Source organism: Qipengyuania sp. (genome assembly GCF_964227205.1).
Classification (GTDB): Bacteria; Pseudomonadota; Alphaproteobacteria; order Sphingomonadales; family Sphingomonadaceae; genus Qipengyuania.
The window spans coordinates 1-225,064 of record NZ_CAXQVB010000006.1 but is presented as its reverse complement, the minus strand read 5'-3'; the positions used below and the strand labels follow the sequence as shown (position 1 = coordinate 225,064).

The following is a 225,064-nucleotide window of genomic DNA, read 5'->3' as shown; positions in this document are numbered from 1 at the left end:
GCCCCTCTTCCACCGGATAGGGTTGCGAAAGCATCTGGATGATCGTCTTGGCGATTTCGCCCAGCTCGCCGCGATCATCGATGTCGGGGACAAGAACCTGGAATTCGTCGCCGCCGAGACGGCCGATCTCGCCGCGCCCGCCGATGACACTGCGCAGCCGCTCGGCGACCTGCTGCAGCAGCTGGTCGCCGGCCGCATGGCCGAGCGTGTCGTTGACCTGCTTGAACTTGTCGAGGTCGAGCATCATCAGCGCGGCGCAACGCTTGGCGATCTTGAAAGCATGCAGCGTCGAATCGATCCGTTGCTCCATCCGGTGGCGGTTGGCGAGACCGGTCAGCGAATCGAATTTAGCGAGGCGATCGGCCTCTTCCTCGCTGCGGAATTCCTCGGTAATGTCGAGCGCGGTGCCCCGGAATCCGAGAAACTCGCCGGCATCGTCGCGCAACGGACTACCGGCAAGCTTGAGCACGACATCGTGCTGCTCGTCTGCCGACCGGACCGTGAGGTTGGAAAAGCGTTTGCGGGTGGTGAGCTTGAGGCCGAGCGAACGCCCTTCGCCATCTCCGTCCACCGGAACCAGCAGACGCTGGAGTTTCTCTTCGATCGGACATTCGGGAGGAACGCCCAGCCGTTCGCGAACCGAGGGACTGAGATAGACGGTGTGCCCGTCGGCGTCGGTCGCCCAGAACGCCAGTGCGCCGCTGCGTTCAATCTCCTCGACAACTGCCAGCTTGCCCGAATCTTCAAGGGTTTCGCATGGCCGCGACTGCTGGGTTTCGACCGGAGTTTCTTCTACGCCCCTGCCGCTTCTGAAATATTCGGTGAAGGGCAGAGCCCCCATCGCTTTCCTGCCTTGCAAGAGGTTGAATTCGGTTCGTTACGGCTAGGTCGCAATGGTTAGTTTTGCCCTAATGGGAACGGCTAACGATCAGTAACCCGAACCCGGCTTGGGCGCGCCGACCTCGACTTCGATGAATTTCTTGCGCGCATTCGCTCCGATCTGCTCGGCCATGATCAACGAGTACGGATCCTGCGGCAGCGCGGCGAGTGGCCGACCAGCGGCTTCGATCTGGTAAGGGGACACACGATGGCGCGTACACAGCCCGTCGGCACCGTCGCTGATCAGCGGGGTTTCGAACTCCACACCAAGCATCGCGCCCTTGGACCGGCGTACAGTCGCAACCGCCAGCTGGCCGCCGCCCAAGTCGAGCACCACCTGTGTTCCGAGCGGTACTTCGCGCAGGCCTTCGATCATCGCCCCGGTCTTCGACAGGTTGCGCATCACCACCTTGTAGCGACTGTCCTCGTGGATCAGACTGATACGGCGGAACACAGTCTTGCGCGCCGCACGATACTTGGCTGGCCCACGCGGCTCGTACTTCAGCTTCCCCTCTCTCAGACGCTCGAGGAAGTCCTCGCTAGAGAGGGCACGCGAAAAGATGTGCCCCTGGATCAGCGTCGCGCCGCGTTCGGTGAGCAGATCGAGCTCGTCCTTGGCCTCGACCCCCTCGGCGACGGTCTCCATGTTGAGCGCATCAGCCAGGCTGACAATCGCGCTGAGGATGGCTGCGTTGTTGTTGCCTTCCTCGGTTGCTCCGCGAACGAAGCTTTGGTCGATCTTGATCTTGTCGAAGGGCGCGTTGCGCAGATAGCTCAGCGAACTGTAGCCTGTCCCGAAATCGTCGAGCGCCAACTTGACGCCCAATTCCTTGAGTTCGCCGAACATGCGCTGGGTCCGGCCGGTATCGCCAAGAAAGACACTCTCGGTTATTTCCAGTTCAAGGCGGTCTGGCGCGAGACCGCTCTCCGCCAGCGCCTTTTTGACGATCCCGGGGAAATCGTCCTGGCTGAACTGCATGGCTGAAACATTGACTGCCACGCGTAAGTCCATCGGCCAGCCGGTCGCTTGTCGGCAAACCTCGTTGAGGGCCCATTCCCCCATCTGACGGATGCAACCGATCTCCTCGGCTACAGGGATGAAATCGGAAGGCGCAATCTGGCCGCGGTCGGGATGCGTCCAGCGCATCAATGCTTCGCAGCCCCTGACCATGTGGGTCTTGGAGCAAACCAGCGGCTGGTAGTGCATTGCAAGCTGGTGGTTGTCGATCGCGTCGCGCAGGTCCTCCTCGATCTGGCGCCGGTTCTTTGCGCCATCCTTGAGGTCGCTAGAGTAGAAGCGGTATTGGCCGCGGCCGCCCACCTTCGAGGCCTGGAGTGCGAGGTCTGCGGCCGTGGTCAGTTCCTCGGTATCGAGACCGTCGTAGGGTGCAATCGCAACGCCGATCGACGCCCCGATGATCGCCCGCGAGCCACTGACGATATAAGGCTGCGAAACCATCTGGATCAGACGCTGGCCCAGATCGCCGAGCGCACCGCGATCGTCGATGTCGGGAAGTACGATCTGGAACGCATCGTCGCTCATGCGGCCGATTTCGCCCTTGGTGCCCACAATTCGCCCCGCACGCGTCGCGACCTGCTTGAGAAGCTCGTCGCCGGCTGCGCGCCCAAGTGAATCGTTGACGTGCTGGAAGCGGTCGAGATCGAGAATCATGAGCGCGCAGGACCGCTTGGAATTGCGGTACGCCTTGAGCATTTCGGTCAATCGCTGACCCATGCGCTGGCGATTGGCGAGCCCGGTTACGGGATCATATTGCGCCATGCGCCGCTCATCGCGCTGTTGCTCGCGAACCGCAGTGATGTCCTTGGCGCTGCCGCGATAGCCGGTGAAGCGATCTTTGTCGTCGAACTGGGGCTTGCCGGCAATCTCCCACCAGACTTCCTTGTCCTCGATAGCCAGGCGCACATTAAGCTGGCTGATCGAATTGCGCGCTCTCAGCAGGAAGGCCAGGGGTCTTTCGGGCTTGTCGGGATCGTCGATCTTCTCGGGGATGAAGAGCTCGCCGAGAGACTTGCCGATCACTTCGTCATCGCTCCAGCCGAGCTTTCTGGCGGCCCCCTGCGACAGGTAGATGATACGACCTTGTGCATCCGTCGCCCAAAACCAGCCGAGACCCGCCGTCTCGAAGCTGTCGAGCAATTCCACGCGGCGCGCTGCGTCGGAGGCAACGATAGGACGGAGAGGAGGGGAATCGAAAGTCGCATCCTCCTCAGCCGTGGCCCGCGCCGAACGCGAGAAGAACCCTGCCATTTGCGCTTACGCTCCTGAATGTTGACCAGGCTTTGATTGCTCGATGCCTGCGACGGCACCCCAGGGGCATAGGCGCAATTCCTTTCCAAACGCATAACCATGTTTGCGAGCGTCGGCCTCGGCCCGTCCCAACTTGCCAGCTGTGCGACGCGCGTGCATGACCTGTCGGTCTTGTGGGAGAGGGGCATGCGGCACATCGCGATCGTCGGTTCGGGCCCGGCCGGCTATTACACCGCAGAAGCGGCAGTGAAGAAATGGGGGGAGGACGCACGGATCGACGTCATCGACCGTTTGCCGGTCCCTTTCGGGCTGATCCGTACCGGCGTCGCCCCCGATCACCAATCGATCAAGGCCGTCTCGCGGCGCTACGAAAAGACTGCCATCGGCGACACCGTTCGCTTCATCGGCAACGTCGACATCGGCACCGACATTTCGGTCGCCGATTTGCGGTCGCTCTACGACGCCGTCATCCTTGCGACCGGCGCGCCCAAGGACCGCGAACTCGCCATCGCGGGCGCGGAAGCGGCGAATGTCTTCGGCAGTGCGGCGTTCGTCGGGTGGTACAACGGGCATCCCGATTTCGCCCACCTAGCCCCGGATCTCTCCGGTCGGCATGCGGTGGTCATCGGGATGGGCAATGTCGCGCTCGACGTCGCCCGCATTCTTGCCAAGACCGAAGGCGAGTTCGCCGGCTCGGACATCGTTTCGCATGCGCTAGAATCGCTGCGGGCCAGCCGGATCGAACATATCACGATCCTGGGCCGCCGGGGACCACACCAGATCATGATGACGCCGAAGGAACTGGGCGAGCTGATGCAGCTCGAGCGCGCAGCCCCGCAAGTCGATGCCGCAGACCTACCGCCTGCGGGGGATGATGCAATACTCGAGCCGGGCCTGCGGAAGTCGGTCACCCTGCTGCGCGAGTTCGCCGCGCTTCCCGCGGCTGCATCGCCCGACAAGCCGATCACGATCGCGTTCGATTTCTTCGCCAGCCCGCGCGCCATCGTCAGCGACGGCGGCGGCATTGCCGCGATCGAGGTCGAACGTACCAGGGTCGAGGCTGGGCGTGCGGTTGGGACGGGCGAAACCTACCGCCTGCCGGCGGACCTCCTGGTCAGCTGTATCGGCTATCAGACTTCGGCGATCGAAGGTGTTCCCTTCGACGAACGCGCGGGCCGTTTCGCCAATGACGAGGGGCGCATCCTCCCCGGGCTCTATTGCGTCGGCTGGGCCAAGCGCGGTCCCAGCGGCACGATCGGTACCAACCGCCCCGACGGCTATGGCGTGATCGACCTCGTCGACGAAGATATCGGCACCGGCGCGCGCAAACGCGGGCGCGACGGCCTCGATGAACTGATCGCCAAGCGCGGACTCGATGTGGTCACTTTCCGTGACTGGCAGAAGATCGAGGAGGCGGAGATCGCCGCCGCGCGCGAGGGCGCCCCACGCGAGAAATTCGTCGATATCGAAAGCATGATCGCCGCGCGCGGGGTCTAGGGCCGCTTGCAATCCCCCAGCGAGCAAAGCATGACCGTCAAAGCAGCACCGCCGGAAGATCCCCATCACCCTGGAGATAGCGAAGAATATGGCCCAGCTCGAGGATGAAGCCGCCCAGCATACCAGCGCGCTGGGCCCACTCGTCGGACTGACGCGCGAAGACATTTTCGGGGCGGTCGCCGTCATGCTGCGCGAAACGGCTTCCGACCCGCAGCGGCTGATGAAACACGGCCAGGCGATAGGCGAGGACATGGTCAAGATCATGACCGGCAAGAGCGACCTCGCCCCCCACCCCAAGGACAAGCGCTTCCAGGACCCTGCGTGGCAATACAACCCCTTCATGCGGGCGGGCATGCAGTATTACCTCGCCGTGCAGAAGGGGGCCGCGCACTGGCTCGAGGACCTCGAGCTGGACGAGCTGGAGAAAGACCGCGCTCGCTTCATTTCGAACATCATCATCGACTCGCTTGCGCCGACCAACACTCTGATCGGCAATCCAAGCGCGCAGAAGATGGCGATCACCAGTGGCGGGCTCTCGCTGATCAAGGGCCTGAAGAATGCCTATGACGATATGGTCAACAACAAGGGGATGGTCAGCCAGGTCGACAAAAAGCCTTTCAAGCTGGGCGAGAATGTCGCGACCTCGAAAGGCTCGGTGGTACTGCGCACCGAGATGATGGAACTGGTCCACTATGCCCCGACCACAGACGAGGTATATGCAGTCCCGCAGCTGACGATTCCGCCCCAGATCAACAAGATGTACATCAACGACCTCAGTCCAGAGAAGTCGGTGGTGAAATACCAGCTCGACAACGGCATCCAGACCTTCGTGATCAGCTGGAAGAACCCGTCGAAGGACCAGGGCCATTGGGACATGGCCGACTACGTCAACTCCTGCCGCGAGGCGATGGAGGCGGTGTCGAAGATCACCGGCAGCAAGAAGGTCAATGTCTCGGCCGGATGCTCGGGCGGCCAGACCGCGGCGATGCTGGCGAGCAAGCTGGCCGCAGACGGCGACGACCTGCTCGGTACGCTGACGCTGATGGTTTGCGTCTTGCATCCCAAGCAAAACGATATCGAGGCCGGATCGCTGGTCAGCAAGAACGGCCTCGAGCTAGCCCGGCGCCGGGCGGAAAAGAAGGGCGTGATCAAGGGTGACGACCTCGCCCGCGGCTTTGCCTGGCTGCGCCCCAACGACCTGATCTGGAACTACGTCATCAACAACTACCTGCTCGGCCAGGATCCGCCGGCCTTCGACGTTCTGTTCTGGAATGCCGATGCGACCAATCTTTCGGCCGCGCTGATGGGCGATTTCCTGACCGTGTTCGAAACGCTCGCCTTTACGAAGCAGGGCGAGGTAGAGATGGTCGACCACAAGATCGATCTTTCGAAGGTCACGAGCGACCTGTTCATCCTCGGCGGGGTAACCGATCACATCACACCGTGGAAGGCGACCTACCGCTCGACCCGCCTGTTCGGCTCAAAGGATGTAACCTACGTGCTCAGCCAATCGGGACACATGCAGGCGATCCTCAACCCGCCAGGCAATCCCAAGGCGAAATACTACGTTCAGAAGGGCGCGGCCAAACCGCTTCCCGACACCGCCGAAGAGTGGCTCAAGGGCACCGAGGAAGTCGCCGGAAGCTGGTGGCCGTTCTGGATGGAATGGGTCCAGCAGCGCAGCGGAGAAAAGAAGCCGGCTCCGGCAAAGCTGGGCAACGCAAAATACAAACCGTTGGACCCCGCGCCGGGTCTCTACGTTATGGAACCCTGCTGAACAGCAGAACAAAGGACCCCAGCTTGACCGCATCGAAACCCCAGACCCCGACTGCGACCATGCGCATGATGGACGCCGGTGGACGGAGCTTGCGCGTGGCGCATTGGCGGCTGGACGAGCCATCGGACCATCCGCCGATCCTGTTCTTCAACGGCATCGGCGCAAACATCGAGGCGGTTGCGCCTCTTGCCGAAATGCTCACCGAGCGCGCCTTTGTCATGTTCGACATGCCGGGTACGGGCGAAAGCCCCGACCCTACCTTGCCATACAATCCGTTCACCATGAGTTGGACCGCACGCCTGATCCTCGACCAGCTCGGTCTCGACGAAGTCGACGTGATGGGCGTTTCCTGGGGCGGTGCGATGGCGCAGCATTTCACACTGCAATATCCCAAGCGCACCCGACGGCTCGTCCTCGCTGCGACCACGGCGGGCATGCTGATGGTGCCGGGTAATCCCGCGGCGCTGACCAAGATGGCGAATCCGCGCCGCTATATCGATCCCAAATACATGAACGAGCATTTCCAGACGCTCTATGGCGGCATCGATTCCGACGGGCAGGCGCACCAGAAGGACAGCCATATCGGGCGGCTCAAGCCGCCGTCCCCGCGCGGCTATTTCTACCAGCTGATCGCCATGCTTGGCTGGACCAGCCTTCCCGCCCTCCCCTTCATGAGCAAGGAAGTGCTGGTGATGATGGGAGACGACGACCAGATCGTCCCGCTCGTCAACGGCCGCATCCTCGCCGGGGCAATCCCCAATGCGCAGCTCGAGGTGATCGACGGCGGCGGCCACCTGTTTCTACTGACCCACGCCGAGGAGAGCATCGCCAGACTGCGCGCATTCCTCGATGCTCCGGCCACGCAAGCGGAGCTCGACCGGGCAGCCTGAGCAGGGCGGACCGCGGGGAGAAAGCGACGATGGCCACAGACCCCGCACTTGCCGCAAACTCCCTCGCCAACCAGCCGGTCCGACAATCGACCGGCAATGGCGGCGCGCTCGGCAAAACGGGATTTGCCTGGGCGATTTTCGAATGGGCCCGCAATCCCTACTACATCCTGATCGTCATCTATATCTTCGCGCCCTATTTCGCGCGCGACATCATCGGAGCCGATTTGCTCGCCAGCGGCGCGCTCGACGGGCTCCCCGCTGACAAGGCCCTCGCTACTGCCAATGCTCAGGGCCAGGCGACTATCGCCACGGTTACCAAATGGGCGGGTTTCATCGCGGCGCTGACCGCGCCGTTGCTGGGTGCGGCGCTCGACCGCGGGGGACGGCTCAAACCGATCCTTGCCGTCTTTCTCGGCTCTATCGTCGTCTGTTCAGCCATGTTGTGGTTTGCAGAGCCTGGTGGCCGCGGGCTAGGAACCGGCACGATCATGGCGTTGCTGGTGATCGCCTACGTCAGCTACACCTACTCCGAGGTCACGCACAACGCGATGCTCAGCGTTTCGGGCGAGCCGAAGAAGCTGGCGATGATCTCCGGCCTCGGTCTCGGACTCGGCAATGGTGCGGCGACGCTGATCTTCGTCGCGATCGCCCTGCTCTTCGTCCTGCCCGCAACCGTCGGTTGGCCCTTCGCCGAGCCTCAGTTCGGCGTCGATCTCGCCAAGTTCGAGCATGCGCGCCTCGCCGGCCCGATCTGCGCCGCGTGGCTCGCGCTGTTCTCGATTCCCTTCTTCCTCAATGCGCGCGATCCGGGTGTTCCGGGCGCAAGCTGGACCAAGGCGTTCCGCGAAGGCGCGGCGAGCGTTTGGCGTACGATCAGGGCGGCAGCGCATTACCGCCAGCTGATGAAGTTCCTTATCGCGCGCATGTTCTATGCCGATGGAATGGCGGCGCTGCTTGCGCTCGGCGCGGTCTATGTCGCGCTGTTCCTCGGGTGGAATTTCCTCGAGATGCTCTGCTACGCCATCTTCGCCAGCGCCTGCGCCTTTGCAGGCGGCATCTTCGGCGGCTGGCTGGAAGGCAGGATCGGGGTCAAGCGAGCGCTTGCCGTCGAAATTCTGGCCATGGTCGTGACCGGCCTCGTCCAGCTGAGCATCACGCAGGAAAGCCTCTTTCTCGGGCTCGTCGAAAACCGACAGGTATGGCAAGCGCCGGTGTTTCCGACGCTCTCCGATCTCGTGTATCTCGCGCTCATCAGCGTGGTCGCAGTCACCGCCACGGCGAGCATTTCCTCGGGCCGCACCATGCTTGTCATTCTCGCCCCGCCAGGTCGAAGCGGGGAATTCTTCGGCCTTTATGCCATCGCAGGTACCATCACGGTGTGGATGGGGCCGTTGCTGGTCGAACGGTTCACACTATGGTCGGGCGATCAGCGCATTGGCATGGTGTCGATCAACCTGCTCTTCTTCATCGGTCTGACGGTATTGCTGACCGTCCGCATGCCCGAACGTACCGCCTAAACACTGCTGGACTCATCGGTTGCATTGTGGAACCTTCTTGCATGGAGAGAGGAGCACGTCGCCATGCCCGCATTCGACCTGATCATTCGCAACGGTACCATCGTCGATGGGACCGGCCAGGAACGCTTTACTGGCGACATCGCGATAAAGGACGGGCTGATAGCCCAGGTGGGCGAGGTCAGTGGCGATGCGGCGGAGGAAATCGATGCGGGCGGCCACCTCGTCACGCCAGGTTTCGTCGACATCCATACCCATTACGACGGCCAAGCGACCTGGGACCAGGAAATGGCGCCTTCGAGCTGGCACGGCGTGACCACCGTAGTCATGGGCAATTGCGGGGTCGGTTTCGCGCCTGCCAAGCCCGACAAGCATGAATGGCTGATCGGCCTGATGGAAGGGGTCGAGGACATTCCCGGCACCGCGCTCGCCGAAGGCATGAGTTGGGACTGGGAGACCTTCCCCGAATACCTCGACGCGCTCGAAAAACTGCCGCGCACGGTCGATGTCGGCACGCATGTCCCGCACGGTTCTGTGCGCGCCTATGTCCTTGGTGATCGCGAGCGCCCCGGCGCAGTCCCAACCGGGGACGACATCAAGGAAATGAGCCGCATAGTCGAGGAAGGAGTGCGGGCGGGCGCACTCGGCTTTTCCACCTCGCGCACCGTGCTCCACCGCGACATCGATGGCGAGGTCGTCCCCGGCACCACCGCCACCGCCGAGGAACTGGTTGAGATCGGCCGGGCCATGGGCCGCGCAGGTCACGGCGTGTTCGAGATGGCCAGCGACATGATGCGTGAATGGGACGAATTCGGCTGGATGGGCAAGATGAGCCGCGAGACCGGCCTTCCCGTCACCTTCGCCGCGCTCCAGTCGATCGCCAAGGAGCTGCCGCTTGAAGAGCAGATCGAGAGCATGCGCGCCGAGAACGACAATGGCGCCAACATCGTCGCGCAGATCGCCCTGCGCGGCAACGGCATCGTCATGGCCTGGCAGGGCACCGTCCATCCCTTCCGCCTGAAGCCCAGCTGGAAGGAAATCGAGGACCTTCCCTGGGAAGAGCAGATGGCCATGCTCTTCGATCCCGAGTTCAAGGCGAAACTGCTCGCCGAGGAGCATGACTTCTCCGAGGTCAACCAGGACATCATCGGGTTGATCATGGTCGTCTGCGGCGGCTGGAACCTGCAGTTCGAAATGGATCCCGATTTCAACTACGAGCCCACCGCGCAAGAAAGCATTCTCGAGCGCGCCAAGGCGGCGGGCGTATCGGGCGATGAATACGCCTACGACCTGCTGTGCAGCGACGATGGCAAGGGCTTCATCTACCTTCCGATCCTCAATTACGCCGACGGCAATCTCGATTTCCTGATGGACCTCCAGCAGTCGGACGACACGGTCAATTCGCTGTCAGACGGCGGCGCGCATTGCGGCACGATCTGCGATGCGGCCTCGCCCACCTTCATGCTCCAGCACTGGGTGCGCGACCGTTCGCGCGGGACGATTACGCTAGAGAACGCGATCAAGCGCCAGTGCAGCGACACCGCGCGGCTCTACGGCCTGGAAGACCGTGGCGTCCTCGCCCCCGGCTATCTCGCCGATCTCAACATTATCGACATGGAGCGCCTCAAGCTCGGCAAGCCGTGGCTCGCCTTCGACCTGCCCGCCGGGGGCAAGCGCCTGCTGCAGAAGGCCGATGGCTATGTCGCCACGATCAAGAACGGCAAGATCACCTTCCGCGAAGGAGAATGGACCGGCGAGACCCCGGGCGGGCTGATCCGGGGCCCGCAGCGGGCCGAGATGCTGGAGGCAGCCGAATGAAGGCGATCCGCACTGGCGCGACACCTTCGACCCTCGAAACCCTCGACTATTGCGACATTGCCGATGCCCCAGCACCCGGCCCGGGCGAGATCACCGTCGACATGAAGGCGAGTTCGCTCAACTATCACGACTATGCCGTGGTCAAAGGGATGATCCCTGCCGAGCAGGGCCGCATACCGATGTCCGACGGCGCAGGCCTGGTCACTGCCGTCGGCGAAGACGTGAGCGAATTCGCGGTGGGCGACCATGTCGTCAGCACCTTCTTCCCCGACTGGCTCGACGGAGCGCCGCCGGCGACCGCCTTCACCCGCGTGCCGGGCGACGGGATCGATGGCTATGCGCGCGGGGGCGTGACCGCAGCTGCACACTGGTTCACCCGCACGCCCAAAGGCTTCAGCCATGCGGAGGCGGCAACGCTGACCTGCGCCGGTCTCACGGCATGGCGCGCGCTGTTTGTCGACTATTCCCTGAAGCCCGGCGACACCGTGCTCGTCCAGGGAACCGGCGGCGTATCGATCTTTGCATTGCAATTCGCCAAGGCGGCGGGTGCGACGGTGATTGCCACCAGTTCCTCGGACGAGAAGCTCGAACGCGTGCGGAAGTTGGGCGCCGACCACCTGATCAATTACAGGGAAGTTCCGGCCTGGGGGCCCAGGGCGCTTGAGCTGACCAGTGGTCGCGGGGTCGACTGCGTGGTCGAGATCGGCGGCGCGGGCACGCTAGACCAGTCGATGCTGGCGACCCGCGTGGGCGGGCATATCGCGCTGATCGGCGTGCTCGCAGGCTTTGCCGGACCGGTCCAGACGGCCCTGTTGTTTTCGAAGAATCTCAAGGTTCAAGGCCTGACCGTGGGCAGCCGCGCGATGCAGCTGGACATGATCGCCGCGATCGAAGCCAACGGCATCCGGCCGGTGATCAGCGACACCTTCGCGCTCGAAAACCTCGCCGATGCCTTCCGCCATCAGGAAAGCGGCGGCCACTTCGGCAAGATCGCGGTCGAAATCTAGGGCTCGATGACGATCCCCTTGGCGGGATCGACCTTCCCGCCGACCATCGCGACGAAAACATCCCGCGCGGCGGCGAGCCCCCTGCGGCGCTCGATCGTCACGTTGTCGCCCGCATCGGCGAGGAAGGCGCGCCAGCTTTCCGCCAGCATTGTGCTCGCTTCCTCTGGCCCGACGCTCTTGAACAGCGCCACGGCATGGTCGGGCGCGAAGAACAGCGTCGGCGCGGGGCCGGGAATGTCCTCGGTCCCGCCGGCGCGTTCCTCGATATGTGTCACCCCGACAAGGCAGGAGTATTTGAGCGCTTCGCCCAGATGCGTGTGGATCGCCTTCAAGAGCCCGGAATTGCCCGCGAAATCGACAGAAACGCTGGTCTCTGTCGCAATCGAGCCGACGTCGTCATAGGCCACAACCGTGTCGTAAAGATCGCTAGCCTTCACGAACTCGACATTGCCAGCCGAGGTCAGCCCTATCCGCTTCACCTGCGGCGAGCGATGTTTCGCCACGCTCGCAAGGCCCATGGCAGTCTTGGACGAGGCGCTGGTCAGGATCAGCTGCGAGGCACCGAACCAGTCTTCCGACCGGAAGAAATACTCGATCAGGAAACCCGTCTTGAACAACGGCCCGAAGATCATCCGCTCGCCTTCACGGGCCGGATCATGCTCGGGATCGGCGGCAAGGCGCGAGTACTGGTTGTAGATCGGGCTCATCGGCTGGCGATGTTCGGCCATGTCGGTGAATCCCGAGGCCGAGACCTTGCCCGGCAACACATCGAGATGCGTGGCCATCGGGAGGTAGCCATAGACGCGCTCGCCCACGGAGAATTCGGGATGGTTGCTTTCCACGACGCGCGCATGGCCCCACATGGGGACGATGCCCTTGTCGCCGGGCGCAGGGAAGAAGTTCCAGTAGCCGAAGTCGTCGCCGACGACGGCGTAGGTCACGTTGTTGGAAGTGACCGAGAAGCTCTCGACGGCGAGCCGCAGCGCACCCTCGCCCAGTTCGCCGGGGTCGCTTTCGACGAGTTCGGCTTCCCCGATGGCATCCTTGCGGACATGGATCTGCTGCATGCGTCTCTCTCCTCTGTGAGAGACGCTAGCGCCAGCCTGTTCGCAATGCGAGTGCTTAGACCCGCATCGGCATCAGGACATAGAGCGCGGGCGAGTTGTCGTCCTTGCGGATCAGCGTCGGCGCGCCGGCATCGGCGAGATGGATCTCGACCGTGTCCGAATCGATCTGGTTGAGGATGTCCTTGAGATAGCCGGCATTGAAGCCGATCTCGAAACCCTCCGCCGCATATTCGGCGGGCACTTCCTCGGTCGCGGTGCCGTTGTCGGGGCTGGTGACAGTGAGCGTGACCTTGTCCTTGTCGAGCCCCATCTTGACCGCGCGTGTCTTCTCGGTGGCGATGGTCGCGACGCGGTCGACACCCTCGTGAAAGCTCTTCGGATCGAGCTTCAGGAGCTTGTCGTTACCCGTTGGAATAACACGCGAATAATCGGGGAAGGTGCCATCGATCAGTTTGCTGGTCAGGACCACTCCGCCCTCGCCGCCGAGGGTGAAGCGGATCTTGCTGGCCGAAAGGTCGATCTGGACGTTGCCGTCCATCGATTCCTCGAGCAGCTTGCGCAGTTCGGCCACAGCCTTCCGCGGCACGATCACGTCGGGCATGCCTTCGGCGCCCTCGGGTCGCGGCAGGGTAAAGCGCGCCAGGCGGTGGCCGTCGGTCGCGGCCGCCTTGAGCACCGGCTCGGCATCGTCCGACACGTGGAAGAAGATGCCGTTGAGGTAGTAGCGCGTTTCCTCGGTCGAGATCGCGAAGCGCGTCCGGTCGATCAGCTCGGCTAGCGTCTTGGCAGCCAGTTCGAAGCTGGTCGGCAGGTCGCCCTCGACGATAACCGGGAAGTCGTCGCGCGGCAGCGTCGGCAGCGAGAAGCGGCTGCGCCCGGCCTTGATGGCGAGGCGGTTTTCCGCGGCCTCGAGGCTCACTTGCGAGCCTTCGGGCAACTTGCGCGCGATATCGAACAGGAGGTGCGCCGAGACGGTGATCGCCCCGGGGCTGTCGACGCTGGCGCCCATGTGCTCGATCACCTGCAGATCGAGGTCGGTCGCCATGACCTTGAGCGAATTGTCGCCTTCCGCCTCGATCAGCACGTTCGAGAGGATGGGGATGGTGTTGCGGCGTTCCACGACCGACTGGACGTGGCTGAGACAACGCAGCAGCGTCGCGCGTTCGATGGTGGCCTTCATGGTCCTACTTTCGTCCCTCTGGGGCACTGGGCAGGCCGGAATCGCCCCACCAGCGCCGGAATACGGATAGTCACCCTAGCGGGGGTTGCATGGGGAGCAAGGCTGCGCCCACGCGAAAGCTGATTCCTTGGGGAAAAGTTGGAGGTTTTTTGTCGGGTGCGCCCTCGACATCCGTCGAAAGCCTGCTGTTCAGTCCCTCTTCTTTTACCCCATCATCGCCATGCCGCCATTCACGTGCAGCGTCTGGCCGGTGACATAGGCGGCTTCGTCGCTGGCAAGATAGGCCACGGCCGCACCGATCTCGTCGCCTTCGCCCATGCGCCCCACCGGGATGCGCGCATTGATCGCAGATTTCTGGTCGTCGGTCAGCGCATCGGTCATGGCGGTGCGGATGAAGCCCGGAGCAACGCAATTGACAGTGATGTTGCGGCTGGCGAGCTCCTGCGCGAGGCTCTTCGACATGGCGGTGAGGCCGCCCTTGGCCGCAGTGTAGTTCATCTGGCCCGGATTGCCCGTGTGGCCGACCACGCTGGTGGTCGAGATGATGCGGCCGCCCTTGGCCTTCATCATCGGGCGCGCGCTGGCACGCATCAGGCGGAAGCTTGCCTCGAGATTGATGCGGATCACATCGTCCCATTCCTCGTCCTTCATCCGCATGGCGAGATTGTCGCGCGTAATGCCGGCATTGTTCACGAGGATGTCCATCCGCCCGAGCGTGTCGACCGTGGCCGGGATCAGTTCCTCGACCTGCGTCGCGTTGGACAGATCGCAAGTGATCTCGACATGGTCGTGGCCGAATTCATCGTTCAGCTGCTCGCGAAAGGCGCGCAGCTTGGCCGCGTTCGAGCCCGACAGCGCGAGCCGCGCCCCCTGCTTGGCAAGGGCATAGGCGATCGAGGACCCGATCCCGCCGCTGGCACCGGTGACGAGGGCGGTTTTCCCTTCGAGGCTGAACATCACGCGTTCTCCTTCGCAAAATTCTCGAGATCTTCCATGGTGACGAGGCTGATCGTGGTCGCCTCCTTGTCGATGCGGCCGACCATTGGGCCGAGCACCTTGCCGCCGAGTTCGACGAACCGCTCGATTCCCGCTTCGCGCATGGCGAGTACGCTTTCGCGCCAGCGGACGCGGCCTGTAACCTGCTCGACAAGCAGAGCCTGTTCTTGCGCCGGGTCGGTCACGCGTGCGGCGGTGACGTTTGCGTAGAGCGGGACGGTGAAGGCCTGCGGGGGTGTATCGGCCAGCGCGTTCTTCATGCGCAGCGCAGCAGGTCCCATCAGCGAACAGTGGAACGGAGCGGAGACGGGCAACTTGATGCCGCGCTTGATGCCATGATCCTTGGCCATCTCGATTGCGCGGTCGATCGCTTCGGCATGGCCCGAAATGACCACTTGCGTCGGGTCGTTGTCGTTGGCGACTTCGCAGACCTGGCCCTGCGCCGCGGCTTCGGCCAGCGCGGTCGCCTTGTCGATATCGGCGCCGAGCAGCGCGGCCATGGCACCGACGCCGATCGGCACGGCATCCTGCATGGCGATCCCGCGCAGGCGCAGCAGCTTAGCGGCATCGGTCAGCGAGAAGGCACCCGCGGCGCACAGGGCGCTATATTCGCCGAGCGAGTGCCCCGCGACGCATTGTGCGACATCGGCCAGCGCCACGCCGAATTCTTTCTCGAGCACGCGCGCGGTGGCGACCGAATTGGCCATGATCGCGGGCTGGGCGTTCGAGGTCAGCGTCAATTCGCTTTCCGGCCCGTCCTTCATCAGCGCCGAGAGGTTCTGCTTCAGCGCCTCGTCGACTTCCTCGAAAACCTCGCGGGCATGCGCGCTCGCTTCGGCGAGTTCGACGCCCATGCCGACCTTCTGGCTGCCCTGCCCGGGAAAGATGAATGCAGTCATGAATATCTCCTCAGACGGCGCGCCTAGGCGCGTGGGGCGCGCGCCTCAAGTCCGAATGGGACAATCCTGTTGGCAGCATCATGGCCGATTTCCGCGCGGCCAAGGTAGGGGATGCCGCTGCGCGCGCACCAGTCCTGCGCGATCGCAACTTCGTCGGTGCCGAATGGACGGTCGTTCTGGGGGACCTGGCCGATCCGGCCCAGGCGAAGGCCGGCAATCCCCCGCAGGTGCTGCGTGACATGAAAAAACAGCCGGTCGACGGCATAGAGGTGTTCGGCCACCTCCTCGACCATCACGACATGCCCGGCGAGATCGGGCGCGAGGTCGGTACCCACGAGCATGGCCAGCGTCGTCAGGTTGAAGGCGACCGCAGGGCGGTTGTCGAGATGCGGTTCGAGTCCTGCTTCGCCCCCTTTAAGCCAGTCGAGCGCGCGCTCGATCGTTTTCGCTCCGCCCTCGTGCTTGATATCCCCCGCCAACGGGCCATGAGCCACGCGACCGATGCCATGCTTGTACAGCGCGGCGAGCAGGAAACCGGTGTCCGAATAGCCGAGGTAGGACTTGGCGTTCGCCGCATCGTCCATCTGCGTGATCGCCTGCGCCGCGATGCGATTCGAGCCGTAACCGCCCATCGCGAACCACACCGCATCGAAAGCCGGATCGTTGGCGCATTCGAGCAGTGCGGCGAGGCGCACCGGGTCGCTGCCGGCAAAATGCCCATCGTGGATAAAGCACTGATCGTGGAAATGGAGCGACACGTCGTCGCGCCCTGCCACGAGCGCCTCGACGGCATCGGCTCGGTCGCGCTTCAACGGTTTTCCGGGGGCGCAGATCGCAATTCTGACCATGCGCCCTGCTAGCCCGCTTGTATCACGCGGCACAACTCAATAGCTGCACCCGCATGAGCGATATGCCCACCCCTGAAGATTTGTTCGCCCGCCCCTTCTTCTTTTGCGGCATCGGCGGATCGGGAATGCTGCCGCTGGCGCAGATCCTCAAGGGGCGCGGATGCACGATCGAGGGATCGGACCGCAGCAACGACCAGGGCCGGACGCCGGAGAAATTCACCGCGCTGGAACGACAGGGCTTCGCGCTTCACCCACAAGACGGCAGCGGGATCGTATCGAGCGAGCAGATCCTCGTCGCCAGCGCGGCGGTCGAAGACAGCGTGCCTGAAGTGCAACGCGCCAGGGAATTGGGGTGTCTGCGCCTGACACGGGCGGAGCTCAACTCGATCCTCTTCAACACCAGCGGCGCGGGGCTCGCGGTAGCGGGAACCAGTGGCAAGTCGACCGTCACCGGCATGCTCGGCTGGATCCTCCACGCCTGCGGGCGCGATCCGACGATCATGAACGGCGCGGTGATGAAGAATTTCGTCTCGCCCGAGCGCCCCTTCGCCAGTGCGGTGGTCGGCGGGCAGAGCCTCTATGCCAGCGAGGTCGACGAGAGTGACGGGTCGATCGCGCTCTATCGCCCGGCAGTGGGCGTGCTGCTCAACGTCAGCCTCGACCATATGGAAATGGCCGAACTCCGCCAGCTTTTCGGCGATTTTCTCTCGCGCAGCCGCATTTCGGTGATCAATGCCGACGATGCCGAAGCGCTGGCTCTTCTGCCCCACGCGAAAGACGTGATTACCTTCGGAATCGAACAGGAGAAGGCGCAGATCGGCATCGTACCGGGCTCGGTCGCCGAGGGGCCGCGACGGCAGGCCGCACTGGTGGTCGACCGCCACGACGGCAGCGAACATGCGCTGACGCTGAACCTGCCCGGGCGGCACAATCTCTCCAACGCGCTCGCCGCCATTGCGGGAGCAGCTGCGGCGGGCATCCCCGTGGCCAAGGCGGTCGAGGCGCTGTCCGGCTTCGAGGGCCTCGCGCGGCGCTTCGACGTGATCGGCACCAGCGTCTCCGCCATCACCGTGATCGACGATTTCGGCCACAACCCCGAGAAATGCGCCGCCACGCTGCGCACGCTGCGCGCCCATCCGGGCCGCGTGCTCGCCTTCTTCCAGCCGCATGGCTACGGCCCCCTGCGTCAGATGGGCGACGAACTGGCCGAGACCTTCGCGACGGAACTGGCCGAAGGCGACCGCGTGATCCTGTGCGACCCGATCTATTTCGGCGGCACTGTCGATCGCAGCGAAGGTAGCGAGCGCATCGTACGACTGATCGAAGAGGCCGGTGGTCATGCCGAATACATCCCCACGCGCAAGGCCGCTGGCGACCGGCTGGTCAATGTTGCGCGGCCCGGAGACCGGATCGTCATCATGGGCGCACGCGACGATTCGCTGAGCAGCTTCGCGCGCGACGTGTTCGGCAGGCTTTCCTAGAGCGCGGCGGGGCCGGCGGCCTCGCGCTCTACCGCGCGGCGATATCCCTCGCGTTCCACCAGCCTCTCGCGGTACTCCCGCAGCACCTGGGGGACACCCTCGTCGAGCCCCACCTTGCCGGCAAGAATCAGAGCATAGCCGCAGCAGATATCGGCCACGGTAAAGCGGTCGGCGCAGAGGAATTCGCGGTTTTCGAGCCGCCCTTCCAGCTTTACCAGTCGTTTCCAGAACCATTTGGCATAGGCCTCGCCCGCCTCGCTCCAGCCCTTGTCCTTTTCGAACAGGGCGAAGCGCATATAGACCGTCTGTGGAAACGTAATCGTCGCATCGGCGTGATAGGTGAAGTCGAGATAGGCGGGATAATCGCCCTCGTCCGGCGCCACGACCAGCGATGTGTCGCACCCCTTCGTCGCGAGGTAGTGCGCGATGGCGCAGCTTTCGGTCATCCGCGTCTCGCCCTCGACCAGCAGCGGGACCGTGCCAAGCGGGTTGCGATCGAGATATTCGGGCGCCTGGTAGCGCGGTGGGAACGGCAGGAGTTCGAGTGCGATATCGACGCCTCCCTCTTCCGCCGCCCAGGTGGCGCGCAACCCGCGCGACCCGGCGCAGGTGTAGAGGACGGGCCGCCCGTCCATATTCAGTGCGCCTTGCCGAGCTTGAGCACCTTGTGCAGCAGGATCGTGAGGATGAATCCCAGTACCAGTCCGATGAGCGCCGAAACAGCTGCATAGGTGAGCCAGCCAAGCACGCCCGACAGCGCTCCGGTGGCAGCCTTCACCGCGTATTCCGCGCCATGGGCGATGTCGTAGAAAACGTCGAACCCCAACTCGTGCGTACCGTGCAGGATGATCCCGCCGCCAACCCACAGCATCGCGATCGTGCCGACGAACGACAGAATGGTCAGCAGGTGCGGCACCGAGTTGACCAGGAACCTGCCGAACGCTTGCGCCCCCGACGACTCCTGTTTGCGCAGGTGCAGGCCGATATCGTCGAGCTTCACGATCAGCGCGACCGTCCCGTAGACGACAAGGGTCACCGCAATGCCGACGATGGCGAGCACGCCTGCACGCACGACGAGATCTTCGTTCGCCACTTCGCTAAGCGTGATCGCCATGATCTCCGCCGACAGGATGAGATCGGTGCGGATCGCGCCTGCCACTCGCTGTTTCTCGAAGGCGACCGGATCCTCGATCACGTCGTCGACGGTCTTGCCGTGCTTCTCGCCGCCGAGCTTTTCCATCACCTTTTCCGCACCTTCATAGGAGAGGTAGGCGCCGCCCAGCATCAGGATGAAGATGATCGCGCTCGGCAGCAGCCAGCTCAGCAGCAGTGCGCCAGGCAGCAGGATGATCAGCTTGTTCTTCAGGCTGCCCTTGGTGATGTTCCAGATGATCGGCAGCTCGCGCGCGGGGCTGAGGCCGGTGACGTAGCTTGGCGTTACGGCCGCGTCGTCGATCACCACTCCTGCCGTCTTCGATCCCGCCTTGCTGGCGGCCACACCGATATCATCGACCGAGGCCGCGGCAGTGCGGGCGATGATCGATACGTCGTCGAGCAGGGCTACGAGTCCACCTGGCACCGGGCAGTTCTCCTTCGTTTTTACACCCAATGCGCCCCTGCCCGCCCCGTTCCACCCTGCCAAGACTTGCATTCCCCGTTATTCCCGCTATGTGCGCGCATCCCTCGGCTCCGCCCGGGGATTCGAAGAAAGCCGGAGGGGCCCCGCAATCCCGCGGATCAGCCAGCGATCGGCCCGAAGTGAAAGGAAGACCACATGGCTCTTTACGAGCACGTGTTCCTTGCGCGCCAGGATCTGAGCCAGGCTCAGGTCGATGCCTTGGCGGCGCAGGCTACCGAAATCATCGAGAAGAACGAGGGCAAGGTCACCAAGACGGAGACCTGGGGCCTCAAGAACCTCGCCTACAAGATCGACCGCAACCGCAAGGCGCATTTCGTGATGCTCAACATCGAGGGCCCCGGCTCCGTTGTCGCCGAGCTCGAGCGCCAGACCCGCATCAACGAAGACGTCATCCGCTACATGACCATCCGTGTCGATGAGCACGAAGATGGCCCGAGCGTCATGATGCGCAAGAACGAGCGCGATGCGAAGAAGCGCCGCGACCGCGAGGAGCGTAACTGATGGCCCGTCCGTTTTTCCGCCGCCGCAAGTCCTGCCCGTTCTCGGGCAAGAACGCCCCCAAGATCGACTACAAGGACGTCCGCCTGCTGCAGGGCTTCATGTCCGAACGTGGCAAGATCGTCCCCAGCCGCATCACCGCCGTCAGCGCGAAGAAGCAGCGTGAACTGGCCAAGGCCATCAAGCGCTCGCGTCACATCGGCCTGCTGCCGTACATCGTGAAGTAAGGAGAAAATCCATGGATATCATTCTCCTTCAGAGGATCGAAAAGCTCGGCTCGATCGGTGACGTCGTCACCGTGAAGGACGGCTATGCCCGCAACTTCCTGCTCCCGCAGAAGAAGGCCCTGCGCGCCAACGAAGCCAACAAGAAGGTCTTCGAAGCGAACCGCGAGCGCCTGGAAAAGGAAAATGCGGAACGCCGCAGCGAAGCTGGAAAGGCCGGCGAAAAGGTCAATGGCGAAGAGATCGTCCTGATCCGCGCGTCGTCGAACACCGGCCAGCTCTACGGCTCGGTCAACGTGCGCGACATCGCTGCTTCGCTGGCCGAAAAGGGCCACGACATCGACAAGAAGCAGGTCATCATGGGTGACCCGATCAAGACGATCGGCATGCATGAAGTCCGCATCGACCTCCACCCCGAAGTCTCGGTCTCGATCAAGGCCAACGTCGCCCGCTCGGAAGACGAAGCCGAACTGCAGAGCCAGGGCATCGACGTGATGGCGCAGATGTTCGAGGACGAACAGCGCGAGATCGAGGAACAAGCCGAAGCCAACCGCATCGACCCGACGCTCGAGCCCGGCGAAATCCCCGCCGACCTGCTCGAAGACGCAGACGAAGCGAACGAAGAGACCGCCGAAGGCTGATCTTCGAAACGGCAATGAACCATGAAAAGGGCGCGGCGGCTTCGGTCACCGCGCCCTTTTTGTAAGAAGCGTGCGCACACCCTATGAGGGATCGTGACACAGTACCGAAAACAACAAGAGGCAGGAGAAACGCCCATGGATTCGATCGACCAGACTCTCGACCGGCTCGAGAAAATGTATGACGCCGCCGTCGAGCGGCTGCGCGAGGATGTCATCGCCTTCGGCCGCGAGCGTACTTTGCCCGCGCCTGAACGCCGCAGCGACGGCAGCTATGCCTATCCCGAGCTGCGGCTGCGCTTTCGCGGCGGCGACCAGCCCGAGGACCGCAACCGCGCCTTCGGCCGGCTCAACGCACCGGGGCTCTATGCCACCACGGTCACGCGCCCCGCGCTGTTCCGCGATTATCTGCGCGAACAGCTCGAGCTGATCGAGGAGAATTACGAAGTCGAGATGGAAGTCGGCTCCTCGCGGCAGGAGATCCCCTTCCCCTATGTCCTCGACGGCGAGGCCGGCGCCGAATTGGTCGGTGTCGATCCCAACCTCATCGCGCGCCATTTCCCCTCGACCGAACTGGCCGACATCGGCGACGAGCTGGCCGACGGCATCGTGCTCGAAAGTGTCGACGACCCGATCCCGCTGTCGCTGTTCGACGGGCTGCGCACCGATTTCAGCCTCGCGCGGCTGGCGCATTACACCGGCACCAGCACCGAGCATTTCCAGCGCTTCATCCTGTTCACCAATTACCACCGCTATGTCGACGAATTCGTCGACTGGGCGGGCGCGCAGCTCGGCGCGAACGGATACACGGCGCTCGCCGGCGCGGGCGGGCTGATGCTGACAGAGAAGACCGACAATGCTCGCGCGCAGCTGTCGGACACCGCATGGCGGCGACACCAGATGCCCGCCTACCACCTCGTCGGCCCGAACCGTGAAGGGATCACGCTGGTCAACATCGGCGTCGGCCCATCGAACGCCAAGACGATCTGCGACCACCTTGCGGTGCTGCGGCCCGAGGCCTGGCTGATGATCGGCCACTGCGGCGGCCTGCGCCCGAGCCAGAAGATCGGCGACTACGTGCTCGCCCACGCCTACCTCCGCGACGACCATGTGCTCGACCCGGTGCTCCCGCCCGAAATCCCCCTCCCCGCGATCGCCGAAGTGCAGCAGGCGCTCGCCGGCGCGGCCGAGGAGGTGTCGGGCGAACATGGCGCGGACCTCAAGAAGCGCATGCGCACCGGCACCGTCGTCACCACCGACGACCGCAACTGGGAACTGCGCTACACCAGCTCGGCGCACCGCATGAGCCTTTCCCGCGCGGTCGGGGTCGACATGGAAAGCGCCACCATCGCTGGCCAGGGTTACCGCTTCCGCGTCCCCTACGGCACGTTGTTGTGTGTCTCCGACAAGCCGCTTCATGGCGAGATCAAGCTGCCCGGACAGGCCAACGCCTTCTACGAGGAAGCGATCGCCGCGCACCTCGAGATCGGCGTAACCGCCTGCAAGCTCCTGCGCGAGGAAGGTCCGAGGCTCCACAGCCGCAAACTGCGCGCTTTCAACGAACCGCCGTTTAGGTAAGCTCGCTCCCCACAAGGGAGAGAGGCATGACCGTAAAACCCAACCGCTCGCGCTCGATTGCGGGGCGCGTCGCCATCGTCACCGGTGCCGCGAGCGGAATGGGCCGCGCCACCGCACTTCTGTTCGCGGCTGAAGGCGCGCGGGTGGCGGTGACAGATCTCGACCTGGTGGCCTGCGAGGAAGTGGCGCGCGAATGCGGGGCGGAGGCCCGCGCCTATGCCCTCGACGTCGCTGACGGGGACGCGATCGCGCGCGTGGTCGCACAGGTCGCCGAGGATTTCGGCGGGATCGACATCCTCGTCAACAATGCCGGCGTATCGAGCTTCTGCGCGCTCGACGAGGATGCCTATGAGGAAATCTGGCACCGTGCGCTCGCGGTGATGCTGACCGCGCACCAGCGCATAGTGCGCGCTGCGCTACCGCATCTACGCCGGAGCGACGCCGCACGGATCGTCAACATCGCCAGTACCGAGGGCCTCGGCGCGACGCCCGGCGACACGCCCTATGTGGCGGCCAAGACCGGCGTGACCGGCCTCACGCGCGGTCTCGCGGTCGATCTCGGGCCCGAGGGCATCACCTGCAACTGCATCTGTCCCGGTCCGATCCGCACCGCGATGACCGACTCGGTGCCCGACGAGCACAAGGCGATCTTCGCCAAGCGTCGCACCGCGCTGAGGCGCTACGGCGACCCCGAGGAGGTCGCGCATATGACGCTGTCGCTGGTGCTCCCCGCGGCGAGCTACATCACCGGCGCGGTGATCCCCGTCGATGGCGGGCTGATGGCGCGGAACGCGTAGGGGTCGGCATTTATTGGGTAGCGGTCGCTGGACTGCGCCTTGCTAGGACCTACCATATTGCCGATTGCAACTGGGTGAGAGCTGATGCCGAGCCGGACATTCATCGCGCGAGTAGACGACAAGGGGTCGACGACCACCATCGCGTTCTACAAAGAGATGCCAGGGGGCTGGAAGCTCGACTTCAGGGACGGTCAAGGCAACCACATCGCCAATGGCAATCGTTGGGCCGAAACCTTGGACGATTTAGTGCTTCAGTTGGCCGATTTCACAAAGGAAGATCTGCACTGGCGCGCAGAGGATAACGAGCCGATTTCGTTCTACGCCGCCGTTCAAGAATGCATTCTGAGCTCTAGTAGCCATTGAGCAGGCATCCGCGTGCGGATCGTTAGCAGTCGAGCCGCATCACCCCTGCCCCTTGGTCTTGGTCTTGCCGTCCTTGGCGTTCTTCTCGATGTAGTCGATGATCATCCCGGCGATGTCCTTGCCGGTGGCGTTCTCGATACCTTCGAGGCCGGGGGAGGAGTTTACCTCCATGATCACCGGGCCGTGATTGCTGCGCAGCATGTCGACGCCGCAGACGTTCAGGCCCATGCGCTTGGCCGCGCGGACGGCGGTGCTGCGTTCCTCGGGGGTGATCTTGATAAGCTGCGCGCTGCCGCCGCGGTGGAGGTTGCTGCGGAAATCGTCGGGCGCGCCAGTGCGCTTCATTGCCGCGACCACCTTGCCGCCGACCACCAGCGCGCGGATGTCGGTACCGCCCGCCTCCTTGATGAATTCCTGGACCAGGATGTTGACGTTGGCCCCGCGGAAGGCTTCGATCACCGACTTGGCGCTGCTCATCGTTTCCGCGAGCACCACGCCAATGCCCTGCGTACCTTCGAGCAGCTTGATCACCACCGGCGGACCCTTCACTGCCTTGATGATCTCCTCGGCGGCCTTGGGATCGTTGGCATAGGCGGTCAGCGGCAAGCCGAGCCCGTGCTTGGCGAGGATCTGCATCGAACGCAGCTTGTCGCGGCTGCGCCCGATGGCGACGCTTTCATTGAGCGGCCAGCAGCCACGCATTTCGAACTGGCGCAGGATGGCGAGGCCGTAATTGGTGATCGAAGCGCCGATACGCGGGATCACTGCATCGTAGCCGACGCAGGGTTCGCCATTGTAATAGACCTCGGGCCGGTGGCTCGCGATGTGGACGGTGCAGCGCGTGGTGTTGAGAATATCGAGCTGATGCCCGCGCTGCTCCGCCGCCTCCTTGAGGCGCTGATGCGAGTAGAGGTTGGCATTACGTGCCAGCATCGCGATTTTCATGATGTGTGACCTTTTTCCACGTCGCGGGCCGGGCTCTGGAGCCAGGAATGGCCCGAGTCGACGACGAAGCGGCGTCTTAGCGCAGATCGCCCAATCAGCATCGGGAATTTCATGTCGCTCCGGTCGGCTAGGCTGATCTCGGCGCGAAATGTGACATCGCCGATACGCAGCGGCGTCTTGACGATCATGCGGCGCTGCGTTTCGCCGTTGGAGCTGGTGATTCCGCGCCAGTCGATATGCACCGCCTCGCACACCTGGCGCACGTGCTGGCGTTCGAAATCCACCGCGAAACGGACGTAGCGTTCGCCGTCGCGCTCGAACTGCTCGAGGATTGTCGCGTGGAGCGAGGAAGTTCGCGCGCCGGTATCGATTTTCGCCGGCAATTCATGCAGGCCGAGATCAGGCAGATGAACCAGCTCGCGCCAGCCCACAACCTCAAGCTTGGTCTTCTTTTCTCCCATGATGCAAGCTGTTAGCGGCTTGGCACCCGGATTGGCAATGCGGGGCGGCCGATCGATGCCGCCGCCCCGACATGCCGCTTACCAGCCCTGCGGCTTGCCCGCGTTCTGCTTGTCGAGCCAGGCCTTGAGCGGGGCGAAATATTCTACCATCGCCTTGCCGCTCATCTGGCGCTCGCCGGTGAAGGCCTCGAGCGCGTCGGGCCAGGGCTTGCTCGCACCCATTTCGAGCATCGCGTCGAGGTTCTTGCCGACTTCCTCATTGCCGTAGAACGAGCAGCGGTGCAGCGGCCCTTCCCAGCCGGCCTGGTCGCAGGCGGCCTTGAAGAACTGGAACTGCAAGATGCGGGCGAGGAAGTAACGTGTGTAGGGCACGTTGCCCGGGATGTGGTACTTGGCGCCGGCATCGAAGCCGCTCTCGTCGCGCGCCACCGGCGGGACGATGCCCTGGTACTGCAGGCGCAGATCGTTCCAGCCCTTGTTCAGCTCGTCCGTCGGGATCGAGCCATCGAACAGCCCCCAACGATAGCGGTCGACCATCAGGCCGAAGGGCAGGAAGGCGACCTTGTCCATCGCCTGACGCAGCAGCAGGCCGATATCCTTGTCTGCGCTCGGCACGTCCTGCTTGTCGAGCATGCCGATCTGCACGAGATATTCGGGCGTGATCGACAGCGCGACCATGTCGCCGATGGCCTCGTGGAAGCCGTCGTTCGCGCCGTTGAGGTGCAGATAGTCCTGCTGGTTGTAGGCGCGCTGGTAGTAATTGTGGCCGAGCTCGTGGTGGATGGTGATGAAGTCGTCGGCGTTCTTCTTGATGCACATCTTGATGCGCAGATCGTCGACATTGTCGACGTCCCAGGCGCTTGCATGGCACACCACCTCGCGGTCGCGCGGCTTCACGAACTGGCTGCGCTCCCAGAACGTCTCCGGCAGCGGTTCGAAACCCAGCGAGGAGAAGAAGCCTTCGCCGACCTTGACCATGCCCACTTCGTCGAGGCCCTTCTTTTCGATCAGATCGGTCAGGTCATAGCCGATGTCACCCGCGCCCGCGGGGGCGACCAACGGGTAGATGTTGCCCCATTCCTGCGCCCACATATTGCCGAGCAGATCGGCGCGGATCGGACCGGTCGCGGGCTGCACCGCATCACCGTATTTCTCGTTGAGCTTGGTCCGGACATAGGTGTGGAGCGCCATGTAGAGCGGCTTCACTTCCTGCCACATCCGTTCGGTCTCGCCGGCGAAGGCATCGGGATCCATATCGTAGTTCGAGCGCCACATGGCGCCCAGATCGGCAAAGCCGAGCTCCTTCGAACCCTCGTTGGCGATACCGATCATGCGCAGGTAATCCTCACGCATCGGCGCGCCGACATTGTCGTGCCAGCTGACCCACATCTCCGCCTTTTCGGCGGGAGTACGCTCGAGATTGCCCATCTCGGCCTCGATATCGCTGCCGCTGATCTCCTTGCCGTTGAGCGTGCCCTTGCCCTTGCCATACTGGCTGTTGAGACTGGTCGCGATCTCGTTGAGCTCGGTCGCTGCACCGTCGCGAACCGGGGCGGGCATGACGATACCGTTGCGCAGTATGTCGAGCTTGCGCGCCACCTCGGGGTCGAGCCCCTTCACCTTGGCATATTTCGCCGCCTGATTGGCGTAGCGCACCGACATTTCGGTCGATTCGGCGCCGTATTTCGCGGCCAGCGCGTCGGTATCCTCGGTTATATAGGTCGAGTTGACCCACGAGATCCGGGCGTATTCGACGCTGAAATCGCCCATCTTCTTCTCGACCATAGCGACCCAGTTCGCCGCGCCCTGCGGGGTCATCGGATAGGCGGCCTTGGCCATCTCGGTCTTGGCGTCGTGATGATCGGCCAGCGCCGGACTGGCGAGGGAAATGGCAAGCGCAGAGAGCGCGACGGATGCAAGTTTCATGATTATCCTCTCAGGAGTGAATTCTGCGATGTGGTTACACGTGCTACCGGATTGCACCTGTGCCGACGCTTAATCAAGCGCCGGGCGAACTCCATCGGCGAATGAGCAGTGCCGTGGCGATCGCGAGGAAACTGCTGATCCATGCGGCCAGTTTGGGAATTTGCATCGCCGCCACGATCGTCGCCAGCCGGTCGCTGCCTTCGTCAGCGAGCAACTGGTAAAGCTGCAGGCCTGTCTCGATCGTATCGGCAAGGTAGAATGCCGGAGCAGACGCCATGCCCACCAGACCGGCGACGCGTACCACGCCCCCCGCCCCAAGCAGGCTGCGCCCCGCGACGAAAGCTCCGGCGCTGTACAGCGTAATGAACACCATATCGCCCAGCATCGCCACGATGGCCAGCCATCGCAGGCCTGCCTCTCGCCAGGCGCGCTGGATGGTCTCGACGCGGTCGGCGCTGCCCGCCTGCTGGTGATCGAGAATGCCGTAATCCGTCGCCGCCAGAAGCATCACGCCCAGCGCAATCAACGGTATGAACAGCGCCAGCCCGATCAGCCACAGCCGCACATCGGGCTTCACGGCGCCTATCGCCGTTCTCCCAGCCAGTCGGCTATCGCCTGCCCCAGATCGGGCTTGGTCACACTGCTCATATGCGTGCCGGGCACTTCGACGAAGGTCGCGTCGGGCAGCATGTCGGCAAGCTCTTCCGCCGAGCCGTTGTCGCGGTCCTCGTCGCCGCAGACCACCAGCGTCGGCATGGCGATATTGTCGAGCAGCGCGAGGTCGAGATCGGGCATGGTGTCGAGCAGCAGGCGTGCCGCCACGCGGTCTACGCCCTGCGACTTGAGGAATTGCATCGAGAAATAATCGGGGTCGCCGCGGGGAATGGCATCGAAAGTGTCGATCACGCGGCGGAACTTGGCCGCCCTGCGATGCCATTCGCCCAGTCCCGCCGTGCCCATGCCACCGATGACGAGGTGGGCGGGTTCGAGCATACCATGCGCCACCGCGTGGAGCGAGGTGCGCGCACCGAGCGAGAAACCGCCGAGATCGAATTCCGCAAGGCCAAGATGATCGACCAGCGCCGCGACATCGCGCACCAGAACGTTGACCGGATACTTTTCCGGATCGTGCGGCGCCGCGCTTTCCCCGTGAACGCGGAAGTCGAGCATGATTACTTCATAGCCCTGCGCCGCGATCGCTTCGTGATGGCCCCACTTGATCCAGTTCATCTGCGCGCTGGAGAAAAGGCCGTGGAGCAGAACCAGGGGCCTGCCCTCGCCATGCCGATGGAACGCCAGCCGGGTACCGTCGAAGCTGTCGAAGAATTCGGTTTTCACTCGGGCACCTCGCCCGTCGCATCGATCCAGCGTTGGCTCAACACCGTGTGCTCGCTCAAGGGAATGCGCTTGAGGCTCGATGTGTCAATCCAGGCCTCGTGGATCTTCTCCGCGGCGAAATGCCAATGCGGTTCGATGCCGTAGGGATCGTCGAGACTGCCCACGGTGATGTCCATGTTCTCGCCCTCGTTGAAGGCAAAACCGAGCGGTGTGCCGCATTGTCTACAGAAAGGCCGGCGCGCGATGGGCGAACTTGCGTACCAGTCGGGACCGCTTTCCCAGGTCATGTCCTGTTTCGGCAGGTTGATGAAAGCGATCGAGACCCCGCCGGTCGCGCGCTGGCACATGCGACAATGACAGAGATAGGCCTGCTCGGGGTCGATCCGCGCAGTGTAGCGCACCGCGCCGCACTGGCAGCCTCCGCTCTTCGTCACCTTCATTGCCCTGCAATCCCCACAAATGTGACCCAGTCCTCGCTGGTTCGCGGTTGCTCGTCCATCGTCTTCGCATCTTCCGGCAAGCGGATCCAAGGCTGCTTGCTCCTAACCCACAGGTGAGCGGCAGGGACGAAGGAGGCACTGTTGTCGAGCGTGCCGCAGCGCAGGCTCGCAAGGCCGTCGCGACTGTCGTTGACGGCGTAGATCCGCGCCTTGCGCTTTGCGCAGCCGAAGATGCGTGAGTGCGCTCCGCTCGGCTGGTCGTAGTCGCCCGCATCCAGATCGCCGGAAATCTCAAGATCAGCCAGGGTGAACAGCAAGTGTTCGCTGAATGCCGAGCCGGTCCGGCTCTGGCACTCGGTGCAATGGCAGGCATAGGGATTGAGGCGGAAGCCATCGCGCAGGGTATAACGCACCGCGCCGCACAGGCATCCTCCGGTCAGTTCGCCCTTCATCGCCTCGCCAACCCCTGCTGCTCCATGCGCCACTGCGCCATTTCGATGCGGTCCTGGCCGAAGAAGGGCTCGCCATCGAAAACCAGGGTCGGCACCCCCCAATGGCCGGCGGCCTCGAGCGCGTCCTGGTTGGCGGCGATCTCGGCGTCGAGTTCCTCCGCCTGCGCCGCCACCTCGGCCTCCACTTCCTCCGCCTCCAAGCCCGCCCTCGCCAGCGCACCCGCCAGATGACTGCCCTCGTGCCAGCCTTCCTGACCGCCCCAGATCAGCTGACCTGCCTCATGCGCGAAGACGAGCCCCTTGCCGCGCCTTGCCGCGGCCTGCCCCATCCGGGTGACTCGGCGGATATAGGGCTGTTCGATCGCGATCTCGCGCGTCGCCGGGTCCTGGACGATCGGGTCGGGCCTCGGCGGGCCGAAGGCGATCCCGTGGAACTGCGCCACGCGCATCATGTCGCGGATGGTGTAGGCCATCCAGTTGGGATGATTGCGCTCGAAGAAATCCGGTTGCCTGATCGCCAGCGGATAGACCGGCCGCAGCGCGATATCGACGGCATACTCCTCAGCGAGGGCGCGGTACCGCCCTACTGCCAGGAAGCTATAGGGCGAGCGGAAACTGAAATAGAGATCGGCGGTCAGTGTCATGGGCCCTCCTAAGCATGGATTGTGGTTTTTCACACAGGGCTTTCTTTAATTGCAACTTGCAATAATAAGCTATGTTATTATATGCGCCGCCATGGAAACGAACATCGGCTATCTTCTCTCGGATAGCGGTCGGCTGCTGAGAAAGACCTTCGACGAGCGCGTGCGAAGCCTCGGTCTCACCGCCGTGCAGGCGCGTCTGCTGATGAGCCTGGTCAAGTTTCCGGACAACAATCAGGCCTTCTATGCCGAGCGGATCGAGGTCGAGCCGATCACCCTCACCCGCATCGTCGACCGGATGGAGGAAGCCGGCTGGGTCGAGCGCGTGTTCGACCCCCACGACCGACGCGCACGCCTGCTCCATCTCACCGACAAGAGCCGCGAAATCGTCGAACCGCTGCGCGGAATCGTCGATGCGCTGGTCGAGGACATGGCGGAGGGGCTCACTGCGCAGGAGCAGGACATGCTCGCGCGGCTACTCGAAAAGGTTTCGGCCAATCTTTCGGCCGAACGTGAAATCAGGAATGTCGCAAATGGCTGAGGCCGATCCGCAGATCCCGGTCGACACCGTGGAACCCGCCGAAGCTCCCGCTCCCAAGCGCAAGTGGGGCCGCATGGCGCTTATGTTTAGCGTTCCCCTGCTATTGCTCGTTGCTGGAGGGATCTACTGGCTCTCGCTCCAGGGCAAGGTTTCCACGGACAATGCCTATGTCCAGCAGGACAAGGTTTCGGTCAGCGCGCAGGTTGGCGGCGAGATCGTCGAGGTCCTCGTCGGCGAAGGCGACACGGTGCAGAAGGGCGACCTGCTGTTCCGCATCGATCCCGAACCCTACCGCCTGCAGATCGCGCAGGCCGAAGCGGCCATCGCCGGGGCGCAGGCCAATGTTACCGCGCTGGCCAATTCCTCCGACCTGTCGGGTGCCGACATCGCCGCCGCGCGCGAGGATATCGCCTTTGCCCAGTCCGATTTCGAACGCAAGGACGCGCTGTTCAAGCGCGGCTTCGTGACCAAGGCGGATCACGATGCGGCTCGCCATCGCGTCAACCAGGCGCGCGAAGCGCTGCGTCAGGCCGAGGCCCGGCGGCAGGCCGCGCGCGCCAAGCTCGCTACCGGCAGCGCCGTACCGGGTGAAAATCCACAGATCGCGGCAGGCAAGGCACAAAGGGCCGTTGCCGAACTCGCCCTGCGCCGCACCGAAGTGCGCGCACCGGGCGCCGGCCGCGTCGCGCAGGCCGATCGTCTCCAACGTGGCCAGCAGGTCGTCCAGGGGCTTCCCGTGCTCACGCTGGTCGCCGACGGAAGCAGTTATGTCGAGGCGAATTTCAAGGAAACCGACCTTGCCGACATGCAGGTGGGCCAGCCTGCCGAAGTGCATTTCGATGCCTATCCGGGGCTCACGCTCAAGGGTCACGTCGAATCGATCGGTGCGGGTACCGGGAGCGAGTTTTCGGTCATCCCCGCGCAGAATGCGACCGGCAACTGGGTCAAGGTGACACAGCGCGTCCCGGTGCGCATCGCCATCGATCAAAAGAGCCCGCGCCCGCTGATCGCCGGCCTGTCGAGCGAAGTGACCGTCTATACCGACGGCAAGAAGCACTGATCCATGGCCAGCCGTGCGGTTCCCGCAGGTGGCGCGAGCGCGCCCGATCCGGCGCATGACGTCGCGCAGCTGCCGGTCGCCAATCCGGGCATTCTGATCGTCGGGATCATGGCGGCCTCGCTGTTGCAGGTTCTCGACACCACGATCGCGAACGTCGCGATCCCGCACATGCGCACCGCGCTCGGCGCGACGACAGAGACGATCACTTGGGTGCTGACCAGCTATATCATCGCCAGTGCCGTGGCGCTGCCGATCACCGGCTGGCTGGCCGACCGAGTAGGCGCGCGACGCCTGTTCATCCTGTCGGTCGCAGGCTTCATCCTCTCCTCGATGCTGTGCGGCATGGCGCAGAACCTCCAGGAGATGGTGATCTTCCGCGCGCTGCAGGGCGTGACCGGGGCCTTCATAGCGCCGCTCAGCCAGGCATTCATGCTCGACACCAACAAACCGAGCAAGCACGCCCAGATGATGGCGCTATGGGGCATGGGGATCATGATCGGTCCGATCCTGGGACCGGTTCTCGGCGGCTGGCTGACCGAACAGGCTAACTGGCGCTGGGTGTTCTACGTCAACCTGCCCATAGGCATTCTCAGCCTGACGATCCTGTTGACGCAGCTGCCGCACCGCGATGTGGTCAAGCGGCGTTTCGACCTCGCGGGCTTCGTCCTTCTGGGGGTGGCGCTGGCAAGCTTCCAGATGCTGCTCGACCGGGGCCAGACGCTCGACTGGTACGACAGCTACGAGATCTGGCTGTGGACCTTCCTGTTCATTTCCGCGACCTGGATGGCCGTGATCCATCTGGGCACGGCGGACGACGGCCTGTTCGACCGCGCGCTATTTCTCGACCGCAACTTCGCCATTGCCATGGGTTTCATGCTGGCGATCGGAGTGGTGATGTTCGCCACCATGGCATTGCTTCCGCCGATGTTGCAGCAGCTGATGGGCTACGACGTGATCGATACCGGGCTCGTCCTCATGCCGCGCGGTATCGGCGTGCTGGTGTCGATGCAGATCGCCGGAATGGCGATGCGTCGCAATCTCGACCCGCGGCCCGTCGTTGCAACCGGGTTCATCATCTGCGCGATCTCGCTTTACGAAATGGCGCAGTGGTCGCTCGGAGTGGACCGCTTCCACATCGTCGCTTCGGGGCTCGTACAGGGGCTCGGCATGGGCCTCGTCTTCATTCCGCTCAACGTCAGCGCCTTCGGCACGCTGCCGCCACGCCTGCGCACCGACGGGTCGAGCCTGCTCAACCTGTTCCGCTCGCTCGGTGCTTCGGCGGGGATCTCGCTCACTACGGTCATGCTGGCGCGCAATCTGCAGACCGCGCATGCCGACATCGCCTCGAACGTCACCGGCGCCTCGGTGTCGAACATGATCGACGTCGGCACGGTCGACCGCTACCAGAACCTGGGTGAAATCGCGCTCAAGCTACTTGATCTAGAGGCCAACCGGCAGGCCGCCATGGTCGCCTATATCGACGATTTCTGGATGATGATGTGGATTACGCTGGCCGCCGTTCCACTGGCCTTCGTCATGCGCAAGCCGCAGCCGCGACCGGGCCCCATGCCTCCGCCGGACGATTGATCAACGAAAGAAGCAGCTCACCCCGGCCTGCAGCGCGGTGACGGTGACCCCGTCCTCGGCGAAGCCGGTGATCGTCCCGAAATCGGCAGTGGTATATTCGAATTCGCCCGGCAGCGTCGTATCGAGTTCGCGCACCTGCCGTTCGAGCTTCAATCCCTCCAGCGTCGTCACGCCGGGGCGTACACCGTCCGACGTCGCCATGCCCTCGCCTGCGCGCAGGAACCAGCCGCGGAGCACGCCATCCATATAGGCGAGCTGCAGCGGGCCAAACTGGCTGAAGTCCATCGGGCCGGCACCGCATTCCTCGTTCCGCGAGGTCTCGGGCGAGGAGCCGAGAGCCCTGGCGATCGCCCCGTCGACCTCGTCGCGCGGGGCGCCGAAACGCAGTGGTTCCGCGCCCATCGCGCGGAGACCGTCGGCGTCGAGCACCACCTGCACGCCGGCGAGCGGGTCGTCCGCGGGCGCGACCTTTTCGGAGGTTTCGGTCGTAGGTTCGGACTGGCCGCAGGCCACGAGCGCCAGCGGCAGGACAACGAGAGCCGCTTTCCGGATCATCCCTTCTTGAGGCATTCGCGACCGAGAAGTTCGGCGATCTGCACCGCATTGAGCGCCGCACCCTTGCGGAGGTTGTCCGAGACGCACCATAGCGTGATGCCGTTGTCGACCGTCGGATCGTCGCGCACGCGGCTGATATAGGTGGCGCTGTCGCCGGCGCTCTCGACGGGGGTGACGTATCCCTCGTCCTCGCGCTTGTCGATCAGCATGATCCCCGGAGCCTCGCGCAGGATCTCCTGCGCCTGCTCCGCGCTCAGCTCGTTCTCGAACTCGATATTCACGGCTTCGGAATGGCCAACGAAAACCGGCACGCGCACGCAGGTGGCGTTGAGCTTGATCTTGGGATCGAGGATCTTCTTGGTCTCGACCACCATCTTCCACTCTTCCTTGGTCGAGCCATCGTCCATGAAGACATCGATGTGGGGGATGACGTTGAAGGCGATCTGCTTGGTGAACTTCACCGGTTCGATCGGGTCGCCGACGAAGATCGCACGGCTCTGCTGGAACAGCTCGTCCATTCCCGCCTTTCCGGCGCCCGAGACCGACTGGTAGGTCGAAACCACCACGCGCTTGATCGTCGCGGCATCGTGCAGCGGCTTGAGTGCCACGACCAGCTGCGCGGTCGAGCAATTGGGATTGGCGATGATGTTGCGCTTCTTGTAGTCGTGGATCGCGTCCGGGTTCACCTCGGGCACGATCAGCGGCACGTCCGGGTCCATCCGGTATAGCGAACTGTTGTCGATTACCACGCACCCCGCAGCGGCGGCCTTGGGAGCGTATTCCTTGGCCGGGCCGCTACCCGCGGCGAAAAGCGCGATGTCCCAGCCCGCCCAGTCGAAATGCTCGATATTCTTGCATTTGAGCATCTTGCCCGTATCGCCGAATTCGACCTCGGTTCCATGCGAGCGGCTGCTGGCGACGGCTGCCACCTCGTCGCAGGGGAACTCGCGCTCGGCGAGCACCTGCATCATCTCGCGCCCGACATTCCCGGTCGCACCGACCACGGCAACACGATAACCCAATTCAAATCTCCACTATGAGTGCGTGGCCGAGATAGCGATTGCTTGCGCGCCCGCAAGCTCACATTCGATTGCGTAGGCGAAAGCTCAGACAATCCCTGCAAAATGCGCGATCAGGACGAGAAGCGCACCGAACGCCCCCACCGTTCCCGGGAGCGTGATCCAGCGCCGTCCGACTCCCTCTTTCAAAGCCAGCGCATTGAGCGTTCCGAACACCAGCAGGAAGACAAGGCTGGCGCCACTCACCAGACCGTCGAGACCGCCAAGCAAGGCCAGCGCTAGGGCGAGTGCCGCAAGCGCCAGCACTGCCCACTGGGGCGCCCCCTTGCGGTTCCGTTCTCCCAGGCGTTTCGGCAAGGCGCCGTCCTCGGCCACTTCGCGGGCAAGGCGGGCGGAGGAAAACAGTGTGGCATTGATCGCGCTCGCGGTCGAAAGCGCGGCGGCGAGCGTCACGAGGACCAATCCCGGCGTTCCCAAAGCGGCCTGTCCCGCCTGCGACAGCGCGACTTCCCCGTCCTCGATCACCGCACGGGTGCCTGTCAGCATAGGCACGGCCAGCGCGACAAGAACATAGATCGCCGCAGCGCTGCCGATGGCGAGCGGCATGATGCCCCCCATGACACGCTTGCGATCCTTCATCTCGTCGTAATCGTAGGCGACGAGCTCGAAGCCCTCGTATGCCATGAAGACACTGGCCGCCCCCACCACCACGCCGAGCACACCGGGTTGCGCATCGATCGATAGCTTCGCCACGTCGAAATGCGCCAAGCCGAACACGGCCAGCCCGGCAAGGATCGCGAGCTTGACCACCACAATGGCGATTTCAAGGCCCGCCGCCTGCCCCGCCCCGCGCAGGTTGATCACGGTCATCGACAGGATTGCAAAGGCAGCCATCGCCTGGGGCAGCCAGCCTGGTCCGCCGACCGCATGGCCGACATAGGCCCCGAAAGTGTAGGCATAGACCGCGCAGGTCAACACATAGCCGGCCAGCAGGATCCAGGCCGACCACTCGGCGAGACGCCTGAATTTCAGATCGCGCAGGAAGCTGTAGATGCCGCCCGGCTCGTCGCGACTGACGGTGAGCGCCGCGAGGCTGTGGCCGGTCGCGTAGGCGACCAGACCGCCGAGCACGAAGCTGAGCGCGGCCCAGCGCCCGGCGCTCGATATGACCACGCCAAGCGTCGAAAATATGCCACCGCCGACCATGCCGCCCACGGCAATCGCCCAGACGGCCGGAAGGCCCAGCGAAGCCTTGCTATCGGCATGTCCGCTCATTGCGGCGGTGTCACCCCATGGGCTTCGAGAAAGCGGAACACGGTGTTGTAGCGATGCGGTGAAATCAGCTCGCCCGCCACACGATGGGTATAGCCGGGATAGAGCATCATCTCGAAAGGCACATTGCCCTCCTGCATCTTCGCAATGATTTCGGTTGCGTTCTCGAACACGACATTGTCGTCGGCCATGCCGTGGATGATCAGCAGCGGATCGGCTATCTTGGTCGCATCGGGAATGGCGCTCGACGTCGCATAGGCGGCGCCGTCGGCCTGCGGCGTACCCATGTAACGCTCGGTGTAATGGGTGTCGTAAAGCTCCCATTTGGTCACCGGAGCGCCCGCTATCCCCGCCGCATAGAGGCCGGGATCGGCCTGCAACTGCTTCAATGTCATGTAGCCGCCGTAAGACCAGCCATCGATCGCGATCTTGCCGGGATCGACGAAGTCGAGCGTCTTGAGGAACTCGGCCCCGGCCTTCTGGTCGCGCACCTCGACACCGCCCATGGCGCGGTAGATCGGCTGTTCGAAATCGACCCCGCGGTTGGCGCTGCCGCGATTGTCGAGCGCGAACCAGATATAGCCCTTGTCGACGATCGCTTGCCGTAGCGCACCGTCCCAGCCCCTGGTGACGATTTGAGGTCCTGGCCCGCCATAGTGGTAGAAGAACACCGGATAGCGCTTGCCCGGCTCCAGCTCGGGCGTGACCATTTCCCAATGGAGCGGCGTCCCGTCCTCGGCGGGCAGGGTCCCGTATCGCGTCGGCCGGTGGCTGGCGAGGTAGCGAGCGTAGGGATGATCGGCGTCGAGCGCATTCTGCTCGATCCAGGCGAGGCGATTGCCCTGCTGGTCGGCGATATAACTCTGCGGCGGGGTCGCATCGTTCGAGCGCGTGACGACGAGCGTCTGCCCTTTCTCGTCCATCGTCGCCGAATTGGCATAGTCCGCATCGGTCAGCAGCTGCGGCTCGCCCGGATCGGCGAGGTCGAGTGCGTAGACTTGCTGCGCGAGCACATCGTCCTTCGTGCCCTGGAAGAATATCCGGCCCGTCGGCTGGTCGATCCCGACGAGCTTCGTCACCACCCATTCGCCGCGGGTCAACTGCCTCCAGTTGCCATCGGCGTAGTGATAGAGATGTCCGAAACCGTCGCGCTCGGACCACCAGACCAGGCTGCCGTCATCGAGCCATTTGTAATTGTCGGACAGGTTGACCCAGTAATCCTCCCTCGCCGCGCGCTCGGTGAACAGCACCTCGCTCGTGCCCGTCGCGGGATCGACCTCGAGCATGTCGAGCACGGTCTGCGCGCGGTTCTCGCGCTGGACATAGAGCGCACTGCCATCGGGCGCCCAGTCGACACGGGCCACGTAGATGTCGCTCTCTTCGCCGAGATCGACCTTCACCCGGTTGCCGCCGTCCGGATCCATCACGAAGAGATCGACTGCCGCATTGGCGCTGCCGGCCACCGGATAGCGCTGCTCGTAGACCTTGGTGCCCGTTGCGCCGATCGCCGCGCGCGTGACCACGCCGACCATGCTTTCGTCGAAACGCTCGACCGCGATACGGCGGTCGTCGGGGCTCCACCAATAGCCCGTGTGCCGGTCCATTTCCTCCTGCGCGACGAATTCCGCCTCACCCCAGCGCACGTCTTCGCCTTCCTGCGGCGTGATCGGCCGGGCCTCCCCGCCCACCTCGCCGACCCAGAGCTGACGGTCGCGCACGAAACTGACATAGGCGCTCGTCCCGCTGAGCGAGGGATTGAGCTCGCTTTCCTCGGTGTCGGTAAGGCGTTCCACGCCGCCGCCGATGCGCGCGAAATAGAGGTCGCCATCGAGCGGGACGAGCACCCCATCGCCCTGCCGGGTCCACTGGTATTCGATGATGCCGCGCAGATTGCCGACACGCGCGCGTTCGCGCTGCATCTTCTCGTCCTCGGACAATTCGCGGCCCGTGCCGAGCGCCTCGCTGTCGACCAGCATCGCCCATTCGCCCGCGTCGCGGTCGTAGGCCCACAGATCGTAGCGCTCGCGATCGTCCGCGCGATTGCGCAGGAGCGTGAGATAGCGCCCGTCGGGAGAAAGCTTCACCTTGCGCGGCGCCGGCCCGTCGAGGCTGGGCGAGGCGAACACGCGTTCGAAACTCAGTTTCATGGGCGCGGTCTCCGTGTCTTGCGCAGTCTGGGCGGCGAGAGGCGCGGCGAGGCAGGTGCCGAGGGCCAGAGCCGCGGCGAATGTCAGGTGACGCAAAGATATCTCCCCATCGATGTCGCGGGAGTGATGGAGAATAGCGTCTCCCCGTGCAAGCCGGGGCGCGGCCTTCATGCCTAAATTCAGGTTAAGCGCGAACGGTATGGTCCGGCTAACGCCTGGTCGCGACAAGGTAGCGCGATCCCGTGCGGCCATTGCGGCTCAGTGGCCGGGCGGGGTTGTGCCAGGGAAGCCAGAATCCGGTCTACGATCACGGCTCCTGCGAAAAAGGGCGGCCTTCCCACCGGAAGGCCGCCCCAATCCACTCGCGAAGAGTGATGCTTGCGTACTTACGCCTTGGGCGCGTTGTCGCGACGTTCGGCGATACGCGCGCGCTTGCCGGTACGACCGCGCAGGTAGTAGAGCTTGGCGCGACGCACGATACCGCGGCGGACCACGGTGATGCTGTCGACGATCGGCGAGTAGAGCGGGAACACGCGTTCCACGCCTTCGCCGAAGCTCATCTTGCGCACGGTGAAGTTGCTGCCCATGCCGCGGTTCGAGCGGGCAATGACAACGCCTTCGAAATTCTGGACGCGTTCGCGGCTGCCTTCGACAACCTTGACGCCGACGCGCACGGTGTCACCGGCGCGGAATTCGGGAATGTCCTTCCCGAGGTTCTCGATAGCTTCTGCTTCGAGCTGCTGAATGAGGTTCATCGAACCGTATCCCTAGTCTTTTCGCCGCGCGCCAGAGGCAGGTCGGTCCCGATCGCCACTGTAGCGATCCCAAAGGTCCGGCCTGCGTAACCGTGTGTCTTCCTCGCTCCTCGCCTTGCGCCAGGCAGCGATTTTCGCATGATCCCCCGATCGCAGCACTTCAGGGATCGTGCGCCCTTCCCATTCCTGAGGTCGGGTGTATTGCGGATATTCGATGAGCCCGTTCTCGTAGGACTCCTCGACTCCGCTATCGGGCGCGCCCATTACTCCGGGAAGCAGGCGAATGCAAGCGTCGAGAATCGCCAGCGCGGCGGTCTCTCCGCCCGACAGGACGATATCGGCAAGGCTGACCTGTTCGATTTGCGGATAGGCCTCGAAAATCCGCTCGTCGAAGCCTTCGAAACGGCCGCATAATATGGCGACACCAGGTCCAGCCGCGATCTCGCGGATGCGCTGCTGCGTGATCGGCTTCCCGCGCGGGGTCATGGCGAGGATGGGGATAGCCTCCCCCACCGGGGGAGGAGGACCTTCCGCAGGATGGTGGAGGGGCACGGACTGCTGCTCGGAACCGTTCTGATCAGGCGACAGTGCCCCTCCACCGTCTGCGCCGGTTCCCCTCCCCGTATCGGGGAGGATGCTGGCGATCGCCGCGCCGATGACATCGGCCTTGAGTACCATGCCAGCCCCGCCGCCTGCGGGCGTATCGTCGACGGTGCGGTGCTTGTCGCTGGCAAAGTCGCGGATCTGCACGGTTTCGCACGACCAGTCCCCACGCTCCAGCGCCTTGCCTGCAAGCGAGACGCCCAGCGGCCCGGGAAACATCTCGGGATAGAGGGTCAGGATGGTGGCGGCGAAAGTCATGGGCCGCGCCTTTAGCGGGACTCTTCCGCCAGTTCCATACTCGGAACAGTAGCTCAGCGTGCGGTAAGCTCACGGACCTTCGTCGTTTCCGTGGGGACGAGCTTGCCAACCACGCTTGATGTCACCACGCCGAACACAACCAGACCGCCTGCCGCAAAAAGGTCCATGCCTTGCAGCGTGACGCTGTCGGCGGCGGTCAACCGGGTCGCGAGGACCGCCGCCAGCGGAGCAGCACCCGAAAACAGGTGACGCAGTTTCGGGCCGATGGTCGGTGAAACCTTGGCTACCGTAGCGCTGAGACCCGCCGCCATCGCGCCGTAAGTTCCGATCAGGAAGGCTGCATTATCGATCATTCCACTCCACCCCATGCCTCGCCCGCGTGTCGACGCGCAGCTCGAATACGTCAGGCCGCGAATAATGCCCGTCGGTGTCGAGCGATGCCAAGCCTTCCTCTATCTCGGTCAGATCGAGCTCTGCGAACAGCATCTCCTCGCCCTCGCCCGCCTGCGCGATGATGCGGGCATCGGGCGCGATGATAAGCGAGCCACCGCGATTCAGCACCTCGCCTTCGATTGCCTCGATCAGCTCTTTCGCCGCGGCATCGCCTCCTGCACGCTCCAATCCGTCGAACAAGTCGTCCTTTGCCTGCACCAACCCTGCCGCCAGCACAAAGCAGCGCCCCTCCATGGCATAATGCCGCGAGGCGAGCGCGTATTCCTCGCGCACGGTGGGCCAAGCCGCGACATGCACGCTCTCGCCGAGATTGTGCATCGCGGCGCGCGCTAAGGGCATCCAATGCTCCCAGCAGATCAGGCTGCCGATCTTGCCCCATTCCGCCTGGTGCACGCCGAGCGTCGAACCGTCGCCGCGCATCCAGACCAGCCGCTCGCCATGCGTGGGGACGAGCTTGCGGTGGTCGAGCACCGGCAGCCCGGGCCGGAAGGTCATCTGGTTGTTGTAGAGGCTCTGCCGCACCCGCTCATGCGCGCCGATGCTGATCACCGCGCCGCTCTCGTCGCACAGCTCCTGCAGGGGCAGCAGCCGCTCGTCCTGCGCCACCACCGCCTGTTCGAGCAGGATCCGGTGCAGCGCCTTTGTGCCGGGATGGTCCCACAGCGCCGCGCCGGGCGCCTCGTCGAGCCACAGCGGGTAGCCGCCGAGGAAGGTCTCGCCGAAAGCGACCAGCTGCGCCCCGCCCTCGATCGCTTCGCGCGCGAGACGCACCGCCTTCGCGATCCCGTCTCCGATGGCGAGCGGTATCGGAGCGGCCTGTACGATGGCGACGGGTAGCTTGGTCATGACGTAGTTTCCGCGAATTTATTGCTGACAATCTTGTGAGCGACCGGCCAGCCAATCCCGAAAGCCAAACCTAGAACAACCAGAAGTATGAGAATTCCTTGCGCTTCTGGGCCCGATGGTCCGCCGTCGGACGTGTCCGTCAGGAAAGACAGGCTCGTCCAAGCGCCTAAGAGAACTGGAAGCCATCCCGACGACAATAACGCTACGTTCTTGTCGCTTAGTTCAATTCCGAGCTTCTTGATGCACCACGCCGTCAGCAAGGCGACAACGATCAGCACAGCAATAACGCCAACACCGATGCATGAGGCTATAAGGAGCAGCGTGAGCATAATCCCTCGCTAGCTCTACGCGGCACGCTTTGCCATCCCGTGCGTATCGTCGGCATGGAAACGGACGGCCAAGAGATCGACGACTGCATCATCGTGGGCGCGGGCCCCGCCGGGTTGACCGCGGCGATCTACCTCGCGCGCTATTATCTCAAGATTCGCATGTTCGATTGCGGCACGAGCCGTGCGAGCTGGATCCCGACCAGCCACAACCATGCCGGCTTTCCCGACGGCATCAACGGCGAGGAACTGCTCGACCGGATGCGCGAACAGGCGGCGAAATATGGCGCCATGCGGGAACCCAAGCGGGTCACCGACCTCAAGCGGGATGGCGAGCAGTTCAGCGTCTGCTGCGACGACGAGGAATATCGAGCTCGCACCGTCCTGCTCGCGACCGGCGTGGTCAACAACCGGCCCGAGGGTATCGGCGAGGATTTGCACGACGAGGCGCTGCGCCGCGGCCTGATCCGCTATTGTCCGGTATGCGACGGCTACGAGGTTACCGACAAGCGGGTGGCGGTGATCGGCACAGGCGAGCACGGCACGGCCGAGGCACAGTTCATCCGCACCTATACGCGCGATGTGACGCTGGTTGCCCCGAACGGCGATCACGAGCTGACGGAGCCATGTTCGAAGGCGCTCGATATAGCGGAAATCGCGCGCGTGGCGGGGCCTTGTGGCAATTTCGCAATCGAGAACGGGCGGATCGCCTTTGACACGGCGCAAGGGCGCATGGCGTTCGACAGCCTCTATCCCGCACTCGGCTCGGTTGTACGCTCGGGATTGGCCGCCAAAGCCGGCGCCCGGGTGAGCGAGGACGACTGCATCCTCGTCGACGACCATCTCGAAACCAGTGTGCCGGGGCTGTTTGCCGCGGGCGATGTGGTGATCGGACTCGACCAGATCAGCCATGCGATGGGCCAGGCGGGCGTCGCGGCGACGACAATCCGCAACCATCTGGCCGAAAAGCGGCCGCTGCGGCGCTAATCCCGAAAACTGAACGGGTGCTCCTCAAATTCGCCAGCGAGTGCACACAAATCTACTTGAAGTTGCTGGAAAATTTCCGGCAGCTGTCCGCGATCTGCAATTTCGAACGTAGGAATTGACCCCGTCTCATTTGGAAGAGAATGCATCTCGCCGAAACCGTCAGCTCCGAAAGAGAGCCAAACATTACCGGTAAAGCGATAAGAGAGTGACAGAAAGCCTTCGAGCGGGTTGTTCGTCGCATCTGAGACCTTCGATATTCCGGTCAGGAAATTTGCCACGAACCCGAGAAACCATTCATAATGAACAGCTAAGCCGTCCGCAGGGGTATTGTCGAATTTAGTGCGAGCCGAAAAGTCAGCCACTAGTTCACCGCTTTCGAATATCTGTCGACGAGCGAACATCTCTCGGTCTTCACCGCGAAAATGGTCTTGCTGGCTCCGCCCACGAAGGACAGGTTTCCAAAGTCCATGTAATCTACGTGAAAAGACATCATTGCTCGTTTCGTAGTTGCCCGATTTCAATACTGGCTGTGTCCCTCGAAACGCTGACAGTACCTCTGGTTCGAGCGCTAGCGCTAGTGGGCTGCTCGGGATATAACAGAGTCGAAACTGCGCACGGTCATGTCGAAGCTCTACCCGACCAAGAGTGTTTGAATGAAGCTCGTCTGCATAATCGGCAAGACGATTGAGCCTGTCATTTCGCATATCTTTTCGCCTCAGGGTGAGGTCCTGAATCTCATCCATCGACATTGGGACAGATTCTCGACCACGACGAATATAGCATTCCTTTTTTCGCGACGATCGATGAGGGGCCCTGAGTGAGCTTCTAGCCCGCACAATTATGACCCCAGAGGTCGCACCCTCCTGCGTCACCGCCCTCACGCCCAGAAGGTTCTGAGATGGTTCGATAACCGCCGACACTGCTTGGGCCAGACGATCGGCCAGACTGTGAACATCTTCAAGCTCGGCAAACGCTTCGATTACAGGCTTTTCGTTGGAAGCTTCTCTTGCCCCTATGACGATATCGCCCCCGTTGGCATTCAGAAACGCGATCGCTTCTTTCGCAATCGAATCAATTGCTTTGATCTTTTGACTGTCACTCAAAGCGGTAAAATTCGCCCCACCGGATAGGCTACCTTTATATTCAATGGTCTCATCTTCCTCTCGAGCGCTTTGCTGCAAAGCCTCAAGGTCTGCCCATTCAATTTCCGACAGTGGCTTGGGAATCATTCGATGAAGTCCTGCGATACAGTGAGTTCTGTGTCAGTCCAGCCCGGCACCGCCTGCCTGGTCAGCGGGACCATGAATTTCTTGCCGTCGGGCTTCTCGATCTCGACGATGTCGGTGGCGCCGTAATTCTCGACCGCGCAGACGCGACCTACGGCATCGCCCGTGTCGGTGACCACGGCGAGATCGATCAGGTCGGAGAAATAGAATTCCCCCTCCTCCAACGCGGGCAGTGCCTCGCGCGAAACCGAGAGGGCGGTGCCGCGCAACTGCTCTGCCGCGGTGCGATCGGTCACCTCGGCAAAGCGCGCGATGGCACCGCCCTTGTTGTCGCTGCGGATCTTGGTGAGAGTCAGCCTCGCCCCCGACTCCCCCGCGGTGAAGCGTGTCTGCGGCTTGAGCGTATCGACGCCCTCGCCGAACAGCTTCAGGCGGACTTCGCCCGTCACGCCATGCGCACCGGTGACGGCTGCCAGCGTGACGGGCTTGTCCGACATGGGCGCGATTACTCGCCCTTGTCTTCGGTGGCTTCTTCAGCCGGTGCTTCTTCGGCAGCGGCTTCTTCGGCCGGAGCCTCTTCGGCAGCAGCTTCTTCAGCCGGAGCTTCGGCGGCAGCCTTGGCTTCTTCCTCGGCAGCCTTTTTGGCTTCTTCGGCTTCAGCGATCTTGGCGGCCTTTTCCTCGGCGCGTTCCTTGGCGGCTTCGCCCGGTTCGCCCTTCTTCGGGTTGTTCTTCGGCGCACGCTCGAGGATGCCGGCGGCATCGAGGAAGCGGTGGACGCGGTCGCTCGGCTGCGCGCCGACCGAGAGCCAGTGACGCGCGCGGTCTTCGTTGAGCTTCACGCGCTCGCCCGAATCCTTCGGCAGCATCGGATTGTAGGTGCCGATCTGCTCGAGATACTTGCCGTCACGCGCCGAACGCGAGTCGGCAACGACGATGCGGTAGTAGGGGCGCTTCTTGGCACCACCACGCGAAAGACGGATTGCAACTGCCATTTGGTATTACCTTTCGAATGTAAACGTCTGAAACTTATTTCTTCTTGAGCATGTCCTGGAGGTCGGGCGGGAGCGTGTCCATGTCCACGCCGGGTCCCTTGCCGCCGCCCAGCCCAGGCATGCCGCCCATGCCAGCGCCAGGGCCGCCGAGCCCCGGCATGGCAGCCCCCATGCCCCCGCCGCCGAACAGCGCACCGAGGCCCTTGAGGCCGCCCATCTTCTTGATCTGCTTCATCGCGCGGCCCATCTCCTGGTGCATCTTGAGCACCTTGTTGACGGTCTGCACGTCGGTGCCCGAACCGGCTGCGACGCGCTTCTTGCGCTTGGCGTTCATCAGAGCCGGGTTCTTGCGCTCCTTCGGCGTCATCGAACCGATGATCGCATCCATGTGCAGCAGCACGCGATCGTCCATGTTCGACGCCGCCATTGCCGCCTTGGCCTTCTTCATGCCCGGCAGCATCCCCGCAAGCATGCCGAGGCCGCCCATGCTCTGCATCTGCTTCAATTGCATGCGCAGGTCTTCGAGGTCGAACTGGCCCTTGGCCATCTTCTTGGCGAGCGCTTCGGCCTCGTCGGCCTTGATCGTCTCGGCCGCCTTTTCGACCAGGCTGACGACGTCGCCCATGCCGAGGATGCGGCCGGCGACCCGCTTGGGATCGAAGGCCTCGATCGCGTCGAGCTTCTCGCCCGTGCCGGCGAACTTGATCGCCTTGCCGGTGACATAGCGCATCGACAGCGCCGCACCGCCGCGTGCATCGCCGTCCATGCGGGTCAGCACCACGCCGGTCAGCGGCACTTCGCCGGTAAAGCTCTGCGCGACATTGACCGCGTCCTGGCCGGTCAGGCTGTCGACCACCAGCAGCACTTCGGTCGGCGCGGAGACGCTGGCGATGGCCTTCATCTCGGCCATCAGCGCTTCGTCGACATGCAGGCGGCCTGCGGTGTCGAGCAGCAGCACATCGGCGGCCTGCAGCCTGGCGCTTTCCATCGCGCGGCGGGCGATATCGACCGGCTGCTGGCCCTCGACGATCGGCAGCGTGGCCACTTCGACCTGCTCGCCCAGCACCTTGAGCTGTTCCTGCGCCGCCGGACGGTTGACGTCGAGCGAGGCCATCAGCGCCTTCTTGCCATGCTTCTGCTTGATCAGCTTGGCGAGCTTGGCGGTGGTGGTCGTCTTACCCGAGCCCTGCAGGCCGACCATCATGATCACGACCGGCGGCTTGGCGGCGAAGTTCAGCTCGCGATCCTTGGGATCGGCATCCTCGCCGCCGCCGAGCATGGCGGTCAGCTCGTCGTCGACGATTTTGACGACCTGCTGGCCCGGCGTGACCGACTTGAGGACTTCCGAGCCGATCGCCTTTTCGGTCACCGCATCGATGAAGCGGCGAACGACGGGCAGCGCGACATCGGCTTCGAGCAGCGCGATGCGGATCTCGCGCATCGCTTCGCGCACGTCGTTTTCCGACAGCGCACCCCGCCCTTTCAGGCGGTCGAAGACATTACCGAGGCGGTCGGACAGATTGTCGAACATGCCTGTTACTCCTCATCGAACCATTGCTGGGCCGATTAAACGCGAAAAACGCCGGCGGACGAGAACTCGTCGGCCAGCGTGGGGAATTCCCCGATGAAACCCAAACTCATGCCCGGGTGTGGTGGAAGCAAGCCGCAGCCGTCGCCACGGCCTGCTACCATCGCACCCGAAGTGCCATTTTGCCGATTTGAGGTTCAGGTTGGAGCGAAAATGGTGGGACGGGAGAACCGGAGCGGAGCGGCCATTTAGGCCGTGAGCACCGGAAGCGCACCGAGCCGCCATTTGCAGCCCGACCTGGGCCTCAAAGCGGTGAAATGGTGGAGCCTAGCGGGATCGAACCGCTGACCTCTACAATGCCATTGTAGCGCTCTCCCAGCTGAGCTAAGGCCCCGAACCATTTTTCAAACGACGCATCCTGGGAGGTGCGTCACCCTTGCGGGAGGCGCCCAATATAAGCAGCCCTCCCGCAATGCAACAGCTAATTTACGCCAAATCAGCTTTCGTCGGCGTCGTCGTCGTCGCCCGTCGATTTGGTCTCGACGCCGAGGTCGTCGTCGCCCCCGAGATCGACCTCGTTGTCGGGCGAATCATCATCCTCGTCGATGTCGATATCGAGATCGTCGTCGTCGTCGCCGCCCAGATCGCTGTCCGCCTCGGCGTCCTTCTTCTTCTTGGCTTCGTCCTCGGCGAGGATCGGCTGCTTCGACTTGAGCACGGGCTCGGGGGTCCACTCTTCACCGCATTCGATGCAGGTGACGGGATCTTCCTTGTTCAGATCGTAGAAGCGGGTGCCGCAGTTCGGGCAGGTCCGCTTGGTGCCCCATTCCGGTTTGACCATGTGTAATCCTTGGATTTGCCGCCCCACGCGGTCTGCGCGGGGCCGTGAATTCGTAATTGTATTGATGGGAACCTGCCGGGCAGGAATCAACAGCGCGCGCGCCTTGCCAGAACCCATGTGCGCTGTCAAAGCGCCGCCTTCATATGGATATGCCTTCGTGACCGCCCACCGCTTTCTCCCCTCAGGCCCGCTGACCGGTCGCATCCGCGTACCGGGCGACAAGTCGATCAGCCACCGTGCACTGATGTTCGGCGCGCTGGCCGTCGGCCGCAGCCGCATTTCGGGCCTGCTAGAGGGAGAGGACGTCCTTGCAACCGCAGCGGCTCTGCGCGCCATGGGCGCGACGATCGAGCGCACGGGCGAAGACTGGGTGGTCGACGGCGTCGGCGTCGGCGGATTGCTGCAGCCCGAACAGGCGCTGGACATGGGCAATTCGGGCACTTCGACGCGGTTGCTGATGGGGCTCATCGCAAGCCACGGCATCACCGCCGCCTTCACCGGCGATGCGAGCCTGTCGAAGCGCCCCATGGGCCGGGTGATCGACCCTCTATCGACCATGGGCGCGAGCTTCACCCCATCCCCCGGCGGCACGCTGCCGCTGATTATGGAAGGCATGCAGCCGGCGGTGCCGATCGCCTACCGCCTGCCCGTCGCCAGCGCTCAGGTAAAAAGCGCGGTGCTGCTCGCCGGGCTCAACACGCCGGGCATCACAACGGTGATCGAACCGGTCCCCACACGCGATCACACCGAGCGCATGCTGGGCGGCTTCGGCGCCAAGCTGGAAGTCGAGGAAAAGGATGGCGAACGAGTCATCCGCATCCACGGCCCTGCCGACCTCAACCCCTGCGACATTGTGGTTCCGGGCGATCCGTCATCGGCAGCCTTCTTCGCCGTGGCCGCCAGCATCGTGCCGGGCAGCGATCTGGTGATCGAGAATGTCGGCCTGAACCCGACGCGCGACGGGGTCTTCCGCGTGCTCGCGCAAATGGGCGCCAATATCGAGAAGCTCGACGAGCGCGACGTGGGCGGCGAACCCGTTGCCGACCTGCGCGTGCGCCATGCCAAGCTCAGGGGTATCGAGGTTGACCCGGCCATCGCGCCGAGCATGATCGACGAATTCCCCGTCCTCTTTATCGCCGCCGCCTTGGCAGACGGAACGACCGAAACCACGGGACTCGAGGAGTTGCGCGTCAAGGAAAGCGACCGCCTTTCGGCGATGGCCGAGGCGCTGAAGTTGGCTGGTGCCAATGTCGAGGAGACTGACGACGGCTTGGGTATCGAGGGCACGGCAGGCCAGCCCTTGCCCGGAGGGAGCCCCATCGCCACCCATCTCGACCACCGTATCGCCATGAGCATGGCAATCGCCGGATTGGTCAGCCGCGACGGAGTCGAGATCGACAGCATCGAACCGATCGCGACGAGTTTTCCGAATTTCACCGCCCTGCTGAACGAGGCGGCCAAGTGACCGACCAGCTCGACATCTATACCCTTGTCGGTTTCATCGGCATGGCCTGCATTATCGCCGCTTATGCCTACCTCACCTGGAAAGACGAGCCGAATCCTTTCGTCCTGCACGGCACCAATCTTGCCGGCGCGGCGCTGCTGACCGTATCGCTGCTGGTTCACACCAACTGGCCGAGCCTGGTGCTCGAAGGGTTTTGGGCGGCGATCGCCCTATGGGGCATCGGGAAGGCGCTGAGGGCGCGGAGAAATAAAGCATGATCATCGCCGTCGATGGACCGACCGCCAGCGGAAAGGGCACGATCGCCAAGGCGCTTGCCGCGCATTTCGGCTTGCCACACCTCGATACCGGCCTGCTCTATCGCGCGGTCGGGCGGCAGGTGTTCCTCGATGGGGGCGACCCCGACGATGCCGGCGATGCGCTGGCAGCGACAAGCTTCCCCGACAGCCTGCTCGATGATCCGCACCTGCGCGACGAGCAGACCGGCGGGCTCGCAAGCCGCGTCTCGGTCCACCCTGCTGTCCGCCAGGCGCTTTACGAACGCCAGCGCAGCTTCGCCACGCAGGAGGGCGGCGCGGTGCTCGACGGACGCGACATCGGCACCGTCATCGCACCCGAGGCCGAGGCCAAGCTGTTCGTCACCGCCAGCGTCGAGGCGCGCGCGCAGCGCCGCTTCCTCGAAATGCACGAACGCGGTGCCGGGGTGACCCTGCTGGAAATCCAGGACGATCTGCGCCGCCGCGACGAACGCGACCGCAACCGCGCGGTCGCCCCGCTGGTACCCGCCGCAGACGCGATGGTCATCGACACCAGCGCGCTCGGCAAGGACGAAGCCATCGCCGCCGCGATCGAGGCGGTCACTTACGCAATTTCGTAAAGGCGGATCCAAGCGCTTGCCGAGCCGCGCGGTGATATATATCGTGTTATATATCACGTTATGGAGATTCGCATGATCGATGTCGTCGCGCAAATGGGCCCGGCCTTCCTCGGCAGCCGGCTGAAGCGCCTGGGCGAGCGTATGCAGGCGGGTGCTGCCAGCGTGCTGAGCGATGCCGACATTCCGCTCCAGCCGGGCCATATGCCCGCGATGGCGGCGCTGCGCACCGGCCCCAAGACTGTCGGGCAGCTGGCCGAAGCGAGCGGCACCAGCCAGCCGGGTATGACCCGCACCGTGAGCCAGCTGAAACGGCTCGGCCTCGCACGCGATGAGGCCTGCGATGACCAGCGTAGCAGGATGATTGCGCTGACTGACGAGGGAGAGCGCATGGCTCGCCGAATCGCCGAGCTGGTCTGGCCCCGCGTAGGCGCAGCGGCCGAGGAAATCCTCACGCTGGTCGAAGGCAACTTCCTTCGCCAACTGGCGGTTATCGAGGATGCGCTGGCCCAGGCATCGATCGCCGAGCGCGCGACCCGCGCGCGGCCCTGCACGCTCACGTTGCGCGAATATTCTCCTGCCCTCGCCCGCGAATTCCACGACATAAACGCCGAGTGGATCGAGAGCATGTTCGTGATCGAGGAGACCGATCGCAAGGTGCTCGAGAACCCTCAAGAACACATCCTCGATCCCGGCGGCGATATCCTGTTCGTCGAGGCCGGGGGGCTCGGCATCGTCGGCACCTGCGCGCTGCAGAAGACCGGACCGGGCGCCTTCGAGCTGACCAAGATGGGCGTGCGCGAAAGCGCGCGCGGGCTGAAGGCCGGCGAGTTCCTGCTACAACACGTGATCGACCGGGCCAGGGCACTGGGCGCAGAGAAGCTCTATCTCCTCACCAATCGCAAATGCGCCGCCGCCATCCATCTCTACGAAAAGCTCGGCTTCGTGCACGACGCGGGAATCATGGACGAATATGCCGCGCGCTACGAACGCTGCGACGTGGCCATGCTCTACAAAGGCGGCTGAGCGGTTCGCTTCAGCCGGCGAGCGCGGCAACGGGCTGTCGCGCCCACTCGGCGCCGCGCAGATGTGTCTCGTTGCACAGCTCGGGAGCGATTCCGTGGGCCTGCGGATCGGCGGGGGCGATAATTGTCACGCTGTCGCGCTTGCCCGAGGTGGTCGCGTCCTTCGCTACGATCGGGCTCCTGCTGGCGGTGCAATAGAACACCAGCACGCGCGACCGCTGCCCTTCGACCCGGGGAGCAAGGACCAGCCCGAGCCTGTCGCCGTCGAGCTCGACCACGAGGCCTTCGGGGAACACACCGACGCTCTTCATGAAAGCGAACAGCAGCTCGCGGTCGAACTGCCCCTCCCAGCTCCACATCGCCGAAATCGCCTTGCTGGGCGTCCAGGCGTCCTTGTAAGCGCGGTCGGAAGTCAGCGCGTCATAGACGTCGCAAATCGCCCCCAGCCGCGCGGCCTCCGTCAGCTCTGCCCCGGACAGGCCCGAGGGATAACCCTTGCCGTCCGGCCGTTCGTGATGGTGGCGACAGACATCGAGCGCAATTGCAGGCACACCGGGGGTGCGCGCCAGGATGTCGTAGCCATGGACCGGATGGCTGCGGACCTCGTCGAATTCGGCATCGTCCAGGCTGCCCGGCTTGTCGAGGATCGCCTGGTCGACACACATCTTGCCGAGATCGTGGAAGAGGCCGGCCAGGCCGTAGTCGAAGATCTCCGCCTCGCTCTTGCCCAACTGGCGCGCGACATTGATCATCAACGTGCAGACGGCGACCGAATGGAGATAGGTATACTCGTCCTTCTGCTTGAGGCGCAGAACTTCGAGCAGGGCGCGCGGGCATCGCACGGTCGATCCGACGATATCCTCGACGACATCGCTCACCTCTGCCATCCGGATCGGCTTGCCCGTCCGAATGTTGGCGAAGGTAGTGCGTGTTACCTCGAGAGACCGGGCGAGGAGGCGCTTGGCTTCCGCCCGCCTGTCGTTGCGCGCCGGAGTGCTCGACCAGCTCGCCGGACGGAAAGACTTGTTGCTTCTCCGGGGGCGGATCAATTCCTTTCCCCCGATACGCTTTGCGTCCGGTCCGGAGGCTCCGGCTTCGGAGGCGCAATCCGGAAGCCCTTCAGCTAGCCCTGCCCCTCTTTCGTCATCGATAATCACGAAAGGTACCGCCGAGTCCGCGAGCCGGGGCAGATGCCTGGGCTTGACCTCGAAACGCTTCACCCAGAAGGGATGGTCCAGCCAGCCACCACCGAAACCGCATATGTACATGCCGGCCGTGACGTTCTGGGGCGATATCCTGTGTTTCATGTGCGCTCTACCGGGTAGCCTGGATCCACTATTGAGAGTTCATCGGTCGATTGCACCTTGTGACGGGAAGCAGAAAACAATTTCCTAACCAGGCATCCGCATTTCTCCGAGGGGAGCAATTTCCTTGCCTTTGGCGGCGGTTTGGCCTAGGCGCGCGCCCGTTCTCGCAATCTGTCGATTGAAAGGACCCGCGCGACGGCAATCGGCCCCGCGCGGCATCGGCCCTCTTGCCCCGTACGGCCCGTGCAATGGTGCGCAGGCAGACGGGTAAAGACCCCGGGAAAACCGGCGGCCGGTAGCAAAACGAACGTTAGGACTACTCAACTATGGCAACTGCAGCCAATCCCACTCGCGACGATTTCGCGAAAATGCTCGACGAGCAGCTCGGCGGCGCAGATGACGGCGGCTTCGAAGGCCGCGTCGTCAAGGGCACCGTCACCGCCATCGAAAACGGCATGGCGCACATCGATGTCGGCCTGAAGAGCGAAGGCCGCGTCGATCTCAAGGAATTCCAGCGCGGCGAAGGCGATGTCGCCCCCGGTGTCGGCGATGAAGTCGAAGTCTATGTCGACCGCGTCGAAAACGCCGACGGCGAAGCCATGCTGTCGCGCGACCGCGCCCGCCGCGAAGCCGCCTGGGACAAGCTTGAAAGCGAGTTCGGCGAAGGCAAGCGCGTCGAAGGCCGCATCTTCGGCCGCGTCAAGGGCGGCTTCACCGTCGACCTCGACGGCGCCGTGGCCTTCCTGCCCGGCTCGCAGGTCGACATCCGCCCCGTGCGCGACGTCACCCCGCTGATGGACATGGCCCAGCCCTTCCAGATCCTCAAGATGGACCGCCGCCGCGGCAACATCGTCGTCTCGCGCCGCGCGGTGCTCGAAGAAACCCGCGCCGAACAGCGCAGCGAACTGATCGACAAGCTGGCCGAAGGCCAGGTGATCGACGGCGTGGTCAAGAACATCACCGACTACGGCGCCTTCGTCGACCTCGGCGGTATCGACGGACTGCTCCACGTCACCGACATGAGCTACAAGCGCGTCAACCACCCGAGCGAAATGATCGAAATCGGCCAGACCGTGACCGTCCAGATCATCCGCATCAACGAAGACACCCAGCGCATCAGCCTCGGCATGAAGCAGCTGGAATCGGATCCGTGGGATGGCGTTTCGGCCAAGTACCCGGTCGGCATGAAGCTGACGGGGACCGTCACCAACATCACCGAATACGGCGCATTCGTCGAAATCGAGCCGGGCATCGAAGGCCTGGTCCACGTTTCGGAAATGAGCTGGACCAAGAAGAACGTCCACCCGGGCAAGATCGTCTCGACCTCGCAGGAAGTCGAAGTCATGGTCCTCGAGGTCGACAGCGAGAAGCGCCGCATCAGCCTCGGCCTCAAGCAGGCCCAGCGCAACCCGTGGGAAGAGTTCGCCGAGAAGCACCCGGTCGGCTCGAAGGTCTCGGGCGAAGTCAAGAACGCCACCGAATTCGGTCTCTTCATCGGCCTCGATGGCGACGTCGACGGCATGGTCCACATGTCCGACATCGCCTGGGGCATCTCGGGTGAAGACGCGCTCGCTCTGCACCGCAAGGGCGAGCAGGTCGAAGCCGTCGTTCTCGACGTCGACACCGACAAGGAACGCATCAGCCTCGGTATGAAGCAGCTCGAAAAGGGTGCGCCGACCGAAGCCGGTGCCTCGGGCACGCTCCGCAAGGGCGAAACCGTCACCGTCACCGTTCTCGAAGTCCGCGATGGCGGCCTCGAAGTGCAGGTCGGCGAAGACGGTGCGACCGGCTTCATCAAGCGCAGCGACCTCGGCCGCGACCGCGACGAACAGCGCCCCGACCGCTTCCAGGTCGGCAGCAAGGTCGACGCGATGGTCACCGGCTTCGATCGTTCGAAGAAGCCGAACTTCTCGATCAAGGCGCGCCAGATCGCCGAAGAGAAGGAAGCCGTTGCACAGTTCGGTTCGTCGGATTCGGGCGCCTCGCTCGGCGACATCCTCGGCGAAGCGCTGAAGAAGAAGGAAGACTAAGCAGCCCGGGTCCCCGCGCAGGCGGGGACCTCAGGCAGCTTGGCACCAATCCGGCTGAGACCCCCGCCTTCGCGGGGGATCGCAAGACAAGGGAAGGCCCGCTTGCTCGCAGGAGCAGGCGGGCCTTTTCTGTTTCGGTGAACCGGCGTAGGCTCGCGTCCATGCTCGAAGTCCACCAGTTCCCCTGCCTGTCCGACAATTACGGATTCCTCCTCCACGATCCCGACAGCGGCGAGACCGCGGCGATCGATACGCCCGACGGCGCCGAATACCTGCGCCAGGCCGCCGCCAGGGGCTGGACCATCACGCAGATCTGGAACACGCACTGGCACCCCGACCATGCTGGCGGCAACGCAGCGATCGTCGAAGCGACCGGGGCCACCATCGTCGCGCCGAAAGAGGTCGAGAAGCTCAGCCCGATCGACCGCGTGGTGGGCAATGGCGATGCTGTGAAACTGGGCGAGTGGACGGCGCGCGTGATCGACGTCTCGGGCCATACCAATGGCCATGTCGCCTATCACATTGCCGCAGCCGACACGGCCTTTGTTGGCGACAGCGTCTTCGCGCTGGGCTGCGGGCGGATGTTCGAGGGCCAAGCCGAACAGTTCTGGCACAGTCTCGAACGCATCCGCAGCCTGCCCGAAAACACCATGCTCTATTGCGCGCATGAATATACGCAGGCCAACGCGAAATTCGCGCTCCATGCCGATCCCGACAATCCGGAGCTGCGGCTCTATGCCGCACGCATCGATGAGAAGCGCGAACGCGGCGAGTCCACCGTGCCGACCGTGCTGTCGCGCGAGCTGGCAACCAATCCCTTCCTGCGCGCCGACGATGCCGACCTGCGCGACCGGTGGGGCGGAACGAGTCCGGCGGAGACCTTCGCAGCATTGCGCGCCGCCAAGGACAATTTCTGAAGCCCATGAGGGCCCTCATCGTACGTGAGCTGTCGCCCGACCTGTCGGGGGTCGAGCTGGCCGACATCGAGCGGCCGCTAGGCGAGGTCCTGGTCCGCGTTCGCGCCGCCTCGCTCAACTATCCCGACCTGCTGATGACGCAGGGGAGATACCAATTCAAACCCGAACCGCCTTTCGTCTCGGGTCTCGAGATGGCGGGTGAAGTGGTGGAGGCTCCACCAGGCAGTGCATTCGCGCCTGGAGACCGGGTGCGCGGCGGAGCAAAGACCGGTGCCTTCGCCGATTATGTCGCCCTGCCCGCTGCATCGCTGCGAAAGATTCCCGACGGCCTGGATTTCGCCACCGCCGCCGCGATGGGGGCGGCCTACCACACCGCCTATGTCGCATTGGTCGAGATCGGCGGGCTCGAATCCGGTCAGACCGTGCTGGTGCATGGGGCAAGCGGCGGAGTCGGCCTCGCCGCCTGCGACCTTGCCAAAGCGATGGGGGCCAAGGTCATCGCCGCCACGCATCGAGAGGACAAACTCGAGGCCTTGCGCACCATCGCGCGGCCCGACGCGGTCATCCTCAACACGGGACATTTCCGCGAGGAAGTCGCGGAGCTGACCGAGGGGCGGCTGTGCGACCTCGTCTACGATCCCGTGGGCGGCGATGTGTTCGACGAAAGTACGCGCTGCGTGACATTCGGCGGCAAGCTTCTGGTGATCGGCTTCGTATCGGGCCGCATCCCCGAAATTGCGGTCAACATACCGCTGATCAAAGGCTTCTCGGTCGTCGGCGTGCGTGCCGGCGAATACGCGAGGCGCTTTCCCGAGCGCGGAGCGAGGATCGCCGATGCGGTCGATGCACTCGCGGCGGAGGGGCGCATCAGGCCCCATGTCGACCGCACGCTCTCACTCGACTGCTGGCGCGAGGCCTTCGTGACAATGCAGCGCGGCGAAATCATCGGGAAGCTCGTACTCGAGCCCTGAATCGAAAAGGGCGGCCCCGCAGGACCGCCCTCTCGATTTTTCACTGGTGCCCGAAGGATCAGATCCCGGCGATCACCTTGTCGGCCAGCGCCTTGTCGGCTTCGGCATCGTGCTTCTCGGCAATCAACTTGCGGCTCGCCATGGTCGCGGCATTCACTGCGCGGTTGCGCACGTCCTCGACCGCCTCGCGCTCGGCTGCGGCGATCTTGTCCTCGGCCATGCGCTTGCGGCGCTCGACCATCGCCTTGCTGTCGGCTTCGGCCTTCTCGAGGATCGCATCGGCTTCATGCTGCGCATTGGCGAGCATGGCTTCGGCGTCCTTTTCGGCCCCGGCGATCTTGTCGGCATATTCCTGGCGCAGCGCCTCGGCTTCGGCACGCAGCTGCTTGGCTTCGTCAAGCTGTTCCTTGATCGCTGCGATCTTGCCGTCGAGCCCGGCCCCGATGGTTTTGTGGACCTTGGCGCCGAAGAAGGCGATCAGCAGCAGGACGAACATCGCGACCGAGACGATCTGGTAGGGCGCGAGGCCGAACAGTTCGGGCTCGACATGCGTCGGAGCGCCGCCGTGACCGGTTTCGGTGTTCACTTCGACCGCTTCGGTGGCGAAGACTTCGGGGACGGGATTAGCCATGGCTCATCGCCTCCTTCACGGCCTTGGTCGCAGCGGGCTTGGTCACCTTCGCTCCGGCGAGGCGGGCGACGATATCCTGCGCGGCTTCCACGGCAACCGATTCCACTTCGGCGAGCGCGGCAGTGCGTGCTTCGGCGATGCGGGTTTCGGCTTCGGCGAGCTTCTTGTCGAGACGCGTCTGCGCCGCCTTCAGCTTGCTCTCGGACTTGGCGGCAGCCTCGTCCTTGGCCTTGGCGACGATCGCCTGCGCCGCGGCGCGGTTCTCGTTCTCGCGCACCCGCCAGGCCTCTTCCTGTTCGTCGGCGGCATCGCGCGCGGCCTTGGCAGCGGCGAGGTCGGCGGCGATCTGGCCGTCCCGTTCGGCGACGGTTGCCATCACCTTGGGAACCATGCCCTTGCCGATGACGAAGAAGGTGATGCCGAAGAAGACCAGCAGCCAGAAGACCTGGCTGGACCATGTTTCGGCAAGCTGTGCTATCTGGGGCATCTCAGCTCTCGAAGACGGGGTACGAAAATTCGTGGGCCGGCCGGGAATGCCCCGGCCGGCTCAAATCCAAATTCGTCGATTAGGCGACGAAGATCAGGATCATGGCAACGACGAACGCCAGCAGGCCGAGAAGTTCGGCAGCGGCGAAGCCGATGAACAGGCGGCCCTGCTGGCCGTCGGCAGCACCCGGATTGCGCAGGGCGCTTTCGAGGAACGAACCGAAGACGTTACCAACGCCGATCGCGGCCATACCGGCACCGATCGCAGCGAGGCCCGCACCGATGAGCTTTGCGGCTTCCATTTCCATGACAAACTCCTTTGGAAAATCAGATAGATTGATTGATGACTTAGTGAAGATTCTCGGCGTCGTTGATGTACAGCGACGTCAGAAGAGCGAAAACATAGGCCTGGATGCCGGCGACCAGCAGTTCCAGTGCGCAGATGCCGACCATCAGGATGAAGCTCGGCAGGCCGACGACACTGCCCCACAGGGCACCCGCGTTGGTCCCGTCGATCACGAAGCTCGACAGCACTTCGAGCAGCACGTGCCCGGCCATCATCGCGACGAAGAGACGCAGCCCGAGGCTGAAGGGGCGCACCATGAACGAGATGAACTCGATCGGCGCGATGATCGGGATCATCGGCAGCGGCGTACCATGCGGCACGAACAGGCTGAAGAAATGGAGGCCGTGCTTCCAGAAACCGACCAGCAGCACGATCGAGAAGCTGATGATCGCGAGTACGCCGGTTACGGTGAAGTGGCTGGTGAAAGTGAACGGGTGCAGCCCGATCACGCCAAGCGGCAGCAGGCCGAGGATATTGGCGAACAGGATGAACATGAACAGGCTGAAGACATAGGGCACATACTTCCGCCCGGCCTTGCCGATGTTCGCTTCCAGCATGTTGTCGATGAAGCCGGTGAAGGTCTCCACCGTCATCTGCCAGCGCCCGGGCACCAGTTCGCGCTTCATGCCGCCAAGGACGAAGAGGAAGAGCACCACGGTGGTGATCAGCATCCACAATGCGGAATTGGTGAAGGCGATGTTGTAGCCTGCGAGTTCCCAGCCCCCCGAACCGGCAAGCGGTTCGATGGTGAACTGGTGCATCGGATCGACTTTGGCCTGCTCGGCTGCCACGTCTGTCTAGTCCCTAGATCCTGTAACTAACGCCCCGGACGCCCCTTTCGGGATCACTCTTCGGGGCGCTGGTTTGCCGCACGGATAATGTTCCTGAAGGCGACCACGATTCCGAGGAACAGGCCGACCAACAGACCCCAGGGATTGGTACCGGTAAAATAGCCGATGGCATAACCGATGACCGCACCGCCGAGAATCCCGCCCAGGAGGTCCCCCAGCACACGATTGCCGCTGCGATAGTTCGCATCGGCCCCCGAAGCCCTGGGACGGTTACGCTCCTCTTCGCGCTGCTGGGCGGCCGCAAGCCGCTGTTCCAGCGCGTCGATCCGCGCATCCTCCTCGATTGGTTCCCGTGCGGGTTCGTCGTCGCTCATGCCTTGCTCCTTTTCAGGGGGTTGCGCGGCACGGGCACGGACTTGCCCGCCGAGGGCGCCGCCCCCTTAGAAGGGGGGTGGTGGCGAGTCAACACGGAGCACGGCACCGGCGCGGCGCAGGATGCAAAAAAGCCCCCTTCCCACGGATGAGGCAGGGGGCTGTTGCGATTCGGGTTGCCGCAGCGGCGCTACGGACAGCGCGGATCGCGCAGCGGGGCGGCGACGGTGCGCGTCTGCCAGCTGCCGTCGGGCGCCTGGTATTTCTCGCCCGGCTCGGTCGCGAGGATCGCCTGGCACCCTGCGGTCAGCGCATATTCCTCGATCGTGGCATTGTTGGCCTTGGCCCGCTCGGAATAGACCGCGCGGCGCTTGATATTGATGTCGTTGACGATCCGCCGCAGGTCGGGCGTCTCGGCCACGACGATGCCGAGATAGCCATCCATCCGCTCGCCCACCTGACCGGCGGCACGCGCGGCGGCGTAAGCCGGATCGCGCTGCGCGAAGGCCGGCGACGCGACGGCGCCCAGCGATACGGCCGCGACCGCAGCCGCCAGAACCGATTTCGAAATCCTGCTCATAATCTCACCCATCAGAAGATATCCGCGTTTTCCTCGATCGTATTGCCCGCATCCTCGGCGAGGCGATAGATCACTTCCTGGCGGATGTTGACGTTCAGCTCGATCACGATCGGCTCTTCGGGCGCGTTCACCGTAATGCACCCGCCCAGCGCAGCCGTGGCCAGCATGATCGCCGCCACCCTCCAGGTCGATTTGCCGTAATCCATAGCCCTCACTCGCTTTCCTGGTCCTGAATAGGGGGTTCATCGGGGATGATGTCCCCCGGGTCGATATCGGGCTCGGCTTCCTCGGCGGTAACCGAGCGGCGCAGCAGCCGCTTGCCGTCGTCGGACAGCAGGCCCAGTTCGCGCGGATCGCGCACCGAGGCCGGGTCGTAGAGCGACTTGAGACTGGTCATCAAGCGATAGAACTGCGCCTTGATGTTGATGCGAAACTGCAAGGGCAGCGCGGCAAGCTGCCGCGTGACGAAATTGGACTTCGCGCCCTCGCCCTGGCTGACCCCGTCGAAGCGCACGCGAGTGACGATCTCGCCCGTCAGCGGTCCTTCCATGATCACCCGCATCTGCGAATAGTCGAGGCTCTTGAGCGCTTCGAAGGCAAAATTGGCGATCGGCGAGAGGTCTTCGTAGGTCAGCTTGCCGACATAGGAGATATTGCCGCCTGGCGGGCGCGAAATCAGCACGCCGGTGTCGATCCGGCCGGTCCCTTCGGCATCGAAGACGATCGGCACGGTGCCGTCGAACAATCCGGTGGCGGAAATGTTTTCCAGCTCCATCTTGCTCACGAACGCCCCGGCATCGAGCCCGACGATTTCGAAGATGTAGCGCCGTTCCTCGCTCGCGCCGAGTTTGAGGTCGACGTCGCGCAGGATCAGCCGGCCGCCCATGAAGGGCCAGCTGCCCCCGGTCACCGTAAGCAATTCGCCATTGCGCAGCTGGAAACCGACCTCGCCGTCGAACACTTCGACCCCGGGATTGACCGATGCCACGCGGATCGTCTGGTTCGGCGCGGTGGTGAGGTTGAGCAGGTCGGTGAACTCGATCGTCCCGCTGGCGCCCTTGACCGGCCCGAAAGCTGCGGCGAAGTCGAGATCCTTGCTTGCGAAGCGCCCGGTACTGGTGACGGTGCCGTCGGGCGCCCAATCGATCCGCCCCGTGCCGGTCACCACCCCATCGGCATTGGCAATGACCCCCTCGGCCAGCCGCGACAGCTGTTTGGGCTGCAGCGTGCGGTCGAACAGGACGCCCGGAATGTCGAGTTCGGCATAACCGCCGCCCCGGGAGAGGTCGTGATGAATATCGACCCTGGTGACAAGGCGGTCGCTGGCCGGATGGCGCAGGTCGGTCCGGGCATCGATCCGGTTATCGACCAGCGTCAACTCGGCCCCACGTGCGACGAGCGGCTCGAAGCGGGACGGTTGGCGGCGATCGACCAGCGTGAAATCGGCGTCGTCGAGCACCAGCCGGCCATCGGCGTAACGCCAGTTGCCGTTCGCGCCGGTCACGTCGAGCGGAACCGCGGCCAGCGCGACATCGGCGCCGCTGAAGGTCCCGGCGATATCGCCGCCAAGGCGCGCATCGAGGCCGGTGATGCGGAAACGGCTGGCCGTAGCCGCAGGACCCAGCGCTACCTCGATCGAGCGCGCGGTCAAGACGCCGGGATAGGCGAATCCGACCGGGCCGCTGGTCAGCCGGATGGGCGTCTCGCCGAGACGACCTTCCAGATCGAGAGCGGGCGTTCCGGCGGCGATCCGCAGCGAAGCGGGCCCGCCGGCCAGGATTGGACGCCCGCGCGGCGGACACAGCGTCAACCCGCGCTTCTCGAATGCAAAGCTGGCGAGCGCGAGGCGATCGAAGCCGATATCGATGCAGCGCCGCCAGAGCGCGTATTGCCCGTCGGCGTAGCGCCCCTCGAGCGGAACCCGCAGATTGGTGGCGGACCCACCCGGCAAAGGCCCGCTCGCCACGACGCGACCCGAAAATCCGAGTGCGCCGCTGGCACCCTGCGCGATGACCAGTTCGGGCACGGCAAGCGCGCTGTCGCCCGCCGCATAGCGCTCCATGGCCAGCCGGAAGACCGATCCGCCCGATCCACTGCGCTCCATTCGCCCGGTGATGCGAGGCATGCCGGCACCACCAGTGGCGATATTGCCCGACAGGCGCGGCATCTGGTCGGCCAGTGCCGCAATCTCGACGCGCGACAGCGAGACGAGGCGCGCGCCGCTGCCCCCACGCAGCTCGGCACGCGGGAAGAGCAGCGAATAGCCCGCCGGATCGCGTCGCAGGCGGACGTCGGCTGCCAGCGAGCTGCCGCGGGTCTCCGCCTGCAGGGCGCCCGCCAGCTTGCGCGTCAGCGGCGCAAGCAGCGTGCCCTTTCCGCCCCCAGCCAGCGCGTTGACGGTATCGATCAGCGAGCGGCCGAGCCGAAGCCCGTTGCCCTCGACATCGCCGTCGAGCTGGATGCGGGCGAAACCGTCACTGGCCCGCAGCTGGCCTTCGGCAGTCAGCACCGCCGCCAGGGCTTGCGGGGTGCGTACGCCCCGCGCCGCCAACGAGAAACGGGCGGTGGCAAGCCGGTCGCGTAATTGGGCTCGGACGGTCCCCAGGACCGCCGCGGCGGAGTTATCCGCATAGCGCGTTTCGCCCCCTTCGAGCCGCGCCTCGATCGATGGGTTGGCGAGTCGCGTATCGCCGGTCACGGTCACGTCGATCGCATAATCGGAGAGGACTAGGTCCTGCGCCGGGCAGGTGAGCGCAGCCAGCCGCAAAGGCCCGGAAAACTTCGGTTCGCCGGAAACGGTGGTGACCTCGCCGAACGCGCTGGTGCGACCGGTCGTGCATCCCGGCAACGCCAGTTGCGGCGCCACCGCCGCAAGCGTGCCCTTCCAGCCGTGACTGACCAGGCCCGAACCGACCATCTTGAAGCCGACCGGGCCGTAATCGGTCTCCAGCAATCCGCGTCCGTCGCGTATCGCAAGCGTGAGGTTGGGCAGCGCAGGGGCCTTTTCGCTCGGCCCGAAGACGAGGGGATCGAGACTGCCAAGACTGAGCTTGCCGTCCCTGAAGCTGCCGTAGAGCCGCGGTTCGACCAAGGCCACACCGGCAATTTCGGGAATGCCGAACCGGTGGCGCAAGGTCACAACCACCCGTTTGGCGGTAAAGTCGGGCGCGGCCGGATCTCCGATTACGACATCGGTGAGGACCTGCTTGCGTCCCCCGACCCGCTCGATTTTATAGCTTGCCGGGACACCGCTGGCCTCGAGCTGGCCCTGGATAATATCGTCGACTATCCGCTCGCGCGAAAGCCACGCCACGAGGCCCGCGACCAGCAAGGCGACAGCAAGCGCGAGCACGACCAGCCACCGCTTGCGGCGGCGCGCTGCGGGCGTCCCCGAATCGCCCTCGACCATCGTCTTCATGTCGTCTGCGACCCGTTCCATCTATCCCACACTTGCGCCCAATGCCCTGCAAAGGCAATGCAAGTGCCTGAAACGTCGCGTACGGGGGTATGGTTGCCGGGGGACGGAAATAAATCGGCCGACGGGTCCGGTTCCGGGCACCGGCAGCGCTTGCGCCAGCGACTTCTCTCGGGCGGAGCCGAGGCGCTGGCCGATTACGAGTTGCTCGAATTCCTGCTCTTCGCCGCCATCCGGCAAGGGGATACCAAGCCGGTGGCGAAAGCCCTGATCGGACGTTTCGGATCGTTTGCCGCCGTGCTGGCTGCCGATCCGCAGGCGCTGCGCCAGGTCAAGGGGATGGGCGAAGCAAGCGCGGCCGCGCTCTATGCTTGCAGCCTCGCGGCACGGCGCATGGCGCGGGGGGCGGTAGAGGACAGGCCGGTGCTCGGCAGCTGGCAGGCGCTACTCGATTATCTCGCGATCGACATGGCGCATCTCAATCACGAACGTGTTCGGGTGCTCTATTTCAACGCCCAGAACCGGCTGATCCTCGACCACCTGCTCGGCGAAGGATCGATCGACGAGGCGGCGATCCACCCGCGCGAGGTCATCCGCAAGGCCTTCGACGTCGGGGCCACCGCGCTGATCCTGGTGCACAATCATCCGAGCGGCAATCCCGAGCCGAGCCGCGCCGACATCGCGATCACCGCCCGCATCGCGGAGGCCGGGCGGTTGCTCGGCGTGACTGTGCACGACCATGTAATCATCGGCCGCGAGGGTCACGTCTCGCTGCGCGCCAAGGGACTTGTCTGAGCGAGGGGATCAGCGCGTCGGCGCGATCCCGTAGCGCTTGTACCGAACCGCGATATCGGGTGCCAGCCGCAGCGCCTGAAGGATGTCGTCCCGGCCTTCGCTCTCGCCCCGACCGAGCCGGATGATCCCGCGGAGATAGCGGCTCGCCGCCTGACCGGGCTCCTTCTTCAGCGCGGCTTCGAGGTCCGCCAGCGCCTCTTCCTCGCGTCCGAGCCGGTGGAACACCAACGCCCGGCTATCGAGCGCCGCGGCGCTGTAGCTGGCAGCCTTGACCGCGCGGTCGCAGAGTTCGGCACTATCATCGAGGCGGTAGCTCCAGGTCCCCATGAACCAGCACTGCGAATTGAGCAGCGAATCGTCCCCCGGCCGCTCGGCCAGGGCATCAGCGAGCATGGCCCAGCCCTCGTCGCTGCGGTCGGTGGTACCGGCGATCTCGGCGAAGATCTGGGCCACGGTCGAGCGGTCCTCGCCGCTGACGTCGATCGAGTCGAGCAGGTCGAGACCCTCTTCCGCCCTGCCTGCCAGCGCCAGGGCATGTGCGTAGCCAGTGGCATCGGCGAGGTTGCCGGTGAGCTCGTAAGCCGTGCGCATGGCCGTTGCCGCATCCTCGAAACGCCCCATCCGGGTGAGAATTTCGGCACGCCCCGAATAGGCATTTGCGGTTCCCTCGAGCGCGATGGCCTCGTCGATATCTGCAAGCGCTGCGGGATAGTCGCGCCCCATCGAATTGAGGGCGCTGCGCAACATGAGGAAATTGCCTTCGTCCGGCCACAGATCGACCAACCTGTCGGCCGGCACGATCAGCCCCTTCACCCGCTGGGCCACTTCCTTGTCCGACAGCTCCCACAAGCGGCGCGGCTGGGTGATGCGGATTTCGGGGTCGGCGCTGTTCATGGCGCGCATCGCAGCCTTCGTCGCGGGGATCTCGGCTGCGGGAATTTCATGCGGAATGTAACTGGCCGAATCGGTCACGCGCACCACCCCGCCATCGAAGGTCAGCGAGCGCTTGAAGCGGGTGCCCGCGACCGTCTGCTCGGCGAGATCCCCCGATCCAACGATAGCAGCGCCCGCTCCGCCATCGGGGAGGCGATAGGTAGCCTCTTCGACCGAGGTCATCGGACCGCCGACGCGATAGGGAATGTCCCGCCATGCCGCGCGGCCACGGTCGGGATTGAATTGCCAGTTGGTCGATGCAGTATAGATCTTGTGGCTCGCCGTATCGCGATCGAGCCGGAAGGCATCGGTCAGCACCCCCTTGGCGCGCAGATGGCCGATACCGCTTTCGGGATCGTAGCTGTAGCTCGCATCGTAGACGAAGCCATCGAACAGCTCCTCGGTGAACTTCTGCGCATGGCCCAGCACCTCCTTGGGATCGGTGATACTGGCCTTGGCCTCCACCCGCGCTGCCAACAGGCCGCGCGTTTCGACATCGAGTTCGTAGAGCGCCGGCATATCGACGCCCCGCGTAAAGTCGTAGGTCACGCGCATGGTGCGATCGGCGTAATCCGGCCAGCGCTGCTCCAGCTTGACTAGATCGGCGCCGCTTTCGCGAACCGGAAGGGCATAGCCGAAATCGGGCACTTCGCGGATCGTTGCGAGACGCGAGCCCGCCGAGGTCCCGTCGAGCCAGTAAGGAGTCCCGTCGATGGTGGCGCGGACCACCACATGGTCGAAGGCCCCGGGCAGCGGCTTCCACAGCTGGACCGCGTCGCCATATTCGGAATTGACGAGCATTGCCTCTGCCTCGATGCCGAGTTCGTGCAGCATGGCGAGGAGCAGCAGCGACTTGGCCTTGCAGTCGCCATAGCCGAGAGTCCAGGTCTCCATCGGCGCCTGCGGCAGGTAATTGCCCCCGTCCATGCCATTGAGGAGATAGTTGATTTCGTCTTGCACCGTGCGCAGCGCCAGCGCTGCGCGTTCGAGCGGATCGGCGGTCGCGGCGCGAATGCGCTCGACTTCGGTCGCCAGCGCACTGCCCGGCTCGATTACACCGTCGGCTGCGTAATGGGGCGCCATGACCGCCGCCACATCGGCCCAGGTCGCAAAGCTTCCGGTCATGATCGCGGGGTGCGCCTTGTAGCGGACCGGCGCATCCTCGGGCATCTCCTCGACCTTGTCGATCGGCAGGACCAGCTCGACCGTGCGATAGCCGTTGACCTGGCTCACCTTCGGCTCGGGCGCCTGGCCCAGCATGGCATGGGATACGCCCGAAGCCTCCGGCCACGACATGCGCAAGCGTCCATATCCCAGCCGCGTCGGCTTGGCCGTTAGTCCCTCGGTCGCCTGCATGGCGCCAGCCAGCGCCTGGTCGCGATTGGTGGTGGTGCTGGCAAAGCGCAGTATGTCACCCACCTTGAGCCCGGGAATCTTGAACAGCGCGGTCAGCGCGCCATTCACCGTGCGGCGCTCGAGTTCGGTCTCGCGCCGGATGACCTCATGGCCGATACCCTGGGCAAGCAGGTCGATCACCGTCCCGTCGCGGACGATCTCGATCCGGTGGACGGCCAGGTCGCCCTTGTCGGGCAGCCAGCCGAACTGGAGCGTTCCAAGCTGCGAGAGCACTTCCGAATTGCGCACGTCGTAGGCGATGTCGGTGAACCGGTGCACCACTCCGTCCTCGAGCCGCAGCTGGCGGTCGAACAGCACGATCTCCTCGCCCTTCTCGACAGCCGCGTCGAAATCGACCGGCGCCACCCACAAAGGCGCCGCTTCGAAGACAACAGTATCGCCGGCCCATGCCGGTGCAGCAAGAATGGCGAGCGGTGCGACCGCGCCAAGACAAACGGCTCTCAAGACGAATTCCCCCAAGTAAAATCGAACGGCAAGAGTAATTGGGAAGCGCGCCAACGCAAACAGAATATCGCTCGCCATGAACAGTTTGTCGCGGAATGGACAAAACGGTCACACCGCCTTGCCGCTTTTGCAGGGGTTGCGGTTTGGCCTCCTCGCGCCTAGCGGCAGCGCCACGTTCCCGCTGCAATCGAACCGGAGTCTCGCCCGCCATGGTCCCCCGCTACGCCCGTCCCGATATGACTGCCCTGTGGGAGCCCGAAGCGAAGTACCGCATCTGGTTCGAGATCGAGGCGCATGCGACCGAAAAGCTCGGCGAATTGGGCGTGGTGCCGGTCAGTGCCGCGAAAGCCTTGTGGGACTGGTGGGCTACCGACCCGAAGATCGATGTCGATGCGATCGACGCGATCGAGGCGGTGACCAAGCACGACGTGATCGCCTTCCTGACCTGGGTGGCAGAGAACGTCGGCGACGAGGCGCGCTTCATGCATCAGGGCATGACCAGCTCCGATGTCCTCGACACGACATTGGCGGTGCAACTCGCGCGCTCGGCCGATATCCTGCTCGCCGATCTCGACGCCCTGCTCGCCGCGATCAGGCGCCGGGCCGAAGAACACAAGTTCACCCCGACCATCGGCCGCAGCCACGGGATCCATGCCGAACCCGTGACATTCGGGCTCAAGCTCGCGCAGGCCTATGCCGAATTCGATCGCTGCAAGACCCGCCTCATCGCGGCGCGCGAGGAAATCGCCACCTGCGCTATTTCGGGCGCAGTCGGGACCTTCGCCAATATCGACCCGCAGGTAGAGGAGCACGTTGCCGAAAAACTCGGCCTGTCGGTCGAACCGGTCTCGACGCAGGTCATCCCGCGCGATCGCCATGCGATGTTCTTCTCGACGCTGGCGGTGATCGCCGGGTCGATCGAGCGGCTGGCGGTGGAAATCCGCCACCTCCAGCGGACCGAAGTGCTCGAGGCGGAAGAGTATTTCTCGCCCGGCCAGAAGGGGTCGAGCGCGATGCCGCACAAGCGCAACCCGATCCTGACCGAAAATCTTACCGGGCAGGCGCGCATGATCCGCGCCTATGCCCTGCCCGCGCTGGAGAATGTCGCGCTGTGGCACGAACGCGATATCTCGCACTCCTCTGTGGAGCGCTTCATCGGGCCGGACGCGTGCATTACGCTCGATTTCGCCCTCGCACGGCTGACGGGCGTGGTCGACAAGCTGCTCGTTTATCCCGAGCGCATGCAGGCCAACATGGACCGCATGGGCGGCCTGATCCACTCGCAGCGCGTGCTGCTGGCGCTGACGCAGGCCGGTGTCAGCCGCGAGGACGCCTATCGCCTGGTCCAGCGCAATGCGATGAAGGTGTGGGAATCGGACGGTAAGCTGATGCTGCTCGACCTGCTCAAGCAGGACGAGGAGGTCACCGCGGCACTTTCGGTCGAACAGCTCGAGGAGAAATTCGACCTCGAATATCACTTCAAGCACGTCGACACGATTTTCACGCGGGTCTTCGGCTAGACGCGCGCGGCGCTGCGGCCTAGCATTGCATCAAAGGTTACAAGGGGGGGGAAGGCTTCATGCAGATCGTGCGCACTATCGTCTGGGTCCTGCTGCTGTTTTCGCTGCTCGCTTTCAGCTTCTTCAACTGGAAGCCGGTCGAAGTGCAGATTTGGTCGAACCTCGTGCTCGAGACCAAGCTTCCTGCGCTGGTGATCGTCTCCTTCCTGCTCGGGCTTGTGCCGATGTGGTTGATCCACCGGACCAGCAAGTGGCGCTCCACACGCCGAATCAGCGCGCTCGAGGCAGCGACCACGCGGCTGGCCACCCCCGCGCCCGCACCCAAGCCTGCCGAGCAGGCGCAGCCCGCCGATCCTTCTCCCGAACCCGACGATCCCATTTCAACAGAGCCATCGCAATCCGCATGACCAACCCGATCTATCTCGCCCTCGATGTCCCGCGGCTGCGCGACGGGCTCGACCTTGCCAAGCAGGTCAAGGGCCATGTCGGCGGCATCAAGCTGGGGCTCGAATTCTTCTGCGCCCACGGCGCCCACGGGGTTCACATGATCGGCCAGCTGGGCCTGCCGATCTTCCTCGACCTGAAGCTCTACGACATTCCCAACACCGTTGCCGGCGCGATGCAGGCGATTCACGTTCTCGAACCGAGTATCGTCACGGTCCACGCAAGCGGCGGGCGGGCGATGCTGGAAGACGCCAAGGCGGCCGCGGGCGAGAACACCAAGGTCGTCGGCGTCACCATGCTCACCAGCATGGACGACCGCGACCTGCAGCGCACCGGAATCGAGGGCAGCGCGCACGACCATGTCATGCGGCTGGCCGATCTTTCGCGCGAGGCAGGCCTCGACGGAATCGTCTGTTCAGGGCAGGAGATAAAGGCCGTCCACGACCAGTGGCGGGACGGCTTCTTCGTCGTTCCCGGCCTGCGCCCCGCAGGCAGCGCGGTGGGCGACCAAAAGCGCGTCGTTACCCCGCGCCAGGCCCGCGACGACGGCGCCAGCGTGCTGGTGATTGGCCGCCCGATCAGCCGCGCCGACGACCCGGCCAAGGCTGCGCGCGAGATCGAGGCGACGCTTTGACGGCAATCGAGGCGGCGCAGCCCGCCGATGCCAAGGCTCTCAAACTGCTGATCGAGAGCGCCTATCGCGGCGACAGCGCACGGCAGGGCTGGAATCACGAGGCCGATATCCTCGACAACGAACGAATCTCGCTGGCGGAAGTAGAAGCCATGCTCGCCGATCCAGCGGTGAGCATGCTGGTCGCGCGATGCGCCAATGGCGAACTGACGGGTTGCGTCGCGGTAACGCGCAAGGACGACACCATGGGCTATCTCGGCACCTTTTGCGTCGATCCGCGGATGCAGTCGGCGGGCCTTGGCGGCAAGCTGCTCGATGCGGCGGAGAAACAGGCGCGATTGTCGGGCCTCGGCGCCATGGAGATGACGGTCATCACCCAGCGCGAGGTGCTGATCGCCTGGTACGAACGGCGCGGGTATCGCCGGACGGGCGAGACACGCCCCTTCCCCGTGCCGCGCGACCCGCCGCTCCGCTTCGCGGTGCTGGAAAAGCCGCTGACCGAAGCCTAGGACGCGGCAATGGCGACTGCACGGATCAAGATCTGCGGAATTTCGAACGTCGACACGCTCGATGCAGTTGTCGCGGCGCGCGCGGACTTCGTCGGTTTCAACTTCTTCCCGCCGAGCCCGCGCCATGTCGACCCGGCCACTGCCGCGACGCTCGCCGCTCGGGCGGGATCAACGATTGGCAAGGTCGGCGTCTTCGTCGATCCCGATGACGCGCTGCTGCGGGAGGCCGTGGCTGCGGGCCGGCTCGATGCTATCCAGCTCCATGGCGAGGAAACTCCCGAACGCTGCGCCGCGCTACGCTCGCGCTTCGACCTGCCGGTGTGGAAGGCGATGCCCGTCAGCAATGCCGCCGATGTCGCCCGCGCCGACGCCTATCGCGAGGCTGCCGATTTCATCCTGTTCGATGCCAAGACGCCCAGCGACGCCGCGCTGCCCGGCGGCATGGGCCTGCGCTTCGACTGGTCGCTTCTGTCCGGCCTTAGGCTATCCTTGCCTTGGGGTCTTGCCGGGGGCCTCTCCGCTGCCAATGTGGGCGAGGCGATAGCGGCAACCGGCACGCCGTTGGTCGACACGTCAAGCGGAGTGGAAAGTGCTCCGGGAGTGAAGGACGCGGGCAAGATTGCTGCCTTCTGCGCCGCGGTGCGGGCATAAAAGCGGCGGCCCCGCAGGACCGCCCCTCGCGAATTCGCCGAAGCGCCACGATGCGACGAGAACGAATTTCCGCCCTGCCATCATAGCTTTCTGGACAACCACGCCGGTGGATGCGAAGCGCGGCAGGAGATGACGCAAGACGCCCCCAACTCCTTCCGCAACCAGCCCGACGATCGCGGCCACTTCGGCGATTACGGCGGGCGTTATGTCGCCGAGACGCTGATGCCGCTCGTCCTCGACCTCGAACGCGAGTATCGCGCGGCGCAGGCCGATCCCGAATTCCAGCGCGAGTTCGACGACTTGCTCGAACATTACGTCGGCCGCCCCAGCCCGCTCTATTTCGCCGAGCGGCTGACCGAGGCGCTCGGGGGTGCGCAGGTCTGGTTCAAGCGCGACGAGCTCAACCACACGGGCGCACACAAGATCAACAATTGCATCGGGCAGATCCTGCTCGCGATCCGCATGGGCAAGACGCGGATCATCGCGGAAACCGGCGCGGGGCAGCACGGTGTCGCCACCGCCACCGTCTGCGCGCGCTTCGGCCTGCCCTGCGTGGTGTTCATGGGCGCCGAAGATGTGCGCCGCCAGTCACCCAACGTGTTCCGGATGAAGCTGCTGGGCGCCGAGGTCCGCCCCGTCACCAGCGGCCGCGGCACGCTCAAGGATGCGATGAACGAGGCGCTACGCGACTGGGTCGCGAACGTCCATGACACCTTCTACATCATCGGCACCGCCGCAGGCCCGCATCCCTATCCCGAGCTGGTCCGCGATTTCCAGAGCGTGATCGGCAAGGAAGCGCGCCAGCAGATGCAGGACCGCATCGGTCGCCTCCCCGATCTGCTGGTGGCCGCGATCGGCGGCGGCTCGAACGCGCTCGGCCTGTTCCACCCCTTCCTCGACGACGCGGACGTCAAGATGCTCGGGGTCGAGGCGGCGGGGCACGGCCTCGATGGCGACGAACACGCCGCCTCGCTGCTTGGCGGGTTCCCCGGCGTACTCCATGGCAACCGGACCTATCTGCTGCAGGACGAGGACGGCCAGATCACCGAGGGGCATTCGATCAGCGCCGGCCTCGACTATCCCGGCATCGGCCCCGAACATGCCTGGCTCAAGGACATGGAACGCGTCGAATATACCGCCGTGACCGATGAGGAGGCGCTCGAGGCCTTCCAGCTGCTTTGCCGCACCGAGGGCATCATTCCCGCGCTCGAACCCAGCCACGCGATCGCGGCCGTGGCCAAGCGCGCGAAGGAGATGTCGAAAGACAGCGTGATCCTCGCCAACCTCTGCGGGCGCGGCGACAAGGACATCTTCACCGTGGCTGAGAAGCTTGGGGTGGAGATGTGAGATTGCTTGGACACATCTTTGCAGCAGCAGTTGCTGTCTGTCTCGTCATAGCCATTTGGGCATGGGCTTTCACTAATCGAGCCGAAGCAGAGTTCATCCGAAACACCGCTATCCTTATCTCGCTCCTCTTCGGACTTGCGCTTGGCGTTGTCGAAAATTGGGAACGCAAGCGTCGTGCGTGATCGCCTGGCCAGCGCCTTTGCCAAGCCCCACCCCACCACCATCGTCACCCCGGACTTGATCCGGGGTGGTGCTTCTTTCCGCGCAACGCTCAAAGCAGCCCGACCCCGGCTCGGGAGCCGGGGTGACGATCATTTGATGGAAAAACTGAGAGTGGTGCTTTGAGCCACCGCCGCAAACGGCCAGGTAAGCGTAAACAGGCTAACAAGTCCAAGGGTCGAACAAAGACCGTGCGGATTTGGGGACGTGAGGTTCCGTTTCGACCCAAGATTGGCTTGTTCTGGCTTGTGATTGGTTTTCCGCTGTTCTTCGGCTTTCGGATCCTTGGCCAATCCGCTTCAGGCGATATGGAAAATATGAACCGCTACTTTTGGTGGGCGGTAGCTATGACGGTAATCTTCGCTTTGATAGGCATGTTCACGAAAGTGCTAGATGACTGACCACTTCAATAAGCGCCTGTCCTACACGGTCGTGTCCGTGCCAAGACTCTTGCATGAACCGTCGACCTTCTTCCTGCCTCCGGACCGAAAGCAGCCCACTTGCACCCCCTCAGCTTTTTTGCCCTTGGACAGTGTAACACCCGGTCCATGTCTCAGACTTCTGCCGAGTTAGATGAACGAACCTGACCTCATGAACACCCCGAATCGCCTCTCCGCAGCCTTCGCCAAACCCCACCCCGCGCTCGTGTGCTTCCTCACCGCAGGCGATGGCGACACGGCTGCCAATCTCGACGCGCTGGTCGAGGGCGGTGCCGATGTGATCGAGCTGGGCATGCCCTTCACCGATCCCATGGCCGATGGTCCCGCGATCCAGCAGGCCAATATCCGCTCGCTCGGCGCGGCCACGACCACTGCCGACGTGCTGCGGATCGCGACCGAGTTTCGCCGGCGTCATCCCGAGGTGCCGGTGGTGCTGATGGGCTATGCCAACCCGATGATCCGGCGCGGGCCCGAATGGTTCGCCGCCGCGGCGAAAGACGCCGGCGTCGATGGCGTGATCTGCGTCGACATCCCGCCCGAGGAGGACGATGCGCTCGGCCCCGCACTGCGCGCTGCCGGAATCGCCCCGATCCGCCTCGCCACACCGACAACCGATGACAACCGTCTGCCCGCCGTGGTCGAGGGCAGCCAAGGCTTCCTGTACTACGTCGCGGTCGCGGGCATCACCGGCATGCAGCAAGCGGCAATCGAATCGATCGAGGCCAATGTCAGCCGCATCAAAAGGGCGACCGACATCCCGGTCGCGGTCGGCTTCGGCGTGCGCACGCCGCAGCAGGCCGCCGAAATCGCGCGTGTGGCCGATGGTGTGGTCGTGGGTTCCGCGCTGGTCGAGCTTGTGGCCGAGCATGGTGCGGAAGCGCCTGCCAAGCTGCGCGAGTTGACCTCGGCCTTGTCGCAGGCCGTCCACGCCGCCCAGTGAGACAGTGATCAGTCGTCGCGACCGTAGCGAAGCAATCCAGTCCCACGCTATCCGGATTGCCGCGTCGCCTGACGGCTCCTCGCAATGACTGGGCTTTTTTTAGCCGCGAATGCAGACTAAGGCGGCCGCATGAACTGGTTCACCCGCGTCCGCAATTCGATCACCTCGCTGTCCAAGCGCAGCACCGACAAGGATCTGTGGGTCAAGTGCCCCGGCTGCCAGCAGATGGTATTCGCACAGGAGTATGCGGACAATTCCTTCGTCTGCCCGCGCTGTGAGCACCACGGCCGGATCGGTGCCGACGAGCGCCTGCGCCAGCTGCTGGACACCGGCTACGAGGTTCTCCCGATCCCCGAGGTGAAGGAAGACCCATTGAAGTTTCGCGACACGTCGAAATATACCGACCGCCTCAAGAAGGCGCGCGCCAAGAGCCCGCACAAGGACGCCTTCCTCGTCGGTTCGGGCGCGATCGAGGGCAAGCCCGCGGTCGTCGGCGTGCAGGATTTCGGCTTCATGGGCGGATCGATGGGCATGGCGGTGGGCACTGCCTTCTGCCAAGGCGCCGAACGCGCGCTGACGCGGCACTGCCCCTATATCGTCGTCACCGCCGCCGGAGGCGCGCGGATGCAGGAAGGCATTCTCAGCCTGATGCAAATGCCCAAGGCAACCGTGATGACGCGCCGGCTGAAGGAAGCGAGGCTCCCCTACATCGTCGTGCTGACCGACCCGACCACGGGCGGCGTCACCGCGAGCTACGCCATGCTCGGCGACGTGCATATCGCCGAACCCGGCGCGCTGATCGGCTTCGCCGGCCAGCGCGTGATCCAGGACACGATTCGCGAACAGCTGCCCGACGGCTTCCAGCGCGCCGAATACCTCCACAAGCACGGCATGGTCGACATGGTGGTGCACCGGCACGACCTCAAGGACACGCTGGCGACGCTGCTCGACTATCTGGCGCCTGCAAAGGCCGCCTGAGCCAGATCATGCGGGACTTCGCGCGCTCCGACAGCGCCGCTGTCCAAGAACAGCTCGACCGGCTCGCGCGCCTCTCGGTACCCGATGGCAGGCTTGGCCTAGGCACGATCCGCGCGCTGCTCGAGCGGCTCGGCAATCCGCATCACCACCTGCCGCCCGTCCTCCACGTTGCCGGGACCAACGGCAAGGGATCGACCTGCGCCTTTCTTCGTGCGATGCTGGAAGCGCAGGGTCACACGGTCCACGTCACCACCAGCCCGCATCTCGTGCGCTACAACGAGCGCATTCGCGTGGCCGGCAAGCTGGTCGAGGACGACCGCCTCGCCGCACTGCTTGCGCAGGTGCTCGATGCCGGCGAAGGCCTCAACCCGAGCTTTTTCGAAGTCACCATCGCCGCGGGTTTCACCGAATTCGCCCGCGTTCCCGCCGACGCCTGCGTCGTCGAGGTCGGTCTCGGCGGGCGGTTCGATGCTACCAATGTAATCGAAAGGCCCGCCGCCTGCGGCATCGCCGCACTCGGCATCGATCACGAACGTTTCCTGCTCGCCCCCGAGAAGGATGTTCCGCAGCGCCCGCTGGCCCGAATCGCCTTCGAGAAAGCAGGGATCGCCAAACCCGGACGTCCGCTGGTTACTCTGCACTATGCGGACGAAGCGGCGACGGAAATCGAGCGGATCGCCGAGGAACGGACGGCAATCCTCGCCATGCGTGGGCGCGACTGGACGTCAAGCGCCCTCGGCAACGTACTGCATTACAGCGACAGCCATGGCGAGCTGCACCTGCCCGTGCCGTCAATGGTCGGAGCGCATCAGGCGGAAAACGCCGCGCTGGCGATCGCCATGCTTCGCCACCAGAGCCTGATCCCCATTGCCGAGGAAGCGATCGTTTCAGGCTTGCGCAACGCCCATTGGCCGGCGCGCTTGCAGCGGCTCCGCCCGGGTCCGCTGACCAGGGAGCATGAGGTCTGGATCGATGGCGGGCACAATCCCAGCGCCGGCGCGGCCTTGGCGCAACATTTCGAGGGCCAGCGGCTGCACCTCATCCTCGGCATGCTCAAGAACAAGGATCCCGCAGCGATCATCCGGCCGCTGGCGGGCAATCTGGCGAGCATCACCGCGGTACCGGTGCCCGATCACGAATTCCATTCGCCGCAGGATTTCGGCAAGGGCACCGGCGCGGCAGAATCGGTCCCCGAAGCGCTCGAAGCCCTGCCCAAGGGCAGCCTGCCCGTCCTCATCGCGGGCTCGCTCTATCTCGCCGGTGAGGTGCTGCGCCTCAACGGCGAATATCCGGACTGATCATTCTGCCGGAGCCACTTCGCCGGCCTCGGGCGCGACGATACCCGCGGCGGCCTTGCCCCGGCGTTCGCGATACCATTCGAGGCACACCAGCACCGAGGCGGCAAGCCCGATCCAGGTGGTGAGGATGAAGACATCGTAAAAGCCCTGCTTCTCGATCATCTCGCCCAGCGCGCCGCGCCCGAGCGTCCCGACGAGCAGCGTCAGCGATGATAGCAGCGCATACTGGACCGCGCTGAACTTCTTCGAGACGATCGAGGACAGCCAGGCGACATAGGCCGCCCCGGCAATCCCGATGGCCAGGTTTTCGAAGCCGATGGTGATGGTCAGCTTGGCCAGATCCGCATCGCCGATCCCCGGCACCTGCTCGATGAGGTAGGTAAAGCCGACCGCATCGCTGAAGGCCTGCATGTGTGCCCCGCCCAGCGCCATGTCGGCATAGAGCAGATTGGTCAGCGCGGCGAGAATGCCGCCGATCAGCAGCGTCGCCATGCGGCCGAGCACGGTGAGCATGAAGCCGCCGAGCGCCAGCCCCGCAATGATCGCGCCAACGCCGAAGAACTTCGAGGCGAAGGCCACGTCGTCATTGGTGTACTGCAGCTCTCCAAGATAGAAGGGGTAGGCAAAGGTGCCCCAGATCGCATCGCATATGCGATAGGTCAGCACCACGGCGAGGATGAGCACCAGTGACCAGCCTATCCGGCCAACGAATTCGACCAGCGGCAGCACCAGTGCGCGATAGAGGTGGTCGAGCGCGTAGGCACCGCCCCGGGCCGGCGGCGCATCCTCGGCGAGCAAATGTTTGCCCTGCTTCTTCTGCCCGGCCAGCCATCCCGCGATAAGTGCGGGAAGGATAATCGTCGCGACGATTATCCACGGCCCCCAGGTCAGCGTGAACTCGGTCGGATTGGGCCGGTTCTCGGGCGCATTGGTCATCGACATGATCATGAAGGTCAGTACCGCGCCGATTGCCACCGCCCACAGCAGCCCGACAGCGGCGAGCGCCCGGTTGCGGATCGCGGGTGCCAGCTCGCCCGCTCGACGCAGCGCGCGGACCTGCTCGTCGCCCTCGCTCGCCTCCGCCGAGCCTTCCGCATTGGGAGCGAAAAGACCCACGGCTCCGACGGCGAGCAGGATGCCCCCCATCATCATGTAGGTTTCGGGCCAGCCGATCCGCGCAGCGATGATCAGGCCGAGCGCGCCGCCGACCAGCGAGGAGAGACGGTAGCCCATCTGGTAGACGGTCGAGAGAATGTCGATCGTCGCGCGCTCGTCGGCTACGTCGATACGCCAGGCGTTGATCGCAATGTCCTGCGTGGCGCTGGCGAAGGCGCCGATCCCGGCGAGCAGCGAAAACAGGCCCAGCTGGCTCTTGGGTTCGAGCAGGCTCATCGTCACAAGTATCGCGCCGAGCAGCATCTGCATCGGGACGATCCACTGCTTGCGCCGTCCGAGCCGTCGCAGCAACGGTATGTCGAGCTTGTCGATCAGTGGCGACCACAGGAACTGGAAGGCATAGGCGAGGCCGATCAGTGAGAAGATGCCCATCGTCTCGAGATCCACCTCGGCCTCGGTCAGCCAGGCGAACAGCGTGCCCAGAAAAAGCGCGAAGGGCAGCCCGCTGGCGAAGCCGAACAGCAGCATGAATCCGGTTTTGCGGTTGCCCAGTGCCATGCCGAGCGCACGCCAGGCAGATATCTTTCGTGTCTCTTGCGCGACCTCGGCCATGCCCTAGCGTCCTTCCGTTTGCGCCATTTTTTTGCGACACTAGCGACGAGAGAGAGCGAGAGGAACAGCGCAAATGAGCGATGTCGACACCAAACCCACAGCAGGTCGACCAAGCGAGGGTATGCTCGCGCTGGCCCGTGACATTGCCGAAGGACGCAAGCGCGACACGAGCGCCATGACCAAGGTCCCGGCAAGCGTCTATATCGATCCCGAATATTGGGCGCGCGAGAAGGCGGCGATCTACGACCGCCTGCCGCAGATCCTCTGCCCATCGGCGCTGTTGCCCGATCCCGGCATGGCGGTTCCGCACGATGCGACCGGGCGCCCGTTGCTGATCACGCGCGACGCGGAAGGGCAGGCGCATGTTTTCCTTAACGTCTGCCGTCATCGCGGGACTCGGCTGGTCGAAGGTGACGGGGTGCACTGCACCAAAAAACTCGTCTGCCCCTATCATGCCTGGACCTATGCGGTGGACGGGCGACTGCTGGCACTGCCGCGCCCCGACACTTTCCCCGGCCTCGACAAGGAGGACCACGGCCTTGTCGAGCTGCCGAGCCGCGAGACCGGGGGGCTCATCTGGTTCTGCCCGCAAGCGGAAACGGCGGATTTCTCGATGGCCAACCAGCTCGGCGAGGATTTCGACGCGCTCGGCATGGGCGACCAGGTGCTCTTCCGCCGCAAGACGCACGAGGTCGCGGGCAATTGGAAGCTGATCATGGATGCCTTCCTCGAAAGCTACCATGTCACCCGGCTGCATGCGAAGACGATCGGCCCCTTCTTCAAGGACGGCGTCACCAGCGGCGACATGATCGGTCCGCATTCGCGTGCCGCGGTCGGGCGTCTGGAAGAGATGGTGGGTGTCGACCTCGAAGACATGGCCGCACTGCGCCGCGTTGTAACCTTCGCCTATCAGCTGCTGCCCGGCGCACTGATCATCCCCAGCCCCGACTACATCAACGTCATGGTGATGATGCCGCAGGCGCACGACCGCACGCTGGTCGAGGACTTCATGCTCATCCCCGAACATCCTGCGACCGACAAGGCGCGCGATCACTGGGAACGCAGCTGGGCGCTGCTCGACGGCGGGGTCTTCGCGAGCGAAGATTTCCGTGCGGCCGAGCTCGGCCAGCAGGGCCTGGCGACGGGCGCGGTGCCGCATCTCACGCTCGGCACGATGGAAGGCGGCATCCGTCGCTACCACGAGACCGTCGAAGAAGCCTTGCGGGCGGCCGATTGAAGGCCTAGCTGCGCGGCCATGGCCGACAATCGACTACCCGAGGAAGGCGACCGGATCGCCAAGCTGCTCGCACGCGCGGGCGTCGCCAGCCGCCGCGAAATCGAGCGCATGATCGCCGACGGGCGCGTGGCGATCAATGGCAAGGTGCTCGACACGCCGGCGGTCAAGCTCACCGGCCTGGGCGGCGTAACGGTCGACGGAAAGCCCGTCGGTACGGTGGAAGAAACCCGCCTGTTCGCCTTTCACAAGCCGGCCGGAATGCTGACGACCGAGCACGACCCCAAGGGTCGGACGACGATCTACGCCGCGCTGCGCAACGCCCTGCCCAAGGATGCCGGGCGTGTCATGCCGGTGGGCCGCCTCGACTACAACACAGAAGGCCTGCTGCTGCTCACCAATGACGGCGAGATGAAGCGCGCGATGGAACTGCCGTCGAGCGGCGTCCCGCGGACTTATCGCGCGCGCGCCTTCGGCAATGTCACCCAGGCCGATCTCGACAAGCTGATCGAAGGGATCGAAGTCGACGGCGTGCGCTACGGCAGGATCGAGGCCGATCTCGAGCGCGGATCGGGCAGGAATCGCTGGATCGAGCTGACCCTGCGGGAAGGCAAGAACCGCGAAGTCCGCAGGGTGCTCGAACATCTCGGGCTCGAAGTAAACCGCCTGCTGCGCATCGGCTACGGCCCGTTCCACATCGGCGACCTCCCGCGCGGACAGGCGCTGGAGATCAAGCGCGGCGATGTCATGGCGTTCAAGCGCGAACTCGCCCGCGGTGGCCGCAAATGAGGATCATCGCGGGCGAATGGCGCGGGCGAAAGCTGGTCGCGCCCAAGGGCGAGCTGACCCGCCCGACCGCCGATCGTACGCGCGAGACCCTTTTCAGCATGCTCGCCAGTCGATTGGGCAGTTTCGAAGGACTGAGCGTCGCCGACCTTTTCGCCGGCTCGGGAGCACTCGGTCTCGAAGCGCTGTCGCGCGGAGCCGGCTCGTGCCTGTTTGTCGAGCAGGACAGCGCGGCGATCAAGGCGATCCGAAGCAATATCGATGCGTTCGAGGCGCGGACACGGTCGACTGTACAGCAGGCCTCTGTCATGTCGCTGGGCCCTACAAAACAGCCGCATGATCTCATCCTGCTCGATCCGCCCTATGACACCGGCGCCGGACAGGTCGCGCTCGACCGCATGCTGCGGCTCGGATGGATCGGGCCTGTAACCTTGATGGCGCTGGAGACCGGAGCGAAGGAAACGGTTTCGGTGAAGGGCCTCGCCATCGACGCCGATCGCAAAGTCGGCAAAGCCAAGCTTACGCTACTCCGGCTCGAGAGCTAGATGCGCGAAAGGGGCGAGGCCGCCATGGCAGCCCCGCCCCCTCCAAGCGTCGCGCCCGGGGCTCCAAGGGAGCCAAGCGCGCGCGGAAAGACCTGACTATGTGCCGGGCTTCTTCGCCGGCAGCTTGCCCGGGATTTCGCTGGCCGGCTTGCCGGGCCAGTATTCGAGCGGGCGGTGGCCGGTCTTGTTCTTGGCCCAGCTGTTGATGCAGCCGTCCTGCTGGTCGCCCTTGCACACCGGCAAGTCGTCACCCGAAGCCGCCATATAACCGGCCGGGGTCGTCTGGGTCACTTCCTTGCTGACAAAACGCGGGGTCATGGTGCTGGCCGAGGCCGCAGCGCTCGTGGCAGCGGTTGCGGTCGCGTTCGGCACCTGCGCCTGGACCTGCATCCAGGCTTGCGCACGCGCTTCGGGGGTCATCTCGTAAATCCGGATGCGCTGGTCGTCGGTCAGCAGCCACCAGCCCTTCACCTGCACGGGCGTCAGCGTCCAGTAATACTCCTGAACATCTGCGGGCCATGCGTCATAGGCAGCCTGGCGATCGGCGGGCCATGCGTCATACATGGCTTCCTGCTCGGCGCTCCAGGTGAAGCCCTCGTCGTCCATATGATGGTCGGCGAAAGCCGGGGTCGCGGTGAAAGCCAAGGCGGCAGCGCCGGCGAGAATGATGGTACGCATTGGAGAACACTCCATTTGTCGTTGTCATTGCCCGTCCTACGCAGGAAATGCCGCGTCGGTTCCGACGGGGGGCAGGCTATGGGGCTTGTGTTGCGGGCAAGCGTTCCCTAGCTGTTCCATACCGCATGACCGAGCTTTCCACCCCGTCCGACGCGCCAGAAAAAGCGCAGATTCCTGCCTATGCTGCACGCCTGAATGCACCCCAGCGCGAGGCCGTCCTGACGACCGAGGGCGCCGTGCTGATGCTGGCCGGAGCGGGCACCGGCAAGACCGCGGCGCTTACCGCACGGCTGGCACATCTCATCGCAACGCGCCGGGCATGGCCGAGCGAGATCCTCTGCGTCACCTTCACCAACAAGGCGGCGCGCGAGATGCGCGAGCGCGTGGGCCGGCATATCGGCGATGCAGTCGAAGGCATGCCTTGGCTCGGTACCTTCCATGCGATCGGTGCGCGCATGCTGCGCCGGCATGCCGAACTGGTCGGACTGAAGTCCAACTACACGATCATCGATCCCGACGACCAATTGCGCCTGCTCAAGCAGCTGATCCAGGAAAACGATCTCGACGAAAAGCGCTGGCCGGCGCGCCAGCTGGCAGGGTTGATCGACCGCTGGAAGAACCGCGGGCTGAATCCCGGCGATCTCGATGCTGTGGAGAACGAGGCATACGCCAATGGCCGCGGGGCGCAGTTCTACACGCTCTACCAGGAGCGGCTCAAATCGCTGAACGCCTGCGATTTCGGCGATCTTTTGCTGCACATGCTCAATATCTTCCGCCAGCATCGCGACGTGCTCGAGCAGTATCAGCAGCGCTTCAAATATATCCTGGTCGACGAATATCAGGATACCAACCAGGTCCAGTACCTGTGGCTGCGCCTGCTTGCGCAGACGCGCAAGAACATCTGCGTGGTGGGCGACGACGACCAGTCGATCTATTCATGGCGCGGCGCAGAAGTCGCCAATATCCTCAAGTTCGAAAAGGATTTTCCCGGCGCCGCGGTGATCAAGCTCGAGCAGAACTATCGCTCAACACCGCAGATCCTTGCGGCCGCATCGGGCCTGATCGACGCCAATAGCGAGCGGCTCGGCAAGACGCTGTGGACCGAGCTTCCGGCGGGCGACAAGGTCCGCGTGATCGGCGTGTGGGATGCGCCAGAGGAAGCGCGCCGCGTGGGCGAGGAGATCGAACGGCTCGAGGCCGAAGGCGCTCCGCTCGACCAGGTCGCGATCCTCGTGCGCGCGCAATACCAGACGCGCGAGTTCGAGGACCGATTCATCCAGATCGGGCTCAACTATCGCATCGTTGGGGGCTTCCGCTTCTACGAACGCGCCGAAATCCGCGATGCGCTCGCATATCTGCGCACCATCGCCCAGCCTGCAGACGACCTTGCCTTCGAGCGCATCTACAACCAGCCCAAACGCGGACTTGGCGCCAAGACGCTCGAAGCCATGCGACGCCATGCGCGCCGGACGCAGGCCCCGCTCGCTGCTGCCAGCCTCGACCTTTGCGACAGCGACGAGCTGCCCGCACGGGCGAAGAACAGCCTCGTCGGACTGCTCGGCCAGTTCGTTCACTGGCGCGAGATGGCGGAAAAGGTGACGACTTCCGAATTGCTGCGCACGGTGCTCGCCGAGAGCGGCTACGAGGACATGCTGCAGAAGGATCGCAGCCCCGAAAGCGCCGGGCGGCTGGAAAACCTCACCGAGCTTGCCCGCGCAATGGAAGAGTACGAGACGCTTGGCGATTTCCTCGAACATGTCAGCCTGGTGATGGACAACGACCGTGCCGACGATGGCGAGAAGGTCACCATCATGACCATGCACGCCGCCAAGGGGCTCGAGTTCGATCATGTCTTCCTGCCCGGATGGGAGGAAGGGGTCTTCCCCAGCCAGCGCGCAATCGACGAAGGCGGGCTCGCAAGCCTCGAGGAGGAACGCCGGCTCGCCTATGTCGCGATCACCCGCGCGCGGCGCCGGTGCACGATCCTTCATGCTGCAAACCGGCGCATCTACGGCCAGTGGACCAGCTCGATCCCCAGCCGTTTCATCGAGGATTTGCCAGAAGAGCATATCAAGAGTGAAACCACCATGACTGGCGGTGCCTCTCTGTGGCGCGCCAATTGGAGCGAGACCGAGGATCCCTTCGCGCATGTCTCCTCCAGCCGTCCCGAGCGGTCGGGCTCACGCGGCCCCGGCTGGCAGCGCGCGCTGTCGAGCGGCTACGACTCAACGCCCAAGCGACTTGCCGAGCCGGGCCGGAGCGCCGCCAGCTTCGCCGCCAAGCCGCGCAGCGACATCGCGATTGGCGCACGCGTGTTCCACGACAAGTTCGGTTACGGCTGCGTCACCGATCAGGAAGGCAACAAGCTGACTATCGAGTTCGAGAAGGCGGGCGAGAAGCGCGTACTCGACAGTTTCGTGAAGCTCGCCGACTAGCTTGTCAGCCTGCCCTGCCGCGTGCATTCCTTCGGCAAATCAGGGGGAATGAGATGACCGGACTCACACGCTTTCCAACCGACCGCCGTACGCTGCTGCGATCGTCCATGCTGCTTGGCGCGGGAGCAGCATTGCTGCCGCGGACCGGTTTCGCGCAATCCGACGCCCGCGCGGCGATCCGAGCGGCGGCAGCGGCGAACAAGGCAACCGACATCAAGCGCATTCAGGAGTGGATCGCCCTGCCGACCATCGCCGCGGAGAACCGCAACGTCCCGGAAGGCGCGGCCTATATGGAAGACCTGGCCCGCGCTGCGGGCTTTACCGGTGTCCGGCAGATTCCCACCGACGGGATTCCCGGGGTCGTCGGTTTCATGGACAATGGCGCACCGCAGACCCTGGGCATCTATTTCATGTACGATGTGAAGCAGTTCGATCCCGCCGAGTGGTCCTCGCCCCCGCTCGCGGCACAAATCGTCGACAAGGCCGACTGGGGAAAGGCGATCATGGGCCGTGGTGCGGTCAACCAGAAGGGCCCCGAGGCCACCTTCCTCGCCGCGCTCCACGCGATGAAGGCGGCGGGCGTTACCCCTCCGGTCAACATCGCGCTCATCTGCGAGGGCGAGGAGGAGATCGGCAGCCCCCACTTCCGCCAGATCGCCGAGACGCCCGACGTGCTCGCCGCACTCCGGAAATGCGCAGGTATCTTCATTCCGGCCAGCTGGCAGGGACCGACCGGGGCAGTGAACGTCAATCTGGGCTCGAAAGGCATCGTCGAGCTCGAACTGGTGGCGAGCGGTGAAAAATGGGGTCGCGGCCCCAAGGGCGACATCCATTCGAGCCAGAAGGCCGCGGTCGATTCGCCCGTCTGGCGACTTGTCCATGCGCTCAACACGCTCGTCACGCCCGACGGCAACACGGTGGCGATCGATGGCTGGTTCGAGAACGTGCGCCCGCTGACCGAGCGCGAGAAGGAACTGGTCCGTCAGGCCGCCGCCGCCGGAAACGAGGAACTGACCAAGGCAAGCCTCGGCATCACCCACTGGATCGACGATTTGTCGTTCGAAGACGCGATGATCCGCCTGGCAGGGCAGCCAACGGTCAATATCGAAGGGCTCGTCGCGGGCTACACCGGTCCGGGCGGCAAGACCATCCTGCCCGGTCGCGGCGTAGCGAAACTCGACCTACGGCTGGTGCCCAGCCAGACCCGCGAAGAGGCAGTGCGCAAGCTGCGCGCGCATCTCGATGCGCAGGGTTTTCCCGATGTCGAAGTGAATGTTTCGGGCGGCTACGACCCGACCGAGACGGCCGAAGACAGTGCGCTCATTCGCGCCGAGCTGGCCGCCTACGAGGCGCTGGGGGTCGAGGCGAGGCTCAATCCACGCCTTGCCGGCTCGTGGCCAGGCGCGACATTCACAGCACCGCCGGTGAGCATCCCTGCCGGACACTTCGGCCTCGGTCATGGCTCGGGCGCGCATGCGCCGGACGAGTATTACGTAGTGGAATCGAGCAATCCCAAGGTGGCCGGGATTACCGACGCGACGATGGGTTACGTCGAGATCATGTACCAGCTGGCGGCGCTGGCCTAGGCTCTACCGCACTCGCACCCACCCCGATGCGGTAGCGCCGCTCGAACGGTCGGCCGAGTTCGCCGAGGAAGCCGCGCGTGCCCTCGGCAATGCCGGTCTCGCAATCGAGATACGGCGCCGGATCGACATAGGTGCCGAACAGCCTGTCCCATAGAGTCACGGTGTTGCCGAAATTGCTTCCCATCAGCGCCTCGTCGCGGATGTGGTGCAGGCGGTGTGCAGCGGGCGATATCAGTATTTTACCGAAGATTCCGAGAGTCCATGGAACATCGGCATGGATGAAAAATCCCCACCAGCTGCGGAGGAAGGCCGCGCCGGCAATCGCCCATTCGGGGAACCCAAGGAGGAACAAAAGCCAGATGTCCACAAGCACACTGAGCAATTTGCTGAGCGGGTGCTTGCGATGGACCGAAAGCCAGTGCAGCGCCGTGTCTGCGTGGTGAGTGGCGTGGATCGGCCACAGCAACCTGTGGTGTTCGGCGCGGTGCCGCCAGTAGACAACGAAATCGTAGACCAGGATGGCGCAGAAAAGCACCGCCAATTCGTTGATCCCGCTCCAGAATGCGCCCAGCGCGGGGAGAGCCACCAATTGGTCGCGGATCAGGCCCTCGGGCACCGCGAACAGCGGGCCCAGCAGCACGAGGTTGAAGAGCAGGAGGCCGAGATTGGTGGCGAATTCGCCGTGCACCCGCGCCAGCGCCGCACCGATCGCTCGCCGCTTAACGAGCAACGCCAGCAGGCCGAACACGCCGGCCGTCATGGCCAGCATGGTCAGCGTCACCTGCGCATGATGGGCGAAGATTTCCATTGCGCCAAGCTATGGCGCGAACGTGGTTAGGAAGGCGTTAAATCAGGTCGCCGAAACGTCGAGGAAGCCAGGGCGCGGACCGTTCCATTCGCCCGCCGCAACCGGCGCATCATCCGAGTCGCGCTTGCGCCGCGGCTCGCTCTTCGTTCTCGGCTTGCGCGCTGGCTGTTCGTCCCGGAGCTCGTCGTTCCCGCGCTTTTTCCGCGCGCGCTTGGGCTTTTCCTCTGGCTCGGACGTCTTCTCGACCAGATCGACGCGAACGTCTTCCTTGCCGAAGACCTTGACCTTCGACCCGGTCAGCTTTTCGACATTGGCGATCGCTTCCGCGTCTTCTTCCGCAACGAAGGTGAAGGCGCGGCCCTTGGCCCCTGCCCGCCCCGTGCGGCCGATCCGGTGGACGTAATCGTCGGGATGCCAGGGCGTGTCGAAATTGAACACGTGGCTGACGCCCTTGATGTCTAGCCCCCGCGCAGCGACGTCGGAGGCGACGAGGATATTGATCTCGCCCTTCTTGAAGCGGTCGAGCTCCTTCAGGCGATTCGACTGGTCCATGTCGCCATGGATCTCGCCGCTGCGGAAGCCGTGGCTCTGCAGGCTCTTGTTGAGTTCGCGCACGGTGGTCTTGCGGTTGGCGAAGACGATTGCGGTCTCGACATGATCATGGTCGAGCAGCCAGCGCAGCGTCTCGCGCTTCTGGCGGCTCTTTACCGGAATCTTGAAAGCGGTGATGTCCTTGTTCGTGGTCGCGGCACGGCTGACCTCGATCCGCTTGGGATTGTTGAGAAATTTCTTGGCCAGCTTCTCGATCGGCGGCGGCATGGTGGCCGAAAACAGCATGGTCTGGCGCGCTTCGGGAAGCTTGGAGCAGATGAACTCGATATCGGGGATGAAGCCCATGTCGAGCATACGGTCGGCTTCGTCGATGACCAGCAGTTCGCAACCGTTGAGCAGGATCTTGCCGCGCTCGAACAAATCCATCAGGCGACCGGGCGTGGCAATCAGTACGTCGACGCCCTCGTTCAGCGCCTTGACCTGGTCGCCCATCTGCACGCCGCCGATGAGCAGTGCGAGCTTAAGATCGTGGTTCTTGCCGTATTTCTCGAAGTTTTCCGCCACCTGCGCTGCGAGTTCGCGCGTCGGCGCGAGGATCAGCGAACGCGGCATCAGCGCGCGACGACGGCCGGCAGCGAGGATATCGATCATGGGCAGCACGAAACTGGCGGTTTTGCCCGTGCCGGTCTGCGCGATTCCGATGATGTCCTTCATCATCAGGACCGGCGGAATCGCCTCGCGCTGGATGTCTGTCGGCTCGGTATAGCCGGCTTCGCTTACTGCCTTGAGCAAGTCTTCGGAAAGGCCGAGATCGGCGAAAGTCATGCGGTTCGAAACTGTCCCTGGAACAAAGGCCGAGAAAAAGCCGCGCATGTGCGGCATCGGCTAGGCGCGCCCTTTGCCGGAATTGGCGGAAAAGTCAAGAAATCGGCGCGAGCGCGGCCTCAGTCCTCCTCGCTGACCGCAACCAACCGGCTGAAATTGGAAATGCGGCACTTGGCCCCGGCCCGCGACAGCAGCCGGTCACGCCCGACGCACAGCTTCCCGTCGGAGGTCCGCTCGACGTAGAAACCGAGATAGAAATCGCGCGGGCTGCAGGCATTCTCGAGCTCGGCCGAGATGATCTGCCTATTGCGCATATACATCAGCAGGCGCGTGCCGCGATCGGCCACGCCGACAATGTCGCCCACGCTGAGACACTTGCCAAAGGGGCGCTCGACCAGCCGTGTGGGAAACGACTGCCGCGGTAGATCCGCAAGAAAATCTTGGCGCAACCGGCCGGGGTGCGGGCTGATTCGCAGGATCACGCGCTGTTCGATCCGCACCTGGTTGGCGACCGGCCCGCCGCCATCGTCCAGCGTGCCGGGCCAGATCGGGTCATGTTCGCCGAGAGCGGCCGAACCGGGCGTCACGCCTCCGGCAGCAGTTGATCGTTCGATGTCGGCGCCCGTCGCCGCGCTTCCCGGAGCGCCCAATGCCATCAGCATGGCGATCAGGGGAGAAAGCAGGGACATGGGCTGTCTACGAACGCTCCTTCGTCGCGGATCGCGGGTGCAAGCGGAAAAACGACGGAGTTGGCCCTTGCCTTCCAATGCTTGAATGCGGGCTTAATTATTCTGGGTACGATGGCAAGTGGTGGCAATCGCCGGCCGGGCTGTGGCAAGATGGCGGCCATGACCGAGCTCGAATCCTTCCGGCACGCCGCCACCGAACTGCTCGGCCAGCGCGGCTTCACCAGCGACCCTGAACTGGTCGAGCCCTGGCTGACCGACTGGCGCGGCCGCTATACCGGCAAGGCGGTGGGCATGGCCTCCCCGGCCTCGACCCGCGAAGTGGCCATGTTCGTGCGGCTCTGTGCCGAGCACCAAGTCCCGATCGTCCCCCAGGGCGGCAATAGCGGAATGTCGGGGGGTGCCACGCCCGACGAAAGCGGTGCCAGCGTGGTCCTCTCGCTCCGCCGGATGGATGCGATCCGCGATTTCGATCGCGCCGCGCGCCAGATCACCTGTGATGCGGGCGTCATCCTGCAGACCCTGCACGAGAAGGTCGAGGCGGAAGGGCTGCGCTTTCCGTTGACGCTGGGCGGCAAGGGCTCGGCAACGATCGGGGGGCTCATCTCGACCAACGCCGGCGGTACGCAGGTCCTTCGCCATGGCACGATGCGCGCCCAGGTGCTCGGGATCGAGGCGGTGCTCGCCGATGGCGCGATCTTCTCGAGCCTCGTTCCGCTCAAGAAGGACAATCGCGGTTTCGACCTCAAACAGCTGCTGATCGGTTCGGAGGGCACGCTGGGAATTGTCACCGCCGCCACGCTGCGCCTTCTGCCCGCGATCGGCGAGCGCCGCGTCGCCTGGATCGGGCTCCCCAGCATTTCCGCTGCGCGCCAACTTCTGCTTCACTGCGAAGAAACCGCGGGCGAGGCACTCGAGGGGTTCGAAGTGCTTCCTGCGCATTGCCTGCAGTCGGTCCTCGCCCACCTACCCGATGCGCGCAGTCCGCTTTCGGGCGAGCATGCCTGGCATGCGCTGGTTGAACTCGTCGAAACGGCCGAGGGGGCAGACAAGCTCGACGGCCTGGTCGAAACGGTCTTCGCCGGCGCGATGGAGCGCGGGCTCGTGGAAGATGCCGTAATCGCCACCAGCGAAACCCAGGCCGAAGCCTTTTGGCAACTGCGCGACAGCATCGCCCCGGCCGAGCGCGCCATCGGGCCGGCAATGCAGCATGATATTTCGGTACCGGTAGCGCGGATGGCCGAATTCGTCGAAACCGTCTCGCCTCAGGTCGAGGACCGTTTCCCCGGCACGCGGGCGATCGGATTCGGCCATCTCGGCGACGGCAACATCCATTTCCACGTGCTCGCCCCGAGGGGCGCGACGCGCGGGAAATGGGAGGCAAGCGAGGGCAAGGCGATCAGCGCCTATGTCTATAACCGCGTCACCGAATTCGGTGGGTCGATCAGCGCCGAGCACGGCATCGGTCAGGTGAAACGCGAGGAGCTCGCCCGCCTTGGCGATCCCGTATCGCTCGCTCTGATGCGCTCCATCAAGCGGACGCTCGACCCGCTGGGGATACTTAATCCGGGCAAACTCGTCCCGCTTGCACCCCAGCCCGCAACGCCGTAAAGCCCGCGCTTCGCGCGTATGCCTCCTGGGCATGTCGCCCAATCCAATCGAATTTCGGAGAGATCCATGGCCAGCGCGCCGCAGCCCAACTTGCCCCTGTTCTTCAACGACCTCATGCCGCTCAACCGCAAGGACCACGCGAACCTTCGTTCGCGTCCGGTGAGCAAGGCCCCCTGGCTTGCCAAGCAGCACGCCGTGCCGCTGACGGTCGACGAATTCGTCCAGGCACAGCGCGACCTGCCGATCGTCTTCTCGACCGGCCCCGATGCCGTTCCGCTGGCGCTGATGGGCCTCAATGACGGCGTGAACACCTTCGTCGACGAGGAAGGCACCGTTACCGAGCAGGTCTACATTCCGGCCTATGTTCGCCGCTATCCCTTCATGCTCGCGCGCCTCAAGCCCGACGGCGACGAGCTTTCGCTGTGCTTCGACCCCACCGCCGACAACATCGGCGAGTTCGAGGACGGCCAGCCGCTGTTCGACGGTGACGAGCCGAGCGAAGGTACCAGGCAGATCCTCGAATTCTGCGAGCAGTTCGAGCAGGCAGGCCAGCGCACGCAGGCCTTCATGAAGGAACTGAAGGATCACGACCTGCTGATGGAAGGCGAAATCTCGATCACGCAGGAAGGCAATGACAAGCCCTTCGTCTATCGCGGCTTCCAGATGATCAATCAGGATAAGCTGCGCGAGCTGCGGGGCGACCAGCTGCGCAAGTGGAGCGAAAATGGCCTGCTGCCGCTGATCTGGGCGCAGATCTTCTCGATGGACATGATGCGTACCATCTTCGGCCGCCAGCTCCAGCAGGGCAAGGTTCCCCTGCCCGATGCCGCGACCGCCGGTGTCCCGACTGCCTAAGCCGGCAAGCATGCGCGCGCGGTTCAAAACGATCCGCGCGCGCCTGTTCCTCTTGCGGTTGCTGCTGCCGACGCTTTTGTCGGCGGCGCTGGCCGGCCCTGCCTTGGCCGAAAGGACCATCGATACGGCAGACCGCACACCGCCACCTCTCGAATTATTCCAGCAAAGCGAAACGCGGCTGTTCCAGCTTGGCTATCGCCTGGCGACGGCCAATGCTCCATTCTGCGACCGGGCGATCAAGGTTTCCGGCCTGCTGATTCACGACGCCGACAGTTACGGCGATCCCGCAGCCGTGCGCAGGCTGTTCCATCTGAGCGACGACATCGGCGTCCAGGCAGTCGCGCCGCAATCGCCCGCCGCACTGGCCGGCATCCGCCAGAACGACACTATCCTGGCCATTGACGGCAAGTTGATCGCAGACCACTGGCCCAGAACCGATCCGCGCTGGCAGCGATCCTTCGCCTTGCGTGACGCGATCGACGCGGCATTGGCGCGCGGCCCGGTCGAAATTACCTGGCAAACTCAGGCCGAGCCGCCCAGGACGGCCATGATCGACGGAGTCCCAGCCTGCCCGACGCGCTTCGAATTGGTGGATTCGAAGGCCAACGCCGCGGCCGACGGCAAACGCGTGCTCGTTGGCGAGAAATTTCCCGGCCTCGCCTATGACGAAGCCGCCTTCGCCGCAGCGATCGCCCACGAAATGGCGCACAACATCCTGCGGCACCCGCAAACCTTCCGCGAGATCGGCTGGAAGCGGAGGCTGGTGCGCCTTTCCGAGCGCGATGCCGATCGCCTGATGCCGTGGCTACTCGAGAATGCCGGATACGACCCAAGCGCGGCTGTGCGGTTCATGCGCACCTGGGGGCCCAGGCATGGCGGGTGGATATTCCGATCGCGCGACCACGACGGCTGGGACGAACGCGTCGAGTTCATCGCGGCCGAACTGCCGAAAATCGAGGCTGCGATCGATACCGGCGGCAAGGCCGACTGGTCCCGAAATTTCGAAAGCGAGTTGTCGGCGAAACTTGCGGATAAGTAGGCCAATGGACACCTGAATCCGATCCCTGGCAATTCTGACTTACCATAGCTTGTATGATCTGGCAGGACCCCGCCGAAAGTCGGATGGAGCAAGCTTTGATAAATATCGTACCGGTAATACTTTGCGGCGGCAGTGGAACCCGCCTTTGGCCGCGGAGCCGATCGACCAAACCGAAACCTTTCATCCCTCTGCTTGGCGACCAAACACTGTTTCAGGCGACCATTGCGCGCTGTACGGATAGGACCCAGTTTTCGCCCCCCATCGTGGTGGTCGGCGAAAAGCATCTCGAATTTGCGAAGCCGCAAACTTCTGAGACCGCCCCTGACGCTCGGTTCGTCGTGGAACCCATGGGCCGCAATACGGCTCCTGCCATCGCGCTCGCGGCCCTGGCGCTCGATCCGAACGAAGTCATGCTTGTTTGCCCGAGCGACCACCATATCATCGATACACAGGCCTTCCGTGCCGCAGCGCAATCGGCAGCGGAGATCGCGAGCGAGGACTGGCTCGTTGCATTCGGCATTGCGGCCACCGCACCCGAAACGGGCTATGGCTATATTCGAAGAGGCGAACCGCTTGGTGGTGGTTACCGGGTACACAGCTTTGTCGAAAAGCCCGACCTCGAAACCGCTCTGCAATTCCTCGCGGAGGGAAATTATGCTTGGAATGGCGGCATATTTGCCTTCCGAGCGGGTTTCTTCCTGGCAGAACTTGAACGCCACCGTCCCGACATGGCCGAAAAAGTGCGCGCTGCATACGCGCGGCGCGACGCGAATAGCGAGGACATCCGCCCCGATGCGGAGAGCTTCGCCAAGGTTGAGAAGGAGTCAGTCGACTACGCGATCATGGAAAACACCGACCGCGCCGCGATGGTTGATGTTTCCATGGGCTGGTCGGACATCGGCAATTGGGACGCTCTCTACGCTGAGCGCAAGGCTGGCGCCGACAGCAATGTCATCATCGGGCCCGGAGAGATCATCGGGGCTCAAGGATCGATGATCGATAGTGATGGTCCCCATGTCACGCTTATTGGAGCCGACGACGTCGTGATCGTTGTGGATGGTGACGATGTGCTCGTCACTGCGCGGAGCGCAGTACAGCGAGTAGGTGAGGCAAGCCGATGCAAGAACCCGTAATCCGCAAATTGTCGAGCACCTTTGTCGAGAAGGTATGGGGTGTAGAGAGCCTGCCGCCTCCCTTCCCCCCCCAACCGGCGGGCAAACGGATCGGCGAAGTCTGGTTCGATCCCCCCGCCGAATTCGATACGCTACTGGTCAAACATATTTTCGCCAGTGAGCGCCTTTCGGTTCAGGCCCATCCGGATGACACCCAGGCGCGATCCATGAACGTTGGGCGCAATGGCAAGAGCGAGTGTTGGGTGATCCTTGACTCGGAGCCGGGAGCGACGATCGCGGCCGGCTTCCGGAATAAGATTACTCCGTCTGAAATGCGTGAAGCGGCCCTCGACGGAAGCATCGTCGATCAGCTCGTTTGGCACGAAGTACGCTCTGGAGACGCATTCTTTATCCCCGCCGGCACGGTGCACGCAATTGGCGGTGGTGTCAGCCTGATCGAAGTCCAGCAAAACAGCGACATCACATTCCGCCTCTTCGACTATGGTCGACCACGCGAGTTACATCTCGAACAGGCCATGAAAGTGGCCGACACGGGCCCATATCCATCGAAGTTTCGTAGCCAAATGGATTGCGAAAGCGGTGTACTGGTCGACGGCCCCCATTTTCGCCTGACCTACTGTCGCATAGCCGCCTCTGGTCCACAGCCTTCGCTGGAAGATGGCCCCGCCCTGCTCATCCCTTTCTCCGGCCAAATTTCGATCGATGGCCAGACCTTGGCATTGGGCGAATGTGCGCTGGCGTCAAACCTCGGTCAGCAACGCATGGAGGGCGATTGCCTGCTGCTGATCGCCCAACCGCCTCCCCCCTGTGACCTCGCCACCTAGAAACGCGCATATTTCACGTTGAACCGTGCCAAGGTTGCGGCTGCCACAGACTTGAAATCGAAAGACGTCAGCCCCATTTCAATCGTGCCGGACGGGCTTCCCCTCATGGCCCTTCCCGGCAGATGCACGTGAGTGCATTTCCTCCCTGAACCTTGGCCACCTCGCGCAGATTGCGCGGGGTGGTTTTTTGTACCCGGCTATTCGGCGGCTTGGGCGATGGGGCCGCGGCGCGCCATAGTCGCGGCTTCCGCACCCAGCGTACGCACAAGGCCTGCCAGAAGCTTCACGATCGCGGGCAGGCGCGCGCTGGGCTGGTCGAGCCGTGCATCGAGATAGGTGCTGCGGCACACTTCGATCTGCAGCGCATGGATTCCCCGCACCGTCTGGCCATAGCGGTCGAGCACATATCCCCCCGAATAGGGCCGGTTATGTGCCACGCGCCGGCCATGATTTGCGAGATAGCGCAGCGCCAGATCGACCAGGCCGGGATCGCAGGACGCGCCGAAACGATCGCCGATGACGAATTCTGCCGGCCGGTCCTGCGGGTGGTGAGGCTTGAGCGGAGGCATCGAATGGAGATCGATTAGCAGGGCGACGCCCGAGCGATCGCGAAGGCGCTCAAGCTCGCCGCCCAGCGCGGTATGGTAAGGCTGGTAGATCCCGGCGATCCAGGCGTCGAGCTCGGTCCTTGCCAAAGGCCGGCGCCAGAGTTCCCCCATTCCGGGAATGCGTCGGGGGACAAGGCCGAGCCCGCTGCGCGAGCGGCGATTCGCCAGCGAATGCCGCAGGGGCTTCGGCTTGGAGCCCTTGATCATGCCCCAATCTATATCATCGACCGATCGGTTGAGGTCGATCATCGCGCGCGGCGCCTGCGCCAGCAAGAGACCGGCGGCGTTGGCAGCAGCCACCGGGTAGGCAACCGCATCGATGTAACGGTCTTCCAGACGCAGACGCGCTTCGTCTGGTGCACGCAACGATGCGAGCGTGCTTTCGGGGTAGGCACGCCCGCTGTGCGGGACTGCAAGTAGAACCGGTATCGTGTTGCCGCCGAATCGCCAGAGCCGGTACGATGGCCCCGGCCCTCCGGGGATGTCTCCGCCGGACAGATGCAGGGCACTCGCCATCGATTCCGTCGGCGTTTCGGTCATGGCCGCATCGTCGGGGGCGTGCCCGCATTAATCAAGTCCGGAGTGGCTCGCGCCGCCCGATCTTCGCGCCCACTCCACCCCACATCGGGGCCGCCACCGCCGGCCCCCGGGGACCGCCCCGCCCCTGCACCTGCCCCCACGTTAACAATGATCGTTTTGGATACATGCTTTTTTAAAGCCCCCGCGCTAGACATGCGCGATGACGCAAAACCAGCCCCCCCGAATTCTTCTGGCCGAGGATGACGACGCCATGCGCGTTTACCTGGCGCGCGCACTCGGCAATGCCGGTTACGTCGTCGATTCGGTCGATCGGGGTACCGATGCCGTCCCGCTTCTCGAAGACGGCAGCTACGACCTTCTGCTGTCGGATATCGTAATGCCCGAGATGGACGGGATCGAACTGGCCCAGCGCTGCAACGAGGTTAGTCCCGACACTAAAGTCATGTTCATCACCGGCTTTGCCGCGGTGACGCTCAAGGCAAGCCGGGAGCAGCCGCACGCCAAAGTGCTGTCGAAACCGTTTCATTTGCGCGACCTCGTGCTCGAGGTCGAACGCGTGTTGGAGGACCCTGTCGGCGCGCGCCTGTATTAAGTGCGATTAGGGCCTTGCGCGGTTTTCCAAGCCTCGCTAAAGGGCCCGCCTACCCCGCGAGGGGCGGACGATGGTGCGGGCGTATAGCTCAGTGGTAGAGCACTATGTTGACATCGTAGGGGTCCCAAGTTCGAACCTTGGTACGCCCACCATCGAAGCCTCTCGAGGCAAGAAAAAGCCCGCCGGATCGGCGGGCTTTTTTGTGGTCGGCATTGGATTGAGACCTGAGCCGTTGGCTGGCCGTATCCACCAAAAGGACTAGGCTGGAGATCAGAGCGTCTCGAACGTCGGCAGATAGTCGCAGCCGCTTTTGCAAACGGCGTTAGGCGATCGGACATAACCCGCCTAAGTGCATGGCCTTCACACTGGAATCTGAGACATACGCGCTCGCAACCGACCTCAAGGCACGGGATGGGAGCTGGTGCTGCATTCATTTGCTTGCCAAAGAACGATCGGCAGAGATCCGGTCCCCATCGAGCAAAGCATCATATGCAGCCCCAATGCAGCCCTGCCTCGTACTAGACAGTTGGCGCTTGTCGATCAGTGCCGGAGCCTGATCGACTTAATTTTCGCATCGAGCGCAGAACGCCCCGACCAAGCCCTCGCCTCTATGACCAATTCTACGAACGAGCAGGATGCAGGCAGCTTCTTTATCTCGAACTCGCGCTTCAGATTTGCAAGGCTTCGATCCAATATCACAGATTTACCCGCAGTTCCGCAGTAAAGACCTACGTCTATATCCTGCAATGCTTGTTCAGACTTGATGTCGTGTTCCACACCAAATACGAAGGGTCCTTCGGGAGTCTTTATGAGCCGTCGAGCCACGACGCCCCCTTCACCGGGTTTCGCAGAAATTTCGAGTTCCGCCGAAGTTCGACTTGGTTGAGCCCGGAGACCTGCCCGATCAGTCAATTTCCAATCGAAAGGCGGATACATCGTATTCCAATCGAGTGCGCCGTCGCTTTTGCTGGATTGCCCTTCCTCACCCAGTCGCTTGTAAAATTTGTAGGCGACATCGAGTTCGTCTTCGAGCACGAGATTTTTTAAAAGAGTTTGGTCCAGTTCTTGGTCGTGGAATGAGACTCGCTTGCGCAATTCAACAAGGTTTAAAAGTGCCGCGGGCTGCCTGACCGCATAGCGGAAGAAAGTTTCATGCCAAAGCGAGCTACCGTCGAGTATTCGAGCGAATTCATCGACTGCACCTTCTCTAGCAAACACCGGCAGCAGTGTCGGAAACAGTTCGGGGGATCGCGAGGGTCGGACACGCAAAATCCTGTCCAACGTCGCTATAGCTCCCGGGTAATCCTGGTTGACCACTTGCCCTTGGAGGACAACCGCTTGGAGCCTTGAGTTCCTTCGGTTCAATCGCGCTGCGACGCTCACGATTTCCGACTGAACCTTTTCATCCTGTTCGGCCAACGCAAGAATTGCATGCGCTTCCGGCGCAAGGGGTTCACGTCGGTATGCCGCCAGAGCTCTGTCTTTAGCTCTGGGTGCGTCAACCTCCTTGGAATCCTCCCCTTCGGCTGCCGAGACGAACGTCAGGGAAGCAAGTTCTTCCTCAGCCCGGCCGTTCAGCGGAAACAACGATAACGCAGTTCCGGGTGTTTTGTGTGTCAGGGCAAGACCGGCAGATTGCGCTGCAAGGCCAATCGCAAGAGCCAAACCGGCTATCGTCGAGAGAATTAGACGGAGTGGACGTACCGACTTCATGGCCTCGAGCAGGTCGTTTAGACCTGATCCTCGCGTTTATCTTCCCCGTATCCGTAGCCATAGCCATAGCCGTAGCCATAGCCGTAGCCGTAAGCGGAGTTTTTCTGGCTGACCTTGGTAACTATTGCGCCAAACACCTGCGCACCCGAGCGGCGTAGGCGACCGATTGCATTCTCGATGCCCCTGAGTTTGATCCGCTCTGCCTCGATCACGAAGATTACGCCATCGACGACCTTCGACATTTCGACCGCGTCAGCCAGTGCCAACATCGGAGCCCCGTCGATAATGACCTGGTCGTAGGTACCCCTGGCAGTCTCCACGACCTCAGCGAACTTCTCACCTGCCAAGAGTTCGACCGGGTTCGGCGGGGTCCGTCCCATCGGCAAGAAGTCGAAACCAAATTGATCGAGCGTGACAATCTGAGACGCCATGTCAGCCTCTTGACTTGCCAAGAGAGGAACCAGGCCGCCCTTGTCGTAGCCATGCAGTTTCAGGGTATCCTTGAGCTTTGAATTGCGCAGGTCGGCATCGATCAGGAGAGTGCGCTTGCCAAGTTGTGCAAAGCTGGTGGCGATCCCGGCGGATGAGATGCTCTTACCTTCTGCAGGCACTGAAGACGTTAACATGAGGACCTTCGGCGCTCCTTTAGGAGTCAGGAAGTTCATGTTTGTTCGAACCGTCGTGTAGGCCTCGTTGATCTCGGAAGAACGCTCCGTGAGACATTCAACCAATTCGCCGTTCATCTCGCGAGGAATGGCGCCCAGCAGAGGCAGGCCGAGACGCCTGCGCACATCCTCAGGATCCTGCAAAGTCTGGCTAAGGGCAACCTTCAGATAGACCAATGCCACTGCCAGAGCCACGCTCCCGATGATCGCAAACAGGAGGTTGAGCAGGAGCGAGGGTGCATACGGCGCGCCCGGTACATCGGCCAAATCGATGATTTGAATGTTATTCTCACCAGCCCCAGATGCCTCCAGCTCTTTAAAGCGCTGCAGCAATGCATCGTAGATTTGCCGGTTGGTCTCGACCTCACGCTTCAAGATCCCGTAACGAATGCCCTGACCTTGCTGCCCGAGAAAGCGCTGCTTCGCCTGCTCGACCTGTTCACGCAGCTCCGCTTCCCTGACTCTGGCCGACCGAAGAAGATCGCGTGCACCTCCTGAAATAGCGGCGCGAAGTGAATTCACCTCGGCCCGCTTTTCCTGAACTTGCGGATAATCCGGCCCGTAATTCGCACGCAGAACCGCCAGTTCGGCCTCGGCCGTGCTCAAGTTCGTCAGCAATTCGTTGCGGGGGTCCGTACTGGGGAAATTGCCACCGACAACCGCCGCTTGCGCATTGATGCGATCCGCAACGGCTGCAGCCAAGGCGGTATTGAGCGCCTGCAGATCGGCGCCGATCAAGGTCTGCCCGGCCGATTCGGAACCCGATTCCTCTCCAGCGCTGAGCACAAGTATCCCGTTCGCGTTCGCATACTCGACAAGGTCCTGCTCCGATCGGGCAAGGCGTTCACGAAGTTCTGCAATCTGCTTCTGGAGAAATTCTCTGGCCTCGATATTGGCACCGAAGCGCTTTTCGTAGTTCGCCGCCACAAACTCCTTGACCCACAGATTAGCGATTTCGGCCGAAACGACTGGATCAGGACTGGAGAATTTCACATCGACCAAGCTCGACTGCGTAATCGGACTGATACTTATATTGTCGAACAGTACCCCTTCGATTTTCGCTTCGAGATTGCCGCCGTCCTCGAGTGCGAAGGCATTGCGAAACGCTTCATCGCGGGTCAGATTGCCGGCCTCCATGACCCGCTTGGCCATGAATTTCGAAACGAGAAGCTCGTACTGGGTATTGAGGTACTGGAGCTCGGAAATTTTACTGTCGACCTCGAGCGAATCGAGATTGGTCACATCCGCCGTAACCTGCGAAACTTCGAGGCGCGCACTTGCTTGGTAGAGGGGCGTAGTCAGCAATGTAACGAGGACGCCCAGCAGAATGCCAAGCGCGACTATGCCTGCAAGCCAATACTTTAGGCTGACAGCCTCGTGCCAATAGCGCTCGATGTCGAGAGCAAACGAACCGTTGCCGTCGGGATTGTCGACAAGAGCATATCCATCATCCTGCCTGGCAAGCTCGGGCGAACCAAAATTAAGATTGTTCAACGTCCGATCCGATCAATCAAAATGGCAGAAGTCGAAAGTAGCGGAGCAAATCGCAAAATACTGTCCAAACGCCTTCGACTTGGCGAGTCCCCGACGATGACGATGTCATTGGGGTAGACGGTGGGATCTCCGTAGTTTCCGCGTTGAATAGCCTGGATGTTATACGCGCCAATATAGCGCTGACCATCGACCGTACGCAGAACCAGGACATCGTCCAGCTTGGCATATTCAGCGAGACCACCCGCTTGGTTGACGACACGCAGAAGCGTTTGCCGACCAAGAACCGCATATTCCCCCGGCTTATTCACCTGGCCGCCCACAGAGACCGTGGGTGGGGGAATTTCAGAAGGGATCACTCTTACCTGTGGATTGAGAAGATAGCGTCCCTCGAGAAATTTGGCGATCAAACCTGCGGCATCGCTGGGCGCGAGGCCATTGAGATCGAGGATGCCTACCAGCGGGAAGTTGATCCGCCCCTGACCGTCCGTGAGGTAGGTGCCGCTCAGACGCTCCGCACCCACGACGTCCACCTGCAACCTTTCTTGAGGGCCGATAACATAGAGATTTTCGACACCTGGCGCCGGCAACTCTTCGAGCTCCGCAATCTCAATACCCGGCGCCTTGCCATAGCTTCGGTCCGTAGCACATCCCGACAAAACGAGGACGAGCGCCAAGCCACTGATGGCCGCTCTGAATTTCTTCACCGAGTTGATCTTCTTCATGATGAGCGCCTTAGCGCAACTCCGATACGACGACAGCTTTCAAGGCACACGGTTTGCCGCATTCACTTCCCTCCCATGCCGGTCGCGCATGTCTCGTGAAAGAGCCACGAGAAGCCAAATCGCAACCAGTTGGAAGATCGGCGTCCTTAGGGGGTAATCGACCAACGAAGCAACCCCAACGATAGCGAAAATACTCACCCAAAAAAGCGCATTTACCCTCGCCGAATTCTTGGCGGCAATCTTCACGATTGCGCGGGCCATCCAAACGAAAAGCGCGATTAGAATCAGCACCCCGGGAATCCCGCCCTCAATAACGAACTGAGCCCAGTCGTTGTGCGCCTGATTCACGTATTGAGGCATCAGCAATTCCGATGGCTCATAAATATTGTAAACCTGCTCGAAAGATCCAAACCCCGTGCCTAGCGCCCAGTGAGTGGCAATCATCGCCGCGATGACTGGCCACAAGGACCACCTCAAATCTGCCAAACTGTCTCTCGAAAGCAAATCCTGAAAAGCTGGCGTTCGATCGAGCAACATGAAGGTCGCCGCAGTGAGTGTTATGGCGACGACCGGCACTATCACCACCAGGCCCGAATGCTTGTCGAGCCAGCGCCTCACAGGATCGTTCACCGAATGACCTCGACTGGTGCGCGGCGAAAGAAAGAGCATGACAAGCGAAATGACGACCGCACCGAGAGTGGCCGCCAGGCCGGCACGCGAAGCACCGACCAGTGCTGTTAGGAGGATAAATACGAAAGCGACGGGGTAGATCAGACGCTCCCAACTCGCACTCTGCACTTCACGCGCCCTCAATGCGAGCGAGGTGACAACCAAAAGGGAACAGGCGGCAAAGATTGCTGCATGATTCTCGTTCGCAAAAATGCCGACCGGAGAGCCCCTATTGGTGAGCTCGTAGAAGTAGAAGACACTGGATTTCCCGGTAACGATCTGGAGCAGTCCCAGTACGGCATTGAGAACGCCAAGCCCCGCAATCACCCGCAAAATCACACGCGCCGACCCGCGCAAGGCAACCGCGAGTAGTAGACCTGCCGCCGGGACGACGAGGCTACCCAAGACATTCCAGCTGCGCATCGGGGTCAAGGTGAGGGGGCGCCAAACGTCTTGGAAACCGAGAGCCGAATCCAACTGGGCCAGATCGCTTCGATCCGGAAGTCCCTGCCAGAGTGAAGGTGGAAGAGGTACCAGCTGAACCGAGACCAGCAGCGCATAACAACCGAAGAGAATGAACAGCGCGCGCTGTCCCTTGATGCTTTCCAGCGTCAGATAGTAGAACGCGGGAATCAAAAAGAGAGCGGATAATGCTCGCAATGGAACGATTTGAATCGCGTCATATCTCGACGCACCGCCGGTGAGCGCGACCAAAGCGGCGAAGAGGCTCAATATCAGCCAACCTTGCGCTCGACCGCTGCTAGAACTTCCTGTCCGGCGAACCGGCACGCGACCACTATCCATGCAAATTTGCCCATCCCGTTTGGCGCCGACTGCGCGACCTTCGGTTCGTCGACCATCTGCGGACGTAGCCGAACGATGACCTCATTCTACTATCCACAGGTACAATTCCGTCATTGCTCACCCCCGCAACCGCCTATCTATCCCATCAGCAGATTGCACTGGGTTTGCCAATCTGAAGCCTGGCTGAAAATGGAAGTTGCCATCCCGGTTGCATGATTGCTCGATGCTTGTGACATTGCCCATTCGGCGTTTCCTGAAAAGGTGGCCAAAACGCGGCATTTGAATTCCCTTCTTCGCCAGTCATGCCGGTATTGCCTCGAGCCTAAGACGAGATACTCTCTCCCAGCAGGTCCTCAAGATAGCGGCCATAGGCGTTCTTCCCGAAAATTTCCGCCCGCTCGGCCAATTGCTGCGCGGAAATCCACCCCAGACGGTAGGCGATCTCGTCGGGGCTGCCGGTCTGGAGACCTTGCCGCTCCTCGATAGTGCGCACAAAGTTCCCCGCATCCAGCAGGCTGGCGTGAGTGCCCGTGTCAAGCCAGGCATACCCTCTTCCCAGGAGCCCGACTTTGAGCAGGCCATCGTCGAGGTAGCTGTCAAGAAGAGAAGTAATTTCAAGTTCACCACGGGCAGACGGCTTCACGCTCGCCGCGCGCTGGGGTGCGCTCCCATCCAAGAAGTACAGACCGGTCACCGCGAAATTGGAGGCCGGCACTTCTGGCTTCTCGACAATCGACCGCACCGACCCATCGCTGGCGAAATCGACCACGCCATACCGCTCGGGATCCGCAACCCTGTATCCGAAAACGGTGCCACCTTCGGCCTGATCGGATGCAGCCGAAAGTTGCTCGGGCAACCCATGTCCGAAAAAGATGTTGTCGCCGAGCACCATCGCGGACGGGGCGCCATCCAGGAAATCCTCCGCCAACAAATACGCTTGGGCCAGACCGTCCGGGCTCGGTTGCTCGATAAATGTCAAGCTTATGCCCCACTGGCTGCCATCGCCGAGCGTGCGGATGAATTGCGCCCGATCTTCCGGTGTCGTGATGACCGCGATTTCGCGGATACCCGCCAGCATGAGTACGCTGAGCGGATAGTAGATCATCGGCTTGTCGAAGATTGGAAGGAGTTGTTTCGAGACCCCCAAGGTGACGGGATAGAGCCGGGTACCGGACCCTCCAGCGAGAATGATGCCCTTGCGCTGCATCGTCATGGTGCGATCTCCATTTCGTCCAGTATCTGTTTGACTGCCTGACGCCAGTCGGGTTGCGCGATGTCGAACGCCTCGACAGTTGCGCTGCAATCGAGCCGCGAGTTCAGCGGCCGCACCGCAGCCGTCGGATATTCGCTGGTCGGTATCCCGAGAACTGACATTTCCCTGCCTGCCACGTCAAAGATCGTACGGGCGAAGTTGGCCCAGGATACATTGGGGGCGCCACTGAAATGATACAGGCCCGATTTTCCGGCATCCTGCTGCAACTCTCGAGCGATCCGGAGGCACGCGTCGGCGATGTGGGCTGCCGGCGTCGGTCCGCCGATCTGGTCATCGACTACCTTCAGTTCCGAATGAGTTTCGGAAAGGCGAACCATTGTCTTGAGGAAATTATTCCCGTGGCTCGAAAAAACCCAACTGGTGCGCAGGACTGCGAAACGCCCCCCCGCCTCTTCCACACCTCGCTCGCCCTTCAGTTTACTGCGACCGTATGCGTTGGACGGATGGCGAGGATCGCGCGGTTGCCATGGCCGGTGTCCCGAGCCGTCGAATACATAATCGGTAGATATGTGGACGAACGGAATGTCGAGGGCTGCGCAAGCTTTCGCCATGGCCGTTGGAGCCTCGCCATTGACGAGGGTCGCAAGGGCTTCCTCTTCCTCCGCCTTGTCTACGCCGGTGTATGCGGCCGCGTTGATCACCGCGCTGGGCAATCGAGAAGCGATTACTGCAGCGCAAGCCACCGGATCCGACAAGTCTGCCTCGTCGCGCCCGATCGCCAGAACGGGCGCGCGTGCTTGCAACTCGCGCGCCACCTGGCCGGTCTTGCCGAAAACGAGAATCGCCATGGCGGTTACCGTTTGCCTGAGCCCAAACGCTGTCCCACGCCCTGGCGCTGCATCAGTGGACGCCACCATTCTTCATTGTCGAGATACCATCGGACAGTCTTTTCCAAGCCTTCTTCGATCGTAACCGATGGTCGCCAGCCGAGCTCTTCGCGGATACGAGATGGATCGATTGCGTAGCGGGCATCGTGGCCCGGCCTGTCCTCAACGAACGTAATCAGTTCGGAATAGGGGCGACCGTCTGCACGCGGGCGGAGCCGGTCGAGTATTTCGCAAATCGTCGTGACCAAGGCCAGGTTGGAACATTCGTTCTCCCCTCCGATATTGTATGTGCGGCCGACCGCCCCCTTCTCCAGCACCAGCAGCAATGCATCCGCGTGGTCTTCCACATAAAGCCAGTCGCGTACATTCGACCCGTCACCGTATATCGGCAGCGGCTTCCCATGAAGCGCGTTGATAGTGACAACCGGGATCAGTTTTTCCGGAAAGTGGTAGGGGCCGTAATTGTTCGAACAGTTGGTTACCAAAATGGGCAGGCCATAGGTTTCCGCCCACGCCCGGACCAGATGGTCCGAACTGGCTTTGGATGCCGAGTATGGGCTACGCGGATCGTAGGGCGTGTCTTCGGTGAACTGAACTTCGGGGTCGGCCGGCAACGAGCCATAAACCTCATCGGTACTGATGTGGTGGAAGCGGAAATTAGCGGATTTGCCCTGCTCGACCCAATATTTCCGAGCAGCCTCCAACATGTTGAACGTGCCGAGAATATTGGTTTCCATGAATTCGCCCGGCCCGTCGATCGAACGGTCCACGTGGCTTTCCGCAGCGAGATGCATCACCGCATCGGGGTGGTGGTCAGCGAAAATTCTGTCGAGCGCCCCGCGATCGCGAATATCCGCGTGAATGAACGCGTAGGCCCGATCGTCGGCGACAGATGCGAGATTTTCGAGGCAAGCAGCGTAGGTCAACGCGTCGACATTAACCACGCTATGGCCGCGGCCAATTGCAAGGCGAACGACCGCCGAGCCGATAAAGCCGGCGCCGCCGGTAACCAGAATTTTCATGATGCCCGCTCATATGTGAAGGGTGAATGCCAGTCCGCGAAGGCCGGTGCCACGATATCCTTGTCAGACAGGATCGGCCTCGATCCGTCGAGCCCCCAGTCAATATCCAGACTGTCCCAGGCAACCGACCCGTCGCAATCCGCATCATAGAATTCGGTCACCTTATACTGCACTTCGGTATCGGGAGCCATCGTGACGAAGCCATGAAGGAATCCCTTGGGCACCAGAACCTGGCGCCCGTCTTCCGCCGAGATCTCGATCGCCACCCATTTTCCGAAGGTGGGCGACCCGTTGCGCGCGTCTACCACAACGTCGCGGATTGCTCCCCGGCTGCAGCGTACCAGCTTGTCCTGCGCGCGCGGCGGCGACTGGTAGTGCAGCCCGCGAAGCGTCCCGACGTCGGCCGAAAAGGAATGGTTATCCTGCACGAAAACGAAATCGAGGCCGTGCTCGCGCATCCTGCCTGAATTCCACGTTTCGCAGAACCACCCCCTGTCATCGCCGAACCGGCGTGGTTTCAGGATGAGAACATCGGGAAGCGGTGTTGCCTCGACTTCCAGCATTATGCCTCCAACAATTCGAAATAGGCCCGTCCGATAGAGGCCCAGGTGTAACGACGCGAGGCGATCTCGCACATTGTTTCGCCGATGGCCTTGGCCTCTCCAGCGGACATTTGCGAGAGCAGCGCACGCAATTCCGCTGCACTGGTGAAATAGAGCGCCCGGCCTTCGGTCGTATGGCGGTTGAAGGCGCAGCCATGTGCCGCGATCGGAATCCCGAAATGCATCATTTCGACCAGCGCCGGATTTGTTCCGCCGGCCGAGTGTCCGTGCAGGTATAACGAGGCCCCATCGCGAATTGCCCGCAGGCCGCGCGGATCGTAAACCGGATCATGTATCGTGATGGTGGGATGCCCGGCGTACTTGTGCTTGAGTTCGCGGCCGTAGCGGCTCTTGTCCCAATTGCCGACGAATACCAGCGGCATTCCCAGCCCGTCGAAAGCCTCGAGTATCATCGCAATGTTGTTTTCGGGCTCGATCCTGCAAAGCCCCAAGGCATATCCATCTGGCAGATTCGCCACGGCAAGGGGATCGGGATCGGCCTCAACGGCATGGTCTCCGCCGTAGGGGATCACGTGCGCCTCGCAGCCATAGGCCTCCTTCAAATAGTCGGCGATCGCCTGATTGTCCGCGATGACCTCGTCCGATGCCTTGACGGCGACAAACTCGGCAAAACGCAGATAGTGCTTGGCCAAGCCTTTCCACTTCTCTCGTTTCCACTCGATCCCATCGACGTTGGTTATGACGCGCGCGCGAGAGAAGAGCTTGAGCAAGGGCAGGATCAACGCTCCCGAAACGCCCAACAGCAGCAGCCTGTCGTGCCCCTTTCGCACGGCGTCGAACAGACCGACCATGTCATAGGGTATCGACTGTACACCGTTCGCGTCGAACCCGACGTACTCCAGCGCTGCACTTCGATAACGCGCCGGTTGCGAGTCAGCCCCTTTCGAAGAGCAATAGACCGTCAGCTCGAGCGAGTTGCCGGTCTCCTCGTGATAGCCCACAAGGTTCTCCGCAAGCGTTTCGAACCCGCCATAATTTGCGGGAACGCCGACGGTGCCGAGGATGGCGACCCTGTGCTTAACCAAATCAGGCACGGAGCGCCTCGATCAGAGCATGCGCGGATGCCTTCCACGAGAAGGTTTCCAGCATCCGCTCGCGAACCCTATCGTCCGAATCCCGGCGGCTCTCCCCAAATGCACGCCTCACAGTAGCCCTGATCTGCTCGGGATCATCAGGCTCGAAGCTCCCGTGGACGTAGGGGACCAGTTCGGACATGGCGGTATTGTCGGCGCAATAGGATATGCCTCCGGCCGCGACGGCTTCGATGATCGGCATGCCGAAGCCTTCTGCATGCGAAGGATAGATCGACGCACAGGCGTTTCGATAAAGCCACGTGAGCTGCGCGTGGCTGATGTTGGAAAGGTGGCGCACACGATTTCCCGCGAGCGCCAGGGCATCTTCCAGTTCCGGATATTCGAGCGCGGGAGAACCGACCAGAACCAGCGACTGGTTCCGATCGAGCTCGCCCAATATTTCGCGAAAAGCCCGAACCAGCGCATGCTGGTTCTTGCGCGGCTCGAAACGGCTGACATAGACGACGAAACGTCCGGGCGTCAGGTCGGGAACCGCGGAGTCTGGCGCATCGACAAAGGCATCGGGCGCCGCCGGCACGACATGCACGCGCTCAAGCGGGATCCCGAAGTGGCGATGGATCGCATCGCGAGAGTAGTGCGAGCTGGTAATGACCTTCTCGCTACGCATCGCGCTGATGCGAAACAAGGTGGCGTTCTTGAGCCGATAGCTCAGAGGGAAGTACTGCGGGTGGTCGAGGAACAGCAGGTCGTGGATCACATTGATCCAGGGCCCGGTTTTTCGAAGCGGGCAGATATAGTTGAAATGCGCGAAGTCGGGCTTCAGCCTCGCTTGGAGCCGCGGCAGCTCCACTGCCAGTCGCTTGAACCGGCCGGTCGAATGCAACGGCTGCCACTCGATATCCGGCGCATCTGGAAACCAGCGCGACAGACTTTCTTCCTTGTGACAGCACAGCACCACTCGCGCCAAACCCTCGCGCGACAATTCTCCATACAGACCGGCAAGATAGGCGCCGCTTCCTTGCGGCGATCCATCGAGCACATGCCCATCGACCATTATCGTCGGCTTTACCATCGAACCCTAGTCTTCCTTCCGGACCGCCGGGTCATGCCCCGGCGGTGACCACGATCAGTGGTTGAGCCGACCGGCCTTGAGCAGGTCGTAATCTTCGCGCACCATCATCTCGACCAGCTGCGGGAAGCTGACCTTGCGTTCCCACCCGAGTTCGTTCTCGGCGCGGCTCGCGTCCCCCAGCAAGAGGTCCACTTCGGCAGGCCGGAAGAACTTCGGATTGACCTGAACGATCGTCCTGCCGGTCTTGGTATCGATACCCTTTTCTTCGACCCCTTCGCCTTCCCAGGCGAGTTCCATTCCGAGCTGAGCGCCGGCGAGTTCGGCGAATTCCCGGATCGTATGGGTCTCGCCGGTGGCGAGAACATAATCGTCTCGCGGCTCGGCATTGATAATGCGCCACATTCCTTCGACGTAATCGCCAGCAAAGCCCCAGTCGCGTTGCGCGCCGAGATTGCCGAGTTCGAGTACATCCTGCTCCCCGAGCGCGATGCGCGACATCGCCAAGGAAATTTTGCGGGTCACGAATTCCCGTCCGCGCAGGGGGGATTCATGATTGAAAAGGATCCCCGAACTCGCCTTCAGGTCGAAGGATTCGCGATAGTTCTTCGTGATCCAATGCGCGAAAAGCTTGGATACTCCGTAGGGGCTGCGCGGATAGAACGGGGTCGATTCACGCTGCGGAGCTTCGATGGCGCCAAACATTTCCGAGGTCGACGCCTGATAGAAGCGCGTCTGGGGGCTGAAAGTCCGGATCGCCTCGAGCAGGCGCAGCACGCCATTCGCATTGACGTCGGTCGTGGTGAGCGGCTGCTCCCAGGACGTACCCACGAAGCTCTGCGCCGCGAGGTTATAGACTTCGTCGGGCTGCTCATCCTGGATCAGCCGGGCAATGTTGGTGAACTCGCTAAGCTCCAGATCCACGCGCTCGACGTCATCCGCAATTCCCAGGTAATCGAGCCGGGTCGACTGCCGCGAGCTGCGGCGATCTCCGCCGAGGACGCGATATCCTTTTTCGAGTAGGAGCTTGGCCAGATAAGCGCCGTCCTGCCCGGCAATGCCGGTTATGATTGCCTTTTTGGTCATTCTGAGGGAATCCCTGTCTTTCTTTAGTCTTTAGCTGTCGAGCCGGGTTCGGTTTTGTCGCCAAAGCGACTCTTTATCATTCGCGCCGGATTGCCCACGATGACGCTTCCTTTGGGAAAGGACCGCGTCACCACGCACCCTGCCCCTATTACGGAATCGTCGCCGATCTCAACACCGCCCAAAATGGTGACGTTGCTGCCAATCCAACACCGGGCGCCGATCTTCACCGGCAATCCTGTCGTCGCCTGGCTCCTAATCGCTTTGGTCTCGTCGTCAAAATCGTGGTTGTCGCTGTGCACGGTCAGTCGTTCGCCAACAATGGTTTCGGATTCTATTTCAATCCCGCCGAACGCACCGAGATAAAATCCGTCGCCCAATCCCACGAAGTCGCCGATTCTGACGCCCGCTCCCAGTTCCGTGAGGGTAGCGGTTGCGCGGATCCGCCCTCGCCGCCCAAGAGACACGCCGCGTCCGATCGTGATGCCATCGCGTGAAAGTCCTTCGATCAGGCTACCCGCCCCGATTTTGCTGAAGCGTCCGATCTGGATGCGGGCGGAACTGCGAAGCTTCACGCCACCATCGAGAAACACCAACGGCCGACCACGAACAACGCCACGAAACAACGCCATGGACTGCCGCGCCGCCAATCCCACCAATTCAGCGGTACCGATCGCCGGGTCGATACGATATTCCAGTCCCTTGGAACGCGACAGGAAGCGTTCAAGAAGTCGCCGGAGCATGAAACTCTCCCCTCGTGACATTCACGGTAGGACCAGTCATACGCCTTCATCCTCGAGCATACGCCGCGCTGCTCCCTTCAACTTCATTGCACCCTCTTTGCTGAGATGATCGCCATCCCGGAACAAGAGAGTATCGCCATCAAAGAGTGGGCAACGCACCGCATCGCAAAGGCTAACGAAAACTGGTCTGTACGCAATCCGATCGGTGCTGCTTGCCAACCTGCGCAGGTCAGGTTCATAAGTGGCCCGCTGCTCGTCACTTTCCGTTTTCGGGAGCCCCATTTCATCTGTAGGCTTCAAACCGAACCGCTGAACCCTCAGCTGGGTAGGCATGTGGAGAGCGTCGCCTGTGGGTACGTCATCCAATATAACAATTCGGCGACCAGGAAGTGCCTCTGCAAGCCGGCGCAATCCATTTAGGGTGGCAATACGATTATATGCGGTTCCTTCACCGTTGTAGTCTTTGTCCACCCATATAGTACCACGATGACGGTATGTATAACCGGTCATCTGATGCTGCCAATACAACGTTAGATAGATTGTGCGTAGATTTGGGCGTTCCAAGACAAAATCAATAAATGCTGCAACATCACTTTCGAATGACGCATCCCCCCGCTGCGACACGCCTTTGAGCGGGCGAAATCCAGCATCCGTGTACTGATAGCCCGAAATCCCCAGATCGGTAGCAGCGGCAAAAAGCGCAGGACTGAACGCGTCCGCATGGCTGTCGCCGACCAGAACAAAGCTCGGTGTGGTATTTATCGCGCCCCTCACGCAAACGTCGCCGCTTCGAGCACGCTCGGGTGTCACAAAGTGGCACTCGCGACGATCGTGAATATGATTGCGGTAATCCGCCAAGGCATTCATCTCTTGGGGCAGCCGGTCTGGCAAACCGTCAAGGCGGAAGAGGGCAAGCCCCAACGCGACGAAAGCGACCATTACGGCGGCCGACCAACCCATGACAGCCGATCGTGATACTCTTTTGCGATCTCGAACAGGTTGCTCAACATAGCGCCAAGATAAATAGGCCGCCGCTCCAGAAGCCGCGAGACACATGAGACCGCTAAATACACTCAGCTGTGCGGTTGCATAATATGTGAACGCGATAAACGGCCAATGCCAAAGGTAGAGCGAATATGACAGTTTGCCGACAAAAGTCATCACCGGCAACTCGAGGAGTGTGCGGATCGGTGTTGTACCTTGTTCGCCGGTAGCGATCAGCAAGGCTGTTCCGAGACAGGGGAACAAGGCACTGAGCCCTGGAAATGGCGTTTCCGGACCAAACCCGATTACGGCGTAGAGTATGAGCGCTAATCCTAGGACGGATAGCGATTTGTTCAACCAAGAGTGTCGACCAAGGCCCTTGAGCCAGCCGCGAGCGGAGGCAATCGCCAAGAGCGATCCCAGAAAAAGCTCCCACGCGCGGTACTGTGGAAGATAGAAGGCTGCAGCAGAGTTACTGGATAGTGCCAGCTGTGCCATGGCCAGAGAGATAATGCCAACGATGGCAATTAGTACTGCCGCACCGATTGCACGAAAGATGCGGATGCCAAGCCACAATAAGAGAGGGAAAACTACGTAAAATTGCTCCTCGACGCCCAGTGACCAAGCATGGAGCAAGGGTTTCAGTTCCGCTGCTTCAGTAAAGTAACCTTGCTGAGTGTAGAACCACGCATTGGCCAAGAACATCGTCGTAGCGGCGACGCTCTTTCCGTAACTTGCTAGATCGGCCGGAACCATGATCACGACAGCTGCCAGACTTGTGACCGCGATCATCGCGAACAGTGCAGGAAATATTCGCCTTGCTCGGCGCTCGTAAAATCCAAGCAGCGAGAAACGGCGTTCTTCCATCTCACCCAAGAGAAGACCAGTGATTAGGAAGCCGGAGATCACAAAAAATACGTCGACCCCAACAAACCCACCGCTGAGTCCGAGACCGGCGTGAAAAATTAGTACCGGAATAACTGCGACCGTGCGCAGGCCATCGACATCGGCCCGATAAATCATGAAGCGCGCACCCTCTGCTCAAGGAGTGCAAAGGTACCAAAAATTATAAATAGATATGTACCTATACCAGTATTAAGTATGATCGCGATCGTCATCAGAACAAAAAGACCGTGATCAATATTTCCTCTTGGACGATTCCAGAGGAATATGATTGGTATAACTGCTAGTAAACCGTAGTCATATATCGGGCCAGCCATGTGAACCGAGAGGAAATCGGCAACTGTAGCGTACCGTCCCATCGCATGAAAGAATCCAGCCTCAAGGGCGCCAGCGCCAGCCCCGAAAAACAGGGGCAAGGGGTTATGAGGTAAAATTTGCCCCATATAGATATACGGGAGCAGCCTTACGGTCCCTGTCCCCAGCCCCTCCGCACCACGTGTGAAATCCAGCGCCTGGAGTCGACCCGTAAAGAAGTCTGTGGAAGTGGAGACGAAAAGCAACAAACTCCCGCCCACAACGACGATAGCCATAGCGCGAATATCACCGCGGCGATTCAGGTACATCGCAAGTAGGAGAATTGCTGATATCAAAGCAAACAGAGAGAGCGTCGCAAGAAGGGCCGCCAAAATCAATCCGAACCGAGGCGGGGACAGCCAGCCTATATCAAAACAGATCACAAATCTCGTCAGAACAAGTATAATCATAGCCGCATAGGACGGTTCCGTAGCGAATGCCGAAACCCTCAAAGCACTTGCACCATCCTTCACTACGAGAAGCCACTCCACCCACGAGGCGAAGCCAAGCACAATTGAGGTTTGCGCAAGAAGAATTGCCGCGACGTACGCCAGAATCGTGAATTTCGCGAAACGCAAAGCCAGAACGCCGGAGCAGCCCGCCAACAATGCAATCGCCACAAGATGCAAACTATGGAACCCAGCAACTAAAAGATTAGTGCTTGTGATATTGATTAGAGTCGAAATAAATATCATGGCAAGCACAGGAATTATTGGCTTTACTGTCGACCAGCACGCTTGCCCCGTTAGAGTTAGGATCGGTATAATAACTGCAAGCGCGATATAGTGTGGAAATATCACGCGACCGGCAATTTCCGACATTAATAGCGTAGGAAATGCCAGCGCGACCAGCGCGACTACGGTCGCCCAATTCCTGATCGAAAGCGCGACGGCGCCTGCCGACGTCGATTGCTGCCTGAAATCCTTGCCCATGCCGTAAGCTGGGCGCTGCGGAATCACATGTGTGGATTCCCTATTCATATCCGGAGACCCCAACTTCGCCGAACGCGTAACCATGCCAAGAACTTGACGGTATTGGCCCCGGCTGCGATGCCCAGCGGTATGGCCAGAGTGGTGCCCTGCACGAATAGAATGCTGGCCACAAGGCCGAACACCACGATTCCACAGAAGTAATATCGGATCAGTCGGCCGGCTTCATGACCTTGTACAAGAAACATGTTCGCCGGCCCCAACATTCCTTGCAGCCAATAGGAACCCACCACCACGAGAAAATAGGGCCAGAGGTCTTTCGCAGGCAGGTCGACAATCCAGGCATAGAGCGGGAGGGTAGCGAGCAAAGCCAAGAGCAACCCCGTACTGCTGAATCGGACCAATCTGACCTGGCGACGCATGCTTGCAAGGCTTACCTCTCCCACATCATCACCGGCTGCAACCTTTGCGACGTGTCGGACCATTTGTGCGTTCCCGGCAAGTAGCGCCACGTTGACCAGCATTCCGAACCGGCTGCTGGCACCGTAGATGCCAGTCTCAGATGCGTTCTCCAGAAGTCCGAATAACACCAGGTCCATTGCGCCAAAGACCAGGCCTAAGGCTTCCAGTCCGAAAACTGTCGGCAGGTCGCGGGCGCGCTCTCTTACATATGCGGGGATGTCTGCATCCGAGCTACGATCCTGGGACAATGCCCCCCATGCGAGCCAGAGCACAACCGCCAACGCTCCCAGTACACCGACCGGGACCGCCCAGTGTGCATGGATACCTGCCAGCAACAGGAGCAATATCAGCGCCGGACGCACGAGATTGCGCTGCACTTCCGATAGCTGTGGGCCACGGCTAACTCGCAGCGTCTCGATCAATACCAGGGTCACTGCAAACCCTACCGCGGCTGCCGTTAGTATAACCGCACCAAGTAGCGTGAGCGGCCGATCGGCGTCGAGGGCAAGCAGCACGATTGCACCGGCGGCGGCCATAGCCGGTATGAGTAACCCCCGACCGCGAAAGGCGATCACGGTGCCTGCGCCAATGCGGTCAGCTTCCAATCGAGCACTCAGTCGTTGCACTAGCGTCGGCAGCCCCAGGGCTGACAGAGTTCCCAGGACGACAATGCTGTTGAGCAAAAACAAATATTGTCCCAGCTCGGCAGGGCCCTGGGTGCGGCTCAACCAGACTATCGCGGCATAGCCCAAGGCCAAGCCGCCGACGCGCATCGCCTTGAGCGAGAAGAAAGTTACAATCACAGAAACCGGCGCCTTGCCGCATCGACCAGGTTCCCGTAGCCACCCGCCGAATAGTACAACGCCATGGCTAGAGCCCGCGGTAGACTGAACAATAGCCCCAACAACTCACCGACTCGCGGACGCGCACCCGTCGCGGGCATGACGAGTTCGTCCCGATATAGGCGCTCGGTCAACCAGATTTCAGTTGCCGTAAGGCTTTTTCGCCAACCCTCGAGGCGCTGTGTATCGAAGCCCGTCCGCCCTCCTTCGGGCGTGTGCGACGAGCCCCCGTCGCTGACATCGCGCATCGCAGGATCGTATTCGTGTCCAAGCCTCTCGGCCAGCTCGGCTAACTTGCGATCGGGGTCGGTTACCAGAACTTCGTAGGCTATGGGAACCACATCGGGCTCGCCCATTGCCAGGCGCACTTCTTGCAAAGTTTTGCGCAAGAGTAAGAGTTGCAGAATCGGATGCCCGCTGTGGCGGACACGCGCCAAGTCTCTAGCCGGGATTTCGCGTTGCCCGTGCGCACCGACTTTCCAGCGCATTTTTTGCGAGGCGATGATTGCGCGCGGATCGCGACGCATCAGGAAGAAGAGAGCATCGGGAAAGTCGCGGCGTATCTCGTCGCGATAATAAAGGTTCATCGGAGTTTGTTCGACCACCGTCGCCGCCCCTGCGTTCCGCGCGAGACGGTCGAAGAAGCCTCGTAGCAAGGGCGTCTCGGCTCCGGGCAAATCTTCCGACGCGGGATTGGGCAGTTCGGCAAGGCTACCGCTTTTTATCTCGAAGAACCGCCCTTCGTCCTGAATCGCGCATAGCCGGGCCCAGAGCCATTCCTTTCCGTGACCGTCAGCCACGGCAGCCGGTTGCAGTAGATTGTAGAAATGGAGTTCCTCGGTGGCCTCGATCCGTGGATGCCGCCCCAGTGCCAGAGCGAGCACCGAAGTTCCGGAGCGCGAGGGACCGATGATAAACGCCGCGCGGGTCACGCGTATTGCTCCGTTACCTGTTCCAGAACCTGTTCGAAAGCCCACGCCACGCGCGCCAGATTGCGGGGCTCCCAGCTCGCGGGATTTGCGATGGCGTCGCCTTCCGCATCCCCGGGATAGGCGAACCGGGCCAAGTGTGCGGCGTACTCAGCCTGACTCCACCCCCCCTGCTTTTCAGCGCGCAACGTCTCGTATAGTTCATCGATAGGTCCACAACGGCGGAAGTCGGCTATCGTGGGCGACACGACGTTCTCCAAGCGGTCGTATGTGGTTGGTGCAAGACATAGCACCTTCCCCCCGGCCAGTGCGGCTTCCAATCCCATGGTGCCGGAAATCGTGAAAACGTAGTCGATCTTCTCTAGCAGCTCAGGCACCGGCGCAGTGTGATCGAGCAGGTGGAGGCCTGGGTAGGCCAGCAGCCGTTCATACCAGGCTCTACCCCGATTTCCGACCGCAACGGGGTGCTCCTTGATAAACAGTGCGTCGTCGGGGCCGAGCTGGCGCCAGATCTTGAGGATCGTTTCGGCCTGATTGTCCCAATAGCGCCCGCAGGTATCGATGTTCAGCTCTGGCTGAAGGTGGAGCGGGAAGATCACACTCCGGCCGCGACAGGCCTCGATGGCCTCGATACCGACCTTCGGAACACGGCTATAGCTGCGACGGTTCGCCAACCAGCTTGCGTTCTTCGCAAGCTTGTCGCGGCGCCGGTTGCTTTTCCAGGTAGGATCTTCCGGATCGAAATCCTGCAACGACAGGAATCTACGAATTTTCTCGCGGAAAAATCCCGCAGTACCCTGCCGGGCAATATGTTTGCGGTTCATTTCCGCGTAGCCGATTTCTTCGGGGTCGTCATCCGTTCTCGCTTCCCGCGGCTCCCCCTCTTGCGGCACAGGCCAGACCTCGCGAGAAAATGCCTCGTCGGCGAAGAAAGCGAAATATCCCGCAGGTACTCGAGTCAGGAATGGCGAGACCCATTCCGCCTGAGGCAAGATCGCTTGCACCAGCCGATGTGTCAGCACCTCGTAGGCATAGGTCAGCTCTCCCACCACCAGCGTCGGAAGGTCAGTTTCGAGAAAATCGATGATCGGAGCCTGTATGGCGCGCAGATAGTCAAGCCCGTGTTGGCGCATGTGCATCAATCTTCGGTCGCAAAAGACCAGATCGTTGATCTTCACCGGATAGGGCGCGCGTACCGGTCGGGTGGAAAGCGGGAGATACAAGATGTCCCGCTCGTCATAGCCATCGGCGCGCAAAACTTCCCTCTGTGCAGCGTTGACGACAATCCAGCTTATCCTGGTGCTGCTACGATCGATCCGCTTTGCGATGTTCTGAAAGAATGCCGTCCGGCTCTGATTGCCCAAGAAACACAGGCGATTGCGGTAAGTCACTATAATATTTTCCGTTTCCCGCTTCGACCTCAGATACCCCAGCGCCGGGCCAAGTCCATTCCGACACGCTCCGAAACCCGCTCGATGTCCGAGGAATAGAGCGCATAGAGCCGGGCACGCTCGGCGGGAGCCATTTGCTGACTTTCGATATTGAAGTTCTTTACCCGCTCCGCGACGCGCTTGCGCGTGTACGGGTTGCGAAGTACGCTGCGATAGAGCGGACGCAAAGCATTCTTGATCGGGTTTTCCTGCAGGATGAAACGATGCAGCGCGGGAAAACGTGGCAATCCCGATTTATTGAGCTGGATAGCGTCGCTCCGGGGCTTGAACTCCGGATTGATACCGAGGAATTCGGCGATCTCGTTGAGAACCAGGTGGATGTCGGTCACTACCTGATCGTAGGTGACGACTTTCACATGCTCGAAAGCGGCCAGATAGGCGGCGACCTGCGCGTCATAAAAGCCCGCCCGAACGTAGTGGAAGAACGGGTGCATCGGAAAGCGTTCCGTCTCCTCCCATTGGTCAATGCAGGACGAAAAACTTCGGTTTTCGAATCCATCCTTCACATTATGGTTGAAATTTGAGAATGCTCGGTCAGCAGGATTTCGTAAGATGATAACGATTTTGGCATCAGGATTGTCCGCCTGAATCGCCGGGATGGCCTGCTCGTGGCAGTAGAGGTACAGGGGCGTGGCATCGCATTTCAGTGCCTTTCCCACCGGTTCGTAAAGCGCTTCGAATTCAGCGCGCGCATAGGTAGCGTGAGAATGCTGATGCTTGAGAAATTCCTCCGGACCCTCAAGCGACCGAAAAAAGCCCCCTACATAGTAGTGTGGATCCTTGGGCTTGGGCACGAAAACCTCCGAGTGCTTGGCTAATTCATAGCTCAGCGTTGAGGAGGCAGCCTTGAATGTGCCCGCGATAACGAAGTCGATCATCTGATCGATTCTCCTTTTTAGCCCCGGTTGGAGACTTTTCATTTCAAATTGGCCGGCCTGCGGTTCGCCGGGCTAAGGCGACATCAGTACGGCGGACATCGGCGCATAGTGCCCCCCCCGGTAGATCGCCTGGGTCGAGGCCAAATCGTTGAACGACATCGAAAGAATGATACGATCACCGCTGACAGGCACCGTCCCGCGATGAAACGCAGTCGTGTTTTCGATGAACCCTGAGCCGGCCTTGCCGGTGACCTTCTTGAGTTCTGCAGCGACGCCATTCGCTTGCAAATCGGCCTCGGTATAGCGACGGATCAAGCGCAGCCCCCATGGAATCTTCCGATGAGTACCAAGATATACCTCGTGGTGGCCGTAGCCCTCTTCTACATCTTTTAGGTAGTAGAAGGCCTTGACGAATTTGAGGCTGTCAACGTCGCGGTGAATTTCCAGCGCATCGTCATAGCCGTCTACCAAGGTTCGATCTGTCGATATGCGGACTAGAGTGTCAATCTTTGCTTGGAACATCATCTGGTCGCGATCCAATCCAAGAAACGCCTCCGCAAGATCCACAAGGCCCGATTCAGCAAAAATTCGGCCTATGAGTTCTCGCTCCAATGGCACGTCCAGACCCGCCGGGCGCACCAGACCCTCGCCACGCTTGCTTTCGAAATAGTCGGCTAAACTGCCGTAGCTAATGCCGGGCTCAACATTCGCGAGATAATGGTCCACGAGAGCCCGCGTTAGGTCGGGTGAGAGCGGCGGCAGCGGTTGGTAGCCGGTCTCGGCCAGGGGCTTGACCTTTTCTGGGACTTGGGCGGCGTAGTTGCTGCCGGGACGGAGCGAGACGAGATTGCGGGCATAAATCCAGTAGAATGCGCCCCTAAGATCCGTTTTGTAGGTCTGGACTGCCTGACGCGTCGCAGTGTAGAACTGCCGCAGAAGGGCAAACCAAAAACCGGGCTGGTGCTGAGAAGCATGCATAGAAGGTTCCTAGTCTTCAGAGGGAGAGATACGGGATCCGGTTGGTGCAGTCTTGCGAGGAATACCCTTGAGTTTCTTTGCCGGGACACCGCCATAGACGGTGCAGGGCGGCACGCTTTTTGTCACCACGCTCCCGGCGGCGACCACCGAGTGGCTCCCTACGGTAACGCCCGGCAACAAAACGGCGTTTGCTCCGATCCAAACATCGTCTTCTATCACAACGTTTTCAGAGGGATAGTACCCCTGATCTGCGATCTTGATGTCGGTGCGGTCGAAGCGGTGGTTATTGACGTAGACGTGCACGCCCGCACCGATCAGGGCGTCGTCACCAATAATGATCCGGGCATCGGCATCCGCCATAAGCATGGTATGGGGTCTGATCACCACACGATCGCCGATTTCGATATGCTGGGTCTCGACGAGATAGCTATGCGGACGAATACTGCTGCCCTCCCCGAACCGTGCCAGCTTCCGCGTAGCCAATCGCTGAGCCAGCTGCGGGAAATAGAGCATCCAATGCGTAAGGGGGATATCTGGCCCAATCCGCTTAGTCTTGGCCCAAAACCGCAATCGCGCGAACAATCCAGTCACGATATCCTCCTCACCAAGCGCCCCAGCCGCCATCGACTGCGAGCACCTGCCCAGTCACATAGGCAGATAGATCGCTTGAGAGATAGGCGATCGCGCCGCGGAAATCGTCTTCGCTGGCCATCCGGCCCAGCGGGGTACGCGCGACATACCGCTCGATAAAGCTGGATGCCTGGCCACGAGCTATGCCTCCGGGCGAGATTGCGTTCACCCGCACATCGGGTCCCAAGGTCGTGGCCAGCCAGCGGGTGAACTGGATCAGCCCTCCCTTGGAAGCGCCATAGGCCGCGGGATTGGCCATTGTCGTGCCCTCGTAAAGCGACCAGTCGGGGCCCCACTCTCCATAAATCGAGGCGATGTTGACTACGCTGCCTCCCCGATCGGCTCTCAGCGCGGGCGTGAAGAGTTGCGAAAGATGGAAAGCCGCTGTGAGGTTGACTTCGAGCGCTCGGCGCCACGTTTCGACGCTCTGGCTCTCGAATGGCTCGGACCAGCCGCTCAAGTTCGAATCTCCCACGAACGCCGCATTGTTCACCAGGACGCTCAAACCGCCTTCAGCCAATACCGTCCCAGCCATCGCCGTTCGCTGATCTGCGTCCTCGAGATCGCAAGCTAGCGCAGTGGCTTTGACTCCGTGACGAGCGCAGATTTCCTCCGCCAGACCGGGCGTTGACGCCCCTTCCCGATCGACGAGCAGAAGGTCGGCGCCCAGTTCGGCCAGACTGTCGGCCATGACGCGCCCCAAGCCGCCAGCGGCACCCGTTATCAAGGCGCGACGACCCGACATGTCCATCAGTTGACGCAAAGCAGTCACTTGGCCTCCAGCTTCCGGTTCATGAGGAACTCTGCAATTTCGAAATCGAAAGGGGTATCGATATCAATCGACCGTTCGACCGGCACCTCGACCGCGCGCACGCGGCCGGAAAACACTCCTCGCGAACGAAGCACATAGTGCGGATCGGCTACGTAAGCGAATGTCGTCATGTCGAAAACCGCTGGAGCGTCTTGCCGACGAACCACTGTACCGTCCGGATTGTTGACCGGGGCAACGGTGCCATCATCCCGGGCGCTCACCATGTTGAACCAGGGGTTGCGGTGCGCAGCCGTGACCGCGACTACCATGTCGGCGTCGCCTTGGGCGTACCGTGCCAGACAAGCGGCAATATCCTTCGGCAGTCGCAGGGGAGATGTGGCCGGGACCGAGATGAAGGGGTCGGGGAGCACGCCTTCTGCCTTACGCATTTCCTCGAGCGCGTGGCGCCACGCATCCCACTCCGAGGCAGTATCGCTGGCGAGCGACTCCGGCCGCAGGAACGGAACCTCTGCTCCGCAAGCGCGTGCAGTTTCGGCTATTTCCGCATCGTCGGTCGAAACTACAACGCGACCGATCTGCTCAACGCCTAAAGCCTGCTCGATCGCCCAACCGATCAGCGGTTTTCCCGCCAAAGGCTTGACATTCTTGCCGGGCAGCCCCTTGGATCCACCACGCGCAAAGATGAACGCAGTGAGGCTCATGCGGGGCTTCCTACTGCGATGCGCCGCCCATCCTGATCGTGCGACAGGCGTGCCGCCTCCACCAGTTGCATCACTGCCAACCCATCGCAACCCTGCGCGGCAGTGTCGCCTGGAGTATTCGCCTCGATAGCGCCAATCAGGGCGGCGATCTGGGCGGAATAAGTGAAATCGCGGTCGGGGCTCTCCGACCGCAAATCGATCCAGCTCCCGTTTTCGGGATCGAACAATGTCGTCCGTCCCGCCACCGCATCCCAGGTCAAACTCCCCTTTTCACCGATCGCCGTACACATGCGCTTGGTGTCGCGACGCAGGAAATCCATACCCAGTTGCGCAACCGGACCGTTCGCAAAGCCCATCTGAAGCATGGCGGTGTCGTCAACATCGATTTCGAGAGCGCTCTGACGCCCACTCCAGGCCGACACCCACGACACCTCACCGAATACCCACCTAAGCATGTCCAGCTCGTGGCTAAGTTCGAGGAGGACGCCACCTCCCAGATCGCGTCGCGCTGAAACCGTCGTGCGATAATCCGCTCCGCTGCGCCATCCGGGCAGATATTGGCCGATCTCACAACGAACCCCGTAAACCTGCCCGATCCGGCCATCGGCAAGGGCCGATCGAAATTGCTGGAGGGTATGCAGAAATCGCAGATTGTATCCGACGTGGAGCGCCCGCCCCTCAGTTTTGCAAAACCCGATCAGGTCGGCCACGCCTTCGACGCTGTCCGAGATGGGCTTTTCTACCAGCAGATGCGCGCCCGACTGCGCGAGCGCTTTCGCGGTCGGGATATGAAACGGAGCCGGGGTCGCAATGATCGCCAGCTGCGGCGCGAAGTCACAGGCCGACTCAAGCCGGTCGAAACAGCCGTCGGCATATTCTATCGAATCGTCGCAACGCGCGTGGCGCAGCACCCGGATATCGGCTTGGGGCAGGGCAGCACGCAACAGGCGCAAGTGCCGTTTGCCGATGCTGCCCAGGCCAGCAATCAGGGCGCGATCGATCATGCCCCTGCCCGTTCGTGACCGCTGAGATCAACGGTCCCCTTGTCGGGCCACTGCGCCAGTTCAATTCCGCCATCCAGCAGTGCGTGTCTCGCCTTCTTGAGACCATTGCCGACGAAATTGAACAGATGAGCGGTAGCCACCGCGTCGACCCGCTCGTCGTCAAGTCCTTCGGCAAAATGCTTCGCATTTCCGACACCGCCGGCCAGGATTACCGGGAGCGACCAGCCATCGGGCAGCAAGTCGAGCGTCGCAAAATCATAACCCTGCCCTGTACCATCGCGATCGATGCAATTGAGATACAGTTCACCCACATGCCCTTCCGCGTGTCCGTCGAGCATCTCTTCGAGGGGCATGTTCAGGCGCTCGCTCCCGTTGCGGATGTAGGCGGAATAACCTGCTTCCCCTTCCTTTTTCACATCGACCGATCCGACGACGCATTGCTGCCCGAATTCTTGGGCAACGTCCCGGACCAGCGCGGGATTGTCCGCCAACGCCGAGTTCAGAACCACCTTGTCCGCGCCCGAACGCAGCAACCTGCGCGCATAATCGACACTATCGATACCTCCCCCGGCAGCGATCGGCGCGAAACAACCCGCCGATATTCCTTCGAGAGCGGCGCAAAAGGCATCGGGATCGCGTTCCTCACGGCTCACATCCAGGACGATGAGCTCGTCGATGAAGAAGGCGACGTCGGCAAAATTGTAGTTGCGCTGGAGCCAGCTGAGATTGCCTACGTTCTGCAGCCTGAAATTACGGCTAAGCATGAACTGGCCGTTGTCGAAGAGGAGGGTGAAGATAATGCGTTTCTTGAGCATGCAATCCTCACGCTGCTAGGAAATTGGACAACAAGCGCAGGCCATTCGTTTGGCTCTTTTCGGGATGGAACTGGGTGGCGAAGACGTTCTCGTGCTCGTAGGCGGCAACGAAATCGCCACCGTAGTTGCACAGGGCTGCCATTCCTGGGCGTTCCTCCACTCCAAGACGGTACGAATGCACGAAATAGACATCCACCGTCTCGCCCAATCCGGCGGCAAGGCGGCTGTCGGATTCGAAGCGAACGGTGTTGAAGCCCACGTGAGGAACCTTGAGTCCGCGCACAGTGGGCAGCCGTGTGACGGGGCCAGGAACAAATCCCAGCCCCGCCTGACCACCATCCTCTTCGCCATATTCGGCCATGAGCTGCTGGCCGAGGCATATACCGAGAATTTTGCGTTGCCGGATCATAACCGCCTCGTTCAGGGCATCCGCCAACCCTGTCTCGTTGAGGCGCTCCATCGCCTTACGGAATGATCCCACACCAGGAAGCAACAGGGCGTCTGCGCCGGCCACTGTGTCGGGATCGCTGCTGAGCAGCGGCTCGACACCCAGATAGCGCAGCGCACTCAACACGGAGTGCAGGTTTCCCATCCCGTAATCGACGACGACGAGCCCGGTCATGGTTCAGACAACAGTGAAGAGCGGTTGCCAGCGACCATCGACCTTTTCGAAGAGGTCCTGGTTGGCCCAGCGATCCAGCGCAGCGTCGAACTCCTCCTTGGTCATCTGGTAGTATTCGAGGTAGGTGTCGAGGAATTCCTCGGGATAATGCCCGTCATAGAGCCGCACGAGATTGACCGCCTGGTCCCGGTCCATCGCGCCGCGACGAATTTCGATAGACGCATCCTGATTGGCGCGACCGAAACCGAACTTGAGGAACATCAGGTAGGTGTGGAGCGAGTAAAGCGCCTGATCGTTCTGGGAGAAATTCGTAAAGGTCCCGACGTTGCTGTCCTTGGCCTCCTCGAGGCCGCAATGCTCCTTGGCCACCAAATAGTTCCGGTAAGGATCCCAATTCTCGAAATACGACCAGTGGGTGATCTCCACGGGGCAACGGGCCAGTTCTTCGTCGGTCGGGAAACGAAAGAAGTTCAGATCGGCATCTGGAATGTCGTGAGCGCGTTCGACGATCTTCTCGTAGCCGCCTTCCAGGTAGACCTTCTTCATGTAAGCGACGTCATAGATTGGGTTCTTGTCGGTTTCAGTGGTCCCACCGTATTCGACCTCGCCGTCCTCGCCGTAAAAGATCAGTCCGATGCCTAGACGCGCGGCCATCCGTACGGGTGCTGCCTGCATCGCGGTCAACCATCCGAAATAAGGAAAGCCCAGGTCGACAAGGCCACGGCGGTTGAGCTTGCGCACAGCCTCATGCGCGACGTTGATGCTGATATGGTTGTAGCCCGATTCAACGAAGTTTCGCAGGTTGCTGTCGCCCAGCGGCAACGGCAACGGAGGGGTCACCGTCACACACAGCGGATGCATGCCGTACTTGTGCTTGAGGTTGTAGGCCACATAGGACCCGTCCTTGCCACCCGAAACCGGCACGAGAACATCGAACTCGCCATCGTCTCGGCGATGCTTCGCCAGCAACTCCTCGAGCTCCTTTTCCCGCGCGCCCCAGTCGAGGGTCTGCTTCTTTTCCATCCACTGGCAGGCATTACACCAGCCGCGCTCATCGAAGCCGATACGCGGCCGCGTGGACATAGCCAGGCAATTCGAACACCAGTGCACCTGGTTCGTCGCAGTTGTCGTCATTTTTTCACCCTGAGGTCGGATCTGTGTGATTGAAGTGGGAAAGTTTCCGGTTGGCGCGTTCAAGATCGTCGGGACGACCAACATCCAACCAAGGTTCGTGCATGGGATAAGCTACGGTGCGGCGGCCCTTCTCGCGCAGACGGTCGAACAGCGTCGGCATGTCGCAGTGGCGCTGCGCCTCCAAATGGTCAAGTGCGCCGGGGTCGAACGCGTAGACACCCGCGTTGATATGACTGCGTGTGACCGGCTTTTCGGCAAAACCGGAGATGTCGACACCGTCCATTTCCACGACGCCATAAGGATTGGTCCAATCATACCGTCGGACGGCCATGACCGCCTGTGCGTCGAGGCGCTCGCGAAATTCAATCAATTCGCGATAATCGATGTCGGTCAGCACGTCTCCATTGGTGACGACGAACGGCGTATCCGGTCGCGGATCGATGAGCGACAAGGCGCCCGCGGTGCCCAAAGGTTCGTCTTCGGTCACATAGGTGATGGTGGCGCCTAATGCGGAACCATCACCAAAATGATCGCGGATCATGTCGCCGAGATAGTTGAGGGACAGGTAGAAGCGTGAGAAACCCTGACTTTGAGCGCGCTCGATGATGTGCTGCAGGATCGGCTTACCGGCGACCGGCAACATCGGCTTGGGGCAATTCTCCGTGTAAGGCCGCAGCCTGGTGCCCTTTCCGCCAGCCATGATGACCATGGGATGATCGTGAGATGCAGGCGTGGTCAGTTCATCCCACAGGTGCAGCCCCACGACTCGCCCCTGCGGGTCAACTACGGGAACCTGTTGTACCTTGTTGGCCTGCATTAGAGCGCGCACCAAGTCACGGTCGGCGCTCTCCGGAACCACCATGGGACTGGGATTGGCGATTTCCGAGACCGGATCGTCCATAGCCAGACCGCGCAACAAGCCTCGGCGAATGTCTCCGTCGCTCACCGAGCCAAGCAGCTTGCCCTCGGCATCGACGCAAAGCGCGAGCTTGATGCTGACCTCGTTGAGGTTCTCAATCGTCTGCGCCAAAGTAGCATCAACCGGCAAAAGAGCACGGCGCCAGCGGGGGTCGTTCTCGCTCATGATCCAGAATGCTCCGCTTCTTGCCCGAGCGCGTCCATCGGCAGATCGTAGAAACGCTTTGGCCGGTCTGTCGGGCACCAGGACTCGATCACAGCCACGGTCCGTTCGCTCGCACCGCCATCGCCATAGGGATTGGATTGCCCCTTCACCTCGGCACGAAATGCCGGGTCGAGCACCCGGTCGATAGCTGCGGCGATATCGTTACGGTCGGCTTCACAGTCGACCACGCTCCTTGCCCGCAGTCGCCCGTCCTGCCGCGCGCCGATATTCACAGTGCCTTTTTCGAATGCCGGCGCCTCGATCAGTCCGGAAGATGAATTGCCTACAACCGCATCGACTTCCGCGAGCGCCGACAGATACCGCCGCTGTCCCAGCGAGACATGCGCGCATGCCCGGTCCGGGTGGCGAGCCACGAACTCCTCGATCATGACGAACAATGCACGCCCCTCGTTGTCGGCGTTGGGCATCGTGAAGATCAGCTTCTCGCGCCTGTCCTCGAGCGCAGCCAAGAGTTCGGCCATCTGCGCGCGGGGGTCCGCTGCGCTCGCGGTTTCAGGATGGAAAGTCACCATCAAACTGCCATCGCCCAGCTTGATTCCCAAGCTCTCTTCGAGATCGGCCCGGGACATCCGATCGCATTTCATCACACCATCGAGTCCGAAACCGCCCACGCACCAGACTCGATCTGGATTTTCGCCCATCTGGATAACGCGGTTGCGATACGGTTCTGCTGCGGTGAAATGCAGGCATGCCATCTTGGTCACTGCGTGACGGATTGCATCGTCATAGGCACCCTCGGTTACCTCGCCACCATGCAGGTGAGCTATGGGTATGCCGGCGATCAGCGCAGCCGAGGCCGCGGCAAGGATCTCGAACCTGTCACCAAGAACAACCACGAGGTCCGGTGCTAGGCGGTCGTAGGCATCGGCAAAACCGCTGGTCCCTAGGCCTACGGATTTCGTGACTGCCACCGCACTGTCAGAACCCAACAGCATTTCAACCTTCCAGTCGATGGTAAAGCCGTCGGCAACGAGCGCCTGCCAAGTAGATCCGAATTCAGGTGACAGGTGCATACCAGTAACCACGGTCTGCAATTCACAGACTGCGGAATCCTGAAGCCCCTGCATCACCCAGCGCAGCAGCCCATACTCGGCGCGCGACCCCGTTACGACGCACACCCGCTTCACAGTTCGATTTCCTCGTCCGCTGCGAAATCGCGCGGTGCCGGACGACCAATCACGTCATCCCAGCGCATTGGCGAAATGCCGGTGCCGGGTCGCTTGGCGGTCAGATTGACATCGCTGAAGGGTTCGCCCTTCGCAATGGACCGGCTCGCCACTATCGACTTGCGTGCCACTTCCACATTTCGGGCTTCCGAGGCAGTCCGGCGCTTCTGGCCTGCCCCCAGGGCGGCCTCGATCTTGCGGATGCCACGCACCATGGAGGCGAGTTCGTCCGGCTCCAGGCTGGCGGCGTGGTCGGGACCCGGCAAGCCGCGGTCGAGCGTGAAGTGCTTCTCGATCACGGTGGCGCCCAGCGCCACTGCTGCAATCGATACCTCTATTCCTTCGGTGTGGTCGGAGTAGCCGAAAGGAACTCCGAATGCGCTGCCGATGGTGACCATGGCGCGCAAGTTCACCTCCTCGATCGGAGCTGGATATTCAGTCGTGCAATGCAATACGGTGATTCGGCTGCGCGGTACGCCCGCGGCCTCCAGAGCTTCGATCGCCATTTCGATCTCGCCCAAGGTAGCCATGCCGGTCGACAGGATCAGATCGCGCCCGAACGCCCCTAGCTTGCGCAAGTATGGCAGGTTGGTGATTTCGCCCGAGGGCACTTTGAACCGCTCCAGCCCGAGGCCGTTGAGGTAATCCAGGCTGTCGAGGTCAAAACCCGTAGAAAAGAAGCCTATCCCACGTTTCGCGCAATGGGCGATGAGCGCTTCGTGCGCGGCCTCATCGAGTTCCAGCCGCTCTAGCATCGCCAGTTGACCGTCATCGACACGGTCGCCCTCGTTGCGGGATTGGTAGGCAGCCTTTTGCGCTGTAGCCGAGGCGAGCTTGCTGGCCTTGAAAGTCTGGAATTTGACCAGGTCCGCTCCCGCTTCGGCGGCGACGTCTACCAATCTTTTCGCCATATCGAGGGAGCCATTGTGGTTCACGCCGGCTTCGGCGATCACAAGGACACGCGTTCCATCGCTCACGACCGGATCCTTTCAGGCGTTGCGGTGACGAAGCTACCTTCGGGAACGTCATCGTAGATGAAGCAACCCGCCCCAACTACCGACCCTTTGCCGATACGAACGCCGTTCTTCAACACTGCGCCCGAGCCGATGAAACACCGCTCGTCGATCGACACGTCCCCGTTGACCCGTGCTCCGGTAGAAATGTGGCAATGGTCGCCAACCCGAGCGTCATGCTCAACCAGTGTCAGGGAGTTGAGGATGACGTTGCGCCCGACATGTGCCGCAGCATTAACCACTGCGCCATGCATGACGAGCGTTCCCTCCCCGACCGTGGCATGGCGCGACACATGAGCCCGAGGCGATATCACGCACGGAAGCCTTGCTCCTGCACCAATCGCAGCCTCGAAAGCACGAATGCGGGCGGCAGGCGACTTGATCTGCCCGATCGTAACCAGCGCCTCACCGTAGCGCGCCACCAATTCCGGAAGATCGTCGTCGCTGCCCAGCACGGGATGCCCGAGAACCTCCGTCAACTCGCTGTCCCGGCGGTCGAGGACGCCGGCAATCGACATGCCCGCCTCTTCGATTACATCGATAGCTGCCCTGCAGTGCCCTCCGCCTCCGATAAGCAACAATCCCATGTTACAGTGCCTTCCCAGCGAGTTTCGCAGAGGACGGCACATTGATGATCCGGCTGGCTAGGCTCTTCGTTACCGGCAGCGCCGCGCTTGGACATTCGCAATAGATGTCGAGCGTGTGGAGGGGCTCCCAGACGGGACGTGCCATAAAACCCCCATCGTTGAGGACTCTCAAGACGGTGTCGCGCGCATCCGCAGTTTCAGGCTCAAGAAGGATGGTGTTCAACCAGTAATTCGATCGCGTACCCTCCCGTTCGGCGAAACCCGAGATGCCGTCCAAGTCGGCAAATGCGGCAAGGTAGCGCTCGGCAAGCGCGCGCTTTTGGGCAACGCGCGACCCGAGCTGGGCCAGCTGCGCTACTCCGAGAGCGGCATTCAAATTCGGCATGCGGTAATTGTAGCCGATCTCGTCGTGATGGAATGCCCAGGCATGGGGAACCTTGGCAGTCGTAGTCAAATGCTTGGCGCGTGCCGCCAAATCCGGGTCGTTGGTAACGATTGCGCCGCCACCGCCGGTAGTCAGAATCTTATTGCCGTTGAAACTGAGCGCGGCAATACGGCCGAGACTGCCGCAAGGGCGCCCTCCAAGCGCGCTACCCAGCGCTTCTGCCGCGTCCTCGACCACCACCAGCTCGAACTCCCGCGCAACCGCCCCGAGTTCATCCATATCCACCGGGTGACCGAACGCATGCATCGGCACGACCGCAGCCAGCCGCCGACCCGTTCGACCATTTATCGTCACACCGCTGCGCCGCTCGGCAATTTGCTCGAGATGTTTGCGGAGCGCGTGTGGAGCTAGCCCCAAGGTGGATTCTTCGACATCGACGAAATGCGGAATTGCACCAAGATGATGCGCTGCGTTGGCAGTCGCGACAAAGGTGAGAGACGGTATCAGAACCTCGTCGCCAGCCCCGACACCAGCAACACGCAAAGCCACCTCGAGCGCGGCCGTGCCATTTACCGCCGCGACGCCATGAGCAACCCCGCAGGCGTTTGCCAGTTCGCTTTCGAAACGATCGACGTACTCTCCGACCGACGAAACCCAGCCCGAGCGTATACAATCCGCGACGAGCGCTTCCTCGTCCCCGAGGAACTCCGGCTCATGCAGGGGCACAAAGCCCCCGGCGTCACCAAGAACATCGCTGATGCGACTCTTGATCCCATTCGCCAATGTGTCCGGACAGATCATGATCGGCTCAAATGTTGTAGTGGTCGGTCTTGTAGCGGGCGAGGTTGGCGGGGTTCTGGAACCATTCGGCGGTTTCGGCCAGCCCCCGTACGAACCCGTCACGGCCCGAGAATTCCGGTTCCCATCCGAACAGGCGTTCGGCCTTTTCGGTGGCCGCGAAAAGACGCTCCACTTCCGATGCTGCAGGACGGATGCGATCGTCATCGGTGACTACCTCGACCTGCTTACCCATCGCTTCGGCGATGAGCGCCACGGTGTCACCGATCGAGATTTCGAAGTTGGAACCGATGTTGACGACCTCGCCGATGCAGGCCTCGCAGTCCATCGCCTGAATGAACCCCCGAGCTGTATCGCGAACGAAGGTAAAGTCGCGCGTAGGATGCAATGCGCCCAGCTTTATCTGACGACTTCCTGCAGCTATCTGTCCGATGATAGTCGGTATCACGGCGCGTGCAGACTGACGCGGACCATAGGTATTGAATGGGCGCAGTACCGAGACGGGCATCTCGAAAGAGCGCTGGAAAGAAAGGGCCATCTGGTCCGCGCCGACCTTAGTGGCTGCATAGGGCGATTGCGCGTTGAGTGGGTGCTCCTCGGTAATCGGAACAAACTGCGCGGTCCCGTATGTCTCCGAAGTCGAGGTGCAAACGACCTTCTCGACATCGTGTCGGCGCGCCGCCTGCAGCACGTTCAGCGTACCCGTAACATTGGTCTGCACGTAGGCGTCGGGCGCATGGTAACTGAAGGGAATTGCGATAAGAGCCGCCAAGTGGAGCACTCGGTCGCACCCTTGGATAGCCGCATCGACCCCATGCGGATCGCGAATGTCGCCCGCAATGACCTCGAACTTACCAGCAACGTCGCTCGCCGCAGCGTCGAGCCAGCCCCAGCTATTGAAGGAATTGTAATAAACGAACGCCCTTACGTCGTAACCGTCCCTTACAAGACTTTCGACAAGGTGAGAGCCGATAAACCCATCAGCACCTGTGACCAGTATTTTCTTCGTCATTCCCAGCCTTTGCTCAAATCAGGAGAAGCCGACCAATCGGGCCCATAGGTAGACCCCCCCGGCCTCTGCAATACGCAGATTGGAAAGGCGCCCCCACCGGGCACCAATCCCTTGATCGGATTTCGAGCCGCCCTAGCCGTAGGGAAGTGGCTCGAACAGTTTCCTTTTGACGGTTTCCCACGGCTGCCAGGCAGACAAGCTGTGATCGAAATCGCCCGGAGCGCCAAAACCGTGCTGTCATTGCACACCTTGATCGTCAGACGGAGGCACCACCTCGCCGCTCCGCTCACGTGAATTTAGCTCACCTTTCAGCTCCTCGATTTCAGCCGTCAAAGCCTCGTACTCGTCCAACATTCGCACCAAGAATCCTTTCGTGAGCGCCACCTTTTCAGCCAGCCCCTTTGGAGTGAGGATATAGGAATACCGGCGCTTGTCTCTTGATGCCCTGAAGTTGCTTAGCTTGACCAAGCCCTTGTCGACCAATGCTCGCAAGACGTAATTCACACTGCCAACGCTGATTCCGATTTCCTCAGCGATTTCGCGTTGCGAGACATCAGGCCTTTTTTCGAGCAATCGCAGAACACGAAAGCGAGCATTGTCATCAAGCTTGGTTGGACGACCGCCCATAGCCTAAAAATAGCTCGCGCAGGCTACCGCACGGAGCTCGACAAGCACCAGCGTCGCGCGAGATCTCGCAGAACAAGAAAGCAGTACAGTCATATCGTTCAAGATTGAGCGATAACAGGCTAAACCGACGGGTCAAGAACAAGCAAGCTTCCAGGCGGAATGCGTAAACAGCAGTACCGCCTAGGTGATCACTACCTACGAATGCACCCTCGGCGACAGAGGTGTGCGGGAAACCGTCTCGTTCATTCCAGCTGGGCGAATTAGAAATGAAGTGCGAACACAGTTCGCTTTGGCAACTCTCATAATCAATGCCCTAGTTCGAGCGCCATTGCCGCGCCCCTCCCGAACATCGAGAACATGGCCAACTAGAGCACAATCAGGTGACACGAGATCGTGGAGATATCCAGTGACTAGGCCCGCCAATCGAGCGAACGTGATGCTCTCCCCCTCCCCTTTCCGCACCCAACCCTTTCGCGGTGATCCATCAAATTTCGGAATTGTTCGCCCGGAAATCCGCGGCCCACAGATATTTACTTCGAACCGAATCCGGAGAATATAACCTTGATCGTTCTCAACAAAATCACGATGTCCAGCCAGTATGAGAGATTTTTTATGTAGTAGAAGTCATACTGAAGCTTTTCATCGACTTCATCCAGATCGGCCACATGGCCTTGGTTTACTTGCGCCCATCCGGTGATACCCGGGCGCACGATATGCCGATAACGGTAGAACGGAATCTCGCCCTCATACCATTGCGACAAACCTACGGCCTCTGGACGTGGCCCGATCCAACTCATTTCCCCACGGAAGATGTTGAGTATTTGAGGTAGTTCATCGAGCCGCGTACGGCGCAGAAAGGCTCCCACCCGCGTAATACGTTTGTCTCCGGACTGCGTAATCGACAGGGCCCGATCCTCGCCGTTACACCCCTCGCTCATTGTCCTGAGCTTCAAGACATAGAATTCATTGCCGCGAAACCCCATGCGCCGTTGGCGAAAGAACACCGAACCCTTGCTGTCCAACTTGATTGCCACCGCGCTAATTGCCAGCAGCGGAATGATGATCGGCAAAGCCAGCATCGAAAGTGCGAGGTCGATCGCGCGCTTCATCTTCTGATACGCGAAGCTTGGTACGAGCGCTCCGAATCCGTTTTCAGACATTTGTTCGATCTGTACTTTCCCGGTTTCGGCCTCCCATACCTGCTTGTAATGATAAACGGGGCGGCCCGAAATCGCCGCCTCTGCGAGAAACCGCTCCCATTCAGGTTCAAGATCGGCATACAAGTCGGCGACCACGGCGCAGTCGGGCAAGCTTTCGAGAGAGGGATTGTCCAAGACGAAAACCGGCGCGGATCGCAGTTCGCAGACAACATCCGCCCGCCCCCCAGGGACCACGTAGTACAATAGCCCCTTCGCGCGTGAGCGCATCGCCGTAACCGCGAAACGTGCTGTCACCACACACAGGAAGCACGCGATGATGAGTTTGTTGGAGTACTCAAGCCTCAGGCTGACGATCGCTGCAATCAGTAGACCAAAGGATATCCCCAGGACCGGCAGGATCGATTTCGCCACAGCGACACCCGGATAAAAACGCAATCGCCGCAAGATAGCGGTCGCTACGATCGTGCAGATCATGACGCCCAAAATCGAGTTCGCAACAACAGGCTGAACAATCCAGTCGAATATCGCCGCCTGGCCAAGAGGTATCCCCGCCTCGAATACCGCCAACGCAAGAACGGGCACTGCTACGCCCAATAGCAGAACGAAAGTGAGCTCGAAGCGCAATGAATGGAATATTCCGCGACGCACAATCGCCGAGGGGAAGTTCACGGACAAGATATTCCTCCAGAAGCCCTTCGGCCCATTGGCTCGTTTCTAACTGGATTGGTTAACGGAACCAGCAGGGGCCATCGAACTGAAAGCTAATTCGCGTGGCACGCTGCATATCCATGCGATCGGTATCCAGCAAGGGTCAATAGCACCCTCAAGGCGCAGTGTGCCCAGTCGGCGCCTGGAATATTGGATGGATACGACACGACTTCGTGCGACGGCAGCAGTCGATATGCTATTTCCGCATCTCCGCGTTCCCAAACATGCTTGATTCATGAAGGCTCCAGGTCACACCCCGTAAAGGATGACCAGTTGAAGCGCAGCGGTTCCTCGAGATGCCGATAATCGCTGGCCGAGCATGCAGCACCCGCCTATTGATCGTTCCGACAGCCATTTCGCGAGCAGCCCCGCGGAACTCGGCAAACGAGTTATGGGGTTGCGCCTGAGGATGACGATCTATCAGGGGCCAAACAGTGCCGAAGCGCCACCTCCGTTTTCGACAGGTTCGCATGTCACCTAAGGTCCACCCCTGGTTTGACAGGTTTCTCGACAGGGGACCGGGTGGATGAACGATCGCTCCAGGATGCTTCACGCCATGCGTCGCCGCCCTCGAGGGTCCGGCCATTTTGATTGCGGGTGGTTGGCTTGAAAGGCATCGACGCCAGCCCAATTCTCATGCCGGATACGAAACGTTTGCACGCAACGAGATGGGCCTCGCCGCCACGTCCCACGCCGAACCGCTGGAAATATATCGAGTTGTCAACATTCTGGGAACTTATCCGCTCTAAGTCGGCTCCCTCCGATCACAGGCTGCATTTTTGCGACGAAGCGGGTTGCTAACTCTCTTTAAATCCAATAGATAAAGATTCGAGAACGGGCGCAATCGGCGCATTTGTCTGTGTGTCGGTCGTAAAACGGAATTAGCAATGGAGAACAAAATGATTGCGAAGAAGATCTTGATTTCGGCTTCGGCCGCCGCGATGGCCTTCGCGCCGATGGCCGCTTCGGCTGCTCCGGCTGTCGAGCGTCAGACTGCGGTTTCGAAGGAAAATTCGGAACTCGGCGGTACCGGCCTCATCATCGCCATCCTGGCTGGCCTCGCTGTGATCGGTGGCATCATCGCCGCCGCCAGCGACGACGACGATACCCCGGTGAGCGTCTAAGCAAGCGCCTTAGCTTGATAGAAACCGGCCGCGGAGAGAGACTCCGCGGCCGGTTTTTCTTTGTCTGAAGTGGGTCGATCGCGAGCCCGAGCACCGCTCCGTGCTCTTTCGCCCGAAGGCCATTCCCGACCGGTCGGTGCCTGCAGCACGATTCTGTGGTTCGTAGCGAAATATCGGCCTGCATTCCGGCAATGCATTTCGGGGGCCTAGCCACCCACTTGGCGGGTCCAACCTTGCCCCTTCCCGCCTGTCTGCTATGGCGCGCGCAACTCACCTACGAACGAACAGGAAACCCATGGCGAAGATCAAGGTTGCGAACCCGGTCGTCGAGCTCGACGGCGACGAAATGACGAAAATCATCTGGCAGTGGATCCGCGAGCGGCTGATCCTTCCCTATCTCGACGTCGACCTCAAATACTACGATCTCTCGATCGAGAAGCGCGACGAGACCGACGACCAGATCACCGTCGATGCGGCGAATGCCATCAAGCAGTACGGCGTCGGCGTGAAATGCGCCACGATCACGCCCGACGAAGCCCGCGTCGAGGAATTCGACCTCAAGAAGATGTGGCGCTCGCCCAACGGCACGATCCGCAACATCCTCGGCGGCGTGGTCTTCCGCGAGCCGATCGTGATCGACAACGTGCCGCGCCTGGTGCCGGGCTGGACCGATCCGATCGTCGTCGGCCGTCATGCATTCGGCGACCAGTACCGCGCCACCGACACGCTGATCCCGGGTGCCGGCAAGCTGCGCCTCGTCTTCGAGGGCGAGGACGGCGAGAAGATCGATCTCGACGTCTTCGAATTCCAGAGCCCGGGCGTCGCCATGGCGATGTACAACCTCGACGATAGCATCCGCGACTTCGCGCGCGCCAGCTTCTCTTACGGCCTAGACCGCAAGTGGCCGGTTTACCTGTCGACCAAGAACACCATCCTCAAGAAGTACGATGGCCGCTTCAAGGATCTGTTCCAGGAAGTCTTCGACAACGAATTCAAGGCAGAATTCGACAAGCACGGCCTGACCTACGAACACCGTCTGATCGACGACATGGTGGCCGCAGCCCTCAAGTGGAGCGGCAAGTTCGTCTGGGCCTGCAAGAACTACGACGGCGACGTGCAGTCGGACATCGTGGCGCAGGGCTTCGGCTCGCTCGGCCTGATGACTTCGGTTCTGATGACGCCCGACGGGAAGACCGTCGAAGCGGAAGCCGCGCACGGCACCGTCACCCGTCACTATCGCCAGCACCAGCAGGGCAAGGCGACCAGCACCAACCCGATCGCCAGCATCTTTGCCTGGACGCGCGGCCTCATCTACCGCGGCCGTTTCGACAACACGCCCGAGGTGGTGAAGTTTGCCGAGACTCTCGAGCAGGTTTGCATCAAGACCGTCGAAAGCGGCAAGATGACCAAGGACCTCGCGTTGCTGATCGGTCCGGACCAGAGCTGGATGACCACCGAGCAGTTCTTCGAGGCGATCGTCGAAAATCTCGAGAAGGAAATGCAGGCTTGGGCCTGAAACTCTTCGGCTACTGGGTCATTACCCAGATAAGCCAGATCAGCGGGGTCGGCGAGAGCCGGCCCCGTTTCTGTTCGGGGTCGCAGCAAGACTAGACGGGGGTCGAATGGCCAAGCAGGCACGAAAGAAGCGCAGCATCCGCCGCAAGGGCTCGGAAAAATTCGGCCAGCGCCGTCTCGAAGTCCGCAATGCGATGATCAAGGACATCCCGGGCATCGCCCATCTGGTGCGGCGGGTCTACGAGGACATGCCCGCCTATACGCACGGCGAGATCCGCGGACAGATCAACAATTTCCGCGAAGGCTGCTTCGTCGCGCTGCTCGACGACGAAGTCGTGGGATATTGCGCGACGATGCAGCTGGCAGAGGCGCTCGCCTTCCAGCCGCACGACTGGGACGAGATCACCGGCAACGGATATGGCAGCCGCCACGATCCTACCGGCGACTGGCTCTATGGCTACGAGATGTGCGTCGACCCGCAGGTGCGCGGCGTGCGGATCGGGCGGCGCCTGTACGAGGAACGCCGCGCGCTGGCCGAGGAGAAGGACCTAACCGGCATCGTATTTGCCGGACGCATGCCCAATTACCGCCGCTTTCGCCGCCGCGTCGATGGCCCGCAGGATTATCTCGACAAGGTCGTCGAAGGAAAGCTGCACGATCCCGTGCTGCGATTCCAGCTCGCCAACGGCTTCGAGCCCGAGCGGATCATGGAAGGCTATCTGCCCGAGGATAAGGCCTCGATGGCGAATGCTGTGATGATGGTCTGGCGCAACCCCTATGTCGAACGCGACCAGCCGGTGAAGAAGCGCCTGCCGCGCGGTGTGGAATCTGTCCGCGTGGCAACCTGCCAGCTTCAGGCCCGCCAAGTCGCCGACTATGACGAGTTCCTGCGAACCGTACAATATTTTGTCGATGTCGCAAGCGATTACGAGGCTGACTTCATCCTCTTTCCAGAACTCTTCACGCTCATGCTGCTGAGTTACGAAGAAAAGGAGTTGTCCCCCGTCGAGGCGATCGAGCGCTTGTCCGAATACACGCCGCGCCTACGCGCCGATATTTCCGAGATGGCAATGCGCTACAACATCAACGTCATTGCCGGATCGCATCCAACGCGGATGGAAGACGGCGACATCCACAACGTCGCCTATGTCTGCTTGCGCGACGGGTCGGTCCATGCCCAGGAGAAGATCCACCCTACCCCCAACGAACGCTACTGGTGGAACATCAAGGGCGGTGACAAGGTCGAGGTGATCCAGACCGACTGCGGCCCGATCGGCGTCCAGATCTGCTACGATAGCGAGTTTCCCGAACTCTCGCGCCGCCTCGCCGACGAGGGCGCGCGGATCATCTTCGTCCCCTTCTGCACCGACAGCCGCCAGGGCTATTTGCGTGTCCGCTATTGCGGTCAGGCACGCGCCATCGAGAACCAGTGCTTTGTGGTGCTCTCGGGCAATGTCGGCAATCTGCCGAATGTCGCCAACATGGATATCCAGTACGCGCAGAGCTGCATCCTGACGCCTTGCGACTTCCCTTTCGCGCGGGACGGCATCGCCGCGGAGGCGAGCGAAAATGTCGAGACGCTGACGATCAGTGACATCAACCTTGCCGACCTCAGCTGGGCGCGCGCCGAAGGGACCGTGCGCAATCTCGCCGATCGTCGCTTCGACCTCTACCGCATCGAATGGGACGAAGACGGCAAGCATCCGGGCAAACCCAGGCCGCGTCGCGAGCCATTGGGCCCCGCACACCCGGGCGGGGGGTAGCGCGCACAGGTGTCGTGACACCGTCGCGCGGCGCGGTTACGGGTAGCCCATGGCATCCGCTGAATTCGCAAGTCCGGCAGTCTCGGACGCGCTGGTCATCCTCGGCGCGGCCGGGCTGGTCATTCCGGTCTTCACCCGCTTTCGCGTGACCCCGATCATCGGCTTCATCCTCATCGGCATCGCGGTGGGTCCCTATGGCCTCGGACGGCTCGTCTTCGAGCATCCCTGGCTCAATTACATAACCATTTCGGATCCCGAGGCGCTGGAGCCTTTCGCAGAGTTCGGGATCATCCTTTTGCTCTTCACAATCGGTCTCGAACTCAGCTTCAACCGCCTGTGGCAAATGCGAAAACTGGTCTTCGGCTTGGGCGCGATGGAGCTGCTGATGATCGGCAGCTGCCTCGCCATCGCGCTGTCGATGATGGGCCAATACTGGACCGGCGCGCTCGCGCTCGGCTTCGCTCTCGCCTTCTCCTCGACCGCGATCGTCCTGCCGATCGCCGGCACCCACTCGCCGGTCGGCCGCGCGGCCCTGTCGATGCTGCTGTTCGAAGATATCATGATCGTCCCGATCATCTTTGTCCTGGGCGCCATGGCGCCCAATGCTGCGGGCGAAGGCTGGGAGGGCATGCTGACCACGCTGTGGCAGGGTGGACTGGTGATCGCGGCGATGATGATCCTCGGGCGCTTTGCCCTCCCCCGCCTGTTCGGCCAGGCCGCGCGCACGAAAAGTCCCGAACTCTTCCTCGCGGCTTCGCTGCTGGTGGTCATCGGGGCGAGCCTCGCCACCGCGGCAGTCGGCCTCTCGCCCATCGTCGGGGCGCTGATCGCCGGCTTGCTGATCGCCGAAACCGAATACCATGCCGAGGTCGAGACGATCATGGAGCCGTTCAAGGGGCTCGCTCTCGGGGTCTTCCTGATCACCGTCGGCATGAGCATCGACCTGGCGACGATCTGGGACAATTTGGGCCTTATCGCCACGGCGGTCCTCCTGATCCTCCCGTTCAAGGCGCTCATCACGGGGTTCCTCCTGCGCCTGATGGGCGCCCGACGGAGCACCGCAGCGGAAACCGGCATCCTGATGGCCAGCCCTTCTGAAACCACGCTGATCATCCTCGCCGCGGCCAGTTCGGCGCTGCTGATCCAGCCGGGAACGGCGCAATTCTGGCAGATCGTTACCGCAATCGGCCTGACGGTGACGCCCCTGCTCGCTCGTCTCGGACGGCTGATCGCGCGCCGTGTCGAGCCGGTTCCCGAACTCCCCGAGACCAGCGGCAACGAGCCGCGTGTGATCATCGTCGGTGCCGGCCGCGTCGGCCTGCTGATCGCTCAAATGCTCGATGCGCACGCCAAACCCTATGTTGCGCTCGATTCCGATCCCGACCTGATCGAGAGCGCCAAGCGCGAGGGATTCCGCGCGGTCTTCGGCGATGCGGCCCGTGGCGATTCGATGGATCGCCTGGGCGTGGAAAATGCGCTTGCTGTGGTGCTTACGATGGACGAACCCGTCCTGGTCCAGCGCCTCGTCGCCAAACTGCGTAGGCAGTACCCCGATCTCCTCATCGTCTGCCGCGCGCGTGACGTTCAGCACGCCGCGGAACTTTACCGCGCCGGTGCCAGCCACGCCGTTCCCGAGACGCTCGAGAGTTCGCTGCAATTGTCGGAAGCGGTCCTGGTCGACATCGGTGTCGCGATGGGGCCGGTGATCGCCTCGATCCACGAAAAGCGCGACGAGTTTCGCGAACAGATCGAACAAGAGGGCGCCTTGTCCTACAAACCCAAGCTGCGGACCAGCACCGCAGAGGTCTGACCATGGCGTCCGTCCTCGAAACGCGCTCGGACTGCAGCCGGTGTGCAGCGCTGTGCTGCATTGCCTATCCGTCCGAAGAGATGCCGGGCTTTTCAGCGGCCAAGCAAGCCGGCCAGGCCTGCCCCAAGCTCGGGTCCGACGGGCTGTGCACGATCTATACGCGCCGCGCGGAGGAAGGCTTTGCTGGCTGTATCGCGTTCGAATGCTTCGGCGCCGGACAGCACGTGGTCCAGCATCTCTTCGCCGACAGGGACTGGCGCGAGGATCGAGCGGTGCTTGGCGCGATGGTCGACGCCTTTCTCGCGATGCGCCCTGTCAGCGATCTCAACTTCCTCGCCAAGCGGATCATGGACAGCGCGCAGGATAGGAAGGTCCGCGCGGAAGCAGCCGCGCTAGCTGATCGGCTGCGGACGATTGCGGCGAGTCACGCCGGCTTGCACGATACCGCAGAAATCGGGGCGGTAGAGCGCGACCTGCGCGCCCTCTACCTGCGTCACGGTCGCTAGCCGGCAATCGCCTCGCGAACGGCAGCAAGCGCCGCACTGGCCTTGCTGCCGTCGGGGCCGCCACCCTGCGCCATGTCGGCGCGGCCACCCCCGCCCTTGCCGCCGAGCGCTTCCACACCAACGCGGACAAGGTCGACTGCGGTGAAGCGGTCGGTCAGGTCCTCGGTCACCGCCACTGCGAAAGCACCCTTGCCATCGTTGACCGCGCAAATCGCGGCGATGCCGGAACCCATGCGATTTTTCGCCTCGTCGAGCAGCGGACGCAGTTCCTTGGGGTTCAGCCCCTCGATCACCTGGCCGGAGAAGGTCACGCCGCCGAGATCCTCGTCGGCAGGGCCGGCATCGCCGGCCACCCCGCCGCCCAGCGCCAAGGCACGCTTGGCTTCGGCGAGTTCCTTCTCGAGCCGCTTGCGCTCCTCGACCAGCGCCACGACGCGCGCGGGGGCCTCGTCCGGCGAGGCCTTCAATGCACTGGCAATCGCGCGCACCGCCTCGTCGCGCGCGGCCAGCCACTGGCGCGCCGCCTCGCCGGTCAGTGCCTCGATCCGGCGCACGCCCGAACTGACCGCGCTTTCCGAAACGATCTTGAACAAGCCGATGTCGCCCGTCGCCTTGACATGCGTCCCGCCGCACAGCTCGACCGAATAGGTGCGCCCTTCTTCGCCCTTGCGACCCATCGAGAGCACCCGGACCTCGTCGCCATACTTTTCGCCGAACAGCGCCAGCGCGCCGGCGGCAACCGCATCGTCGGGCGTCATCAGCCGTGTGCCGACCTGCTCGTTGGCGCGAATTTCGGCATTCACCTCGGCCTCTATCGCGGCGATATCCTCGTCCGAGAGCGGCTTGGGGTGCGAAAAGTCGAAGCGGAAGCGATCGTCCGAAACCAGCGAACCCTTCTGCGTTACATGTCCGCCGAGACGGTTGCGCAGCGCGGCGTGAACAAGGTGCGTCGCCGAGTGGTTTGCACGGATCCGGTCGCGACGCTCGACATCGATCGACAGATGGACTGCGTCGCCTACCTTCACCGTGCCTTTCGCGACCTTACCGACATGGGTGTGCAGCCGGCCGAGCGGCTTGTTGGTCGTCTCGACCGTGAATTCGAGACCCTCGGGCGTCCAGATACGACCGGCATCGCCCGTCTGCCCACCGCTTTCGCCATAGAAGGGCGTCTGATTGGTGAGAATGACGACCTCATCGCCCTCGGCGGCCTCCTGCACTTCGGCGCCGTCCTTGACGATGGCGACAACAGCCGCCTCGCCCGTGGTCGAGCTGTAGCCGGTGAATTCGGTCGATCCTTCACGTTCGGCAATGTCGAACCAGACTTCCTCGTTGGCCGACTGGCCCGAGCCCTTCCACGCGGCGCGGGCGGCTGCCTTCTGCTGTTCCATCGCGGCGTCGAAACCGGCCTTGTCGACCCCGATTCCGCGACTGCGAAGGGCATCCTCGGTGAGATCGTAGGGAAAGCCGTAGGTGTCGTAGAGCTTGAAAGCGGTCCCGCCGTCTAGCGTACCGCCCTCGCCCATCTCGCCGGTCGCCTCGTCGAGCAGCCTGAGCCCCTTGTCGAGCGTACGGCGGAACTGGGTCTCCTCGCGTTCGAGCACCTCTTGGATCAGCGCCTGCCCGCGCTGGAGTTCGGGGTAGGCCTGGCCCATCTCGGTGACGAGTGCGGGCACAAGGCGATGCATCAGCGGTTCGTTCGCACCCAGGAGATGCGCGTGGCGCATTGCGCGGCGCATGATCCGGCGAAGGACATAGCCGCGCCCTTCGTTCGATGGCAGGACGCCATCGGCCATGAGGAAACTGGTCGAGCGCAAATGGTCGGCGATCACACGGTGGCTTGCGGTTCGTTCGCCCTCGGCCTTTACCCCGGTTAGGCTCTCGCTCGCGGCAATCAGATTTCTGAACGTGTCGGTGTCGTAATTGTCGTGCACGCCCTGCAGCACCGCCGCGACGCGCTCGATCCCCATTCCGGTATCGATGCTCGGCTTCGGCAGGTCGCCGACGATCTCGTCGTTTTCCTGCGTGAACTGCATGAAAACGAGATTCCAGATTTCGACAAAGCGGTCGCCGTCTTCTTCCGGGCTCCCCGGAGGGCCGCCCCAGATATGCTCGCCATGATCGTAGAAGATCTCCGAGCACGGGCCGCAGGGACCGTCCGAGCCCATGGCCCAGAAATTGTCCTTGGTCGGGATACGGATAATCTTCTCGTCGGCGAAACCGGTCAACTTCTTCCACAGGTCGAAGGCTTCATCGTCGGTGTGATAGACAGTGACCAGCAGGCGGTCCTTGTCGAGACCCCATTCCTTCGTCAGCAGCGTCCATGCATGGTGGATCGCCTGCTCCTTGAAATAGTCGCCGAAGCTGAAATTTCCGAGCATTTCGAAGAAGGTGTGGTGCCGCGCGGTGTAGCCGACATTGTCGAGATCGTTGTGCTTGCCCCCGGCGCGAACGCATTTCTGCGCGCTGGTCGCGCGTGGCGCGGGCGGGGTTTCGAGCCCGGTGAAGGCATTCTTGAACGGCACCATGCCGGCATTGACGAACATCAGCGTCGGATCGCTGAAGGGCACGAGCGGCGCGCTCGCAACTTCGGCGTGGTCGTTGGACGCAAAATAGTCGAGGAAGCTGCGGCGGATGTCGTTGGTCGAGGTCATGAGCGCGCAGTTAGGCAATCGCGCCGCAGGCGACAAGCGCGAATGCCCGGCCAGACTGTGCAGGAGAGGCGATCAGCCGGGCGCGCGGGCAGTCACGATCCAGCAGGCGGCCGGCAGCGTGACCCGGCCATCGACCAGCTTTCCATGAAGCATGGTACGCAGGCGATCGAGAACCTCGTCGCGCCGATCATCCTCGAGCGCGGCCACCGCGCGCGCCGCGGGCCCTATGCGCAGGAAATAGGAGAGGGCGTCGTCGACCGCGTTCTCGCCGTCACCGGCCACCATGCCGTAGTCGATGGCTTCGAAACCGATGTCGCGCCAACCCGCCCGCGACAGGATGCCCTCGACCCGGTCGCGCCGTCCGAACGCGAAGGGGCCGGGTGCATCGGGATCGGGTACCGGTGCGTCGCCGGACGGAACGACGGAGGCGAGGCTTCGAACCCAGTCGTTCTCCGCACGTTCGCGGAAACAGGAGAATACGAGACGCGCCGACCCGACCGCCTGCCCTGCGACATGCGCGAAGGCGGCCACCGGGTCGGCAAAGAACATGACGCCGTGCCGCGAGACGATGAGGTCGGGCCTTTGTCCATCCGCCGGAGCCCAGCGTGCCGCATCGCACTGCTCGAAATGCAGATTGGACTGGTCTTTGCCCCGCTCACGAGCGGTTTCGAGAAGATCGGAGCTGACATCGACTCCGGTCACCCGCGCCGCGGGGGCGCCCCGCGCCAACTTCAGCGAAATCTCGCCCGCGCCGCAGCCGATATCGAGCGCCTGCGAGAACGGTGACGCCCTTGCCACCTCAAGCAAGCGCGCGGTCAGCGACACGAAACTGCGATCGGTGCGCTGCCATTCACGGGCCCAGACATTGCCCACATTGCCGGTCCATTCGGATTGGTCGGTCATCGCCTCAAATCTCGTAATAGTCCCGATACCACGCCACGAAGCGGGCTACGCCTTCGCGAATATCGGTGTTGGGAACATAGCCGGTGAGCATCCGGAGCAGGCGGGCATCGGCCCAGGTGGCCGGCACATCGCCGGGCTGCATCGGCATGAGATTGCGCTTCGCCTCGATGCCCAACGCTTGCTCGAGCGCGGAGATCATGTCCCCGAGCTGGACCGGTTGCGAGTTGCCGATATTGACCACGCGCCAGGGCGCGACCGGCGAGAGGCTGTCACCCGCGGCGATGTCGTCGGGCGGTTGCGGTCGCTCGGGAGGTGTCTCGATCAGGCGACGAACTGCCTCGACGAGGTCGTCGACATAGGTGAAGTCGCGCATCATCTCGCCGTGGTTGTAGACGTCGATCGGTTCACCTTCGAGCATGGCGCGGGTGAACTTGAACAGCGCCATGTCGGGCCGCCCCCACGGGCCGTAGACGGTAAAGAAGCGGAACATCGTCACCGGCAGGTCGAACAGATGCGCATAGCTGTGCGCCATCGCCTCGGTCGCCTTTTTCGTGGCGGCGTAGAACGACATGGGGTGATCCGCCCTCATCGTCTCGCGATAAGGCATCTCGGTATTCGCGCCATAGGCCGACGAGGTCGAGGCGAGCAGCATGTGGTGCGGCGGATGCGCGCGCGCTGCCTCGAGCAGCTCGAAGGTTCCGACGAGATTGCTGTCGAGATAGCTGCGCGGATTGTCGATCGAATAGCGCACACCGGCCTGTGCGGCGAGGTGTACGACGATATCGGGCTGGTTGTGCGCAAACAGTTTGGCGAGCACGCCAGGCGTTTCGATCGGCTCGTTGATCGCGGTGAAAGCCGCATTCTGCAGCAGCGCTGCCTGGCGCCTGCGCTTGAGCTCGGGATCGTAATAGTCCGAAAGGCTGTCGATCCCGATTACCGTGAAACCGTCGGCCAAAAGCCGGCGGCAGGTAAAATAGCCGATGAAGCCGGCCGCTCCGGTAACCAGCGCTGTGCGGCTTTCGCCCATCAATCCGCGCCGAACAGGTCGCGGGTGAAGACCTTGGCGGAGACGTCCGCGAGGTCGGGATCGAGACGGTTGGCGACGATCACGTCGGCCTCGGCCTTGAACCGTGCGAGGTCGCGCTCGACCCGGCTGCCGAAGAAGCTGTCGTCCTCGAGCACCGGCTCGTAGACGATGACTTCGATCCCCTTGGCTTTCACGCGCTTCATGATCCCCTGGATCGAGGATTGGCGGAAATTGTCGGATCCCGCCTTCATCACCAGACGGAAAATGCCCACCGTGGTGGGTCCCTTGGCGATTATCCGGTCGGCGAGGAAATCCTTCCGCGTGCGATTCGCATCGACAATCGCGCGGATGAGGTTCTGCGGGACTTCGGAATAGTTCGCGAGCAGCTGCTTCGTGTCCTTCGGCAGGCAGTAGCCGCCATAGCCGAAGGAGGGATTGTTGTAGTGGCTCCCGATACGCGGATCGAGCCCGACACCCTCGATGATCTGGCGCGTGTCGAGGCCGCGCGACAGGGCATAGCTGTCGAGTTCATTGAAGAAGGCGACGCGCATGGCGAGATAGGTATTGGCGAATAGCTTGATCGCCTCGGCCTCGTCTGCATCGGTGAGGAGGACGGGGACGTCCTTTTCGAGCGCGGGCTCGAGCAGGAGATCGGCGATTCGGCGCGCCCGATCGGACTGCTCGCCGACGATGATCCGCGAGGGATGGAGGTTGTCGTAGAGCGCCTTGCCTTCGCGCAGGAATTCGGGACTGAAGATAATCCGGTCGCTGGCAAAGCGCGCGCGGGCCTGGCTGACATAGCCGACGGGGACGGTGGACTTGATGACCACGACCGTGGTGTCATTGGCCGCCATGACCCGCTCGATCACCGCATCGACGGCCGAAGTATCGAAGAAATTGGTTTCGACGTCATAATTGGTCGGTACCGCAGCGATCGCGAAATCGGCGCCGCCGATCGCCGCCGCGGAATCAGTGGTGAACAACAGGTCGAGATCGTCGCGACGCAGATATTCCTCGACCAGCTCGTCCTGGATCGGCGAGCGGCGCGCGTTCAGCATCGCCACCCGTTCTTCCGAAATATCGCAGCCGACCACCCTATTGTGCTGCGACAGCATGATGGCATTGGAAAGGCCCACGTAGCCGAGCCCGAAAACCGCGATCTTCATCGAATAATCCGTGCCTTCTTGTCGAGGCCGTTCACGACGGCTGCGGCTGCCTTCTGTGGGGTGGGAGACCCGATTGCAAGGTCGACTTCGCCCTTGGTCACCACATGAAATAGGGCCCACCCCGTTCACGCGCGCGCTGCCAGGCGGGGCGCGCGTGGATCGCCTCGACGAATTTCGCCAACCTGGGGGCTTTCTCCACATAGCCCTGCATGACGGCGATCTCTGCCGGGAAGCTCATCATGACATCGGCGGCCGACCAGTCATTTCCCACGAAATGGAGGTCGTCGGAAATGTTGTCCTCGGCAAACTGCACATGCGCTGCGAACTGTTCCTCGACGCGGGGCATGAGCGGCGCGGCGGCATCTCCGAGGCGCGCGGCATAGAGCTTGAGCATGACAGGTACGAAGAAACTGCTCTCGCCGAACTGCATCCATTCGAGGTGGCGGACATGGTCTTCGCTCTCTGGCGCGGGCAGCCAGGCCTCCCCGCCGTGCTTTTCGCAAAGATACTGGATGATGGCACCGCTCTCGGCCACGCACAGGCCTTCGTCGACGATCAGCGGCGACTTGCCGAGCGGGTGCGCCTGCTTGAGTTCGGGTGGCGCGAGGTTGCTCTCCGGATCGCGCTGGTAGTGCTCGATGTCGTAATCGGCGCCGAGTTCCTCGAGTAGCCAGAGGATCCGCTGCGAGCGGCTGTTGTTGAGGTGGTGAACGGTGATGGTCATCGGTGAGCCTCCCATGACCCGGCGAAAGTCCGGGCGATTCGCGGCGTAGCCTAGGGGAGCCGGTTCGGCCCTGCCACAGGTACGGAAAAGCCGGTGCGGCCAAGGCGTGGCGCGCACCGGCTTTCCGTTTTTCCGGGAGCGCCGGGGGACAGTCCGGCCGGTACGCCGACCCGGGGTGACCGAGGTCGGCGCGCTCCCGCTTGAAGAGGGTCAGTCCTCGTCCGCGTCCGGACCGGTCATCATCTCTTCGGCGACCTCGTCGGTGCGGCCGCGGATCGCGGCTTCCAACTTGGCGCACAGCTCGGTGTTTTCCTTGAGGAAGGTCTTGGCGTTCTCGCGACCCTGGCCGATGCGGATGCTGTCGTAGCTGAACCAGCTGCCCGACTTCTCGACCACCCCGGCCTTGACGCCGAGGTCGAGGATCTCGCCGATCTTCGAAATACCCTCGCCATACATGATGTCGAATTCGACCTGCTTGAACGGCGGAGCGACCTTGTTCTTTACCACCTTTACCCGTGTGGCGTTGCCGATAACTTCGTCGCGATCCTTGATCTGGCCGGTGCGGCGGATGTCGAGACGGACCGACGCGTAGAATTTCAGCGCGTTGCCGCCGGTGGTGGTTTCCGGATTGCCGTACATCACGCCGATCTTCATGCGCAGCTGGTTGATGAAGATCACCATGCACTTGGAGCGGTTGATCGAGCCGGTCAGCTTGCGCAGCGACTGGCTCATCAGGCGGGCCTGGAGGCCGACGTGGCTGTCGCCCATCTCGCCCTCGATCTCGGCGCGCGGGACGAGCGCGGCGACCGAGTCGACCACCAGCACGTCGATCGCATTCGAGCGCACCAGCGTATCGGTGATCTCGAGCGCCTGCTCGCCGGTATCGGGCTGCGAGACGATCAGTTCGTCGATATCGACGCCGAGCTTGCGGGCATAGACCGGATCGAGCGCATGTTCGGCATCGACGAAGGCGGCGGTGCCGCCGGCCTTCTGCGCCTCGGCGATGACATGCAGCGCCAGCGTGGTCTTGCCCGAGCTTTCGGGGCCGTAGACCTCGATCACGCGACCCTTGGGCAAGCCGCCCACGCCCAAGGCGATGTCGAGCCCGAGCGAGCCGGTGGAGATCGCTTCCACCTGCATGGCTTCCTTCTGGCCCAGCTTCATCGCCGAACCCTTGCCGAACGCGCGATCGATCTGCGCGAGTGCGGCGTCCAATGCCTTCTGGCGGTCTGCGTCCACTTTCTTGTCCTCTACGAGCTTCAGACTTGCCGCCATGACATCACCTCCTGCGCTTGGCCAGAGCCGCATCCCGACTCTTCAACTGGCGCAGTGTGTATCGGCTTTGTTCTCATGGAACAAGTAGGGAACGGAAATTTTTTTCCGGTTTTGTTCCAAAAGCCCCACTGGCTCGGGCGGCCACGCCCCTCAGCGCTGTTCGCTCAGCACCTCGGAAACCTTGGCGTTGATCTGCTGCACGCTGAACGGCTTGGGGATGAAATGCATGTTGTCGATGTCGATCTCGCTGCGCAGCTGTTCCTCGGCATAGCCCGACATGAACAGGAAGGGGACATCGGGCTTCACCTTGCGGATCGCGCGGGCCATCGCCGGACCGTCCATCGTCGGCATGACCACGTCGGAGACGATCAGGTCGAATTCGGTATTGCCATTGGCGATCGCAGCCAGCCCTTCCTCGCCATCGGCAACCGCGGTCACGGTATAGCCCGCGCGGACCAGCGCGCGCTCGGCCACCGCCCGCACCGTGTCTTCGTCCTCGACCAGCAGAAGCTTGCCCCCGGCCGACCATTCGGTCGCCTTGGGTTCCTCGGGTTCTTCGCCGCGCATGTCGGCAGGCAATTCGCCCTTGTGCACCGGCAGGTACATGGTGAAGCGCGCCCCGATCGGCGTCCCGTCGGGACCCTGGACATTGTCGGCGAAAATGAAGCCGTTCGACTGCTTGACGATACCGTAGACGGTCGATAGCCCCAGCCCGGTGCCCTTGCCCTGTTCCTTGGTGGTGAAGAAGGGTTCGAAGATCTTGTTGAGATGCTCTTCCGGGATGCCGCCACCGGTATCCTGCACGATCAGCACGGTATAATCGTCGGCGGGCATGATATCGATGCCCATCTTGCGCACGTCGCGCGCGGAAACCCGGCGGGTGGCGAGCGTCAGCCGTCCCTTCCAGTCGTGCTTGCCGCGTTTCATGGCATGCGCCTGCATCGCGTCGCGCGCATTGACCGCGAGGTTGATGATGACCTGCTCGAGCTGCTGCGGATCGGCGCGGACAGAGCCGAGCTCGCGATCGTGGCGGACCGAGAACTCGATCTTCTCGCCCATCAGCCGCTTCAAGAGCTGGCTGACCTCGCTGACCACATCGGGCAGCTGCAGCACCACCGGGCGTAGCGTCTGCTGGCGGCTGAAGGCGAGCAATTGCCGCGTCAGGCTGGCGGCGCGGTTCGAATTGGCCTTGATTTGCTGGATGTCGTCATAGTCGCTGTCGCCCGGCGTGTGGCGCAACAGCATGAGATCGCAATAGCCGATGATCGCGGTCAGCACGTTGTTGAAATCGTGCGCCACGCCGCCGGCCAGCTGGCCGACCGCCTGCATCTTGGTGGCCTGCGCGACCTGGCGACGAAGGCGCTTTTCTTCCGACGAATCGGAAATCGACAGCAGCACTGCGGCGTCGCCCAGCCCGCGCACCCCGGCGAGCCCGATCGAAACCGGCTCTTCCTTGTCGTTGGCCAGCCGCACCGCCATGTCGCCGCTCGCGGTGGCCCCCTTGGCGAAGCGCCGCACGGTATCGGCCATCGCCGCCTTGTCCTCGCGCACGACCAGATCGGAGGGAAACTGCGGCAATCCCTGATCGACACGCTCGACCGCGCGCAGAAACGCCTTGTTGGCGAACAGGAAGCGGCCGTCGCGATCGGTCAGGGCAAGCCCCAGCGGGAGCGCGGACAGCAACGCCTCGAGTTGCGGGATCGCCGCCTTGCCATTGCCTTCCCAGCCGCCGCCGATCCCCACCGAGCTGTCGACCAGCAGCATCATCGAGAGGGCCTGGTCGGCATCGCTCAGCCTGGCGTTGTGCGGCGTATCGAGCGGCACATGCACCAGCGTCTGCGGCGATCCCTGCTGCCCTTCGCGGGCGAAGAAGATGCGGTCGCGATCGTCGGAGCGCAGCAGCTGGACGAACTCCAGCCCGGCGAGCGACGTGTCGCGGCTGCCGGTCGCGCGTTCGGCCAGCCCCGGGGTGGTGGTTACCACGATGCCGTCGGGTCCGACCAGCGCAAGCTCGAGCCCGGCGCGCGAAATCACGTCGCCCAGCCGGCCTGAAAGACGCTCGGGCAGGCCTTCGTAGCTGCGTTCCTCACGCAGTTCGGCGAAGCGCCAGACAAGATAGGCCTCGCCCCGCCCGCTGCGGTCGATATGCAGCCGATAATGCGCCTCCGAACCTTCAAGCATCACCAGATCGAGACTGGCGGTGCCGTCTCGCCAGGCCTCGCGCACGGCCGCCATCACTGCCTCGCGCGACTGCGGATCGAACGCCAGTTCGGGCGGCGCGGACTCGGCGCCGAACCAGGCCTCGTAGGTCGAGTTGGCGCACACCAGCCGATTGGCCCGGTCGATGATCGCCACGCCGCGGCGGCGGTTTTCGATCGCGGCGCTGGTCACCGCCCAGTCGGGTTCGAAGACGGTATGATCGGCCGCCGGCGCCTTGAGGCGGGCCACAAGCAGGAGCGTCAGGAGCAGCGCCACCAGCGAACCGCCATAGGCCAGCGCGACCAGCGTCTGCTGGCCGACCAGCCAGACCAGTGCGATCGAGACAATGCTGGCTGCGGCGACACCAAGCATGAGCGGCAGAGGCGGCAGTCCGGAAACCGCGCTCTCTTCGCGCGCGATCATTCGCCCGTGCCCTGGTCCAGGCGTTCGTCGAGGCGGCGCTGCATCGCCAGCAACCGACGACGGCGCTTGCGTGCGACGACGAAGCGCCAGACCACGCCCGCCAGCAGATAGCCGACCGCGGCACCGACCACCGCCAGCACGATGAAGCCGAAAATCGTGACCAGCACGGTCACGCCGACACCCTCGAACATGGCCAGGAACCAAGCCCAGCGCCCGCTGGTGATCTCGTCCTGCGCCGCGCCGCCGGTGGCCGCGAGGTCGATCTTGAGAATGAAGGCGCCGAGTTTGTTCGCCACCACCGCCCAGAAGGGGAAGGTGAAGGGATTGGTGATGAAGGTCACCAGTGCCGACAGCGGGACATTGGCCCTCGCGGGAAGCGCCATGAAGGCGGCGAGGAAGATCTGGCCGACGGGAATGATGAAGCCGGCAAAGATACCCAGCGCCACGCCGCGCGGCACGCTGCGCCGGGTGAAGCGCCACAGTTCGGGGGTGAGGAAACGGTGCGCGATCGGGCGCAGGTATTTGTTCTGCGCCATTTCCTCGCGCGTCGGCATGCGAAGGCGGATCCAGTCCGCCAGAAAGGTCTTCGATCGGTGCCCGGTCATTGCCACGCCTCCGCCATGCGCCGCCTGCCGGACGAGTTCAAGGGGGCGAAGCTGGCGGCGGGCGAAGAAAACGGCATGGCTGGCAATGTGGTTAACCGGCGGATGCTTTGTAAGGGGTGAACGGGCGCAATCAGCCGCGCTCGCGCAACAGGCGGGCCTTGTCCCGCTGCCAGTCGCGATCCTTGGTCGCCTGGCGCTTGTCATGCGCCTGCTTGCCCTTGGCGAGCGCGAGCTCGACCTTGGCACGGCCGGTCGAATTGAAATAGATCGACAGCGGCACCAGCGTCATGCCCTTGCGCTCGACCGCTCCGAACAGCTTTTCGATCTCGCGCGCATGAAGCAGCAGCTTGCGCGGCCGCCGGGGTTCGTGGTTCAGGCGGTTGCCGTGCGAATATTCGGGAATGTTGGCATTGATCAGCCACACCTGCCCGTCGCGCACCTCGGCATAGCTTTCCTTGATGCTCGCCTCGCCGGCGCGCAGCGCCTTGACCTCGGTCCCATGCAGCGCGAGGCCTGCCTCGAAAGTATCCTCGATATGATAATCGAACCGCACGCGCCGGTTGTCGGCGACGGTCTTCTGCTTGTCGAAAGTGGCGGGCTTGGGACGGGCCATAGGCAGCGGGCATGTAGGCGAGCATGCCGCGCTTGGAAAGGGTCGGCGGACGAAACTGCTTGCCAAGCACGGACCGATCGTGGCGAATGGCGCCGATGCATAGCCGGACTTCGCACGAACCATTCGCCCTCTATGATCGTATCGTCGCACCGGGGACGCGCGAAATCGTCTCGATTCCCGTCAGCCAGCAGGTAACCGGCCTCGACTCCGCCCTTGCCCTGCAGGTGCTGCATGGTTCCGGCCATGGGCCCTGCATTTTCGTAAGCGGCGCGATCCACGGCGACGAGATCATCGGTACGGCGGTGATCCAGCGACTGCTCGAACGCCTTTCTCCCGACCAGCTAGCCGGAACGATCATCTTCGCGCCCGCGGTCAATATCTACGGTTTTGCCGCGCACAGCCGCTACCTGCCCGACCGGCGCGACCTCAACCGCAGTTTTCCCGGCGCCGAGCACGGCAGCCTCGCCGCGCAGCTGGCGCATTGCTTCCTCACCCATGTCATCGACCGGTGTTCGCTCGGCATCGACATCCATTCGGCCGCGGTCCACCGTTACAACCTGCCGCAGATCCGCATCGCCTCGGGCAGCCCTTACCTGACCGAACTGGCGATGGCCTTCGGAGCCCCGATCATCATCGAAAGCCCGCTGCGCCCGGGCTCGATGCGTGCGCTGGCGGCCGAGCGCGAAACGCCGATGCTGCTGCTCGAGGCGGGCGAAGCGCTGCGCTTCGACCGTTTCGCGATCGAGGTCGGCATGGCAGGCGTGATGCGCGTGCTCGCCCATATCGGGATGATCGACGCCGACGATGGGCTCGCCGATGTCGAGGTGCCGATACGCTCGAGCCGCTCGAGCTGGGTGCGTGCGCCGCGCGGCGGCGTGTCGCGGCGCGAATGCCGCTCGGGCGATGTGGTGCGCACAGGCGATCTGCTCGCACGGGTCGGCGGGCTGTTCGGCGAGGACCCCGAGGATGTGGTCAGCCCGACCGACGGCGTGGTGATCGGCCACGCCACGCTGCCGGTCGTCAACCAGGGCGACGCGCTGTTCCATATCGCCGAGATCGATGGCCACGGCCATGCAGGCGAGCGCGCAGGAAGCATCGTCGAAGCGCTGGCCGTCAGCGAACCGCCCTTCCCCGCCGCGCCGCTGCTCGACGAGGACGAGGTGCTTTAGCTCAGATCAGTCCCGCGATCGCCAGCGCTTCGTCGACTGCCTTGCGGCTCGCCTCGCTGGCGTTGACCAGCGGCAGGCGCACGTCGGGCGAGAACCAGTCATGCACCCGGCTGAGCGCGTATTTGACCGGCGCCGGGCTCGCGTCGGAGAACATCGCATAATGGAGTGGGAACAGCCGGTCGTTGAGTTCGCGCGCCTTGACCAGGTCGTTGGCCGCGATCGCCTCGTGGAATTCGGCGCACAGCGCGGGCGCGACATTGGCGGTGACCGAGATGCAGCCTGCCCCGCCCGCTGCCGAGTGCGGCAGCCACAATTCGTCATTGCCCGACAGCTGGCAGAATTCGTGGTCGAGCCCCATCCGGTGGTCGGCGACGCGCGAGAGGTCGCCGCTGGCATCCTTGATGGCGACGATCCGCTGCGGATATTTGCGCACCAGTTCGACCACCGTCTCGTCCTCGATGTCGGTGACCGTGCGGCCGGGTACATTGTAGAGCACGATCGGCAAATCGCTGTTTTCGGCAAGGAAGCTGAAATGCGCGATCAGCCCGGCCTGGCTCGGGCGGTTGTAATAGGGGGCGACGCACAGCCCCGCCGCGGCGCCGGCCTTGCGGGCGAACTGCATGTGCAGCAATGCGTTGCGCGTATCGTTCGACCCGCACCCCGCGATCACCGGCACGCGTCCGGCGGCCTGCTCGATGCACACCTCGATCACGCGGTGGTGCTCGGCATTGGAGATCGTCGAGGCCTCGCCGGTGGTGCCGCAGGGCACCAGCGCCTTGCTGCCGTTGTCGATCTGCCAGTCGACCAGCTTGCGGAATGCGGCTTCGTCGAACGATCCGTCGCGAAAAGGAGTCGCCAGAGCCGGAATCGAGCCTGAGAACATTTACGTCGGTCCTGCGTTAGAGCTATGAAACAAGGCGAGTTTTCGTGGGCGCTGCCACAATTCATTCAGCGCCTGATAAGGAGGGGCCGGGCACGATGTCCAGCATGGGCAGAAAAAGACTTTTTACAGTGACACTTATGGCCGGCGGCATGCTGGCCATCCCTACCATGGCGCAGGCACAGGATGCCCCACGCAATTACATGGTGGCACAACAGCCGGGCGCGGTCGACCGGGCAGTGGGCCAGTGGGAATATCTGACCAAGCAGGACAAGCTTCCCTTCGCCTCCTACGCGGATTTCGTCTCCGCCCATCCCGATTTTCCCAAGCAGGAGCTGCTGCGCCGCCGCGCCGAAGCCGCGCTCGAAAACGATGCACCCAGCCCTCAGGCGCTGGTCGCTTTCTTCGACCGCTTCCCGCCGCTGACCAACAGCGCCCGCGCCCGCTATGCGCTGGCACTCGCCTCGCTCGATCGCCCGCAGGCATTCGAGACCGCGCGCGCGGCTTGGTGCGGGGGCACGATGAGCGGGCCCGCCGAGCTTTACATGCAGGGCCTGTTCGGCAGCCGCTTCGCGCCCGAGGATCACGATGCGCGGATGGACGCGCTGCTGTGGCAGGGCAATTACGAGGCCGCCGCGCGCCACGTCGGGCGCGTGTCGCCCGCCTATCGCCCGATGGCCCAGGCGCGGCTGGCGCTGCTGCAGGGCAGCACGCCGTCGCAGGCCGGCCTGCCCGTGCCGCAAGGCGCCTCGACCGATGCGGGCTATGTCTACAATCTCTCGCGGCACTATCGCAATTCGGGCCAGCCCTATGAAGCGGTGAACCTGCTTTCGACCCGCGCCGCCTTCGCTGCCCCGGCCTTCGACGGCACGCAATTCGTGGCCGAGGCACTGACGGTTGCGAAAAGCGCCGGCGCCACGCAGGCGGCAAGCATCGCGGGCAAGATCGACGACGTGTTCGCGCCGGGAACCGATATCTCGGACGGTTCCTTCGCGCTGCGCGACAAATATACCGACCTCATGTGGCTCGGCGGGACCAAGGCGCTGTGGTCGCTTGGCGACGGGGCGCAGGCGGCGCCGCTGTTCTATCGCTATGGCACCGCGGCCAAGACCCCGTTGACGCGCTCGAAGGGCTTCTACTGGGCCGGCCGTGCCGCTGCCCGCGCGGGCGACCGCGAAGGCGCGCAGCGCTATTGGGAGATGGCGGCGGACTATCCCGAATGGTATTACGGCCAGCTCGCGCTCAAGGAGCTCGGGCGCCCGATGCCCACCTTCGCCGCGCTGCCCCGGCCCGACGCCTCGCAGCGCGCCGCCTTCGAAGCCGACCCGCTGACTGCGGCGCTCCGCTCGATCGCACGCAACCGGCGCGACTGGCGCACCGAACGCGCCTTTTTCGAGGCCATCGCCGACAAGGCCAAGACTCCCGGCGAAATGGCGCTGGTCGGCCAGCTGGCGCGCGAGACCGGGCTCGACGAACTCGCGGTGGTCGCCGGGCTGGTGGCGGGCGAGCACGGGCTCAAGGGCTTCGAGCGGCTCGGCTTCCCCACCGTCGAAACGCACCCCGGTGCCAACTGGACCATGGTCCATGCCATCGCCCGGCAGGAAAGCGAATTCGATCGCACCCGCGTCAGCCATGCCGGCGCGCGCGGGATGATGCAGCTGATGCCGGGCACCGCGCGCGAAGAGGCGGGCAAGATCGGCGTCAACTACATGTCCGCCAGCCTGACCGACAGCCCGAGCTACAATATCCGTCTGGGCGATGCGCATTTCGCCCGGCTGATGGATCGCTACGGCGGGGCCTACCCGCTCGCGATCGCGGCCTATAACGCCGGGCCCGGTCGGGTGAACGAATGGCTTCGGCTCAATGGCGATCCCCGCACGGGCGCAGTCGACTGGGTCACCTGGATCGAGCAGATCCCGTCTAACTTCGAAACGCGCTACTACGTCATGCGGGTGATCGGCAACGCGGTAGCCTATGCCAATATGCATCCCGACAAATCGGCGGGTTACGAGCGCGATATCGGCAATTACCTGCGGCGCTGATTTGCGCTAGGGGCGCTCGCCTCATGCAAGGCAAGACCAATCCCGTCACCCCCGCCGGCTATGCGGCGATGAAGGCGCGCTACGACCACCTGCTCGGGACCGAGCGCCCCGAGATCGTCGAGATCGTCAGCTGGGCGGCGGGCAATGGCGACCGCAGCGAGAACGGCGACTACCTCTACGGTCGCAAGCGCATGCGCGAGATCGACCGCGAACTCGCCCATCTCGCCCGGCGAATGAAGGCTGCGCGCGTGATCGACCCCGCCGAACAGCCCGACAAGTCGCGCGCCTTCTTCGGCGCCAGGGTGACGCTCGCCGACGAGGATGACGAAGAACGCGTGGTGACGCTGGTCGGCGACGACGAGCAGGACGCCGGCGCCGGCCGGATCGGCTGGTCATCCCCCCTCGCCCGCGCACTGAAAGGTGCCGCAGTCGGGGATTTGCGCAGCGTGAGGCTTCCCGGCGGGCTCAAAGAATGGGAAGTCGTGGCCATCGACTATGCGTAAACTGGCCGCCTTGCTGCTGATCGCCCTCGCCGCCCCGCTCGCGGCCAAGGACAGTCTCGGCGTGTTTTCCGACTGGGGCGCATTTCGCGATGCCTCGGTCCCGCGCTGCTATGCCATCGCGGTCCCTGCTGCGAGCCAGGCAAGCCGAGAGTTCGAGCCCTATGCCACTATCGGCACCTGGCCACGACGCAATCTGCGTGGGCAGGTCCATTTTCGCCTGTCTCGCAGGCTGGCCGAGAGCGCCAAAGTGGCGCTTTCGGTCGGCGGCAGGAATTTTCGTCTCACCGGCGGCGGGGCCGATGCCTGGGCCGAGGATCGCAGGATGGATGCGGCAATCGTCGCCGCCATGCGCTCGGCCAGCCGGATGACCGTCCGAGCCACCGACACGCGCGGGCGGCGCTTCGCCAACAGCTATTCGCTGGCAGGGGCCGCGACTGCAATGGATGCCGCCACGCTCGCCTGCGCGCGCAGATAGGCGCAGATCGCCAAAGGGCCGGGGAGCGCGCGACGCTCCCCGGCCCCCGATCATGAATGGCGCGATCGCTTAGAAGCGCACGCCAACGCCAGCCATGATCTGATGACGGTCGAGATCGACGTCGAACCGGTCGCCATCGGGCAGGTCGCCATCGAAATCGACTTCGCCCTTGCTGTAGTTCGAATAGCGATATTCGATGTTCATGAAGGTGCTCGGGTTGATCGCATATTCGACGCCCGCGCCCGCGCGCCAGCCGTCGAGGTCGAAGTCCTGCTTGTACTCGGTGGTGCCGTCGTTCGAGAGGATGTTTAGCTTGGCGTTGGTATAACCGCCCTTGGCGTAGAGCAGCAGGTCGGGCGCGACCTTGGCGCCGACGCGCGCACCGAGGAACAGGTCGCGACCGGCGTCGACCCGGCCGAAGCCGAAGCCTTCGAAATCGCCATTCGAATATTCGGTTTTCGCGGTCGAATCCGAAAGTTCCGCCTCGAGCCCGACAACAGCGCCACCGAGGTCGAAATCGTAACCCGCCTGGACGCCGTAGACGACGCCGTCGATCGACTGGTCGTTATTGTCGACCCCGTCGTCGTCGACGCTGCTGCCGGCCTGCAGCGCATCGTAGCCGGCCACGCCCTGGAGGCGGAAACCGTCGAAATTGCCGCCGGCATCCTGTGCCATGGCGGGGGCGGCAAGGGCCGCGAGCGAACCTGCAACGAGAAGGGTTGAGATCTTTTTCATGTGCGAACTCCGTTTTCGTAACCCGCAGCTTTCGTGCTGCGTGGACCGGGAAAACGTCGCTCGAAGCCGAACAGTTTCATTAACCTCTCACAACAGGAAATTGTTGCAGATTGAACACATGTTGCGCGACGAGAAGTGTACGACAGGCGATGAATCGTGCCGTGGAGCAGCGCTGGAAATCCGCGCGCGGATTTACGCCGAACCGCGGGAACCCGCGCGCGACAGTCGCGTTTTGCCCGCCCGCGCGCATGCTTTGCTTTCGCTGCAGAAGGCACTATATGCGCGGCTCCCATGGCCGATACGACACTCATGAGCATCCCCGGGCAGGTGGACCCGGTTCCCGTCGCGCGCGACATCACTCCGCGCGAGGACGGTCGCGTCGACCTGATCGGCCTGCCCAAGGACCGCATCCGCGAACTCTTCGAAGAGGCGGGTCTCGATGCGCGGCAGGCCAAGCTGCGTGCCAAGCAGGTGTTCCACTGGCTCTATCACCGCGGCGTGACCGATTTCGAGGCGATGACCGACATCGCCAAGACCATGCGCCCATGGTTGGCCGAACGCTTCTTCATCGGGCGTCCCGAGGTCGTCGAGGCGCAACATTCGACCGACGGCACGCGCAAGTGGCTGCTCAGGACCTCCGACGGCCATGAATTCGAGATGGTCTTCATCCCCGATGCCGATCGCGGGACGCTGTGCGTCTCCAGCCAGGTCGGCTGCACGCTCAACTGCCGCTTCTGCCACACCGGCACGATGCGGCTGGTGCGCAATCTCACCCCGGGCGAGATCGTCGGCCAGGTCATGCTCGCGCGCGACGCGCTGGGCGAATGGCCCAAGGGCTCGATGGCGGGGCTCGATACGGTCGAAGACAGCGCCGAATACACGTCCGACGGGCGCCTGCTGACCAATATCGTGATGATGGGCATGGGCGAACCGCTCTACAATTTCGACAACGTCAAGGGCGCGCTCAAGCTGGTGATGGACGGCGACGGCCTCGCGCTGTCGAAGCGTCGCATCACGCTCTCGACCAGCGGCGTCGTGCCGATGATGGACCGCTGCGGCGAGGAGATCGGGGTGAACCTCGCGGTTTCGCTGCACGCGGTGACCAAGGAAATCCGCGACGAGATCGTCCCGCTCAACAAGAAATACGGCATCGAGGAACTGCTCGAGGCCTGCGCCGCCTACCCCGGTGCCAGCAACGCCCGCCGCATCACCTTTGAATACGTCATGCTCAAGGACAAGAACGATTCCGACGAACATGCGCGCGAGCTGGTGCGGCTGATCAAGCAATACAAGCTGCCCGCCAAGGTGAACCTCATCCCGTTCAACCCCTGGCCCGGCGCGGCCTATGAGTGCTCGACGCCCGAGCGCGTGAAGCGCTTTTCCGAGATCGTCTTCGAACACGGCATCAGCGCGCCGGTACGCACCCCGCGCGGGCGCGATATCGACGCCGCCTGCGGCCAGCTCAAGACTGCGGCGGAAAAGAAGAGCCGCGCCCAGCGCGACCGTGAAGCTGCCGAGGCCGCCGAGGCCGCGGCGGGATGAGCGCCGGCAAGTGAGCGCGGACGGGGCGACGATCGCTTACTACCAAGCGAACGCGCCGCGCTACACGATGAGCTTCGGCCAGGCGCCGAGCCGGCACCTCGACCGTCTCGAGCCCGGCGCGCGCGTGCTCGAACTCGGCTGCGGCGGAGGCCGCGATTCGGCGCGCATTCGCGAACGCGGTTTCGATCTCGATGCCACCGACGGCACGCCCGCCATGGTGAAGAAGGCAAACGAGCGCTTCGCAGTCGGCGCGCGCGTAATGCGGTTCGACGAGCTCGAGGCGATCGCGGCCTACGACGCGGTATGGGCGCATGCCTGCCTGCTGCATGTCGCGCGCGCGGACCTGCCCGCAGTGCTCGCCGCAATCCGCCGCGCGCTGCGTCCGGGCGGATGGCATTTTGCCAATTACAAGCTCGGCGACGGCGAAGGGCGCGATCCGCTGGGGCGTCTGACCAATCTGCCCGACGAGCTATGGATCGAGCGCGCCTATCGCGACAGCGCATTCGAGCTGGTATCGAGCGAGCGCTATCCAGGCGAGGGCGCCGACGGCGTCCAGCGCGACTGGCATGCCTTGACGCTGCGAAAGGAAGACCGCCCATGATCGACGTGTTCGCGATCTGCACCGGTCAGCCGAAGCGCTTCAGGGGCAGCGAAACCAGCGCAATCGACAAGCATCCGGTCGAAGGCCGGGTTGGCATCGGGACGATCGGCATCGCCGGCGATAGCGTCGCCGACACGAAGCATCATGGCGGCGTGGAGATGGCCGTGCACCAGTACCCGCACGATCACTATGCCGGATGGCGCGAGTGGCTCGGCGACCATCCGCTGCTGGCAGGTCCGGCGGCCTTCGGCGAGAACCTGATGGCCAGCGGGCTGACCGAGACGGAGGTCCATGTCGGCGACCGGTTCCGGCTCGGCAGCGCGCTGCTCGAGATCAGCCAGCCACGGCCGCCGTGCTGGAAGATCGAACACCGCTTCGGCCGCAAGGGCATGGTCGCACACATCATCGCGGGGCACCACTGCGGCTGGTACTACCGCGTGATCGAAAGCGGCGAGGCACAGGCCGGAGATGCACTGGCGCTGGTCGAAACAGGACACGATGGCTGGAGCGTCGCGCGCCTTTTCGCTGCGCTATACGATCCGGCGCAGCCTCCTTCGCGCGCCGATCTGCAAGAGATCGCCGCGCTCGAACGGCTGTGCCAGCCGTGGCGCGCCAAGGCCGAAAAGCGGCTCGCAACCTAGCGCTTCGTCGCGCGTGAGCGTTCGGCTCGTCGCGAATTGCGCCTCGATATCGCTCGTTCATCCGAGGTTGTGGACCTCCTCAGCAGGGTCGCGGTTGTACAGCCGATACACGGGCAATGAGGTAGCAACGATGAAGAAACTCGCTCTCGCTTTCGCCGCCGGCGCCATGGCATTGACCGGGCTCGGCATGGCCGCTCCCGCAGCGGCGGACCCGCCACGCTGGGCGCCCGCACACGGCAAGCGCGCCAAGGATCGCGCGATCTACGACAGCCGTGGCTATTACGTCACTCCGCGCCGGATAACGCGCGACGACCGGATGTGGCGCGGGCGCGACGGCCGCTATTATTGTCGGCGCGACAATGGCACCACCGGCCTCGTGATCGGTGCGGGTGTCGGTGCACTCGCGGGCCACGAGCTTGCCGGACGCGGCGATAGGACGCTCGGCGCGATCCTCGGCGGCGCTGTCGGCGCGCTGGTCGGCCGCGAGATCGACCGGGGCAGCCTGAGCTGCCGCTAACCGGATAGGCCAGCCGCAAGGCTGCGCAGCGGACGCGCCGTCACCCCTCCCTCTGGTGACGGCGCGTCTTTTCTTTGGCCGGAGCGCCGCTATGGTCGTGCGCGATGACCGACAGCAGGCCAGCAGTGCTCGTGACCGGGGGAGCCCGGCGGATCGGCGCGGCGATCACCCGTGCCCTTGCCGCCTCGGGCTGGCACGTAGTGATCCATTTCGGGTCTTCGCAGGAAGAGGCGGAAGCGCTCGCCGCCAGCCTGCCCTCCGCCGAAACGGTGCAGTGCGATCTTGCCGACGACGATGCCGCCGTGGCCATGATCGAGATGCTGGCCGACCGGCTCGCCGACTGGCGTGCGCTGGTCAATTGCGCGGGCGTGTTCGAACCCGACGCCGTAACCTCGCTCGACCCGCAGACGAATGTCCGCGCGATGCAGATAAACGCCCGCACCCCGGCGCGCATGGCGCAGGCCTATCTCGCGCATGCCCGCGCCGAAGGCGGGCGGCGCGTGATCCAGCTGACCGACCAGAAGCTCGCCAATCCCAATCCCGATTTCTTCAGCTATACGATGAGCAAGCACGCCGTCGCTGCCACCATCCCCATGCTCGCGATGGGCGCTGCAATGCCGGAGGACCGCGTCTATGCCCTCGCTCCCGGCGCCATCCTCGCCAGCCATGACCAGAGCGAGGACGAAACCGAGGTCTCGCACCGGATGAACCTGCTCGGCCGTAAGACCGGCGCGAATGAAGTCGCCGATGCCGCGCTGTTCCTCGCTCAGGGCCATCTCGCCAGCGGACAGACGCTCTATGTCGACAGCGGGCAGCACCTGCTCGCCCAGCCCCGCGACGTGATCTATCTCGCGCGCGAGCGGCAAGGCACATGAAGCGTCACGCCCTGTCCACGCGGGTGTGGCACTGGCTCAATCTGCTGTGCGTGGTCGTGCTGTTCATGTCGGGCCTGACGATTTCCAATGCGCATCGCCGCCTCTATTGGGGCGATTGGGGCTTTGGGGCGGAACAGGCCTGGCTCACCGTGCCGCGCTTTCCCGACTGGATGACGATCCCCGGCTATTACAGCCTCGCGGTGGCGCGCGACTGGCACATCCTCATGGCCTGGCCTTTCGCGCTGGGCCTCTTGTTCATCTGGATCGCCATGCTCGCCAACCGCCATTTCACGCGCGACATCGCCACCAGGCGCAGGGAATGGAAGCCGGGCGCGGTCTGGCACGACATCGTCCGGCACCTCAAACTCGATTTCGACCACGAGGGCGGCAAGTACAATTTCCTGCAAAAGCTCGCCTACGGCCTCGTGCTGGGCGTCTTCCTGCCGATGATGGTCTTCACCGGCATCGCCATAAGCCCAGGCATGGAACCGACCTTCGGCTGGCTGGTCGAGCTGCTGGGCGGGCGGCAGTCGGCGCGCAGCCTGCATTTCATCTTCGCCTTTGCCATCGCGGCCTTCTTCGTGGTGCATGTGGTGCTGGTGATCCTCGCCGGACCGGTCCGCCAGATCGGCGACATGATCACAGGAGGGCGCGAGCCGTGAAGCGCAGGAACTTCCTCGTCGCCGCAGGTGCCGCCTTCGTCGCGGGCTGCAACAGGATCGCCGAGACCGATGCGGGAAAGTCGCTGCTGGGCGCGGCGGAGAAGTGGCACGAGCGCGCGCACCGGCTGCTGACCGACCGCAAGGCGCTCGCTCCCGAATATCCACGCAGCGCGATTTCGCCCTATTTCCGCGGCAATGGCTCGACCGACCCGCAGAACGGCGATTATCCTCGCCATGTCGAGGAAGGCTTCACGAACTGGCGGCTCGAGGTGCGCGGACTGGTCGAGCATCCGCTCAGCCTCAGCCTCGAGAATATCCGCAAGCTGCCGCAGCGCACGCAGGTCACACGCCACGATTGCGTCGAGGGGTGGAGCGCGATCGGCGAATGGACCGGGCCGCAGCTGGCCGTGCTACTCGAGGCGGCAGAGCTGAAGCCCGAGGCGAAGTTCATCGTCTTCCGCTGCGCCGACGATCTCAACGGGCAGGACTATTACGAGAGCGTCGATCTCGAAGACGCCTTCCACCCGCAGACCATCGTCGCGCACAGCCTCAATGGGGAGCCGCTGCCGATCCGCAACGGCGCGCCGCTGCGGATGCGGATCGAGCGGCAACTGGGCTACAAGCACGCCAAGTATCTGACGGCGATCGAAGCGGTCGCCAGCCTCGACGACATCGGCAAAGGCCAGGGCGGCTATTGGGAAGACCGCGCCGGCTACCAGTGGTACGCGGGCATCTAGGCCTTGAGCGCAGCGAGCCCCGAAAGAAGCGCGGCACCGGCAAGAAAATAGACCGGATAGAAGGCGAACGGGTCGCCGAGTGCCGATGCGGCCATGTAAGCGGTAATCGCCCCCGCACCGCCGAGAATGACCATGGACAGCAGTGCCGCCCCTTTGGCAACGGGCCTGCTCGCGCGGGCCGAGGCGAGCAAGGCCGCACCGAGCACGGCCATGGCGAAGGTCAGCGAGTGCCAGACGATCGCGATCATCGCGCCCTGCGCCGGGTGAGCCAGCTGCGCGACGATGCGCGGCAGGCCGTCGAACCCGCGCATAAGCTGGACGCCCGCCGCGGCCAGCGCTGCGAGACCGGACACGATTGAAAGGGGCCTCGTCCGCTCACGCATCTGGATACCTCCGCTTCATCTCGTCCCAGTCGGTGCGCAGCATCTCCTCCAGCACATCGAGGTCGATATCGGCCAGCTTGTTGACGTAGAGACAGCTCTTGCCGCGCGAATGCTTGCCCAGCCGCTCGAGCGCAGCGGCATGCTTCTCGCCGGTCTCGGGATCGCAATAGCCGCCCATCAGATAGAGCGAATGCTTCGCCTTGCGCGGGCTGAAGCCGGTGCGCAGCCAGTGCACCTCGCGCCCGCTGGCATAGGTGGTGCGATAGCTGCCGTAGCCGATGATGCTCGGCCCCCACATCTTCGGCTTCTCGCCCGTCACCCGGCGGAACAGCGCATCGAGAACCTTGGCTTCCTCGCGCTTGCGCTCGGGCTCGACCGTGGCGATGAACGCGGCCGGATCGACATCGGTTACCTGCGTTTTCGCTTCGGCCATCGCGCGTCGCCTCCATCCAATTGACTTGCCGCAATGTGTGCCACAGTCTTCCCCGGGGGGAAACAGAGGGGAGAGAGGCGCGCATGTGGTTGCTCGACACATTCCTGAAGGCCGCGATCAGGCGCGGGCAGATGATCGTCACCGACCATGACGGCAAGACCTACGAGTACGGCGCGCCCGGGGACGGCACACAGCCACTGCGCATCCGTCTGACCCACCGCAAGGCCGCCAACCATATCGCGCGCTATCCGCAGGTCGGTGCGGGCGAGGCGTTCATGTGGGGCTGGCTCGAGGTGGAGGAGCCGCACGATATCCGCGACCTGGTGCTGTTCGTCACGATGAACGCCAAGCGCGAGGCGGGCGCATCGCTCAAACCCAAGGGCCCCTTGCGCAAGGCGGCGCAGAAGCTTCTCGCCAAGGCCGACAGCGTGAACCTTCGCGGCAAGGCGCGCAAGAATGCCGAGCACACCTACAACCTCACCCGCGAGCTGTACGAGCGTTTCCTCGACGAGGACCGCCAGTACACCATGGCCTATTACCGCGAGGACCCCGAGACGACTTCGCTCGAAAAGGCGCAGCTCGACAAGAAGGCGCATCTCGCCGCCAAGATGTATATCCAGCCCGGCCAACGCATCCTCGACATCGGCTGCGGCTGGGGCGGCTTCGCGCTCTATCTCGCGCGCCATTACGACGTCGAAGTAACGGGCGTCGCGCTCGCACCAGACCAGATCGCCTTCTGCAGGGAACGCGCCGAGGACGCGGGCCTTGCCGATCGGGTGACGTTCGAGCTGATGGACTATCGCGACGTGGGCAATGGGAGAGCGGGCATCTTCGACCGCATCAGCTCGGTCGGGCTGCTCGAACACGTCGGCACGCCGCACTACCCGCAGTTTTACGAACACACCAACCGCCTGCTCGCGCCCGACGGGGTGATGATCAGCCACTGCTGCGGCCGCGCGGGCCCACCGGGTTTCACCGACAAGTGGACGCGCAAATACATCTTTCCCGGTGGCTATATCCCCGCCCTCTCCGAACTCGTCACCCAGAGCGAGAAGCATGGCTGGCAGGTGATGGATGTCGAGGCGATGCGCTTCCACTACAGCCACACGCTGGAGGAATGGTACAAGCGCACCGTGCTGCACCGGCGCGAGATCACCGAGCTGTACGACGAGCGCTTCTACCGCATGTGGCTGTTCTACCTCGCCGGCGCCGAACAGAGCTTCCGCCACGGCAATATGGTCAACTGGCAGATCCAGTATGTGAAGGACCGCGCGGCGATCCCGATGACGCGCGAGTATATCGAAGCCGAAAGCGCCCGCCTGCGCGCCGCCGACGAAGGCAATGTGCCGCGCTGGCATCTCGACCCGGCAGCGAAAGAGGCGGCGGAGTAGAAGCCGCTACGGCCAGATCTGGGCGCCCTTCGCGGAAAGCCGACCGTGCTGAAGGCCCCGCCTCTTCGGAACTGCGTCCACTATTGCTGAGATCGGCATGCATAAGCGCCTGCTTATGGCCGAACTGCCCGTTCCCCACGACTGTGTCGCTCATGTGCCCAGCGGCACAATCGATGCGAGGAAAGCGACATGAAAAACCATCAACATCCGCAGGTGAGCAAGGTCCCCGCCGCCACAGCCGCCTTTTGGCTTGTGAAGATCCTGGCGACCACAGTCGGAGAAGTCGGAGGAAATCTGCTGAGCATGGACTGGAACCTCGGTTACCTCGAAGCCACCGCCATACTCGGAGGGGCCTTCGCCACGCTGTGCCTTATGCAAATCCATGCCCGTCGGTTCCATTCCGGACTCTACTGGGCGACCATCATCGCATCGACGACAGCGGGGACAACACTCGCCGATTTCACGACACGTTCGATCGGGCTGGGCTACTCCGGAGGCTCGTTGCTGCTGCTGGGCCTCGTCCTGGCATCATTGTCCGGGTGGAAGCAGGCCACGGGCGGGGTCTCCGCCGATCTGATTACCGATCGCAAGACCGAAGCTTTCTACTGGATTACAATTACCTTTTCGCAGACACTCGGGACGGCGCTCGGCGACTGGTTCGCCGACACGGCCGGCTTCGGTTACGGCGGTTCGGCGGTGATCTTCGGCGCGATCATGATGGCGTTGCTGGCGCTGCATTATGCTCGGGCATTCGACCGGGTGATCCTTTTCTGGGCAGCCTTTATCCTCTCGCGCCCTCTCGGTGCCGTGATAGGCAATTTCTTCGACAAACCGCTCGACAATGGCGGCCTAGCAATGAGCCGCCCCCTGATCGTGGTCGTCATCTCTCTTGCGATCATCGTTGCCCTGGCGGCGATTCCCCAAAAGGCGGGGCATCACCGGAACACCCACGGCTAGCCTCCTGAATTTCCCCGCGCTCGCAGCAGGCTTTACCGGTCGGCGCGGGCCGTCGATCCTGTCCCGCACGCTGGACGCATTGGACGATTGAATGCGCCGATCGATTGATCTTCTCGCCTTTCATCCCATCTGGATGGTGAAAGGACATGGCCATGGCAGGCGGATGGGCGCGCGACGGCGCGGTTCAGGACCAGATCGACGACACGGTCTCCGATGCGGTGAGCGCGGCGCGCGCGCGGCTGCCTGTGGGCGAAAGCGAGCGGTGGTGCGTCGAATGCGGCGAGGAAATCCCCGAGAAGCGGCGCGCAGCCCTCCCTGGCGTCAAGCGCTGCATCGCCTGCCAGTCGGGTAGGGACGCCAGCGCGCGTTCCTCCGGAATCAACCGTCGGGGCAGCAAGGACAGCCAGCTTCGCTGAGAGGAGCCGCTACGTCGGCACACCGCTAGCAGTGCCGCGTGAAACGATTGCGCAGAGCCCCCCTCCCCTGCTAGCGGCGCGCGCAAAGCAGCAAGGTACCCGCAATGTCCGATATCAAACGCGTCGTCCTCGCCTATTCCGGCGGCCTCGATACTTCCGTCATCGCCAAGTGGCTCGAGGTGGAGCGCGGGCTGGAAGTGGTCACCTTCACCGCCGATCTCGGCCAGGGCGAGGAGATCGAGCCGGCGCGCGCAAAGGCCCGCGCGATGGGCATTCCCGACAAGCACATCTTCATCGAGGATCTCCGCGAGGAATTCGTGCGCGATTTCGTCTTCCCGATGATGCGCGCCAATGCCCGCTACGAGGGCGACTATTTGCTCGGCACCAGCATCGCACGGCCGCTGATCTCCAAGCGCCTCGTCGAGATCGCGCATGAGACCGGCGCCGATGCCATTGCCCACGGCGCGACCGGCAAGGGCAACGACCAGGTGCGTTTCGAGCTATCGGCCTATGCGCTCGACCCGGACATCAAGGTGATTGCCCCGTGGCGCGAGTGGGACCTCACCAGTCGCACCGCACTGATCGCCTGGGCCGAAGATCACCAGATCGCCGTGCCCAAGGACAAACGCGGCGAGAGCCCTTTCTCGACCGACGCGAATCTGCTGCACACCTCGTCCGAGGGCAAGGTGCTCGAGGATCCGTGGGAAGAGACCCCGGACTATGTCTATTCGCGCACCGACCACCCGGAAGACGCGCCCGACACGCCCGAGTATATCACGATCGAGTTCGAGCGCGGCGATGGCGTTGCGCTCAACGGCGAGGCGATGAGCCCTGCGACGCTGCTGACCGCGCTCAACGATCTTGGCCGCAAGCATGGGATCGGCCGGCTCGACCTGGTCGAGAACCGCTTCGTCGGCATGAAGAGCCGCGGCATGTACGAGACCCCGGGCGGCGAGATCTACGCCCGCGCGCATCGCGGGATCGAGCAGATCACGCTCGATCGCGGCGCGGCGCATCTCAAGGACGAGCTCATGCCGCGTTATGCCGAGCTGGTATACAACGGCCTCTGGTTCAGCCCCGAGCGCGAGATGCTTCAGGCGGCGGTCGATCTCAGCCAGGAGAAGGTTTCGGGCACCGTTCGGCTGAAGCTCTACAAGGGCAATGCCCTGGTGGTGGGACGCAAGTCCGACCAGTCGCTCTACTCGGAAGCCCACGTCACCTTCGAGGACGACGCGGGTGCCTACGATCAGAAGGATGCCGAAGGCTTCATCAAATTGAACGCGCTGCGGTTGAGGCTGCTCGCCAAACGCGACCGTTGATTGCGCTGCAATACGATTGTGCGGTGCAATATTGCGCGCGCAGCATGATCCAAGATCGAATTTTGCGATGAAGCGTTGACTTATCCACCCCACTCCACAGAGGAATCGGGGGAAAGTGGAAAAGTCGGGCCTTGTCGGCTGGACGAATCGGCCGATCAGGCGCAGCTTCAATTCATCGGAACGGCGAGGAACTTCCACCGGATCGACGGCTTAACGGCCTGAAATCAAGGAGAAATTCCACACCGGAAAGACATGGAGGATGCTGTCCATGTGTTTTCGAGACCGTCATGCGGAGGGCTTCGGTCCAAGGCAAGAGGGTCGATGACGGAACACACAGTACGTCTTTCATGGATCGGGCCAACCCGGTCGGTTGCCGAGGAGGCATCGCAGAGACGGTCTTCGGACCCGATCAGCGGTGCAGCCGCTCGAGGCTCCGGCCATCAACGGAAAGTTCGATCGCGGCGCCGCCTGTCGAAGGCCGGCCTGCGACGGAAGCGAGGGTCTTCGGACCTGGCGCACCCGAGCGGGGCGACTGGAGGGTGGAGCCGGATGCCGGTGCGAGCGCCGGTGACAGAACCGGAAGCGGTGTCTTCGGACACAGCGGAAGGGAAAACATCGGATGCCAAGTTCCTGTCTTCGGACAAGACCACGCATCGGTGAGAGTGGGGTCGGCAGCGATGCCGGCCCCATTTGTCATGCGCCGCCCCCGTGTACGAATGTCGGGGGGCAATCGGGGCGATCCATCGATTGTGGGAATGCGCGCCGAGACCCCCCAAATGCTGTTATCCACGCCGCGATCGTTCCCGAAGCGCGATGAACTGTGGCAGAAATGGGGCCGCCGCCGCCCGGACCGAGGACTCCGCCGCCCCTCTCGCCTATAGACCTCCCATCCGAACGGGAGGTCCAAATCATGGCCAAACGCGCGTTTCGCAGCCTGTGTTTCCTTGCCGCCCTGGCGCTACCCGCTACCGCGGCGCAGCCCAAGGAGCACGTTCACACCGCGCAGGCTCAGCCTGCCGATTTCGATGCCAGCTTCGCCGCCTTCGAAGCGCTGCCGCCCGCGCCACAGCCGGCCGCGCGCGCAGTCGACCTTGCAACGATCGAACCACCGGTCGAATTGCCAACCGCGGCAACCCCGATCGAAGGCGGGATCGCTTCCTATTACGGCAGGCGGTTCCACGGCCGCCGCACGGCGAGCGGTGAGCCTTTCGACATGAACGCGATGACTGCGGCGCATCGCACGCTGCCTTTCGGCTCGCTTGTCGAGGTGACCAATCCGCGCACCGGCAAGACCGTCACCGTGCGGATCAACGACCGCGGGCCCTTCCACGGGAACCGTGTCATCGACGTCAGCCGTGCTGCCGCCGAAGAGCTCGGCCTTGTCCAGCGGGGCCGGGGCCCGGTCGAGCTTGCGCTGCTCGCCGGCTGAGCGCCGGTCCGTCCACTAACCTAGACCACGCGCCGACTGGCGACGTCAGGCTGCCAGTTCGCGCTCGTCGGGCGATACCGGCGACGGGGCGAGTTCGGCTTCGACCGAAAGGCGCACCGCGGCGGCGAGATTGCGCACGCCGAGCTTGGTAAGCACATTCGCGCGATGGAGTTCGACCGTGCGCGGGCTGATCCCCAAGGTGCGTGCCACCTCCTTGCTCGAAAAGCCCTCGCAGACCCCGTGCAGGACCTCCTTCTCGCGCGGCGAGAGCGCGCCGATGCGCTGCTTGGCCTGTGCCTGTTCGAGCGTCGCCGCGGCGCTCTGCCGCTTGCGGCTCATGATGTTCGCGAGGCAGCGTCGCAGCTCGTCGCCGGCGGTCGGCCATTCGAGATAGCCCACCGCGCCGCCGCCCAGCACGTCCATCACTCGCGCGATGCTCGCCTGCTCAGCATAGGCGACTAGCGGGTAGAACTTGCCCGCTGCGTGCAACGCTTCCTGCGTCGTGGCGAGAAGGTCCCCCCCGTCATGGACAAGCATCCAGGCGTGGTCAGGCCAGCGCCCTCCCAGATCCTCGAGCGTGTCGGCGGGCACGACATAGCCCGCATCGCCAAGCGCAAGAGTCAACTCGTGACGATTGCGATAATTTCCGTCGACAACAATAAATGTCGTGTCTTGCATCCCGATACGACCCCCTGGTTCCGTCTTACACCAGATCGGAGAAACCCGTCCTTTCCCCAACTGTTAGGGGAATAGCTATCGAGACCTTGGTGTTTCCCCCAGTCACCATGTTGGAGGTCACCATTGTGGATGACCTCCATATAGACTACTAATGAGAGGGCGACCGCAAGCTTGTGCGGTGTTATTTTACCCATCTGGCCCGTTTGTACCCGCTTACCGCAGGCTGCGACCTTGCCTGTAATCCTGTTGGATGACATTCACTCGAATCACACCCTTCCGAGTCCCGCCTCCACAAAGGATTCACCCGCGATGGACGACAGCAGAGCGATCCGCCGGCTCGCCGCCGCCGAGACCCGCGCCGACGCCTTTGCGATCGCCCGCGCCTTCTTCCGTGGCCAGGGCTTCCATGCGCTGAGCTACGTCCGCCCCTCGCGCCAGGAGCCCGGCCGCGCCGATGTCGAGAGCTTCGGCTTTCCCGAGGCCTGGACCGCACTCTACGACGAGGAGCTCAACCGCATCGACCCCTTCCCCGCGCTGGTCGCGCGCGCCGGCCGCCCGATCCGGTTCAGCGAGATCGCCGCCGTGCGCCCGGTCAACGCCGACCACCAGCTCTTCATCGAGCGAGCGCGCGAGCACGGGGTCACCGACGGCTTCGTCTTTCCCACCTTCGGCCCGCGCCTGCAGGTCGCAGCGATCGGCATCTCGATGGCCGACCACCCGGATCGGGTCGACCATGCCGACGTGCCGGTCTACCACAGCATCGCGCAAGCGCTGCACCTGCGGATCGACCAGCTCGAGCAGGGCGCGGGCGAGCGCCCGCATCTCGCCCCGCGCGAGGTCATCATCCTGCACTGGATAGCGCGCGGCAAGAGCAACGAGGAGATCGCGCTGATCCTCGGCAACAAGCGGCCGACGATCGCCACGCATATCAAACGCATCTTCGCCAAGCTCGACGTGACCGACCGCGCCTCGGCCGCGGTCCAGGGGCTCAAGCACGGGCTCATCAGCGTCTGACTCCGCACAGCGCGCCGCCGGAGGGGGCGGCATGCGCGCCATCGCGGCTGCGCGGGGGAGCCCGGTGGTGCGGGCCGGCCGACTGCGCGCCGCCCTATGCCGCGCGCCCTACCCAACCTATGCCGCGCGCCCGGGGCCGCCTCCCGCGCCCGAGGGGTGATCGCCCGCTAGTCCGACAATTGCCCGCGCAGCGCGCCATCGGGGCGCGCGCCGGTGTGGATGTCGACGTAATAGTCCTCCGGATCGGCGGCGATCCTGCGGGCGAGCGCGGGATCGAGCGTGACGCACAGCTCGTCGTCGGGCGCCATGGCGAGCGTCGCCACCACCGGCCCGTTCCTCCCCTCGCGCCCCTCGTGGATATGCGCCCCGACGATCTCGCCGACCCCCGAAGCCTCGAGATAGTAGCACATCCGCCCCGTAGCCGGCTCGAGCAGTGCATTGATGTCGCCGCTCGCCTTGTCGCCGGCCCCCTTGCCGACGACGTTTTCGCCATAGAGGTTGGCGCCGACCACCGCGTTGCGCGGCTGCGCCCCGGCCGGTGCGGCGCCGGCGAGAGCCAGCGCGATGGCGGGAGCGCCGAACAGCGCCGCGGCCCGCGCCGGGCGCGGCAATCGCATGCCTGTCAGTGTCATCCTGCAGTCCCTTCTTCCCGCGGGGACCGCAGCGAACCGGGCGAAGCGCCCTTCGCGGCGGCCTCGGCAGAGCGGGCAGGATACGCCTTTTCGCGCGATTCGGGAACCGCGCGCCCGGCTCAGGCCGCGCCCGGCTCAGCCCGCGAGATAGAGCCCGACCTGGAACGCCGCGAAGGCCAGCGCCGCGAGCGACACCGCCGAGACGACGTGCGGCGGGAACAGGCCCCCCGCAATGTCGGCCGCCGCCCTGTCGAGCGCGCGGTCGAACGGCAGCGCGTGCTCGCCCGCCGGGTCCACCCCGAGGGGCGGCGGCGGCGCATCCGCGAGCGGGGCGGCAATCGTGACATGCTCGAGCTTCGACATACAGGCTCTCCTCGCGGCGAGGTAAAGCGCACCGCCGCTCGCCATTCGGTTAAGCAACAGGGTTACCCGCACCTTGATCCGCGACCCGACTTGGCCCGCAGCGCAGCCGCCGATCAGTCGCCCGGCATGGCGCCGCCCGGCGGCAGCTCGTCTCTCCGCATGTCTCCGGACACCGCCACCCGGCGCGCGCGGAGGCGGACGCGGCGCGCCAGCCATTCGGCCATCAGGCCCACGGTCAGGAGGCAGGTGAGAACGGTTATGGTGACTATCAGCCAGATCGGCATGGAATGCTCCTCAGCACAAGGCGGGAGCAGTGCCGTAGCTTCTCTCAGTCGCCGAATGGCCCAAATACGGTCCGGCGATGCGCAGCCTCTAGCACAGCGCGGACCAAGGGCCTAATCGACTGCGCTTGGCCGCGGTGAAGCTGCGGTTTGCCAGCCGAGCCATCGACGAGGCCTGCCGGCCCGCACCCGCCCGCATTCTCACCCGCCCTGTCCCATTTCCGCTTCCCCCGGCACCCATGCGCCGCGCGCATCGCGGCGGTGGAGCACCCAGTCCGCGCCATAGCGCCACCAGTCCTCGTCGCCCGCCTCGAAGGCGGCCCACTGACACGCTTCCACCTCTGCCGGATCGCCGCCCAGCTCGTGCAGCGCGGGCGCCTCTTCGGGCCGCGCCTCCGCCATCTCGTGGATCTGCCGCGAGACCGGCGGGTAGTGCGGGCAATCACGGCAGTCGGGCCAGCACGGATCGTCGCAGCACGGCCCCTCGCCCGCCACATTGCACACCGGCTCGGGCCCGCGCGCGGTCATGCGATAATGGCGCTGCCCGCCATGGCTCCCCTGCCGCGCGCCGACACAGTCGCAGGCCGGCTCGACATAGCCCCCCTCGCCCGGAGACATGGACCGGGTGTTACACGGTCCAGGCGAAGAATTCTCACCCCGCTCGCCCCGAGCCTGTCGGGAGCGAAGCTGGCCCCCGGGGTCTACGCTCCCCGCGCCCTCCCGGTCCCCTGCGCAGGCACGGGCCTCGTGAGGCTGCGCTCGACCGCGGGAGGTCCCTGCCTGCGCAGCGAACCATGCGTTCTCCGCGCCCTCCTCCTCGATCGCCTCGCCGCGCCGCATCCGCGTGAGCATCCCGTCGAAATCCTCCGCCAGCGCCTCGATCCGCGCGTCGCCGCGCATCCGGTCGAGCCGCCCGAGATGCGCGAGCAGCAGCCGGTCGGAAAAGCGCCGGCGCTGGCCGACGAGGTCGCCGTGATACCACACTTCCTCCTCCACCCCGTTCATCGCGTAATCGGCGAGCTTGGCCTCGGCCGCCCCGCGCGCGACCACCAGCGCCGCATCCCAGGCGCGCCCGAAGGCGGCGGAATTGCGCCGCGCGCGGTAGCAGGTCTGGTGCGACACCCGCGCCCGCCGCGCCGCCGCGCGCACGCTGCCGCTGGTGGCAAGCGCCTCGAGAAAGGCGACCTGCCGCTCGGCCACGAACTGCGTCTGCGGCGCCCGCTCGTCCTCGGCAAAGAGGTCGGCGTGGAGGATGATGGGGTGCGAGGCCATGTCGCTCATGCCGCGCCTCCTGCCGGTGAGGCTGGCGAAAATATCCGAGCCAAAGGCGAGGCAAGGCCGGAAGCGAAGTCGCAGACGCAGCTGGCCAAAGACCACCTGCACAGCCGCCCGAGCTTATGCGAAGAAGCCAAGCGACGCGGACGCGTCGCGCCCGGCGATTGAGGGCGTAAACAAAAAACGGCGTTCATGGTTCACCTCAGTGGTTTGAGTGAACCGGGTTAGTTATATCAACAACTTGATGTAGGACAGCAGAGAACATCGCGTTGCAAATTCATCTAGATTTGGCAATTCTAAAACCATGCACCCCGACCTCGCAGCCATACCGGACCGAATTTTGTCAACAGCTCTTGGGGCATTGCGACAGGCGAACACTCAAGCTGTATTCGCCGATCCAGGAATGGAGCATCGGGACTATCTTTGTATTTCAAGTTCGGCATTTGCGGGCGAGCTCATCATCAAAGCGGTGATCGCCAAAGAACACCCGCTTCTGATTTTCCGAGACCTATTCCACCTCGAGAAACATATACGGGAAGATTATGAGTTCACTGAAATTTTGCTAAATGCGAAGACCTATCAGTTCGACAAACTTCCCGAATTGTTGTGGGTCACAACGGGTGAGCGAATTCCTGATTTAGACTTATTCCATCGCGTTCGGCGTGCCCGAAACTCCGTGCAACACTTTTCCGCTCCGGATGCGGGTAGTTTCCGAAGGCTTTCATTAGAGTTCCTGTATAAGATCGTGGATCCCCTGTTGCATCGGCACTTCGGCCTCTTTGCAGTAGACTACCACGAAGATTACAGCATCGGATATGACTACGTAGTCAACTGTCTGATTGCTTATGAACTTGAATTCTCCGTGCCAAAACCACTATGTATAACCGAGTTTGATGTCCGTCACGAACTTTCGAAATCCGCTTCTGACTATCGGGATGGATTTGGTCGAAAATTACTTAATCTGTTGGATCGATAATATTGGCCTACGAAGACATCCCACTCGATCATCTATTGGTAAATCCCGCCAACGACCGACACGGCGAACTGGAGAATGAAACGGCCGCTATTGCGGAGCTTTTTAGGCTACGCGAAGCGCACATGAGACGACTTGCTGAGGATATTCGAGAGCAGGGAAAGGTCTACGATCCACCGCTAGTATATCAACACGAAAATAGGTTTGTGGTTTTCGATGGAAATCGGCGTGTGACATGTCTCAAATTGATTGCTCACCCTGAGCGAGCTCCAAGTCAGGACCTGCAGGTTTTCTTCAGAGAATTGCGTGATAATTGGGACGGCGATTTCCCTGCCGATATCACGTGTCAGGTAGAACCTGATCGAGATGAGATCGACAGCATTATATTTCGCCGACATACTGGTTCACAAGGTGGCGTAGGGCAATCGAATTGGGACGACAGAGCTAAGCACAATTTTGTCGAGAGGACCGGCCGTGGTGGTCGTGTTGACGTTGCGGTTCGCATCGAAGACTTCTTGAAGCAATTAAGCCGCGTCGTGCTCCAAGAAGAGGTCGGCCCCCTGTCCGTCGCCGGCCCCCGAGTCTCATTTCCGCAGATGAACCTGAAATCCCATGGCGCGCAGATCAAGCGCGCATTCGAGCAGTTTGGCACGAGTTATCGACGCTAGATATGAATCAGCATCCGAACGCAATCTCTGCTCTTCTCCGTATCCTTGTTGAGCTTTCGACTGAGTCGCTACTTCGCAATTCCGATATTGACCTCGCCCAAGGGCTTGCAGCTAATTTCCGACGGGCGACGACATTTCTCCACCAGAACGAAACTATCGAGCAAGCCTACTTCGAAGAACTTGACCGGATGCGGCAACACTCGGAGATCATTTCAATTCCCAGCATGCAAAGGTATATTCATTCGGCAAGTTTCGCACCCTTGCCAGACGAACTAGTGGCAATTTGGACCCGGTTGAGAACTTACATTATCTCTTGCCTTACTCACTAAGCTGCTCGCCATCTTCGAAGACGTCTGAAAGATCATTCATAATAAGAAGTCCATCATCTCCCAAATCAACGACTTCGTAAAATATCTCAGAGCCCAATACCTTCCAAATTCTATGATTTGCGCGATTAAATATTATTTCGTACACTGCCAGAGTGCGTGAGTGTTCAAGCAACCCTTCAGCAGGCAAATCGCCCGGCCATAAGTTGTCGTCAAAAAAACGGTGTACGAAACGATCTCTCATACGTTTGACAAACTCAAAGTATGAAATGGCTTCTTTTGATACCCCGTTTGATTTCAGAACGCTTATCAAATTCCCGAAAGTTTGATCCTTCAAGATCCCCTTGCGCTTGTCAAATTCCCGAACGCGTGGAAGCTGCTTCTTCTTCCCATCTAATTTGACATTCTCACACATCCAAAGTGCCGAGACGAAAGTGTCCTCGACGAGAGCCAAAGCTGTGAAAACTCGGCCAATTTGAGAAGTATAAATAGTCGCAGCCACGTCATCATCAGAAGAAGCGTCAAGATACTCTGCAAATTGATGACGGTCCCGAAAATAGAAACTTGGAAATCTCTTCTTTCCAACCATCGACCTACTCCGCCGCCTCCCGCTGCCGCTCCAGCATCGGCTTGAGATACTGCCCCGTATAACTCTCGTCGACCGCAGCAACCTCCTCCGGCGTGCCTTGCGCAACGACCTCCCCGCCCCGAACACCGCCACCCGGACCCAGGTCGAGAATGTGATCCGCGGTCTTGATGACATCCAAATTGTGCTCGATCACCACCACCGAATTCCCCTGGTCCACCAGCCGGTGGAGCACTTCGAGGAGTTTGCGGACATCCTCGAAATGCAGCCCCGTGGTGGGCTCGTCGAGAATGTAGAGCGTCTGCCCGGTGCTGCGCTTGGACAGTTCCTTGGCCAGCTTCACCCGCTGCGCCTCGCCGCCTGACAGCGTGGTCGCCTGCTGGCCGACCTTGACGTAGCCCAGCCCGACCTCGTTGAGCATATGCATCTTGTCGCGGATCGGGGGGACGGCCTTGAAGAAGGTTTCCGCGTCCTCCACCGTCATGTCGAGCACGTCGGCGATCGAGTGGCCCTTGAACTTCACCTCGAGCGTTTCTCGGTTGTAGCGCTTGCCGCCGCATTCCTCGCAGGTGACGTAGACGTCGGGCAGGAAGTGCATCTCGATCTTGATCAGCCCGTCGCCCTGGCACGCCTCGCAGCGGCCGCCCTTGACGTTGAAGCTGAAGCGGCCGGGCTTGTAGCCGCGCGCCTGCGCTTCGGGCAGGCCGGCGAACCAGTCGCGGATCTGCGTGAAGGCGCCGGTATAGGTCGCCGGGTTGGAGCGCGGGGTGCGGCCGATGGGCGACTGGTCGATCTCGATCACCTTGTCGCAATAGTCGAGCCCGGTGACCTTGTCGTGCGCGCCCGCGACCACGCGTGCGCCGTTCAATTGGCGCGCGGCGGAGGCGTAGAGCGTGTCGATGGTGAAGGAGGACTTGCCCGAGCCCGAGACGCCGGTGATGCAGGTAAAGGTGCCGAGCGGGATCGAGGCGGTGACGTTGTTGAGGTTGTTCGCGCGCGCGCCATGGACGGTGAGCTGGTGCCCGTTGCCGGTGCGGCGCTCGGTCGGGACGGCAATCTCGCGGCGGCCGGTGAGGTAATCGGCGGTGAGCGATTTCTTGCTCTTGAGCACCTGCTTGAGCGTGCCCTGCGCGACCACCTCGCCGCCATGCACGCCCGCGCCGGGGCCGAGATCGACCACATGGTCGGCGGCGCGGATGGCGTCCTCGTCATGCTCGACCACGATCACCGTATTGCCGAGATCGCGCAGGCGCTTCAATGTTTCGAGCAGCCGGTCGTTGTCGCGCTGGTGGAGGCCGATGCTCGGCTCGTCGAGCACGTAGAGCACGCCCGAGAGGCCCGAGCCGATCTGGCTGGCGAGGCGGATGCGCTGGCTCTCGCCGCCCGACAGCGTACCTGAAGTCCGGTCGAGGTTGAGGTAGTCGAGCCCGACATTGTCGAGGAAGCCCAGCCGCTCGTTGATTTCCTTGAGGATGGCGGTGGCGATCTGGCGCTGCGTGTCGGTGAGCTTTTCGGGCAGGCCGAGGAACCAGGCCTTGGCATCGGCGACGCTCATCTTGGTCGGCTCGGCGATGTCGGTGCCCGCGATCTTCACCGCCAGCGCCTTCTCGTTGAGGCGCTTGCCATGGCAGGTCTCGCACGGCTGCGCGGTCTGGAACTTCGACAGCTCCTCGCGCATCCACGCGCTCTCGGTCTGCAGCATGCGGCGGTTGAGATTGCCGATCACCCCCTCGAAGGGCTTCCCGACCGTGTAGCTCTTGCGCCCGTCCTTGAAGGTCAACGGGATCGCGCGGCCCTTCGTCCCGTAGAGGATGATGTCGCGGATCTCGCGGTCGAATTCCTCCCACGGCGTCTCGAGGCTGAACTCGTATTCGGCCGCGAGGCTGGCGAGCACCTGCATGTAGTAGGGGCTTGGCGGATTGCTCTTCGCCCAGGGCACCACCGCGCCCTTCTTGAGGCTGAGCGCCTCGTTGGGCACGACCAGCTGCGGGTCGAACAGCTGCTTTTCGCCGATACCGTCACAGGTCGGGCAGGCCCCCTGCGGCGCGTTGAACGAGAACAGCCGCGGTTCGACCTCCTCGATGGTGAAGCCGGAGACCGGGCAGGAGAACTTCTCGGAGAACACGATGCGGTTGGCGGGCAGCCCCGCGCCCTTCATCGCGCCGCCACCCTCAGCCTCGTCCTCGCGCCCTGGCACCACGCCGTCCGCAAGGTCGACATAGGCCAGCCCCTCGGCGAGCTTGAGCGCGGTCTCGAAACTGTCGGCGAGGCGCGTCTCGATCCCTTCCTTCACCGCGAGGCGATCGACCACCACCTCGATGTCGTGCTTGAACTTCTTGTCGAGCGCGGGCGCTTCCTCGATCGGGTACATTTCGCCATCGATGCGCACGCGGGTGAAGCCGGCCTTCTGCCATTCGGCGAGCTCCTTGCGATATTCGCCCTTGCGACCGCGCACCACCGGCGCGAGCAGATAGAGCCGCGTGCCCTCGGGCAGCGCCATCACGCGGTCGACCATGTTCGAGACGGTCTGCGCCTCGATCGGCAGGCCGGTGGCAGGCGAATAGGGCACACCCACCCGCGCCCACAGCAGGCGCATGTAGTCGTAGATCTCGGTCACCGTCGCCACGGTCGAGCGCGGATTGCGACTGGTGGTCTTCTGCTCGATCGAGATCGCGGGGCTGAGCCCGTCGATATGCTCGACATCGGGCTTCTGCATCATCTCGAGGAACTGCCGCGCATAGGCGCTCAGGCTCTCCACGTAGCGCCGCTGGCCCTCGGCATAGATGGTGTCGAACGCCAGGCTCGACTTGCCCGACCCCGAGAGCCCGGTGATGACGATCAGGCTGTCGCGCGGCAGGTCGATATCGACGCCCTTGAGGTTGTGTTCGCGCGCGCCGCGGACGGAGATGGTGGTGAGGGCCATGTGCCGTTCTGTTCCCGTTGTGTTCAAAAGTGTCAAGAGCGACAGACGGCGGTTCCCCAGCCGGACATCGATGATCCCGCGCGGCTATAGCGCGCGAGTTCCAGCAATATGGAACTTGCGCGCCATTATCCAATATTACAGGTGCAAGACCGATCCGTGGCGGGCCAGCCCGCGCTTTGGAAAGGCAGCCTCCGACTACGGCACGAACGGGAACGTCAGATCGTGTTCAAGGAACACGCCGATATTTCCCTTGGCGGGAATTTTCTCGCCGAAATAAGTTTCCCCGCTGGAGCTGTAGCTGAATTTCAACCCGGCCTTCAGCTTACCCTCTTTGTCCACAGCAAAGGCTACGGGCACCGATGCGGTCCACTGGTCAACAGCCGTGTCGTAAGAGACGAACGCGCCGACGTAGGGTCTGCCGATCCAGGTTCGGGGAGGACGGAAATTGAATCCGGTTCCGAACACGAGGCCGTCCGTCTGGTAAGGCGCCGCGATATTGATCTCGTCGCATTTCGAGAATCCGAACGTCGGACTGCCAGCGGCAACATCCTCGTAGCAAATCGACACGTCTTCTTTCCCGTCGGGATAGCGTACGGCGCGCTGCCAGCCGATCGATGCAGCTATACCGACTTCCCACACCTTGTTCGCATCCTTGCCATAGTCGGCCATTGCCAGAGCGTGGCCGCCATACAGCGTCACCTCGATCGGGTTGAAGTTGCGGGTCGTCTTCGCGTCTTTGGACAGATCCACCGGTAGATCGGACAATAACTTGACGCCGGTGTTCGCAGGGTCCTCTAACGCGAAAAATGTTTCCCTGAGAAATCCAAACTTCCCCTTGGCCCCGACGTAGAACTCGGGCGAAAGCGCGGCGCCGTCCTTGTCGAAGCCCCACAACGGGAGAACATAGTCGCTATAATATTTGGACTGTCTGTCCGCGTCTGCGGCCACCCACTCGCGACATTTTGCATCCGCAAACAGCGTATCGGCATAAGGCCGGTTCAATTCCTTTGCGCAGTCCTGGCCGATCTTGGTGAGCATATCGACCAGGCGTTTCTTCGCTGCTTCGAACGGACGTTCCGCCGTCCAGCTACGACGCCAGTCAAATCCGATCGCCATGTCGGAGTTGCCCGACACGCCATCGCTTGCCGACCAGCTTCCCAAGGTTATGGAATCATCATCGGCAATGCTTGCAAAGCCCTTGATGCCGATGCGATCGATCCGAGCTCGGTATTCGCCAGTCCCTGCGGATCGGATGGCACGACGGACAAAGACCGGCCCTACGCTGGCATAATTGCCTTCCTTTCCGCCCTGCAGGTGAAAGGCCAGCTCGCTGGTATTGCGGTGGTCTGCCAGCCGGCTAATCCCGAGCTGGCCTTGCGCGAGATCGGACAGGCCGTGCTTCGATGGACAACTGTCTCCAAGGCACAACGCTTGTTCGACAACTTCATCCATAGCCAGTGGGGTGATCGCTACATCGCCCGTTTTGCTTGCGACGAGTTGCCGTGCTTCCCGCAGCGCGTCGTCCGCTTTTGCCAGCGATGCCAATGCCTTCTGGCGTGCCGTTTCGGCCTGCTTCAGTGCAGTTAATGCCGCGTCGTTGGCCGCATCCTGTGCGACGACCGGCGTCGACAGAGACGTAAGCAACAATATCGCGATTGTCGAACTGCGCATTGTAAAACCCTCACGAAATGAATTTCCTTCCGCTTTCTAGGGTTTTTGGTTTGGCGCCGATGTGACGTACGTCACGGTCGGTGGCCACATGTCGTCGCTGACTCGCTTCCGCAGACGCAGATCAGCAGTTCGTCTAACGCCCTTCCCTCTCCCGGCTTCTTGCGCCTAACCACACCGCACGAATCACACTCGGGGGAACTGCCGTGTCCAAACTCAATCACTTCACAACCCGCGCTGCCGTTTCGGCGCTGGCGCTGGGCCTCGCCCTTTCCGTACCCGCCTACGCGCAGGGAGAAGACGCCACCGCCGCTTCGAACGGCGAGAACACCATCGTCGTCACCGGCCAGGCCAAGATCGGCGACTATGGCCTCGACCTGACCGCGCGCGACACGTCCGCCAAGCCGGGCGACGATTTCGAACGCTATGCCAGCGGCGCCTGGATCGACCGCACCGAAATCCCCGGCGACCGCCCTTCGGTGGGGTCGTTCTACAATTTGCGCGAGGACGTGACCGAGCAGGTCAACGACCTCATCACCAAAGCGCCCGCAGGCACGCAATACGGCGCGCTCTACGCCAGCTTCATGGACCAGAAGGCCATCGAACGCGCCGGGATCAAGCCGCTGATGCGCGATCTGGCAGCGGTCGACGCGCTGTCCGACAAACGCGAATTCGCCCGCTTCATGGGATCGACCTATGGCAAGTTTGGCGGCACGCTGTTCGGCGCCGGCCCCTATGCCGATCCCGACGATCCGACGATGAACGCGCTGTGGATGTTCTCGAGCGGCCTCGGCTTGCCCGAGAAGGACTATTACTTCGCCGAGAAATTTGCGCCGCAGCGCAAGGCCTATATGGACTATCTCGAGCGCACCTTCCGCAATATCGGCGTGAAGAACCCGCGCGAGGCGGCGAGCCGCGTGATGACCTTCGAAACCTATGTCGCCGAGCTCAACTGGGACGTCGAGCTGACCCGCGACATCGACAAGATCAACAATCCGATGTCGGCCGCCGAACTGGCCGCCTATGCGCCGGGCGTGGACTGGGATGCCTTCTTCGAAGGCCACAACATCCCGCCGCAGGACCGCATCATCGTGACCGACAATACCGCGATCCGGGGCATTGCCGCGCTGTTCGCGAGCACCGATCTCGACACGCTCAAGCTGTGGGAAAAGGCCCGCATCGCGCACCAGGCCTCGCCCTATCTCAACAAGAAGATGGTCGACAGCCGGTTCAAATATACCAGCGCACTCAACGGCACGAGCGAACAGCGTGCCCGCTGGAAGCGCGCGGTCGACACGATCGACGGATCGCTCGGCGAGCTGGTCGGCGAGACCTATGTCGCCGAATATTTCCCCAAGATCGCCAAGACGCGGATGGACGAGCTGGTCGCCAATCTGAAGCTCGCCATGGCCGACCGCATCCGGGGCAACGACTGGATGAGCCCCGAGACCAAGGAAGCCGCGCTCGAAAAGCTCGCGCGGATGGACGTGATGGTCGGCTATCCCGAAAAGTTCCGCGATTATTCGCAGCTGCCGATGTCGTCCGACGACCTCTACGGCAACATGGTCGCCGCGACCCAGTTCAACGCCGATTACGGGATGAGCGATCTCGGCAAGCCGGTCGACCGCAAGAAATGGGGCATGAACCCGCAGACGGTGAACGCCTATAACGGCGGGCTAGAAAACAAGATGGTCTTCCCGGCCGGCATCCTCCAGCCGCCGTTCTTCGATCCCTGGGCCGATCCCGCAGTGAACTATGGCGCGATCGGCGTGGTCATCGGCCACGAGATCAGCCACGGCTTCGACGACCAGGGCCGCAAGATCGACGCGACCGGCGCAATCAGGGACTGGTGGACCCCCGGCGATGCGGCGCGCTTCGAGGCCGAGGCGAAGAAGTTCGGCGACCAGTATGCGAAATTCGAAGTGGTCCCGGGCAGCTTCATCAACCCCGATCTGACCATGGGCGAGAACATCGCCGACCTCGCCGGCGTGCTGGTGGCCTATGATGCCTACAAGAAATCGCTGAATGGCAAGGAGGCACCGGTGATCGACGGGCTGACCGGCGACCAGCGCTTCTTCCTCGCCTATGCACAGGTGTGGCGGGCCAAGGCGCGCGAAGACAGCCTGCGCAATCAGGTCGCCACCGATCCGCACAGTCCCGCGCGCTATCGGACGATCGCGCCGCTGCGCAATGTCGATGCCTGGTACGACGCCTTCGGCATCACGCCCGACGACGCCATGTATATCGCGCCCGAGGACCGCGCGCGGATCTGGTAAGACGGTCCGGGGCGGCGCCCGGCCACCTGGCTTTGCGCGCCGCCCCGCCCCGACATCGCCACCCACGGGCGAAAATATGAATGCCGTGGGCGATTTCGTTAAGGAATTCTCGTTACAGGTGGTAGTTGCCCGTAGGGAGAGGGACTTAAGGGACGCCAGAAGGTGCAGATCGCCAAGCAATCCGACGACGATTCTGTCGGCGTGTTCTCGCGCGTCCCGGTCGACTCCTACGAGGTCGAACGCGAGGCGGTCATCGCCATGCTCGAACGCGAGCGGCGCTCGCTGACCTCGAGCCTGATTGCAATCGGCCTGATGGCGGTGGCGGTGGCGATGCTGCCCGATGCGAGCTTCATGGCTGCACTGCTGGTGCTCCGGCTGGCATCTTTCCTGTTCACCCGCAGGGCGGCTTCGATGCTCGAGGACCGGGTGCGCGCACGCCTTCCGCTCAGGAATTCACGCCGGGTCCTGCTCTGCGCCATGTCGCTGACGGGGATCACACTGGCGCTCATGCTGTGGCCGCAGCCGCCCGACAGCCCGCTCGGCGCGGTGCGCATGATCCAGCTGGTGGTGGTCGTCGCGGTCACGCTGATCGCGGTTACCCTGGCGGCGCTGCCTGGATCGGTCGACGCGATGCTGACAACCTTCTGGGCGACGGCCTGCGCGCTGGTCCTGTTCCATCCGGGGGGCGGCGACCCCGTCATGATCGGCGTTCTCACACTGCTGATTCTCGGAATTCGAATCTACAGTGCTTCGGCCGGGCATCACATGCGCAGTTCGGCGCGGATCCTGGTCGAGAACCGGCAGTTGTCCGAAGACCTTGCCGACGCCCTGGCGCATGCCGAATTCCTCAGTTGGCGCGATCCGCTGACCGGCTTGTTCAACCGTCGCAAGCTGTTCGAGGAAACGCGGCTCGACAGCAGCGGGCTTGCCCGGCACCTCCTGACCATCGACCTCGACCGCTTCAAGGCGATCAACGATACCTATGGCCACGCCGTGGGCGATCGCGTGCTGATCGCCGCCGCCAACGCCATCCGCGATTGGTGTCGCACGCTCGGCGAAGACGGCACGCACCAGGCCTTCCGCCTCGGCGGCGAGGAATTCCTCGTTCTCGCGCGCGGTATGGACGACGCGGAGATGATCGACGCCGCCGAACAGCTCCGAGCGCAGATTTCCGAGCTCGGCGAGCTTTTTCCCGACCACCCCGAGATCGCCATTTCGGCCTCGCTCGGGCTGACCGGATGGCGCTTCGGCGAAGGTCTCGACGATGCGCTGCAGCGCGCCGACGGCGCCTGCTACCAGGCCAAGGATCACGGTCGAAACCGGGTTCGCCGCGCCGCCTGAGCGGGCAGGCGCTGCCGCCCGGACGTGGCCCTGCAGCGACGAAGCGGGGACCGATCTGCCCCGGTCGACCGTTGTCCCCATGAAACCCGCCCCCCGCGCCGCGCGTGCGAATTCGCTTTCGCAACGCCGCGGCGCCGGTCCGGCGACCCGATTATCCGACGAAAGGAACCCGGCCCATGGCCACGGATCCCGCGCGGACAGGGAACCAGCCCGACAAGTCACGCCGGGCCCCGGCGCGCACAGACATTTCGAGCGATGCGCTTCGCTGCATTCTCGCCGACCTCGATCGTCCGCTCGACGATGTCGAGTGGTCGGACGAACCGCAACGGGCAAGCGACGAAAGCTCGCCCGGCATCATCGCCCGGATCGGGCGCGAGCGGCGCCACCGGCGCGAGCTTCGCCGCGCGCGCAAGGCCGCGGCAAAGGCCTTCGGTGTGCGCCCGAAACTTTCCGCCCGCAGGCGCGCCACGCTCATGCTCGGTGCGGGCGCACTCGGCCTCACGGCCTTCACCGGTCCGCCAAAGGCGCGCAAGCCGGGTACCGAAAACGCCGCCCAGCTGGTCGTCGACGAGGTAGAGGGCGCACGCAAGCCCGCCGCGTTGCTCAAGGCCAGCGATGCCTTCAAACAGGCACTGATCGAGGAAGAAGGCGTGCGCTACACGGTCTATCGCGATGTCGCCGGATACAAGACCGTGGGGGTGGGCCACCTGGTCCGGCCCGAGGACGACCTCGAGGTGGGCGACCGCGTGAGCGAGAAGCAGATGCTCGAATTCCTCGCGGCCGATCTGGCGGAGGCCGAACGGGGCGTGCGGCGGCTGGTGGGCGACTTGCCGCTGCACCAGCACGAATTCGATGCGCTGCTCGACCTCGTCTACAATGTCGGCTTCGGCAATGTCGCCCGGAGCGAAAGCCCGCGTCTCAACGCGGCGATCGCCCAAGGCGACTACGAGGCGATCGCGGCCGAGCTCAACTACACGCATGCCGGCGGCCAGTTCGCCCGCGGCCTGCTGCACCGTAGCGACCGGCGCGAACGCATTTTCTCGCGCGCGGTCTATGACGACCCGCGCACGAGCAACGCCGACACTTCCGCCTGATCGGAGCGAGCTTACTCCCTCTTTACCTATCCCGGTCTATGGGTTGCGAGAGCATCTCAAGGGGTAAGCTATGTCCGAAGCTGGAACGGACGAAACGGAAGATCACCAGTGGCGCCGCGAGCGCCTGCGCGTGCTCATGGAGTCGAGCGCCGAGCTCGAACGCCGGACTATCATCGCCAATGTGGTGGGAACGGTCCTGATCGTGGCGGCCGCACAGTGGTTGCCCAACGCGCGCGATTTCCTCGTGCCGCTGCTGCTGCGCCTGATCGCGATCCTGTGCAACGCGCTGCTGTACGACAGGATTCGCAAGCGGATGCGGGCCAGCGCCGGTACACCGGTGCCCCTGCGCCTTGCAGGGGTGATGGCGGCCTTCGGGGGAGCCAGCTGGGCCAGCCTGATCATTCCGGTATTCATGCAACCCTATCTCCACCCGGCCTCCTACATCGTGACCACGGGCGTGTTCATCGGGGTCGCGCTGATCCTGACCAACTCTGCGGCGATCACGCGTATCGCCCTGCCCTTCGCCGGCGGTTTCGTGGTGACCTTCCTCGTCGCGGCGGCCTTTACGCCGTGGAACACCGCGGTGTGGCTGATCGGCGGCCTCACCTTCATTGCCACGGGGATCGGCACCTTCTGCATCGGTAGCGCGCGCCAGCGGCTCGACGCAGCCGATACGCTGGTCGAGAACCAGCGCCTGTCCGAGGAGCTCGAGGAAGCGCTCGCACGGGCCGAATTCTTCGCCGAGCACGATCCGCTTACCGGCCTGTTCAACCGCCGCGCGTTGTTCGAGCGGCAGATGCACCTCGACGCGCCGGGCGACAAACACCACATGCTGTTGATCGATCTCGACAATTTCAAGCAGGTCAACGATCGCTTCGGCCATGAGACGGGCGACCGGGTGCTGATCGGCGTGGCGCAAGTGCTCGGCGATTTCGTGGCAAAGGCGCAGGGGGAGAGCCATTTCGCCGCGCGCCTGGGCGGCGAGGAATTCGCCGTTTTCCTCGCCGTTTCGGACGAGCAGGAGGCCGACCGGATCGCAGCGCAGCTGCATCTGGCGATGAGCAGCATCGCCATCGGTCTCGGCCTGCCGCCTAAGCTGGGCACGGCCTCGATCGGCATTTCGCCGATGTATCGCGGCGAGCAGGTCTGCGATGCCTTGCATCGCGCGGATCACGCGCTCTATCAGGCGAAACGCGACGGCCGCAACCGGGTTTGCCGCGAGGCCGCCTGATACTCCAGCCATGCGCCGAAGAACGGCGCCCCACCGACCATGTCCCACCGCCTTTTCGTCGGCATTCGCCCACCCGCCCCGATCCGCGACGCGCTGATCGACCTGATGGAGGGGATCGATGATGCCCGCTGGCAGGACGAGGACCAGTTGCACCTGACGCTGCGCTACATCGGCGAGGTCGACAGCCACACCGCCGACGAGCTTGCCGAGAGGCTGCGCGCCGCCGCCACCCCCGCCTTCGACCTGGCGATCGAGGGAACGGGGATCTTCGAACGCAAGGGGCGCGCGCATACGCTGTGGGCGGGCGTGGCGGCCTCGTCGGCCCTCGCCCGGCTGCAGCAGCGCGTCGAGAGGCAGTGCATCGCTGCCGGGCTCGAACCCGCGCCGTGCAAATACCATCCGCATGTCACGCTGGCGCGGCTCAACCGCGCATCGGGCCCGCTCGGCCCGTTTCTCGCGCAGACCGCAGCATTGCGGCTGGGACCCTGGCCGGTCGATTCCTATATCCTCTATGAAAGCACCTTGCGTCCCGAGGGCTCGCTTTACGAACCCGTCCTGCGCTATTCGCTCGAACCCGCACCATGACCCGCACGTCTCTCGCCCTCACTGCCTGCTTCGCTGCCCTGATCACCGGCTGCGCACCCGCCGACGAGGCTGCGACAGAGCGAACTTCCGACACGCCCGAAATCGCGGAACCGCAGCCGGACGATTGCCTGCTGCTGGTGTGGTCGAACCAGAAGGAACGCGACGCGCGCTTCGACCGCGACCACGATTTCGTCGATGGCGGGGCGATTTCCTGTGCCACCGGAACCAGCGCCAGCCAGTTCGATGCCGCAATCCGGGCGCTGCGCGAAGCGGCGAAGAGCGGCAACAAGGCGCGGCTGCTCGAGCAGCTCGGCCTGCCGTTGCTCTATATCGACGCGCAGGGCGAACGCCGCGAGATAAAAGACCGCGCCGAGGTCGATGCCGTATTCGACGAGATCTTCGACCCCGCCATGCTGGCGCTGCTGCAGGGGCTCGACCTGTCGCGGATGAGCGTGGCGAAGGACCAGGGCGGCTATTTCGAACTCGGCGCGCTGTGGCTTGTAGTCGACGAAAACGGTGGCCGGCCCCGGCTGATGACGGTCAACCGGCAGGCGCTCGACGAAGCCCTCGAGGCCGCGCGCGAGCAGGCCGAGCGGAACCAGGGCGACCCGCTCCCGTTCGACTAACGTCACCCTTGCGCCGACCGGCGACATGCACGCGCTTGCCTAGCCGTGCGAAGCGGTCCAAGCGCGCATCCATTATCGCATTCCTGCGCCCGGCGTCCGTCGGGCGCACCCATACGAACTCGAGGGGAAAAGCATGAAGGCCCGCATTTTGGCCACCACCGCCGCAACCGCACTGTCGCTCGTCGCATTCGTGGGAACTCCCGCCATGGCCCAGAGCAAGCAGGACAGCCAGTCGCTAGACTGGGCGGTCGCCTATTTCGCTAATGACAGCGTGCTGCCGTTCCACGCACCCGATTTCACCAAGATCTCCGAGGACGCCTATCTCCCGGCGTTCGAGAAGGGAATGGCGATCCACCAGGCGGAGATCGATGCGATCGTCAACAACCCCGCCCCGCCGACCTTCGAGAACACCATCGTCGCGCTCGAGAAATCGGGCCGCATGCTCGGCCGCGTGGCGCGCGTCTTCTTCGCGCTGACCGGGTCGAACACCAACGACAAGCTCGACGACATCAATACCGAAGTCAGCCCCAAGCTGACCGCGCATGGCGACGCGATCGCCCTCAATCCGGCGCTCTTCGCACGGGTGAAGGCGGTCTATGACCAGCGCGCGGCGATGACGATGACCCGTGAAGACGCCAAGCTGCTCGAAGACACCTATGACGGCATGGTCCATGCGGGCGCGCTGCTGACCGCGGCCGAACGCGAGCGCGTGAAGCAGATCAACACCGAACTGTCCGAAGTCACCACCGAATTCGGCCAGGCCGCACGCGACGCCATGGCCGACCAGCCGGTGATCTTCGATACGCGCGAAGAGCTCGCCGGCCTGTCCGATTCCGACATCAAGGCGGCCGCCGATCTCGCTACCGAGAAGGGTTTCCCGGGCAAGTATGCCATCGCCCTGCAGAACACCACGCAGCAGCCGCTCCTGCCCAGCATGAGCAATCGCGCCGCGCGCGAGAAGCTGTTCAAGGCGAGCTACCATCGCGCCGACGGCACCACCGATATCGACACGCGCCCGCTGGTGGCGAAGATCGCCGCGCTGCGCGCCGAGAAAGCCGCGCTGTTCGGCGAGCCCGACTGGGCGAGCTATGCGATGTGGGACCGGATGGCCGAAAAACCCGCCACCGCGCTGGGCTTCATGGAACGCATGGTGCCTGCGCTTGCCGCCACGCAGCGGCGCGAGGCGGCCATGCTCAATGCCGCGATCGCGGCCGATGGCGGCGATTACGAAGTCAAGCCGTGGGACTGGTACCGCTATGCCAACAAGGTCAAGGCCGAGCGCTACGACCTCGACGAAGACGCGGTGGCCGAATACTTCCAGCTCGACAAGGTGCTGGAAGACGGCGTGTTCTATGCCGCCAACAAGCTCTACGGGCTCAACTTCAAGCGCCGCACCGACCTGCCCGTCTATCATCCCGACGTGTCGACCTACACCGTCTACGACCGCGACGGCAGCGAACTCGGCCTGTTCTACTTCGACCCGTTCCAGCGCGAATCCAAGCGCGGCGGGGCGTGGATGAGCAATTTCGTCGACCAGAGCCATTTGTGGGGCACCAAGCCGGTAATCTACAACGTGCTCAACATCCCCAAGGCCCCCGCGGGCGAAACGCAGCTGGTCAGCTTCGACAACGTCAACACGCTGTTCCACGAATTCGGCCACGCGCTGCACGGCTTCTTCGCCAACCAGCGCTATGAAAGCCTCTCGGGAACCGCGACCGCACGCGACTTCGTCGAATATCCGAGCCAGGTGAACGAGATCTGGGCCACCTATCCCGAAGTGCTGGCCAACTACGCCAAGCACTACAAGACGGGCGCCCCGATCCCGGCCGCCATGATCGACAAGATCGAGGCCTCCTCGAAATTCAACCAGGGTTACGACTTCGGCGAAGTGGTCGAGGCCGCCCTGCTCGACATGAAGTGGGCGGCGCTGTCGGAAGAAGAGGCCGCGGCGATCGACACGCCGGAAAAGGTCGATGCCTTCGAACGCAAGGCGCTCGGCGAGCTGGGGCTCGAGATCGACCTCGTGCCGCCGCGCTATCGCAGCACCTATTTCAACCACATCTTCAGCGGCCCGGCCGGCTATTCGGCGGGGTATTACAGCTATCTGTGGACCGAGATGCTCGATCGCGACAGCCGCAAGTGGTTCCTCGACAATGGCGGGCTGACCCGCGCCAATGGCGACCATTACCGTGCCACCGTGCTCAGCCAGGGCGGGACGATGGACTATTTCGAAATGTTCAAGAACTTCGCCGGGCGCGCGCCCGACGTGACCCCGATGCTCGAAGCACGCGGGCTGGTCGGCGGCGACGATGCGGCCGACAGCGCGGTCTCGGACGACGGTCCGGCCGAAGTCGGCGATGCGGGCACCGATGTGACCGGATAATCAGCCGCTGACCAGGGCGCGGTGGCCCGGTTCGCCGATCCACCGCACCGGCACTTTCCAGACGCGCTCGATCACCCGGTGGTCGAGCGCGTCTTCGCATGCGCCGTCGGCGGCCACGCGGCCCTCGTCGAGCACCACCACGCGATCGGCGTGGTTCATCGCATGCGCGAGATCGTGGAGCACGAGCACCACGCCGGCACCGGCGTCGGCCGCCCTGCGCAGGTGCTGCAACAGCGCGAGCTGGTGCGCGATATCGAGCGCGGCGAGCGGCTCGTCGGCAAGGATCCAGCGCGGCTCTCCCGCAAGCACGCGCCCGAGCAGCACGCGCGCGGTCTCGCCCCCCGAGAGCGACTGCGCGCGGCGCTGCGCGAGATGCGCGATGTCGAGCGCGGCGAGCGCGGCATCGACGGGTTCCGCGCGCCGGTCGTCATGCGGCATCCGGCCGAGTTCGACCAGGCTGCGAACAGGAACATCCCACGCGATTTCATGCGCTTGCGGGAGGTATCCGAGAAGTCGTGCACGCTCCTTGGCAGGCAGCGAGCGAAGGTCTGTGTCGCCGAGTGAAACGCTGCCCTCATCCGCTGGCAGGAGCCCCGCGAGCGCTTCGAGCAGCGTCGACTTGCCCGCGCCATTGGGGCCGCAGATGGCAGTGATCGAACCGGGGGTAAGCGCGAGCGAGACCCCCGCCAGCCGCTCGGCGATCGACAGGTCATGCGCCGCCAGCCTCATGCGAGCCCCCGGCGCAGCCGCAGCAGCAACCACAGGAAGAAGGGCGCACCGAGCAGGCTGAGCGCGATGCCCAGCCGCAGCTCGGTGACCAGCGGCAGCACGCGCACCACGCTGTCGGCGAGGAGCACCAGCAGCGCGCCGGCAAGCGCGCTGGGCACGATCAGCTGCGAGGGGCGCCGGTCGGTCAAGGGACGGACGAGATGCGGGACGATCAGCCCGACAAAACCGATGATTCCGGCCACCGCCACGCTGGCACCGACCGTGAGCCCGACACCGGCGATGAGCAACCACAGCAGGCGCCCGGTATCGACACCGAGCGAGCGCGCCACCGGCTCGCCCAGCGTGAGCGCGTCGAGCGCGCGCCCGCTCCGCCACAGCAGCAGCACGCCAAGCGCGACCAGCGGCGCGGCAAGCCAGACCTCGCGCCAGCTGCGGTCGGTCAGCGCGCCGTTGAGCCACATCACGATCTCGCTCATGGCGAAGGCATTGGGCGCAAGGCTGATCGCCAGCGCGGTGAGCGCGCCCGCGAGGCTCGCCACCATCAGCCCGGCGAGCGTGAACAGCGCGATCCCGCCGGTGCGCCCCGCAATCGCAGCGAGCAGCGCCATCGCCCCGCCCGCGCCAAGGAGGGCGAAGAGCGGCAGCAGGAAGGGCGCGGCGGCATAGCCGAACCACAGCGCGGCGACCGCGCCCAGCGCCGCCCCCGGGGCAATTCCAAACAGGCCGGGATCGGCGAGCGGATTGCGCAGATAGCCCTGCATCGCCGCGCCGCTCGCGCCCAGCCCCGCACCGACGATCACCGCAAGCAGCGCGCGCGGCAGGCGCAAATCGGCGAGGATCAGCGCGGCGTTGGGGGTGGTCGCGGGATCGAGCCAGACCCGCCCCGCGAGCAGCGAGAGAGGCAAGGCCAGTGCGAGCAGGCCGGCGAAGATCCACATTGCGCGGTTCATGAACCCGATCCACCGCGCAGGCGGGGGCCTCCGTCTGTCGGGCGGAGCGCCTGCCGATTGCGGCCCCCGCCTTCGCGGGGACTCACGGACTTCCGAATTTCGGCCAGCCGTTCTGCGGCGCGGATGATCGTCGGCCCGCCGCAATAGAGCAGGCTGGCGTCGAAACTCTCGCGGCGCATCCGCGGCAGGCGGTCGAGCACGGGATGGCGCTGGCCAGCTTCGCTACCCGCCACCAGCAGCACGCGCGGCGGCGCGGCGACCACTTCCTCGAGCGCGACGTAATCGGCCTGCCCCAGCCCGCGCGCAGGCGCGACATTGGCGAAGCCGGTACGCCGCAGCAGGTCGCTCACCAGTTCCTGTTCGCCCGCGACGATCCCGCCGGGCTGCCACAGCAGCACCTCGACCGGTTCAGCCGCGCCGGGCGCCGTCGCTCGCAGCGCGCGTTCGATCCGCGCAACCAGCGCCTCGCCCGCCTGCGGATCGCCCGCCAGTGCCGCGAGTTCGCGCACCTGCGCCTCGCTTGCCGCAACGTCGCGCGCGATGTCGAACGTGACCACATCGACCCCGAAGTCCTCGAGCGCGGCGCGCGTGGCAGGGGCGAGGAAGCTCCCTGCCACGACCACGTCGGGATCGAGCGCGAGCACTTCCTCGACCGTCCCTCCGGTCGCGGCGAAGCGCGCCGCGTCGCGCGCATCCATCGAGCTGGAACGCGGATCCTTGCTGTAATGCGAGATCGCGAGCAGCTGGCCGGGCCCAGCGACTTCGGCAAGCACCGCGTCGGTGCAGGGATTGAGGCTGACGATGGTCGGCCGATCCCCCTGCGCAACCCGCGCCGGCTCGCTCCCCCCGCATCCCGCAAGCAGCAGCGCCAGCGCGGGCAGCAGGCGGCTCACATCCGCGCCCTCACCCCGACGAAGGCGCCGCGACCGGGAGAGGCGTAGCCGGCAACAGTCTGGTAGTCGGCATCGAAGACATTCTCGATCCGGCCATAGATCTCGATCGCCTCGGACAGTGGCATGGCAGCGCGCAGGTCGAGCACCTCGTAACCATCGAGCCGCACCGCATTGCCGGCATCGTCGTAGCTTGCGCCGACCAGCCGCAGGTCGGTGCCGAGCTTGAGCCCGAAGGGCGCCTCGTAATCGGCGAAGAGCGTCGCGGTGTGGCGCGGCCGGCGCGCAAGCTCGAGGCCCGTCGTGCGATCCTCGGTATCGATGAAGCTGTAGACGCCCGCGAGGCGCAGCCCCGGCGCGAGGTCGAAGCCGGCTTCGGCCTCGATCCCCTGCGCCCGCGCGCGCGCGGTGTTGTCATAGGTGCCGAAAGGACGGTCGGTGCAGATCCCGCCGTTCAGACCGAAGCACGATAAGAAGCCGATCAAATCCTCGCTGTCGCGGCGGAAAGCGGTGAGCGCCAGATGCGTGCCACGCCCGCGCGTTCCCTTTTCCAGCCCGAGGTCGAAACTGGTGCTCTCCTCGGGCTGGAGCAGCGGGTTGCCGAAATCCGACAGCAGCTGGAACACCGTCGGCGCCTTGAAGCCTTCACCCAGGCTCGCCCGCAACCGCCAGTCGTCGCCGAAGCCATAAGACAGATCGGCGCCATAGCTGGCGTTGCTGCCGAACAGCGAATGGTCGTCCACGCGCGAGCCGACATGCGCGGCGACGCGGCCCATGACGAAGCCCAGCTGGACATAGGCGCCGAAGATGTCGGCTTCGCCCGCGGGGCTGAAGCTCGCTGCATAGTCGGTCCATTCCTGCTCCGCGCCGAAGGCCACGGTGACCGGCCCGATCGCGCGGTATTCGCCGCGCAGGCTCACGCGCTGCGAATGGCCGTCGGAGGCGAAGGTGGTCGCCCCGGACGCGTCGCGATTGTCGCGCTCGGTGTCGGAAAGGCTGTAGGCGCCGCGCAGCGTCAGATCGTTGCCGTAAAAGGCGAAGCCGAGATCGCCCCAGTGGCGACGCGTCTTCTGCGTCTCGAGCGTGTCGGCGAAGGCATAGGTCGGCGGCGGGAAGCCGTCGAGGTCGAGATCGCCCTCGCTCCAGTTCGCGTGGGCGAAGACCTCGAGATTGCTGGTGACGTCGACGAATAGCTGGCCGCCGAGCGCGACCTGCTCGAACCCGTCGGGTTCGCTGCCCGAGGCTGCGGTCGAGAAGCCGTCGGTGCGGTACCACGAGCCGGTCAGGCCGGCGTAATAGCCCTTGCCGCTCAGCCCGCCCGCCGCGCTGGCGAAGAGCGTGTCGCGTGCGCCATATTCGACATTGCCGCTGGCGCCGGTCTCGCCGCGGGTCGAGATGTCGATCACCCCGCCGATGGCGTCCGAGCCCCAGATCGTGCTGTTCGACCCGCGCAGTATGTCGAGCTTGCCCGCGGTACCGAGCAGCAGATTGCCGAAATCGAATCCGCCGCCCGGCGCGGCCGGGTCGGCCACGCGCACGCCGTCGACCAGCACCAGCAGCTGTTCGCCATTGGCTCCGCGGATGTTGACCGCGGTGAAACCGCCGACGCCGCCGCTGCGACTGAACGACAGCCCGGGCGTGCGTTCGAGGACGCGGGTCGCATCGGCGCCCTGCACGGCTACGATTTCCGCGCGATCGAGCACGGTAACCGCCTGGCCGGTATTCTCGACATTGGTGCCCAGCCCGTTTGCAGTGACGGTAACCGTCGGCCGGACCGTGTCGGCCAGAACGATCGCAGGATCCTCGCTCTCCTTGGACTGCGCGAAAGCAGTCGAGGAAAACAATGAAACAGATGCAAGAAACAGATATTTACGCACAAAACCTCCCATCATGGACGAAGTGCCGTCCATGACGGGAAAGGGCGGAATTGCGCCTTTCCGCGTTTGCCACCGGTACACCCCGCCCGCGGCCGAACGACGGTCATGGGCAGGTCTCCTGGCTCCCGGATCGACGCTCTCCCGCCGCCTTCCCGGACATGCGCCCAGTGGCCTGTGGCGGGATCGCTCCCCGGTCACAGTTGCGGGGGCAGCGAGGGCCTACGGAGACAGGTCTCCACCCTCTTCCCTCTTCGGGCCTGCGCGAACAGGCCAACCCGTGACACGCCGATGCGCTTACCCCCCGATTTCGCTTCGCACAAGACGCTCTTCGTTAAGCAATGCCGTGCTAGGACCGGCTCGTGGCACCGTCCCGCAACGGGATGATGCGGCCCTGCGCCTACCGAACTGGCGCGGGAATGCCTATGTTCGGGCTGCAATGCGAGGAAGCGAATTGGCCGGAATCGACGCGAGGAATCGAAAGGCACGGCGCGGGGCGCCTGCCCCCTCGCCGCGCATTCAACGTCGCCAGGCGCGACGGCGCGACCGCCGCCAGCTGATCGCGCGCGGCGCGCTGCTGGCCGGCGCCGTCGCCCTGCCGACCGTTGCCGCGCAGGGCGAATGGGAAGATTTGGGTCGCGTCCTGGGCCTCGAGCAAGAGCGCGTTGCCTTCGCTCCCATGCCTTTCGAGACCGCGGGCGAGAGCTTCCCCGGTTCGGCATTCTACTATCTCGAGGATGCCCCCCGGCTGACGATGGACCTCGCCGATTTGCGCGAAAGCGAAGGCACGCTGGAAACGGTCGAATTCGCCGAGAGCCACGGCGCGGGCGCGGCGGCGCAGGCCTTCCGCCAGGCGGGCAGCGGGCTCGACAAGGCGCGCGCGCTGCAGTGCCTGTCGATGGCGGTCTATTACGAGGCGGCGAGCGAGAGCTATTCGGGCCAGCAGGCGGTCGCGCAGGTGGTCCTCAACCGCGTGGCGCACCCGGCCTATCCCGCCAGCGTGTGCGGCGTGGTCTTCCAGGGTTCGGAGCGCAAGACCGGGTGCCAGTTCAGCTTCACCTGCGACGGATCGCTGGCGCGCAAGCCTTCGCGGCGCGGCTGGGCGGTGGCGCAATCGGTGGCGCTCGCGGCACTGGCGGGCGAGGTCTACAAGCCGATCGGGCTGGCGACGCATTATCACACCAATTACGTCAACCCCTATTGGGCGGCGAGCCTCGACTATATCGGTGCGATCGGCGCGCACCGCTTCTATCGCTGGAAAGGCGGCGCGGGCACGGCGGGCGCCTTCACCGATGCCTATGCCGGCAGCGAACCGCTGGCCGCGCCCAACGTCCGGCGCGCCGAAGCGCAGGTGCCGGGACCGGTGGCCCCCACCCCGCCCTCGAACGAGGCAATCGGCCTCGGCCGCGCAGCCGAGCCGCCGGTGGGCACCCCTGCCGCCACCCCGGCCCCGTCGGCTGCGGCTGCGCCCGCGAACAGCAAGCTTCCGCAATCGGGCCGGGTGCGCGAGGAATATGCCAATTCGGGCAAGTGGATCAGCCAGCCGGGCAAGCAATAGGCGGGCCCAGCGGGGCGCCAATCCTTTACGCCTCCACAACCATGTCGCAAAACCGATGCTTAGCGCGGCGCCGCTAGAAGCGCCGGGTACCCCCGGTCGTTTCACGAGGACTCCAGGCATGCCGCTCCGTTTTGCCGCCGCTCGCACCCCCGCGACATCGGCGATCGCCCGTGTTCTGGCGCGAAAGGCACTGCGCCGTCCCGCGAACGACAATGGCGACATGCCGTATGCCGCGAGCGGCCCTATCATCGATCCGGCAATGCGTGCCGCGCTCAGGCACTTCGCCGCGCATGGGCTGGCGGCGGCGGGGATGGCCCGCCAGGAAGCCGAAAGGGCCCATGCCGCCGGCGAGGCGGATGCCTGCCGCTGGTGGATCGAAGTGTGCCGCACGCTCGATGGGCGCCTTGCCCACCGCCTCGAACGCTCGCTTGCGATGCGCGAACTGCTGACCCACTGAAGGCGCGGCGGCGATCGCCGCCGGTGCTGTCGCTTGCCATCCGTCGCGCGCGGGCAACGCTCCGCGGAATCAATTATTGCAATTGCGAACCATTTGCAAAGATAGTTTTGTGCCGCCGATCATTGGCGGTTGCATTCACCCCTGTGCCGTCCTAGTGCCCCTCTCGCAATCGACCGGGTGCCGTGCCTCCTTTGCGGGACACTTGATGCATGGCCCAGCATCGGTCCGGGTATCATCACTGTCCCGCACGGCAGGAACAAGGACCCTACCTCCATGGCACGCAAGAAGATCGCCCTAATCGGCGCCGGCATGATCGGCGGCACGCTCGCCCATCTCGCCGCCAAGAAGGAAATGGGCGACATCGTCCTGTTCGACATCGCCGAAGGCATGCCGCAGGGCAAGGCGCTCGATCTCAGCCAGTGCGGCCCGATCGAGGGCTTCGATGCGAAAATCACCGGCTCGAACGACTATGCCGACATCGCGGGTGCGGACGTGGTCATCGTCACCGCCGGCGTGCCGCGCAAGCCCGGCATGAGCCGCGACGATCTGCTCGGCATCAACCTCAAGGTGATGAAGTCGGTCGGCGAAGGCATCAAGAACAACTGCCCCGACGCATTCGTGATCTGCATCACCAACCCATTGGACGCGATGGTCTGGGCGCTGCGTGAATTCAGCGGCCTGCCGCACAACAAGGTCGTCGGCATGGCCGGCGTGCTCGACAGCGCCCGCTTCGCCACCGTCCTCGCCTGGGAATTCGGTTGCTCGGTGAAGGACGTCAACGCCTTCGTCCTCGGCGGCCACGGCGATACCATGGTCCCCGTCACCAGCTACACCACGATCAACGGCATCCCGGTCAACGACTACGCCAAGATCAAGGGCGTGTCGGAAAGCCGCATCGACGAAATCGTCGACCGCACGCGCAAGGGCGGCGGCGAGATCGTCGGCCTGCTCGGCAACGGCTCGGCTTATTACGCACCGGCCACCAGCGCGATCGCGATGGCCGAAGCCTATCTCGGCGACCAGAAGCGCATCCTGCCCTGCGCCAGCTATGTCGAAGGCAAGTACGGCCTCGATGGCCTCTATGTCGGCGTTCCCACCGTGATCGGCGCGGGCGGCACCGAGGAAGTGATCGAAATCGAGCTGTCGGACGAGGAAGCCAAGAACCTCAAGGTCTCGACCGACGCGGTCGAGGAACTGCTCGAAGCCTGCAAGGGGCTGGACGAAAGCCTGAAGTAATTCGCGAGCCCCCGCGCAGGCGGGGGCCTCAGTCGGCACGCTCCGACTAACCTGCCTGAGACCTCCGCTTTCGCGGAGGATCACATCGAGAGGATCAACATGAGCATTCTTGTCGACAAGAACACCAAGGTCATCACCCAGGGGATGACCGGCGATACCGGCACCTTTCACACGCAGCAGGCGCTCGCCTATGGCACGCAGATGGTGGCGGGCGTGACCCCCGGCAAGGGTGGCACCGAGCACATTGGCCTGCCCGTCTTCGACACCGTCGCCGAAGCGAAGGCCGAAACCGGTGCGACCGCTTCGTGCATTTATGTCCCGCCGCCGTTTGCCGCGGATTCGATCCTCGAAGCGATCGACGCCGAGATCGAACTGATCGTCGCGATCACCGAGGGCATCCCGGTGCTCGACATGGTCCGCGTCAAGCGCGCGCTGCAGGGCTCGAAGTCGCGCCTGATCGGCCCGAACTGCCCCGGCGTCCTCACCCCCGGCGAATGCAAGATCGGCATCATGCCCGGTTCGATCTTCAAGAAGGGCAGCGTCGGCGTCGTCAGCCGCTCGGGCACGCTGACCTATGAAGCCGTCCACCAGACCACCATGGTCGGCCTCGGCCAGACCACCGCGGTCGGCATCGGCGGCGACCCGGTCAACGGGACCAACTTCATCGACGTGCTCGACCTGTTCCTCGACGACGAGGAAACCAAGTCGATCATCATGATCGGCGAAATCGGCGGCAGCGCCGAGGAAGAAGCCGCCGAATTCATCAAGCAGGAAGCCGCCAAGGGCCGTTCGAAGCCGATGGTCGGCTTCATCGCCGGGCGCACGGCGCCTCCGGGCCGCCGCATGGGCCATGCCGGCGCGATCGTCTCGGGCGGCCAGGGCGGCGCCGAAGACAAGATCGCCGCGATGGAAGCCGCGGGCATCCGCGTCAGCCCCTCGCCTAGCGAACTCGGCACCACGCTCGACGCGCTGCTGAAGGAATTTGCCTGAGGATATCACCATGAGTCCCAGCGAAGGCTGGGACCTCCCTCGGCCTCTTACAAGGTCGACGAAGATCCCGGCCTGCGCCGGGGGTCGTGAGTGGAGGAACGGTTGAAGGCTGGCTTCGTCTATATTCTGACGAACCGAAAGGACGGAGTGCTCTATCTCGGCGTATCCAATGACCTGGCGACACGCATCGAACAGCATCGCTCCGGCGCCGTCTCAAGCTTCACGAAGAAGTATCAGTGTCATCGGCTCGTCTGGTTCGAGCAGTTCGAAAATGTCCACGACGCCCGCGAGGTCGAACGGCGGATGAAGGCATGGAAGCGCGAATGGAAGGTCAGGCGCATCGAGGAGATCAACCCGCAATGGGACGATCTCGTCGTGCATCTGTAGGTCGCGCCAACCCGAAGGAGGCCCCAGCCTGCGCTGGGGCTCATGAGTGACGTAGAGATGGGTAACGAGAGCCACGATTTCCTGCCCGAACTGGGCAACCAGGACGGTCCGCAGCAGGGCCCGAGCTGGGGCAACCCGCGCTGGCTGGCCGAAGTGGTCGACAGCGGCGCGGATCTGACTGCCGCGCTCGACCCGACGCAGATGCGCATCGCCGTCGCCCAGGCGGCGGAGAAGGCGGGCAAGGCGCTCGATCCCAAGGCGGTCGAACAGGCGGCGGACGATTCGATCCGCGCGATGCTGCTGGTGCGGCTCTATCGCGTGCGCGGCCATCTGGCGGCCAATCTCGACCCGCTGCACCTGTCGCACCGCGAGGTGCCCGAAGACCTGACGCTCGAATGGCACGGCTTCGCCGGACAGGAAGCCAAGGAAGTCTATGTCGGCGGCGTGTTCGGCTTCGAATGGGTTACCGTCGGTGAGCTCTATCGGGCGCTGCGGGCCACCTATTGCGGCAATGTCGGCCTCGAATACATGCATATCTCGGACACCGAGGAACGCCGCTTCCTGCAGGACAAGTTCGAGACCCCCGAGGACACGATCCAGTTCACGCCCGAAGGCAAGAAGGCGATCCTCGCCGCCGTGATCCGCGGCGAACAGTACGAGGCTTTCCTCGGCAAGAAATACGTCGGCACCAAGCGCTTCGGCCTCGACGGCGGCGAATCGATGATCCCCGCGCTCGAAGCGGTGATCAAATACGGCGGCCAGCTGGGCGTGCGCGAGATCATCTACGGCATGGCCCACCGCGGCCGCCTCAACGTGCTCGCGAACGTGATGGGCAAGCCCTACAAGGTCATCTTCCACGAATTCTCGGGCGGCAGCGCCAACCCCGACGATGTCGGCGGTTCGGGCGACGTGAAGTACCACCTCGGCACCAGCACCGACCGCGAGTTCGACGGTATCAACGTTCACATGTCGCTGGTCCCCAACCCCAGCCACCTCGAAGCGGTGAACCCGGTGGTGCTCGGCAAGACCCGGGCGCAGCAGGCGATCCGCGACGATCTGAAGCAGCACGAGCAGGTCCTGCCCGTCCTGCTGCACGGCGACGCAGCCTTTGCCGGCCAGGGCATCGTGTGGGAATGCCTCGGCTTCTCGGGCGTGCGCGGCTACAACACCGGCGGCTGCCTGCACTTCGTCATCAACAACCAGATCGGCTTCACCACCAGTCCGCAATTCGCGCGCAGCTCGCCCTACCCCTCGGACGTCGCCAAGGGCGTCCAGGCACCGATCCTCCACGTCAATGGCGACGATCCCGAAGCGGTGACCTTCGCCTGCAAGCTGGCAGTCGAATACCGCCAGACCTTCGGCCGCGACATCGTGATCGACATGTGGTGCTACCGCCGCTTCGGCCACAACGAGGGGGACGAGCCCAAGTTCACCCAGCCGCTGATGTATGACGAGATCCGCAAGCACCCCAAGGTGAGCGAGATCTATTCGGCACGCTTGGAGGAAGAGGGCGTGATCGAGGCCGGCTATGCCGACGGACTGTGCGCCGAATTTACCGACCTGCTCGAGAAGGAATTCGCGGCCGCGAAGGACTACAAGCCCGACCAGGCCGACTGGTTCGGTGGCCGCTGGTCGGGCATGAACAAGCCCGCCGATCCGGAGACCGCGCGCCGCAACGTCGAAACCGCGATCGAGAAGAAGCTGTTCGACAGCCTCGGCCGCACGCTCACCGCCGTTCCCGACGACCTGACGATCCACAAGACGCTGGGCCGCGTGCTCAAGGCCAAGGAGGAGATGTTCTCCAGCGGGACCGGCTTCGACTGGGCCACCGCCGAGGCGCTCGCCTTCGGCAGCCTCGTCACCGAAGGCTTCGGCGTGCGCCTGTCGGGCCAGGATTCGGGCCGCGGCACGTTCAGCCAGCGCCATGCCGTCTGGGTCGACCAGAAGGACGAGCACAAGTACATCCCGCTGACCACGCTGCCGCACGGCAAGTTCGAGGTCTACGACAGCCCGCTGTCCGAATACGGCGTGCTCGGCTTCGAGTACGGCTTCGCCATGGCCGACCCGAAGAGCCTGGTGATGTGGGAAGCGCAGTTCGGCGATTTCGCCAACGGCGCGCAGATCATGATCGATCAGTTCATCGCCGCGGGCGAGGTCAAGTGGCTGCGCGCGAACGGACTGGTCCTGCTGCTGCCGCACGGCTTCGAAGGCCAGGGTCCGGAACACAGCTCGGCGCGCCTCGAACGCTTCCTGCAGCTGTGCGCCAACGACAATATGTGCGTGTGCAACATCACCACGCCGGCGAACTATTTTCACGTCCTGCGCCGCCAGATGCTGCGCAGCTTCCGCAAGCCGCTGGTCATCATGACCCCCAAGAGCCTGCTGCGTCACCCGCTGGCGAAGTCGGAGGCGGAGGAATTTCTCGGCGACCATCACTTCATGCGCATCAAGTCCGACATGACCGAGATCGCCGACGAGAAGGTGAAGCGCCTCGTGCTGTGCAGCGGCAAGGTCGCCTACGACCTGATGCAGCGGCGCGACGAGGCGGAACTCGATGATGTTTCGGTGGTCCGCATCGAACAGCTCTATCCCGTCCCCGGCGAGCCGCTGGCCGTGCGCCTCAAGCGGATGACCAATCTCGAGCAGATCGTCTGGTGCCAGGAAGAGCCCAAGAACAACGGCGCCTGGTTCTTCGTCGATCGCCTGATCGAGGAAGCCGCCGAAGCCGCCGGCAAGACGGGCATGCGTCCCTGCTATGCCGGCCGCGAAGTAGCCGCCTCGCCCGCCACCGGCTACGCCAGCCGCCACCAGGTGCAGCAGGAAGCCCTCGTCAACATCGCACTCGGGCTGAACGGCGAAGCGCCCAACGTCCGCAGTGACTGCAAGTAATCCGGGAAGACGTAACCATGGCCACCGAAGTCAAAGTTCCCACGCTGGGTGAATCCGTTACCGAAGCGACCGTCGGCGAATTGCTCAAGAATGTCGGCGATGCCGTCGCCGTCGACGAGCCGATCGTCAGCCTCGAGACCGACAAGGTCGCGGTCGAGGCGCCCTCGCCCGTCGCCGGCGTGATCAAGGAATTCAAGGTCGGCGTGGGCGACACGGTCGAGGTCGACGCGGTCATCGCAGTGATCGAGGAAGGCGCCGCTCCGGCGAAGTCCGCGGGCGGCGATGCGCCCAAGGCCGCCGCACCCGACGCAGGTGTCGAAAAGGCCGCTCCCGCGCAGGCCAAGGAAGCGACCGGATCGGACGCTTCGCAAACGCTGTCGCCGGCGGTGCGCCGCGCGGTACTCGAACACGGCGTCGATCCCTCGACCATCAAAGGCACCGGCAAGGACGGCCGCCTGACCAAGGAAGACGTGATCGCGGCAGCCGAAACCAAGAAATCGGGAGGCGGCGCGTCGGCACCCGCCGCATCTTCGGCCCCCGCCTCCACCGGTGGCGAGCGCCGCGAGGAGCGCGTCAAGATGACGCGCATGCGCCAGACGATCGCCAAGCGTCTGAAGGGCGCGCAGGACAATGCCGCGCTGCTGACCACCTTCAACGATGTCGACATGTCGGCGGTGATCGAGGCGCGCAACAAGTACAAGGACCTGTTCGCCAAGAAGCACGACATTCGCCTCGGCTTCATGGGCTTCTTCGCCAAGGCCGCCTGTCTCGCATTGAAAGACGTGCCGGCGGTCAACGCCTATATCGAGGGCGACGAGATCGTCTATCACGACTATGTCGACATCTCGGTCGCCGTCTCTGCGCCCAACGGCCTCGTGGTCCCGGTCATCCGCGACGCGCAGGACAAGGGCTTCGCGCGGATCGAGCAGGACATCGCCGACTTCGGCAAGCGCGCCAAGGACGGCACGCTGACGATGGAAGACATGAAGGGCGGCACCTTCACCATCTCGAACGGCGGCGTCTTCGGATCGCTGATGTCGACCCCGATCATCAACCCGCCGCAGAGCGCCGTTCTCGGCCTCCACCGCATCGAAGACCGGCCAGTCGTCGTGAACGGCGAGATCGTCATCCGTCCGATGATGTATATCGCCCTGTCCTACGACCACCGCCTGATCGACGGGCGCGAGGCGGTGACCGCGCTCAAGATCATCAAGGAAGCGATCGAGGATCCGACCCGGATGCTGATCGACCTCTGACGGCTTCGCGGGCGAGGCGCAGCGCGACGTCCAGCGCCTCGTCCTGCGGAACCGCGACGTCGGGAATGACACCGACATCCTGCCAGTTGGCCCCGGTCAGCGGATGCTGCGACGTCCCTTCGGGCAGGTCGAGCGCGAAATGCGCGCTCACGCGCCGGTATTCGAAGGGATGAGCGCCGCCGCCCGAAGCTTCGCCCACGATCGTGGCGCGCCCCATTGCCTGCAAGCTGTATGCTAGCGCCTCTGCCGCGGAGAAAGTGCGGCTCGAGGTCAGCACGTAAAGCGGCTTTTCCGCCCCGAAGCGGCGACCGGGAACCCATGCAGGCACGCTCTGGTGGGTCCACTCGTCGCGCGGTCGGTTGTATGTCGACATGAAAGGACTACCCGGCTCCACGAGATAGCCCAACACCAGCGACACTGTGTCCGCGCCCCCGCCGTTCTTGCGCAGGTCGATGATCAGTGCGTCTCCCTGCGCCACCAAGGTCATTGCGGCGGCGATGACGTCGCCCCCCATCTCTGCTGGCGGGAAGACGCGCAGGTCGAGCAGCATGATATTGCCATCGAGCCGCTCGATCCGCTCGACCCCGTGATTTACCCCTGTGCCATACCATTGGTCGAAGTCGTCGTTCAGCGTCACCGGATCCTGGGCGTCCGCGGCTTCGGGGATCGGCGCCTGGCTATAGGTCAGGCCGAGATGGCCATCACGCGACGCCTGCCGCAGGTGCTGGGTCACGGTGCGGGCGAAGTCCGCTCCATCCACGGCGCCGGTGGCGGTTGCCTCCAGTTCGCGCAGCGCCGCCACCGTAGCTGCGACCCGCTCCACCGCGACATAGCGCGTTTCGATCAGCTCGATGGCGGAACGAAGCGCCTCGCGCTGTTCGGCGGCATCGACCGGCGCGGCTCCGGCCGGATGTGCGAGGATCATCAGCGGGGCGAAGAGGAATGCGATCCGTGTCATTGGCGCGCTCGTTCATCCCCGGCGATCCGCATGGCGAAATCCCGGTCTTCCAGCGCCGAGAGCGCCTGCTCCAGTATCTGGGCGAGCGGATGGCCGATATCGCGCTCGAGCGACTGCGCCGCCCCCGCGACGTTCCGCCAGACCGGCCGCAGGCGTTCAATCGCCGCCCAGCCGTGATCGGACAAGCTCACCATGCGCGCGCGGCGGTCTTCGCCAAGGTCCACCTCGAGGAAACCATCCTCGACCATCTGCCGCACCGTCTGCGTGATTGCGGGCTGGCTCAGCCCGACGGCGGCAGCAATGTCGCTCACCTTCGCCGCGCCCGCTATGAGTTGTCGTATGATCGGATAGTAACGCGAGCGCATGCGCGGTTCGGCCTCAGCATAGGCCCGCTCGACCGCAGGCTCGAGCTGCGCCAACACTGCCCTCAGAAGCGTCCCCAGCCCTTGCGGCGGTATCGTGAGATGATTTTGCATAAGCCCTTATATAAATAATCCGCATAACTGGCAATGGTTGCCTTCACCGGGCGAATCTCTATGTCGCAGCCAGCATCGGAATCCTGCAGACGCAGCACACGAAGGTTGAGTTTGAAATGGCTGAATACGACTACGACGTCCTCGTCATCGGCGCTGGCCCGGGTGGCTATGTCGCTGCGATCCGCGCTGCGCAGCTGGGTCTGAAGACCGCCTGCGCGGAAAGCCGCGAGACGCTCGGCGGGACCTGCCTCAACGTGGGCTGCATCCCGTCGAAGGCGATGCTCCATGCGTCGGAATATTTCGATGCCGCCGCGAACGGCACGATGGAGCACATGGGTATCGAGGTGAAGCCGAAGCTCAACCTCGACGCCATGCATGGCCAGCGCCGCGATGCGGTGAAGCAGCTAACCGGCGGAATCGAGTTCCTGTTCAAGAAGAACAAGGTCGACTGGAAGAAGGGCCACGCCACCTTCCAGGACGCGCATACGGTCAAGGTCGGCGACGAGACCGTCACCGCCAAGAACGTGATCATCGCCACCGGCTCGTCGGTCACCCCGCTGCCCGGCGTCGAGGTCGACAATGACAAGCAGGTGGTCGTCGATTCGACCGGCGCGCTCGAACTCAAGTCGGTCCCCAAGACAATGGTCGTGATCGGTGGCGGCGTGATCGGGCTCGAGCTCGGCTCGGTCTGGCGCCGCCTCGGCGCGCATGTGATCGTGGTCGAATTCCTCGACCAGCTGCTGCCCGGCATGGACAGCGACGTGCGCAAGGAAGCGGCCAAGATCTTCAAAAAGCAGGGCATGGAACTGCGCCTGTCGACCAAGGTCACCGGCTGCACGGTCAAGGGCAAGAAGGCGACGCTCACGCTCGAACCCGCCGCGGGTGGCGACGAGGAAACGCTTGAAGCCGACTGCGTGCTCGTCTCGATCGGGCGCCGCCCGAATACGGACAATCTCGGGCTCGAAAACATCGGGCTGGAGCTCAACAAGCGCGGCCAGATCGAAACCGATCACGATTTCCGCACTTCGGTCGACGGCGTCTGGGCCATCGGCGACGTCGTCCCCGGCCCGATGCTCGCGCACAAGGCCGAGGACGAAGGCATTGCCTGCGCCGAGAACATCGCCGGCCAGACCGGCATCGTGAACCACGATGTCATCCCCGGCGTGGTCTATACCTGGCCCGAATTCGCCGGCGTCGGCCTGACGCAGGAAGAGGCGGTGGAGAAGCTGGGCGACAAGGCACGCGTCAAGGTCGGCAAATTCCCGATGATGGCCAACAGCCGCGCCAAGACCAATCACGAGCCCGACGGCTTCGTGAAGGTCATCGCCGATGCCGAAACCGACCGCGTGCTCGGCGTCTGGGCGATTGCCAGCGTTGCCGGCACGATGATCGCGCAGGCCGCGCAGGCGATGGAGTTTGGCGCCACGAGCGAAGATATCGCCTACACCTGCCACGCCCACCCGACGCATTCCGAAGCGATCAAGGAAGCGGCAATGGCGGTCCAGGGCAAGCCGATCCACATCTGACATGGCCGACCGGGCGGACCTCATCCATTCCAGCGGGGTCCGATAGATGCGCGGGCGCGGGATTTCGGTCCTGTCGCTCGCGCTCCCCGTTCTGGCGGGCATTGCCTATCTCGCGCTCGCCGGGGCGCCCCAAACTTATGTCTTCATCAACGGTCTGGCCGCGCTGGCTGCAGTTGCAGCCATCCTTTTCGTGCCCGGCTTCGAGGCAGAACGGACCCGCCGCCTGATCGCAGTCGCGCTTATCGCCGTGCTGTTCATCCCGCTTGTCACCGGCCCCACCCTCAACGGTATCGCCCGCTGGCTGCCGTTCGGCGGCGTCATCTTCCATTCGGGCGCGTTGTTCTGCCCTGCAATCGTCGTGCTTGCCGCGCGTGACGAGGACTTCGCCCCGCCGATCCTGCTCGCCGCGCTGCTCGCCGCCTCCCTCCAGCCCGATGCGGCGCTCAGCCTCGCGGTGATGCTCGCCGCGGTCGGGCTCTACAATGCGTCGCGCGACTGGCGGCTCGTCCCCGTCGCGGGAATCGCCTTTTTCGCCAGCATGGTCGCGGGACTGCGCGGCGAATTGCCGGCCCAGCCGCATGTCGAGCGCATCCTCGTGCATCTCGCCATGACCACGCCGCTTGCGGCCTTCGCGCTGACACTTGCCTTGCTGGCGAGCTTCTTCCTGATCGCCCATGCCATCGCGGCGCCCAAACCCGTCCGCCACGCGCTGGCGGGCAGCCTGTTCGGCTTCTCGCTCGCCGCACTGGTGTCGAACTATCCCAGCGTACTCATCGGCTATGGCGCCGCGCCGATCATTGGCTACGGGCTGGCGCTCGGGCTTGCCGTTCGGCCGGACCGAGGCCCCAACGACAATCCGAACTCATCCGGTTGAACCTCCATAGATTTGGTGTATTATCACACTAACTCACGGGGGAGGTACAATGTTTGCAATTCGCCGGGCGGCTCTCGCCCTTTCGCCGCTCGCCCTGCTTTCGGCGGGCACATCCGCCGCCGCGCAGGATCCGGCTCGCATGGATGCGCTTGTGGCCGCATCCACCGAAGAGAAGGTCTATATGGGTGCGGCCCTCGTCGCGGTGGGCGACGCAGTGGTGTTCGACAAGGCTTATGGCTCCGCCGACCTCGAATGGGATGTCGCCAACACGACCGACACCAAGTTCCGCATCGGTTCGGTGACCAAGCAGTTCACCGCCGCATCGATCCTGCTGCTGCAGCAGCGCGGCCTGCTCGACATCGACCAGCCGGTCCGGACCTACCTGCCCGACAGCCCCGCAAGCTGGGATGCGATCACACTACGCCACCTGCTGCAGCACACTTCGGGCATTCCGAACCTCACCCATTTCGACGATTTCGGCACATGGAAATACCAGCCGACCACGCTCGATGCGCTGCTAGCGCGCTTTTCGGACAAGCCGCTGGACTTCGCGCCGGGCGAAAAATGGTCCTATTCGAATTCGGGATACATGGTCCTGGCAGCGGTCGCCGAAAAGGTCAGCGGCCGCTCGTTGGGCGCCTTCATGGCCGAAAATATCTTCACGCCGCTGGGCATGGAAAACACCGGGATCGACCGGAGCGAGGAAATCCTCCCGCACCGCGCCGCGGGCTATTCGCCTTCGAAACAGGGCATCGTGAATGCCGACCATGTCGATATGAGCATCCCGCAGGGCGGCGGGAACATCTATTCGACAACGCATGACCTGCTCGCCTGGCAACGCGGCCTGTTCAGCGGCCGCCTGCTCGACGCGCAGACCCTTGGCGAGATGACCGCGCCGGGAGTGGCGGCGATCCCCGGATCGACCTACGGCTTCGGGATCATCCGCACCGACGACGAAAGCGGCACGCTGATCTGGCATGGCGGCGGGATCGAGGGTTTCAACGCCTATCTCGCGCACGACCCCGATCGCGCCATCACCGTGGTCGTGCTCGCCAATCTCAATGGCGGTGCAGCCAACAAGCTCGGCCAGTCGCTGCTAGCCATGGCCCGCGGCGAAGCAGAATAGGCGTGGTACGGGGCGAAGCAGTGCTCCGCCTCCGGGTGGCCTACACCCCGTCGGGATAGATCGGCTGGATGTCGACGGGGATGTCCCCCATCGCGGCGAACCGCCCGCGCGCCCAGTCGTCGAGCTTGGCATAGCGAGCGAAGATGGCCTTGGTACCTTCGTAATCGCCACGCGCCTGCAGCATCAGCTGGTCGTGCAACAGGTCGCGGAGGCCGCTTTCCATCTTCGCGTAGTCGACCACGTAGCGCTGAGCCGCAGCATCCCAGGTAAAAGCGCCCTTCTCCTTCAGATAGCCATATTGCAGTGCCGCGCCCTTGCCGTGCGCCTCGTCGATGCCGAAGCGCATCGCGCGGAAGATGCCGGCGAAATAGGTGTTGAGCATCTGCTCCTTCTCGGCCGCGGGCAGCTCGCCCTTGTCCATCATGAACAGGATGTTCCACACGCCCATGACGTCGGCCTTGCTCTCCTCGAGCGCCGAATACTGGTCCTTCAGCTCCTCGTTGACGGTGGTCTGGCGACCATCCACGGTGATCGTGCCCGGGCCGAGGCTGTGCGAAAGCTCGTGGAACAGCGTTTCGAGCTCCATGTATTTCTTCGCCACCTGTCCCGCCTGGTCGGGCTTCATGATCAGCCCCGCCATGGGTGCAAGGATGCGTTCGTATTTCGCGCCCAGCACATTGGCGAGGATGACCTTCTTCGCGCCCTTGGCTTCGCGCACGCGCTCGTCATTGGGCAGGTTGAAGGCGATCGTCTGCACGCCGGGAACATTGTCGCCGCCGCCGTGAATCTGGTCGGCCACCGCGATCGGGCTTTCGAAGCCGCGCTGGAAATTCTTGTACCGGTCCTCGATCGGGAGATTACCCTCCATGTCGCGGAGGTAGTGCTTGTACTTCGCCAGCGCCGCGCTCTCTTCCGGGTTGCGCAGCGTCACGAAGCTCTCAAAGGCGGTTTTGGTGCCATAGAGCCGGTCGGTGTAAACCTCGTAAGGCCCGATCGCGACCTCGATCGGCGTATCGGCGAGGTCCATCCACGCCATCTCGCTTTCGTAATAGTCGTCGGTCAGGAAGCTCGCCGCGCGCAACGAGAGGAATTTCTTGAGGCTGGGGTTGCTGGTGCGCTGCGCCGCCTGTTCGAGCAGCCGCGCCGCGGGCACGAGGAACTCGCGATATTCGACCGAATAGGGCACCGCGACCAGCCGGTCGCCCTGCCGCTTGACCACCGTATAGGGGCTCAGCAGCGCCTCCTTCTGCTCGGGATGTGCGGCGAGATAGGCGTCGAATTCCTCGCGCGTCAGGTCGGCCGGATAAAAGCCTGCGCCTTCGGGCAGCGGGTCGCTGCCCCAGAAGGGGTGGAATTCGGCAAGATCGTCCCAGGCGCCGTAATAGCGGTCGAACATCTTGAGCAGCAAATCGCGGTCGGCGCGCTTGCTGCGCTCGATGGCGCTGCGGATCTGCGGGTTGGCAGCGAAGCGCTGGCGCAGGTAGATTTCGTCCATGTACCCGCTGGCCTCGATCAGCAGGTTCACGACATCGCGCTCCTCCTCGGTGAGATAGGAGGTATCGGGTGTCATCTCGATCCGCGCGAGCTTGGCGTATTGCGCGGCGAGGTCGTAGCTTTCCTGCGCCGGCGGCGGGGCCTCGGTCGAGGCAACCTTGGTTTCGCTGGCAATCGGGGCGCAGGCGGTGCTGGCGAGCAGCAGGGGCAGGATGGCGCGGCGCATGAAGGATCCTCCAACTTCTCGTGATTTTGCTGGTGAAACGCCATGCGGCGGCGATGTGTCCCATGCAAGAGCGCGATTGACCGCGACGCGGGCTTGCCCGACATTGCGGGCACAGGGGGAGACACGCATGGCCTATCCGAGACTGACCGACAAACCCGGCGCAATCGAGACTGCGGCGCAGATTGCACGTGGCGACATTTCGCCCAGCGAGGCGGTCGGGGCTGCGATTGCACGGATCGAGCATCTCGACGCGCATATCAACGCGGTGGTGGTCACCGACTTCGATCGGGCGCGGGAGACCGCACGCGCGATGACCGAGCGCGGCCCACAAGGCAACCAGCCGCTGTTCGGCGTGCCCATGACGGTCAAGGAAAGCTTCAACGTCGCGGGCCTGCCGACGACATTCGGGCACGAGCGGTTTGCCGACAATATCGCCGCGCGGGATGCAGTCGTGGTGCAAAAGCTCAAGGCAGCCGGAGCGATCATCCTCGGCAAGACCAATGTCCCGCCCGATCTGGCCGACCTGCAAAGCAACAACCCACTCTATGGCCGGACCAACAATCCCCACGACCATTCACGCGTTGCCGGCGGGTCTTCGGGCGGCGGCGCTGCGGCCGTCGCGAGCGGCATGGTGCCCTGCGAATACGGCAGCGACATCGGCAGCTCGATCCGCAATCCGGCGCATTTCAACGGCATTTTCGGCCACAAGACAAGCTTCGGCCTCGTCAGCCGGCGGGGGCACACGCATCCCATGGCCGACGGCCGCGATGTCCATGACGGCCCGCTCTCGGTGGTCGGGCCCCTCGCCCGCTCGGCTGCCGATCTGCGACTGCTGCTCGAAGTCACCTCCACCCACCCGATGAGCTCGCGTGACAAGCCGATCGGCGAATGCCGCTTCCTCGCGCTGCTCGACCATCCGCTGAGCGAGGTCGATGCGGGTGTGCGCACCCCCATCGAAGCCGCGCTCGAGGCGGTTGCGGCAACCGGAGCCACCGTCGATCGCCGCAGCGAGCTGGTCCCCGACCTCGCCGAGCAGCAGGAGGATTACCTCCGCCTGCTCAATGTCGCGATGGCGCGCGGGCGTCCCGCACCTGACGGCAAGGCGATGGCGCTAGCCGATTACTACCTGCTGCGCGACCGGCAGGCGCGCTGCGAATATGCCTGGCAGGCGCTGTTCGAAACCTACGACTTCGTGCTTGCCCCGCCGCTGCCCTTCCTTGCTTTCGAGCATGACGCAACGCCGATCGGCGAGCGACGCATCACGATCAACGGCAAGGACAGCGCCTTTGCCGATGGCCTCGCCTGGGCGGGCCTCGCGACCTATCCCAACCTTCCCGCTACCGTCGTGCCTGTGGGCGAAACGGAGGGGCTGCCTTGCGGGATGCAGGTCATTTCGCGCAGGTGGGCGGACCTCGATTGCATCGCCGCGGCAGACGCGATCGGGCACGTTCTGCACGGATAAGGGATCGCACGAGGCATGGGCCACCAGCGTAGGATGAGGCGCTTCGCCAAATGGCATATCTGGCTGGGATGGCTGGTCGGCTTCCCCATCCTGATGTGGACCGTCACCGGTCTCGTGATGGTCGCCAAGCCGATCGAGGAAGTGCGCGGCAACCATTTGCGCAAACAGGTGCCCGATCGCGCCCTGCCCGCCGATACGCAGATCGCGGTCGCGCTGCCGGCGGAAAGCACCAGGCCGGTGCGTTCGGTCACCACGCAGGTCGAGCGCGGCGAGACGGTTACGCGCATCGCCTATATGGACGGATCCACCGCGCGCTTCCGCCCCGACGGCAGCACCATGGGGCCGCTATCCGAGGTCGAGGCGCGGCTGATAGTCGCAGAGAACGTCAAGGGAGGCGACAGGGTCGTCAGCACAAACCGGTATGAGGCCGATGCCGTACCATTCGATTTCCGCCGCGCGATGCCCGTCTGGCAGGTGGCGCTGGAAGACGGGACCCATGTCTATGTCGGCACCGAAACCGGGCAGATCGAGGCCGTGCGTACACGCTGGTGGAGGGTCTTCGATTTCGTCTGGGGCCTGCACATCATGGACTTGCAGACGCGTGAAGACACGCATCATCCGATCCTGATTGCCTTCGCCCTGCTGTCGGTAATCGGCGCGCTGCTCGGCTGCGTCCTGATGTTCCGCCGGCGCAAGGCGCGCGTGGTCGCAAAGTGAATGCCGAAGTCCTCACCCCGGTCCTCGACTGGCTCGACCTGGCCGGCGTGGCGATCTTTGCGCTGACCGGCGCGCTGGTCGCCGCCAAGGAGCGCCAGACTTTCGTCACCCTTGCCTTCTTCGCACTGCTGACGGGTGTCGGCGGGGGCACGGTGCGCGATCTTTTGATCGGTGCGCCGGTGTTCTGGATCCACGATGCATGGGTCGCCGCGATCTGTCTGGTCATGGCGCTGTTCGCCTGGTTCACCCCGACGCGCTGGTGGGACGGCCGCCGGTTCCTCTCGATCGCCGACGGTCTCGGACTTGCCGCCTATGCGGTACTCGGTTCGGCAAAGGCGCTCGAATACGGCCTGCCGCCGACCCCGGCGATGCTGATGGGGGTGATCACGGGGTGCGTCGGCGGGATCATCCGCGACGTCATCGCCGGACGCCCTTCGATCCTCATGCGGCCCGAACTCTACGTCACGGCGGCGGCACTATCGGCGAGCGTGACCGTGCTGGGCGACCTTGCCGGGATCCAGCGCGAGTGGGCGTGGCTCGCGGCAACGGGCGCAGGGTTCGGCCTGCGCCTTGCCGCGATCAGATGGAACCTGGCGCTTCCCGCCTATCAGCGGGACTAGATCGAGCGGCCCTGATAGCCGGTACCGATTTCGAGATCGGCGTCGACCTCTCCCTGCTCCTCGCCGGGCAGCGGCCCGCCGGGATAGGCCGGCTCTGCATCGTCCGCGCGCGCGCGGGCTGCGGCATAGGCATCGTCGCCGTACTGGCGGTCCTCTTCCGTGCCGTAACCGGTATCCGCCCCGCGGTAGACCTCGGTCCCCTGGCCATAGTCGATCGCTTCGATCCGGCCGGTCTCGCCGATCGAACAGGTGAAGCCCTGCCCGTCGTAGAGCGAACCGCTCACGTTCCAACCCTCGGCATTGCGGGTGACCGCATCGACGGTTTCGACCCTTGCATCGCGTTCGATCGCATCGACACACATCGAAACCGCGCGGTCGATGCCGCGCCCGTCGTCATAGCGATAGTCGCCCCGGCGCGGGTCGGGATAGCGCATATCGCGCGGGTAGCTATCGCGCGCGCCCTTTGTTGCGCTGGCGACCGCAGCGATGCCGCCGAGAATCAGGATACCCGCCAGCACGTCGCCCGCATCGACGCCGCGATTGCGGCGATAGCGACGGTGGGCTGCGGCGCTGTCGGCGCCGGGCGCCCAGGCTGCGGTGGCAAACGAGGCCGACGGCGCGGCAGGGCGCGGCAATTCGGCAGCCTGCGCAGGCACGGCGACCAGCGAGACGAGCGCCACCAGCGACGGCGTGGCGGAAAGCTTCTTGATAGACGGCATGGCCCGGTACCCCTTTGAGCGAGCCCCCACCATGGCGCGCAAGTGTCGATCGAATGAAAATAGGCGGTCCAGGCTAAATGCTACCTGAACCGCCTATTTGAAGCTTGCGGAAGAAATCAGCGAAGACCGCGGATCCCCCGGAAATCGAGATCTGCAACACGGCCGCGCTCGACATAGCAGGTGAAGCTGCCGCTATCGCGGTCGTTCCAGCGCTGGTAGCGGTTGTGGCGGTCGCGATAGCCATAGCGATCATAGCGGTCGCCGCGATAGTTGCCATCGACGACCATGCGCCCCTTGACGCGCCAGCCGTAACGCGTGTCGTCGACATCGCGGATGTCGGTCACCTGGGCATAGCGATAGCCATAGCGGCGAGCATCGCGTTGGGCGGCGCGGACACAGCGGTCGACCGCGGCGCGCGGATTTCCGCGGCGTGCATAGTGATGACGTCGATAGTCGCGACCGTCGCGGTAGTAGCGGCCATCGCGATAGTAGCGGCCGTCGCGGTAATGGTCCCGATCCTTGCTTGCGGCGCTGGCGACGGCGGCAATGCCGCCGATAATCACGGCACCGGCGATCACGTCGCCGACCGAAATGCCATCGTCGTTGCGGTCGCGGGCCTGTGCGGGGGTGGCTCCGGCCAGCGCCATCGCGCCGACGGCAGCCGTTGCGATCCCACCCTTCGCAAACGTCCTGGTCAGAAGTTTCATCTCGAGGTCCTCCTCATTGGGGCCGCGGCGGGACTGCCCCGGCTTTGGAAGTGTTCTAGAGGACGGGCAGTGAGACGACGCTGAACTCCGGCTACAGCCGTCATTCAGCTACGCAATGGTTTTTCTGAATATCTAATTTGCCATGTTTTCAATCACATCGCGTGTGAACGCGGCGATATCGAAGCGCGAACCGGTCGGATCCTCGCCGCGTCGCACGATCACCACATTCAGGCTCGGGACGATGACGATGAACTGCCCGCGATTCCCCATGGCGGCGAAGGTGTCGGCGGGAACGCCTTCGGACTTGTTGAGCAGCCAGAAGCCCGCGCCATAACCGAAGGACCCATCGGGCTGCGGGCCCGAGGGGGCGGAAACGTATTCCACCCACCCCTCGGGCAGGATGCGCGTGCCGTCGCCGAGCACGCCTTCGTCGAGATAGAGCTGGCCGAGCTTGGCGAGATCGCGCGCGGTCGACCAGACCTGGCTGGAGAGGATGTAGTCGCCGCGCCAGTCGGTCTCGGCGACGGTATCGTGCATGCCGAGCCGGGAGAAGAACTCGGCCGGCGGATGATCTTCCAGCGAGGCCCCGATCGCTTTCACCGCCGCCAGCGTATCGTTGTTCGCATAGCGGAAGACAGTGCCGGGCAGGTGGACGAGCGGCCAGTGCAGCGCGGTCTCCTCGACGGTCGAGCCGCCGAAATAGAGCGGGTCGGTACGGTTGCCCGGCGTGTCCGAATAGCGGCCCGAGGCCATCCGCAGGAGGTTGTCGACGGTGATCTGCTCGCGGCGGTCGTTGACGAAGAGGCCCAGCCCCGCAGGCTTTGCAACATCCGCTTCTCCGCGCTGCACCGCCGTGCCGACGAGCGTCGCCGCGATGCTTTTGGCGACCGACCAGGTTCGCTGCGGGACCGCGGGCCCGAAATCCGCGGCATAGGCCTCACCCAACAGCGCGCCGTCGCGCATTGCCAACACCGCCGTGGTGCGCGTGCCCGCGCCATAGGCCTCGCCGAAGGCTTGCGAGAAGCTGCCCGCAAGCGCGCCTTGTGGAGCCACCACCGGAGCGTGTCCGGTCGCCAGCGCCGGTCGCTTGGTCACGATGGGGACCGGAACGCCGTCGATCGGCAGCTGCGAGCAGCCCATTTTCGAATTGTGCACTGCCATGCGCGGACGCATGCCATCGGCCCATGTGACCGAGACATTGGCGAGTTCGCCATCGCCGTCGCGCGCGATCTGATAGGGCATGTCTCCGACCAGCTCGTCGAGCGGCGCCTGGATGCCCGTCAGCTCCCACTGCGCCACGCTCTCCGGCGTCCGCGTCGTACCGTTGCGTTCGGCATTGGCGATCGCGCTGCACAGGAACAGCGCCTTGTAACCGGCTGCCAGCGCGCGGTCGTAACGGTCGTCGAGTTGCTCCTGCGTGGTCGATTGGGCAGCGAGCGGAGCGGAGGCGAACAGCGCGGCGGCTGCGAAGGCATGTCTGATCATGTCCGCCTTGTGGCACGCCGCGCGCAGAGCGCAAAACAAATGGGCCGGACAGTTTCCCGTCCGGCCCCGCTTGTCTCTATCGAGGAGCGCCTCAGGCGTCTTCGAATTCTTCCTCGGTCATCACCGGACCCGAATCCTGGCCCTTGGCATCGACGTCGCGGTCGACGAATTCGATGACCGCCATCTGGGCGGCGTCGCTTGCGCGGTAGCCGGCCTTGATGATGCGGGTGTAGCCGCCGTCACGGTCGGCATAGCGCTCGGCGAGGACGTCGAACAGCTTCTTGAGCTGCGTTTCGTCCTGCAGGCGGCTCTGGGCCAGACGACGGTTCGAAAGGCCGCCACGCTTGGCCAGCGTGATCAGCTTTTCGATGTAGGGGCGCATTTCCTTCGCCTTGGGCAACGTGGTGACGATCTGCTCGTGCTTGATCAGCGCGGCAGCCATGTTGCGGAACATCGCATTGCGGTGGCCGGTCTTGCGCTGCAGCTTGCGGCCGGAAATCTTGTGACGCATTGTAACTCTTCCTTCGTTCGATAGGGGCCCGTTCTAGGTAGCCCGTAGCCGGTGACCGTTGGTGGCCGTCACCTTCGCCAATCGCGTGTCCCAGCGCAGGCTGGGACCTCCATCGGCCAAGCGCCGGATGGAAGGAAGCCCCAGCCTTCGCCGGGGCTCACCTATCGCTTCAGCCGAGCAGCTCCTGTTCGAGCTTCTTGGCCATTTCCTCGATGTTTTCCGGCGGCCAGCCGGGGATGTCCATGCCGAGGCGCAGGCCCATCGAGGAAAGGACTTCCTTGATCTCGTTGAGCGACTTGCGGCCGAAGTTCGGCGTGCGGAGCATCTCGGCCTCGGTCTTCTGGACCAGGTCGCCGATGTAGATGATGTTGTCGTTCTTGAGGCAGTTCGCCGAACGGACCGACAGTTCCAGCTCGTCGACCTTCTTGAGGAGGTAGCGGTTGAGCTGGTTGGTGTCGCTTTCCTGCGGTTCCGCGGCCTGGCCGATCATGGCCGAGGTCGGCTGCGGGATGCCGTCTTCGAAGTGGACGAACAGCGTCAGCTGGTCCTGGAGGATGCGCGCGGCATAGGCCACGGCGTCTTCCGGGGTGACGGTGCCATCGGTTTCGACGGTCAGCGAAAGCTTGTCGTAATCGAGTTCCTGGCCGACGCGGGCGTTCTCGACCTTGTAGCTCACCTGGCGGACCGGCGAATACAGGCTGTCGACGGGGATGAGGCCGATCGGCGCATCGGCCGGGCGGTTCATCACGGCCGGACGGTAGCCCTTGCCGGTGTCGGCGGTGAGCTCCATGTTGAGCGTCGCGCCTTCGTCGAGGTGGCAGATCACGAGGTCCTTGTTCATCACCTCGATGTCGCCCGAAACGGCGATGTCGCCGGCCTTCACTTCGGCAGGACCGGTGGCGGAAAGCTGCAGGCGCTTCATGCCCTCGCCTTCCATCTTGAGCGCGATCTGCTTCACGTTGAGGACGATGTCGGTCACGTCCTCGCGCACGCCGGCGAGCGAGCTGAATTCGTGGAGCACGTTCTCGATCTTGATCGAGGTGATCGCGGCGCCCTGGAGCGAGCTGAGCAGCACGCGACGCAGCGCATTGCCGAGCGTCAGGCCGAAGCCACGCTCGAGCGGTTCGGCCACGAAGGTCGCCTTGCGGGCCTTGTCGCCGGAATCCTTGATATCAAGGACATTGGGTTTCTTGAGTTCCTGCCAGTTCTTGATGTTGACGGACATGAAAATCCCCTGGTTCGGATGCGGGCAGGACCGGAGCTCTTTATGGGAGCGTCCGGTCCGTGAGGGTGTGTCGGCGGCCCGCTAGCGAGCCGCCAGGCAGGTACGGATCAGACGCGACGACGTTTGGAAGGACGGACCCCGTTGTGCGGGATCGGCGTCACGTCGCGGATCGAGGTGATGGTGAAGCCCACCGCCGCAAGACCGCGCAGCGCGCTCTCGCGGCCCGAGCCCGGGCCCTTCACTTCGACTTCGAGGGTACGCACGCCGTGTTCGGCGGCCTTGCGGCCCGCGTCGTCGGCGGCGACCTGCGCGGCATAGGGAGTCGACTTGCGGCTGCCCTTGAAGCCCATCATGCCGGCGCTGGACCAGCTGATCGCATTGCCCTGCGCGTCGGTGATGGTGATCATGGTGTTGTTGAAGCTGGCGTTGATGTGCGCAACGCCCGAAGAAATGTTCTTCTTGTCGCGCCGCCGAATACGGCCGGGTTCGCGTGCCATGGTGTATATTCCTCTATATTCTCAAGAAGGGAAAAGCGTACGGACGAGCCGCGCTTACTTCTTCTTGCCGGCGATCGGCTTGGCCTTGCCCTTGCGGGTACGGGCGTTGGTGTGGGTGCGCTGGCCGCGAACGGGCAGACCGGCACGGTGACGCAGGCCGCGGAAGGACTTGAGGTCCATGAGCCGCTTGATGTTCATCGCGGTTTCGCGACGAAGGTCGCCTTCCACGGTGAAATCCGCGTCGATCGTTTCGCGAATGCGCAGGACTTCCTCGTCGGTCAGGTCCTGCACGCGGCGCGCATGATCGATGCCGAGCTTGTCGGCGATCTCGACGGCCTTGGTCCGGCCGATTCCGTGAATATAGGTGAGCGCGATGATAACGCGCTTGTTGGTGGGGATATTTACCCCGGCAATACGAGCCACTTAAATCTCCATGCTCCACAGGGGCCGAACAGTCGGGATCCCCTATCTCATCGCTCAATTCACCGGCATTTGCGGGACTTGCCTAACGCAAAAAGCCCGGATGGCGCACATAGGCTGCCGCCTGCCGGACTCACCGCAATGTCGAATGAACCGCGCGCTTAGGAGGATTCGCCGGACGCGTCAACCGTCCTGCGCGCGCAAAGCGAGGGAGCCGCCGTCGCGGGCGGCGACCGTTTGACAGCTTGCTTGTACCCCAGCGCGTTCGAAACGTCAAAGCCCTCACATCACGCCGAAGGCAAGCATGGCATCGGCGACCTTCTTGAAGCCCGCGATATTGGCCCCACGAACATAGTCGACATAGCCGTCTTGCTCGCCATACTCGACGCACTTGTCGTGGATGCCCTCCATCAATTCGGTCAGCATCTGGCCGAGCCGTTCGTGGTTCCAGCTGATCCGCTCCGAATTCTGGCTCATCTCGAGGCCCGAAACCGCGACCCCGCCGGCATTGGCGGCCTTGCCCGGGCCATAGAGGATTTGGGCATCGTGGAACACTTTCACGCCCTCGAGGGTGGTCGGCATGTTGGCACCTTCGGCCACCGCCATGCAGCCGTTGTCGACCAGTTCGCGCGCCTCGGCCACGTTGAGCTCGTTCTGCGTCGCGCACGGGAGCGCGACATCGCAGGGCACATCCCACGGGCGCTTGCCTTCGTGGAAGCTGGCGCCGGTGAAGTGGTCGACATATTCGCTGATCCGCCCGCGCCGTTCGTTCTTGAGCGTCTTGACCCAGTCGATCTTTTCCTGGTCGATACCGTCGGGATCGTGGATGAAGCCGCCGCTGTCGGACAGCGTCAGCACCTTGCCACCGAGCTGGACGATCTTCTCCGCCGCATGCGTGGCGACATTGCCCGAGCCGGAAACGACCGCGGTCTTGCCCTCGACATCCTGCCCCTGGTGCTGGAGCATGTTGCGCAGGAAGTAGACCGCGCCGTAGCCCGTCGCCTCGGGCCGCATCTTCGACCCGCCATATTCGGTGCCCTTGCCCGTCAGCACGCCCTCCCAGCGATTGGTGATCCGCTTGTACTGGCCGAACATGTAGCCGATCTCGCGCGCGCCGACGCCGATGTCGCCCGCAGGCACGTCGGTATCGGGCCCGATATGGCGATAGAGTTCGGTCATGAAGCTCTGGCAGAAGCGCATCACCTCGCTGTCGCTCTTGCCCTTGGGGTTGAAATTCGCCCCGCCCTTGCCGCCGCCCATCGGCAGGCCGGTGAGCGAATTCTTGAAGGTCTGTTCGAAGGCGAGGAATTTCAGGACGCTTTCGTTCACCGTCGGGTGAAAGCGGATGCCGCCCTTGTAGGGCCCGATCGCATTGTTGTTCTGGACTCGCCAGCCCCGCTGCACCCGGACGCAGTGGTTGTCGTCCTCCCAGCAGACACGGAAGCTGACGATCCGGTCAGGCTCCACGATCCGGCGCAGGATCTGCGCCTCGTGATATTCTTCCTTGTCCTCGATGAAGTCGAACACATCTTGCGCCACCTCCTGGACCGCCTGGACGAATTCGTCCTGCCCCGGATTGCGCCTCTTCACCCCTTCCATGAAAGTCGGAAGGTCCACGTGCCTGTCGTAAACGGATGCCATGCCGCAATTCCCCCTCGTACCCTAGCGGGCCAGTTGACCATTGCGACCCCGGCGCCCTTGTGACGGGCGCTCTTCAGTCTCTGTTATTCGGTATCCTGCAAGGCATCGATCTGCGATTCGATGCTCGGTTCCTCGACTGCGTCATTCTCGTGTGATCCGGCGTCGGGCGCCGCTTCGCCGACCAGGGCCCCGAGATGGTCGCGCAAGGCCGCGAGCTGCTGGCTCATCACGCCATCGACGGCCTTTGAAATCGTCGGGATTTCGTACCGCATGTAGCCGCCAACGACATATTCCCAGCGAATGCGAGTGCCGCCTTCGATTTCCTCGAGCGAGATCGTCAACACGCCGGTGGCGGGCTCGCCCTGGAGCGGCCCCAGCCCGCCGCGCATGCGCAACGCCTTGAGCGGATAGGCCTGGATGACGGTCATGTGCTGGACACTGCCGTCGAGCGAAAAGCCGTCGGCGCGGTCCTCTCCCGGGATACGTTCGCAGAAGCAGCCGCCCGCCTGCGGGGTCAAGGCCATGTTGGCGGCGTCGCCCGACCATGTATGCGCGTCGGTCCACCACCCGCCCGGCCGGATCAGCGCCAGCCAGGTCTCCATCGGCGTAGCGGCGACATCCGCCATGTCCTGCGTGGAAAAGCCCGTTTCGCTCGTCTCGGCGACCTTGGCCGACAACGGCGGTGCGCCGGCCAGCATGGCAGCACACAGGACGGTGACGGCTAGGCGCATAATTCCTCTCTCCCCTTGGTGGGAAGAGGTCCTAGGCGATGTCGACCTTCTTTGAAAGACGCGTGTCGGCTCAGCGCGCCAGGATCGCGTCGATCGCGTGGGTCACGTCCTCGATCGAGGCCATGCCATCGACACGGTTGACGATTCCGCGCGCTTCATAGCCCGGCAGGATCGGTGCGGTCTTGCCGCGATATTCCTGCATGCGGGTGCGCACGGTTTCCTCGTTGTCGTCGGGACGACGCTTGAACTCGGTCGAGCCGCACTTGTCGCACACACCGGCAACCGCGGGCTGCTTGAAGAGGTCGTGATAGCCCTCGCCGCATTTGGCGCAGGTGTAACGGCCGGTGATGCGTTCGACGAGCGCGTCCTCGTCGACCTCGAGTTCGATCACATGGTCGAGCTTGCGGCCGTGCTTGGCAAGGATCGCGTCGAGCTGTTCGGCCTGCGCCGCGGTGCGCGGATAGCCGTCGAAGATCGCGCCCACTTCGGGGCCCATCTCGGCCAGCTTGGCATCGATCATCGCCGAAACGATCTCGTCCGAGACGAGGCCGCCCGAATCCATGATGTCGGCGACCTTGCGGCCCAGCTCGCTGTCGGCCTTGCGCGTTTCGCGTAGCATGTCGCCGGTCGACAGCTGGCGCATGCCGTGATGTTCGACGAGGCGCTGGGCCTGCGTTCCCTTGCCAGCGCCCGGAGGGCCCAGGAGGATGATGTCCATTGCGTAAAGTCCCCTTCGCCCGTGCCGTGCCTTAACGCAGGCGTCCCTTCAACTTCGCTTTCTTGATCAGGTCGCCATACTGGTGCGCCAGCAGGTGCGACTGGATCTGGCTGATCGTGTCGACCGTCACATTGACCACGATCAGCAGGCTGGTGCCGCCGAGGAACAGCGGAACACCGGTCTGCGCAATCATGTATTCGGGCAGGACGCAGACGATGGTCAGGTAGATCGCGCCGATCACGGTGATACGGGTCAGCACGTAATCGAGATATTCCTCGGTGCGCTTGCCGGGACGGATACCCGGGATAAACCCGCCGTTCTTCTTCAGATTGTCCGCGGTCTCTTCCGGATTGAAAACGATCGCGGTGTAGAAGAAGCAGAAGAAGATGATGCCGATGGCATACAGCGCCATGTAGAGCGGCTGGCCATGCTGGAGGTATTGCAGCGTCGACTGCAGCAGGCCGCCCGCAGTGCTCTCGGTATCGACCGAATTGCCCGCGAACTGCGTGATCGTCAGCGGCAGCAGCAGCAGCGAGCTGGCGAAGATCGGCGGGATCACGCCGGCGGTGTTGAGCTTCAATGGCAGGTGCGAACGATCGGCCTGCATCATGCCGCGCTGCGTGGCACGCTTGGGATACTGGATCAGCAAGCGCCGCTGGGCCCGTTCCATGAAGCAGATGCCGAGAATCAGGATCACGACCATGGCGATCAGGCCGACCACGATGCCCGTCCCGATCGAGCCTTCCGAATAGCCCGACCCCATGTTCGATACGAAGGTCGGGAACTGGGCGACAATGCCCGCCATAATGATCAGCGAAACACCGTTGCCGATGCCGCGGCTGGTGATCTGTTCACCCAGCCAGAGCAGGAACATGGTCCCGCCGACGAGGCTGACAACCGCACCGACGCGGAACATCATGCCCGGGTCGACCACCGCCTGCAGGCCGCTCTGTGCGCCGTAGCTTTCGAGGCCCGAGGCGAGGAACCAGCCCTGGATGGCGCAGAGGAAAACGGTACCGTAGCGCGTGTACTGGTTGAGCTTCTGCCGCCCGACGGTGCCCTCTTTCTTGAGCGCGGCCAGCGTCGGATGCAGCGCAGCGGCGAGCTGCACCACGATCGAGGCGGTAATATAGGGCATGACGCCGAGCGCGATGAGGCTCATGCGCTCGAGGCTGCCGCCCGAAAAGGTGTTGAACAGGTCGAGGATACCGCCCCGGGTCTGGTCGTAGAGATCGCTCAGGATCAGCGGATTCACGCCGGGCAGCGGCACGAAGCTGAGAAAGCGGAAAACGATCAGGGCCCCGATGGTGAACCAGATGCGGTTCTTGAGCTCGGTGGCCTTGGAGAAGTTTGCGAGGCTCATGTTGCTCGCGAGATTGTCGGCGCGTGATGCCATGGGAATCTGTTCAATCCTGAATTGGCGCCGGTCCCTCCCGGCACAGGAAGGCTAGATAGGGAGCGGGGGGCGGAATGTCGAACCCCGCCCCCCGAATTTTCCCGCTTACTTTGCCTTCTTCGCCTTGTTGGCTTCGGCGCGAGCAGCCTTCTTTTCGTGCTCGGGCTTGTCGGCGGCGATCACTTCGACCTTACCGCCAGCCTTCTCGACCGCCTCGATGGCGCCCTTCGAGGCGCCGGCGACCTTGAAGCTGACCTTGGTCTTGAGCTCGCCCTTGCCGAGCAGGCGGACGCCGTCCTTGCCGCCGCGTGCGAGGCCGGCAGCCTTGAGCGCTTCGTGGTCGAGCACGCCCTTGGCGTCGAGCTTCTTGGCGTCGATGAACTTCTGGACCATGCCCAGGTTCACTTCGGCGTAGTCCTTGCCGAACGGGTTGTTGAAGCCGCGCTTCGGCAGGCGCATGTGCAGCGGCATCTGGCCGCCTTCGAAGCCCTTGATGGCAACGCCCGAACGGCTCTTCTGGCCCTTCTGGCCGCGGCCGCCGGTCTTGCCCTTGCCCGAGCCGATGCCGCGACCGACACGGATGCGGTCCTTTCGTGCGCCGGTGTTGTCGCGGATGTCATTCAGTTTCATAGTGCACTCGCTTTCGCTTTCTAACGCCCCTTGATGGGGTACGCGCTGTTGGGAAGGGGGCGCCGATAGTCTGTTTGGCCGTGCTTGTCGACCCCTCAATCGGGACAGCGCAGGCGGCGGTTTCATAAGCATGGGGCAGGGTCTTGGAGAATATGCTGCGGCAACACCCCGACCGGGGAATGAAGGGCGCTGTCGGCGGGATCGGGGCGCGCGAATGGACGCTCGCTGCCGCGGCGCTGATCGCGCTGGCCTTCCTCACCCGCGTCGCGACCTTCGGCCATCCCGATCTCCATGTCGACGAGACGTTCTACTTCGCCTCCGGCGTCGAAGTGGCGAAGGGCGCCATTCCCTTCGTCGATGTGTGGGACCGCAAGCCGCCCGGTCATTTCCTGCTGTTCGCCGCTATCGCGTCGCTTTCGGACAATTATATCGCCTATCAGATCGCGGCCATGCTGTTCGCCGGTGCGACCGCGGTGGCGGTCTATGCGCTGGCGCGCAATCTGGTCTCGCACGGGCAGGCGCTGGCGGGTGGCGCGATCTACCTGCTGTCGCTCTGCCTGTTCAACGGCCAGGGCGGGCAAAGCCCGGTTTTCTACAACCTCTTCATGGCGATCGCGGCCGCGATGCTGCTGGCCGCCCTGCCCCGGTTGGACGGCCGGCGCGGCGGAATTCTGGTCGCCTGCGCCATGCTGCTCGCCGGGGTAGCGATCACGATCAAGACCACCGCCGTATTCGAGGCACTATTCTTCGGTCTCTTTGCCGCGACCTTCCAAATCCGATCGGCCGGGATAATCCGAGCGACCGTTCTCCGCGTTGCAGGCTGGGCCGCCCTCGGTGCCGCCCCCACCGCCGCCTTCGCCCTCTGGTATGCGCTGCACGGCTATTGGGGCGAATATTGGACCGCGATGGTGCTGTCGAACCTGCGCAAGCCGGTCGAGGACAATGGCGGATGGCAGCGGCTGTGGGTCCTCGGCCTGATGGCACTGCCGCTGCTCGCCGCATGCAGCGTGGCATTGCTGAAGGTTCGGGGCCCCACGCGCCTCTTCTTCGGCAGATGGATACTCGCAGCGCTGGTCGGCTTCTTCTCGGTGCCCGCCTTCTACCTGCATTACACGCTGCCCGTGCTCGTGCCGCTGTGCGCGCTGGCGCCTGCTGCCTTGGCCCGACCGCGCACCGGGGCGTTCCTGCTCGGTTCGGCCGCGGTCATGCCGGTGCTGTTCTATTCCTTCTTCGATTTCGCGGACACGCGCGAGGCCAAAGCCGCGATGGCAAGGCTCGTCGATGCAGTCGAACGCGGGCGGGACGGCGGCCCCTTGCTCGTCTACGACGGGCCTCCGCTGCTCTACACGCAGACCGACACGCGCTTTCCCACCCCGCTCGCCTTCCCCAATCACCTGCACCAGGCGTCGGAGCGCAACGTCAGCCACATCGCGACTCTGCCCGAAGTCGAACGGCTGCTGGCGCTGCGCCCAAGCGTGATCGTCGATCGGACCACCGCGGTGACCAACCGGGAAACCGCCGCACTGGTGCGTGCCTACGAGCGCGAGCACTGCACGCTGTTGGCCTCGGAGCCGATGATGAAAGGCTGGAACATCGAGGTGCTGGTGTACGGGCACTGCCGCGGCCCGGCGACGAAATAGAAAAGGCCGGGCAACGCTGCGCGCTGCCCGGCCCTTCTGTCCGATAAAGGTCGGATCGATCAGTCGACCACGGTCACCAGATGCGGGATCTTGGCAATCGCGCCGCGCACCTCGGGGGTGTCCTGGCGTTCGACGACCTTGTGCATCTTGTTCAGCCCCAGACCGATGAGGATCTGACGCTGGCTTTCGGGACGGCGGATCGGCGAACCGACCTGCTTGATCTTGATGGTTTTCGCTTTGGCCATCGATCTTACTCCGCGATAGCGGCGGCGTCGGCTTCAGCCTCGGCCTCCGAAGCGCCACCACGACCGAGCAGGTCGGCGACCTTCTTGCCGCGACGCTGCGCAACCGACTTCGGCGAAGTCTGGTCCTGCAGCGCGTCGAAGGTGGCGCGGATCATGTTGTAGGGGTTCGAGGTGCCGACCGACTTGGTCACCACGTCGGCAACGCCGAGGCTCTCGAACACGGCACGCATCGGACCGCCGGCGATGATGCCGGTACCCGGAGGCGCGGTGCGGACGGTCACCTTGCCGGCGCCGAAGTGGCCCTTGCCGTCGTGATGGAGGGTGCGGCCCTCCTTCAGCGCGACGCGGATCATCTTCTTGCGGGCAGCGGCAGTCGCCTTGCTGATCGCCTCAGGCACTTCGCGGGCCTTGCCCTTGCCGAAGCCGACGCGGCCCTGGCCGTCACCGACAACCACGAGAGCAGCGAAACCGAAGCGCTTACCGCCCTTCACCGTCTTGCTGACGCGGTTGATGTGGACGAGCTTCTCGATGATGCCGTCGTCTTCTTCCTCGCGGCGGCGATCGTCGCGACGACCGCGACCACGGCCACGGCCGCCTTCGCGATTGCCACCACGGCCACGGCCCTGGCGGGGCTGACCTTCGGCACCCTGAGCGGGCGACTGGTTGGCGGCAGCTTCCGACGGCGTGTCGGCAACAGCCGGCTGCTCGTTGGTCACAGCGGTTTCGGTTTCGGCCGTCACGGCTTCTTCGGTCTTGTTTTCGTCAGCCATCATCAGAACTCCAGCCCGCCTTCGCGAGCGGCGTCGGCCAGCGCCTTGACGCGGCCATGGAACAGGAAGCCGCCGCGATCGAACACGACGGTGGTCACGCCGGCCTTCTTGGCAGCAGCGGCGATATCGCTGCCGACCTTCTTGGCGGCATCGACATTGGCGCCCGAGCCCTTCGCGCCCAGCGTCGAGGCAGCGGCAACGGTCTTGCCGGCAGCATCGTCGATGATCTGCGCGTAGATGTGCTTGCCGGTGCGGTGGACCGACAGGCGGGGCTTGCCACCCGACACGTTGCGAAGCGCGGTGCGGACGCGGCGACGGCGACGTTCAAAGAGAGAGAGCTTTGCCATCTTACTTCTTCTTCCCTTCCTTGCGGAAGATATACTCGCCGCGGTAGGCGATACCCTTGCCCTTGTAGGGTTCGGGCTTGCGCCAGCGACGGACTTCGGCAGCGAACTGGCCGACCTTCTGCTTGTCGATACCCGAGATTTCGACCGTGGTCTGGTCCGGGGTCTTCACCTCGAGGCCTTCGGGAACGTCGAGATCGACGTCGTGCGAATAGCCGAGCTGAAGCTTGAGCTTCTTGCCCTGCGCCTGCGCACGATAGCCGACGCCCTTGATCTCGAGGACCTTGCTGAACCCTTCGGTCACGCCTTCGACCAGGTTCGACACGAGCGTGCGCTGCATACCCCAGTGGTTACGCGCGGCGCGGGTATCGTTGGCCGGTTTGACCGAGATCGCGCCGTCTTCGAGCTTGTAGTCGATCAGGTCCGACAGACCCATGGTCAGGGTGCCCTTGGGCCCCTTCACCGAAAGCATGTCGCTGTCGATCTTGGCCTCGACCCCGCTCGGGATCGCGACCGGCTTTTTGCCGATGCGGCTCATCAGAACACCTCCGCCAGCACTTCGCCGCCGACGTTTTCGGTGCGGGCTTCGGCATCCGAAAGCACACCCTTGGGCGTCGAGACGATGGTGATGCCGAGGCCGTTGCGCACGATCGGAAGTTCCTTCGAACCCGAATAGACGCGGCGGCCAGGCTTGGAGACGCGAGCGACATGCTTGATCGCAGGTTCGCCCTCGAAATACTTCAGTTCGATCCGCAGCTGTGCGTGCTTGCCCGAAGCGTCTTCGCTGTAGCCACGGATGTAGCCTTCGCGCTGGAGCACTTCGAGGACGTTCGCACGCAGCTTCGAAGCGGGCGAGAGGACGCTGTCCTTCTTCGCGCGCTGGCCGTTGCGGATGCGGGTGAGCATGTCACCCAGGGGATCGGTCAATGCCATGGTCTAGATCCTCACCAGCTCGACTTGGTCAGGCCGGGGATCAGGCCTTTATTGCCAAGATCCCGCAGCTCGATGCGGTTGATGCCGAACTTGCGGTAATAGCCGCGCGGGCGGCCAGTGGTGGAGCAGCGGTTGCGCACACGCGTGGGATTCGCGTTACGCGGCAATTCCGCCATCTTCAGGCGCGCCATCAGCCG

General features: G+C 63.5%; 218 protein-coding genes, 2 tRNA genes and 1 riboswitch (1 of these 221 cut by a window edge). Of the genes, 92 read left to right on the top strand and 128 right to left on the bottom strand.

Annotated elements, in window-relative coordinates:
- A protein-coding gene (locus ACEQZ0_RS14285; RefSeq protein ID WP_370191715.1) for a putative bifunctional diguanylate cyclase/phosphodiesterase crosses the window boundary here: on the bottom strand, positions 1–841 show its 5' portion. 1,379 nt of this gene lie to the left of the window's left edge; only the first 841 of its 2,220 coding nucleotides appear in the window; the start codon lies at positions 839–841; the stop codon falls past the left edge of the window.
- 87 nt (positions 842–928) lie between these two features.
- Positions 929–3,148 carry an EAL domain-containing protein gene (locus ACEQZ0_RS14280; RefSeq protein WP_370191714.1) on the bottom strand — a complete coding sequence of 740 codons (2,220 nt, stop codon included), beginning with the start codon at positions 3,146–3,148 and terminating at the stop codon, positions 929–931.
- A gap of 186 nt (positions 3,149–3,334) precedes the next feature.
- Between ACEQZ0_RS14280 and ACEQZ0_RS14275 the strand changes: the two genes are divergently transcribed.
- From ACEQZ0_RS14275 to ACEQZ0_RS14250, 6 genes are all read left to right on the top strand, one after another.
- Positions 3,335–4,645 (top strand): FAD-dependent oxidoreductase, encoded by a 1,311-nt coding sequence (locus tag ACEQZ0_RS14275; protein WP_370191726.1) that lies wholly within the window; start codon positions 3,335–3,337, stop codon positions 4,643–4,645.
- An 88-nt stretch (positions 4,646–4,733) separates the two neighbouring features.
- Positions 4,734–6,422: a PHA/PHB synthase family protein gene (locus tag ACEQZ0_RS14270; RefSeq protein WP_370191713.1), complete on the top strand. Its 1,689-nt coding sequence runs from the start codon at positions 4,734–4,736 to the stop codon at positions 6,420–6,422.
- A 65-nt stretch (positions 6,423–6,487) separates the two neighbouring features.
- Entirely contained in the window at positions 6,488–7,312 is an 825-nt protein-coding gene (locus ACEQZ0_RS14265) for an alpha/beta fold hydrolase (protein ID WP_370191725.1), read from the top strand.
- 29 nt (positions 7,313–7,341) lie between these two features.
- Positions 7,342–8,829, top strand: a complete 1,488-nt coding sequence (locus tag ACEQZ0_RS14260) for an MFS transporter (protein ID WP_370191712.1) — start codon at positions 7,342–7,344, stop codon at positions 8,827–8,829.
- Between the two features lie 63 nt (positions 8,830–8,892).
- Complete coding sequence (locus tag ACEQZ0_RS14255) at positions 8,893–10,644, top strand: amidohydrolase family protein (protein ID WP_370191711.1); 1,752 nt, start codon at positions 8,893–8,895, stop codon at positions 10,642–10,644.
- The gene (locus ACEQZ0_RS14250) at positions 10,641–11,651 is read left to right on the top strand and encodes an NAD(P)-dependent alcohol dehydrogenase (RefSeq protein ID WP_370191710.1); all 1,011 of its coding nucleotides are present in this window, start codon (positions 10,641–10,643) and stop codon (positions 11,649–11,651) included. Before ACEQZ0_RS14255 ends, ACEQZ0_RS14250 begins: the two co-directional genes overlap by 4 nt.
- Here the strand turns inward: ACEQZ0_RS14250 and ACEQZ0_RS14245 are convergent.
- From ACEQZ0_RS14245 to ACEQZ0_RS14225, 5 genes are all read right to left on the bottom strand, one after another.
- A complete protein-coding gene (locus ACEQZ0_RS14245; protein WP_370191709.1) occupies positions 11,648–12,718 on the bottom strand; it encodes a DUF2855 family protein in 1,071 nt (356 codons plus the stop codon). The two genes, ACEQZ0_RS14250 and ACEQZ0_RS14245, sit on opposite strands and share 4 nt — an antisense overlap.
- Before the next feature lie 55 nt (positions 12,719–12,773).
- Positions 12,774–13,898 carry a DNA polymerase III subunit beta gene (dnaN, locus tag ACEQZ0_RS14240; RefSeq protein WP_370191708.1) on the bottom strand — a complete coding sequence of 375 codons (1,125 nt, stop codon included), beginning with the start codon at positions 13,896–13,898 and terminating at the stop codon, positions 12,774–12,776.
- A 204-nt stretch (positions 13,899–14,102) separates the two neighbouring features.
- Entirely contained in the window at positions 14,103–14,855 is a 753-nt protein-coding gene (fabG, locus tag ACEQZ0_RS14235) for a 3-oxoacyl-[acyl-carrier-protein] reductase (RefSeq protein WP_370191707.1), read from the bottom strand.
- Positions 14,855–15,793, bottom strand: a complete 939-nt coding sequence (gene fabD / locus ACEQZ0_RS14230) for an ACP S-malonyltransferase (protein ID WP_370191706.1) — start codon at positions 15,791–15,793, stop codon at positions 14,855–14,857. The genes fabG and fabD overlap by 1 nt, the downstream gene beginning before the upstream one ends.
- A 23-nt stretch (positions 15,794–15,816) precedes the next feature.
- Positions 15,817–16,641 (bottom strand): LD-carboxypeptidase, encoded by an 825-nt coding sequence (locus ACEQZ0_RS14225; RefSeq protein WP_370191705.1) that lies wholly within the window; start codon positions 16,639–16,641, stop codon positions 15,817–15,819.
- A gap of 53 nt (positions 16,642–16,694) precedes the next feature.
- Here ACEQZ0_RS14225 and ACEQZ0_RS14220 point away from each other — a divergent pair, with 53 nt between their 5' ends.
- A complete protein-coding gene (locus ACEQZ0_RS14220) occupies positions 16,695–18,122 on the top strand; it encodes a glutamate ligase domain-containing protein (protein ID WP_370191704.1) in 1,428 nt (475 codons plus the stop codon).
- Here the strand turns inward: ACEQZ0_RS14220 and ACEQZ0_RS14215 are convergent.
- Positions 18,119–18,757: a glutathione S-transferase family protein gene (locus ACEQZ0_RS14215; RefSeq protein ID WP_370191703.1), complete on the bottom strand. Its 639-nt coding sequence runs from the start codon at positions 18,755–18,757 to the stop codon at positions 18,119–18,121. The two genes, ACEQZ0_RS14220 and ACEQZ0_RS14215, sit on opposite strands and share 4 nt — an antisense overlap.
- A 2-nt stretch (positions 18,758–18,759) precedes the next feature.
- On the bottom strand, positions 18,760–19,701 hold the full coding sequence (locus tag ACEQZ0_RS14210; protein WP_370191702.1) for a DUF808 domain-containing protein: 942 nt from the start codon (positions 19,699–19,701) through the stop codon (positions 18,760–18,762).
- Positions 19,702–19,896: 195 nt separating this feature from the next.
- On the opposite strand from ACEQZ0_RS14210, the gene rpsF reads away from it, so the two are divergent.
- From rpsF to ACEQZ0_RS14180, 6 genes are all read left to right on the top strand, one after another.
- A complete protein-coding gene (rpsF, locus tag ACEQZ0_RS14205; RefSeq protein WP_370191701.1) occupies positions 19,897–20,262 on the top strand; it encodes a 30S ribosomal protein S6 in 366 nt (121 codons plus the stop codon).
- The gene (rpsR, locus tag ACEQZ0_RS14200) at positions 20,262–20,486 is read left to right on the top strand and encodes a 30S ribosomal protein S18 (RefSeq protein WP_160729637.1); all 225 of its coding nucleotides are present in this window, start codon (positions 20,262–20,264) and stop codon (positions 20,484–20,486) included. Before rpsF ends, rpsR begins: the two co-directional genes overlap by 1 nt.
- 11 nt (positions 20,487–20,497) lie before the next feature.
- A complete protein-coding gene (gene rplI, locus ACEQZ0_RS14195) occupies positions 20,498–21,124 on the top strand; it encodes a 50S ribosomal protein L9 (RefSeq protein WP_370191700.1) in 627 nt (208 codons plus the stop codon).
- A gap of 93 nt (positions 21,125–21,217) precedes the next feature.
- The gene (locus ACEQZ0_RS14190) at positions 21,218–22,699 is read left to right on the top strand and encodes an AMP nucleosidase (protein ID WP_370191699.1); all 1,482 of its coding nucleotides are present in this window, start codon (positions 21,218–21,220) and stop codon (positions 22,697–22,699) included.
- 26 nt (positions 22,700–22,725) lie between these two features.
- The gene (locus tag ACEQZ0_RS14185; RefSeq protein ID WP_370191698.1) at positions 22,726–23,496 is read left to right on the top strand and encodes an SDR family NAD(P)-dependent oxidoreductase; all 771 of its coding nucleotides are present in this window, start codon (positions 22,726–22,728) and stop codon (positions 23,494–23,496) included.
- A gap of 84 nt (positions 23,497–23,580) precedes the next feature.
- Positions 23,581–23,859: a hypothetical protein gene (locus ACEQZ0_RS14180; protein WP_370191697.1), complete on the top strand. Its 279-nt coding sequence runs from the start codon at positions 23,581–23,583 to the stop codon at positions 23,857–23,859.
- A gap of 39 nt (positions 23,860–23,898) precedes the next feature.
- Here ACEQZ0_RS14180 and rimK read toward each other — a convergent pair whose 3' ends face one another.
- The 8 genes from rimK to ACEQZ0_RS14140 all read right to left on the bottom strand — a co-directional run bounded on the left by rimK (position 23,899) and on the right by ACEQZ0_RS14140 (position 30,065).
- Positions 23,899–24,804 carry a 30S ribosomal protein S6--L-glutamate ligase gene (rimK, locus tag ACEQZ0_RS14175; RefSeq protein WP_370191696.1) on the bottom strand — a complete coding sequence of 302 codons (906 nt, stop codon included), beginning with the start codon at positions 24,802–24,804 and terminating at the stop codon, positions 23,899–23,901.
- The gene (locus ACEQZ0_RS14170) at positions 24,801–25,265 is read right to left on the bottom strand and encodes an ATP-dependent zinc protease (protein WP_370191695.1); all 465 of its coding nucleotides are present in this window, start codon (positions 25,263–25,265) and stop codon (positions 24,801–24,803) included. The genes rimK and ACEQZ0_RS14170 overlap by 4 nt, the downstream gene beginning before the upstream one ends.
- 78 nt (positions 25,266–25,343) lie before the next feature.
- A complete protein-coding gene (locus ACEQZ0_RS14165; RefSeq protein WP_370191694.1) occupies positions 25,344–27,191 on the bottom strand; it encodes a M2 family metallopeptidase in 1,848 nt (615 codons plus the stop codon).
- Between the two features lie 73 nt (positions 27,192–27,264).
- On the bottom strand, positions 27,265–27,768 hold the full coding sequence (locus tag ACEQZ0_RS14160; RefSeq protein ID WP_370191693.1) for a hypothetical protein: 504 nt from the start codon (positions 27,766–27,768) through the stop codon (positions 27,265–27,267).
- Between the two features lie 5 nt (positions 27,769–27,773).
- Positions 27,774–28,529: an alpha/beta fold hydrolase gene (locus ACEQZ0_RS14155; RefSeq protein WP_370191692.1), complete on the bottom strand. Its 756-nt coding sequence runs from the start codon at positions 28,527–28,529 to the stop codon at positions 27,774–27,776.
- Positions 28,526–28,969, bottom strand: coding sequence for a GFA family protein (locus ACEQZ0_RS14150; protein WP_370191691.1), 444 nt, complete (start codon positions 28,967–28,969; stop codon positions 28,526–28,528). The genes ACEQZ0_RS14155 and ACEQZ0_RS14150 overlap by 4 nt, the downstream gene beginning before the upstream one ends.
- Positions 28,966–29,421, bottom strand: a complete 456-nt coding sequence (locus ACEQZ0_RS14145; protein WP_370191689.1) for a GFA family protein — start codon at positions 29,419–29,421, stop codon at positions 28,966–28,968. The genes ACEQZ0_RS14150 and ACEQZ0_RS14145 overlap by 4 nt, the downstream gene beginning before the upstream one ends.
- A complete protein-coding gene (locus ACEQZ0_RS14140; RefSeq protein ID WP_370191687.1) occupies positions 29,418–30,065 on the bottom strand; it encodes a 2-hydroxychromene-2-carboxylate isomerase in 648 nt (215 codons plus the stop codon). The genes ACEQZ0_RS14145 and ACEQZ0_RS14140 overlap by 4 nt, the downstream gene beginning before the upstream one ends.
- Positions 30,066–30,156: 91 nt before the next feature.
- Here ACEQZ0_RS14140 and ACEQZ0_RS14135 point away from each other — a divergent pair, with 91 nt between their 5' ends.
- From ACEQZ0_RS14135 to ACEQZ0_RS14125, 3 genes are read left to right on the top strand one after another with little or no spacing between them, the layout of a single operon-like run.
- Positions 30,157–30,603, top strand: a complete 447-nt coding sequence (locus ACEQZ0_RS14135) for a MarR family winged helix-turn-helix transcriptional regulator (protein WP_370191685.1) — start codon at positions 30,157–30,159, stop codon at positions 30,601–30,603.
- Positions 30,596–31,663 carry an HlyD family efflux transporter periplasmic adaptor subunit gene (locus ACEQZ0_RS14130; RefSeq protein WP_370191683.1) on the top strand — a complete coding sequence of 356 codons (1,068 nt, stop codon included), beginning with the start codon at positions 30,596–30,598 and terminating at the stop codon, positions 31,661–31,663. The genes ACEQZ0_RS14135 and ACEQZ0_RS14130 overlap by 8 nt, the downstream gene beginning before the upstream one ends.
- A gap of 3 nt (positions 31,664–31,666) precedes the next feature.
- Positions 31,667–33,250, top strand: a complete 1,584-nt coding sequence (locus ACEQZ0_RS14125) for a DHA2 family efflux MFS transporter permease subunit (protein ID WP_370191680.1) — start codon at positions 31,667–31,669, stop codon at positions 33,248–33,250.
- Here the strand turns inward: ACEQZ0_RS14125 and ACEQZ0_RS14120 are convergent, their stop codons facing one another.
- The 9 genes from ACEQZ0_RS14120 to ACEQZ0_RS14080 form a co-directional block, all read right to left on the bottom strand.
- On the bottom strand, positions 33,251–33,805 hold the full coding sequence (locus ACEQZ0_RS14120; RefSeq protein ID WP_370191679.1) for a hypothetical protein: 555 nt from the start codon (positions 33,803–33,805) through the stop codon (positions 33,251–33,253). It abuts the gene before it with no gap.
- Entirely contained in the window at positions 33,802–34,827 is a 1,026-nt protein-coding gene (locus ACEQZ0_RS14115) for an aspartate-semialdehyde dehydrogenase (RefSeq protein WP_370191677.1), read from the bottom strand. Before ACEQZ0_RS14115 ends, ACEQZ0_RS14120 begins: the two co-directional genes overlap by 4 nt.
- A gap of 84 nt (positions 34,828–34,911) precedes the next feature.
- Positions 34,912–36,099 carry an APC family permease gene (locus tag ACEQZ0_RS14110; protein WP_370191676.1) on the bottom strand — a complete coding sequence of 396 codons (1,188 nt, stop codon included), beginning with the start codon at positions 36,097–36,099 and terminating at the stop codon, positions 34,912–34,914.
- Positions 36,096–38,243, bottom strand: a complete 2,148-nt coding sequence (locus ACEQZ0_RS14105; protein WP_370191674.1) for a DPP IV N-terminal domain-containing protein — start codon at positions 38,241–38,243, stop codon at positions 36,096–36,098. Before ACEQZ0_RS14105 ends, ACEQZ0_RS14110 begins: the two co-directional genes overlap by 4 nt.
- A 386-nt stretch (positions 38,244–38,629) precedes the next feature.
- The gene (gene rplS, locus ACEQZ0_RS14100; RefSeq protein ID WP_370191673.1) at positions 38,630–38,998 is read right to left on the bottom strand and encodes a 50S ribosomal protein L19; all 369 of its coding nucleotides are present in this window, start codon (positions 38,996–38,998) and stop codon (positions 38,630–38,632) included.
- A gap of 12 nt (positions 38,999–39,010) precedes the next feature.
- Positions 39,011–39,859 carry a tRNA (guanosine(37)-N1)-methyltransferase TrmD gene (trmD, locus tag ACEQZ0_RS14095; protein ID WP_370191671.1) on the bottom strand — a complete coding sequence of 283 codons (849 nt, stop codon included), beginning with the start codon at positions 39,857–39,859 and terminating at the stop codon, positions 39,011–39,013.
- A gap of 53 nt (positions 39,860–39,912) precedes the next feature.
- Positions 39,913–40,212 (bottom strand): hypothetical protein, encoded by a 300-nt coding sequence (locus ACEQZ0_RS14090; protein WP_370191670.1) that lies wholly within the window; start codon positions 40,210–40,212, stop codon positions 39,913–39,915.
- Positions 40,202–41,158, bottom strand: coding sequence for a carbon-nitrogen hydrolase family protein (locus ACEQZ0_RS14085; protein WP_370191669.1), 957 nt, complete (start codon positions 41,156–41,158; stop codon positions 40,202–40,204). Before ACEQZ0_RS14085 ends, ACEQZ0_RS14090 begins: the two co-directional genes overlap by 11 nt.
- Entirely contained in the window at positions 41,155–41,487 is a 333-nt protein-coding gene (locus ACEQZ0_RS14080) for a hypothetical protein (RefSeq protein WP_370191668.1), read from the bottom strand. The genes ACEQZ0_RS14085 and ACEQZ0_RS14080 overlap by 4 nt, the downstream gene beginning before the upstream one ends.
- Before the next feature lie 54 nt (positions 41,488–41,541).
- Here ACEQZ0_RS14080 and ACEQZ0_RS14075 point away from each other — a divergent pair, with 54 nt between their 5' ends.
- Entirely contained in the window at positions 41,542–42,471 is a 930-nt protein-coding gene (locus ACEQZ0_RS14075; protein ID WP_370191666.1) for an NAD(P)/FAD-dependent oxidoreductase, read from the top strand.
- Here ACEQZ0_RS14075 and ACEQZ0_RS14070 read toward each other — a convergent pair.
- The 6 genes from ACEQZ0_RS14070 to ACEQZ0_RS14045 all read right to left on the bottom strand — a co-directional run bounded on the left by ACEQZ0_RS14070 (position 42,468) and on the right by ACEQZ0_RS14045 (position 47,060).
- Complete coding sequence (locus tag ACEQZ0_RS14070; protein ID WP_370191664.1) at positions 42,468–43,700, bottom strand: helix-turn-helix domain-containing protein; 1,233 nt, start codon at positions 43,698–43,700, stop codon at positions 42,468–42,470. The two genes, ACEQZ0_RS14075 and ACEQZ0_RS14070, sit on opposite strands and share 4 nt — an antisense overlap.
- A complete protein-coding gene (gene rimM, locus ACEQZ0_RS14065) occupies positions 43,697–44,194 on the bottom strand; it encodes a ribosome maturation factor RimM (RefSeq protein ID WP_370191662.1) in 498 nt (165 codons plus the stop codon). Before rimM ends, ACEQZ0_RS14070 begins: the two co-directional genes overlap by 4 nt.
- Positions 44,195–44,202: 8 nt before the next feature.
- Positions 44,203–44,691, bottom strand: a complete 489-nt coding sequence (gene rpsP, locus ACEQZ0_RS14060; protein WP_370191660.1) for a 30S ribosomal protein S16 — start codon at positions 44,689–44,691, stop codon at positions 44,203–44,205.
- Between the two features lie 34 nt (positions 44,692–44,725).
- The gene (gene ffh / locus ACEQZ0_RS14055) at positions 44,726–46,222 is read right to left on the bottom strand and encodes a signal recognition particle protein (RefSeq protein WP_370191659.1); all 1,497 of its coding nucleotides are present in this window, start codon (positions 46,220–46,222) and stop codon (positions 44,726–44,728) included.
- Between the two features lie 315 nt (positions 46,223–46,537).
- Positions 46,538–46,613, bottom strand: a tRNA-Ala gene (locus ACEQZ0_RS14050).
- Positions 46,614–46,715: 102 nt separating this feature from the next.
- Entirely contained in the window at positions 46,716–47,060 is a 345-nt protein-coding gene (locus ACEQZ0_RS14045) for an FYDLN acid domain-containing protein (protein WP_370191658.1), read from the bottom strand.
- A 115-nt stretch (positions 47,061–47,175) separates the two neighbouring features.
- Between ACEQZ0_RS14045 and aroA the strand changes: the two genes are divergently transcribed.
- From aroA to ACEQZ0_RS14025, 4 genes are all read left to right on the top strand, one after another.
- Entirely contained in the window at positions 47,176–48,525 is a 1,350-nt protein-coding gene (gene aroA, locus ACEQZ0_RS14040) for a 3-phosphoshikimate 1-carboxyvinyltransferase (RefSeq protein WP_370191656.1), read from the top strand.
- A complete protein-coding gene (locus ACEQZ0_RS14035) occupies positions 48,522–48,782 on the top strand; it encodes a permease (RefSeq protein WP_370191655.1) in 261 nt (86 codons plus the stop codon). Before aroA ends, ACEQZ0_RS14035 begins: the two co-directional genes overlap by 4 nt.
- Positions 48,779–49,399, top strand: coding sequence for a d(CMP) kinase (locus ACEQZ0_RS14030; RefSeq protein ID WP_370191654.1), 621 nt, complete (start codon positions 48,779–48,781; stop codon positions 49,397–49,399). Before ACEQZ0_RS14035 ends, ACEQZ0_RS14030 begins: the two co-directional genes overlap by 4 nt.
- 72 nt (positions 49,400–49,471) lie before the next feature.
- Positions 49,472–50,422 carry a GNAT family N-acetyltransferase gene (locus ACEQZ0_RS14025; RefSeq protein WP_370191652.1) on the top strand — a complete coding sequence of 317 codons (951 nt, stop codon included), beginning with the start codon at positions 49,472–49,474 and terminating at the stop codon, positions 50,420–50,422.
- Positions 50,423–50,432: 10 nt separating this feature from the next.
- Here ACEQZ0_RS14025 and ACEQZ0_RS14020 read toward each other — a convergent pair whose 3' ends face one another.
- Positions 50,433–51,728: an HD-GYP domain-containing protein gene (locus tag ACEQZ0_RS14020; RefSeq protein ID WP_370191651.1), complete on the bottom strand. Its 1,296-nt coding sequence runs from the start codon at positions 51,726–51,728 to the stop codon at positions 50,433–50,435.
- 326 nt (positions 51,729–52,054) lie between these two features.
- Here ACEQZ0_RS14020 and rpsA point away from each other — a divergent pair, with 326 nt between their 5' ends.
- The 3 genes from rpsA to ACEQZ0_RS14005 all read left to right on the top strand — a co-directional run bounded on the left by rpsA (position 52,055) and on the right by ACEQZ0_RS14005 (position 55,646).
- Positions 52,055–53,758 (top strand): 30S ribosomal protein S1, encoded by a 1,704-nt coding sequence (rpsA, locus tag ACEQZ0_RS14015; protein WP_370191649.1) that lies wholly within the window; start codon positions 52,055–52,057, stop codon positions 53,756–53,758.
- A 161-nt stretch (positions 53,759–53,919) separates the two neighbouring features.
- Positions 53,920–54,675, top strand: coding sequence for a hydroxyacylglutathione hydrolase (gloB, locus tag ACEQZ0_RS14010; RefSeq protein ID WP_370191724.1), 756 nt, complete (start codon positions 53,920–53,922; stop codon positions 54,673–54,675).
- Positions 54,676–54,680: 5 nt separating this feature from the next.
- Positions 54,681–55,646 carry an NADPH:quinone oxidoreductase family protein gene (locus ACEQZ0_RS14005; RefSeq protein WP_370191648.1) on the top strand — a complete coding sequence of 322 codons (966 nt, stop codon included), beginning with the start codon at positions 54,681–54,683 and terminating at the stop codon, positions 55,644–55,646.
- A gap of 58 nt (positions 55,647–55,704) precedes the next feature.
- Here ACEQZ0_RS14005 and ACEQZ0_RS14000 read toward each other — a convergent pair whose 3' ends face one another.
- The 8 genes from ACEQZ0_RS14000 to ACEQZ0_RS13965 form a co-directional block, all read right to left on the bottom strand.
- A complete protein-coding gene (locus ACEQZ0_RS14000; RefSeq protein ID WP_370191647.1) occupies positions 55,705–56,277 on the bottom strand; it encodes a hypothetical protein in 573 nt (190 codons plus the stop codon).
- Complete coding sequence (locus tag ACEQZ0_RS13995; RefSeq protein ID WP_370191646.1) at positions 56,270–56,764, bottom strand: ATPase; 495 nt, start codon at positions 56,762–56,764, stop codon at positions 56,270–56,272. The genes ACEQZ0_RS14000 and ACEQZ0_RS13995 overlap by 8 nt, the downstream gene beginning before the upstream one ends.
- Positions 56,765–56,843: 79 nt before the next feature.
- Positions 56,844–57,071 (bottom strand): F0F1 ATP synthase subunit C, encoded by a 228-nt coding sequence (locus tag ACEQZ0_RS13990; RefSeq protein WP_006832363.1) that lies wholly within the window; start codon positions 57,069–57,071, stop codon positions 56,844–56,846.
- Between the two features lie 40 nt (positions 57,072–57,111).
- Positions 57,112–57,900 (bottom strand): F0F1 ATP synthase subunit A, encoded by a 789-nt coding sequence (locus ACEQZ0_RS13985; protein ID WP_370191645.1) that lies wholly within the window; start codon positions 57,898–57,900, stop codon positions 57,112–57,114.
- 53 nt (positions 57,901–57,953) lie between these two features.
- Positions 57,954–58,274 (bottom strand): AtpZ/AtpI family protein, encoded by a 321-nt coding sequence (locus ACEQZ0_RS13980; protein ID WP_370191643.1) that lies wholly within the window; start codon positions 58,272–58,274, stop codon positions 57,954–57,956.
- A 188-nt stretch (positions 58,275–58,462) separates the two neighbouring features.
- A complete protein-coding gene (locus tag ACEQZ0_RS13975) occupies positions 58,463–58,864 on the bottom strand; it encodes a YdbL family protein (RefSeq protein WP_370191642.1) in 402 nt (133 codons plus the stop codon).
- Entirely contained in the window at positions 58,864–59,058 is a 195-nt protein-coding gene (locus tag ACEQZ0_RS13970; protein WP_370191723.1) for a YnbE family lipoprotein, read from the bottom strand. The genes ACEQZ0_RS13975 and ACEQZ0_RS13970 overlap by 1 nt, the downstream gene beginning before the upstream one ends.
- 5 nt (positions 59,059–59,063) lie before the next feature.
- Positions 59,064–62,291, bottom strand: coding sequence for a YdbH domain-containing protein (locus ACEQZ0_RS13965; RefSeq protein WP_370191640.1), 3,228 nt, complete (start codon positions 62,289–62,291; stop codon positions 59,064–59,066).
- 36 nt (positions 62,292–62,327) lie between these two features.
- Here ACEQZ0_RS13965 and radC point away from each other — a divergent pair, with 36 nt between their 5' ends.
- A complete protein-coding gene (radC, locus tag ACEQZ0_RS13960; RefSeq protein ID WP_370191639.1) occupies positions 62,328–63,062 on the top strand; it encodes a DNA repair protein RadC in 735 nt (244 codons plus the stop codon).
- Between the two features lie 9 nt (positions 63,063–63,071).
- Here radC and ACEQZ0_RS13955 read toward each other — a convergent pair whose 3' ends face one another.
- The gene (locus tag ACEQZ0_RS13955) at positions 63,072–65,855 is read right to left on the bottom strand and encodes a DUF3857 domain-containing protein (RefSeq protein ID WP_370191638.1); all 2,784 of its coding nucleotides are present in this window, start codon (positions 65,853–65,855) and stop codon (positions 63,072–63,074) included.
- Between the two features lie 209 nt (positions 65,856–66,064).
- Between ACEQZ0_RS13955 and purB the strand changes: the two genes are divergently transcribed.
- The 10 genes from purB (at position 66,065) to ACEQZ0_RS13905 (ending at position 74,832) form a co-directional block, all read left to right on the top strand.
- On the top strand, positions 66,065–67,375 hold the full coding sequence (purB, locus tag ACEQZ0_RS13950; protein ID WP_370191637.1) for an adenylosuccinate lyase: 1,311 nt from the start codon (positions 66,065–66,067) through the stop codon (positions 67,373–67,375).
- A gap of 59 nt (positions 67,376–67,434) precedes the next feature.
- Positions 67,435–67,782, top strand: coding sequence for a DUF1049 domain-containing protein (locus ACEQZ0_RS13945; RefSeq protein ID WP_370191636.1), 348 nt, complete (start codon positions 67,435–67,437; stop codon positions 67,780–67,782).
- Positions 67,779–68,453 (top strand): orotidine-5'-phosphate decarboxylase, encoded by a 675-nt coding sequence (gene pyrF / locus ACEQZ0_RS13940; protein WP_370191634.1) that lies wholly within the window; start codon positions 67,779–67,781, stop codon positions 68,451–68,453. Before ACEQZ0_RS13945 ends, pyrF begins: the two co-directional genes overlap by 4 nt.
- Positions 68,450–68,959 (top strand): GNAT family N-acetyltransferase, encoded by a 510-nt coding sequence (locus tag ACEQZ0_RS13935; RefSeq protein ID WP_370191633.1) that lies wholly within the window; start codon positions 68,450–68,452, stop codon positions 68,957–68,959. The genes pyrF and ACEQZ0_RS13935 overlap by 4 nt, the downstream gene beginning before the upstream one ends.
- A 9-nt stretch (positions 68,960–68,968) precedes the next feature.
- The gene (locus tag ACEQZ0_RS13930; protein ID WP_370191632.1) at positions 68,969–69,610 is read left to right on the top strand and encodes a phosphoribosylanthranilate isomerase; all 642 of its coding nucleotides are present in this window, start codon (positions 68,969–68,971) and stop codon (positions 69,608–69,610) included.
- Positions 69,611–69,739: 129 nt separating this feature from the next.
- Positions 69,740–70,957, top strand: a complete 1,218-nt coding sequence (gene trpB / locus ACEQZ0_RS13925) for a tryptophan synthase subunit beta (RefSeq protein WP_370191631.1) — start codon at positions 69,740–69,742, stop codon at positions 70,955–70,957.
- 174 nt (positions 70,958–71,131) lie between these two features.
- Positions 71,132–71,302 carry a hypothetical protein gene (locus ACEQZ0_RS13920; protein WP_370191630.1) on the top strand — a complete coding sequence of 57 codons (171 nt, stop codon included), beginning with the start codon at positions 71,132–71,134 and terminating at the stop codon, positions 71,300–71,302.
- 465 nt (positions 71,303–71,767) lie between these two features.
- Positions 71,768–72,556 (top strand): tryptophan synthase subunit alpha, encoded by a 789-nt coding sequence (gene trpA / locus ACEQZ0_RS13915; RefSeq protein WP_370191722.1) that lies wholly within the window; start codon positions 71,768–71,770, stop codon positions 72,554–72,556.
- A gap of 129 nt (positions 72,557–72,685) precedes the next feature.
- Positions 72,686–73,534, top strand: coding sequence for an acetyl-CoA carboxylase, carboxyltransferase subunit beta (gene accD, locus ACEQZ0_RS13910; protein WP_370191628.1), 849 nt, complete (start codon positions 72,686–72,688; stop codon positions 73,532–73,534).
- Between the two features lie 8 nt (positions 73,535–73,542).
- A complete protein-coding gene (locus tag ACEQZ0_RS13905; protein ID WP_370191627.1) occupies positions 73,543–74,832 on the top strand; it encodes a folylpolyglutamate synthase/dihydrofolate synthase family protein in 1,290 nt (429 codons plus the stop codon).
- Here the strand turns inward: ACEQZ0_RS13905 and ACEQZ0_RS13900 are convergent, their stop codons facing one another.
- On the bottom strand, positions 74,833–76,560 hold the full coding sequence (locus ACEQZ0_RS13900; RefSeq protein ID WP_370191626.1) for an MFS transporter: 1,728 nt from the start codon (positions 76,558–76,560) through the stop codon (positions 74,833–74,835).
- A gap of 73 nt (positions 76,561–76,633) precedes the next feature.
- Here ACEQZ0_RS13900 and ACEQZ0_RS13895 point away from each other — a divergent pair, with 73 nt between their 5' ends.
- From ACEQZ0_RS13895 to rsmD, 3 genes are read left to right on the top strand one after another with little or no spacing between them, the layout of a single operon-like run.
- The gene (locus ACEQZ0_RS13895; protein WP_370191625.1) at positions 76,634–77,797 is read left to right on the top strand and encodes an aromatic ring-hydroxylating dioxygenase subunit alpha; all 1,164 of its coding nucleotides are present in this window, start codon (positions 76,634–76,636) and stop codon (positions 77,795–77,797) included.
- A gap of 18 nt (positions 77,798–77,815) precedes the next feature.
- Positions 77,816–78,583, top strand: a complete 768-nt coding sequence (locus ACEQZ0_RS13890) for a pseudouridine synthase (RefSeq protein WP_370191624.1) — start codon at positions 77,816–77,818, stop codon at positions 78,581–78,583.
- Positions 78,580–79,125 (top strand): 16S rRNA (guanine(966)-N(2))-methyltransferase RsmD, encoded by a 546-nt coding sequence (gene rsmD, locus ACEQZ0_RS13885; protein ID WP_370191622.1) that lies wholly within the window; start codon positions 78,580–78,582, stop codon positions 79,123–79,125. Before ACEQZ0_RS13890 ends, rsmD begins: the two co-directional genes overlap by 4 nt.
- Positions 79,126–79,221: 96 nt before the next feature.
- Here rsmD and ACEQZ0_RS13880 read toward each other — a convergent pair whose 3' ends face one another.
- Positions 79,222–79,803 (bottom strand): hypothetical protein, encoded by a 582-nt coding sequence (locus ACEQZ0_RS13880; RefSeq protein ID WP_370191621.1) that lies wholly within the window; start codon positions 79,801–79,803, stop codon positions 79,222–79,224.
- 125 nt (positions 79,804–79,928) lie between these two features.
- Here ACEQZ0_RS13880 and ACEQZ0_RS13875 point away from each other — a divergent pair, with 125 nt between their 5' ends.
- Both ACEQZ0_RS13875 and ACEQZ0_RS13870 read left to right on the top strand, forming a co-directional pair.
- Entirely contained in the window at positions 79,929–82,238 is a 2,310-nt protein-coding gene (locus tag ACEQZ0_RS13875) for an ATP-dependent helicase (RefSeq protein ID WP_370191619.1), read from the top strand.
- Positions 82,239–82,291: 53 nt separating this feature from the next.
- A complete protein-coding gene (locus ACEQZ0_RS13870; RefSeq protein ID WP_370191617.1) occupies positions 82,292–83,824 on the top strand; it encodes a M20/M25/M40 family metallo-hydrolase in 1,533 nt (510 codons plus the stop codon).
- Here ACEQZ0_RS13870 and ACEQZ0_RS13865 read toward each other — a convergent pair.
- The 3 genes from ACEQZ0_RS13865 to ACEQZ0_RS13855 all read right to left on the bottom strand — a co-directional run bounded on the left by ACEQZ0_RS13865 (position 83,796) and on the right by ACEQZ0_RS13855 (position 86,698).
- On the bottom strand, positions 83,796–84,632 hold the full coding sequence (locus tag ACEQZ0_RS13865; RefSeq protein WP_370191616.1) for a sterol desaturase family protein: 837 nt from the start codon (positions 84,630–84,632) through the stop codon (positions 83,796–83,798). The genes ACEQZ0_RS13870 and ACEQZ0_RS13865 overlap by 29 nt on opposite strands.
- A gap of 42 nt (positions 84,633–84,674) precedes the next feature.
- Positions 84,675–86,009 (bottom strand): DEAD/DEAH box helicase, encoded by a 1,335-nt coding sequence (locus tag ACEQZ0_RS13860; RefSeq protein WP_370191614.1) that lies wholly within the window; start codon positions 86,007–86,009, stop codon positions 84,675–84,677.
- 119 nt (positions 86,010–86,128) lie between these two features.
- Positions 86,129–86,698, bottom strand: a complete 570-nt coding sequence (locus ACEQZ0_RS13855; protein ID WP_370191613.1) for a hypothetical protein — start codon at positions 86,696–86,698, stop codon at positions 86,129–86,131.
- A 159-nt stretch (positions 86,699–86,857) separates the two neighbouring features.
- Here ACEQZ0_RS13855 and ACEQZ0_RS13850 point away from each other — a divergent pair, with 159 nt between their 5' ends.
- The 5 genes from ACEQZ0_RS13850 (at position 86,858) to ACEQZ0_RS13830 (ending at position 92,157) form a co-directional block, all read left to right on the top strand.
- Positions 86,858–88,306 (top strand): FAD-binding oxidoreductase, encoded by a 1,449-nt coding sequence (locus ACEQZ0_RS13850; RefSeq protein WP_370191611.1) that lies wholly within the window; start codon positions 86,858–86,860, stop codon positions 88,304–88,306.
- Between the two features lie 66 nt (positions 88,307–88,372).
- Positions 88,373–89,161: a SapC family protein gene (locus ACEQZ0_RS13845; RefSeq protein WP_370191609.1), complete on the top strand. Its 789-nt coding sequence runs from the start codon at positions 88,373–88,375 to the stop codon at positions 89,159–89,161.
- A 10-nt stretch (positions 89,162–89,171) separates the two neighbouring features.
- A complete protein-coding gene (locus ACEQZ0_RS13840; RefSeq protein WP_370191607.1) occupies positions 89,172–90,200 on the top strand; it encodes a PDZ domain-containing protein in 1,029 nt (342 codons plus the stop codon).
- A 53-nt stretch (positions 90,201–90,253) separates the two neighbouring features.
- Entirely contained in the window at positions 90,254–91,333 is a 1,080-nt protein-coding gene (locus ACEQZ0_RS13835; protein WP_370191606.1) for a mannose-1-phosphate guanylyltransferase, read from the top strand.
- Positions 91,318–92,157: a class I mannose-6-phosphate isomerase gene (locus ACEQZ0_RS13830; RefSeq protein WP_370191604.1), complete on the top strand. Its 840-nt coding sequence runs from the start codon at positions 91,318–91,320 to the stop codon at positions 92,155–92,157. Before ACEQZ0_RS13835 ends, ACEQZ0_RS13830 begins: the two co-directional genes overlap by 16 nt.
- Positions 92,158–92,354: 197 nt before the next feature.
- On the opposite strand, the gene ACEQZ0_RS13825 is transcribed toward ACEQZ0_RS13830, so the two are convergent.
- Positions 92,355–93,305 carry an N-formylglutamate amidohydrolase gene (locus ACEQZ0_RS13825; RefSeq protein ID WP_370191602.1) on the bottom strand — a complete coding sequence of 317 codons (951 nt, stop codon included), beginning with the start codon at positions 93,303–93,305 and terminating at the stop codon, positions 92,355–92,357.
- A gap of 199 nt (positions 93,306–93,504) precedes the next feature.
- On the opposite strand from ACEQZ0_RS13825, the gene cpdR reads away from it, so the two are divergent.
- Positions 93,505–93,897 carry a cell cycle two-component system response regulator CpdR gene (gene cpdR / locus ACEQZ0_RS13820; RefSeq protein ID WP_370191601.1) on the top strand — a complete coding sequence of 131 codons (393 nt, stop codon included), beginning with the start codon at positions 93,505–93,507 and terminating at the stop codon, positions 93,895–93,897.
- Positions 93,898–93,974: 77 nt separating this feature from the next.
- Positions 93,975–94,049, top strand: a tRNA-Val gene (locus ACEQZ0_RS13815).
- A 388-nt stretch (positions 94,050–94,437) separates the two neighbouring features.
- On the opposite strand, the gene ACEQZ0_RS13810 is transcribed toward ACEQZ0_RS13815, so the two are convergent.
- From ACEQZ0_RS13810 to ACEQZ0_RS13645, 34 genes are all read right to left on the bottom strand, one after another.
- The gene (locus ACEQZ0_RS13810; RefSeq protein WP_370191599.1) at positions 94,438–95,610 is read right to left on the bottom strand and encodes a hypothetical protein; all 1,173 of its coding nucleotides are present in this window, start codon (positions 95,608–95,610) and stop codon (positions 94,438–94,440) included.
- A 17-nt stretch (positions 95,611–95,627) separates the two neighbouring features.
- On the bottom strand, positions 95,628–97,769 hold the full coding sequence (locus tag ACEQZ0_RS13805) for a GumC family protein (protein WP_370191598.1): 2,142 nt from the start codon (positions 97,767–97,769) through the stop codon (positions 95,628–95,630).
- Entirely contained in the window at positions 97,766–98,491 is a 726-nt protein-coding gene (locus ACEQZ0_RS13800; protein WP_370191597.1) for a polysaccharide biosynthesis/export family protein, read from the bottom strand. Before ACEQZ0_RS13800 ends, ACEQZ0_RS13805 begins: the two co-directional genes overlap by 4 nt.
- A gap of 39 nt (positions 98,492–98,530) precedes the next feature.
- Positions 98,531–99,892 carry an O-antigen ligase family protein gene (locus tag ACEQZ0_RS13795; RefSeq protein ID WP_370191596.1) on the bottom strand — a complete coding sequence of 454 codons (1,362 nt, stop codon included), beginning with the start codon at positions 99,890–99,892 and terminating at the stop codon, positions 98,531–98,533.
- Positions 99,893–100,286: 394 nt separating this feature from the next.
- The gene (gene rfbA / locus ACEQZ0_RS13790) at positions 100,287–101,177 is read right to left on the bottom strand and encodes a glucose-1-phosphate thymidylyltransferase RfbA (protein WP_370191595.1); all 891 of its coding nucleotides are present in this window, start codon (positions 101,175–101,177) and stop codon (positions 100,287–100,289) included.
- Positions 101,174–102,025, bottom strand: coding sequence for a dTDP-4-dehydrorhamnose reductase (gene rfbD / locus ACEQZ0_RS13785; RefSeq protein ID WP_370191594.1), 852 nt, complete (start codon positions 102,023–102,025; stop codon positions 101,174–101,176). The genes rfbA and rfbD overlap by 4 nt, the downstream gene beginning before the upstream one ends.
- Positions 102,026–102,030: 5 nt before the next feature.
- Entirely contained in the window at positions 102,031–103,086 is a 1,056-nt protein-coding gene (gene rfbB, locus ACEQZ0_RS13780; RefSeq protein WP_370191593.1) for a dTDP-glucose 4,6-dehydratase, read from the bottom strand.
- Positions 103,083–103,649, bottom strand: coding sequence for a dTDP-4-dehydrorhamnose 3,5-epimerase (gene rfbC, locus ACEQZ0_RS13775; RefSeq protein WP_370191592.1), 567 nt, complete (start codon positions 103,647–103,649; stop codon positions 103,083–103,085). Before rfbC ends, rfbB begins: the two co-directional genes overlap by 4 nt.
- Positions 103,649–104,743 carry a DUF1972 domain-containing protein gene (locus tag ACEQZ0_RS13770; protein ID WP_370191590.1) on the bottom strand — a complete coding sequence of 365 codons (1,095 nt, stop codon included), beginning with the start codon at positions 104,741–104,743 and terminating at the stop codon, positions 103,649–103,651. Before ACEQZ0_RS13770 ends, rfbC begins: the two co-directional genes overlap by 1 nt.
- Complete coding sequence (locus ACEQZ0_RS13765) at positions 104,736–105,782, bottom strand: glycosyltransferase family 4 protein (protein ID WP_370191589.1); 1,047 nt, start codon at positions 105,780–105,782, stop codon at positions 104,736–104,738. Before ACEQZ0_RS13765 ends, ACEQZ0_RS13770 begins: the two co-directional genes overlap by 8 nt.
- 87 nt (positions 105,783–105,869) lie before the next feature.
- A complete protein-coding gene (gene gmd / locus ACEQZ0_RS13760; protein WP_370191587.1) occupies positions 105,870–106,898 on the bottom strand; it encodes a GDP-mannose 4,6-dehydratase in 1,029 nt (342 codons plus the stop codon).
- A 23-nt stretch (positions 106,899–106,921) separates the two neighbouring features.
- On the bottom strand, positions 106,922–107,638 hold the full coding sequence (locus ACEQZ0_RS13755; protein WP_370191585.1) for a DapH/DapD/GlmU-related protein: 717 nt from the start codon (positions 107,636–107,638) through the stop codon (positions 106,922–106,924).
- A gap of 36 nt (positions 107,639–107,674) precedes the next feature.
- Positions 107,675–109,645, bottom strand: a complete 1,971-nt coding sequence (locus ACEQZ0_RS13750) for an acyltransferase family protein (RefSeq protein ID WP_370191583.1) — start codon at positions 109,643–109,645, stop codon at positions 107,675–107,677.
- Positions 109,642–110,811, bottom strand: coding sequence for a hypothetical protein (locus ACEQZ0_RS13745; RefSeq protein ID WP_370191581.1), 1,170 nt, complete (start codon positions 110,809–110,811; stop codon positions 109,642–109,644). The genes ACEQZ0_RS13750 and ACEQZ0_RS13745 overlap by 4 nt, the downstream gene beginning before the upstream one ends.
- Positions 110,812–110,855: 44 nt before the next feature.
- A complete protein-coding gene (locus tag ACEQZ0_RS13740; RefSeq protein ID WP_370191580.1) occupies positions 110,856–112,073 on the bottom strand; it encodes a hypothetical protein in 1,218 nt (405 codons plus the stop codon).
- A complete protein-coding gene (locus ACEQZ0_RS13735) occupies positions 112,070–113,044 on the bottom strand; it encodes a sulfotransferase (RefSeq protein WP_370191579.1) in 975 nt (324 codons plus the stop codon). Before ACEQZ0_RS13735 ends, ACEQZ0_RS13740 begins: the two co-directional genes overlap by 4 nt.
- A complete protein-coding gene (locus ACEQZ0_RS13730; protein ID WP_370191578.1) occupies positions 113,041–114,432 on the bottom strand; it encodes a hypothetical protein in 1,392 nt (463 codons plus the stop codon). Before ACEQZ0_RS13730 ends, ACEQZ0_RS13735 begins: the two co-directional genes overlap by 4 nt.
- 29 nt (positions 114,433–114,461) lie before the next feature.
- Positions 114,462–115,370 carry a sulfotransferase gene (locus tag ACEQZ0_RS13725; protein WP_370191576.1) on the bottom strand — a complete coding sequence of 303 codons (909 nt, stop codon included), beginning with the start codon at positions 115,368–115,370 and terminating at the stop codon, positions 114,462–114,464.
- Positions 115,371–115,442: 72 nt separating this feature from the next.
- Positions 115,443–116,348, bottom strand: coding sequence for a hypothetical protein (locus ACEQZ0_RS13720; RefSeq protein ID WP_370191575.1), 906 nt, complete (start codon positions 116,346–116,348; stop codon positions 115,443–115,445).
- Between the two features lie 9 nt (positions 116,349–116,357).
- Entirely contained in the window at positions 116,358–116,939 is a 582-nt protein-coding gene (locus ACEQZ0_RS13715; protein WP_370191574.1) for a DapH/DapD/GlmU-related protein, read from the bottom strand.
- Positions 116,940–116,949: 10 nt separating this feature from the next.
- A complete protein-coding gene (locus ACEQZ0_RS13710; protein WP_370191721.1) occupies positions 116,950–117,723 on the bottom strand; it encodes an SDR family oxidoreductase in 774 nt (257 codons plus the stop codon).
- Positions 117,724–117,746: 23 nt separating this feature from the next.
- On the bottom strand, positions 117,747–118,451 hold the full coding sequence (locus ACEQZ0_RS13705; RefSeq protein WP_370191572.1) for a cytidylyltransferase domain-containing protein: 705 nt from the start codon (positions 118,449–118,451) through the stop codon (positions 117,747–117,749).
- The gene (locus ACEQZ0_RS13700; protein ID WP_370191570.1) at positions 118,448–119,455 is read right to left on the bottom strand and encodes a Gfo/Idh/MocA family protein; all 1,008 of its coding nucleotides are present in this window, start codon (positions 119,453–119,455) and stop codon (positions 118,448–118,450) included. The genes ACEQZ0_RS13705 and ACEQZ0_RS13700 overlap by 4 nt, the downstream gene beginning before the upstream one ends.
- Positions 119,452–120,270: a HisA/HisF-related TIM barrel protein gene (locus ACEQZ0_RS13695; protein ID WP_370191567.1), complete on the bottom strand. Its 819-nt coding sequence runs from the start codon at positions 120,268–120,270 to the stop codon at positions 119,452–119,454. Before ACEQZ0_RS13695 ends, ACEQZ0_RS13700 begins: the two co-directional genes overlap by 4 nt.
- Positions 120,271–120,277: 7 nt before the next feature.
- The gene (hisH, locus tag ACEQZ0_RS13690) at positions 120,278–120,892 is read right to left on the bottom strand and encodes an imidazole glycerol phosphate synthase subunit HisH (protein ID WP_370191565.1); all 615 of its coding nucleotides are present in this window, start codon (positions 120,890–120,892) and stop codon (positions 120,278–120,280) included.
- 3 nt (positions 120,893–120,895) lie between these two features.
- Positions 120,896–122,026, bottom strand: coding sequence for an N-acetyl sugar amidotransferase (locus ACEQZ0_RS13685; protein WP_370191564.1), 1,131 nt, complete (start codon positions 122,024–122,026; stop codon positions 120,896–120,898).
- A gap of 4 nt (positions 122,027–122,030) precedes the next feature.
- Positions 122,031–123,110 (bottom strand): nucleotidyltransferase family protein, encoded by a 1,080-nt coding sequence (locus ACEQZ0_RS13680; RefSeq protein WP_370191563.1) that lies wholly within the window; start codon positions 123,108–123,110, stop codon positions 122,031–122,033.
- A complete protein-coding gene (gene neuC / locus ACEQZ0_RS13675; RefSeq protein WP_370191561.1) occupies positions 123,107–124,297 on the bottom strand; it encodes a UDP-N-acetylglucosamine 2-epimerase in 1,191 nt (396 codons plus the stop codon). Before neuC ends, ACEQZ0_RS13680 begins: the two co-directional genes overlap by 4 nt.
- Positions 124,294–125,313 carry an N-acetylneuraminate synthase gene (neuB, locus tag ACEQZ0_RS13670; RefSeq protein WP_370191560.1) on the bottom strand — a complete coding sequence of 340 codons (1,020 nt, stop codon included), beginning with the start codon at positions 125,311–125,313 and terminating at the stop codon, positions 124,294–124,296. Before neuB ends, neuC begins: the two co-directional genes overlap by 4 nt.
- Positions 125,310–125,936 carry an acetyltransferase gene (locus ACEQZ0_RS13665; RefSeq protein WP_370191559.1) on the bottom strand — a complete coding sequence of 209 codons (627 nt, stop codon included), beginning with the start codon at positions 125,934–125,936 and terminating at the stop codon, positions 125,310–125,312. Before ACEQZ0_RS13665 ends, neuB begins: the two co-directional genes overlap by 4 nt.
- 1 nt (position 125,937) lies before the next feature.
- Complete coding sequence (locus tag ACEQZ0_RS13660; protein WP_370191557.1) at positions 125,938–127,122, bottom strand: LegC family aminotransferase; 1,185 nt, start codon at positions 127,120–127,122, stop codon at positions 125,938–125,940.
- A 7-nt stretch (positions 127,123–127,129) separates the two neighbouring features.
- Positions 127,130–128,131, bottom strand: coding sequence for an NAD-dependent 4,6-dehydratase LegB (locus ACEQZ0_RS13655; protein ID WP_370191556.1), 1,002 nt, complete (start codon positions 128,129–128,131; stop codon positions 127,130–127,132).
- Between the two features lie 237 nt (positions 128,132–128,368).
- Positions 128,369–128,758: a MarR family EPS-associated transcriptional regulator gene (locus tag ACEQZ0_RS13650; RefSeq protein WP_370191554.1), complete on the bottom strand. Its 390-nt coding sequence runs from the start codon at positions 128,756–128,758 to the stop codon at positions 128,369–128,371.
- A gap of 530 nt (positions 128,759–129,288) precedes the next feature.
- Positions 129,289–130,587: a sugar transferase gene (locus ACEQZ0_RS13645; protein ID WP_370191553.1), complete on the bottom strand. Its 1,299-nt coding sequence runs from the start codon at positions 130,585–130,587 to the stop codon at positions 129,289–129,291.
- A gap of 938 nt (positions 130,588–131,525) precedes the next feature.
- Here ACEQZ0_RS13645 and ACEQZ0_RS13640 point away from each other — a divergent pair.
- From ACEQZ0_RS13640 to ACEQZ0_RS13620, 5 genes are all read left to right on the top strand, one after another.
- On the top strand, positions 131,526–131,750 hold the full coding sequence (locus tag ACEQZ0_RS13640) for a hypothetical protein (protein WP_370191552.1): 225 nt from the start codon (positions 131,526–131,528) through the stop codon (positions 131,748–131,750).
- Between the two features lie 295 nt (positions 131,751–132,045).
- Positions 132,046–133,266: an NADP-dependent isocitrate dehydrogenase gene (locus tag ACEQZ0_RS13635; RefSeq protein ID WP_370191551.1), complete on the top strand. Its 1,221-nt coding sequence runs from the start codon at positions 132,046–132,048 to the stop codon at positions 133,264–133,266.
- A 106-nt stretch (positions 133,267–133,372) separates the two neighbouring features.
- On the top strand, positions 133,373–135,028 hold the full coding sequence (locus ACEQZ0_RS13630) for a GNAT family N-acetyltransferase (RefSeq protein WP_370191550.1): 1,656 nt from the start codon (positions 133,373–133,375) through the stop codon (positions 135,026–135,028).
- Positions 135,029–135,077: 49 nt separating this feature from the next.
- Positions 135,078–136,838: a cation:proton antiporter gene (locus tag ACEQZ0_RS13625; protein WP_370191549.1), complete on the top strand. Its 1,761-nt coding sequence runs from the start codon at positions 135,078–135,080 to the stop codon at positions 136,836–136,838.
- A 2-nt stretch (positions 136,839–136,840) separates the two neighbouring features.
- Complete coding sequence (locus ACEQZ0_RS13620) at positions 136,841–137,344, top strand: hypothetical protein (RefSeq protein WP_370191548.1); 504 nt, start codon at positions 136,841–136,843, stop codon at positions 137,342–137,344.
- Here ACEQZ0_RS13620 and alaS read toward each other — a convergent pair.
- The 9 genes from alaS to smpB form a co-directional block, all read right to left on the bottom strand.
- Positions 137,341–139,995, bottom strand: a complete 2,655-nt coding sequence (gene alaS / locus ACEQZ0_RS13615) for an alanine--tRNA ligase (protein WP_370191547.1) — start codon at positions 139,993–139,995, stop codon at positions 137,341–137,343. The genes ACEQZ0_RS13620 and alaS overlap by 4 nt on opposite strands.
- Before the next feature lie 72 nt (positions 139,996–140,067).
- The gene (locus ACEQZ0_RS13610; RefSeq protein WP_370191546.1) at positions 140,068–140,898 is read right to left on the bottom strand and encodes a trans-aconitate 2-methyltransferase; all 831 of its coding nucleotides are present in this window, start codon (positions 140,896–140,898) and stop codon (positions 140,068–140,070) included.
- A 4-nt stretch (positions 140,899–140,902) separates the two neighbouring features.
- Complete coding sequence (locus ACEQZ0_RS13605) at positions 140,903–141,925, bottom strand: NAD-dependent epimerase/dehydratase family protein (protein WP_370191545.1); 1,023 nt, start codon at positions 141,923–141,925, stop codon at positions 140,903–140,905.
- Entirely contained in the window at positions 141,925–143,091 is a 1,167-nt protein-coding gene (locus ACEQZ0_RS13600) for a nucleotide sugar dehydrogenase (RefSeq protein ID WP_370191544.1), read from the bottom strand. Before ACEQZ0_RS13600 ends, ACEQZ0_RS13605 begins: the two co-directional genes overlap by 1 nt.
- A gap of 97 nt (positions 143,092–143,188) precedes the next feature.
- Entirely contained in the window at positions 143,189–143,815 is a 627-nt protein-coding gene (locus tag ACEQZ0_RS13595) for a glutathione S-transferase family protein (protein WP_370191543.1), read from the bottom strand.
- 210 nt (positions 143,816–144,025) lie between these two features.
- Positions 144,026–145,090 (bottom strand): recombinase RecA, encoded by a 1,065-nt coding sequence (recA, locus tag ACEQZ0_RS13590; RefSeq protein WP_370191542.1) that lies wholly within the window; start codon positions 145,088–145,090, stop codon positions 144,026–144,028.
- A gap of 150 nt (positions 145,091–145,240) precedes the next feature.
- On the bottom strand, positions 145,241–147,712 hold the full coding sequence (locus ACEQZ0_RS13585) for a response regulator (RefSeq protein WP_370191540.1): 2,472 nt from the start codon (positions 147,710–147,712) through the stop codon (positions 145,241–145,243).
- The gene (locus tag ACEQZ0_RS13580; RefSeq protein WP_370191539.1) at positions 147,709–148,317 is read right to left on the bottom strand and encodes a DUF2062 domain-containing protein; all 609 of its coding nucleotides are present in this window, start codon (positions 148,315–148,317) and stop codon (positions 147,709–147,711) included. Before ACEQZ0_RS13580 ends, ACEQZ0_RS13585 begins: the two co-directional genes overlap by 4 nt.
- A 130-nt stretch (positions 148,318–148,447) precedes the next feature.
- Positions 148,448–148,930, bottom strand: coding sequence for an SsrA-binding protein SmpB (smpB, locus tag ACEQZ0_RS13575; protein WP_370191538.1), 483 nt, complete (start codon positions 148,928–148,930; stop codon positions 148,448–148,450).
- A gap of 95 nt (positions 148,931–149,025) precedes the next feature.
- Here smpB and ACEQZ0_RS13570 point away from each other — a divergent pair, with 95 nt between their 5' ends.
- The gene (locus tag ACEQZ0_RS13570; RefSeq protein ID WP_370191536.1) at positions 149,026–150,099 is read left to right on the top strand and encodes a succinylglutamate desuccinylase/aspartoacylase family protein; all 1,074 of its coding nucleotides are present in this window, start codon (positions 149,026–149,028) and stop codon (positions 150,097–150,099) included.
- Position 150,100: 1 nt separating this feature from the next.
- Here ACEQZ0_RS13570 and dapA read toward each other — a convergent pair whose 3' ends face one another.
- Positions 150,101–150,982 carry a 4-hydroxy-tetrahydrodipicolinate synthase gene (dapA, locus tag ACEQZ0_RS13565; RefSeq protein ID WP_370191534.1) on the bottom strand — a complete coding sequence of 294 codons (882 nt, stop codon included), beginning with the start codon at positions 150,980–150,982 and terminating at the stop codon, positions 150,101–150,103.
- 137 nt (positions 150,983–151,119) lie between these two features.
- On the opposite strand from dapA, the gene ACEQZ0_RS13560 reads away from it, so the two are divergent.
- Genes ACEQZ0_RS13560 through ACEQZ0_RS13550 form a run of 3 tightly spaced genes read left to right on the top strand, consistent with a single transcriptional unit; the run spans position 151,120 to position 153,999 of the window.
- The gene (locus ACEQZ0_RS13560; RefSeq protein ID WP_370191720.1) at positions 151,120–153,021 is read left to right on the top strand and encodes a lytic transglycosylase domain-containing protein; all 1,902 of its coding nucleotides are present in this window, start codon (positions 151,120–151,122) and stop codon (positions 153,019–153,021) included.
- Between the two features lie 23 nt (positions 153,022–153,044).
- Positions 153,045–153,524 (top strand): GreA/GreB family elongation factor, encoded by a 480-nt coding sequence (locus tag ACEQZ0_RS13555; protein ID WP_370191531.1) that lies wholly within the window; start codon positions 153,045–153,047, stop codon positions 153,522–153,524.
- Positions 153,517–153,999 carry an invasion associated locus B family protein gene (locus ACEQZ0_RS13550; RefSeq protein ID WP_370191530.1) on the top strand — a complete coding sequence of 161 codons (483 nt, stop codon included), beginning with the start codon at positions 153,517–153,519 and terminating at the stop codon, positions 153,997–153,999. The genes ACEQZ0_RS13555 and ACEQZ0_RS13550 overlap by 8 nt, the downstream gene beginning before the upstream one ends.
- Positions 154,000–154,068: 69 nt before the next feature.
- Here ACEQZ0_RS13550 and ACEQZ0_RS13545 read toward each other — a convergent pair whose 3' ends face one another.
- A complete protein-coding gene (locus ACEQZ0_RS13545) occupies positions 154,069–154,734 on the bottom strand; it encodes an outer membrane protein (RefSeq protein ID WP_370191529.1) in 666 nt (221 codons plus the stop codon).
- A gap of 291 nt (positions 154,735–155,025) precedes the next feature.
- On the opposite strand from ACEQZ0_RS13545, the gene rlmN reads away from it, so the two are divergent.
- The 7 genes from rlmN (at position 155,026) to ACEQZ0_RS13510 (ending at position 160,309) form a co-directional block, all read left to right on the top strand.
- The gene (gene rlmN / locus ACEQZ0_RS13540) at positions 155,026–156,276 is read left to right on the top strand and encodes a 23S rRNA (adenine(2503)-C(2))-methyltransferase RlmN (RefSeq protein WP_370191528.1); all 1,251 of its coding nucleotides are present in this window, start codon (positions 155,026–155,028) and stop codon (positions 156,274–156,276) included.
- A 10-nt stretch (positions 156,277–156,286) separates the two neighbouring features.
- Positions 156,287–156,877: a class I SAM-dependent methyltransferase gene (locus ACEQZ0_RS13535; RefSeq protein WP_370191527.1), complete on the top strand. Its 591-nt coding sequence runs from the start codon at positions 156,287–156,289 to the stop codon at positions 156,875–156,877.
- On the top strand, positions 156,874–157,518 hold the full coding sequence (locus ACEQZ0_RS13530; RefSeq protein ID WP_370191526.1) for an MOSC domain-containing protein: 645 nt from the start codon (positions 156,874–156,876) through the stop codon (positions 157,516–157,518). Before ACEQZ0_RS13535 ends, ACEQZ0_RS13530 begins: the two co-directional genes overlap by 4 nt.
- Before the next feature lie 130 nt (positions 157,519–157,648).
- A complete protein-coding gene (locus tag ACEQZ0_RS13525; RefSeq protein ID WP_370191525.1) occupies positions 157,649–158,035 on the top strand; it encodes a glycine zipper 2TM domain-containing protein in 387 nt (128 codons plus the stop codon).
- Positions 158,036–158,139: 104 nt separating this feature from the next.
- A complete protein-coding gene (locus ACEQZ0_RS13520) occupies positions 158,140–158,910 on the top strand; it encodes an SDR family oxidoreductase (RefSeq protein WP_370191524.1) in 771 nt (256 codons plus the stop codon).
- Positions 158,907–159,572: a cytochrome b/b6 domain-containing protein gene (locus tag ACEQZ0_RS13515; protein ID WP_370191523.1), complete on the top strand. Its 666-nt coding sequence runs from the start codon at positions 158,907–158,909 to the stop codon at positions 159,570–159,572. Before ACEQZ0_RS13520 ends, ACEQZ0_RS13515 begins: the two co-directional genes overlap by 4 nt.
- Complete coding sequence (locus ACEQZ0_RS13510; RefSeq protein ID WP_370191522.1) at positions 159,569–160,309, top strand: molybdopterin-dependent oxidoreductase; 741 nt, start codon at positions 159,569–159,571, stop codon at positions 160,307–160,309. The genes ACEQZ0_RS13515 and ACEQZ0_RS13510 overlap by 4 nt, the downstream gene beginning before the upstream one ends.
- Here ACEQZ0_RS13510 and ACEQZ0_RS13505 read toward each other — a convergent pair.
- Together ACEQZ0_RS13505 and ACEQZ0_RS13500 are read right to left on the bottom strand one after the other, a co-directional pair.
- Positions 160,306–160,662 carry a hypothetical protein gene (locus ACEQZ0_RS13505; RefSeq protein WP_370191521.1) on the bottom strand — a complete coding sequence of 119 codons (357 nt, stop codon included), beginning with the start codon at positions 160,660–160,662 and terminating at the stop codon, positions 160,306–160,308. The two genes, ACEQZ0_RS13510 and ACEQZ0_RS13505, sit on opposite strands and share 4 nt — an antisense overlap.
- A gap of 22 nt (positions 160,663–160,684) precedes the next feature.
- The gene (locus ACEQZ0_RS13500) at positions 160,685–161,125 is read right to left on the bottom strand and encodes a DUF1801 domain-containing protein (RefSeq protein ID WP_370191520.1); all 441 of its coding nucleotides are present in this window, start codon (positions 161,123–161,125) and stop codon (positions 160,685–160,687) included.
- Positions 161,126–161,208: 83 nt separating this feature from the next.
- Between ACEQZ0_RS13500 and ACEQZ0_RS13495 the strand changes: the two genes are divergently transcribed.
- The 5 genes from ACEQZ0_RS13495 (at position 161,209) to ACEQZ0_RS13475 (ending at position 166,637) form a co-directional block, all read left to right on the top strand.
- Positions 161,209–162,516: a class I SAM-dependent methyltransferase gene (locus ACEQZ0_RS13495; protein ID WP_370191519.1), complete on the top strand. Its 1,308-nt coding sequence runs from the start codon at positions 161,209–161,211 to the stop codon at positions 162,514–162,516.
- A 189-nt stretch (positions 162,517–162,705) separates the two neighbouring features.
- On the top strand, positions 162,706–163,473 hold the full coding sequence (locus tag ACEQZ0_RS13490) for a hypothetical protein (RefSeq protein WP_370191517.1): 768 nt from the start codon (positions 162,706–162,708) through the stop codon (positions 163,471–163,473).
- A 152-nt stretch (positions 163,474–163,625) separates the two neighbouring features.
- Positions 163,626–163,889 carry a DksA/TraR family C4-type zinc finger protein gene (locus ACEQZ0_RS13485; RefSeq protein ID WP_370191515.1) on the top strand — a complete coding sequence of 88 codons (264 nt, stop codon included), beginning with the start codon at positions 163,626–163,628 and terminating at the stop codon, positions 163,887–163,889.
- Between the two features lie 104 nt (positions 163,890–163,993).
- Positions 163,994–165,208, top strand: a complete 1,215-nt coding sequence (locus tag ACEQZ0_RS13480) for an argininosuccinate synthase (protein WP_370191514.1) — start codon at positions 163,994–163,996, stop codon at positions 165,206–165,208.
- Between the two features lie 910 nt (positions 165,209–166,118).
- The gene (locus tag ACEQZ0_RS13475) at positions 166,119–166,637 is read left to right on the top strand and encodes a septal ring lytic transglycosylase RlpA family protein (protein ID WP_370191513.1); all 519 of its coding nucleotides are present in this window, start codon (positions 166,119–166,121) and stop codon (positions 166,635–166,637) included.
- 45 nt (positions 166,638–166,682) lie between these two features.
- Here ACEQZ0_RS13475 and ACEQZ0_RS13470 read toward each other — a convergent pair whose 3' ends face one another.
- Positions 166,683–167,315: a response regulator transcription factor gene (locus ACEQZ0_RS13470; protein WP_370191511.1), complete on the bottom strand. Its 633-nt coding sequence runs from the start codon at positions 167,313–167,315 to the stop codon at positions 166,683–166,685.
- A 309-nt stretch (positions 167,316–167,624) separates the two neighbouring features.
- On the opposite strand from ACEQZ0_RS13470, the gene ACEQZ0_RS13465 reads away from it, so the two are divergent.
- On the top strand, positions 167,625–168,329 hold the full coding sequence (locus ACEQZ0_RS13465) for an autoinducer binding domain-containing protein (protein ID WP_370191510.1): 705 nt from the start codon (positions 167,625–167,627) through the stop codon (positions 168,327–168,329).
- Between the two features lie 167 nt (positions 168,330–168,496).
- Here the strand turns inward: ACEQZ0_RS13465 and ACEQZ0_RS13460 are convergent, their stop codons facing one another.
- From ACEQZ0_RS13460 to ACEQZ0_RS13445, 4 genes are all read right to left on the bottom strand, one after another.
- Complete coding sequence (locus ACEQZ0_RS13460) at positions 168,497–168,961, bottom strand: CHRD domain-containing protein (RefSeq protein WP_370191508.1); 465 nt, start codon at positions 168,959–168,961, stop codon at positions 168,497–168,499.
- A 135-nt stretch (positions 168,962–169,096) separates the two neighbouring features.
- Entirely contained in the window at positions 169,097–169,324 is a 228-nt protein-coding gene (locus ACEQZ0_RS13455) for a hypothetical protein (RefSeq protein ID WP_370191507.1), read from the bottom strand.
- Positions 169,325–169,437: 113 nt separating this feature from the next.
- Entirely contained in the window at positions 169,438–169,608 is a 171-nt protein-coding gene (locus tag ACEQZ0_RS13450; RefSeq protein WP_370191506.1) for a hypothetical protein, read from the bottom strand.
- A 198-nt stretch (positions 169,609–169,806) separates the two neighbouring features.
- Entirely contained in the window at positions 169,807–170,886 is a 1,080-nt protein-coding gene (locus ACEQZ0_RS13445) for a hypothetical protein (protein ID WP_370191504.1), read from the bottom strand.
- Between the two features lie 298 nt (positions 170,887–171,184).
- Here ACEQZ0_RS13445 and ACEQZ0_RS13440 point away from each other — a divergent pair, with 298 nt between their 5' ends.
- Together ACEQZ0_RS13440 and ACEQZ0_RS13435 are read left to right on the top strand one after the other, a co-directional pair.
- Complete coding sequence (locus tag ACEQZ0_RS13440; protein WP_370191503.1) at positions 171,185–171,856, top strand: hypothetical protein; 672 nt, start codon at positions 171,185–171,187, stop codon at positions 171,854–171,856.
- Between the two features lie 2 nt (positions 171,857–171,858).
- The gene (locus ACEQZ0_RS13435) at positions 171,859–172,521 is read left to right on the top strand and encodes a ParB N-terminal domain-containing protein (protein ID WP_370191502.1); all 663 of its coding nucleotides are present in this window, start codon (positions 171,859–171,861) and stop codon (positions 172,519–172,521) included.
- A gap of 318 nt (positions 172,522–172,839) precedes the next feature.
- Here ACEQZ0_RS13435 and ACEQZ0_RS13430 read toward each other — a convergent pair whose 3' ends face one another.
- The 3 genes from ACEQZ0_RS13430 to ACEQZ0_RS13420 all read right to left on the bottom strand — a co-directional run bounded on the left by ACEQZ0_RS13430 (position 172,840) and on the right by ACEQZ0_RS13420 (position 178,027).
- Positions 172,840–173,436: a hypothetical protein gene (locus ACEQZ0_RS13430; RefSeq protein ID WP_370191501.1), complete on the bottom strand. Its 597-nt coding sequence runs from the start codon at positions 173,434–173,436 to the stop codon at positions 172,840–172,842.
- A gap of 4 nt (positions 173,437–173,440) precedes the next feature.
- On the bottom strand, positions 173,441–176,356 hold the full coding sequence (gene uvrA, locus ACEQZ0_RS13425) for an excinuclease ABC subunit UvrA (protein ID WP_370191500.1): 2,916 nt from the start codon (positions 176,354–176,356) through the stop codon (positions 173,441–173,443).
- A 195-nt stretch (positions 176,357–176,551) separates the two neighbouring features.
- Entirely contained in the window at positions 176,552–178,027 is a 1,476-nt protein-coding gene (locus ACEQZ0_RS13420; protein ID WP_370191499.1) for a hypothetical protein, read from the bottom strand.
- 203 nt (positions 178,028–178,230) lie between these two features.
- Between ACEQZ0_RS13420 and ACEQZ0_RS13415 the strand changes: the two genes are divergently transcribed.
- From ACEQZ0_RS13415 to ACEQZ0_RS13385, 7 genes are all read left to right on the top strand, one after another.
- A complete protein-coding gene (locus tag ACEQZ0_RS13415) occupies positions 178,231–180,300 on the top strand; it encodes a M13 family metallopeptidase (protein WP_370191498.1) in 2,070 nt (689 codons plus the stop codon).
- A gap of 162 nt (positions 180,301–180,462) precedes the next feature.
- On the top strand, positions 180,463–181,641 hold the full coding sequence (locus ACEQZ0_RS13410; protein ID WP_370191497.1) for a diguanylate cyclase domain-containing protein: 1,179 nt from the start codon (positions 180,463–180,465) through the stop codon (positions 181,639–181,641).
- A gap of 176 nt (positions 181,642–181,817) precedes the next feature.
- Positions 181,818–182,735, top strand: a complete 918-nt coding sequence (locus ACEQZ0_RS13405) for a lysozyme (RefSeq protein WP_370191496.1) — start codon at positions 181,818–181,820, stop codon at positions 182,733–182,735.
- A gap of 70 nt (positions 182,736–182,805) precedes the next feature.
- Positions 182,806–183,966 (top strand): diguanylate cyclase domain-containing protein, encoded by a 1,161-nt coding sequence (locus ACEQZ0_RS13400; RefSeq protein ID WP_370191495.1) that lies wholly within the window; start codon positions 182,806–182,808, stop codon positions 183,964–183,966.
- Positions 183,967–184,005: 39 nt separating this feature from the next.
- Positions 184,006–184,551, top strand: a complete 546-nt coding sequence (gene thpR / locus ACEQZ0_RS13395; protein ID WP_370191493.1) for an RNA 2',3'-cyclic phosphodiesterase — start codon at positions 184,006–184,008, stop codon at positions 184,549–184,551.
- Positions 184,548–185,177, top strand: a complete 630-nt coding sequence (locus ACEQZ0_RS13390) for a hypothetical protein (RefSeq protein WP_370191492.1) — start codon at positions 184,548–184,550, stop codon at positions 185,175–185,177. Before thpR ends, ACEQZ0_RS13390 begins: the two co-directional genes overlap by 4 nt.
- A 133-nt stretch (positions 185,178–185,310) precedes the next feature.
- Positions 185,311–187,560, top strand: coding sequence for a M3 family metallopeptidase (locus tag ACEQZ0_RS13385; protein WP_370191490.1), 2,250 nt, complete (start codon positions 185,311–185,313; stop codon positions 187,558–187,560).
- Here the strand turns inward: ACEQZ0_RS13385 and ACEQZ0_RS13380 are convergent, their stop codons facing one another.
- From ACEQZ0_RS13380 to ACEQZ0_RS13365, 4 genes are read right to left on the bottom strand one after another with little or no spacing between them, the layout of a single operon-like run.
- Entirely contained in the window at positions 187,561–188,289 is a 729-nt protein-coding gene (locus tag ACEQZ0_RS13380; RefSeq protein WP_370191489.1) for an ABC transporter ATP-binding protein, read from the bottom strand.
- Positions 188,286–189,239 (bottom strand): FecCD family ABC transporter permease, encoded by a 954-nt coding sequence (locus ACEQZ0_RS13375; protein WP_370191487.1) that lies wholly within the window; start codon positions 189,237–189,239, stop codon positions 188,286–188,288. Before ACEQZ0_RS13375 ends, ACEQZ0_RS13380 begins: the two co-directional genes overlap by 4 nt.
- A complete protein-coding gene (locus ACEQZ0_RS13370; protein ID WP_370191486.1) occupies positions 189,236–190,132 on the bottom strand; it encodes an ABC transporter substrate-binding protein in 897 nt (298 codons plus the stop codon). Before ACEQZ0_RS13370 ends, ACEQZ0_RS13375 begins: the two co-directional genes overlap by 4 nt.
- Positions 190,129–191,973: a TonB-dependent receptor plug domain-containing protein gene (locus tag ACEQZ0_RS13365; protein WP_370191484.1), complete on the bottom strand. Its 1,845-nt coding sequence runs from the start codon at positions 191,971–191,973 to the stop codon at positions 190,129–190,131. Before ACEQZ0_RS13365 ends, ACEQZ0_RS13370 begins: the two co-directional genes overlap by 4 nt.
- Positions 191,974–192,096: 123 nt before the next feature.
- A riboswitch (cobalamin riboswitch) is annotated at positions 192,097–192,300 on the bottom strand.
- 157 nt (positions 192,301–192,457) lie between these two features.
- On the opposite strand from ACEQZ0_RS13365, the gene ACEQZ0_RS13360 reads away from it, so the two are divergent.
- The 7 genes from ACEQZ0_RS13360 to odhB all read left to right on the top strand — a co-directional run bounded on the left by ACEQZ0_RS13360 (position 192,458) and on the right by odhB (position 200,776).
- Positions 192,458–193,561, top strand: a complete 1,104-nt coding sequence (locus ACEQZ0_RS13360) for a cell wall hydrolase (RefSeq protein WP_370191482.1) — start codon at positions 192,458–192,460, stop codon at positions 193,559–193,561.
- 118 nt (positions 193,562–193,679) lie between these two features.
- Positions 193,680–194,018, top strand: coding sequence for a hypothetical protein (locus ACEQZ0_RS13355; protein ID WP_370191480.1), 339 nt, complete (start codon positions 193,680–193,682; stop codon positions 194,016–194,018).
- A 273-nt stretch (positions 194,019–194,291) separates the two neighbouring features.
- Positions 194,292–195,254, top strand: a complete 963-nt coding sequence (mdh, locus tag ACEQZ0_RS13350) for a malate dehydrogenase (RefSeq protein WP_370191478.1) — start codon at positions 194,292–194,294, stop codon at positions 195,252–195,254.
- 99 nt (positions 195,255–195,353) lie between these two features.
- A complete protein-coding gene (gene sucD / locus ACEQZ0_RS13345; RefSeq protein WP_370191476.1) occupies positions 195,354–196,244 on the top strand; it encodes a succinate--CoA ligase subunit alpha in 891 nt (296 codons plus the stop codon).
- Positions 196,245–196,346: 102 nt separating this feature from the next.
- Positions 196,347–196,631: a GIY-YIG nuclease family protein gene (locus ACEQZ0_RS13340; protein ID WP_370220904.1), complete on the top strand. Its 285-nt coding sequence runs from the start codon at positions 196,347–196,349 to the stop codon at positions 196,629–196,631.
- 57 nt (positions 196,632–196,688) lie between these two features.
- Entirely contained in the window at positions 196,689–199,520 is a 2,832-nt protein-coding gene (locus ACEQZ0_RS13335; RefSeq protein ID WP_370191719.1) for a 2-oxoglutarate dehydrogenase E1 component, read from the top strand.
- Positions 199,521–199,537: 17 nt separating this feature from the next.
- Positions 199,538–200,776 (top strand): 2-oxoglutarate dehydrogenase complex dihydrolipoyllysine-residue succinyltransferase, encoded by a 1,239-nt coding sequence (gene odhB, locus ACEQZ0_RS13330; protein WP_370191472.1) that lies wholly within the window; start codon positions 199,538–199,540, stop codon positions 200,774–200,776.
- Here odhB and ACEQZ0_RS13325 read toward each other — a convergent pair.
- Together ACEQZ0_RS13325 and ACEQZ0_RS13320 are read right to left on the bottom strand one after the other, a co-directional pair.
- Positions 200,730–201,734, bottom strand: a complete 1,005-nt coding sequence (locus tag ACEQZ0_RS13325) for a S41 family peptidase (protein ID WP_370191470.1) — start codon at positions 201,732–201,734, stop codon at positions 200,730–200,732. The two genes, odhB and ACEQZ0_RS13325, sit on opposite strands and share 47 nt — an antisense overlap.
- On the bottom strand, positions 201,731–202,210 hold the full coding sequence (locus ACEQZ0_RS13320; RefSeq protein WP_370191468.1) for a MarR family winged helix-turn-helix transcriptional regulator: 480 nt from the start codon (positions 202,208–202,210) through the stop codon (positions 201,731–201,733). Before ACEQZ0_RS13320 ends, ACEQZ0_RS13325 begins: the two co-directional genes overlap by 4 nt.
- Positions 202,211–202,326: 116 nt before the next feature.
- Here ACEQZ0_RS13320 and lpdA point away from each other — a divergent pair, with 116 nt between their 5' ends.
- From lpdA to ACEQZ0_RS13305, 3 genes are read left to right on the top strand one after another with little or no spacing between them, the layout of a single operon-like run.
- Entirely contained in the window at positions 202,327–203,736 is a 1,410-nt protein-coding gene (gene lpdA, locus ACEQZ0_RS13315; protein ID WP_370191466.1) for a dihydrolipoyl dehydrogenase, read from the top strand.
- 46 nt (positions 203,737–203,782) lie between these two features.
- Entirely contained in the window at positions 203,783–204,610 is an 828-nt protein-coding gene (locus ACEQZ0_RS13310) for a hypothetical protein (protein ID WP_370191464.1), read from the top strand.
- Between the two features lie 49 nt (positions 204,611–204,659).
- Complete coding sequence (locus ACEQZ0_RS13305; RefSeq protein ID WP_370191462.1) at positions 204,660–205,736, top strand: serine hydrolase domain-containing protein; 1,077 nt, start codon at positions 204,660–204,662, stop codon at positions 205,734–205,736.
- A 40-nt stretch (positions 205,737–205,776) separates the two neighbouring features.
- Here the strand turns inward: ACEQZ0_RS13305 and ACEQZ0_RS13300 are convergent, their stop codons facing one another.
- Positions 205,777–207,456, bottom strand: a complete 1,680-nt coding sequence (locus ACEQZ0_RS13300; RefSeq protein ID WP_370191461.1) for a hypothetical protein — start codon at positions 207,454–207,456, stop codon at positions 205,777–205,779.
- 127 nt (positions 207,457–207,583) lie between these two features.
- Here ACEQZ0_RS13300 and ACEQZ0_RS13295 point away from each other — a divergent pair, with 127 nt between their 5' ends.
- Genes ACEQZ0_RS13295 through ACEQZ0_RS13285 form a run of 3 tightly spaced genes read left to right on the top strand, consistent with a single transcriptional unit; the run spans position 207,584 to position 210,255 of the window.
- Positions 207,584–208,918 carry an amidase family protein gene (locus tag ACEQZ0_RS13295; protein WP_370191459.1) on the top strand — a complete coding sequence of 445 codons (1,335 nt, stop codon included), beginning with the start codon at positions 207,584–207,586 and terminating at the stop codon, positions 208,916–208,918.
- Positions 208,919–208,933: 15 nt separating this feature from the next.
- Complete coding sequence (locus ACEQZ0_RS13290; RefSeq protein ID WP_370191458.1) at positions 208,934–209,635, top strand: PepSY domain-containing protein; 702 nt, start codon at positions 208,934–208,936, stop codon at positions 209,633–209,635.
- Positions 209,632–210,255 carry a trimeric intracellular cation channel family protein gene (locus ACEQZ0_RS13285; protein ID WP_370191456.1) on the top strand — a complete coding sequence of 208 codons (624 nt, stop codon included), beginning with the start codon at positions 209,632–209,634 and terminating at the stop codon, positions 210,253–210,255. The genes ACEQZ0_RS13290 and ACEQZ0_RS13285 overlap by 4 nt, the downstream gene beginning before the upstream one ends.
- Here the strand turns inward: ACEQZ0_RS13285 and ACEQZ0_RS13280 are convergent.
- The 12 genes from ACEQZ0_RS13280 to rplO form a co-directional block, all read right to left on the bottom strand.
- A complete protein-coding gene (locus ACEQZ0_RS13280; protein WP_370191453.1) occupies positions 210,252–210,974 on the bottom strand; it encodes a hypothetical protein in 723 nt (240 codons plus the stop codon). The genes ACEQZ0_RS13285 and ACEQZ0_RS13280 overlap by 4 nt on opposite strands.
- Before the next feature lie 116 nt (positions 210,975–211,090).
- The gene (locus ACEQZ0_RS13275; protein ID WP_370191452.1) at positions 211,091–211,681 is read right to left on the bottom strand and encodes a hypothetical protein; all 591 of its coding nucleotides are present in this window, start codon (positions 211,679–211,681) and stop codon (positions 211,091–211,093) included.
- Between the two features lie 132 nt (positions 211,682–211,813).
- A complete protein-coding gene (locus tag ACEQZ0_RS13270) occupies positions 211,814–213,166 on the bottom strand; it encodes a serine hydrolase domain-containing protein (RefSeq protein ID WP_370191451.1) in 1,353 nt (450 codons plus the stop codon).
- A 91-nt stretch (positions 213,167–213,257) separates the two neighbouring features.
- The gene (gene rplQ, locus ACEQZ0_RS13265; protein WP_370191450.1) at positions 213,258–213,677 is read right to left on the bottom strand and encodes a 50S ribosomal protein L17; all 420 of its coding nucleotides are present in this window, start codon (positions 213,675–213,677) and stop codon (positions 213,258–213,260) included.
- A gap of 169 nt (positions 213,678–213,846) precedes the next feature.
- Complete coding sequence (locus tag ACEQZ0_RS13260) at positions 213,847–214,902, bottom strand: DNA-directed RNA polymerase subunit alpha (protein ID WP_221600140.1); 1,056 nt, start codon at positions 214,900–214,902, stop codon at positions 213,847–213,849.
- Positions 214,903–215,009: 107 nt separating this feature from the next.
- Complete coding sequence (rpsK, locus tag ACEQZ0_RS13255) at positions 215,010–215,399, bottom strand: 30S ribosomal protein S11 (protein WP_160607305.1); 390 nt, start codon at positions 215,397–215,399, stop codon at positions 215,010–215,012.
- Between the two features lie 54 nt (positions 215,400–215,453).
- On the bottom strand, positions 215,454–215,822 hold the full coding sequence (gene rpsM / locus ACEQZ0_RS13250) for a 30S ribosomal protein S13 (RefSeq protein ID WP_370191449.1): 369 nt from the start codon (positions 215,820–215,822) through the stop codon (positions 215,454–215,456).
- Between the two features lie 279 nt (positions 215,823–216,101).
- Positions 216,102–217,460, bottom strand: a complete 1,359-nt coding sequence (gene gdhA, locus ACEQZ0_RS13245; protein ID WP_370191447.1) for an NADP-specific glutamate dehydrogenase — start codon at positions 217,458–217,460, stop codon at positions 216,102–216,104.
- A gap of 83 nt (positions 217,461–217,543) precedes the next feature.
- Positions 217,544–218,191 (bottom strand): SRPBCC family protein, encoded by a 648-nt coding sequence (locus ACEQZ0_RS13240; protein WP_370191445.1) that lies wholly within the window; start codon positions 218,189–218,191, stop codon positions 217,544–217,546.
- Between the two features lie 70 nt (positions 218,192–218,261).
- A complete protein-coding gene (locus tag ACEQZ0_RS13235) occupies positions 218,262–218,909 on the bottom strand; it encodes an adenylate kinase (RefSeq protein ID WP_370191444.1) in 648 nt (215 codons plus the stop codon).
- A 31-nt stretch (positions 218,910–218,940) separates the two neighbouring features.
- Complete coding sequence (gene secY / locus ACEQZ0_RS13230) at positions 218,941–220,305, bottom strand: preprotein translocase subunit SecY (RefSeq protein ID WP_370191442.1); 1,365 nt, start codon at positions 220,303–220,305, stop codon at positions 218,941–218,943.
- A gap of 105 nt (positions 220,306–220,410) precedes the next feature.
- Positions 220,411–220,935, bottom strand: coding sequence for a 50S ribosomal protein L15 (gene rplO / locus ACEQZ0_RS13225; protein ID WP_370191441.1), 525 nt, complete (start codon positions 220,933–220,935; stop codon positions 220,411–220,413).
- Between the two features lie 179 nt (positions 220,936–221,114).
- On the opposite strand from rplO, the gene ACEQZ0_RS13220 reads away from it, so the two are divergent.
- Positions 221,115–222,575 carry a hypothetical protein gene (locus tag ACEQZ0_RS13220; RefSeq protein WP_370191439.1) on the top strand — a complete coding sequence of 487 codons (1,461 nt, stop codon included), beginning with the start codon at positions 221,115–221,117 and terminating at the stop codon, positions 222,573–222,575.
- A gap of 59 nt (positions 222,576–222,634) precedes the next feature.
- On the opposite strand, the gene rpmD is transcribed toward ACEQZ0_RS13220, so the two are convergent.
- The 6 genes from rpmD to rpsN form a co-directional block, all read right to left on the bottom strand.
- On the bottom strand, positions 222,635–222,820 hold the full coding sequence (gene rpmD, locus ACEQZ0_RS13215; RefSeq protein WP_370191437.1) for a 50S ribosomal protein L30: 186 nt from the start codon (positions 222,818–222,820) through the stop codon (positions 222,635–222,637).
- Positions 222,821–222,825: 5 nt separating this feature from the next.
- Positions 222,826–223,593 (bottom strand): 30S ribosomal protein S5, encoded by a 768-nt coding sequence (gene rpsE, locus ACEQZ0_RS13210; protein ID WP_370191436.1) that lies wholly within the window; start codon positions 223,591–223,593, stop codon positions 222,826–222,828.
- A complete protein-coding gene (gene rplR / locus ACEQZ0_RS13205) occupies positions 223,593–223,937 on the bottom strand; it encodes a 50S ribosomal protein L18 (protein WP_067690102.1) in 345 nt (114 codons plus the stop codon). Before rplR ends, rpsE begins: the two co-directional genes overlap by 1 nt.
- 1 nt (position 223,938) lies before the next feature.
- Complete coding sequence (gene rplF / locus ACEQZ0_RS13200; protein ID WP_370191435.1) at positions 223,939–224,472, bottom strand: 50S ribosomal protein L6; 534 nt, start codon at positions 224,470–224,472, stop codon at positions 223,939–223,941.
- Positions 224,472–224,867, bottom strand: coding sequence for a 30S ribosomal protein S8 (gene rpsH, locus ACEQZ0_RS13195; RefSeq protein ID WP_370191433.1), 396 nt, complete (start codon positions 224,865–224,867; stop codon positions 224,472–224,474). The genes rplF and rpsH overlap by 1 nt, the downstream gene beginning before the upstream one ends.
- Positions 224,868–224,878: 11 nt before the next feature.
- Positions 224,879–225,064: 30S ribosomal protein S14 (gene rpsN / locus ACEQZ0_RS13190; protein ID WP_370191431.1), on the bottom strand; the 186-nt coding region annotated here is incomplete at its 5' end.

What these genes read in the sequence shown, in the direction of transcription:
- ACEQZ0_RS14280 (WP_370191714.1), bottom strand. Translation starts at nt 3,148, where the DNA reads ATGGCAGGGTTCTTCTCGCGTTCGGCGCGGGCCACGGCTGAGGAGGAT.
- ACEQZ0_RS14275 (WP_370191726.1), top strand. Translation starts at nt 3,335, where the DNA reads ATGCGGCACATCGCGATCGTCGGTTCGGGCCCGGCCGGCTATTACACC.
- ACEQZ0_RS14270 (WP_370191713.1), top strand. Translation starts at nt 4,734, where the DNA reads ATGGCCCAGCTCGAGGATGAAGCCGCCCAGCATACCAGCGCGCTGGGC.
- ACEQZ0_RS14265 (WP_370191725.1), top strand. Translation starts at nt 6,488, where the DNA reads ATGATGGACGCCGGTGGACGGAGCTTGCGCGTGGCGCATTGGCGGCTG.
- ACEQZ0_RS14260 (WP_370191712.1), top strand. Translation starts at nt 7,342, where the DNA reads ATGGCCACAGACCCCGCACTTGCCGCAAACTCCCTCGCCAACCAGCCG.
- ACEQZ0_RS14255 (WP_370191711.1), top strand. Translation starts at nt 8,893, where the DNA reads ATGCCCGCATTCGACCTGATCATTCGCAACGGTACCATCGTCGATGGG.
- ACEQZ0_RS14250 (WP_370191710.1), top strand. Translation starts at nt 10,641, where the DNA reads ATGAAGGCGATCCGCACTGGCGCGACACCTTCGACCCTCGAAACCCTC.
- ACEQZ0_RS14245 (WP_370191709.1), bottom strand. Translation starts at nt 12,718, where the DNA reads ATGCAGCAGATCCATGTCCGCAAGGATGCCATCGGGGAAGCCGAACTC.
- dnaN (WP_370191708.1), bottom strand. Translation starts at nt 13,898, where the DNA reads ATGAAGGCCACCATCGAACGCGCGACGCTGCTGCGTTGTCTCAGCCAC.
- fabG (WP_370191707.1), bottom strand. Translation starts at nt 14,855, where the DNA reads ATGTTCAGCCTCGAAGGGAAAACCGCCCTCGTCACCGGTGCCAGCGGC.
- fabD (WP_370191706.1), bottom strand. Translation starts at nt 15,793, where the DNA reads ATGACTGCATTCATCTTTCCCGGGCAGGGCAGCCAGAAGGTCGGCATG.
- ACEQZ0_RS14225 (WP_370191705.1), bottom strand. Translation starts at nt 16,641, where the DNA reads ATGGTCAGAATTGCGATCTGCGCCCCCGGAAAACCGTTGAAGCGCGAC.
- ACEQZ0_RS14220 (WP_370191704.1), top strand. Translation starts at nt 16,695, where the DNA reads ATGAGCGATATGCCCACCCCTGAAGATTTGTTCGCCCGCCCCTTCTTC.
- ACEQZ0_RS14215 (WP_370191703.1), bottom strand. Translation starts at nt 18,757, where the DNA reads ATGGACGGGCGGCCCGTCCTCTACACCTGCGCCGGGTCGCGCGGGTTG.
- rpsF (WP_370191701.1), top strand. Translation starts at nt 19,897, where the DNA reads ATGGCTCTTTACGAGCACGTGTTCCTTGCGCGCCAGGATCTGAGCCAG.
- rpsR (WP_160729637.1), top strand. Translation starts at nt 20,262, where the DNA reads ATGGCCCGTCCGTTTTTCCGCCGCCGCAAGTCCTGCCCGTTCTCGGGC.
- rplI (WP_370191700.1), top strand. Translation starts at nt 20,498, where the DNA reads ATGGATATCATTCTCCTTCAGAGGATCGAAAAGCTCGGCTCGATCGGT.
- ACEQZ0_RS14185 (WP_370191698.1), top strand. Translation starts at nt 22,726, where the DNA reads ATGACCGTAAAACCCAACCGCTCGCGCTCGATTGCGGGGCGCGTCGCC.
- ACEQZ0_RS14180 (WP_370191697.1), top strand. Translation starts at nt 23,581, where the DNA reads ATGCCGAGCCGGACATTCATCGCGCGAGTAGACGACAAGGGGTCGACG.
- rimK (WP_370191696.1), bottom strand. Translation starts at nt 24,804, where the DNA reads ATGAAAATCGCGATGCTGGCACGTAATGCCAACCTCTACTCGCATCAG.
- ACEQZ0_RS14170 (WP_370191695.1), bottom strand. Translation starts at nt 25,265, where the DNA reads ATGGGAGAAAAGAAGACCAAGCTTGAGGTTGTGGGCTGGCGCGAGCTG.
- ACEQZ0_RS14165 (WP_370191694.1), bottom strand. Translation starts at nt 27,191, where the DNA reads ATGAAACTTGCATCCGTCGCGCTCTCTGCGCTTGCCATTTCCCTCGCC.
- ACEQZ0_RS14150 (WP_370191691.1), bottom strand. Translation starts at nt 28,969, where the DNA reads ATGAAGGTGACGAAGAGCGGAGGCTGCCAGTGCGGCGCGGTGCGCTAC.
- ACEQZ0_RS14145 (WP_370191689.1), bottom strand. Translation starts at nt 29,421, where the DNA reads ATGAAGGGCGAACTGACCGGAGGATGCCTGTGCGGCGCGGTGCGTTAT.
- ACEQZ0_RS14140 (WP_370191687.1), bottom strand. Translation starts at nt 30,065, where the DNA reads ATGACACTGACCGCCGATCTCTATTTCAGTTTCCGCTCGCCCTATAGC.
- ACEQZ0_RS14135 (WP_370191685.1), top strand. Translation starts at nt 30,157, where the DNA reads ATGGAAACGAACATCGGCTATCTTCTCTCGGATAGCGGTCGGCTGCTG.
- ACEQZ0_RS14130 (WP_370191683.1), top strand. Translation starts at nt 30,596, where the DNA reads ATGGCTGAGGCCGATCCGCAGATCCCGGTCGACACCGTGGAACCCGCC.
- ACEQZ0_RS14125 (WP_370191680.1), top strand. Translation starts at nt 31,667, where the DNA reads ATGGCCAGCCGTGCGGTTCCCGCAGGTGGCGCGAGCGCGCCCGATCCG.
- ACEQZ0_RS14120 (WP_370191679.1), bottom strand. Translation starts at nt 33,805, where the DNA reads ATGATCCGGAAAGCGGCTCTCGTTGTCCTGCCGCTGGCGCTCGTGGCC.
- ACEQZ0_RS14110 (WP_370191676.1), bottom strand. Translation starts at nt 36,099, where the DNA reads ATGAGCGGACATGCCGATAGCAAGGCTTCGCTGGGCCTTCCGGCCGTC.
- ACEQZ0_RS14105 (WP_370191674.1), bottom strand. Translation starts at nt 38,243, where the DNA reads ATGAAACTGAGTTTCGAACGCGTGTTCGCCTCGCCCAGCCTCGACGGG.
- rplS (WP_370191673.1), bottom strand. Translation starts at nt 38,998, where the DNA reads ATGAACCTCATTCAGCAGCTCGAAGCAGAAGCTATCGAGAACCTCGGG.
- trmD (WP_370191671.1), bottom strand. Translation starts at nt 39,859, where the DNA reads ATGACTTTCGCCGCCACCATCCTGACCCTCTATCCCGAGATGTTTCCC.
- ACEQZ0_RS14090 (WP_370191670.1), bottom strand. Translation starts at nt 40,212, where the DNA reads ATGATCGATAATGCAGCCTTCCTGATCGGAACTTACGGCGCGATGGCG.
- ACEQZ0_RS14085 (WP_370191669.1), bottom strand. Translation starts at nt 41,158, where the DNA reads ATGACCAAGCTACCCGTCGCCATCGTACAGGCCGCTCCGATACCGCTC.
- ACEQZ0_RS14080 (WP_370191668.1), bottom strand. Translation starts at nt 41,487, where the DNA reads ATGCTCACGCTGCTCCTTATAGCCTCATGCATCGGTGTTGGCGTTATT.
- ACEQZ0_RS14075 (WP_370191666.1), top strand. Translation starts at nt 41,542, where the DNA reads ATGGAAACGGACGGCCAAGAGATCGACGACTGCATCATCGTGGGCGCG.
- ACEQZ0_RS14070 (WP_370191664.1), bottom strand. Translation starts at nt 43,700, where the DNA reads ATGATTCCCAAGCCACTGTCGGAAATTGAATGGGCAGACCTTGAGGCT.
- rimM (WP_370191662.1), bottom strand. Translation starts at nt 44,194, where the DNA reads ATGTCGGACAAGCCCGTCACGCTGGCAGCCGTCACCGGTGCGCATGGC.
- rpsP (WP_370191660.1), bottom strand. Translation starts at nt 44,691, where the DNA reads ATGGCAGTTGCAATCCGTCTTTCGCGTGGTGGTGCCAAGAAGCGCCCC.
- ffh (WP_370191659.1), bottom strand. Translation starts at nt 46,222, where the DNA reads ATGTTCGACAATCTGTCCGACCGCCTCGGTAATGTCTTCGACCGCCTG.
- ACEQZ0_RS14045 (WP_370191658.1), bottom strand. Translation starts at nt 47,060, where the DNA reads ATGGTCAAACCGGAATGGGGCACCAAGCGGACCTGCCCGAACTGCGGC.
- aroA (WP_370191656.1), top strand. Translation starts at nt 47,176, where the DNA reads ATGTGCGCTGTCAAAGCGCCGCCTTCATATGGATATGCCTTCGTGACC.
- ACEQZ0_RS14030 (WP_370191654.1), top strand. Translation starts at nt 48,779, where the DNA reads ATGATCATCGCCGTCGATGGACCGACCGCCAGCGGAAAGGGCACGATC.
- ACEQZ0_RS14025 (WP_370191652.1), top strand. Translation starts at nt 49,472, where the DNA reads ATGATCGATGTCGTCGCGCAAATGGGCCCGGCCTTCCTCGGCAGCCGG.
- ACEQZ0_RS14020 (WP_370191651.1), bottom strand. Translation starts at nt 51,728, where the DNA reads ATGAAACACAGGATATCGCCCCAGAACGTCACGGCCGGCATGTACATA.
- rpsA (WP_370191649.1), top strand. Translation starts at nt 52,055, where the DNA reads ATGGCAACTGCAGCCAATCCCACTCGCGACGATTTCGCGAAAATGCTC.
- gloB (WP_370191724.1), top strand. Translation starts at nt 53,920, where the DNA reads ATGCTCGAAGTCCACCAGTTCCCCTGCCTGTCCGACAATTACGGATTC.
- ACEQZ0_RS14005 (WP_370191648.1), top strand. Translation starts at nt 54,681, where the DNA reads ATGAGGGCCCTCATCGTACGTGAGCTGTCGCCCGACCTGTCGGGGGTC.
- ACEQZ0_RS14000 (WP_370191647.1), bottom strand. Translation starts at nt 56,277, where the DNA reads ATGGCTAATCCCGTCCCCGAAGTCTTCGCCACCGAAGCGGTCGAAGTG.
- ACEQZ0_RS13995 (WP_370191646.1), bottom strand. Translation starts at nt 56,764, where the DNA reads ATGCCCCAGATAGCACAGCTTGCCGAAACATGGTCCAGCCAGGTCTTC.
- ACEQZ0_RS13990 (WP_006832363.1), bottom strand. Translation starts at nt 57,071, where the DNA reads ATGGAAATGGAAGCCGCAAAGCTCATCGGTGCGGGCCTCGCTGCGATC.
- ACEQZ0_RS13980 (WP_370191643.1), bottom strand. Translation starts at nt 58,274, where the DNA reads ATGAGCGACGACGAACCCGCACGGGAACCAATCGAGGAGGATGCGCGG.
- ACEQZ0_RS13975 (WP_370191642.1), bottom strand. Translation starts at nt 58,864, where the DNA reads ATGGGTGAGATTATGAGCAGGATTTCGAAATCGGTTCTGGCGGCTGCG.
- ACEQZ0_RS13970 (WP_370191723.1), bottom strand. Translation starts at nt 59,058, where the DNA reads ATGGATTACGGCAAATCGACCTGGAGGGTGGCGGCGATCATGCTGGCC.
- ACEQZ0_RS13965 (WP_370191640.1), bottom strand. Translation starts at nt 62,291, where the DNA reads ATGGAACGGGTCGCAGACGACATGAAGACGATGGTCGAGGGCGATTCG.
- radC (WP_370191639.1), top strand. Translation starts at nt 62,328, where the DNA reads ATGCAAGTGCCTGAAACGTCGCGTACGGGGGTATGGTTGCCGGGGGAC.
- purB (WP_370191637.1), top strand. Translation starts at nt 66,065, where the DNA reads ATGGTCCCCCGCTACGCCCGTCCCGATATGACTGCCCTGTGGGAGCCC.
- ACEQZ0_RS13945 (WP_370191636.1), top strand. Translation starts at nt 67,435, where the DNA reads ATGCAGATCGTGCGCACTATCGTCTGGGTCCTGCTGCTGTTTTCGCTG.
- pyrF (WP_370191634.1), top strand. Translation starts at nt 67,779, where the DNA reads ATGACCAACCCGATCTATCTCGCCCTCGATGTCCCGCGGCTGCGCGAC.
- ACEQZ0_RS13930 (WP_370191632.1), top strand. Translation starts at nt 68,969, where the DNA reads ATGGCGACTGCACGGATCAAGATCTGCGGAATTTCGAACGTCGACACG.
- trpB (WP_370191631.1), top strand. Translation starts at nt 69,740, where the DNA reads ATGACGCAAGACGCCCCCAACTCCTTCCGCAACCAGCCCGACGATCGC.
- trpA (WP_370191722.1), top strand. Translation starts at nt 71,768, where the DNA reads ATGAACACCCCGAATCGCCTCTCCGCAGCCTTCGCCAAACCCCACCCC.
- accD (WP_370191628.1), top strand. Translation starts at nt 72,686, where the DNA reads ATGAACTGGTTCACCCGCGTCCGCAATTCGATCACCTCGCTGTCCAAG.
- ACEQZ0_RS13905 (WP_370191627.1), top strand. Translation starts at nt 73,543, where the DNA reads ATGCGGGACTTCGCGCGCTCCGACAGCGCCGCTGTCCAAGAACAGCTC.
- ACEQZ0_RS13900 (WP_370191626.1), bottom strand. Translation starts at nt 76,560, where the DNA reads ATGGCCGAGGTCGCGCAAGAGACACGAAAGATATCTGCCTGGCGTGCG.
- ACEQZ0_RS13895 (WP_370191625.1), top strand. Translation starts at nt 76,634, where the DNA reads ATGAGCGATGTCGACACCAAACCCACAGCAGGTCGACCAAGCGAGGGT.
- ACEQZ0_RS13890 (WP_370191624.1), top strand. Translation starts at nt 77,816, where the DNA reads ATGGCCGACAATCGACTACCCGAGGAAGGCGACCGGATCGCCAAGCTG.
- rsmD (WP_370191622.1), top strand. Translation starts at nt 78,580, where the DNA reads ATGAGGATCATCGCGGGCGAATGGCGCGGGCGAAAGCTGGTCGCGCCC.
- ACEQZ0_RS13880 (WP_370191621.1), bottom strand. Translation starts at nt 79,803, where the DNA reads ATGCGTACCATCATTCTCGCCGGCGCTGCCGCCTTGGCTTTCACCGCG.
- ACEQZ0_RS13875 (WP_370191619.1), top strand. Translation starts at nt 79,929, where the DNA reads ATGACCGAGCTTTCCACCCCGTCCGACGCGCCAGAAAAAGCGCAGATT.
- ACEQZ0_RS13870 (WP_370191617.1), top strand. Translation starts at nt 82,292, where the DNA reads ATGACCGGACTCACACGCTTTCCAACCGACCGCCGTACGCTGCTGCGA.
- ACEQZ0_RS13865 (WP_370191616.1), bottom strand. Translation starts at nt 84,632, where the DNA reads ATGGAAATCTTCGCCCATCATGCGCAGGTGACGCTGACCATGCTGGCC.
- ACEQZ0_RS13860 (WP_370191614.1), bottom strand. Translation starts at nt 86,009, where the DNA reads ATGACTTTCGCCGATCTCGGCCTTTCCGAAGACTTGCTCAAGGCAGTA.
- ACEQZ0_RS13855 (WP_370191613.1), bottom strand. Translation starts at nt 86,698, where the DNA reads ATGTCCCTGCTTTCTCCCCTGATCGCCATGCTGATGGCATTGGGCGCT.
- ACEQZ0_RS13850 (WP_370191611.1), top strand. Translation starts at nt 86,858, where the DNA reads ATGACCGAGCTCGAATCCTTCCGGCACGCCGCCACCGAACTGCTCGGC.
- ACEQZ0_RS13845 (WP_370191609.1), top strand. Translation starts at nt 88,373, where the DNA reads ATGGCCAGCGCGCCGCAGCCCAACTTGCCCCTGTTCTTCAACGACCTC.
- ACEQZ0_RS13840 (WP_370191607.1), top strand. Translation starts at nt 89,172, where the DNA reads ATGCGCGCGCGGTTCAAAACGATCCGCGCGCGCCTGTTCCTCTTGCGG.
- ACEQZ0_RS13835 (WP_370191606.1), top strand. Translation starts at nt 90,254, where the DNA reads ATGATCTGGCAGGACCCCGCCGAAAGTCGGATGGAGCAAGCTTTGATA.
- ACEQZ0_RS13830 (WP_370191604.1), top strand. Translation starts at nt 91,318, where the DNA reads ATGCAAGAACCCGTAATCCGCAAATTGTCGAGCACCTTTGTCGAGAAG.
- ACEQZ0_RS13825 (WP_370191602.1), bottom strand. Translation starts at nt 93,305, where the DNA reads ATGACCGAAACGCCGACGGAATCGATGGCGAGTGCCCTGCATCTGTCC.
- cpdR (WP_370191601.1), top strand. Translation starts at nt 93,505, where the DNA reads ATGACGCAAAACCAGCCCCCCCGAATTCTTCTGGCCGAGGATGACGAC.
- ACEQZ0_RS13810 (WP_370191599.1), bottom strand. Translation starts at nt 95,610, where the DNA reads ATGAAGTCGGTACGTCCACTCCGTCTAATTCTCTCGACGATAGCCGGT.
- ACEQZ0_RS13800 (WP_370191597.1), bottom strand. Translation starts at nt 98,491, where the DNA reads ATGAAGAAGATCAACTCGGTGAAGAAATTCAGAGCGGCCATCAGTGGC.
- rfbA (WP_370191595.1), bottom strand. Translation starts at nt 101,177, where the DNA reads ATGACGATGCAGCGCAAGGGCATCATTCTCGCTGGAGGGTCCGGTACC.
- rfbD (WP_370191594.1), bottom strand. Translation starts at nt 102,025, where the DNA reads ATGGCGATTCTCGTTTTCGGCAAGACCGGCCAGGTGGCGCGCGAGTTG.
- rfbB (WP_370191593.1), bottom strand. Translation starts at nt 103,086, where the DNA reads ATGAAAATTCTGGTTACCGGCGGCGCCGGCTTTATCGGCTCGGCGGTC.
- rfbC (WP_370191592.1), bottom strand. Translation starts at nt 103,649, where the DNA reads ATGCTGGAAGTCGAGGCAACACCGCTTCCCGATGTTCTCATCCTGAAA.
- gmd (WP_370191587.1), bottom strand. Translation starts at nt 106,898, where the DNA reads ATGACCAAAAAGGCAATCATAACCGGCATTGCCGGGCAGGACGGCGCT.
- ACEQZ0_RS13755 (WP_370191585.1), bottom strand. Translation starts at nt 107,638, where the DNA reads ATGCTCCGGCGACTTCTTGAACGCTTCCTGTCGCGTTCCAAGGGACTG.
- ACEQZ0_RS13750 (WP_370191583.1), bottom strand. Translation starts at nt 109,645, where the DNA reads ATGATTTATCGGGCCGATGTCGATGGCCTGCGCACGGTCGCAGTTATT.
- ACEQZ0_RS13745 (WP_370191581.1), bottom strand. Translation starts at nt 110,811, where the DNA reads ATGGGCAAGGATTTCAGGCAGCAATCGACGTCGGCAGGCGCCGTCGCG.
- ACEQZ0_RS13725 (WP_370191576.1), bottom strand. Translation starts at nt 115,370, where the DNA reads ATGATCGACTTCGTTATCGCGGGCACATTCAAGGCTGCCTCCTCAACG.
- ACEQZ0_RS13720 (WP_370191575.1), bottom strand. Translation starts at nt 116,348, where the DNA reads ATGCATGCTTCTCAGCACCAGCCCGGTTTTTGGTTTGCCCTTCTGCGG.
- ACEQZ0_RS13710 (WP_370191721.1), bottom strand. Translation starts at nt 117,723, where the DNA reads ATGTCGGGTCGTCGCGCCTTGATAACGGGTGCCGCTGGCGGCTTGGGG.
- ACEQZ0_RS13705 (WP_370191572.1), bottom strand. Translation starts at nt 118,451, where the DNA reads ATGAGCCTCACTGCGTTCATCTTTGCGCGTGGTGGATCCAAGGGGCTG.
- ACEQZ0_RS13700 (WP_370191570.1), bottom strand. Translation starts at nt 119,455, where the DNA reads ATGATCGATCGCGCCCTGATTGCTGGCCTGGGCAGCATCGGCAAACGG.
- ACEQZ0_RS13695 (WP_370191567.1), bottom strand. Translation starts at nt 120,270, where the DNA reads ATGCTCAAGAAACGCATTATCTTCACCCTCCTCTTCGACAACGGCCAG.
- hisH (WP_370191565.1), bottom strand. Translation starts at nt 120,892, where the DNA reads ATGACCGGGCTCGTCGTCGTCGATTACGGGATGGGAAACCTGCACTCC.
- ACEQZ0_RS13685 (WP_370191564.1), bottom strand. Translation starts at nt 122,026, where the DNA reads ATGACGACAACTGCGACGAACCAGGTGCACTGGTGTTCGAATTGCCTG.
- ACEQZ0_RS13680 (WP_370191563.1), bottom strand. Translation starts at nt 123,110, where the DNA reads ATGAGCGAGAACGACCCCCGCTGGCGCCGTGCTCTTTTGCCGGTTGAT.
- ACEQZ0_RS13665 (WP_370191559.1), bottom strand. Translation starts at nt 125,936, where the DNA reads ATGGGATTGTTGCTTATCGGAGGCGGAGGGCACTGCAGGGCAGCTATC.
- ACEQZ0_RS13660 (WP_370191557.1), bottom strand. Translation starts at nt 127,122, where the DNA reads ATGATCTGTCCGGACACATTGGCGAATGGGATCAAGAGTCGCATCAGC.
- ACEQZ0_RS13655 (WP_370191556.1), bottom strand. Translation starts at nt 128,131, where the DNA reads ATGACGAAGAAAATACTGGTCACAGGTGCTGATGGGTTTATCGGCTCT.
- ACEQZ0_RS13650 (WP_370191554.1), bottom strand. Translation starts at nt 128,758, where the DNA reads ATGGGCGGTCGTCCAACCAAGCTTGATGACAATGCTCGCTTTCGTGTT.
- ACEQZ0_RS13640 (WP_370191552.1), top strand. Translation starts at nt 131,526, where the DNA reads ATGATTGCGAAGAAGATCTTGATTTCGGCTTCGGCCGCCGCGATGGCC.
- ACEQZ0_RS13635 (WP_370191551.1), top strand. Translation starts at nt 132,046, where the DNA reads ATGGCGAAGATCAAGGTTGCGAACCCGGTCGTCGAGCTCGACGGCGAC.
- ACEQZ0_RS13630 (WP_370191550.1), top strand. Translation starts at nt 133,373, where the DNA reads ATGGCCAAGCAGGCACGAAAGAAGCGCAGCATCCGCCGCAAGGGCTCG.
- ACEQZ0_RS13625 (WP_370191549.1), top strand. Translation starts at nt 135,078, where the DNA reads ATGGCATCCGCTGAATTCGCAAGTCCGGCAGTCTCGGACGCGCTGGTC.
- ACEQZ0_RS13620 (WP_370191548.1), top strand. Translation starts at nt 136,841, where the DNA reads ATGGCGTCCGTCCTCGAAACGCGCTCGGACTGCAGCCGGTGTGCAGCG.
- alaS (WP_370191547.1), bottom strand. Translation starts at nt 139,995, where the DNA reads ATGACCTCGACCAACGACATCCGCCGCAGCTTCCTCGACTATTTTGCG.
- ACEQZ0_RS13610 (WP_370191546.1), bottom strand. Translation starts at nt 140,898, where the DNA reads ATGACCGACCAATCCGAATGGACCGGCAATGTGGGCAATGTCTGGGCC.
- ACEQZ0_RS13605 (WP_370191545.1), bottom strand. Translation starts at nt 141,925, where the DNA reads ATGGGCGAAAGCCGCACAGCGCTGGTTACCGGAGCGGCCGGCTTCATC.
- ACEQZ0_RS13600 (WP_370191544.1), bottom strand. Translation starts at nt 143,091, where the DNA reads ATGAAGATCGCGGTTTTCGGGCTCGGCTACGTGGGCCTTTCCAATGCC.
- ACEQZ0_RS13595 (WP_370191543.1), bottom strand. Translation starts at nt 143,815, where the DNA reads ATGACCATCACCGTTCACCACCTCAACAACAGCCGCTCGCAGCGGATC.
- recA (WP_370191542.1), bottom strand. Translation starts at nt 145,090, where the DNA reads ATGGCGGCAAGTCTGAAGCTCGTAGAGGACAAGAAAGTGGACGCAGAC.
- ACEQZ0_RS13585 (WP_370191540.1), bottom strand. Translation starts at nt 147,712, where the DNA reads ATGATCGCGCGCGAAGAGAGCGCGGTTTCCGGACTGCCGCCTCTGCCG.
- ACEQZ0_RS13580 (WP_370191539.1), bottom strand. Translation starts at nt 148,317, where the DNA reads ATGACCGGGCACCGATCGAAGACCTTTCTGGCGGACTGGATCCGCCTT.
- smpB (WP_370191538.1), bottom strand. Translation starts at nt 148,930, where the DNA reads ATGGCCCGTCCCAAGCCCGCCACTTTCGACAAGCAGAAGACCGTCGCC.
- ACEQZ0_RS13570 (WP_370191536.1), top strand. Translation starts at nt 149,026, where the DNA reads ATGCATAGCCGGACTTCGCACGAACCATTCGCCCTCTATGATCGTATC.
- dapA (WP_370191534.1), bottom strand. Translation starts at nt 150,982, where the DNA reads ATGTTCTCAGGCTCGATTCCGGCTCTGGCGACTCCTTTTCGCGACGGA.
- ACEQZ0_RS13560 (WP_370191720.1), top strand. Translation starts at nt 151,120, where the DNA reads ATGGCCGGCGGCATGCTGGCCATCCCTACCATGGCGCAGGCACAGGAT.
- ACEQZ0_RS13555 (WP_370191531.1), top strand. Translation starts at nt 153,045, where the DNA reads ATGCAAGGCAAGACCAATCCCGTCACCCCCGCCGGCTATGCGGCGATG.
- ACEQZ0_RS13550 (WP_370191530.1), top strand. Translation starts at nt 153,517, where the DNA reads ATGCGTAAACTGGCCGCCTTGCTGCTGATCGCCCTCGCCGCCCCGCTC.
- ACEQZ0_RS13545 (WP_370191529.1), bottom strand. Translation starts at nt 154,734, where the DNA reads ATGAAAAAGATCTCAACCCTTCTCGTTGCAGGTTCGCTCGCGGCCCTT.
- rlmN (WP_370191528.1), top strand. Translation starts at nt 155,026, where the DNA reads ATGGCCGATACGACACTCATGAGCATCCCCGGGCAGGTGGACCCGGTT.
- ACEQZ0_RS13530 (WP_370191526.1), top strand. Translation starts at nt 156,874, where the DNA reads ATGATCGACGTGTTCGCGATCTGCACCGGTCAGCCGAAGCGCTTCAGG.
- ACEQZ0_RS13525 (WP_370191525.1), top strand. Translation starts at nt 157,649, where the DNA reads ATGAAGAAACTCGCTCTCGCTTTCGCCGCCGGCGCCATGGCATTGACC.
- ACEQZ0_RS13520 (WP_370191524.1), top strand. Translation starts at nt 158,140, where the DNA reads ATGACCGACAGCAGGCCAGCAGTGCTCGTGACCGGGGGAGCCCGGCGG.
- ACEQZ0_RS13515 (WP_370191523.1), top strand. Translation starts at nt 158,907, where the DNA reads ATGAAGCGTCACGCCCTGTCCACGCGGGTGTGGCACTGGCTCAATCTG.
- ACEQZ0_RS13500 (WP_370191520.1), bottom strand. Translation starts at nt 161,125, where the DNA reads ATGGCCGAAGCGAAAACGCAGGTAACCGATGTCGATCCGGCCGCGTTC.
- ACEQZ0_RS13495 (WP_370191519.1), top strand. Translation starts at nt 161,209, where the DNA reads ATGTGGTTGCTCGACACATTCCTGAAGGCCGCGATCAGGCGCGGGCAG.
- ACEQZ0_RS13490 (WP_370191517.1), top strand. Translation starts at nt 162,706, where the DNA reads ATGAAAAACCATCAACATCCGCAGGTGAGCAAGGTCCCCGCCGCCACA.
- ACEQZ0_RS13485 (WP_370191515.1), top strand. Translation starts at nt 163,626, where the DNA reads ATGGCAGGCGGATGGGCGCGCGACGGCGCGGTTCAGGACCAGATCGAC.
- ACEQZ0_RS13480 (WP_370191514.1), top strand. Translation starts at nt 163,994, where the DNA reads ATGTCCGATATCAAACGCGTCGTCCTCGCCTATTCCGGCGGCCTCGAT.
- ACEQZ0_RS13475 (WP_370191513.1), top strand. Translation starts at nt 166,119, where the DNA reads ATGGCCAAACGCGCGTTTCGCAGCCTGTGTTTCCTTGCCGCCCTGGCG.
- ACEQZ0_RS13470 (WP_370191511.1), bottom strand. Translation starts at nt 167,315, where the DNA reads ATGCAAGACACGACATTTATTGTTGTCGACGGAAATTATCGCAATCGT.
- ACEQZ0_RS13465 (WP_370191510.1), top strand. Translation starts at nt 167,625, where the DNA reads ATGGACGACAGCAGAGCGATCCGCCGGCTCGCCGCCGCCGAGACCCGC.
- ACEQZ0_RS13460 (WP_370191508.1), bottom strand. Translation starts at nt 168,961, where the DNA reads ATGACACTGACAGGCATGCGATTGCCGCGCCCGGCGCGGGCCGCGGCG.
- ACEQZ0_RS13455 (WP_370191507.1), bottom strand. Translation starts at nt 169,324, where the DNA reads ATGTCGAAGCTCGAGCATGTCACGATTGCCGCCCCGCTCGCGGATGCG.
- ACEQZ0_RS13450 (WP_370191506.1), bottom strand. Translation starts at nt 169,608, where the DNA reads ATGCCGATCTGGCTGATAGTCACCATAACCGTTCTCACCTGCCTCCTG.
- ACEQZ0_RS13445 (WP_370191504.1), bottom strand. Translation starts at nt 170,886, where the DNA reads ATGAGCGACATGGCCTCGCACCCCATCATCCTCCACGCCGACCTCTTT.
- ACEQZ0_RS13440 (WP_370191503.1), top strand. Translation starts at nt 171,185, where the DNA reads ATGCACCCCGACCTCGCAGCCATACCGGACCGAATTTTGTCAACAGCT.
- ACEQZ0_RS13430 (WP_370191501.1), bottom strand. Translation starts at nt 173,436, where the DNA reads ATGGTTGGAAAGAAGAGATTTCCAAGTTTCTATTTTCGGGACCGTCAT.
- uvrA (WP_370191500.1), bottom strand. Translation starts at nt 176,356, where the DNA reads ATGGCCCTCACCACCATCTCCGTCCGCGGCGCGCGCGAACACAACCTC.
- ACEQZ0_RS13420 (WP_370191499.1), bottom strand. Translation starts at nt 178,027, where the DNA reads ATGCGCAGTTCGACAATCGCGATATTGTTGCTTACGTCTCTGTCGACG.
- ACEQZ0_RS13405 (WP_370191496.1), top strand. Translation starts at nt 181,818, where the DNA reads ATGGCCACGGATCCCGCGCGGACAGGGAACCAGCCCGACAAGTCACGC.
- ACEQZ0_RS13400 (WP_370191495.1), top strand. Translation starts at nt 182,806, where the DNA reads ATGTCCGAAGCTGGAACGGACGAAACGGAAGATCACCAGTGGCGCCGC.
- thpR (WP_370191493.1), top strand. Translation starts at nt 184,006, where the DNA reads ATGTCCCACCGCCTTTTCGTCGGCATTCGCCCACCCGCCCCGATCCGC.
- ACEQZ0_RS13390 (WP_370191492.1), top strand. Translation starts at nt 184,548, where the DNA reads ATGACCCGCACGTCTCTCGCCCTCACTGCCTGCTTCGCTGCCCTGATC.
- ACEQZ0_RS13385 (WP_370191490.1), top strand. Translation starts at nt 185,311, where the DNA reads ATGAAGGCCCGCATTTTGGCCACCACCGCCGCAACCGCACTGTCGCTC.
- ACEQZ0_RS13380 (WP_370191489.1), bottom strand. Translation starts at nt 188,289, where the DNA reads ATGAGGCTGGCGGCGCATGACCTGTCGATCGCCGAGCGGCTGGCGGGG.
- ACEQZ0_RS13375 (WP_370191487.1), bottom strand. Translation starts at nt 189,239, where the DNA reads ATGAACCGCGCAATGTGGATCTTCGCCGGCCTGCTCGCACTGGCCTTG.
- ACEQZ0_RS13355 (WP_370191480.1), top strand. Translation starts at nt 193,680, where the DNA reads ATGCCGCTCCGTTTTGCCGCCGCTCGCACCCCCGCGACATCGGCGATC.
- mdh (WP_370191478.1), top strand. Translation starts at nt 194,292, where the DNA reads ATGGCACGCAAGAAGATCGCCCTAATCGGCGCCGGCATGATCGGCGGC.
- sucD (WP_370191476.1), top strand. Translation starts at nt 195,354, where the DNA reads ATGAGCATTCTTGTCGACAAGAACACCAAGGTCATCACCCAGGGGATG.
- ACEQZ0_RS13335 (WP_370191719.1), top strand. Translation starts at nt 196,689, where the DNA reads ATGGGTAACGAGAGCCACGATTTCCTGCCCGAACTGGGCAACCAGGAC.
- odhB (WP_370191472.1), top strand. Translation starts at nt 199,538, where the DNA reads ATGGCCACCGAAGTCAAAGTTCCCACGCTGGGTGAATCCGTTACCGAA.
- ACEQZ0_RS13325 (WP_370191470.1), bottom strand. Translation starts at nt 201,734, where the DNA reads ATGACACGGATCGCATTCCTCTTCGCCCCGCTGATGATCCTCGCACAT.
- ACEQZ0_RS13320 (WP_370191468.1), bottom strand. Translation starts at nt 202,210, where the DNA reads ATGCAAAATCATCTCACGATACCGCCGCAAGGGCTGGGGACGCTTCTG.
- lpdA (WP_370191466.1), top strand. Translation starts at nt 202,327, where the DNA reads ATGGCTGAATACGACTACGACGTCCTCGTCATCGGCGCTGGCCCGGGT.
- ACEQZ0_RS13310 (WP_370191464.1), top strand. Translation starts at nt 203,783, where the DNA reads ATGCGCGGGCGCGGGATTTCGGTCCTGTCGCTCGCGCTCCCCGTTCTG.
- ACEQZ0_RS13305 (WP_370191462.1), top strand. Translation starts at nt 204,660, where the DNA reads ATGTTTGCAATTCGCCGGGCGGCTCTCGCCCTTTCGCCGCTCGCCCTG.
- ACEQZ0_RS13300 (WP_370191461.1), bottom strand. Translation starts at nt 207,456, where the DNA reads ATGCGCCGCGCCATCCTGCCCCTGCTGCTCGCCAGCACCGCCTGCGCC.
- ACEQZ0_RS13295 (WP_370191459.1), top strand. Translation starts at nt 207,584, where the DNA reads ATGGCCTATCCGAGACTGACCGACAAACCCGGCGCAATCGAGACTGCG.
- ACEQZ0_RS13290 (WP_370191458.1), top strand. Translation starts at nt 208,934, where the DNA reads ATGGGCCACCAGCGTAGGATGAGGCGCTTCGCCAAATGGCATATCTGG.
- ACEQZ0_RS13280 (WP_370191453.1), bottom strand. Translation starts at nt 210,974, where the DNA reads ATGCCGTCTATCAAGAAGCTTTCCGCCACGCCGTCGCTGGTGGCGCTC.
- ACEQZ0_RS13275 (WP_370191452.1), bottom strand. Translation starts at nt 211,681, where the DNA reads ATGAAACTTCTGACCAGGACGTTTGCGAAGGGTGGGATCGCAACGGCT.
- ACEQZ0_RS13270 (WP_370191451.1), bottom strand. Translation starts at nt 213,166, where the DNA reads ATGATCAGACATGCCTTCGCAGCCGCCGCGCTGTTCGCCTCCGCTCCG.
- rplQ (WP_370191450.1), bottom strand. Translation starts at nt 213,677, where the DNA reads ATGCGTCACAAGATTTCCGGCCGCAAGCTGCAGCGCAAGACCGGCCAC.
- ACEQZ0_RS13260 (WP_221600140.1), bottom strand. Translation starts at nt 214,902, where the DNA reads ATGTCCGTCAACATCAAGAACTGGCAGGAACTCAAGAAACCCAATGTC.
- rpsK (WP_160607305.1), bottom strand. Translation starts at nt 215,399, where the DNA reads ATGGCACGCGAACCCGGCCGTATTCGGCGGCGCGACAAGAAGAACATT.
- gdhA (WP_370191447.1), bottom strand. Translation starts at nt 217,460, where the DNA reads ATGGCATCCGTTTACGACAGGCACGTGGACCTTCCGACTTTCATGGAA.
- ACEQZ0_RS13240 (WP_370191445.1), bottom strand. Translation starts at nt 218,191, where the DNA reads ATGCGCCTAGCCGTCACCGTCCTGTGTGCTGCCATGCTGGCCGGCGCA.
- ACEQZ0_RS13235 (WP_370191444.1), bottom strand. Translation starts at nt 218,909, where the DNA reads ATGGACATCATCCTCCTGGGCCCTCCGGGCGCTGGCAAGGGAACGCAG.
- secY (WP_370191442.1), bottom strand. Translation starts at nt 220,305, where the DNA reads ATGGCATCACGCGCCGACAATCTCGCGAGCAACATGAGCCTCGCAAAC.
- rplO (WP_370191441.1), bottom strand. Translation starts at nt 220,935, where the DNA reads ATGAAACTGAATGACATCCGCGACAACACCGGCGCACGAAAGGACCGC.
- ACEQZ0_RS13220 (WP_370191439.1), top strand. Translation starts at nt 221,115, where the DNA reads ATGAAGGGCGCTGTCGGCGGGATCGGGGCGCGCGAATGGACGCTCGCT.
- rpmD (WP_370191437.1), bottom strand. Translation starts at nt 222,820, where the DNA reads ATGGCCAAAGCGAAAACCATCAAGATCAAGCAGGTCGGTTCGCCGATC.
- rpsE (WP_370191436.1), bottom strand. Translation starts at nt 223,593, where the DNA reads ATGATGGCTGACGAAAACAAGACCGAAGAAGCCGTGACGGCCGAAACC.
- rplR (WP_067690102.1), bottom strand. Translation starts at nt 223,937, where the DNA reads ATGGCAAAGCTCTCTCTCTTTGAACGTCGCCGTCGCCGCGTCCGCACC.
- rplF (WP_370191435.1), bottom strand. Translation starts at nt 224,472, where the DNA reads ATGAGCCGCATCGGCAAAAAGCCGGTCGCGATCCCGAGCGGGGTCGAG.
- rpsH (WP_370191433.1), bottom strand. Translation starts at nt 224,867, where the DNA reads ATGGCATTGACCGATCCCCTGGGTGACATGCTCACCCGCATCCGCAAC.